At 61.2% G+C, this 182252-nt stretch carries 128 protein-coding genes and 3 pseudogenes (1 of these 131 only partly in view); 58 read left to right on the top strand and 73 right to left on the bottom strand.

Annotated features, from left to right (window positions below):
* The first annotated feature begins 394 nt into the window (after nucleotides 1-394).
* Nucleotides 395-823 (top strand): DUF2269 domain-containing protein, encoded by a 429-nt coding sequence (locus ACYASU_RS21545; protein ID WP_463583981.1) that lies wholly within the window; start codon nucleotides 395-397, stop codon nucleotides 821-823.
* 81 nt (nucleotides 824-904) lie between these two features.
* Here the strand turns inward: ACYASU_RS21545 and ACYASU_RS21540 are convergent, their stop codons facing one another.
* The gene (locus ACYASU_RS21540; protein WP_463583980.1) at nucleotides 905-1561 is read right to left on the bottom strand and encodes a histidinol-phosphatase; all 657 of its coding nucleotides are present in this window, start codon (nucleotides 1559-1561) and stop codon (nucleotides 905-907) included.
* 166 nt (nucleotides 1562-1727) lie between these two features.
* Between ACYASU_RS21540 and ACYASU_RS21535 the strand changes: the two genes are divergently transcribed.
* Both ACYASU_RS21535 and ptsP read left to right on the top strand, forming a co-directional pair.
* Nucleotides 1728-2207: an RNA pyrophosphohydrolase gene (locus ACYASU_RS21535; RefSeq protein WP_062379340.1), complete on the top strand. Its 480-nt coding sequence runs from the start codon at nucleotides 1728-1730 to the stop codon at nucleotides 2205-2207.
* A gap of 21 nt (nucleotides 2208-2228) precedes the next feature.
* Nucleotides 2229-4508: a phosphoenolpyruvate--protein phosphotransferase gene (gene ptsP / locus ACYASU_RS21530; RefSeq protein WP_122533979.1), complete on the top strand. Its 2280-nt coding sequence runs from the start codon at nucleotides 2229-2231 to the stop codon at nucleotides 4506-4508.
* Nucleotides 4509-4641: 133 nt separating this feature from the next.
* Here ptsP and ACYASU_RS21525 read toward each other — a convergent pair whose 3' ends face one another.
* The gene (locus ACYASU_RS21525; protein WP_463583979.1) at nucleotides 4642-5388 is read right to left on the bottom strand and encodes an NRDE family protein; all 747 of its coding nucleotides are present in this window, start codon (nucleotides 5386-5388) and stop codon (nucleotides 4642-4644) included.
* A gap of 267 nt (nucleotides 5389-5655) precedes the next feature.
* Between ACYASU_RS21525 and lgt the strand changes: the two genes are divergently transcribed.
* The 3 genes from lgt (at nucleotide 5656) to ACYASU_RS21510 (ending at nucleotide 9001) form a co-directional block, all read left to right on the top strand.
* Nucleotides 5656-6462: a prolipoprotein diacylglyceryl transferase gene (gene lgt, locus ACYASU_RS21520; RefSeq protein ID WP_463583978.1), complete on the top strand. Its 807-nt coding sequence runs from the start codon at nucleotides 5656-5658 to the stop codon at nucleotides 6460-6462.
* 73 nt (nucleotides 6463-6535) lie between these two features.
* A complete protein-coding gene (locus ACYASU_RS21515; protein ID WP_074889717.1) occupies nucleotides 6536-7369 on the top strand; it encodes a thymidylate synthase in 834 nt (277 codons plus the stop codon).
* Between the two features lie 183 nt (nucleotides 7370-7552).
* Entirely contained in the window at nucleotides 7553-9001 is a 1449-nt protein-coding gene (locus tag ACYASU_RS21510; RefSeq protein ID WP_463583977.1) for a catalase, read from the top strand.
* Between the two features lie 118 nt (nucleotides 9002-9119).
* Here ACYASU_RS21510 and cadR read toward each other — a convergent pair whose 3' ends face one another.
* Nucleotides 9120-9578 carry a Cd(II)/Pb(II)-responsive transcriptional regulator gene (gene cadR / locus ACYASU_RS21505; protein ID WP_122533975.1) on the bottom strand — a complete coding sequence of 153 codons (459 nt, stop codon included), beginning with the start codon at nucleotides 9576-9578 and terminating at the stop codon, nucleotides 9120-9122.
* An 84-nt stretch (nucleotides 9579-9662) separates the two neighbouring features.
* Here cadR and ACYASU_RS21500 point away from each other — a divergent pair, with 84 nt between their 5' ends.
* Nucleotides 9663-11996, top strand: a complete 2334-nt coding sequence (locus tag ACYASU_RS21500; RefSeq protein WP_463583976.1) for a heavy metal translocating P-type ATPase — start codon at nucleotides 9663-9665, stop codon at nucleotides 11994-11996.
* 198 nt (nucleotides 11997-12194) lie between these two features.
* Here the strand turns inward: ACYASU_RS21500 and hutG are convergent, their stop codons facing one another.
* The 13 genes from hutG to hutC form a co-directional block, all read right to left on the bottom strand.
* Nucleotides 12195-12998 (bottom strand): N-formylglutamate deformylase, encoded by an 804-nt coding sequence (gene hutG / locus ACYASU_RS21495; protein ID WP_463583975.1) that lies wholly within the window; start codon nucleotides 12996-12998, stop codon nucleotides 12195-12197.
* 13 nt (nucleotides 12999-13011) lie between these two features.
* The gene (hutI, locus tag ACYASU_RS21490; protein WP_463583974.1) at nucleotides 13012-14217 is read right to left on the bottom strand and encodes an imidazolonepropionase; all 1206 of its coding nucleotides are present in this window, start codon (nucleotides 14215-14217) and stop codon (nucleotides 13012-13014) included.
* Between the two features lie 27 nt (nucleotides 14218-14244).
* The gene (locus ACYASU_RS21485; protein ID WP_463583973.1) at nucleotides 14245-15639 is read right to left on the bottom strand and encodes an amino acid permease; all 1395 of its coding nucleotides are present in this window, start codon (nucleotides 15637-15639) and stop codon (nucleotides 14245-14247) included.
* Between the two features lie 187 nt (nucleotides 15640-15826).
* Nucleotides 15827-17377, bottom strand: a complete 1551-nt coding sequence (hutH, locus tag ACYASU_RS21480; RefSeq protein WP_442969452.1) for a histidine ammonia-lyase — start codon at nucleotides 17375-17377, stop codon at nucleotides 15827-15829.
* Entirely contained in the window at nucleotides 17374-19023 is a 1650-nt protein-coding gene (hutH, locus tag ACYASU_RS21475) for a histidine ammonia-lyase (protein ID WP_463583972.1), read from the bottom strand. Before hutH (ACYASU_RS21475) ends, hutH (ACYASU_RS21480) begins: the two co-directional genes overlap by 4 nt.
* 13 nt (nucleotides 19024-19036) lie before the next feature.
* Nucleotides 19037-19921, bottom strand: a complete 885-nt coding sequence (locus ACYASU_RS21470) for a quaternary amine ABC transporter ATP-binding protein (protein WP_244655849.1) — start codon at nucleotides 19919-19921, stop codon at nucleotides 19037-19039.
* Nucleotides 19918-20769, bottom strand: a complete 852-nt coding sequence (locus ACYASU_RS21465) for an ABC transporter permease (RefSeq protein ID WP_037016142.1) — start codon at nucleotides 20767-20769, stop codon at nucleotides 19918-19920. Before ACYASU_RS21465 ends, ACYASU_RS21470 begins: the two co-directional genes overlap by 4 nt.
* A gap of 93 nt (nucleotides 20770-20862) precedes the next feature.
* Nucleotides 20863-21828 (bottom strand): ABC transporter substrate-binding protein, encoded by a 966-nt coding sequence (locus tag ACYASU_RS21460; RefSeq protein WP_463583971.1) that lies wholly within the window; start codon nucleotides 21826-21828, stop codon nucleotides 20863-20865.
* Nucleotides 21829-21967: 139 nt separating this feature from the next.
* Nucleotides 21968-23437 carry a purine-cytosine permease family protein gene (locus ACYASU_RS21455; RefSeq protein ID WP_463583970.1) on the bottom strand — a complete coding sequence of 490 codons (1470 nt, stop codon included), beginning with the start codon at nucleotides 23435-23437 and terminating at the stop codon, nucleotides 21968-21970.
* 173 nt (nucleotides 23438-23610) lie between these two features.
* Nucleotides 23611-25308, bottom strand: coding sequence for a urocanate hydratase (gene hutU, locus ACYASU_RS21450; protein WP_346629417.1), 1698 nt, complete (start codon nucleotides 25306-25308; stop codon nucleotides 23611-23613).
* A gap of 492 nt (nucleotides 25309-25800) precedes the next feature.
* A complete protein-coding gene (gene nhaA / locus ACYASU_RS21445; protein WP_463583969.1) occupies nucleotides 25801-26979 on the bottom strand; it encodes a Na+/H+ antiporter NhaA in 1179 nt (392 codons plus the stop codon).
* A gap of 54 nt (nucleotides 26980-27033) precedes the next feature.
* Nucleotides 27034-27627 (bottom strand): HutD/Ves family protein, encoded by a 594-nt coding sequence (locus ACYASU_RS21440; protein WP_463583968.1) that lies wholly within the window; start codon nucleotides 27625-27627, stop codon nucleotides 27034-27036.
* On the bottom strand, nucleotides 27624-28334 hold the full coding sequence (gene hutC, locus ACYASU_RS21435) for a histidine utilization repressor (RefSeq protein ID WP_192171477.1): 711 nt from the start codon (nucleotides 28332-28334) through the stop codon (nucleotides 27624-27626). The genes ACYASU_RS21440 and hutC overlap by 4 nt, the downstream gene beginning before the upstream one ends.
* A gap of 190 nt (nucleotides 28335-28524) precedes the next feature.
* On the opposite strand from hutC, the gene ACYASU_RS21430 reads away from it, so the two are divergent.
* Nucleotides 28525-29889, top strand: a complete 1365-nt coding sequence (locus tag ACYASU_RS21430) for a formimidoylglutamate deiminase (protein WP_463583967.1) — start codon at nucleotides 28525-28527, stop codon at nucleotides 29887-29889.
* Between the two features lie 126 nt (nucleotides 29890-30015).
* On the opposite strand, the gene ACYASU_RS21425 is transcribed toward ACYASU_RS21430, so the two are convergent.
* From ACYASU_RS21425 to ACYASU_RS21400, 6 genes are all read right to left on the bottom strand, one after another.
* The gene (locus ACYASU_RS21425; RefSeq protein ID WP_463583991.1) at nucleotides 30016-30513 is read right to left on the bottom strand and encodes a lipocalin family protein; all 498 of its coding nucleotides are present in this window, start codon (nucleotides 30511-30513) and stop codon (nucleotides 30016-30018) included.
* An 86-nt stretch (nucleotides 30514-30599) separates the two neighbouring features.
* Nucleotides 30600-30854 (bottom strand): outer membrane protein assembly factor BamE domain-containing protein, encoded by a 255-nt coding sequence (bamE, locus tag ACYASU_RS21420; RefSeq protein ID WP_192171240.1) that lies wholly within the window; start codon nucleotides 30852-30854, stop codon nucleotides 30600-30602.
* A gap of 311 nt (nucleotides 30855-31165) precedes the next feature.
* The gene (locus tag ACYASU_RS21415; protein ID WP_192171239.1) at nucleotides 31166-32176 is read right to left on the bottom strand and encodes a class 1 fructose-bisphosphatase; all 1011 of its coding nucleotides are present in this window, start codon (nucleotides 32174-32176) and stop codon (nucleotides 31166-31168) included.
* Nucleotides 32177-32544: 368 nt separating this feature from the next.
* Nucleotides 32545-33891, bottom strand: a complete 1347-nt coding sequence (locus ACYASU_RS21410; RefSeq protein WP_463583990.1) for a DUF3999 domain-containing protein — start codon at nucleotides 33889-33891, stop codon at nucleotides 32545-32547.
* Between the two features lie 50 nt (nucleotides 33892-33941).
* Complete coding sequence (locus tag ACYASU_RS21405; protein WP_463583966.1) at nucleotides 33942-36812, bottom strand: DUF2339 domain-containing protein; 2871 nt, start codon at nucleotides 36810-36812, stop codon at nucleotides 33942-33944.
* Between the two features lie 279 nt (nucleotides 36813-37091).
* Entirely contained in the window at nucleotides 37092-39575 is a 2484-nt protein-coding gene (locus ACYASU_RS21400; RefSeq protein WP_192171236.1) for a glycogen/starch/alpha-glucan phosphorylase, read from the bottom strand.
* Between the two features lie 379 nt (nucleotides 39576-39954).
* Between ACYASU_RS21400 and pip the strand changes: the two genes are divergently transcribed.
* The 4 genes from pip to mdoH all read left to right on the top strand — a co-directional run bounded on the left by pip (nucleotide 39955) and on the right by mdoH (nucleotide 46174).
* Nucleotides 39955-40926 carry a prolyl aminopeptidase gene (gene pip / locus ACYASU_RS21395; RefSeq protein WP_122533954.1) on the top strand — a complete coding sequence of 324 codons (972 nt, stop codon included), beginning with the start codon at nucleotides 39955-39957 and terminating at the stop codon, nucleotides 40924-40926.
* Nucleotides 40927-41364 carry a D-aminoacyl-tRNA deacylase gene (gene dtd / locus ACYASU_RS21390; RefSeq protein ID WP_192171234.1) on the top strand — a complete coding sequence of 146 codons (438 nt, stop codon included), beginning with the start codon at nucleotides 40927-40929 and terminating at the stop codon, nucleotides 41362-41364.
* A gap of 264 nt (nucleotides 41365-41628) precedes the next feature.
* The gene (locus ACYASU_RS21385; protein WP_282369765.1) at nucleotides 41629-43584 is read left to right on the top strand and encodes a glucan biosynthesis protein; all 1956 of its coding nucleotides are present in this window, start codon (nucleotides 41629-41631) and stop codon (nucleotides 43582-43584) included.
* Entirely contained in the window at nucleotides 43577-46174 is a 2598-nt protein-coding gene (gene mdoH, locus ACYASU_RS21380; RefSeq protein ID WP_463583965.1) for a glucans biosynthesis glucosyltransferase MdoH, read from the top strand. Before ACYASU_RS21385 ends, mdoH begins: the two co-directional genes overlap by 8 nt.
* A gap of 312 nt (nucleotides 46175-46486) precedes the next feature.
* On the opposite strand, the gene ACYASU_RS21375 is transcribed toward mdoH, so the two are convergent.
* From ACYASU_RS21375 to ubiE, 12 genes and pseudogenes are all read right to left on the bottom strand, one after another.
* Nucleotides 46487-48430, bottom strand: a complete 1944-nt coding sequence (locus ACYASU_RS21375) for a methyl-accepting chemotaxis protein (protein WP_463583964.1) — start codon at nucleotides 48428-48430, stop codon at nucleotides 46487-46489.
* Between the two features lie 182 nt (nucleotides 48431-48612).
* Entirely contained in the window at nucleotides 48613-49317 is a 705-nt protein-coding gene (locus ACYASU_RS21370) for a methyl-accepting chemotaxis protein (protein WP_463583989.1), read from the bottom strand.
* Between the two features lie 198 nt (nucleotides 49318-49515).
* Nucleotides 49516-50376: pseudogene (locus tag ACYASU_RS21365) on the bottom strand (methyl-accepting chemotaxis protein); the annotation flags it as partial.
* A 1007-nt stretch (nucleotides 50377-51383) separates the two neighbouring features.
* Nucleotides 51384-52091 (bottom strand): 16S rRNA (uracil(1498)-N(3))-methyltransferase, encoded by a 708-nt coding sequence (locus ACYASU_RS21360; protein ID WP_463583963.1) that lies wholly within the window; start codon nucleotides 52089-52091, stop codon nucleotides 51384-51386.
* Nucleotides 52088-52882, bottom strand: a complete 795-nt coding sequence (gene tatC, locus ACYASU_RS21355) for a twin-arginine translocase subunit TatC (protein WP_065986665.1) — start codon at nucleotides 52880-52882, stop codon at nucleotides 52088-52090. Before tatC ends, ACYASU_RS21360 begins: the two co-directional genes overlap by 4 nt.
* The gene (gene tatB / locus ACYASU_RS21350; RefSeq protein ID WP_463583962.1) at nucleotides 52879-53451 is read right to left on the bottom strand and encodes a Sec-independent protein translocase protein TatB; all 573 of its coding nucleotides are present in this window, start codon (nucleotides 53449-53451) and stop codon (nucleotides 52879-52881) included. The genes tatC and tatB overlap by 4 nt, the downstream gene beginning before the upstream one ends.
* A gap of 10 nt (nucleotides 53452-53461) precedes the next feature.
* A complete protein-coding gene (locus ACYASU_RS21345; RefSeq protein WP_065986662.1) occupies nucleotides 53462-53746 on the bottom strand; it encodes a twin-arginine translocase TatA/TatE family subunit in 285 nt (94 codons plus the stop codon).
* A gap of 42 nt (nucleotides 53747-53788) precedes the next feature.
* Nucleotides 53789-54121 carry a phosphoribosyl-ATP diphosphatase gene (locus ACYASU_RS21340; protein ID WP_192171226.1) on the bottom strand — a complete coding sequence of 111 codons (333 nt, stop codon included), beginning with the start codon at nucleotides 54119-54121 and terminating at the stop codon, nucleotides 53789-53791.
* A 2-nt stretch (nucleotides 54122-54123) separates the two neighbouring features.
* Nucleotides 54124-54516 (bottom strand): phosphoribosyl-AMP cyclohydrolase, encoded by a 393-nt coding sequence (gene hisI / locus ACYASU_RS21335; protein ID WP_463583961.1) that lies wholly within the window; start codon nucleotides 54514-54516, stop codon nucleotides 54124-54126.
* A gap of 56 nt (nucleotides 54517-54572) precedes the next feature.
* A complete protein-coding gene (ubiB, locus tag ACYASU_RS21330) occupies nucleotides 54573-56192 on the bottom strand; it encodes a ubiquinone biosynthesis regulatory protein kinase UbiB (RefSeq protein ID WP_282373361.1) in 1620 nt (539 codons plus the stop codon).
* A complete protein-coding gene (locus ACYASU_RS21325; RefSeq protein WP_423570995.1) occupies nucleotides 56189-56812 on the bottom strand; it encodes a ubiquinone biosynthesis accessory factor UbiJ in 624 nt (207 codons plus the stop codon). Before ACYASU_RS21325 ends, ubiB begins: the two co-directional genes overlap by 4 nt.
* Entirely contained in the window at nucleotides 56812-57582 is a 771-nt protein-coding gene (gene ubiE / locus ACYASU_RS21320; RefSeq protein WP_463583960.1) for a bifunctional demethylmenaquinone methyltransferase/2-methoxy-6-polyprenyl-1,4-benzoquinol methylase UbiE, read from the bottom strand. The genes ACYASU_RS21325 and ubiE overlap by 1 nt, the downstream gene beginning before the upstream one ends.
* A gap of 141 nt (nucleotides 57583-57723) precedes the next feature.
* On the opposite strand from ubiE, the gene ACYASU_RS21315 reads away from it, so the two are divergent.
* Nucleotides 57724-58002: a polyhydroxyalkanoic acid system family protein gene (locus ACYASU_RS21315; RefSeq protein WP_282373359.1), complete on the top strand. Its 279-nt coding sequence runs from the start codon at nucleotides 57724-57726 to the stop codon at nucleotides 58000-58002.
* Nucleotides 58003-58018: 16 nt separating this feature from the next.
* Here ACYASU_RS21315 and ACYASU_RS21310 read toward each other — a convergent pair whose 3' ends face one another.
* From ACYASU_RS21310 to ACYASU_RS21285, 6 genes are all read right to left on the bottom strand, one after another.
* Complete coding sequence (locus ACYASU_RS21310) at nucleotides 58019-58396, bottom strand: gamma-butyrobetaine hydroxylase family protein (protein ID WP_463583959.1); 378 nt, start codon at nucleotides 58394-58396, stop codon at nucleotides 58019-58021.
* A gap of 134 nt (nucleotides 58397-58530) precedes the next feature.
* Complete coding sequence (gene hslU / locus ACYASU_RS21305) at nucleotides 58531-59868, bottom strand: ATP-dependent protease ATPase subunit HslU (RefSeq protein WP_463583958.1); 1338 nt, start codon at nucleotides 59866-59868, stop codon at nucleotides 58531-58533.
* Nucleotides 59869-59937: 69 nt separating this feature from the next.
* Nucleotides 59938-60468, bottom strand: a complete 531-nt coding sequence (hslV, locus tag ACYASU_RS21300) for an ATP-dependent protease subunit HslV (RefSeq protein ID WP_065986638.1) — start codon at nucleotides 60466-60468, stop codon at nucleotides 59938-59940.
* Nucleotides 60469-60802: 334 nt separating this feature from the next.
* Nucleotides 60803-61492: an SPOR domain-containing protein gene (locus ACYASU_RS21295; RefSeq protein ID WP_192171219.1), complete on the bottom strand. Its 690-nt coding sequence runs from the start codon at nucleotides 61490-61492 to the stop codon at nucleotides 60803-60805.
* 1 nt (nucleotide 61493) lies between these two features.
* Nucleotides 61494-63239: an arginine--tRNA ligase gene (gene argS / locus ACYASU_RS21290; RefSeq protein WP_463583957.1), complete on the bottom strand. Its 1746-nt coding sequence runs from the start codon at nucleotides 63237-63239 to the stop codon at nucleotides 61494-61496.
* A gap of 120 nt (nucleotides 63240-63359) precedes the next feature.
* Nucleotides 63360-65579, bottom strand: a complete 2220-nt coding sequence (locus ACYASU_RS21285) for a primosomal protein N' (protein ID WP_463583956.1) — start codon at nucleotides 65577-65579, stop codon at nucleotides 63360-63362.
* 168 nt (nucleotides 65580-65747) lie between these two features.
* Here ACYASU_RS21285 and rpmE point away from each other — a divergent pair, with 168 nt between their 5' ends.
* The 3 genes from rpmE (at nucleotide 65748) to ACYASU_RS21270 (ending at nucleotide 68255) form a co-directional block, all read left to right on the top strand.
* The gene (gene rpmE / locus ACYASU_RS21280) at nucleotides 65748-65981 is read left to right on the top strand and encodes a 50S ribosomal protein L31 (protein ID WP_065986634.1); all 234 of its coding nucleotides are present in this window, start codon (nucleotides 65748-65750) and stop codon (nucleotides 65979-65981) included.
* 23 nt (nucleotides 65982-66004) lie between these two features.
* A complete protein-coding gene (locus ACYASU_RS21275; RefSeq protein WP_463583955.1) occupies nucleotides 66005-66808 on the top strand; it encodes a thermonuclease family protein in 804 nt (267 codons plus the stop codon).
* Nucleotides 66809-66986: 178 nt separating this feature from the next.
* Nucleotides 66987-68255 carry a malic enzyme-like NAD(P)-binding protein gene (locus tag ACYASU_RS21270; protein WP_282368788.1) on the top strand — a complete coding sequence of 423 codons (1269 nt, stop codon included), beginning with the start codon at nucleotides 66987-66989 and terminating at the stop codon, nucleotides 68253-68255.
* Between the two features lie 243 nt (nucleotides 68256-68498).
* Here ACYASU_RS21270 and ACYASU_RS21265 read toward each other — a convergent pair whose 3' ends face one another.
* Entirely contained in the window at nucleotides 68499-70973 is a 2475-nt protein-coding gene (locus tag ACYASU_RS21265) for a penicillin-binding protein 1A (RefSeq protein WP_463583988.1), read from the bottom strand.
* Between the two features lie 209 nt (nucleotides 70974-71182).
* Between ACYASU_RS21265 and ACYASU_RS21260 the strand changes: the two genes are divergently transcribed.
* From ACYASU_RS21260 to hemE, 12 genes are all read left to right on the top strand, one after another.
* Nucleotides 71183-72247 carry a pilus assembly protein PilM gene (locus tag ACYASU_RS21260; RefSeq protein ID WP_074890782.1) on the top strand — a complete coding sequence of 355 codons (1065 nt, stop codon included), beginning with the start codon at nucleotides 71183-71185 and terminating at the stop codon, nucleotides 72245-72247.
* Nucleotides 72247-72816 (top strand): PilN domain-containing protein, encoded by a 570-nt coding sequence (locus ACYASU_RS21255; protein WP_192171214.1) that lies wholly within the window; start codon nucleotides 72247-72249, stop codon nucleotides 72814-72816. Before ACYASU_RS21260 ends, ACYASU_RS21255 begins: the two co-directional genes overlap by 1 nt.
* A complete protein-coding gene (gene pilO / locus ACYASU_RS21250) occupies nucleotides 72813-73460 on the top strand; it encodes a type 4a pilus biogenesis protein PilO (protein ID WP_192171213.1) in 648 nt (215 codons plus the stop codon). Before ACYASU_RS21255 ends, pilO begins: the two co-directional genes overlap by 4 nt.
* Nucleotides 73457-73984, top strand: a complete 528-nt coding sequence (locus ACYASU_RS21245) for a pilus assembly protein PilP (RefSeq protein ID WP_065986622.1) — start codon at nucleotides 73457-73459, stop codon at nucleotides 73982-73984. The genes pilO and ACYASU_RS21245 overlap by 4 nt, the downstream gene beginning before the upstream one ends.
* 53 nt (nucleotides 73985-74037) lie before the next feature.
* Nucleotides 74038-76122, top strand: coding sequence for a type IV pilus secretin PilQ (gene pilQ / locus ACYASU_RS21240; RefSeq protein WP_282368776.1), 2085 nt, complete (start codon nucleotides 74038-74040; stop codon nucleotides 76120-76122).
* Between the two features lie 4 nt (nucleotides 76123-76126).
* The gene (gene aroK, locus ACYASU_RS21235; protein ID WP_192171211.1) at nucleotides 76127-76645 is read left to right on the top strand and encodes a shikimate kinase AroK; all 519 of its coding nucleotides are present in this window, start codon (nucleotides 76127-76129) and stop codon (nucleotides 76643-76645) included.
* Nucleotides 76646-76775: 130 nt separating this feature from the next.
* The gene (gene aroB / locus ACYASU_RS21230; protein ID WP_463583954.1) at nucleotides 76776-77879 is read left to right on the top strand and encodes a 3-dehydroquinate synthase; all 1104 of its coding nucleotides are present in this window, start codon (nucleotides 76776-76778) and stop codon (nucleotides 77877-77879) included.
* Nucleotides 77880-77889: 10 nt separating this feature from the next.
* Nucleotides 77890-79515, top strand: a complete 1626-nt coding sequence (locus ACYASU_RS21225) for an SPOR domain-containing protein (protein WP_282368765.1) — start codon at nucleotides 77890-77892, stop codon at nucleotides 79513-79515.
* Nucleotides 79516-79873: 358 nt separating this feature from the next.
* Nucleotides 79874-84319, top strand: a complete 4446-nt coding sequence (gltB, locus tag ACYASU_RS21220) for a glutamate synthase large subunit (protein WP_463583953.1) — start codon at nucleotides 79874-79876, stop codon at nucleotides 84317-84319.
* Between the two features lie 121 nt (nucleotides 84320-84440).
* Entirely contained in the window at nucleotides 84441-85859 is a 1419-nt protein-coding gene (locus ACYASU_RS21215; protein ID WP_463583952.1) for an FAD-dependent oxidoreductase, read from the top strand.
* 383 nt (nucleotides 85860-86242) lie between these two features.
* A complete protein-coding gene (locus ACYASU_RS21210; protein ID WP_463583951.1) occupies nucleotides 86243-86509 on the top strand; it encodes a trypsin-like serine protease in 267 nt (88 codons plus the stop codon).
* Nucleotides 86510-86640: 131 nt separating this feature from the next.
* Nucleotides 86641-87705, top strand: coding sequence for a uroporphyrinogen decarboxylase (gene hemE / locus ACYASU_RS21205; RefSeq protein ID WP_192171206.1), 1065 nt, complete (start codon nucleotides 86641-86643; stop codon nucleotides 87703-87705).
* A gap of 252 nt (nucleotides 87706-87957) precedes the next feature.
* Here the strand turns inward: hemE and ACYASU_RS21200 are convergent, their stop codons facing one another.
* Nucleotides 87958-89223, bottom strand: a complete 1266-nt coding sequence (locus tag ACYASU_RS21200; RefSeq protein WP_463583950.1) for an MFS transporter — start codon at nucleotides 89221-89223, stop codon at nucleotides 87958-87960.
* A gap of 115 nt (nucleotides 89224-89338) precedes the next feature.
* Between ACYASU_RS21200 and ACYASU_RS21195 the strand changes: the two genes are divergently transcribed.
* The gene (locus ACYASU_RS21195) at nucleotides 89339-90229 is read left to right on the top strand and encodes a LysR family transcriptional regulator (protein WP_122625545.1); all 891 of its coding nucleotides are present in this window, start codon (nucleotides 89339-89341) and stop codon (nucleotides 90227-90229) included.
* Between the two features lie 83 nt (nucleotides 90230-90312).
* Here ACYASU_RS21195 and ACYASU_RS21190 read toward each other — a convergent pair whose 3' ends face one another.
* Nucleotides 90313-90801 (bottom strand): DUF3261 domain-containing protein, encoded by a 489-nt coding sequence (locus tag ACYASU_RS21190; protein WP_463583949.1) that lies wholly within the window; start codon nucleotides 90799-90801, stop codon nucleotides 90313-90315.
* A gap of 354 nt (nucleotides 90802-91155) precedes the next feature.
* Here ACYASU_RS21190 and ACYASU_RS21185 point away from each other — a divergent pair, with 354 nt between their 5' ends.
* Nucleotides 91156-91938, top strand: coding sequence for a ParA family protein (locus tag ACYASU_RS21185; RefSeq protein ID WP_463583948.1), 783 nt, complete (start codon nucleotides 91156-91158; stop codon nucleotides 91936-91938).
* Nucleotides 91939-91941: 3 nt separating this feature from the next.
* On the opposite strand, the gene ACYASU_RS21180 is transcribed toward ACYASU_RS21185, so the two are convergent.
* Entirely contained in the window at nucleotides 91942-92319 is a 378-nt protein-coding gene (locus ACYASU_RS21180; RefSeq protein WP_463583947.1) for a PAAR domain-containing protein, read from the bottom strand.
* A gap of 136 nt (nucleotides 92320-92455) precedes the next feature.
* The gene (trxC, locus tag ACYASU_RS21175; RefSeq protein WP_463583946.1) at nucleotides 92456-92890 is read right to left on the bottom strand and encodes a thioredoxin TrxC; all 435 of its coding nucleotides are present in this window, start codon (nucleotides 92888-92890) and stop codon (nucleotides 92456-92458) included.
* A gap of 399 nt (nucleotides 92891-93289) precedes the next feature.
* On the opposite strand from trxC, the gene ACYASU_RS21170 reads away from it, so the two are divergent.
* The 3 genes from ACYASU_RS21170 to ACYASU_RS21160 all read left to right on the top strand — a co-directional run bounded on the left by ACYASU_RS21170 (nucleotide 93290) and on the right by ACYASU_RS21160 (nucleotide 94961).
* Complete coding sequence (locus ACYASU_RS21170) at nucleotides 93290-94231, top strand: hypothetical protein (RefSeq protein WP_463583945.1); 942 nt, start codon at nucleotides 93290-93292, stop codon at nucleotides 94229-94231.
* Between the two features lie 77 nt (nucleotides 94232-94308).
* Entirely contained in the window at nucleotides 94309-94563 is a 255-nt protein-coding gene (locus ACYASU_RS21165; RefSeq protein WP_463583944.1) for a type II toxin-antitoxin system HigB family toxin, read from the top strand.
* On the top strand, nucleotides 94560-94961 hold the full coding sequence (locus ACYASU_RS21160; protein ID WP_192171175.1) for a helix-turn-helix domain-containing protein: 402 nt from the start codon (nucleotides 94560-94562) through the stop codon (nucleotides 94959-94961). The genes ACYASU_RS21165 and ACYASU_RS21160 overlap by 4 nt, the downstream gene beginning before the upstream one ends.
* 17 nt (nucleotides 94962-94978) lie before the next feature.
* On the opposite strand, the gene selO is transcribed toward ACYASU_RS21160, so the two are convergent.
* From selO to ACYASU_RS21145, 3 genes are read right to left on the bottom strand one after another with little or no spacing between them, the layout of a single operon-like run.
* The gene (selO, locus tag ACYASU_RS21155; RefSeq protein WP_463583943.1) at nucleotides 94979-96442 is read right to left on the bottom strand and encodes a protein adenylyltransferase SelO; all 1464 of its coding nucleotides are present in this window, start codon (nucleotides 96440-96442) and stop codon (nucleotides 94979-94981) included.
* Nucleotides 96443-96490: 48 nt separating this feature from the next.
* The gene (gene mscK / locus ACYASU_RS21150) at nucleotides 96491-99859 is read right to left on the bottom strand and encodes a mechanosensitive channel MscK (RefSeq protein WP_463583942.1); all 3369 of its coding nucleotides are present in this window, start codon (nucleotides 99857-99859) and stop codon (nucleotides 96491-96493) included.
* Between the two features lie 35 nt (nucleotides 99860-99894).
* Nucleotides 99895-101637, bottom strand: a complete 1743-nt coding sequence (locus ACYASU_RS21145; protein ID WP_463583941.1) for a potassium/proton antiporter — start codon at nucleotides 101635-101637, stop codon at nucleotides 99895-99897.
* A 264-nt stretch (nucleotides 101638-101901) separates the two neighbouring features.
* Here ACYASU_RS21145 and ACYASU_RS21140 point away from each other — a divergent pair, with 264 nt between their 5' ends.
* Nucleotides 101902-104493, top strand: a complete 2592-nt coding sequence (locus ACYASU_RS21140) for a dermonecrotic toxin domain-containing protein (RefSeq protein WP_463583940.1) — start codon at nucleotides 101902-101904, stop codon at nucleotides 104491-104493.
* A 96-nt stretch (nucleotides 104494-104589) separates the two neighbouring features.
* Nucleotides 104590-109167, top strand: a complete 4578-nt coding sequence (locus ACYASU_RS21135; protein ID WP_463583939.1) for a dermonecrotic toxin domain-containing protein — start codon at nucleotides 104590-104592, stop codon at nucleotides 109165-109167.
* Nucleotides 109168-109183: 16 nt separating this feature from the next.
* On the opposite strand, the pseudogene ACYASU_RS21130 reads toward ACYASU_RS21135, so the two are convergent.
* A pseudogene (locus ACYASU_RS21130) lies at nucleotides 109184-109329 on the bottom strand (hypothetical protein); the annotation flags it as partial.
* Between the two features lie 174 nt (nucleotides 109330-109503).
* Here ACYASU_RS21130 and ACYASU_RS21125 point away from each other — a divergent pair.
* The gene (locus ACYASU_RS21125; protein WP_463583938.1) at nucleotides 109504-112887 is read left to right on the top strand and encodes a dermonecrotic toxin domain-containing protein; all 3384 of its coding nucleotides are present in this window, start codon (nucleotides 109504-109506) and stop codon (nucleotides 112885-112887) included.
* A 47-nt stretch (nucleotides 112888-112934) separates the two neighbouring features.
* Here the strand turns inward: ACYASU_RS21125 and ACYASU_RS21120 are convergent, their stop codons facing one another.
* Both ACYASU_RS21120 and putA read right to left on the bottom strand, forming a co-directional pair.
* On the bottom strand, nucleotides 112935-114737 hold the full coding sequence (locus ACYASU_RS21120) for an acyl-CoA dehydrogenase (protein ID WP_463583937.1): 1803 nt from the start codon (nucleotides 114735-114737) through the stop codon (nucleotides 112935-112937).
* A 226-nt stretch (nucleotides 114738-114963) separates the two neighbouring features.
* Nucleotides 114964-118917, bottom strand: coding sequence for a trifunctional transcriptional regulator/proline dehydrogenase/L-glutamate gamma-semialdehyde dehydrogenase (gene putA / locus ACYASU_RS21115; RefSeq protein ID WP_463583936.1), 3954 nt, complete (start codon nucleotides 118915-118917; stop codon nucleotides 114964-114966).
* Nucleotides 118918-119349: 432 nt separating this feature from the next.
* On the opposite strand from putA, the gene putP reads away from it, so the two are divergent.
* Nucleotides 119350-120834: a sodium/proline symporter PutP gene (gene putP / locus ACYASU_RS21110; protein ID WP_463583935.1), complete on the top strand. Its 1485-nt coding sequence runs from the start codon at nucleotides 119350-119352 to the stop codon at nucleotides 120832-120834.
* Between the two features lie 57 nt (nucleotides 120835-120891).
* Here the strand turns inward: putP and ACYASU_RS21105 are convergent, their stop codons facing one another.
* Nucleotides 120892-121563 carry a polysaccharide lyase family 7 protein gene (locus tag ACYASU_RS21105; RefSeq protein ID WP_192171166.1) on the bottom strand — a complete coding sequence of 224 codons (672 nt, stop codon included), beginning with the start codon at nucleotides 121561-121563 and terminating at the stop codon, nucleotides 120892-120894.
* 301 nt (nucleotides 121564-121864) lie between these two features.
* Between ACYASU_RS21105 and ACYASU_RS21100 the strand changes: the two genes are divergently transcribed.
* From ACYASU_RS21100 to ACYASU_RS21090, 3 genes are read left to right on the top strand one after another with little or no spacing between them, the layout of a single operon-like run.
* Complete coding sequence (locus tag ACYASU_RS21100) at nucleotides 121865-124021, top strand: putative bifunctional diguanylate cyclase/phosphodiesterase (protein ID WP_463583933.1); 2157 nt, start codon at nucleotides 121865-121867, stop codon at nucleotides 124019-124021.
* A 57-nt stretch (nucleotides 124022-124078) separates the two neighbouring features.
* The gene (locus ACYASU_RS21095) at nucleotides 124079-124579 is read left to right on the top strand and encodes a YgjP-like metallopeptidase domain-containing protein (protein ID WP_282368802.1); all 501 of its coding nucleotides are present in this window, start codon (nucleotides 124079-124081) and stop codon (nucleotides 124577-124579) included.
* Between the two features lie 31 nt (nucleotides 124580-124610).
* Complete coding sequence (locus ACYASU_RS21090; protein WP_463583932.1) at nucleotides 124611-124907, top strand: winged helix-turn-helix domain-containing protein; 297 nt, start codon at nucleotides 124611-124613, stop codon at nucleotides 124905-124907.
* Between the two features lie 77 nt (nucleotides 124908-124984).
* Here the strand turns inward: ACYASU_RS21090 and ACYASU_RS21085 are convergent, their stop codons facing one another.
* Complete coding sequence (locus ACYASU_RS21085) at nucleotides 124985-125443, bottom strand: GNAT family N-acetyltransferase (protein ID WP_192130954.1); 459 nt, start codon at nucleotides 125441-125443, stop codon at nucleotides 124985-124987.
* 205 nt (nucleotides 125444-125648) lie between these two features.
* Between ACYASU_RS21085 and ACYASU_RS21080 the strand changes: the two genes are divergently transcribed.
* Complete coding sequence (locus ACYASU_RS21080; protein ID WP_282368682.1) at nucleotides 125649-126386, top strand: substrate-binding periplasmic protein; 738 nt, start codon at nucleotides 125649-125651, stop codon at nucleotides 126384-126386.
* On the opposite strand, the gene yccS is transcribed toward ACYASU_RS21080, so the two are convergent.
* The 12 genes from yccS to ACYASU_RS21020 all read right to left on the bottom strand — a co-directional run bounded on the left by yccS (nucleotide 126367) and on the right by ACYASU_RS21020 (nucleotide 143584).
* Nucleotides 126367-128574, bottom strand: a complete 2208-nt coding sequence (gene yccS / locus ACYASU_RS21075; RefSeq protein ID WP_463583931.1) for a YccS family putative transporter — start codon at nucleotides 128572-128574, stop codon at nucleotides 126367-126369. The genes ACYASU_RS21080 and yccS overlap by 20 nt on opposite strands.
* 320 nt (nucleotides 128575-128894) lie before the next feature.
* Entirely contained in the window at nucleotides 128895-130073 is a 1179-nt protein-coding gene (locus ACYASU_RS21070; protein WP_463583930.1) for a BaiN/RdsA family NAD(P)/FAD-dependent oxidoreductase, read from the bottom strand.
* A 194-nt stretch (nucleotides 130074-130267) separates the two neighbouring features.
* A complete protein-coding gene (dbpA, locus tag ACYASU_RS21065) occupies nucleotides 130268-131647 on the bottom strand; it encodes an ATP-dependent RNA helicase DbpA (RefSeq protein ID WP_074893676.1) in 1380 nt (459 codons plus the stop codon).
* Between the two features lie 86 nt (nucleotides 131648-131733).
* Nucleotides 131734-133176, bottom strand: coding sequence for a multidrug transporter subunit MdtD (mdtD, locus tag ACYASU_RS21060; RefSeq protein ID WP_463583929.1), 1443 nt, complete (start codon nucleotides 133174-133176; stop codon nucleotides 131734-131736).
* A 113-nt stretch (nucleotides 133177-133289) separates the two neighbouring features.
* Entirely contained in the window at nucleotides 133290-134615 is a 1326-nt protein-coding gene (locus tag ACYASU_RS21055; RefSeq protein WP_463583987.1) for a TldD/PmbA family protein, read from the bottom strand.
* Complete coding sequence (locus tag ACYASU_RS21050; protein ID WP_463583928.1) at nucleotides 134615-136057, bottom strand: TldD/PmbA family protein; 1443 nt, start codon at nucleotides 136055-136057, stop codon at nucleotides 134615-134617. Before ACYASU_RS21050 ends, ACYASU_RS21055 begins: the two co-directional genes overlap by 1 nt.
* A gap of 278 nt (nucleotides 136058-136335) precedes the next feature.
* A complete protein-coding gene (betA, locus tag ACYASU_RS21045) occupies nucleotides 136336-138039 on the bottom strand; it encodes a choline dehydrogenase (protein WP_463583927.1) in 1704 nt (567 codons plus the stop codon).
* Nucleotides 138040-138205: 166 nt separating this feature from the next.
* Complete coding sequence (gene betB / locus ACYASU_RS21040; protein ID WP_463583926.1) at nucleotides 138206-139678, bottom strand: betaine-aldehyde dehydrogenase; 1473 nt, start codon at nucleotides 139676-139678, stop codon at nucleotides 138206-138208.
* A gap of 74 nt (nucleotides 139679-139752) precedes the next feature.
* Entirely contained in the window at nucleotides 139753-140346 is a 594-nt protein-coding gene (betI, locus tag ACYASU_RS21035; protein WP_122533875.1) for a transcriptional regulator BetI, read from the bottom strand.
* A gap of 199 nt (nucleotides 140347-140545) precedes the next feature.
* Nucleotides 140546-141727 carry a choline ABC transporter ATP-binding protein gene (choV, locus tag ACYASU_RS21030; RefSeq protein ID WP_282371702.1) on the bottom strand — a complete coding sequence of 394 codons (1182 nt, stop codon included), beginning with the start codon at nucleotides 141725-141727 and terminating at the stop codon, nucleotides 140546-140548.
* Nucleotides 141724-142572: a choline ABC transporter permease subunit gene (gene choW / locus ACYASU_RS21025; RefSeq protein WP_192171475.1), complete on the bottom strand. Its 849-nt coding sequence runs from the start codon at nucleotides 142570-142572 to the stop codon at nucleotides 141724-141726. The genes choV and choW overlap by 4 nt, the downstream gene beginning before the upstream one ends.
* A 64-nt stretch (nucleotides 142573-142636) precedes the next feature.
* Nucleotides 142637-143584, bottom strand: a complete 948-nt coding sequence (locus ACYASU_RS21020) for a choline ABC transporter substrate-binding protein (protein ID WP_346629368.1) — start codon at nucleotides 143582-143584, stop codon at nucleotides 142637-142639.
* Nucleotides 143585-144060: 476 nt separating this feature from the next.
* Between ACYASU_RS21020 and ACYASU_RS21015 the strand changes: the two genes are divergently transcribed.
* Together ACYASU_RS21015 and gbdR are read left to right on the top strand one after the other, a co-directional pair.
* Nucleotides 144061-145437: an L-serine ammonia-lyase gene (locus ACYASU_RS21015; RefSeq protein WP_346629367.1), complete on the top strand. Its 1377-nt coding sequence runs from the start codon at nucleotides 144061-144063 to the stop codon at nucleotides 145435-145437.
* A 461-nt stretch (nucleotides 145438-145898) separates the two neighbouring features.
* Nucleotides 145899-147002, top strand: a complete 1104-nt coding sequence (gene gbdR, locus ACYASU_RS21010; RefSeq protein ID WP_463583925.1) for a choline metabolism transcriptional regulator GbdR — start codon at nucleotides 145899-145901, stop codon at nucleotides 147000-147002.
* 37 nt (nucleotides 147003-147039) lie between these two features.
* Here the strand turns inward: gbdR and ACYASU_RS21005 are convergent, their stop codons facing one another.
* Nucleotides 147040-147306 (bottom strand): hypothetical protein, encoded by a 267-nt coding sequence (locus tag ACYASU_RS21005; protein WP_192171150.1) that lies wholly within the window; start codon nucleotides 147304-147306, stop codon nucleotides 147040-147042.
* A gap of 330 nt (nucleotides 147307-147636) precedes the next feature.
* On the opposite strand from ACYASU_RS21005, the gene ACYASU_RS21000 reads away from it, so the two are divergent.
* A complete protein-coding gene (locus ACYASU_RS21000; RefSeq protein WP_463583924.1) occupies nucleotides 147637-148476 on the top strand; it encodes a 23S rRNA (adenine(2030)-N(6))-methyltransferase RlmJ in 840 nt (279 codons plus the stop codon).
* A 324-nt stretch (nucleotides 148477-148800) separates the two neighbouring features.
* Here the strand turns inward: ACYASU_RS21000 and msrA are convergent, their stop codons facing one another.
* The 4 genes from msrA to aceE form a co-directional block, all read right to left on the bottom strand.
* Complete coding sequence (gene msrA / locus ACYASU_RS20995; protein ID WP_463583923.1) at nucleotides 148801-149463, bottom strand: peptide-methionine (S)-S-oxide reductase MsrA; 663 nt, start codon at nucleotides 149461-149463, stop codon at nucleotides 148801-148803.
* Between the two features lie 130 nt (nucleotides 149464-149593).
* A complete protein-coding gene (locus ACYASU_RS20990; RefSeq protein ID WP_463583922.1) occupies nucleotides 149594-152287 on the bottom strand; it encodes a putative bifunctional diguanylate cyclase/phosphodiesterase in 2694 nt (897 codons plus the stop codon).
* A gap of 368 nt (nucleotides 152288-152655) precedes the next feature.
* Nucleotides 152656-154326, bottom strand: coding sequence for a dihydrolipoyllysine-residue acetyltransferase (gene aceF, locus ACYASU_RS20985; RefSeq protein WP_463583921.1), 1671 nt, complete (start codon nucleotides 154324-154326; stop codon nucleotides 152656-152658).
* Between the two features lie 146 nt (nucleotides 154327-154472).
* Nucleotides 154473-157118, bottom strand: a complete 2646-nt coding sequence (gene aceE / locus ACYASU_RS20980) for a pyruvate dehydrogenase (acetyl-transferring), homodimeric type (RefSeq protein ID WP_282371694.1) — start codon at nucleotides 157116-157118, stop codon at nucleotides 154473-154475.
* Between the two features lie 385 nt (nucleotides 157119-157503).
* Here aceE and glnE point away from each other — a divergent pair, with 385 nt between their 5' ends.
* The 8 genes from glnE to ACYASU_RS20940 all read left to right on the top strand — a co-directional run bounded on the left by glnE (nucleotide 157504) and on the right by ACYASU_RS20940 (nucleotide 167724).
* Nucleotides 157504-160455 carry a bifunctional [glutamate--ammonia ligase]-adenylyl-L-tyrosine phosphorylase/[glutamate--ammonia-ligase] adenylyltransferase gene (gene glnE, locus ACYASU_RS20975; RefSeq protein ID WP_463583920.1) on the top strand — a complete coding sequence of 984 codons (2952 nt, stop codon included), beginning with the start codon at nucleotides 157504-157506 and terminating at the stop codon, nucleotides 160453-160455.
* Nucleotides 160456-160707: 252 nt separating this feature from the next.
* Entirely contained in the window at nucleotides 160708-161742 is a 1035-nt protein-coding gene (waaF, locus tag ACYASU_RS20970; RefSeq protein WP_463583919.1) for a lipopolysaccharide heptosyltransferase II, read from the top strand.
* A gap of 1 nt (nucleotide 161743) precedes the next feature.
* Nucleotides 161744-162808, top strand: coding sequence for a lipopolysaccharide heptosyltransferase I (gene waaC, locus ACYASU_RS20965; RefSeq protein ID WP_463583918.1), 1065 nt, complete (start codon nucleotides 161744-161746; stop codon nucleotides 162806-162808).
* Nucleotides 162808-163932 (top strand): glycosyltransferase family 4 protein, encoded by a 1125-nt coding sequence (locus ACYASU_RS20960; RefSeq protein WP_463583917.1) that lies wholly within the window; start codon nucleotides 162808-162810, stop codon nucleotides 163930-163932. Before waaC ends, ACYASU_RS20960 begins: the two co-directional genes overlap by 1 nt.
* On the top strand, nucleotides 163929-164735 hold the full coding sequence (gene rfaP, locus ACYASU_RS20955) for a lipopolysaccharide core heptose(I) kinase RfaP (protein ID WP_192171140.1): 807 nt from the start codon (nucleotides 163929-163931) through the stop codon (nucleotides 164733-164735). The genes ACYASU_RS20960 and rfaP overlap by 4 nt, the downstream gene beginning before the upstream one ends.
* The gene (locus tag ACYASU_RS20950; RefSeq protein ID WP_346629357.1) at nucleotides 164735-165469 is read left to right on the top strand and encodes a lipopolysaccharide kinase InaA family protein; all 735 of its coding nucleotides are present in this window, start codon (nucleotides 164735-164737) and stop codon (nucleotides 165467-165469) included. Before rfaP ends, ACYASU_RS20950 begins: the two co-directional genes overlap by 1 nt.
* A complete protein-coding gene (locus ACYASU_RS20945) occupies nucleotides 165466-166221 on the top strand; it encodes a lipopolysaccharide kinase InaA family protein (protein WP_463583916.1) in 756 nt (251 codons plus the stop codon). The genes ACYASU_RS20950 and ACYASU_RS20945 overlap by 4 nt, the downstream gene beginning before the upstream one ends.
* 51 nt (nucleotides 166222-166272) lie before the next feature.
* Nucleotides 166273-167724 carry a lipopolysaccharide kinase InaA family protein gene (locus tag ACYASU_RS20940; protein WP_463583915.1) on the top strand — a complete coding sequence of 484 codons (1452 nt, stop codon included), beginning with the start codon at nucleotides 166273-166275 and terminating at the stop codon, nucleotides 167722-167724.
* A 3-nt stretch (nucleotides 167725-167727) separates the two neighbouring features.
* Here the strand turns inward: ACYASU_RS20940 and ACYASU_RS20935 are convergent, their stop codons facing one another.
* Both ACYASU_RS20935 and ACYASU_RS20930 read right to left on the bottom strand, forming a co-directional pair.
* The gene (locus tag ACYASU_RS20935; RefSeq protein ID WP_463583986.1) at nucleotides 167728-171885 is read right to left on the bottom strand and encodes a membrane-targeted effector domain-containing toxin; all 4158 of its coding nucleotides are present in this window, start codon (nucleotides 171883-171885) and stop codon (nucleotides 167728-167730) included.
* Nucleotides 171886-172110: 225 nt separating this feature from the next.
* Nucleotides 172111-173241, bottom strand: a pseudogene (locus ACYASU_RS20930) (dermonecrotic toxin domain-containing protein); the annotation flags it as partial.
* An 859-nt stretch (nucleotides 173242-174100) separates the two neighbouring features.
* Here ACYASU_RS20930 and ACYASU_RS20925 point away from each other — a divergent pair.
* The 4 genes from ACYASU_RS20925 to ACYASU_RS20910 all read left to right on the top strand — a co-directional run bounded on the left by ACYASU_RS20925 (nucleotide 174101) and on the right by ACYASU_RS20910 (nucleotide 179139).
* On the top strand, nucleotides 174101-175858 hold the full coding sequence (locus ACYASU_RS20925; RefSeq protein ID WP_192171135.1) for a carbamoyltransferase family protein: 1758 nt from the start codon (nucleotides 174101-174103) through the stop codon (nucleotides 175856-175858).
* On the top strand, nucleotides 175842-176972 hold the full coding sequence (locus ACYASU_RS20920; protein WP_122625597.1) for a glycosyltransferase: 1131 nt from the start codon (nucleotides 175842-175844) through the stop codon (nucleotides 176970-176972). Before ACYASU_RS20925 ends, ACYASU_RS20920 begins: the two co-directional genes overlap by 17 nt.
* A gap of 78 nt (nucleotides 176973-177050) precedes the next feature.
* Nucleotides 177051-178259 carry an O-antigen ligase family protein gene (locus ACYASU_RS20915; protein WP_463583914.1) on the top strand — a complete coding sequence of 403 codons (1209 nt, stop codon included), beginning with the start codon at nucleotides 177051-177053 and terminating at the stop codon, nucleotides 178257-178259.
* Entirely contained in the window at nucleotides 178246-179139 is an 894-nt protein-coding gene (locus ACYASU_RS20910; protein WP_463583913.1) for a lipopolysaccharide core biosynthesis protein, read from the top strand. The genes ACYASU_RS20915 and ACYASU_RS20910 overlap by 14 nt, the downstream gene beginning before the upstream one ends.
* Here ACYASU_RS20910 and ACYASU_RS20905 read toward each other — a convergent pair.
* Nucleotides 179108-179749 carry a lipopolysaccharide kinase InaA family protein gene (locus tag ACYASU_RS20905; RefSeq protein ID WP_346626861.1) on the bottom strand — a complete coding sequence of 214 codons (642 nt, stop codon included), beginning with the start codon at nucleotides 179747-179749 and terminating at the stop codon, nucleotides 179108-179110. The two genes, ACYASU_RS20910 and ACYASU_RS20905, sit on opposite strands and share 32 nt — an antisense overlap.
* A 121-nt stretch (nucleotides 179750-179870) precedes the next feature.
* Here ACYASU_RS20905 and msbA point away from each other — a divergent pair, with 121 nt between their 5' ends.
* Together msbA and ACYASU_RS20895 are read left to right on the top strand one after the other, a co-directional pair.
* Nucleotides 179871-181691, top strand: coding sequence for a lipid A export permease/ATP-binding protein MsbA (gene msbA / locus ACYASU_RS20900; RefSeq protein ID WP_463583912.1), 1821 nt, complete (start codon nucleotides 179871-179873; stop codon nucleotides 181689-181691).
* Nucleotides 181685-182252: the 5' portion of a GNAT family N-acetyltransferase gene (locus ACYASU_RS20895; RefSeq protein WP_463583911.1), read on the top strand. Its footprint extends 329 nt past the window's final position; 568 of the gene's 897 nt are visible here — the first part of the coding sequence; its start codon is at nucleotides 181685-181687; its stop codon lies off the right edge, out of view. The genes msbA and ACYASU_RS20895 overlap by 7 nt, the downstream gene beginning before the upstream one ends.

Below are 182252 nucleotides of genomic sequence, written 5' to 3'. Positions count from 1 at the left end.
TTAAGGTTTTACGGCTTGGAGGGGTTTCACCCAGAGGCGCAGGCTTGTTTCTATCGTCGCTTGAACGAAGCATTCTTTATCGGCGCTTTTGGTGGAAGGGGTGGGGCGAGGTCTCCCACGGTCTGTACTGTTGCAGCAGTCAGATGCGAACTGTTCGTCCCACCACCCCTTCAAGTCTAACCATACAAGCGAGCTTGCTCGCGAATAGGCCATATCAGGCGCTAAATCTCCGGCGGCTGAAATGACCTCTTCGTGAGCAAGCTCACTCCCACAGGTTTTGTGTTGGCTGAGAGACCTTCATGAGCAAGGTGGAGCGCCACCTCGCTCACTCCCACAAGTTTTGCTTTTGCCGCTGCTACGCTTCAAATACCGCTAGACACAGGGAACAAACGCAATGGAACACTTCGCTGCACTGAAAATCCTGCACGTCATCAGCACGGTGCTGCTGTTTATCTGCGCGCTGGGGTTGATCGTGTGGATCGTGCGCGGCCGTCGGGCCGGCGATGCGAAGGTGCAGAACCGCGCCATGCAACGACCATGGGCATTTGCCTGGCTGCTGATGGGCGTGTGTTTGTTGACCCTGCCAATCAGCGGCTGGTGGCTTGTCCACTACGCCGGCTGGCCGCTGGGACAGACCTGGCTGCTGGCGGCGAGTGTGCTGTATCTCTTCGGCGCCTTGAGCTGGGCCTGGCTGGCGGTGCGAGTCAATCGCCTGCGCCGGCCAGTCATCGTGGGTAATTCCCGCTTCACCCTGGCGCTGGCCATCTTCAGCGTCGTCTGCTTCGTGGCGATTGCCGGTCTCATGGGCGCCAAACCGGTCTAAACCTCAGTCATCCAAACTTACGCCAGCGCAGATGTCCCTGCGGATAAAGGACGGTGGGAGCGAGCTTTCTCGCAAAGGCTTTCAATCGCGCAGTGAAATCACCGGCCAGCCGCGACGGGTGGCCTCGGCGCGCAGCTTTTCATCAGGATCGACTGCGACCGGATTAGCCACCTGCTCCAGCAATGGCAAATCGTTCATCGAATCGCTGTAGAACCAGCTGTCATCGAGATTGAAGCCATTCTCTTCGATCCAGCGATTCAGGCGGGTCACTTTGCCCTCGCGGAAGCACGGCACGTCAGTGGTGCGCCCGGTGTAGCGGCCGTCGACGATCTCGCATTCGGTCGCCAGCAAGGTGTCGATGCCCAGTCGGGCCACGATCGGCGCGGTGACAAAACGGTTGGTCGCCGTGATTACCACCAGTTTGTCGCCAGCGTCCCGGTGCTTGGCGATGAGAGCCATCGCTTTGGGCAGGATCAAGGGCTCGATGCAGTCGCGCATGAATTCCCGGTGCCATTCGTCGAGCTGCGCCATGTCGGTGCGGCCCAGAATCTCCAGGCTGAAGTTCAGGTAGTCGGTCAGGTTCAGGGTGCCGGCCAGATAGTCCTGGTAGAAAGCATCGTTGCGTGCCTTATAGGCAGCGCCGTCCAGGATGCTGCGTTCGCACAGGTAATCGCCCCAGGCGTGATCGCTGTCGCCGCCGAGAAGGGTGTTGTCGAGGTCGAACAGGGCCAGGCGCATGGGCTTTACTCGCTGAATTATCAGAAAAAAGAGCACAAGAATACGAGGTTTGCCCGAGAGATCGCATCTATTAATGCAGTTGTCACGATAAGCTGTCCCAGCCTCGTTGCTGCCTTCACGATCTTTGTGGAACAATGCGGCGACATGCGTTTGCGAGGTTGTAGCCGTGATCGACCCCGATGGTTTTCGCCCTAATGTCGGGATAATTCTGACAAATGATGCTGGCCAGGTCTTATGGGCTCGGCGCATCAATCAAGACGCCTGGCAGTTTCCGCAGGGGGGTATCAACCCTCAGGAGACCCCGGAAGACGCGCTTTACCGTGAATTGAATGAAGAAGTCGGGCTGGAACGGCATGATGTTGAAATTCTTGCCTGCACCCGGGGTTGGTTGCGCTATCGTCTGCCGCAACGATTGGTCCGTACCCACAGCCAGCCGCTGTGCATCGGCCAGAAGCAAAAATGGTTTCTCCTGCGCCTGATCTCCAATGAGCAGCGGGTGCGGATGGATTTGACCGGCAAACCGGAGTTCGATGGCTGGCGTTGGGTCAGTTATTGGTACCCGTTGGGCCAGGTGGTGACATTCAAGCGCGAGGTATATCGCCGCGCACTCAAAGAGCTTGCCCCGCGCCTGTTGGCGCGCGACTGACACGGAGTTCGACCCCGAGCCATGCTCAATACGCTGCGCAAGATCGTCCAGGAAGTTAACTCCGCCAAGGATCTCAAGGCGGCGTTGGGCATTATTGTGTTACGCGTCAAAGAGGCCATGAGCAGCCAGGTCTGCTCGGTCTATTTGCTCGATCCTGAAGCGAACCGCTTCGTGCTGATGGCCACCGAAGGCCTGAATAAGCGCTCGATCGGCAAGGTGAGCATGGCCCCGAACGAGGGCCTTGTGGGTCTGGTCGGTACGCGTGAGGAACCGCTGAACCTCGAAAATGCTGCCGATCACCCTCGCTATCGTTACTTTGCTGAAACCGGCGAAGAGCGTTATGCGTCGTTCCTCGGCGCGCCGATCATCCACCACCGCCGGGTTGTGGGCGTTCTGGTCATCCAGCAAAAGGAGCGCCGCCAGTTCGACGAGGGCGAAGAAGCCTTCCTCGTGACGATGAGCGCGCAACTCGCAGGCGTCATCGCCCACGCGGAAGCCACCGGTTCCATCCGCGGGCTGGGCCGGCAGGGCAAGGGCATTCAGGAAGCCCGATTCGTCGGTGTGCCGGGTTCGCCGGGCGCTGCGGTCGGTACCGCGCTGGTCATGTTGCCGCCGGCTGACCTCGAAGTCGTGCCGGACAAAACCGTCTCTGATATCACCGCTGAACTCAAACTGTTCCAGACTGCGCTTGAAGGCGTTCGCAATGACATGCGTACCCTTTCGGCGAAGTTGGCGACGCAATTGCGTCCTGAAGAGCGCGCGTTGTTCGATGTGTATCTGATGATGCTCGACGATGCGTCGCTGGGCAGTGAAGTCACCAACGTCATCAAGACCGGCCAGTGGGCCCAGGGCGCCTTGCGCTCGGTGGTCAACGAGCACGTCAAACGCTTCGAGCTGATGGATGACGCCTACCTGCGTGAGCGCGCATCGGACGTCAAAGACCTCGGTCGCCGCCTGCTCGCCTACCTTCAGGAAGCGCGTCAACAAACCCTGGTCTACCCCGACAACACCATTCTGGTCAGCGAAGAGCTGTCGCCCGCCATGCTCGGCGAGGTGCCGGAAGGCAAGTTGGTGGGTCTGATTTCGGTACTCGGCTCGGGTAACTCCCACGTCGCCATTCTGGCCCGAGCCATGGGCATTCCCACGGTCATGGGCGTGGTGGACCTGCCGTACTCGAAAGTCGATGGCATCCAGCTGATCGTCGACGGCTATCACGGCGAGGTCTTCACCAACCCGTCCGAGATCCTGATCAAGCAGTACTCCGTCGTCGTCGAAGAGGAGCGTCAGCTTTCTCAAGGCCTCGACGCGCTGCGTGAATTGCCCTGCGTGACCCTCGACGGCCACCGCATGCCGCTGTGGGTTAACACCGGTCTACTGGCAGACGTGGCCCGCGCGCAACAGCGAGGCGCGGAAGGCGTTGGCCTGTACCGCACCGAAGTGCCGTTCATGATTCAGCAGCGGTTCCCGAGCGAGAAGGAACAGCTCGCCATCTACCGTGAGCAACTGGCGGCTTTCCATCCGCTACCGGTGACGATGCGAACGCTGGACATCGGCGGTGACAAGTCGCTGTCGTATTTCCCGATCAAGGAAGACAACCCGTTCCTCGGCTGGCGTGGCATTCGCGTCACGCTGGATCATCCTGAAATCTTCCTGGTGCAGACCCGCGCCATGCTCAAGGCCAGTGAAGGCCTGAACAATCTGCGGATTCTGCTGCCGATGATTTCCGGCACCCACGAAACCGAAGAAGCGCTGCACCTGATCCACCGGGCCTGGGGCGAAGTGCGCGACGAAGGCACCGACGTGCCGATGCCGCCGGTGGGCGTGATGATCGAAGTGCCGGCGGCGGTCTATCAGACCCGAGAGCTGGCGCGTCAGGTGGATTTCCTGTCTGTCGGTTCCAACGACCTGACCCAGTATCTGCTGGCGGTCGACCGTAACAACCCGCGGGTGGCGGATTTGTACGACTATCTGCACCCGGCTGTGCTCCAGGCCTTGCAGAGCGTGGTGCGCGATGCCCATGCCGAAGGCAAGCCGGTGAGCATCTGCGGAGAGATGGCGGGTGATCCTGCGGCGGCGGTGCTGCTGATGGCGATGGGCTTCGACAGCCTGTCGATGAACGCCACCAATTTGCCGAAAGTGAAGTGGATGCTGCGTCAGATCAACCTGAGCATGGCCAAGGACCTGCTGGCCCAGTTGATGAAGAACGACAACCCGCAAGTGATCAGCAGCTCGTTGCAGCTGGCGCTGAGAAATCTGGGCCTGTCGCGGATGATCAATCCGGGGTCTGTGAAGGGGCATTGACGGCTGGCGCTGCGCTGCTTTTAGTGGGACCGGCTTTAGCCGGGAAGAGGCCGGCTTGAACACCCTAGGATGTTGGGCGTGACACAAGACGCTTTCCCGGCTAAAGCCGGTCCTACTAAAACCTTGATGCAGGCTAAACCTGCAGATCCACCTCACCCAATCTCCCGCCGCACGGCCCGAAGCTGCGCTCGATCAGGCGCCTGCTGCCATCCGCATTGACCAGTAACACCGTGCTCGCCCGCGTGCCGTAATTTGGGCTGGCAATGAACACGCTCGACAATAACTTTTCCGTCGCAAGGCCTACGCCGGTGCTCGGCAGTTCAGCCTCTGGCGCAGGCGCGTGATCGATGAGAAAGCCAAACAGCGCTTCAGTGTCTGGATTCTCCAAATGTTCAGACAGCGCCGCTTTGGCTTTCACCAGTTTCGGCCACGGCGTATCGAGCCCTGCGTTGGACACCCCGTAAACGCCCGCTTCCAGACGGCGGGGTACCGGATCGTTCCCGTTGAGAAAATGCAACTGCTGACGATCACCCACCAGCAGGTTGAACCCACCGTACTCAGACGACCGCGTCGCGATCTCACTCAAATACTCATCAATGGACACATCGCTGGTCAAAAAACGAGCAACCAATTCGCCCCGCGAACGGCGGCCAGGCGGTTTGCCCGGTTCGCGGATATTAGTCAGAGCGGCAAAACGTCCGTCAGCATTGATGCCCAGCCATGTCCCGCCCGCTTCAAGATCGCGCCCGGCGTAGACCTGCGGCGCGTCTTCCCACTGCGCCAGCGGCAGAGTAGGGCGGGCGTAGAACTCGTCACGGTTGGCCGCCAGAATCAGCGGCTGAGCGTGAGATGGCCGCCAGGCGAAGACGATAAGGCACATGGATGACTCCTTTTTGCGCCACTTTACCCACCCCGCACGCCGACATCCATCGCACGCTGCTAGAGCGGATTGGCGCGGTCCGGTAACATGCCGCACTGTTTTTGAGAGATGTCCGCGCCGTGCGTGGCGACATCGTCGGCGTGCGAGGGGTTTCATCGCGGTCGCTCTTGCACCAGATTTCATCATTATTGGGTGGCACTACCTGCTACCGCCGCCGCATAGTTCTGCTTCGTCGCTCAATGAGCGCTTCTATTTCAAGGAGTCGCAATGCTGCCTTACCCGCAGATTGACCCGGTAGCCGTGGCCATCGGTCCGCTGCAAATTCACTGGTACGGCCTGATGTACCTGGTCGGTATCGGCAGTGCCTGGTACCTGGCATCCCGTCGCCTGAATCGCTTCGACCCGACGTGGACCAAAGAAAAGCTCTCGGACATGATTTTCTGGGTCGCCATGGGCGTCATCGTCGGTGGGCGTCTCGGTTACGTGCTGTTCTACGACCTGCCCAACTACATCGCCAACCCGCTGCTGATTTTTGAGGTGTGGAAGGGCGGCATGGCGTTTCACGGTGGCTTCATCGGCGTGATGATCGCGACGTACTGGTTCGGCAAGCGCAACGGCAAGTCATTCTTCCAGCTCATGGACTTCATCGCCCCTATGGTGCCGATTGGTCTGGGTGCCGGGCGCATCGGCAACTTCATCAACGCCGAGCTGTGGGGCAAGCCGACTGATCTGCCCTGGGCCATGGTGTTCCCCACCGACCCTGCGCAACTGCCACGCCACCCGTCACAGCTCTACCAGTTCGCCCTGGAAGGCGTGGCTTTGTTCGTCATTCTTTATTTCTACTCCCGCAAGCCGCGTCCGACCATGGCCGTTTCCGGCATGTTCGCGCTGTTCTACGGCATCTTCCGCTTCGTGGTGGAATTCGTCCGCGTGCCGGACGCCCAGCTGGGTTATCTGGCCTGGGGCTGGGTCACCATGGGGCAGATCCTCAGCCTGCCGATGATCATCGGCGGCCTGGTGCTGATCTGGCTTGCCTACCACCGCGCGCCCACTGCCAACAACGCTGCGGCGTGACGCGCCGGGTACATTTGCTGAACGCCGGACCTGAAGGGTTCGGCGGATTCACCGAAACAGAGGGCCTCTGGTCATGAAGCAATACCTTGAACTGCTGCAGGACGTCATCAACAACGGAACCCGCAAGGGCGACCGCACCGGGACTGGCACCACTGCCGTGTTCGGTCGGCAGATTCGCCACAATCTGGCTGATGGCTTCCCGCTGCTGACCACCAAAAAGCTGCACTTCAAGAGCATCGCCAACGAGCTGATCTGGATGCTCAGCGGCAACACCAACACCAAATGGCTCAACGAAAACGGCGTGACCATCTGGGACGAGTGGGCCACTGAAGACGGCGACCTTGGCCCGGTATACGGCGCCCAGTGGACTGGCTGGCCGACCAAGGATGGCGGCAAGATCAACCAGATCGACTACATGGTCGACTGCCTGAAAAACAACCCCAACAGCCGCCGCATCCTGTTCCATGGCTGGAATACCGAATACCTGCCAGACGAGAAGCTGTCGCCGCAGGAGAACGTCAAGGCCGGGCGCCAGGCGCTTGCGGTGTGCCATTTGCTTTACCAGGCCTTCGTGGCCGACGGCAAGCTGTCGATGCAGTTGTATATTCGCAGCTCCGATGTCTTCCTCGGACTGCCCTACAACATCGCTGCGCTGGCGCTGCTGACCCACATGCTGGCTCAGCAATGCGACCTGATCCCCCACGAGATCATCGTCAGCCTGGGCGACACCCACGCTTACTCCAACCACGAAGAGCAGATCGCGACGCAGCTGACCCGCACGCCTCGACAGTTGCCGCAGCTGAACATCAAGCGCCGCCCGGAGAGCATCTACGACTATCGCTTCGAAGACTTCGAGATCGTGGGTTATGACGCGGATCCGAGCATCAAGGCGCCGGTAGCGGTGTAATCCTGCTGCGCTCATGAGCGGAGGCTATTGATCAATCGGCAATCGATTGAAATCCCCTATCCGCCCAGTGCGCAGTGACAATGAGCTTAAACGCGTCGATTTCCCTATCGTTCTCCCCATCGGACAGACACAGGGCGGCCTTAACAGAGGTCGCCCGCCAGTATCCTTGGTGGAGAAACACGCATGAGCAACAAACTGACGACCGCTTTCGGCGCCCCTGTAGTCGATAACCAGAATATCCAGACCGCCGGCCCTCACGGCCCCGCGCTGCTGCAGGATGTCTGGTTCCTCGAGAAGCTCGCCCATTTCGATCGTGAAGTCATCCCCGAGCGTCGCATGCACGCCAAGGGTTCCGGCGCCTTTGGCACCTTCACCGTCACCCACGACATCACTCCCTACACCCGTGCAAAAATCTTCTCTGAGATCGGCAAGTCCACTGAAATGTTCGCCCGTTTCTCCACCGTTGCCGGTGAGCGTGGTGCCGCCGATGCCGAGCGCGACATTCGCGGTTTCGCGTTCAAGTTCTATACCGAGGAAGGCAACTGGGACATGGTCGGCAACAACACGCCGGTGTTCTTCCTGCGCGATCCGATGAAGTTTCCTGACCTGAACCACGCCGTCAAACGCGACCCACGCACCGGCATGCGCAGTGCCGAGAACAACTGGGATTTCTGGACTCAACTGCCGGAAGCGCTGCACCAGGTGACTGTCGTGATGAGCGAGCGCGGCATTCCCCGCAGCTACCGCGAGATGCACGGTTTCGGCAGCCACACCTACAGTTTCCTCAACGCACAGCACGAGCGGTTCTGGGTGAAATTTCACTTCGTCTCGCAACAAGGCATCGCCAACCTGACCGACGCAGAAGCGCAGGAACTGGTGGGCCGTGACCGTGAGTCCCATCACCGCGATCTGTACGAAAACATCGAGCAGGGCAACTTCCCGCGCTGGAAGCTGTTCGTGCAGATCATGCCGGAGAAGGAGGCAGGCTCGTACCCTATCAACCCGTTCGACCTGACCAAGGTCTGGCCGAAGGGCGATTACCCGCTGATCGAAGTGGGCGTGGTCGAGCTGAACCGTAACCCGGAGAACAACTTCGCTGACGTCGAGCAGGCGGCATTCGCGCCTTCCAACGTGGTGCCCGGCATCAGCTTCTCGCCTGACAAAATGCTGCAGGGTCGGCTGTTTTCCTACGGCGATGCCCAGCGCTACCGCTTGAGCGTCAACCACCATCAGATCCCGGTGAACTCGCCACGGGCGGCGCTGCACGTGAACAGCTACCACCGCGACGGCCTGATGCGCGTCGACGGCAACCGGGGCGGCATGACCTCTTACGAGCCGAACACCAAGGGTGCGTTTCAGGAGCAGCCGGATTTCAGAGAGCCGCCGTTGTCGATCGAAGGCGCGGCCGCTCACTGGAACCACCGCGTGGATGGCGACTACTACTCGCAGCCAGGCAACCTGTTCCGTTTGATGAACGCGCGGGAGAAACAGTCGCTGTTCGACAATACCGCCCGCTCGCTGCGCGGCGTGTCGGCACCGATCATTCAGCTGCACATCGAGCATTGCTCGATGGCTGATCCCGAGTACGGGATTGGGGTCGCCGCGGCGGTTGAGCGTATTCACAACGCTTGACCCCTGTGGGACCGGCTTTAGCCGGGAAGGCGTCGGATGCCTCACCGCAAAAGTGATGGTGCGCAGACTGCTCTCTTCCCGGCTGAAGCCGGTCCTACTAAAAGCCGCATTTAGCCTCTCAATGCCCGTGGCTGCGGCCTACGTGGGAGTGTTCGACGTCCGCTGCCACGACACTCCCGCTGATCTCCAGTCGATCAAGAATCCCGCAGTGATCCGGCGCCCCTTCGCTGCAGCGTTGGCGCAGGTCGACCAGTTGCTCCTGCAGCGCTTGCAGGCTCGCGACGCGGGCGTTCACGTGCTGGATGTGTTCGTCGATCAGCGCGTTGACGTTCTCGCACTGGTCCCGCGGACTGTCGCGCAACGCCAGAAGGCTGCGGATCTCGTCCAGCGTCATGTCCAGGCTGCGGCAGTTGCGGATGAACGTCAGGCGTTCGACGTGCTCCTGGGTGTACAGCCGATAGTTGCCGTCGCTGCGCGCGGGTTCGCTGAGCAGGCCCTCGCGCTCGTAATAGCGGATGGTTTCCACCGGGCAGTCCGTGAGTTTTGCCAGTTCGCCGATTTTAAATGAAGGGTTCATGTGCACGATCTCGATAAGGACGCTTGACCCTATAGTGGCTACAGGGTGTTCACTTGGCAACACGCACATTTAGAGACTCAATCCATGAGTGACTCTGTACCCACATCTTCATCGCACAAACCTGCCCACGACTCGCACAACCATGCCGAGCACGATCACGCAGGGCATGACCATTCCGCCCATGATCACGCTGGGCACGATCACGCCGGTCATGAACACGAGCAAACCAAACTCACGCCCGTGCACGACCATGCCGCCCACGCCTGCTGCTCCCACGACAGCGCGCCCGCCGTCGTGACCATCGATGGCGCATCAAATGCCGATGGAAAACTGAGCAGCTTCCGCATCGAAGCCATGGACTGCCCCACCGAGCAGACGCTGATCCAGAACAAGCTCGGCAAGATGAAGGGCATTCAGAAGCTTGAATTCAACCTGATCAATCGCGTGCTGGGCGTGTGGCATGAGCTGCCGTCCACCGATCCCATTCGCGACGCCATTGGCTCGCTGGGCATGCAGGCGGACCTCATCGAAGAGGGCGCCGACAAGGAAACAGCCTCGCTGCCACCTGCCAACAAACCGTGGTGGCCGCTGGCGCTGTCGGGTGTCGCGGCGTTGTCTGCGGAAGTCATCCACTTCACCAACGCCGCGCCCACCTGGGTGGTCGCCATCGTTGCGCTGATCGCCATTTTCAGCGGCGGCCTGACCACGTACAAAAAGGGCTGGATCGCCCTGAAAAACTTCAACCTGAACATCAATGCGCTGATGAGCATCGCCGTCACCGGTGCGGTGCTGATCGGGCAATGGCCAGAAGCGGCGATGGTGATGTTTCTGTTCACCGTCGCCGAGCTGATCGAAGCCAAATCCCTGGACCGTGCCCGCAATGCCATTAGCGGCCTGATGCAGCTGACGCCGGAAACCGCGACCGTGCAGCAGAACGGCGAGTGGCTAGAGCTTGAGGTCAAAGATATTGCGCTGGGCAGCGTCGTCCGGGTCAAGCCGGGCGAACGTATCGGGCTGGACGGTGAAGTGGTTGCCGGCCAATCGAGCATTGATCAGGCCCCGATCACGGGCGAAAGTCTGCCGGTCGAGAAGACCGTAGGCGACAAGGTCTTTGCTGGCACGATCAATCAGGCCGGTTCGCTGGAATACAAAGTGACCGCCGCTGCCAACAACTCGACGCTGGCGCGGATCATCCATGCCGTCGAGGCGGCCCAGGGTGCTCGCGCGCCGACCCAGCGTTTCGTTGACAGCTTTTCAAAGATCTACACGCCCGTCGTGTTCGCGCTTGCGCTGGGGATTGCGATCATCCCGCCGCTGTTCATGGGCGCGGTGTGGTTTGACTGGATCTACCGCGCGCTCGTGCTGCTGGTGGTCGCGTGCCCGTGTGCGCTGGTGATTTCGACGCCGGTGACGATCGTCAGCGGTCTGGCGGCGGCGGCGCGCAAAGGCATTTTGGTCAAGGGCGGCGTGTACCTGGAAATGGGCCACAAGCTCGATTACCTGGCCCTCGATAAGACCGGCACCATCACCCACGGCAAACCGGTGCAGACCGATTACGTATTGCTCAACGAGTCACTGGGTGAGCAGGCACTGGCGATCTCGGCAAGCCTGGCCGGTCGCTCGGATCACCCCGTGTCTCAAGCCATCGCCAAGGCGGCGCAAGAAGGCGCTCGGTTGCCGGTCGAGGCGTTCGAGGCCCTTGCCGGGCTTGGTGTGAAAGGCGAGGTGCAAGGGCGTTTGTATCACTTGGGCAATCACCGCCTTGTGCATGACGCCGGGTATTGCTCGCCGGAACTGGAAGCGCAACTTGAAACGCTGGAAAGCCAAGGCAAAACCGTGGTGCTGCTGTTTGACGCCTCCGGCCCGCTGGCGCTGTTTGCGGTCGCCGACACGGTGAAGGACAGCAGCCGTGAGGCCATCGAGCAACTGCATGCGCTGGGCGTGAAGACGATGATGCTGACGGGCGACAACCCGCACACAGCCAAGGCCATCGCTGCTCAGGTGGGCATTGATCAGGCCCAGGGCAATCTGATGCCGACCGACAAGCTGCAAGCCATCGAAGCCCTGTACGCGCAGAATCACCGAGTGGGCATGGTCGGCGACGGCATCAACGATGCGCCGGCGCTGGCCCGGGCGGAGATCGGTTTTGCCATGGCGGCAGCGGGCACGGACACCGCCATCGAAACCGCCGACGTGGCGCTGATGGACGACGACCTGCGCAAGATCCCGACGTTTATTCGTCTGTCGCGGGACACGGCGGCGGTGCTCAAACAGAACATCGCGCTGGCGCTGGTGATCAAGCTGATCTTTCTGGCGGTGACCTTCGCCGGGATGGCGACCATGTGGATGGCAGTGTTTGCCGACATGGGCGTCAGTCTGCTGGTGGTGGCCAACGGGTTGCGGTTGTTGAAGAAGTAACGCTCACCATCAGGAGACTGATAGTGCCCAGACTGGCCTCTTCCCGGCTAAGGGCGGTCTCACTAACGCCGCGTGCGCATCCAGTGGGACTGGCTTTAGCCGGGAAGGCGTCAGGTGCAATGCCGCAAAACTGATGGCGCTCAAACTGGCCTCTTCCCGGCTGAAGCTGGTCCCACCATGAGAATCATCAAGCCGGGTCTACTTCCCGTACTTTTCACGTCCCCAGGCGATCATCTCTTCCAGCAGCCCTTTCAACACCACCTGCGTCGGCTCAGCCAGGTCAGGGCGGTAGTGGAAGGGCACGAACTCGTCCATGTACGTGCTTTGCGCCAGTTCCAGTTGCACGGCGTGGATGTGGTTGGCCGGGTCGCCATAGTGGCGGGTGATGTGGCCGCCCTTGAAGCGCCCGTTGAGCACATGGCTGTAGTTCTTCGCGGCAGCGCACGCAGTATCCAGACGCTGGGCCAGCGCTTCATCACAGCTGGCGCCATTGAAGGTGCCGAGGTTGAAGTCCGGCAGCCGACCGTCAAACAGATGTGGAATGTGCCCACGAATGGAATGCGCGTCGAACAGCAGCACATAACCGAACTCGGCGCGCAGGCGTTCAAGCTCGCCGCGTAGCGTCTCGTGATAGGGCGTCCAGATCTTCTCCAGATAAGTCGCGCGTTCTTCCTTGCTCGGCGCCTGACCCTCCTTGAACAGCGGATCGCCCTCGAACAGTGTCGACGGGAACAGCCCGGTGGTCGCGCCGGCGTACAGCGGCGTGTCGTCGGACGGACGATTGAGGTCGATGACGAAGCGCGAATATTCCGCCGAGAGCACGCTTGCCCCCAGATCAGACGCAAAGTCATACAGACGCGGAATGTGCCAGTCGGTGTCCGGCAGGCTCACGGCCTCATCCACCAGACCGTCCCGCACGGCGGGCGTCAGGTGCAGTCCCGGGTGCGGCATGCTGATCAGCAGCGGTACGCGACCGCGAGTGAAACTCAGAACCTTGTCCACAGTATTCCCCTGATTAGAGAGTGCGTTCCACGCCATGACGCACGACGCGTTTGTCCAGATCGCCGCCCAGCCAGTAGGCGAGGTCGGCGGGCCGTTCGATGTGCCAGGCGACGAAATCCGCCGTTTTGCCAACTTCCAGTGAGCCATGGGTCTCAGCCATGCCCAGCGCCTGTGCTGCGTGGACAGTTGCGCCGGCCAGGGCTTCTTCCGGCGTCATGCGGAACAGTGTGCAGGCCATGTTCAGCATCAGCCGCAGCGACAGACCCGGCGACGTGCCCGGATTGAGATCGGTGGAAATGGCGATCTTCACCCCGTGTTTGCGCAGGGCATCCATCGGCGGCAATTGAGTTTCGCGCAGGAAGTAGAACGCCCCTGGCAGCAATACAGCGACCGTACCTGAGGCCGCCATCGCAATGGCGTCTTCTTCGGTCATGAACTCCAGATGGTCAGCCGACAGCGCTTGATAACGCGCCGCCAGACTCGAGCCGTGCAGCGAAGATAACTGCTCGGCGTGCAGCTTGACCGGCAGGCCCAGCTGGCCGGCGGTGATGAACACCTGTTCGACCTGGGCCGGCGAGAACGCCAGGTATTCGCAGAATGCATCGACCGCATCCACCAGGTTTTCCGCCGCCAGCGCCGGCAGCATTTCGCTGCAGATGTGGGCGATGTAGTCGTCGGCGCGGTCTTTGTATTCCGGCGGCAGGGCATGGGCGGCCAGGCAGGTGCTGCGCACGGTGACCGGCAGGTTTTCACCCAGTTGTCGAATCACCCGCAGGATTTTGCGTTCGCTGGCGAGGTCCAGGCCGTAGCCGGATTTCATCTCGATCGTGGTGACGCCGTCCCTGAGCAAGTGCAGCAGACGACGTTCAGCGCTGGCGTAGAGTTCTTCTTCGCTGGCGGCGCGGGTGGCGCGCACGGTGCTGGCAATGCCGCCGCCCGCTGCCGCGATTTTCGCGTAACTGACGCCCTGCAGACGCTGCTCGAACTCGCCGCTTCGATTGCCGCCGAACACCGTGTGCGTGTGGCAATCGATCAGGCCTGGCGTGACCCACGCGCCATTCAGGTCGACGCGCTTGACGTCGCCCTGGTCCGGCAGCGCGTGGAGAGGACCGATCCAGACGATCTGCGCTGCATCGGTCACGATGGCGGCGTCCTCGATGATCGAGTACGTGCCGTTCGCCATGGTTGCTGCGTGACAGTGGTGCCAGAGCGTTTTCATCGATCTCTCCAAGAGTGGGTCAATTAATCAGCTATTCGATGGGGCCTTGATCAGGTTCTGCTTCGGCTTCACCCAAATCCAGTACGCAACCACCAGCAACCCGATCCACACCGCTCCTACCACCAGCGCGGCCTGGCTGTCCGGGAAATAACCCAGCACGCCGAACACGAACACCATGAACAACGTGGCAACAATCGGCGCGACGGGCCAGAACGGCACCGGGAATTTCAGCTGGGCGACTTCTTCTGCGCTCATCGAGCGGCGCATGGCGATCTGCGTGACCAGAATCATCAGCCACACCCAGACCGTCGCGAAAGTCGCGATCGAGGCGATCAGCAGGAACACGTTTTCAGGAATCAGGTAATTCAGCACAACGCCGCAGAGCAGCGCGACGCCCATCACCAGCACGGTCATCCAGGGCACGCCCTGGGCGGACAACTGAGCAAAACCCCTGGGCGCCTGACCTTGTATCGCCAGGCCGTACATCATGCGTCCGGCGCCGAAGATGTCGCTGTTGATCGCCGAAACCGCGGCAGTGATGACTACGATGTTGAGGACGGTGGCGGCGGAGGAAATCCCCAGGTGATCGAAGATCTGGACGAACGGGCTGCCCTGGCTGCCGATCTGCTGCCACGGATACAGGGACATCAGGACGAACAGCGTGAGCACGTAAAACAGCAGAATCCGCAACGGCACCGCGTTGATCGCGCGAGGAATCACGCGCTCCGGGTTGCGCGCTTCGCCGGCGGTGATGCCGATGATTTCGATGCCGCCGAAGGCGAACATCACCACGGCCAGCGAGGCCACGAGGCCACCGATGCCATTGGGCATGAAGCCGCCGTAGGCCCATAGATTGCTCACGCTGCTGACGCCGCCGCCCGAGACCGAGCCGAGTCCGAACAGCATGATGCCGAAGCCGGCGAGGATCATCGCGATGATTGCGCCGACCTTCAGCAGCGACAGCCAGAACTCCGTTTCACCGAACACTTTGACGCTGCACAGGTTCAGCGCGCCGATCAGAAAGACGATGCCGAGCACCCAGATCCAGCGCGGCACCTCGGGAAACCAGAAGCCCATGTAGATGCCGAACGCAGTGACATCGGCCAGGCAGACGATGACCATTTCGAAGGCATAGGTCCAGCCGAGGACAAACCCTGCGAGCGGACCCAGATACGTGGTGGCGTACTCGCCAAACGAGCCGGAGACCGGGTTGCGCACTGCCATCTCGCCGAGAGCGCGCATGACCATGTAAACCGCAGCGCCGGCGATGATGTACACCAGCAGAACGGCGGGACCGGCCAGTTTGATGGCCGACGCGGAACCGTAGAACAACCCGGTGCCGATGGCCGAGCCCAGCGCCATGAAGCGAATGTGACGCGCGCTGAGCCCGCGTTTCAGATCTGTAGCGTTTTGCGATGTCATTTCACACGTTCCTAGTCTTACTTTTTGCTGCGAAACGAGAGGCTTTTGTAGGCGTGAGCTTGCTCGCGATTGCGGTGTGTCAGACGGTAAATGCGTTTCTGACCTATTGCATCGCGAGCAAGCTCATTCCTACAGGGGGTAATCCCCCCACTCATTTCAACGACAGGCCATCCCTGGCCTGTCCCGATCAGAAGCTCGGCAGCAGGTCAGCAGAAACCAGGTCGCTCAGGCAGTTGGAAGCCAGCAGCTCGATGGCGGCCTCGATATCAGGGGCGAAGAAGCGGTCTTTCTCGTAGAACGGGACTTTGCCGCGCAGCGTGGTGCGGGCGATTTCCAGTTTTTCGGAGGTCTTCAGACCGTTGCGCAAGTCCAGACCCTGACACGCAGCCAGCCATTCTACAGCCAGCACGCCGCGAGTGTTCTCCGCCATTTCCCACAAGCGCTTGCCGGCGGCGGGCGCCATCGACACATGGTCTTCCTGGTTGGCGGACGTCGGCAGGCTGTCGACGCTGTGCGGGTGGGACAGGGCCTTGTTTTCACTGGCCAGCGCTGCAGCCGTGACCTGGGCAATCATGAAGCCGGAGTTGACGCCGCCGTTGGCCACCAGGAACGGCGGCAGCTGCGACATGTGCTTGTCCATCATCAGCGAGATGCGGCGTTCGCTCAGCGAGCCGATTTCAGCGATGGCCAAAGCGATGTTGTCGGCGGCCATGGCAACCGGTTCGGCGTGGAAGTTACCACCGGAAATCACTTCACCTTCGGCCGCGAACACCAGCGGGTTGTCCGACACTGCGTTGGATTCGATCGCCAGCACTTCGGCGGCCTGACGCAGTTGGGTCAGGCAGGCGCCCATGACCTGTGGCTGGCAGCGCAGAGAGTAGGGGTCCTGAACCTTGTCGCAGTCGCGGTGGGAGTCGGAGACCTGGCTGCCGTCGCCAAGCAGATCGCGATAGGCCGCAGCCGAGTCGATCTGGCCGCGCTGACCCCGTGCCGCATGAATACGTGCGTCGAAGGGTGCGCGGGAGCCAAGCACGGCTTCAACGGTCAGCGCGCCGCAGCTGAGGGCGCCGGCGAACAGGTCTTCGGCTTCGAACAGGCCGCGCAAGGCATAGGCCGTAGACACCTGCGTGCCGTTGAGCAGCGCCAAGCCTTCTTTGGCCGCCAGCGTCAATGGCGTGAGCCCGGCGATGGCCAGCGCTTCCACGGCATTCAGCCATTCGCCCTTGTAGCGCGCCTTGCCTTCGCCCAGCAGCACCAGCGACATGTGCGCCAATGGCGCGAGGTCGCCGGATGCGCCGACTGAACCCTTGAGCGGGATGTGCGGGTAAACCTCGGCGTTGATCAGCGCGATCAGCGCGTCGATGACCTGACGGCGAATCCCGGAGAAACCCCGGCTCAGGCTGTTGACCTTGAGCACCATGATCAAACGGACCAGCTCATCGCTGATCGGCTGACCAACGCCCGCGGCGTGAGACAGCACCAGCGAACGCTGCAGGTTTTCGAGGTCGGCGCTGGCGATGCGCGTCGAGGCGAGCAGGCCGAAACCGGTGTTGATGCCGTAGGCGGTGCGATTTTCGGCGAGGATCTGCTCGACGCAGGCCACGCTGTCTTCGATCTGCCGATTGGCGCTGGTGTCGAGTGTCAGCGTGACGGGCCGCTGATAAATCGCGCGCAGCTGGGCGAGGCTCAATTGGCCGGGGATCAGATTCAGCGGGGTCGCCTGTTGGGTGTCGGTCACGATGCTGCTACTCCTGATTGGGTATCGGTCGTCTGCGCTGAACCGGCTCCTGCCTGTCCTGCACGAGGGGCGCTTGCGCTGCGACCGTTGTTGTCGGTGTCGGGATTAGCGCCTGCCGCGTAGTCGCGGCAACGCTGGAATACGGTTTCCAATGACTCTTCGTTCTTGAGCAGGGTCACGCTGCTGGCGATGTCCGGCGCCAGCCAGCGGTCTTCGTCATAGGCCGGCACGCGCTCGCGCAACAGACGCCACGCCGCTTCGGTGCCAACGCCAAAGCGCGGGCCCTTGAAGAACTCGAACGCCTGGGCGGCCAGCAAATACTCGATCGCGAGGATCTGCGTCACGTTCTCCAGCACCTTGTGCAGCTTCAAGGCGGCGCTGGTGCCCATGCTCAGATGATCCTCCTGCAGGCCGGACGTCACGTAGTTGTCGATGACCGCCGGTTGTGCCAGCTGGCGGTTTTCCGCGCACAGTGAGGCGGCGACATATTGGGTGATCATCATTCCGGAGTTGACCCCCGGCTGGCTGACCAGAAACGCCGGCAGCCCGCTGACCGTGGGGTTGATCAGCCGGTCCAGGCGCCGCTCGGCAATCGAGCCCAGTTCGGCCATGGCAATCGCCAGCAAGTCAGCGGCCATCGCCACGGACTGGCCGTGAGGATTGGCTTGGGAAACCACGCGATACGCGTCGGGCGTACCGAGCAGCAGCGGGTTGTCGGTGGCGGAATTGAGCTCGATCTCGATCTGCCGCGTGGCGTGGGCCAGTTGGTCGCGGGTGGCGCCGTGCACCTGCGGAATCGAACGGATGCTCAAGGCGTCCTGGGTGCGGATACCCTGACTGTTGGCGAGCACTTCACTGCCGGCGAGCAGGCCGCGCAGGTTTTTGCCGACTTGCTGCATGCCGGGGTGCGGCTTGAGCGCGATGATGGTTTCGTCAAAAGCGTCGAGCTGGCCTCGCAGGCCCTCGAAGGTCATGGCGCTGATGACATCGGCCCACTGCATCAGGCGATTCACGTCGGCCACGGCCAGGCAACTGAGGCCGGTCATGCACGGCGTGCCGTTGACCAGACACAGACCGTCCTTCGCTCCCAGTTCCACCGGCGACAGCCCTTCTTCGCTAAGCGCCTGCAGCGCCGACATCACTTGGCCGCGGTAACTGACCTGACCCACGCCGAGCAGTGCGACGCCGATGTGCGCCATGTGCGTGAGGTATCCCACCGAGCCCTGGGACGGCACTTGCGGGGTGATGCGTCGATTGAGCAGGGCGAGCAGGGCCTCGACCACCTGGCGATGAATCCCGGATTTGCCCTGGCTGTAGTTGATGATCGCGGCACAGGTGATCGCGCGGGTCTGCTCGTCCGGTAACGCCGGGCCGACGCCGCAGGCATGGCTGAGCAGGGTGTTGCGTGACAGTCGGCCAAGCTGCTCGTCGGCCAGTGACACGTTGCACAGCGCGCCGAGGCCGGTGTTCACGCCATAGGCGCGTTCACCGCTGGCAACGATGCGCTGCACGATCGCCTGGGCATTGTCGATCCGCGCCCAGGCGGCTTCCGACAGCGACAGCGTCGCGCCATGACGGGCAACCGCGGTCACGTCCCGCCAACTGAGCGGGCCGTCGCCGATGATGATCTGTTCTGCTCGCGACATGACCACAGCGTCCTTAGAGAGTCGCCACGCGCCGCTGCACGAAACGATCAACGTAATCGTCGGCGGGCGAGTAGAGGATTTCTTTCGGCGTGCCAACCTGAATCAGCCGACCGTCCTTGAGAATGGCGATGCGGTTACCGATGCGCACCGCTTCGTCGAGGTCGTGGGTGATGAACACGATGGTTTTCTTCAGGCTCGACTGCAGCTCCAGCAACTGGTCCTGCATCTCGGCGCGAATCAGCGGATCGAGTGCGCTGAACGCTTCGTCCATCAGGATGATGTCGGTGTCAGCCGCCAGCGCCCGTGCCAGGCCGACGCGCTGACGCATGCCGCCGGAAAGCTGATGCGGGTACTTTTTCTCGTAGCCCTTCAGGCCCACCGTGGTGATCCAGTGCTGCGCGCGCTCGGCGCATTGCGCTTTGCTTTCGCCACGAATGGTCAGCCCGTAGGCGACGTTATCGATCACGGTCTTGTGCGGCAGCAGACCGAAGCTCTGGAACACCATGCTGATCTTGTGCCGACGGAAGTTGCGCAGCGCTTCCATGTCGTAGGTCAGGATGTTCTCGCCATCGACCAGGATCTCGCCGCTGGTGGGATCGATCAGGCGATTGAAGTGGCGCACCAGGGTCGATTTGCCGGAGCCCGACAGGCCCATGATCACGAAAATCTCGCCGCTGGAAATGGACAGCGACAGGTCGTTCACCCCGACCACGCAGCCGGTCTGCGCCAGGACCTGATCCTTGCTCTGGTTGTTCTGCACCATGGCCAGCGCATCTTTCGCGCGGTTGCCGAAGATCTTGTACACGTTCTTGACGACGATTTTGCCGCCCGTGTTCTCTGGAACGCCCGCGCTCAGTGGATTGCCCGAGCTCGCTGGATTAATAGTCTCGACGCTCATTTGTTCGCCTCATGCCGTGGACGGCCGTAGGCCTGCGTAATACGGTCGATCACGACCGCCAGGATGACGATGGCCAAACCTGCTTCCAGGCCACGACCGACGTTGAGGGTCTGGATGCCGACCAGCACGTCTTCGCCCAGACCGCGGGCACCGATCATCGAGGCGATCACCACCATCGACAGCGCCATCATCGTGGTCTGGTTGATCCCGGCCATGATGCTCGGCAGGGCCAGGGGCAGCTGCACGCCGAACAGTTGTTGCCAGCGGTTGGCGCCGAACGCGTTGATCGCCTCCATAACCTCGCCATCGACCTGACGAATGCCCAGATCGGTCAGGCGAATCAGCGGCGGCGCGGCATAGATGACTGTGGCGAAAATCGCCGGGACCTTGCCCAGGCCAAACAGCATCAGCACCGGAATCAGGTACACGAAGCTGGGCATGGTCTGCATGATGTCCAGCAGCGGCATCAGCACCGAGCGCAGGCGATTGCTGCGCGCCGACAGAATGCCGAGCGGTATGCCGATGATCACCGAGATCAGCGTGGCGACCAGCATCAGCGCCAGGGTCTGCATCAGCTTGTCCCACAGGCCCACGGCACCGACCAGGAACAGCAGGCCGACGATGACCACCGTGGTGGTGATCTTGCGGGTCGCGTGCCAGGCGATCAGGCCGACGATGGCCAGCAGCAGCCACCACGGCGCAATGCGCAGCAGGCCTTCGAGCTTGACGATGGCCCACAGCAGCGTGTCGGAGATATGCCGGAACACGTCGCCGTAGTTGGTGACCAGCTTGTCGACCCAGTCATTGACCCAGTCGGCGATGGAGAACGTGAAGCTTTCGGGAAACATATCGTTATCTCATTCAAATACTGCGTGCGGATCCGTGCTCAGGTGCTGCCCGATTCGGATGCCGCCGGATCGCGCGGCACCCGGATCGAGCTCTTACAACGAAGCATCCACCTTCTTCGCCGCATCCTCGCTCACCCACTGATGCCACACTTCCGGGTGTTCCTTGAGGAAGATCTTCGCCAGCTTCGGCGACTCGATACGTTCCTTGGTCATGCGCGCCAGATTCTGGTTGAGCAGGTCGATCGGGATGTTGACCTTCTCCATCACCGACACCAGTTCAGGCGCCTGCTCGTGGAATGCCTTGGACAGGCCGACCTTGATCTCGATGGTCTTGTTCACGCCGTCTTTCTCTTCCAGGCGCACCATGTCCACCTGGCCCATCAGCGGCGTTGGCGACCAGTAGTAAGCCAGGATCGGCTCGCCACGCTTGTAGCTGGACAGAATCGCCGCATCCAGCGCCGGGCCGGTGCCTGGGCGGAAGTTGGTGTATTTGCTTTCCAGGCCGTAGCTTTTCAGCATCTCGCTGTTTTCCAGCTCGCAGGTCCAGCCCGCCGGGCAGTTATAGAAACGGCCTTTCTCCGGCTCCTCGGCGTCCTTGAACAGCGCTGAGTATTTGCCCAGGTCGGCGATGGACTTCAGGTCAGGCGCCTTGGCTGCCAGCTTGCGCTTGGCGTCGCCTTCGATCACGTAACGCGGCACGTACCAGCCTTCCACCGCGCCCTTCACCGGCGAACCGACGCCGACCACTTTGCCGGCGGCTTCAGCCTTGTTCCACACTTCGCTGCGACCGACCCACTCTTCGGCAAACACTTGAATATCATTGGTGCTCAGGGCGTTTTCCATGGTGATGGAGTTGCCCGGCAGGCTGTCCGTTTCGCAGCCATAACCCTTGTTCAGGACAACTTGCAGTACATCGGTCAGCAGCATCGCGCTTTCCCAGTTCAGGCCGGCGAATTTCACCGGCTTGCCGGACTCGCACCATCCCGCCGCCTGACTGGCGCCACTGGCGAGCACGCCGACGGTGAGCAACGTGGATAGCAGGGCTTTTTTCGTGTTCATTGAGTGACGCTCCGGTCTTGTAGTGGATGACGGCAGTAACGAAAACAGATGGCGTCCAGCCGTGGGGAGAGGCACTTGTCGGCCTCGTCCCGCTTCTCTCTCCAGCATGCCCCCTGCAACAGACGTGCAGGACGAACGGTCAGTTCACCGGCACGTGCGCAGGGGCAACGGTGCCACTTGCCTGAGGCGCCCCCGAATCCGTCGGCAGGGTCAGGCGATCGGCCACTTTGCCGGGCCACCTCTTCGCCGCCACGTAGTACAGCACAGCCGGCACGATGAGGCCGATGATCCACGAGATGTCGGTGTCATCGAGGCTCGCCACCAGCGGCCCGGTGTAAAAATGCGTGGAAATGAACGGCATCTGAATCAGCACGCCCACCACGTAAATCCCGATGCCCATCCCGTTCCAGCGGCCATAGCGACCGTTCGGGTCCGACAGCGCGGGAATGTCGTAGCGCTCTTTGGTGATGCAGTAGAAATCCACCAGATTGATCGCGCTCCACGGCGTGAAGAACGCCAGCAGAAACAGGATGAAGGCCGAGAAGTCCTTGAGAAACGAGTCCTTGCCCAGCAGCGCAAGCGCCGTCGCGATGCCGACCATGGCGAAGATGTACGTCAGCCGCAGCGCGCTGGAGATGTGCCGGTTGCCGCGAAAGCCGCTGACGATGGTGGCAATGGACATGAAGCTGCCGTAGGCGTTGAGCGTGGTGATGGTCACCTTGCCGAACGCGATGCTGAAATACAGCGCGGCGGCCACCGCGCCGGTCCCGCCGAGGCCGACGATGAACGAGACCTCGTGATGGGCGAAGTTCTTGCCGGCCAGCGCCGCCGCGAACACGCCGAAGACCATGGACGCCTGCGCGCCGATCACCGAACCCAAGCCCACCGCCCAGAAGGTTTTGCCAGCCGACGTGCTGCGCGGCAGGTAGCGCGAGTAGTCCGCGACGTAAGGGCCGAAAGCGATCTGCCAGGACGCCGATAGGGAAATCGCCAGCAGGAAACTGCTCAGCGAGAAGTGCTTGTTGCCCAGCAGCGCGCCTACGTCGTTGCCCGCCAGCAGCGCGGCGAACAGATAGACGAAGGCAATCACGCCGATGAGGCTGGCGACACGGCCGATCATGTGGATGACCCGGTAGCCCAGAATGGTCAGTACCACGATGGCGGCGGCGAAGATGACCACGCCCTGCCAGTCCGGCACGTTAATCAGTTGCGCCACCGCCTGGCCTGCGAGCAGCGAGCCGCTGGCGGAAAACCCGATGTACATCAGGCACACCAGCACCAGCGGAATTACCGCGCCGTAGACGCCGAACTGCACCCGGCTGGAAATCATCTGCGGCAGGCCGAGCTTCGGTCCTTGTGCCGCGTGGAGCGCCATGACGCCACCGCCGATGAGCTGACCGATGAACAGCCCGATCAACGACCAGAACACATCGCCGCCCAGCACCACGGCCAGGGCCCCGGTGACAATCGCGGTGATCTGCAGGTTGGCGCCCAGCCATAGGGTGAACTGGCTGAACAGACGACCGTGTCGTTCGGCATCAGGGATGTAATCGATCGAACGCCGCTCGATCACGGAAGCAGGTGCAGCACGATCATCTGGAACAGCCATCTCAAACATCCCCTCAAGCGAGTGTCGGCACGCGTAACTGCAGAATGCATCCCTCTGTAGGAGTGAGCTTGCTCGCGAAGAGGCCGGTACAGACGACGCATCACCTGCGTCTGGGCCTAAGCATTCGCGAGCAAGCTCGCTCCCACATGGGCTGCGAGCAACCCGGGCATTGATCAGTTATTGATCATCGGCAGGTTCAGACCCTGCTCTTTGGCGCAGTCGATCGCGATCTGATAACCCGCATCGGCATGACGCATCACACCGGTGGCCGGGTCGTTGTGCAGGACGCGGGCGATGCGCTCGGCGGCTTCATCGGTGCCGTCGCAGACGATGACCATGCCCGAGTGCTGCGAGAAGCCCATGCCGACGCCGCCGCCATGGTGCAACGAGACCCAGGTCGCGCCGCTCGCGGTGTTGAGCAGGGCGTTGAGCAGTGGCCAGTCGGACACGGCGTCGGAGCCGTCCTGCATCGATTCAGTCTCGCGGTTCGGGCTGGCGACGGAGCCGGAGTCCAGGTGATCGCGACCGATGACAACCGGCGCCGACAGCTCGCCGCTGCGGACCATTTCGTTGAACGCCAGGCCCAGCTTGGCGCGCTGACCCAGCCCGACCCAGCAGATACGTGCCGGCAGACCCTGGAAGCTGATGCGCTCACGGGCCATGTCCAGCCAGTTGTGCAGGTGCGCGTCGTCCGGGATCAGCTCTTTGACTTTGGCGTCGGTCTTGTAGATGTCTTCAGGATTGCCCGACAGCGCGGCCCAGCGGAATGGACCGACGCCACGGCAAAACAGCGGACGAATGTAAGCGGGCACGAAACCGGGGAAATCGAAGGCGTGGGTCACGCCGACTTCCTTCGCCATTTGACGGATGTTGTTGCCGTAGTCGAACGTCGGCACGCCCATTTTCTGGAACGCCAGCATGGCCTCGACGTGCTCGGCCATGGACTGCTTGGCGGCCTTGACCACAGCGGCAGGCTCGGTGGCGGCGCGCTCGCGGTACTGCTCCCAGGTCCAGCCTTTTGGCAGGTAGCCATTGAGCGGGTCATGGGCGCTGGTCTGGTCGGTAACCATGTCCGGGCGCACGCCACGGCGGACCATTTCCGGGAGGATCTCGGCGGCGTTGCCGCACAGGGCGATGGAGATCGCCTTGCCTTCGGCGGTGTATTTGGCGATGCGGGCGAGGGCGTCGTCGAGGTCAGTGGCTTGCTCGTCGACGTAACGGGTTTTCAGGCGGAAATCGATGCGGCTCTGCTGGCATTCGATGTTCAGCGAGCAGGCGCCCGCCATGCCGGCGGCCAGCGGCTGTGCGCCGCCCATGCCGCCAAGGCCTGCGGTCAACACCCAACGGCCTTTAAGATTGCCGTCGTAATGCTGGCGACCGGCCTCGACGAAGGTTTCGTAGGTGCCCTGAACGATGCCCTGGCTGCCGATGTAGATCCAGCTGCCGGCGGTCATCTGGCCGTACATCGCCAGGCCTTTGGCGTCCAGTTCGTTGAAATGCTCCCAGCTCGCCCAGTGCGGCACCAGGTTGGAGTTGGCGATCAGTACGCGCGGTGCGTTGCTGTGGGTCTTGAACACGCCGACCGGCTTGCCGGATTGCACCAGCAGGGTTTCGTCGTCATTCAGGTTCGTCAGGCTTTCGACGATCTTGTCGTAGCATTCCCAGTTGCGCGCTGCACGACCGATACCGCCATAGACCACCAGTTCGTTCGGGTTCTCGGCGACTTCCGGGTCGAGGTTGTTCATCAACATCCTCAACGGTGCCTCGGTCATCCAGCTCTTGGCCGTCAGCTGAGTGCCACGGGCTGCGCGGATTTCCACATCGCGGCGTTTGGTCCATTGCTGAGCAGGGGTGTTGTGGTCAGTAGTCACTTAACAATCCTCGATGATCAATCCGGCCGGGACGCGGGGTCCGTGACGAATGTGGGAATAAGTTCTGCATGAGCGTCGCTGCTGTGATCCGAACCGGGCGTGGACGCCTTTTATCGACTCATGCTTACTTGTACATACAAGCATATGCAACCAAGGGGCCAATGTTGGTTTTGCAGGTGCAGAAATCCCGTTGGCCCGCTCTGCGTCGGGCTTGCCAAGATTTCAGGTGCAAGGAGGGTTACGGATGCAAAGAAGATGAAACGAAGGAAATTGTTACTTTTCGGTGCGAACGCCCCAGCTCAGTGCGCGAATTGGGTAACAGAACGTCGTGTGCAGATATCGCTGCCGACACCTGACCTGTGGGAGCGAGCTTGCTCGCGAAGAGGCCCGTACATCCGCCAAATTCTCTGCGGCTGATACACGGTCTTCGTGAGCAAGCTCACTCCCACATGATCGGTAGCGCTGGGTATATCAGGGTAGTCTCAGTGCTAATCAGTGCTGCGCGAGCTTGCTGCGCAACAGCCACACCCCGGCAAGCGCCGACGCGATCGAACCCAGCAACACGCCCACTTTCACTTCATCGATCAGATGCGCGGCGCCCGGGAAGGCCAGGTTGCCAATGAACAGGCTCATGGTGAACCCGATCCCGCAGAGCAGGGCCACGCCATACAGCTGCGGCCAGTTGCTGCCTTCTGGCAGGGTTGCCAGGCCGGAACGGATCGCCAGCACGGCTGCGAGAAACACGCCGATCTGCTTGCCGACGAACAACCCCAGTGCCACCCCAAGCGGCACTGGATCGACCAGATTGCCGAGGGTGATGCCCGACAGGGACACGCCCGCGTTGGCGAAGCCGAAAATCGGCACCACCGCGAACGCCACCCAGTAGTGCATTTTTTCTTCAAGGAACAGCAGCGGCGAGCGGGCTTCTTCCTTGGGCGTGCCCAGCGGAATGCACAGCGCCAGCGCTACACCAGCCAACGTCGCGTGCACGCCGGATTGCAACACGAAGAACCACAACAGCAGACCGAGCAGCAGGTACGGCAGCAATCGCTGCACGCCCATGCGGTTCATGATCACCAGCACGGCCAGCGTCGCGAAGGAGGCACCGAGCATCGGCATGTTCAGGCCGCTGCTGTAGAACAGAGCGATGATAGTGACGGCGCCCAGGTCATCGAGAATCGCCAGTGCGGCCAGAAACACCTTTAACGACGTCGGCACCCGCTTGCCCAGCAACGAAAGCACGCCGAGAGCGAAGGCGATATCGGTGGCCGCAGGAATTGCCCAGCCGCTCAGGGTTTCGGCGTTGCCCATGTTGATGCCGATATAGATCAGCGCCGGCACCAGCATGCCGCCCGCTGCCGCAAAACCGGGAAGCGCGCGCTGACCCCATGTGGCAAGGCCACCGGCCAACACTTCGCGTTTGATTTCCAGACCGACCATGAGAAAGAAGATCGCCATCAGCCCGTCGTTGATCCACAGCTCGATGGACAGCCCGCCCCACACACTGTGCAGTGCGGCGAAATACGAGGGGGCGAGGGGGGAGTTGGCAACGATGATTGCCGCGAGGGCAGCGCCCATCAGCACAAGGCCGCCTGCCGACTCCGATGAAAGAAAACTGGCAAGAATGGCGAGGGCTCGGGGGCTTTCTTTATTGTTGTTGAGCGTCGTCATGGTCGTCCCTGTGCTGGCGAAAAAAAACGCAATCTACCACAGGGACGGCGGGACTCAGACGCGTGACAACTCGATCACGCACACGCGACTGGCGCGAGGGGCGTAGAGCACAACCTCCAGCAGCCCGCCTGCAGCGTTGTCCAATTGCAGGCAATCGTGTTTTTCCAGCCGTTGCGGCGGATGCTCGCCGACATTGGCGGCCATCTGCTCGGCCGCGCTGAATACCACGAACATGTTGGCCGAACTGAAAAACCGCTGCGGCTGCATCACGTCGATCCACTGCAGGCGCGCGCGGTAGCGGACGGGCGAGTAAATCAGGTTGAAGTCGCGTATCGGGCCGTCGAGCAGCGTGCATGACACTGCGCTGTCGCCGCTGAACGCGAACGGATCGGACGGCAGCAGTGGCTCGCTGTCCTTGCCATCGATGTTCAGCGTCATGCCTGCGCCTTGCAGCACCGTGATGATGCGCTGATAACCGGCGAACACCGAAAAGCCGCCCGACTCACCGATGTCGGCAATCGACAGCCGCCAGCCGAAACCCTCCAGGCCTTCGCCGGCATCGCGAGTGATTTCCTCGGTGCTGCCGCCGCCGTTTTTCCAGGGCATGCGCGGGTAGTCAGCAGCGCGCAGAACAGTCAGTTGAGTCATTTGCTGAAGCGTCCTTCCAGCCGGTGGCGTGAGCCGGGATGAATCAGGCGGGCGGCAGTCACCGGTTGGCGCCCGGACCAGGTGCGCCGACGCACCAGCAGGCACGGCTCGCCCTTCTCGATCTGTAGCAATGTGCACTCGTCGGGTTCGGCGAGAATCGCCTCAACCACGTGCTCGCCTTCGGTCAGCGGCGCGACCTGAGACAGATAGGCGTAGGGCGTTTGTTGGGTGAAATCCTGCTGCAGGTAGTCCGGCGCGACGAGGGCGTTAACGAAACGGTCCTCGATTTGCACGGGGATATCGTTTTCGAAATGCACGATCAGCGAATGAAACACTCGCTGGCCTTCACGCATGTCCAGCGCCAGCGCGCGTTCGGAACCAGCGGCTTCTTCCGTGAGGATGATCACCTGGCAGGTGTGGGTATGTCCGCGGGCGGCGATCTCATCGGCGATGTTGTGCACTTCGAACAGTGCCGATTGGGTCTTGGGCTCGGCGACGAAGGTGCCGACGCCCTGCATGCGCACCAACAGCCCTTCGGCGGTCATCTCGCGCAGGGCACGATTGATGGTCATGCGGCTGAAGCCCAGTTGCGTCACCAGTTCGCTCTCGGACGGCACGCGGTGGTGTGGCGGCCAGGTGCCGTTCTGAATCTGTTGGGTGATCATGTGCTTCACCCTGGCGTACAGCGGCGCCGGACTGTCACCCATCTGGGAGGCCAGCGGCAAATTGGCAGGCGGAGTCGGCACAGAGAAATCCTTGTTATGGCGTTATTCAGGCGAAAGAGGTTACAGCGTCCACGCTAACCATTAACAGGTGTGCCGACAAGCGCGGCGCAGTTTACCGGCCGTATAAACGTCTGTATATGTATAGACAATTTCACGCAAGGGGTGCCGAGTCATGTCCGTTTTCTTTGCCGAACGCGCGCTATTGCCCACCGGCTGGGCCAATAACGTTCGTTTCGAGGTCAGCGCCGATGGCCTGCTGAGCCAAGTTCAAGCCGATGCCGAACGCGCTGGCGCCGAGCTGCTCAACGGGCCGGTCGTGCCGGGCATGCCCAATCTGCACTCCCACGCCTTTCAGCGTGCCATGGCGGGCCTCGCGGAAGTGGCCGGCAATCCCAATGACAGTTTCTGGACCTGGCGCGACCTGATGTATCGCCTCGTCGGGCAGATCAGCCCGCAGCAGCTCGGCGTCATCGCGCGCCAGCTGTACATCGAAATGCTCAAGGGCGGTTTTACTTCGGTTGCGGAGTTTCACTACGTCCATCAGGACACCACCGGCAAGCCCTACGCCGACCCCGCCGAGCTGGCGCTGCAGGTCAGCCAGGCGGCGAGTTCGGTCGGCATCGGCATGACCCTGTTGCCGGTGCTCTACAGCCACTCCGGTTTCGGCGGCCTGAACCCGAACGAAGGACAGCGCCGATTCATCAACAGCACCGACAGTTACCTGGACCTGCAAGCACGTCTTAAGCCCGTCATCACCACCCAACCTGCCCAGGCGCTGGGGCTTTGCTTTCACTCATTGCGCGCCGTGACGCCGCAGCAGATCAGTGACGTGACGGCCGCCAGCGACACCCATTGCCCGATCCACATTCATATCGCCGAGCAGCAAAAGGAAGTCGACGATTGCCTGGACTGGAGCGGTCGCCGGCCATTGCAGTGGCTGTATGAAAACGTCGATGTCGACGCGCGCTGGTGCCTGGTTCATGCGACCCATGCCGAGCCTGACGAAGTGGCGTTGATGGCGAAAAGTCGTGCGATCGCGGGATTGTGCCTGACCACCGAAGCGAACCTGGGCGACGGGATTTTCCCGGCGGTGGATTACATCGCTCAGGGCGGGCGCTGGGGTATCGGCTCTGATAGCCATGTGTCGCTGAGCGTGGTCGAAGAGCTGCGCTGGCTCGAATACGGTCAGCGTCTGCGCGATCAGCGCCGTAACCGCCTGTACCGGCCTGATCAGCCGATGGTCGGGCGCACGCTATACGACGCGGCGCTGGTGGGCGGTGCCCAAGCGATGGGCCAACCGGTAGGTGCGCTGGAAGTGGGCAAACGGGCCGACTGGCTGGTGCTGGATGGCAATGACCCTTATCTGGCAACGGCGTCTGGCGATGCCATTCTCAATCGCTGGCTGTTCGCCGGGAGTGATCGTCAGATCAAGGATGTGATGGTCAATGGCCGCTGGGTGATCCGCGACGGCCACCATGCCGATGAAGGGCAGAGCAGCCGTGCGTTCGCTCAGGTGCTGAGGGAATTGCTGGGCTGAACATGTGTGCAGAGGCAAAGGGCCCCTTCGCGAGCAAGCTCGCTCCCACAATTTTGTGTCCACAGGTAGAACTGCGGCGCTGTCATGTTTCATGAGAGTGAGCTTGCTCACGAACGACCGAACAGGTCAGTCCTTTGCCTTGCCCACTTTCGAATCCGCCACCCGCCAGATCAGCTTGGTGGTGTCGTAGCCCTGTTGCTGCGCTCTCATCAGCAGGTCGTTGCGCACTGCATCCGGCACTTGAGGCGTGCGCGACAGCAGCCAGAGGAACTTGCGGTTCGGACTGCCCACCAGCGCCACCTTGTAGTCGGGGCTCACGTGCAGGACCCAGTAATCGCCCTTCGCCACGCCCGGGAAGAGGTTCGAGAACCAGTTGTCGAACACGACCCACAGCTTGTCGGTCTTGCCCTGAACCTGCGGTGAAGCCGTTCCGGTTGCTTGCTCCCACTTGCCCTCGATCGTGCGGCAGCGGTTGGTGACAGCGATGTTGCCATCGTCCTTCAGCGTGTAATGCGCTTCGGACTGCGCGCAGTTGCGCTGGAAGAACATGGGCAGCCGCGCCACTTCGTACCACGTGCCCTGATAACGCTTGAGATCAACATGATCAACCGTCTTCGGCGCCATGGATTCAGTTTCTGGCTTAACCGCACAGGCGCTGATCCACAATGCTGCCAGCGCCACGGCGCCGATTTTCAATCCCTGACGAATATTCATTCAAGCCCCTGCGCCGAGAACAGCACGACCTTGTCGGCGGCGTATTGGACGCTGATGAAGGTCTTCGCATCGCCCCACGTGCAACTGGACATTCCCAACGCGCCGGAGCATTCGGTCGGACTGCCGAGCAGTTGCTCGACTTGGGCCTTGGGCATGCCGGCAGAGATTTTCGAGTAATTTTCCTGAGTGACCTTGCTGCAGGCCGCCAGCAATACGCAGAACGACAACACCGCGAGAGTGCGCAAAGACATGAGATGAAGCTCCTGAATCGAGGGGGAGAGCAGCGTCGCAGCGCCGCCCTGATGCCGCAAGCTTAGAAGAAAAAAGGGGAGGACTGGTTCCGAGGAAGAGATTTTCCCGCTCGGCCCGACAGCGCGCGGGTTGTGCAGCAAAAGTAATCCCTGTGGGAGTGAGCTTGCTCACGAAGACGGAATTTCAGCCGCATAAAATTCAGCGGATGTTCTTGCCCGCCTTCGAAAACAGTGAAGCGCCACCCAAGTCACTTCCACATAACCGGGTCCTGCAGAAAAGAAATGGCCGCCAAAGGCGGCCATCCAGGACGTTACTCTTTGTGATACGCCGTTGCGCGTTCGACTTCTTCTTTCGAACCCAGGAACACCGCGACGCGCTGGTGCAGGCCTTCGGGCTGGATGTCGAGGATGCGCTGATGGCCATCGGTCGACGCGCCACCGGCCTGTTCAACCAGGAACGACATCGGGTTGGCTTCGTACATCAGGCGCAGCTTGCCCGGCTTGGAAGGCTCGCGGGAATCGCGCGGGTACATGAACAGGCCGCCACGGGTCAGGATACGGTGTACATCAGCGACCATCGCCGCGACCCAGCGCATGTTGTAGTTCTTCTTCAACGGACCGTCTTCGCCGGCCAACAGCTCTTCGACGTAGCGCTTGACCGGGGCTTCCCAGTGACGCTGATTGGACATGTTGACCGCGAATTCCTGAGTGGACTCCGGGATCTTGATGTCTTCGTGGCTGAGGACAAAGCTGCCCATCTCGCGGTCCAGCGTGAAGCCTTTGACGCCGTCACCCAGGGTCAGCACCAGCATGGTCTGCGGGCCGTAGATGGCGTAACCGGCGGCGACTTGCTGGGTGCCTGGCTGCAGAAATGCCTTCTCGTTCAGCGCTTCGTTCTGGCTCAGGTACTCGTTCGGGCAGCGCAGCACCGAGAAGATCGTGCCCACCGGCGCGTTGATGTCGATGTTGGACGAACCGTCCAGTGGGTCGAACACCAGCAGGTAGGCGCCTTTCGGGTATTTGCCGGGAATCTGGTAGGCGTTGTCCATTTCTTCGGAGGCCATGCCGGCCAGGTGACCGCCCCATTCGTTGGCTTCGAGCAGAATCTCGTTGGACATCACGTCCAGTTTCTTCTGCACTTCACCCTGCACGTTTTCGGTGCCCATGCTGCCGAGCACGCCGCCCAGGGCGCCTTTGGATACCGCGTGGCTGATCTCCTTGCACGCACGCGCCACCACTTCAATCAGAAAGCGCAGATCGGCAGGGGTGTTGTTGGTGCGGGTCTGCTCGATCAGATAACGACTCAAGGTAACGCGGGACATGGAGAGCTCCGAAATGGGGGATAAAAACGCGCACAGTCTAGCGTGAGCGGAGATTTAATACTGCCTGTCAGACCGGTTAGGTAGTGATTCAGTTCACGGGCTACATCCAAGTGGGACCGGCTTTAGCCGGGAAGAGGCCAGTGTGAACACCGCAAATCTTGCAGCGTGACGACCGACGCCTTCCCGGCTGAAGCCGGTCCCACAAGGGATCGTCGCGACCCGGTCGCATCGTGTGTACGTTAAGCGTAACCCGATCGGGGTGACGAGTCGGCGGGCATCGTCTGCAATTTTTTCGATGCCGGGTCGATTCAGCGTCATCACCCCGACACTTATAATTTGGCGCCTCGATTGGCGCGTTATTTTGCGCGTTACTTGCTACGAGACCCGCGCAGTGTGCCAAGCGCCATCCAGGCCAGAAAAACCACGCCGAGTATCAGCACGGCCCACAAACCGATGCGTTTCAGGTCAGGACCACTGGCCTCCACAGGTGCAGCCGCAGCAGCCGGCGCGACCGGTGTGGAGGCCATGGACGCACTGCCCAGCGCCGCCAGTTTCTCGGGGCTGACACCGGGAATCAGCGTCGCCAGTGGCAGCGCCGCGCTTTTCACCGTGGCATTGCCGACGGCCAGGCTGTAAGGCGGCGCGCCGCGGCCGAGAAACACCAGTTGCGTGGCGCGCACGGCAAAACTCAGCGTAGGCGCGTCAATGCCCAGGCCGCCGCCACGGTCATCGACCTCAAGTTTCAGCTGCTGCACGACATTGCCCGGCAGCTCCATTTCATCCTGCACAACGTCCTGACCGTTCTGGCTGAGCCGATAAAGCAGGCCATTGTCGATCAACTGCCATGGCGCGTTGCTATCGCGACGCCCATACAGCGTGGCGGGTGCGAGGCTGTTGGGTTGCGCGATGTCGATCCGCATGCGTTCCAGCGGCAGGGCCACCGGCAATTGCCACACATACACGCCCGGTTTTTCGACGCGTCCATTGATGGCCGGTGACCAGCTCAACGGCAGCACACCGGGTTGCGTGCTGATCAGTTGCACGGCGTTCAGCGTGGGCGCGGAAAGCGGCGATTTCCACAGCAAGCGCAGATAGCGGGCGCTGCGCCCCGGCAGATTGACGACGCGCTGCTCAACCAATTCCTCGGCAAATGACAGCCTCGCCACCTGACCATCGCCCCAGCGTTGCCAATGCTGGAGGTCGTCGCTGGCCTCGATGCTGAAGCGCTGAAAACCGTCGCGCTCGCTGCTCCAGTCCAGAGTCAGTTGATCCAGCGGCGCGTTGATCGCGCTGGTGTCGAGCAACCAGCCGCGCAGAATTTCTTCGCCCGCCTCGATCTCGCCCTGGGGCTGAACCTCCACCAGCGTGCCGTTGGGCGTGCGCTCGACGCGGATTTTCGGCTCGGCGTCTTTCGCGCCATCGCTGTTGTACAGCGGGAACCACTTCACCGAGACCGGGCTGGCGTCGGCGGCACGCTGAGGCGGGCTTTGAGTGATCGCGTAGGGCTGGGCCTGGCCGTCCGCATTGAAAACGCGCACATCGTTGAGATTGCTCTGGCGCGCGTTCAACTGCACGCCGAGGGGCAATTCCAGCCGATACCAAGGCCCTTCACCGCTGACGGTCAGGGGCGCATGGGTGGTGAAATCATCCGGCAGATCCTCCGCCTGACTGAGCGACGCCGCGCACAGCAGCGAGCCCAGCAACGGGACAAGCAGGGCAGCCTTGATGACGAACTGACGACTCAACTGAACACTCCTTACACCCTTCATTTCGATGCCCGATCCGCAATACCCGCATCGGTCAAACCCTCACTTCGGGCCGGATGCCGGGGCGGCAGGGGGGCGAAATATCCCACCACCAGCAACAGAACGCCAACGCCGATGAAGGAAATGATTCGCTCCAGTCCGCCGCGATTGCTCAGCTCGACGAAGAACAATTTGGCGACGACAACCCCAATCAGCGCGGCGCCGACGATCCACAGGTCGCGGCGGGCGCGCAGGTGGCCGCCGATCATCAGCGCCAGCGCGGTCAGCGTCCAGACGATGGAAAGCCCGGCCTGCACCCGCATGGATTCAAACAACGCGTCGGGATGCCAGGCAACGCCGAGCCAGTGATGCGCCGTGCGCAGGACCATGGCTGTGATCAACGCAAATAGCGATGCGCCGGCAATGACCAGCGCCGCTTTTTGAGCATGGCCCTCACTGACGCCCAACTGCGGCAGTTGCTGGCGGGTCCAACTGAAGATGCCGGTCAGTGTGATCAGCAAGCCCAGCTCCAGCGGGTTCAGCAGCGGCAGATAGGGCAGGGGATCGGCAGCGCCTTCGCTGAACCCGTTCGCCAGCCAGAACCAGCCGAGCATCAATGCCGCCAGCGGCGCAGCGGCCCAGACACGGTATTCGCGCGGGTACGCCCCGACAGGCCAGGGCCACGTGCGGGATGCGGTCATCGCCAGCAAGTACAGGCTCGGCAGCAACGCCCAGCCCAGCCAGCGCCAAGCGTTATACGACTCCGACAACACCAGCAATCCGTAACGAAGTTGCAGCGAGAGCACGGCGATGATCAGCCAGCAGCCGATCACGTGGGCTGCACTGCGCAAGCGCGGGAGCAGCAGTTTGTCGAGCCGATTCAGCGACCACAGGTGAACCGCAAACACCGCGAGCCAGCCCAGCCAGCCCCAGTCGGCGGCAGGGTTGTAGTAGGAATTGAAACTCAGCAGTGCAAGCAACACAGCACTCATGGGCGTCAGCAGCGTGGACAGCTGCGCGAGTCCCTCCCAGTTCAGACGCAGGGCCGCCATTGTCCACAGCCCGACACTGACAGCGCCCAACAGCAAGAGCGTCGAGAACTCGGTCTCTCCCGGCACGTAATGGGTGCTGACGCCCACTGCCGCGGACCACCACAGCGCGCCCCAGATCAACAGCAACGGCTGCAGGAAACGACTGCTCAACGACAAACGCAAGGTGCCTACGCGCTCGACCGTGAAGGCGCTGACCAGGCCGGCAAGCGCGATGATCAGCGGTGTCCAGAAATCGCCGTGGTTGAAGTTCGGCACAAACCAGCGGCCGACCACGCCAAGGAACGCGATCCCCGCGCCCAGTTGCAGCAGCAAGCCGAAAGCCCGCGCCAGCAAGCGGTTCTGGCGCATGCCGAGCCAGAACACCGCCGCGCCTTCGACGGCCCAGGCGACCGTCGTCCATTGCGCGCTCAGGCCCAGCGGAATCGCCAGCGTGCCAAACACCACGCCCAGTGACAGGCACGTTTCGACCAACAGCAATGCCCGACCCGGTGCGCGCCCGGCCAGTAACCGGGCGATGCCCATGTACAGCAAGCCAAGCGCCAGTGCGCTCAACGCAGCGCCGAATTCCAGATGTTTGACGAGCGCGTATTGCAGGCCGAACCCCACGATGGGCGTGCCGAACAACAGGCTGCCATCGACGTAGTGAGTCTGGCGCGCGGACCAGCGCAGGGTGGCTTCGCGGCTTTCCTCGTCGGGCCCGGCGGCATGCTCTTGCAGCTTGCGCCGGGCGAACAGCAGGCCGATGGCCAGGTACATCAGGAAGAACAGAATCAGGAAGGGTTCGGTGCTCCAGAACAGCTCGGGCGTGTACGCGTCCATGCCCCAGGCGAAGCCAATGCCGAACGTGCCGATGAAGCCGATCAGGTTCAGCGGGCGCCATGCCTTGAACCACGCGATGGCGAAAATGCCGGCGTTGAGCAGGGCGAAATAACTGAACAACGCGACATGACTCCCCTCGCCGGAGGACGTCAGCAGCGGCGCAGCAAACCCGCCCAGCGCGGCCACGCAGGCGAGGGCCAGGGAGTTTTGCGTGACGGCGAGAATGGCCGAAAACACGGTGACTGCAACCAACAGGCTGAACGCCATCCCCGGCGCCAGCAGGGTGTGGACTTTCATGGCGGCGAATACGGTCAGGTACAGCACCGCGACGCCCGTCCCCTGCAGCATCAACGCGAAGGATTCGTTGCGGTGACGCAACCACCAACCCAGACCCAACAGCGCCAGGGCGGCCAACGCCACGCCGGCATAACGGGCTTCAATCGGGACGACCATGCCTTCGGTGGCGTAGCGCAGCAGAAACGCCAGGCCGAGAAACAGCAGCACCACGCCGACCCGCAGCACGGTGTTGCCGCCCAGCAGCCAGTTTTTCGCGCGCAGTAAGGCGCTGTCGAAGAGGCTGTGCTGGGGAGGAGCGGGCCGGGTTGAAGCGGGCGGGGAGGCGGGCGGGTAGCTCGGGGCTGTAGGTGACGGCGCGTGCGCAGGCCTGCTCCATTCTGAGTCGCCAGCGTCCGAGGCGGCCGGTTCAAGATCCGGGAGGTCCCACAGCAGTTCCGGGCCGTCGTCTGCGATGGGCTGAACATTCAACGGCGCAGGCGCGGGCGCATCCGGCAATTGCGCGGCGGCTGAGTCCAGCTGGCTAAGGCGTTGTTGAACGGCGTTGAGGTCCAGCCGGGTTTTGGCGAGCTCGGCTTTCTGCGCAGCGGTCTCCCGCGTCAATGCGCTGAGCCGGAAGCTCAAGCCTGCGGCCAGGCCAATGACCGCGCCGACAGCGCCGCCCAACAGCGACTCATCAAGAAGCGCTCCGATTACCAGACCGGCCAGCAGAAGAATCCATTGCACGCGACGACATCCCTTTTCGGCCGATTAACGGCGATGGCGAAAAGTATATCGGGCCTCAGGAAAGGGGAAACATTTTGTGTCGGGGAGGGGATCTCATCACGCTGGTGAACTTGTGGGAGTGAGCTTGCTCACGAAAAGGTCGGTACATCCGCCAGATCATCAGCGGCCGAACTGCCTTATTCGCGAGCAAGCTCGCTCCCACAGGATTTGTACTTGCTGCGAGAGCGAGCGATCACATGAAGGTGATCGTCTCCGCTGAGGCGATCACCCCCCGCGTCCTTAATCCAGCGCGTTCCAGATTTCGGTCGCGTACTCGCGGATGGTCCGGTCCGAAGAGAACCAACCCATGCGCGCGGTGTTGAGCACCGCCGAGCGCCACCATTCTTTCGAATCGTGCCAGCGCGCTTCCACCTTGGCCTGGGCGTGCCAGTACGACTCGAAGTCCGCGCAGACGAAGAAGCGGTCGTAGTTGATCAACTGATCGATCAGCCCGGCATAGCGATACGGATCATCCGGCGAGAACACCCCGCCCCGAATCGCTTGCAGCACGTCATTCAAACGCCCGGACGCCGCGATGTCCTGATGGGCGTTGAACTCACCGGCATGCTTGCGCGCTTCGACTTCCTGCGCGGTCATGCCGAAGATGAACATGTGCTCCAGGCCGACCTGCTCGCTCATCTCCACATTGGCGCCGTCGAGAGTGCCGATGGTAAGCGCACCGTTGAGGCCGAACTTCATGTTGCTGGTGCCGGACGCTTCCAGACCTGCCGTGGAAATCTGCTCCGACAAATCCGCCGCCGGAATGATGCTTTCCGCCAGGCTGACGTTGTAGTTGGGCATGAACACCACTTTCAAACGGCCGCGCAGCGTCGGGTCGTTGTTGACCGTGCGTGCGATGTCGTTGGTCAGCTTGATGATCAGCTTGGCCGAGTGATAACTGGCCGCCGCCTTGCCGCCGAAGATCTTCACCCGCGGCACCCAATCGGTGCTCGGGTCTGCACGCATGGCCTGATACAGCGCCACAGTGTGGAACAGATTCAGCAACTGACGCTTGTACTCGTGGATGCGTTTGACCTGCACGTCAAACATCGCCTCGGGGTTAACCGAGATGCCCATGCGTTCCTGAATGATCGAGGCCAGGGCTTGCTTGCTTTGCAGGCGCTGAGCAGCGAACTCCTTCTGGAAACGTGCGTCGTCGGCCAGCGGCTCCAGTTTCAGCAGTGCGGTCTCGTGGTTGTCGAGCACTTGCTCGCCCAACTCGTTGACCAGCATGGACGTCAGTTGCGGGTTGGACTGGAACAGCCAGCGGCGGAAGGTGATGCCGTTGGTTTTGTTGTTGATGCGGTCCGGGTGCAGCTTGTGCAGGTGAGCGAAAACGGTTTTGCGCATCAGCTGCGTGTGCAGCGCTGACACACCGTTCACGCTGTGCGAACCGAGGAATGCCAGGTTACCCATGCGCACGCGACGGCCGTTGTCTTCTTCGATCAGCGACACGGCGCGCAGCAGGTCGAACAGTGCGGGGTCGTCTTTGAAGTCCTGGCGAACCTTGTCGATGTGCTGAGCGTTGATCATGTAAATGATCTGCATGTGGCGCGGCAACATGCGCTCCATCAGGCCGACCGACCAGGTTTCCAGCGCTTCAGGCAGCAGCGTGTGGTTGGTGTACGCCAGGGTGCCCACGGTGATGCGCCAGGCCTCGTCCCACTCCACGTCGTGCAGGTCGATCAGAACGCGCATCAGCTCTGCCACAGCGATCGACGGGTGCGTGTCGTTCATCTGGATGGCCACGTGTTCCGGCAGGCTGCTGATGCTGTAGCCCATGTTCTTGTGACGGCGCAGCAAATCCTGCAGCGACGCCGAAACGAAGAAGAACTCCTGACGCAGGCGCAGTTCCTGGCCCGCTTCGGTGCTGTCGTTTGGATACAGCACACGGGAAATACTTTCTGCCCGCACCACTTCCGCCACCGCACCGACGTGGTCACCGGCGTTGAAGCGTTCCAGGTGCAGGTCTTCCACGGCGCGCGCACGCCACAGGCGCAGCGTGTTCACCGCTTTGCCGCGCCAGCCCACAACCGGGGTGTCGTACGCGATCGCGCGGACGGTTTCACCTGCGGTCCAGACCTGACGGGTTTCGCCCGAGGCATCCAGTACTGGCGCGCCGGCTGCATCAAGCAGGGGCTGCACGCTGCCGCCGAAACCGATCTGGTAAATCACTTCAGGGCGTTCGAATTCCCACGGGTTACCGAAGTCCAGCCAGTTCTCGGTCTGCTCCTGCTGCCAGCCATCGACGATGGCCTGACGGAACAGGCCGTGCTCGTAACGAATGCCGTAGCCATGACCCGCAATGCCGAGGGTCGACATGCTTTCCATGAAGCACGCGGCCAGACGACCGAGGCCGCCGTTGCCCAGTGCAGCATCAGGCTCCAGCGAGCGGATTTGCTCCAGATCGACGTTCAGACCCTTCAACGCTTCGCGCGCGGTTTCGAGAATGCCCAGGTTGCTCAGGCTGTCGAACATCAGACGGCCAATCAGGAACTCGAGGGAGAGGTAATAGACGCGCTTCTTTTCCTGCCGGTAGACGTAGCGCGTGTGGTTCATCCAGCGCTCGGCCATCTTGTCGCGAGTCGCCAGGGCAATTGCCATGAACCAGTCATGGTCGAAGGCATGGTCGGGGTCTTTACCGACGGCATACTCGAGTTTGTTCAGCACAGCTTCTCGGAAGGCTGCCACTTCAGCGTCACGAACGTTGGGTTCCGGAGACATCGGGTACGACCTCAAGTTGGTTTGACGATTAAATGGGTGGGTTGACTGTAGGGCGTGTCATTGGTTATTTCCTCCCGATCGGATGAAAAATACGCAGTCGCACGACCCTCGGTTCGACTCGAACAAGCTACCTCGGTTCGCCGTCAATGCACACCGGCGGCGAATATCTGGCGCTTTCCCCTGATCTGGAGACGGCTTGCATTGATCGTTCCACTCTGGCGTTGATCTTGCTCATGCCTGCTTTCAGTGGGCATGTGCCGCGTGAAACAGGGGATCACAGTTGGCCAGAATGAGGCAGACATGTTCATTCGCCGATTCGGGTTTATGATGCCCCACGGCAGATAGACCGCAGCCCCTGAACCGGACTTTTGGAGCACCTATGCAGACTTTGTACCCGCAGATCAAACCTTACGCCCGGCACGATCTGGCGGTGGAAGAGCCGCATGTGCTGTATGTCGATGAAAGCGGCTCGCCAGACGGCCTGCCCGTCATCTTCATCCACGGCGGGCCGGGTTCGGGATGCGACGCACAAAGCCGCCGCTACTTCGATCCGAACCTCTACCGCATCATCACGTTCGATCAGCGCGGTTGCGGCCGGTCCATTCCTCACGCCAGCCTGGAAAACAACACCACCTGGCATCTGGTCGACGACCTCGAACGCATTCGCACTCATCTTGGCATCGACAAATGGGTGGTGTTCGGTGGCTCGTGGGGTTCGACGCTTTCCCTGGCCTACGCACAGAAGCACCCGGATCGGGTTCACGCACTGATTTTGCGCGGCATCTTTCTGAGCCGTCCCCAGGACATCAAGTGGTTTTATCAGGAGGGTGCGAGCCGGCTGTTCCCTGATTACTGGCAGGATTACATGGCGCCGATTCCGCCGGACGAGCGCCACGACGTGCTCGGCGCATTCCACAAACGCCTCACCGGCAGTGACCAGATCGCGCAGATGCACGCCGCCAAGGCATGGTCGACGTGGGAAGGGCGCACCGCCACTTTGCGTCCGAACCCGCAGGTGGTCGATCGCTTCACCGAGCCCCATCGTGCGCTGTCCATCGCGCGCATCGAATGCCACTACTTCACCAACGGCGCGTTCCTTGAAGAAAACCAGTTGATTCGCGACATGCCGAAGATCGCCCATTTGCCGGGCATCATCGTCCATGGCCGCTACGACATGATCTGCACGCTGGATAATGCCTGGGAACTGCATCAGGCGTGGCCGAACAGTGAGCTGCAGGTCATCCGCGACGCCGGGCACTCGGCGTCCGAGCCGGGCATCACCGACGCGCTCGTGCGCGCAGCATCAGAAGTGGCGCGCCGTTTGCTGGATCTGCCGCCGGAAGAGGCTTAAATGAAAGCCTTGCTGCAGCGCGTTTCCCAGGCGCGCGTCGACGTCGCCGGCGAAACCATTGGCGCGATTGATCAAGGATTAATGGTCCTGATTGGCATCGAGCCTCAAGACACGCCGACCAGCGCCGACAAGATGTTGCACAAGCTGCTTAACTACCGAGTATTCAGTGACGCCGACGCAAAGATGAATCTTTCGTTAACCGACGTTAATGGCGGGTTGTTGCTGGTCTCTCAGTTCACACTGGCGGCGGATACCAAAAGCGGGATGCGGCCGAGCTTTTCAAAAGCCGCGCCTCCGGCACTCGGTGCCGAGCTGTTTGGCTACTTGGTGACGAAGGCCAGAACGTCTCACCCGACCGTGGAAACGGGCCAGTTTGGTGCAGATATGCAGGTGCATCTGGTCAACGATGGCCCCGTGACATTTTTGCTTGAGACCTGAATGGCCAAGTTTGTTTGATGACCCCGGATTTACGCGCTTTAAACGCAATAAATAGTTTGCGTCACCTGATGCGTTGTAACGCGAGCTACTGGATAATCGCGCGCTACAAGGACGGGCCAGGGCCCGTCAAATCGGTAAAACGCAGACTGGTCCGACACCGCTTGGGGAATCATTGGCCCCTTTTGGAGTCGGAACAATGCTCGCCAACCCGGCATTTGATAGCTGGCCGTTGGTTTCTTCATCTGTTTTCGGCGAGGGTTGCTCGTGATTGTTAGTCCATGTAATGCACCAAAGAACCCGGGTGGTCGCTTGCGTAGCGCACTGCTGGCAGGGTCGGCTTTGTTTTGTCTGTTCGGCGCCAGTCAGCTGTGGGCGTTCGATCTCGACGACGTGGCGACAAAGGCCAAAGATCTGGCCGGACAGAAATTCACCGCGCCGAAGAGCAATCTTCCGGCCGAATTCCGCGACATGAAGTTCGCGGACTATCAAAAGATCCGCTTCCTGCAAGACAAAGCCGAATGGGCCAATGACAAGACCCCGTTCAAGGTGTCTTTCTACCACCAGGGCATGCACTTCGACACCCCGGTCAAGATCAACGAAGTCACCGCCAACTCCGTCAACGAGATCAAGTACGACCCGAGTCGTTTCGATTTCGGCGACGTGAAGTTCGATCCGAAGTCGACCGAGAACCTGGGCTATGCCGGTTTCCGCGTGACTTACCCGATCAACAAAGATGACAAGCAAGACGAAATCATGACCATGCTGGGCGCGAGCTACTTCCGCGTGATCGGTAAAGGTCAGGTTTATGGTCTGTCTGCGCGCGGGATGGCGATCGACACAGCCATGCCGTCGGGTGAGGAATTCCCTCGCTTCACCGAATTCTGGATCGAGAAGCCGAACCCGGATGACAACCATCTGGTCATCTTCGCCCTGCTCGACTCCCCTCGCGCCACTGGCGCGTACAAGCTTACCCTTCGTCCGGGCACCAACACACTGGTTGATGTCCAGTCGCGCATGTACCTGCGTGACAAGGTCGGCAAACTGGGTGTTGCGCCGCTAACCAGCATGTACCTGTTCGGTGCAAATCAGCCGTCGAAAGTCCTCAACTACCGTCGCGAACTGCACGACTCCAGCGGTCTGTCGATTCAGGCCGCCAATGGCGAGTGGATCTGGCGCCCGCTGAACAACCCTAAACACCTCTCTGTCAGCAGCTTCTCTGTGGAGAACCCGCGCGGTTTCGGTCTGCTGCAACGTGGCCGCAACTTCAGCCACTACGAAGATCTGGATGACCGCTACGACAAACGTCCAAGCGCCTGGATCGAGCCGAAGGGCGACTGGGGCAAGGGCACTGTTGATCTGGTAGAGATCCCGACTGCCGACGAAACCAACGACAACATCGTTGCGTTCTGGAAGCCGGAAACCCAGCCAGAGCCGGGTCAGGCGATCGACTTCAACTATCGTCTGCACTGGACCATGGATGAAGATGCCATTCACTCGCCAGATCTGGGCTGGGTCAAGCAGACCCTGCGCTCCACTGGTGACGTGAAGCAGTCCAACCTGATTCGTCAACCGGACGGCAGCGTTGCCTACCTGGTCGATTTTGTCGGCCCGACCCTCGCCAAGCTGGGCGAAGATCCGTCGATCCGCAGTCAGGTCATCACCGACGACAACACTGATCTGGTCGAGAACAACCTGCGCTACAACCCGGTGACCAAGGGCTGGCGTCTGACGCTGCGCCTGAAGGTCAAGGATCCGGGCAAGGCGGTTGAGATGCGTGCTTATCTACTGCGCGAAACCCCTGCCGAGCCAGGCAAAGAGCCCGCGGTGATCACAGCTGACAAGTCCGACAAGAAACCGGCCGCCAAAGCTGATTCCAAGCCTGCCGTTGCCGCTGCGCCAGTCGTTGCTGCACCGAAAGACGAGAAAGCTGAAATCGTCAAAACCGACGCCTTGAAGGCGGGTGATGCGAAGGAAGCCAAAGGTCCTAAAGCCGACAGCAAAGACGCCGCCAAGTCTGCCGACGCCACTAAAGTAGCGGAAGCCAAGTCGGACGAGGCCTCCAAGCCCGAAGCCGCTCTGGGCGACGCTGCCAAGGCCAACAAAGGCGTGAAAGATACCCCGCAGCCAGCGGTAGAGGCTGCATCCACCCAACAGGGGCCGGCCATGATTCAACAAGTCCTGACCGAAACCTGGAGCTACCAGTTGCCAGCCGATGAGTAATTCACACGCGGTGCCAGAGCCTTTGAATGAGTCTCTCAGCGAGTACCTGGCGCACTTGCCGATGACCGATGCGCAGCGCGCAGAACTTGCCAGCTGCACCTCGTTCGCTGAGTTGCACGAACGCCTTTCGGCGCAAACCGTCGCTGATTCTGCCGAGGCCTCCCAGGCTTCGGTGGGTCGTCGCCTCACCCTGACGACCGCTGATGAACTGCGCGAAGCCGAGATGCTGAGTGTCGACGCCAGCGGGCGCGTGGTCCTGAAAGCGACGCCGCCGATTCGTCGGACCAAAGTCGTGCCGGAGCCGTGGCGGACCAACATCCTGCACCGCGGCTGGCGCCGGTTGACCGGGAAATCCAACCCGCCGCCGCCCAAGGACGATTTGCCACGGGATCTGCCGAAAGCGCGCTGGCGCACCGTCGGTTCGATCCGTCGCTACATTTTGCTGATCCTCATGCTGGGCCAGACCATCGTCGCCGGCTTCTACATGAAAGGCATCCTGCCGTACCAGGGCTGGTCGCTGGTTTCGTTCGACGAAATCAGTCACCAGACTCTGTGGCAGACCGCGGTTCAGGTCATGCCGTACGCGTTGCAGACCAGCATTCTGTTGCTGTTCGGCATTCTGTTCTGCTGGGTATCGGCGGGTTTCTGGACCGCGCTGATGGGCTTCCTCGAACTGCTTACTGGCCACGACAAGTACCGTATTTCCGGTGCCAGTGCGGGCAATGAGCCGATCGAAGCCGGTGCTCGCACTGCGCTGGTCATGCCGATCTGCAACGAAGACGTGCCTCGCGTATTCGCGGGTCTGCGGGCGACGTTCGAATCGGTTAAAGCCACGGGCGATCTGGATCGTTTCGACTTCTTCATTCTCAGCGACTCCAACGAAACCGACATCTGCGTGGCCGAGCAACAAGCCTGGCTGGACGTGTGCCGTGAGACCGGCGGTTTCGGCAAGATCTTCTATCGTCGTCGCCGCCGTCGCGTTAAGCGCAAGAGCGGTAACCTTGATGACTTCTGCCGTCGTTGGGGCGGTGAATACCGCTACATGGTCGTGCTTGACGCTGACTCGGTCATGAGTGGCGACTGCCTGACCAGCCTCGTGCGCCTGATGGAAGCGACGCCGGACGCCGGTATCATCCAGACCGCGCCACGTGCTTCGGGCATGGACACGCTGTATGCCCGCATGCAGCAGTTCGCGACTCGCGTATACGGCCCGCTGTTCACGGCCGGCCTGCACTTCTGGCAGCTGGGTGAATCCCACTACTGGGGTCACAACGCGATCATCCGCATGAAGCCATTCATCGAGCACTGCGCCCTGGCGCCGCTGCCCGGGAAGGGCGCCTTCGCCGGTGCGATTCTGTCCCACGACTTCGTCGAAGCAGCGCTCATGCGCCGTGCCGGCTGGGGCGTGTGGATTGCCTACGACCTGCCGGGCAGTTACGAAGAGCTGCCGCCGAACCTGCTGGATGAACTCAAGCGTGACCGTCGCTGGTGCCACGGTAACCTGATGAACTTCCGCCTGTTCCTGGTGAAAGGCATGCACCCGGTACACCGTGCGGTGTTCCTGACCGGCGTGATGTCCTATCTGTCGGCGCCGTTGTGGTTCTTCTTCCTGGTGTTGTCCACTGCGTTGCTGGCGGTGAACACGCTGATGGAGCCGACCTACTTCATGGAGCCGCGTCAGTTGTATCCGTTGTGGCCACAGTGGCACCCGGAAAAAGCCGTCGCCTTGTTCTCGACGACCGTCGTGCTGTTGTTCCTGCCGAAACTGCTCAGCGTCATTCTGATCTGGGCCAAGGGTGCGACCGGCTTTGGTGGTCGTATCAAGGTCACGATGTCGATGCTGCTGGAAATGCTGTTTTCCATGCTGCTGGCGCCGGTGCGCATGATCTTCCATACCCGCTTTGTACTGGCCGCTTTCCTGGGCTGGGCTGCGACGTGGAACTCACCGCAGCGTGATGATGACTCGACGCCGTGGAGCGAAGCGGTCAAGCGTCACGGGCCGCAGACGCTGCTGGGCTTTTGCTGGACGCTGCTGGTGGCCTGGCTGAACCCGAGCTTCCTGTGGTGGCTGGTGCCGATCGTGGGTTCGTTGATGCTGTCGATCCCGGTGTCGGTGATTTCCAGCCGCACGAATCTGGGTTTGAAGGCGCGCGACAATAAGCTGTTCCTGATCCCGGAAGAGCACACGCCGCCGCAAGAACTGGTGTCCACTGACAAGTACACCCACGAGAACCGCTGGCACGCGCTGAACGACGGCTTTGTTCGCGCCGTGGTTGATCCGCAGCAGAACGCCTTGGCCTGTGCGCTGGCGACCTCTCGCCATCGCGAAGCCGAGCCGATCGAGTGGATGCGTGTCGAGCGTGTGCGTCATGCGATCAAAGGTGGCCCTGAACTCCTGAACAATCATGAGCGCCTGCAATTGCTGAGCGATCCGGTTGCACTGGCTCGGTTGCACGAACTGGTCTGGAGCGAAGGCAATTCTGCGTGGCTCAATGCCTGGCGCGCCTCGGTCGAAGCCGATCCTCATGCGCCGCTGCTGCCGCTGCAGCCAGCGACCCATGTGAACGACGCGACCCTCGTCAACGCCTGATTGACCCGCTAAACAAAACGCCGCCGGAGAGCCAATCTTCGGCGGCGTTTTTGTTTGGGAATCCGTTGCATTGAAGTCGTAATGCTCAGGCCATGTGCAAGCTCGTTCTCAGCCAACATGCCGACGTCGCAGATCTATCTGTCGAAACGCAAATTGTGGGAGCGAGCTTGCTCGCGAAGATGTCGGTGGATCCACTGAATCTTCAGCGACTGAAATGGCGCTTTCGCGAGCAAGCTCACTCCCACAAGGACTCTGTTTGTTGCGCCATCGCGCTCCGTCCAGAGGCGTTGTCCTGCAAGGTCTGATGCCGGATCAACTCACCCGAAACTTCCCGACCATCTCCTGCAACTGCACCCCCAGCCGCGCCAGTTCGATGCTGGAGGCAGCGGTCTCTTCGCTGGACGCGGCGGTTTGCTCGGACACATCCCGCACGTTCAGCACGCTGCGGTTGATCTGCTCCGCCACGCTGCTCTGCTCCTCGCCCGCGGCAGCGATCTGCTGGTTCATCGTCTGAATCGTCGACACCGTGCGTGTGATGTGTCCCAGGGCATCGCCGGCCTGACGACTCAGCTCGACGCTGCTGTCGGTCAGGGTCCGGCTGGCATCAAGGGTCATCACCACCTGCTGGGTGCCGCTTTGCAGCGCCGCGATGAGTACTTCGATTTCTTCGGTGGATTCCTGAGTGCGCTGCGCCAGGCCGCGAACCTCATCGGCCACCACCGCAAACCCGCGTCCCGCTTCGCCTGCACGGGCCGCCTCGATTGCGGCGTTCAATGCGAGCAGATTGGTCTGCTGCGACACTGACTTGATCACGTCGAGCACCCCGCCGATCTTGTCGCTTTCCAGTTTCAGCTTGCCCATGGCTTGGGTTGAGTTGTTGACCTCCAGCGCCAGGCGCTCGATCTGCGCGATAGCGTCGTTGACCACCTTGTCGCCGTCCCGCGCCTGCTGATCAGCGTGCCGTGCGGCTTCGCTGGCTTCTTCGGCATTGCGGGCCACTTCCATCACGGTCGAGGTCATCTGGTTCATCGCCGTGGCGACGCAGTCCGTTTCGTCTTTCTGGCTGGTGACGCCCACGCTGGTCTGCGCAGTGACGGCCGACAATTGCTCCGCCGCGCTGGCGATCTGGGTCACGCCGTCGCTGATGCCGCTGATGAGTTGCCGCAGGCTCAGGGTCATGTCCTGCATGCTGCGCTGGAGCATGCCCATTTCGTCGCGCCGGCCGATTTCCAGGTCCTGACTCAGATCACCCTTGGCGATGCGCGCGGCGGCGCTCAACGTCAGCCGTAGCGGCGCGATGATCTGCTGGGTGATCAGCCAGGCGGCCAGCAGGCCAAGCAGCATCGCCAACCCGGCCACGCCACTGAGCGTCTGCCGCGACTGAGTGGCTTCGGCATCACGCCGCTGGCCTTGCAGCGCAGTGATCTCCCCGGTTGATGTCAGCAGATTCTCGCTGAGCGCCTCCATGGACTCCTGGGCCGCTTCAACCTTGACCTGGAGGTCCTTGAACTGGCCCATGTGCTCGCGGTACTTGAGCAGCGTCTTACGGGCGTTGAGCAATTCACTGACATTGCCATCGGCCTGGTCGGTGGCAATTTGTTCGACTTCCTTCAGCGCTTCGTCGATGGCGGTAATGGCGGCGACCTCGTAGGACTCTTTACCGCTGAACACGTACGCCTGGACTTCGTAACGGGCGTTCTGCACCTGGCCGCGCAATTGCTGGATGTTGGTGAACTCCCCCAGCCGCTCGCTGCTGTCCTGCTCCTGACTCACAGCCTTCAAAACTTCGCTTTCCACCTGGCCAATGGACGTGATCGCCTCCTCAGACAGAACGGCCAGTTGCGCGCGGGAATCTGCCCGCTCACTCAACAGCTTGGCCAGATCGGCGAAGGTGGCTTCGAGCGCCCGCACAGTGTCGCTCTGCCCGTTGAGTAACGTGAGGATGTCGGCCGGTGGGGCGTCGTCACGCAGGAGCACCAGATGCGCTTCGATCTCGTTGATGCGGGCGACGACGCGCGAGGCGCTGTCAGCGGTGTTTTCGACCCGAAAGACAATGCGCTCGGCACGCAGGTCCTTGGTCATCGCGTTGAGCTGGGCGATGGAGGTCAATGACTCCGAGCGCTCGATCATGGTGTCGAGCCCATGCCAGCCGGTCAGCGTGATGGCCAGGGTCAGAAGCAGAACCAGGCCGAAGCCCAGCGAGAGTTTGAGTTTGACGCTGGCGTTGGCCAGCGTCCGGTTGATGCCTTGCAGCATGATGCGTCTCCTGCGGATGAGCGATAAACGCGCATCGGCAGGGCAAGCGGAGCCGTGACCTGATCAGGTCGTAGGAGATTTCCGAGGGGTGGGAAGGGGTGACGCGTGTCACAGATTCCACCCCTGATCGGAGGTTTTGCGGCAGGTGCGTTACTGAGACGGGTGCGGATCAGGCCACTGAATCAGACCCGGAAGCGACCCACCAGCGCTTGCAGATGGCTGCCCAGTCGCGCCAGTTCGACGCTCGATGCGGCGGTTTCTTCGCTGGCCGCGGAGGTCTGTTCCGACACATCGCGCACATTGAGCACGCTGCGGTTGATCTCTTCGGCGGTGGCGCTTTGCTCCTCGGCTGCGGCAGCGATCTGCTGGTTCATGGATTGAATCGCAGACACGGTGCGGGTGATGCTTTCCAGGGAGGTGCCGGCGCGGCGGGTCAGCTCTACGCTGCTGACAGTGAGCTCGCGGCTGTTGTCCATGATCGTCGCCACCTGCCGCGTACCGTTCTGCAGGCCGGAAATCAGTTCCTCGATCTCTTCAGTGGATTTCTGAGTGCGCTGCGCCAGGCTACGCACTTCGTCCGCCACCACAGCAAATCCGCGACCAGCCTCGCCCGCCCGCGCAGCCTCGATAGCGGCGTTCAGGGCGAGGAGGTTGGTTTGCTGTGCGACGGACTTGATCACGTCGAGGACGCTGCCGATCTTGTCGCTCTCGCGCTTGAGCTCGGCCATGGCCTCGGTGGAGTGACCGACTTCGGTGGCGAGAAGCTCGATCTGCGCGATGGCCTCGTTGACCACCTTGTCGCCTTCGCGCGCCTGGAGGTCGGCAGCTACGGCGGCCTCGGACGCTTCTTCGGCGTTACGGGCGACTTCCTGCACCGTGGCGGTCATCTCGTGCATCGCCGTCGCTACCTGGTCAGTCTCGACCTTCTGGCTGTTGACGCCGGCGCTGGTCTGTTCGGTAACCGCCGATAGCTCTTCGGCAGCGCTGGCGATCTGAGTTACGCCTTCGCCGATGCCGCTGATCAACTGACGAAGCTCCACGGTCATGCGCTGGATGCTGCCCTGCAACTGACCCAGCTCATCGCGGCGGTCGACGCTCAAGTTGTGGGTCAGATCACCGGACGCCACGCGCTCGACCGCCACGAGCGTCTGGCCCAGCGGCACCGTGATTTGTCGTGTGATGATCCAGGCGGCGAGAACACCGAGGATCAGGGCCACTATCGTAGCGATGCCAAGCGTCGATTGGGCCTGACGAGTGTCTGCATCACGCTTGGCGTTTTGCGAACTGTTCAATTGTTCGCTGTTGTCCAGCAGCTGCTGGCCCAGCTCGGTCATTTTGGCCAGGGCCTGAACGCTGACCAGTTGTGCGTCACGGTACTGGCCGACAGCGTCGCGGTAGCCTTTGAGCGCGAGGTTGGCCTTTTGCAGCTGCGGGATGTATTGGGAGGAAACGTCCCCGGCCAGCGTGTTAACTCCGACGATGGCTTCGTCGATGGCGGCGGTGGCGTTCTTCTCGAAATCCGCTTTGCCGCTGAAGGTGTAACCGCGCACCTGGAAGCGTGCCTGCTGAATCTGTTTGCTGACATCCACCGCGCTGTTGAATTGCAGGATGTTGTCGTGCTGGATCAGCGCTTCTTCGATCTTTTTGACGACATCTACGGCTGCATCGGCCGTAGTTCCCAGATTGGTTCGGCTCGCTTCGCGGGTCTGGATGGCTTTGGTCATGTCGCCAAAGGCGCGGCGGTATTCGCCCGCGGCCTGAGCCTGAGCGTCCATCAGTTTGAGATCGCCGACACCTTTGACCATGCTCTGCGCGGTTTTCAGGTCGGCGTCGAGATTGTCCAGCGCGGTCATGACAGCCGTCGCGGCTTCAGCGGTGTATTGGGTTTCATACACCATGCGTGCCGTGCGCAGATCCATCGTCCGCTCACTGATCTGCGAGATCATCCCCAGCTTGTCGCCGCGCTCGATCAACGCCTTGACACTCGACCACCCCGTCGCCGTGATGAGCAGCGTCAGCAATAGCACCAGGCCGAAACCGATACCCAGTTTGAGGCTGACGCTCATATTTCCAAGGCGTTGGGTAAACCAGCGAGACATGATGATTCCTGCGAATTGTAGTTATGGACGCCTGTACATCGGCCGATGCGTGACGAACTGAAGCGTGGGGTGATGAAGAGGGGCGTGGGGGTGTCGGGTGGAAAATCCCCCATCGCTCTGACACCGCGTAATTCAGCCAGCCAACACTGCCCATGTGAGACTGAGCTTGCTCAGGAAGAGGCCGGGACAGTCAGCCACTTTCGCGGGTGGCTGAAAGCGAGCCTTCGCGAGCAAGCTCGCTCCCACGGGGTCTTCGTCGGCGGGGAGATCGGTGTCGCCATGTGCTCTGAGCGTGGGTCTGTGTTTTGACACTGCGCTGTCGAGCAGCAAACACAGGACTTGTGGGAGTGAGCTTGCTCACGAAGACTGCATTTCAAGCGCCGGATATTTAGCGGATGTATCGGCCCCTTCGCGAGCAAGCTCGCTCCCACGGGTTCTTCGTCTGCGGGGAGATCGGTGTCGCCATGTGCTCTGAGCGCGAGTCTGTGTTTTGACACCGCGCTGTCGAGCAGCAAACACAGGGCTTGTGGGAGTGAGCTTGCTCACGAAGACTGCATTTCAAGCGCCGGATATTTAGCGGATGTATCGGCCCCTTCGCGAGCAAGCTCGCTCCCACGGGGTCTTCGTCTGCGGGGAGATCGGTGTCGCCATGTGCTCTGAGCGCGGGTCTGTGTTTTGACACCGCGCTGTCGAGCAGCAGACACAGGACTTGTGGGAGTGAGCTTGCTCACGAAGACTGCATTTCAAGCGCCGGATATTTAGCGGATGTATCGGCCCCTTCGCGAGCAATCTCGCTCTCACAGGTTTTGCGTCTGCGGGGAAACGGGTGTCTCCATGTTCGATGTGCGCGGGCCCTAGAACAATCGGGCGAGCAGCGCGGTGACGGCGGTTTCTACGCGCAGGATACGCGCGCCCAGCTGGACTGGAGTCAGGCCCGAGGCCTGCAGCAAATCAACTTCGTAGGGAATCCAGCCACCTTCAGGGCCGATCGCCAGGGTGACAGGCTGCTCAACCGCACGCGGGCAGGCGGAGAAGTCCCCCGGATGACCGACCAACCCCAACGTCCCGTCCACAATGGCGGGCAGTCGGTCCTCAACGAAGGGCTTGAAGCGCTTTTCGATGACGATCTCCGGCAGCACGCTGTCCCGGGCTTGTTCCAGCCCGAGAATCAACTGTTCGCGGATGGCCGCAGGCTCCAGAAAAGGCGTCTGCCAGAAGCTTTTTTCGACGCGGTAGCTGTTGACCAGGATGACTCGGGGCACACCCATCGTCGCTACGGTCTGAAACACCCGGCGCAGCATCTTCGGGCGGGGCAGTGCCAGGATCAACGTTAAGGGGAGTTTGGCCGGCGGGGCGTGCTCGAAGCTCACTGACAGCTCGGCTTCCCGCGCTTCCAGCCGCAGCAGTTGCGCACTGCCCAGCAGTCCGCCCACACGGCCGACCCGCAGGCTGTCGCCCACTTCGCTGCGATGCACTTCCTGCATGTGCTTGAGGCGCCGGTCACGCAGCACCACCCGGTCCGCCGCGATGAAGTCGGCGTCCTCAAGCAACAGCAGGTTCACGGCTGGGTCGCTGGCGGTTGGCTCTGCTCGTCTTCGGCTTTTTCGTCGTCTTCATGATCGCCGCGCTTGGTGATCATCGAACTGCACAACACGCCGATTTCAAACAGCAGCCACATCGGCACAGCCAGCAGGGTCTGCGAAAAGATGTCCGGCGGGGTGAGGATCATGCCGACCACGAAGCAACCGATCACCACGTACGGACGAATCTTCTTCAGGTATTTGACGTCGACGATGCCGATCCACACCAGCAGCACAACCGCCACCGGGATCTCGAACGCCACACCAAACGCCAGGAACAGCGTCATGACGAAGTCCAGGTAGCTGGCGATGTCCGTCATCATCGACACGCCTTCCGGGGTAACGCTGGCGAAGAAGTGGAAAATCAGCGGGAAGACCAGAAAGTAGGCAAATGCCATCCCGGCATAGAACAGGATGATGCTGGAGATCAACAGCGGCACTGCCACGCGCTTTTCATGCTTGTACAGCCCCGGCGCGATGAAGCCCCAGATCTGATACAGAATCACCGGCATCGCCAGGAACAGCGCCACCATCATCGTCAGCTTGAACGGCGTGATGAACGGCGAGGCCACATCGGTCGCGATCATCGTGGCGCCGTCAGGCAGAAACTTGCGCAGCGGGGCAGAAACGAAGGTGTAGATCTTCTGGGTGAAGTAGAACAGCGCGCCGAAGATCACGAAGATCGCCAGCACGCAGCGCAGCAGGCGCGAGCGCAGTTCTGTCAGGTGCGAGACCAGCGGCATTTGCTGGTCGTTTTCCGGAATTTCGCTCATGGGGCTCGTGGTGGCAGTGACGAATCGTTGGCAGAAGGCGCACTTTGCACCGCGGTCGCAGGGGTGATGACCGGCGCGGGTGCAGGAGCAGATGCGGATTCTGGTGCAGCAGGCGCGGCAGGCCCAACGTGAGCAGGCGGCGGTGTAACCGACGCACTTTCAGCCGGAGCGGCCGGACCAATGTCCGCGCTCTGTGCCGGAGATGCGGCACCTATAACCGGCGCTGTAGAGGCCGGAGCCGGTGAAACCGGCGTCTCGGCAGCAGGTTCGGCCGGCGCTTGCGCAACAGTTTCCGCCGGGGCGACAGGCGCCGCAGGCGGTTGCTGCGGCTGCATGATTTTGCGGGCTTCTTCTTCCAGCGAAAGAATGTGCTCGTTGTGCAGCTGACGCCGAATTTCGTCAGCGCCGATTTCGCGCTCAACTTCCTGTTTGATCGCATTGAAGCTGCGTTTCAGGCGGCCGATCCAGAGCCCGGCCGTCCGTGCTGCGCCCGGCAGACGCTCGGGGCCCAGCACCAGCAGGGCAACGAGGCCGACCAGCAGCAGTTCAGAAAAGCTGATACCAAACATGCGTCACGACCTAGTCTTTGCGGAGGGGGTCTTCGACTCGTTGCGCTTGCGCGTCGATGGTGTGCGGCTGGTGCAGCGGCTGAGTCGGAGGCACAGGCTGCGCGGTCGGCTGTGGTTGAACCGGCGGCTGCACCGTTGGCTCTTCCGGATGCTTGTCATCGTCATTCATGGCCTTGCGAAAGCCCTTGATCGACTCACCCACGTCAGTCCCCAGGTTCTTGAGTTTCTTGGTGCCGAACACCAGCACCACAACCACAAGAATGACGATCCAGTGTTTCCAGTCAAAAATGCCCATGACGCGTTCCTCACAAGAAATTTCGGGCCGCAGCCCAGGTGTTTATTCCGCCGAGCGAGACGCTTTCTCGGCGTGTCCGGACAGGCCGAAGCGGCGGTCCAGCTCATCGAGCACGGCTTGCGGGTGTTGGCCCAGTTGGGCAAGCATCACCATGCTGTGGAACCACAAGTCGGCGGTTTCATAGACGACATCACTGCAGTCACCGCTGATGGCAGCGTCCTTGGCAGCGATTATGGTTTCGACCGACTCTTCGCCGACCTTCTCCAGAATCTTGTTCAGTCCCTTGTGATAGAGGCTGGCGACGTAAGAAGAGTCGGCAGCCGCGCCCTTGCGTGCTTCAAGCACCTCGGCAAGGCGTGACAAGGTATCAGTCATGTTCAGTGTCCTGCTTGGTAAATGGCATCCGGGTCTTTGAGCACCGGGTCCACGGTCTTCCAGCCGGCGTCGTCGTAGACGCGGTAGAAGCAGCTCTCGCGGCCGGTATGGCAAGCGATGCCGCCGATTTGCTCGACCATCAGGATAATGACGTCGGCATCACAGTCCAGGCGCAGTTCATGAAGCTTCTGCATGTGGCCCGATTCTTCGCCCTTTCGCCACAACTTGCCACGTGAACGTGACCAATAGATAGCGCGCTGTTCGCTGGCAGTCAGGCTCAAGGCTTCGCGGTTCATCCAGGCCATCATCAGCACGCGACCGGTCTTGTGGTCCTGCGCGATGGCGGGCACCAGACCGTCCTTGTCCCACTTAATCTCGTCCAGCCAGTCTTTCATCATCGGCTCCGGCCGTTCCAGGGGAGGGTTAGTGTGCCAGCGGCTCGCGCCGATGGCTATCGGCGAACGACCAGATAGACGCCTGCCGCCAGCATCAGCAAGGCAGGCCAGGCGCTCAGCGTGTTCAGCGCTTCGCCGGTCTGGGTATGGGTGATCGCCAACAGAACGCCACCGGCCAGCAGGCCAGCGCCGAGCAAGCGAAGGGCCCAATGATCGCCGTCGCGCCGATAGGGCGGGGGCGGATCGTGGCGATGGGGCTGAGACAGACGCTCGAGTAAATCCCGGGTCATGTTCGCCAGATGCGGTATCTGTTCGACCTGAGACTGCAGGTTGCCGAGCAGGGTCTTCGGGCTGACGCGCTCGCGCATCCAGCGTTCGAGGAACGGCTGCGCAGTCGCCCAGAGATCCAGCTCCGGGTACAGCTGACGGCCCAGGCCTTCGATGTTGAGCAGCGTCTTTTGCAGCAGCACCAGTTGCGGCTGCACTTCCATGTTGAAGCGGCGAGCGGTCTGGAACAGGCGCATCAGCACTTGCCCGAAGGAAATGTCCTTCAGCGGCTTCTCGAAGATCGGCTCGCACACCGTCCGGATGGCCGCTTCGAATTCATTCAGCTTGGTCTCGGCCGGCACCCAGCCCGAGTCAATATGCAGCTGTGCCACACGGCGATAATCACGCTTGAAGAACGCAAACAGGTTGCGCGCCAGATAGTCCTGATCCTCAGGGGTCAGGCTGCCAACAATGCCGCAGTCGATGGCAATGTACTGCGGATCCCACGGCGTGACCGTGCTGACGAAAATGTTGCCGGGGTGCATGTCGGCGTGGAAAAAGCTGTCACGGAAGACTTGGGTGAAGAACAGCTCGACGCCGCGCTCGGCCAGCTTCTTCATGTCGGTGCGCTGATCGGCGAGGGTTGCCAGATCGGTCACTTGCACGCCGTAGATGCGCTCCATGACCAACACCTTCGGCCGGCACCAGTCCCAATAGACCTGCGGCACGTAAAGCATGGTCGAGCCTTCGAAGTTACGGCGCAGCTGGCTGGAGTTTGCCGCCTCGCGCAACAGGTCGAGTTCGTCGTAGATGGTTTTTTCGTAATCGGCGACCACGTCCACCGGGTGCAGCAGACGCGCATCAGCCGAAACCCGCTCGGCAATCTTCGCCAGGATGAACAGCCACGCCAGGTCAGAGCCGATGATCGGCTTCAGGCCTGGCCGCACGACCTTCACCACCACTTCTTCGCCTGTTTTCAGGCGCGCGGCGTGGACTTGAGCGACAGAAGCGGAGGCCAGCGGGGCGACGTCGAAACGGCTGAAGACCTCGCTGATCTTCGCCCCCAGTTGCGACTCGATCAGCGCAACGGCTTTGGCGGAGTCGAACGGCGGCACGCGATCCTGCAGCATCATCAGCTCGTCGGCGACGTCTTCAGGCAGCAGGTCACGGCGGGTGGACAGCAACTGCCCGAACTTGATGAAAATAGGCCCCAGGTCCTGCAACGCCAGCCGCAGACGCGCGCCACGGCTCAGTTCGTTCTTGCGCCGCGGCAGCCAGCGCCATGGCAGTACAAAGCGCACGGCCAGCAGCCACCACGGCAGGGGCAGGGCGAACAACAGATCATCAAGGCGGTAACGGATTACGACACGCTGGATGCGAAACAGGCGGCGGACGGCAAGCAGGCTCATGCGTTATCGCTGGATTTGAGGGAGTGGGCCAGACGCTCGAAGCGGGCTTCGAGGCGTTCCAGGTCTTGTTTGGTCTGATCCAGTTCGGCGAAGCGGGCTTCGGCCTCGCGTTTGCCGACCAGCGTGCGGGATTCTTCGGCCAGGTATTCGGCCAGGTTGTGGCTGAGGCTGGCTGCGCTGTCGCGGGTCCAGCGCGCGCTGTTGCGCAGGTGCCCGCCGATCAGGGGCGCCGCGACGGGACCGAGCCAGCGTTGCAGCTCGTATTCCCAGTCGAGGTCCAGGTCCTGCAGCACGCCCACCAGCTCAAGCAGCACGGCGCTTTCACCCTCCAGCTCGACTTCCGGGCTGTGCAGCACGGCATTTTTGTCTTTGCTCATCGCCAGGCGCATCAGGCTCGCAGCGGGGGCGCGCAGGGTCACATCAGCACCGCCTTCCCAGTTCGCCGCCAGCATCAGGCCGTCGTCGCTGGGCAGTACGTGCAGATGAAACGCCGGGCTGGTGCACTCGATCGCGATGACCTTTCCGCTCAGCCGGTCAAGGCGTGGCAAGGCAGTGCTGTCCATGCGCAGCACGCGGTTGATGCCGTGCTCGGCACTGGCGAGCAAGCCGTTGATCAGCATCAGGGCTTAATGCCCCGGTGCAGCGCGACGATGCCGGAGGTCATGTTGTGGTAGGTCACGCGGTCGAAACCGGCCTGGACCATCATCGACTTCAGGGTTTCCTGATCAGGGTGCATGCGGATCGACTCTGCCAGGTAACGGTAGCTTTCCGAATCGTTGGTGATCAACTTGCCGGCCAGCGGCATGAAGGCGAACGAGTAGGCGTCGTAGATCTTGGACATGACTTTGCTGGTGGGCTTGGAGAATTCCAGCACCAGCAAACGACCACCCGGCTTGAGCACGCGCAGCATTGAGCGGATGGCGTCCTCCTTGTGGGTCACGTTGCGCAGGCCGAAGGCGATGGTCACGCAGTCGAAGTAGTTGTCGGGGAACGGCAGCTTTTCAGCGTCGGCCTGGACGAACTTGATGTTGCCGGCCACGCCGCGATCCAGCAGGCGGTCACGACCGACCTTGAGCATCGAAGCATTAATGTCGGCCAGTACGACTTCGCCGGTCGGGCCCACGAGATGGGAAAACTTCTTCGCCAAGTCGCCAGTGCCGCCCGCGATGTCGAGCACGCGGTTGCTGCTGCGAACGCCTGACAGTTCGATGGTGAAGCGCTTCCAGAGGCGATGCATGCCGCCGGACAGGACGTCGTTCATCAGGTCATATTTGGCCGCGACGGAGTGAAACACCTCGGCGACTTTCTCGGCCTTCTGGCTTTCCGGTACGTTTTTGTAACCGAAGTGGGTGATGGGTTCGGCATCGCTGCCTTTGCGCGGATCATTCATATCGCTGTCACCGGAATAAAGTGGCGCCATTCTAATCGTCGGGGCTGGCTTTGTCTTGACAAGGCTCACGGCCAACAGTTTCTTCGGTCCGGGCCGCTGGTATAGTGCGCCGACGATTTAAGCCGAAGCAGGAGCCCGTCAGTGGCCAGAATTACCGTGGAACGCCAGCACACGCTGGGAAAGGAAAAGGCCCGCGAGAAGGCTGAAATCATGCTGCAGAAGCTGTCCGACAAGTACGGCATCGAGCACGAGTGGACAGGCGATACCGTCGCCCTGGAAGGCAAGGGCGCCAAGGGCACGGTCGCTGTCGAAGATGAGTGGGTGAGGGTGAACATCGACCTCAACTTCTTCCTCTCCGCCATGAGCGGTTCGATTCAGACCGAAGTAGAACGGCAGCTGGATAAAGTCTTGATGGCCTGAAGTCCCGAGAGAGGGGCTAGAGCATCAGCTTGATGACTTGCTCGGAAGGGTCGCGGGATTTGCCGGCGGCCTTGAGCTCGGCCAGATACTCGTCCCACAGTTGCGCCTGGCGTTGCGCCAGCTGCTCCAGGTATTCCCAGGTAAACAACCCGCTGTCATGACCGTCGTCGAAGGTCAGCTTCAGCGCGTACTGGCCGGCGGGCTCGACCTTGGTGAGCCCGACGCCCAGCTTGCCGAACTGCAGAATCGGATTGCCATGGCCCTGCACCTCCGCCGACGGCGAGTGCACCCGCAGGAACTCCGCCGGCAAGCGGTATTCCTCATCCGGCCCGTATTTCAGGCTGAGGACTTTCGAGGCTTTGTGCAGCTGGATAGCGGTGGGGATGCGGGTCATAGAGGTAATCTCAGCTACAAGCTACAAGCTCCAAGCTCCAAGCTCCAAGCTCCAAGCTCCAAGCTCCAAGCGAAGCAGATTCGTGCAGCCAGTGAAATCTGCTTGCCGCTTGAAGCTAACCGCTTGCAGCTGCTTTAAAGGATATAGCGCGACAGATCTTCGTCTTCCGCCAGCTCACCCAAGTGACTGTTCACGTATTCAGCGTCGATCTGAATCGTCCCGCCATCCTGAGCGCCCGCCAGGTCACCGGCACTGAAAGAAACCTCTTCCAGCAACCGCTCAAGCAGCGTGTGCAAGCGACGCGCACCGATGTTCTCGGTCTTCTCGTTGACCTGCCAGGCGATCTCGGCAAGACGCTTGATGCCATCCGGCAGGAACGCGATATTCAGGCCTTCGGTCTTCAGCAGCTCCCGGTATTGCTCGGTCAGCGACGCATGGGGTTCGGTCAGGATGCGCTCGAAATCCTGCGGGCTCAGCGCTTTGAGCTCGACACGAATCGGCAGACGACCCTGCAGCTCAGGCACCAGATCGCTTGGCTTGCTCAGGTGGAACGCACCGGAAGCGATGAACAGGATGTGATCGGTCTTGACCATGCCCAGCTTGGTGTTAACGGTGCAGCCTTCGATCAGGGGCAGCAAGTCGCGCTGCACGCCTTCGCGGGATACATCGGCGCCGCCAACGTTACCGCGCTTGGCCACTTTGTCGATCTCGTCGATGAACACGATGCCGTGCTGCTCGACGGCTTCCAGTGCCTTTCCTTTCAGCTCTTCGTCGTTGACCAGACGGCCCGCTTCTTCATCGCGAACCATCTTCAGCGCGTCTTTGACTTTCAGCTTGCGGCTCTTCTTTTTGCCCTTGCCCATGTTGGCAAACAGGCTCTGCAACTGGTTGGTCATCTCTTCCATGCCCGGCGGCGCGGAAATATCAACGCCGCCCATTTCAGCGACCTCGATCTCGATTTCCTTGTCGTCCAGTTGGCCTTCGCGCAGACGCTTGCGGAACAGCTGGCGGGTATTGGAATCGCTGCCTGACGACGCGTCCTCGTTGAAGCCCGCGCGTGCCGGTGGCAGCAGGGCGTCGAGAATGCGGTCTTCGGCGGCGTCTTCTGCGCGGTGGCGAACCTTGGTGATTTCCTGTTCACGCAGCAGTTTCATTGCAGCGTCGGCGAGATCACGGATGATCGACTCGACGTCGCGGCCCACGTAGCCGACTTCGGTGAACTTGGTCGCTTCGACCTTGATGAAAGGCGCGTTGGCGAGCTTGGCCAGACGACGGGCGATTTCGGTTTTACCGACGCCGGTCGGGCCGATCATCAAGATGTTCTTCGGGGTGACTTCGACGCGCAGCTCTTCAGGCAGCTGCATTCGGCGCCAGCGATTACGCAGCGCGATGGCGACGGCGCGTTTGGCATCGTCCTGGCCGATGATATGGCGATTGAGTTCGTGGACGATTTCACGGGGAGTCATGGACATGGTTTTCAACGGTCCTCGGCAGATGGCAAGTCGGGCAGGCCGCGATGAATGGCGGCCAGCACCTCAGGCTTACTCGGCGAGGTCCTGCTCCTCAATGGTGATGTTGTGGTTGGTGAAGACGCAGATGTCGCCGGCAATGTGCAGGGCGGTTTCAGCGATTTCACGGGCAGAGAGTTCGGTCTTCAGCAGCAATGCGCGGGCAGCGGCCTGGGCGAAGGCGCCGCCGGAACCCATGGCGATCAGGCCGTCTTCGGGCTCAACGACGTCACCGTTACCGGTAATGATCAGCGAAGCGTCCTTGTTGGCAACGGCCAGCATGGCTTCAAGGCGACTCAGGGAGCGGTCGGTACGCCATTCTTTCGCCAGCTCTACGGCGGCGCGAATGAGGTGACCCTGGTGTTTTTCCAGTTGGGCTTCGAAACGCTCGAACAGGGTGAAGGCGTCAGCGGTGGCGCCTGCGAAACCGGCGATGACCTGGCCGTGGTAAAGGCGCCGGACTTTCTTGGCGTTGCCTTTCATGACGGTATTGCCCAGGGAAACCTGGCCGTCACCGGCCATGACGACTTTGCCTTGGCGGCGCACTGAAACGATGGTGGTCAAGGGGAGAGTCTCCACGCTGCGGGGCGAAAATGCCCTGATGGAAACTCATATGGGGGTGGGGGCGGGTATTTCAACCGTTGAGTGGGTTGAGGGATGAATGGTGGTGCCGATCACTGCCTGATCGTTCCCACGCTCTGCGTGGTAACGCCGACCGCACGCTGAACGTCCTCGAGTGCTTTCCCTGCGGGGGTATGAGAACGATTAATCCATACACCGCAGATGTATCTGATGATGAATGATTCGTGGGAGCAAGCTCGCTCCCACAGGTGCGGTGTTTGATGCGCTATGGCGTTGCATCAGGACCAAGAGCAGCTACCACATTCTATGAAGTGCCCTAGCGGGCCTGGCGCTGTTGCAGTAGCAGGTTGCTGAAACCGCCACCTGCCAACTGCTTCTGCGCTGTGGTCAGCTGTTCGCGGTTGCTGAACGGGCCGACCAGCACGCGGTACCAGGTTTCATCCTTCACCGTGCCTGACTCCACGGTCGACGTTTGCCCCAGCAGAATGATCTGCGCGCGCACCTTCTCGGCGTCGGCCTGTTTGCGGAACGAGCCCGCTTGCAGGAAGAACGTCGTCACCGCCGCCGGCTTGGTCACCGGAGGCGCTGGCGGTGGCGTCAGACCGCTGAGCGCCGCCTGGGCGCGAGCGGTGTCGATCTTCGCGGCCACTTCAGGCGTAACCGGCGTGCTTGGCGCAACGACCGGTGGCGTCTTCTCCGGCACTGCTTCGTTCGGCACGATGACTTCCGACTCAGGCAACAGCGTGTAGAAGTCGTATTTCGGCTTCACAGGCGCGGTCGGGCTGGGCGGCGTCTTGTTTGCTTCGGCAATCTTCGCGGCCTTGGCTTCAGCCTTGACGCGCTTGATGTCGTCGCCGCTGCCGGGTTCGAGCTTCATCAGGAAAACAACGAACGCGCCGACGGTCAGGCCGATCGCCATCCACACCCAGCCCGGAATCGGCTTCTTGGCGGGTGCCTGATACCGGCTGGCGCCGCGCTTGGGAGCAGGTTTCTTTTTAACGGCCAACTTACATACGCTCCAGAGTGTCCAGACCCAGCAACTGCAGGCCTTGCTTGAGGGTGCGACCGGTCAGGGCGGCGAGGCGCAGACGGCTTTGCTGTTGTTCAGGGTTTTCCGCCGCCAGGATCGGGCAGTTCTCGTAGAAACTGGAGAACAGGCCGGCGAGGTCATACAGATACGCGCAGAGCACGTGAGGTGTGCCCTTGTCGGCAACGGTGTTCACGGTCTCGCCGAACTGCGCCAGGCGTGCGGCCAGGTCTTGCTCCTGGGCGGCGTCCAGGATGATTCGGCCCTCGCTCGCGTTGAAGGTTTCGCCCTTTTCTTCGAGCTTGCGGAATACGCCGGCCACACGGGTGTAGGCGTACAGCAGATAAGGCGCAGTGTTGCCTTCGAAGCTGAGCATCTGGTCGAAGTTGAAGCTGTAGTCGCTGGCGCGATGCTTGGACAGGTCCGCGTATTTCACCGCGCTGATGCCCACGGCCTTGGCGATCGAGCGCAACTCGTCTTCGGCGACGTCCGGGTTTTTCTCTTTGACCAGCGTGTAGGCGCGCTCTTCGGCTTCATCGAGCAGGTCGACCAGCTTGACCGTGCCGCCATCGCGGGTCTTGAACGGACGGCCATCGGCGCCGTTCATGGTGCCGAAGCCCATGTGCTCCATCTGCATGCCGTTGGTAACGAAGCCTGCGCGGCGCGCCACTTCGAAGACCTGCTGGAAGTGCAGCGCCTGACGCTGATCGACGAAATACAGCGCGCGATCGGCTTTCAGCACGTTGCTGCGGTAGCGAATGGCGGCGAGGTCGGTGGTGGCATAGAGATAACCGCCACCGGCCTTTTGTACGATCACCGGCAGCGGCGTACCTTCAGCGGTTTTGAATTCTTCAAGAAACACACACTGCGCGCCGTTGCTCTCGACCAGCAGTCCGGCCTTCTTCAGGTCGGCGACGACATTGGCGAGGTCGTCGTTGTAGGCGCTTTCGCCCATGACGTCCTTCGGCGTGAGTTTGACGTTCAGGCGCTCGTACACTTCTTGGCAGTGGGACAGGGAGATGTCTTTGAAGCGCGTCCACAGGCTCAGGCACTCGGCGTCGCCAGCTTGCAGCTTGACCACCAGCCCACGTGCGCGCTCGGCGAACTCTTCGGACTCGTCGAAACGGCCCTTGGCGGCGCGGTAGAAGTTTTCGAGGTCAGCCAGCTCATCGCTGGTCGCCGGGGTTTCCTGCAGATAGGCCAGCAGCATGCCGAACTGAGTGCCCCAATCGCCGACGTGGTTCTGACGGATCACGGTGTCGCCAAGAAACTCAAGGACGCTGGCCACGCCGTCGCCAATGATGGTCGAGCGCAAGTGGCCGACGTGCATCTCTTTGGCCAGATTCGGCGCAGACAGGTCGACCACAACGCGTTGAGCAGGGCCGTTCTTGCGCACGGACAGGGTCGCGTCGGCCAGAGCTTCGTCGAGTCGCGAAGCCAGGGCCTGGGTGTTCTGGAAGAAATTGAGGAAACCGGGGCCGGCGATGTCGACCTGGGTGATCTGCTCGTCGGCGGGCAACGCGGCGACGATTTTCTCGGCCAGGTCACGCGGCTTCATGCCCGCAGGCTTGGCCAGCATCATGGCGATATTGCTGGCGAAGTCGCCGTTTTTCTTGTCCTTGGCGTTCTCCACCTGAATCGCCGGCGTCAGCCCTTCCGGCAAGACGCCATCGGTGACGAGTTGGCTCAGAGCTTGTTGAATCAGCTGGCGAATGGTGTCTTTCATGGTGCTCTCTTTCGACCGCAAGCGCGGCCGCGCCTGGATGCGCGGGTGGAAAAACTGGGCATTATCCGTGGCCGGGGCCACCTTGCCAACCGCGCTGGATGCGCGGTCAACCGATGCGAATCAATAAAGGTCCACCGGATCCACGTCCAGCGACCATCTGACCTGGCGCCCGCTGGGCATGTTTTCCAGTGTCAGCAACCAGGTCGCGAGCAGCTTGTGCAGCGGCGCGCGGGCGTTGGCCTGGACCAGCAACTGAGCGCGATAGCGCCCGGCGCGTCGTTCCATCGGTGCCGGAACCGGGCCCAGCAGCTCAATGCCGCCCAGCGCCAGGTCCTTCAGCAAGCGCTCGGCTTCGGTGCAGGCTTCGTCGAGAAACCCCTCGGCCTGACCAGGCTTGTGCGCTTCGGCGCGCAGCAGCGCCAGGTGCGAAAACGGCGGCAGCCCGGCGGCGCGACGTTCGCTCAAGGCCTGCTCGGCAAACGCGAAATAGCCCTGTTCGGTCAGTTGAATCAATAAAGGATGGTCGGCCAGGTGAGTCTGGATGATCACCTTGCCCGGCTCTTCGGCGCGCCCGGCTCTGCCTGCGACCTGCACAATCAATTGCGCCATGCGCTCGCTGGCGCGGAAGTCGCCGGAGAACAGCCCGCCATCGGCATCGAGAATCGACACAAGAGTGACGCGCGGGAAGTGATGCCCCTTGGCGAGCATTTGCGTGCCCACCAGAATGCAGGGCTGGCCTTTCTGGATGGTCGCGAACAGCTGATTCATCGCGTCCTTGCGCGAGGTGCTGTCGCGATCAACCCGCAAGACCGGGTAGTCGGGGAAAAGAATCGCCAGCCGCTCCTCGGCACGCTCGGTCCCCGCACCCACCGGGCGCAGATCGACCTTGCCGCACGCCGGGCAATTGCGTGGCACCCGTTCGACATGGCCGCAATGGTGACAACGCAGCTCACCCGAGCGCTGGTGCACGGTCATGCGCGCGTCACAGCGAGGGCATTCCGACAGCCAGCCACAGTCGTGACACAGCAGCGTCGGGGCAAAGCCTCGCCGGTTGAGGAACACCAGCACTTGCTGGCCCGCCGCCAGGGTCTGACCGATGGCTTGCTGCATCGGGCCCGAGATGCCGCTGTCGAGCGGGCGGCTTTTGACATCCAGGCGCAGGAAGCGGGGTTGCTGGGCCCCGCCCGCGCGCTGATTCACACGCAGGAGCGCGTATCGACCGGTGTGGGCGTTGTGCAGACTTTCCAGCGAAGGCGTCGCCGAGCCGAGGACGATCGGAATGTCCTCCTGATGCGCCCTCACCAGCGCCAGATCCCGGGCGTGATAGCGCAGGCCTTCCTGCTGTTTATAAGAGCCGTCGTGCTCCTCGTCGATGATGATCAGCCCCGGATTCTTCATAGGGGTGAACAGCGCCGAGCGGGTGCCGATGATGATGTCGGCTTCGCCATCGCGCGCCGCCAGCCAGGCGTCCAGCCGGTCGCGATCATTGACTGCCGAATGCAGCAGCGCGATGCGCGCGTTGAAACGCTGCTCGAAGCGCGCCAGGGTCTGCGGACCCAGGTTGATTTCCGGAATCAGCACCAGCGCCTGCTTGCCCGCTTCTAGCGTTTCGCGGATGAGCTGCAGATACACCTCGGTCTTGCCGCTGCCGGTGACACCCGCCAGCAGTGAGGCATGAAAGCTGCCGAAACCCGAGCGGATGGCTTCATAGGCGGCCCGCTGCTCAGTGTTGAGCGGCAGTTCCGGCTGCGCCAGCCAGTGCTCGTGCCGCTCGACCGGCCCATGACCGCGCACCTCGACGGTCACCAGTCCCTTGGCGAGCAGCAGATTCAGGCTGTCCCGGTTGAGCATCAGCTTGCTCAGCAACTGGTGAGCCACGCCGTGGGGGTGCTGGGCCAGGGTGCGCAGCGCTTCCTTTTGTTTGGGCGCCCGGGCGATGCGCGGGTCATCGACGCTGGCATCCGGCGCCGCGTGCCAGAAACGCTCCTGCCGCGCTTCCGCCGGCTCGCCCTGACGCAGCAACACTGGCAACGCCCAACTGAGCGTGTCGCCCAGGCTGTGCTGGTAATACTGGGCCGTCCACAGGCACAACTTGAACAGTGCGGGCGGCAACGGCGGTTCGGCATCCAGCACAGCAATGGCCGGCTTGAGCTTGTCGGCCGGCACGTCGCTGTGATCGACGACTTCCACCAGCACGCCGATCATTTCCCGACGGCCAAATGGCACGCGCAGGCGCATCCCCGGCTGCAACGTACTGCGCGCCACACCTGCGGGGGCAAGGTAGTCGAATAGGCGACGCAGCGGCGAGGGCAGGGCGAGGCGCAAGATGGCGTCGGGCACGCGGGGGATATCCTGTTACGGAGTATGACGAAGGGCGCGATCTTAGCAGACGACCGGCGTGAACGTTCCCTTGCGTGATTGGCGTTGTCTGTTAATATGCGCGGCCTAATTCCGTGCGGTATTCAACAATAGTGTTGGGTGGCGGCACGATAGCCTGAGGAAATACCCATGAAAGCTGATATCCATCCAGTTTACGAAGCCATTGACGCAACCTGCAGCTGCGGCAATGTCATCAAAACCCGTTCCACACTGGCCAAGCCTCTGAGCCTGGACGTGTGCAACGAGTGCCACCCGTTCTACACCGGCAAGCAAAAAACTCTGGACGTCGGCGGTCGTGTCGACAAGTTCAAGTCGCGTTTCGGTGCATTCGGTCCTACCAAAGCTCCTGCTGCTGCAGAGTAAGGTTGGCCGTTCTGGAGTCGCCGATGCGTTTCTCCAGGCTGCTTAAGAAGGCGTCCCTCGCGGGCGCCTTTTTTATGTCCGCGATTTGGCTTTCGACGGCCCAGGCCTCGTGCCATGCGCCGCCTTCGCTGCCTGTGGCTAAGGTGCAGCGCGTCGTCGATGGCGACACGGTGCGCCTGACAGATGGTCGCAGCGTTCGCATGATTGGCCTGAATACGCCGGAAACCGGCAAAAAGGGTCAGTCAGCCCAGCCGTTGGCAGATGTGGCGAAGCGTCGTTTGCAGGCGTTGATCGATGCCAGTGATGGGCAGGTCAGGCTGCGCGTGGGTGAAGAGCCGACCGATCATTACGGCCGTACTCTCGCTAACGTCTATGGCCGTGATGGTGCCAACCTTGAGGCGCAACTGCTTGCCGAGGGCCTTGGCTATCTCGTCGCGGTTTCCCCGAACGTGGCGCTGGTCAGCTGCCAGCAGGCCGCAGAGCATTCAGCTCGCCAGGCCGGCCTGGGTCTGTGGCGCAATTCGCCGGTTCAACCGGCCGAGCAGATCAGCACCGGCGGGTTCGCGCTGGTCAGCGGGCGCGTGACCAGCGTGCAGCGCAATGGCGGCGGCCTGTGGATCGAATTGGGCGATTCATTGGTGCTGCGCATTGCGCCCAAGCTGCTCGGCCAGTTCGACACTGCCGCGCTGCAGCGCTTGAAGGGGCAGCGAATCGAAGCCCGTGGCTGGGTGGTCGATCGTTCGCGTCGGGGCGGTCTGAAATCAGGTCAACCGCGCTGGATGATGTCGATCACTCACTCTGCAATGTTGGATACAGTTAATAAATAAATTGTAGACATTTTTTCTGAGGATTGTTGCCGCTCCAGGCCTTATGTTCTGCGGCTCTACGCTGAAAGTCGTAGATGCGGCCTCTTGACACAGGTGACCCGCCAGTCTTGTTAGGACTTTATGACTTGCGTATGCTCGGCGGTCCGTCTGTCCAACAGCAAAAAAGCGGAATGCCCCCATGTCAGATTTGAAAACTGCCGCTCTCGAATATCACGCTCATCCCCGTCCGGGGAAACTCAGCGTCGAGCTCACCAAAGCCACTGCTACCGCTCGCGATCTGTCGCTGGCCTACAGCCCGGGTGTGGCTGAGCCGGTCCGCGAAATCGGTCGCGATCCGGAACTTGCCTACAAGTACACCGGCAAGGGCAACCTGGTAGCGGTCATCTCTGATGGCACCGCGATTCTGGGTCTGGGTAACCTCGGGCCTCTCGCGTCCAAGCCGGTCATGGAAGGCAAAGGCGTGCTGTTCAAGCGCTTTGCCGGTATCGATGTGTTCGATATCGAAGTCGATTCTGAAAGCCCGCAGGCCTTCATCGACACCGTGCGACGCATCTCCATCACCTTCGGCGGCATCAACCTGGAAGACATCAAGGCGCCTGAGTGCTTCGAGATCGAAAAGGCGCTGATCGAGCAGTGCGACATCCCTGTTTTCCACGATGACCAGCACGGCACCGCGATCGTTACCGCAGCCGGCATGATCAACGCGCTGGAAATTGCTGGCAAAACCCTGGAAGCGGCGAAGATCGTCTGCCTGGGTGCTGGCGCTGCGGCCATCTCCTGCATGAAGTTGCTGGTGAGTATGGGCGCGAAGATCGAAAACATCTTCATGATCGACCGCAACGGCGTGGTTCACGACGGGCGTACCGATCTGAACCAGTACAAGGCGCAGTTCGCTCACTCCACCGAAAAGCGCACGCTGGCCGATGCACTGGAAGGCGCCGACGTGTTCGTCGGTCTGTCCGGTCCGAACCTGCTGAGCGCTGAAGGCCTGAAGTCGATGGCGGCCAACCCGATCGTGTTCGCCTGCTCGAACCCGGATCCGGAGATCTCGCCAGAACTGGCTCACGCCACCCGCAGCGACGTGATCATGGCCACCGGCCGTTCGGATTACCCGAACCAGGTCAACAACGTGCTGGGCTTCCCGTTCATCTTCCGTGGCGCACTCGACGTTCGCGCCAAGCGCATCAACGAAGAGATGAAAATCGCAGCGGCCAACGCTTTGCGCGAATTGGCCAAGCTGCCAGTGCCCCAGGAAGTCTGCGACGCCTACGGCGGCATCGCCTTGGAATTCGGTCGTGAGTACATCATCCCGAAACCACTGGACGTGCGCCTGCTGACTATCGTTTCCGATGCCGTGGCTAAGGCCGCCATCGAGAGCGGTGTCGCAACCCTGCCGTATCCAAAGCACTACCCGCTGAAAAGCGTGGATGACGTGTTTAACGGCTGATAGCAACGCCCATAAAAAACCCAGCCAAGTGCTGGGTTTTTTATGGGCGCTCGTTTTGCTGTCCGGCTGGACACAACACCTTTGTTCAGGATACGCAATCCTTGTGGGAGTGAGCTTGCTCACGAAGACGGTGCTTCAACCGCTGAAGATGCAGCGGATGTTCCGACCTTTTCGCGAGCAAGCTCGCTCCCACATGGACGGTGTTGATGCCTGAGGATCACCCGCCTACTGATCTACGCCTCACTAGAACAAATCGATCGGCGCCGACTCGTCCGCCGGCAGCGGGCTGCCTGGAGGCGGGCTGCCGCCGAGTTCGTTCACGCTAGGCGGTGTGTCCTCGCTCTTGAACAGTTCGAAGAACGCGCCCGGCGTGCTCGGTGTGGCAGAGCGGCCGCTGACGGGATCGATACGCAGGCTGAGGATGCCGTCCGGTTCGGCTTGAACATGGGGCGGTTTGTCCTTCAGCGCGGCGCTCATGTACTTCATCCAGATCGGCAGCGCGACCGTGCCGCCGAACTCATGGCGACCCAGGCTTTCCGGCTGATCGAAACCGGTCCAGACCGTCGTCACGTAATCCGCGTTATAGCCCGTGAACCACGCGTCTTTCGAATCGTTGGTGGTCCCGGTTTTACCGGCGATGTCCGGACGGTTCATCGCCAGGGCACGGCGGCCAGTACCGCGTTTGATCACGTCTTGCAGCATGCTGTTGAGGATGTAGACCGTGCGACCGTCAACGATCCGTTCAGCGACCACGGGGGCGGGCGCTGGGCCCGAGGCATCCAGCGCGTTCGGCACGACGTTGGCGGTCAACGGCGGGGTCTCTGGCGCTGCATAGGTTGATGCGCTGCTGATGGCCGCCTCGCTGACCGCTTTCGGGTTCGGGTCGTTGGCAGGCACTGTCGGCGGGTTGGCTACGAACAGGGTTTTGCCTTCACGGTCCTCGATCTTCTGGATGAGGTACGGGCTGATCTTGTAACCGCCGTTGGCAAACGCACTCCAGCCGCCGACGATTTCCATCGGCGTCAGGGTTGCAGTGCCCAGTGCGAGGGACAGGTTGGGCGGCAAGTCCTGTTTGTTGAAGCCAAAGCGGGTGATGTAGTTGATCGCGGTGTTCACGCCCAGGCTTTGCAGCAGGCGGATCGACACCAGGTTACGTGACTTGTACAGCGCCTCGCGCAGCCGAATCGGACCGAGGAAGGTGCCCGTATCGTTCTTTGGCCGCCAGACTTTGTCGATGGCCTCGTCGACGAACACGATCGGCGCGTCGTTGACCAGGCTGGCGGCGGTGTAGCCGTTGTCCAGCGCCGCCGAATACAGGAACGGCTTGAAGCTGGAGCCCGGCTGACGCTTGGCCTGCATCGCGCGGTTGTAGTTGCTTTGCTCGAACGCGAAGCCGCCGACCAGCGCACGAATCGCGCCGTTCTGCGGATCCAGCGAAACCAGCGCGCTCTGCGCCACCGGAAGCTGGCTGAACTTGAGCGAGTTGTCCGCCTGACGCTGCAGGCGCACCAGATCGCCGACATGGGCGACATCGCCGGGCTGCTTGGGATTGGCGCCGACGCTATTGGTGTTCAGGAACGCCTTGGCCCACTTCATGCTGTCCCAGGCGACGGTTTCTTCGTTCTCGCCGTTGCGGGTCAGGACGCGGATGCCGGTCTTGTCGACCTGAGTGACGATGGCCGGCTCCAGGCCGCTGATCGGACGCTGTTTGCTCAGTTCCTGCACCCAGCCCTCGCGGGTCAGGCCTGGGAATCGGCTCTCAGGCCCGCGATAGCCATGGCGCTGGTCGTATTCGATCAGGCCGTCCTGCACCGCCTTGTTGGCGTCTTCCTGCAGGCCGCTCGGGACAGTAGTGGTGACGCGGAAGCCTTCTGTGTAGGCTGCGCTGCCATAACGACCCACCATTTCGGCGCGCGCCATTTCAGCGATATACGGCGCGTTCACTTCAGGGCTTTGAACGTGATAGCTGGCGTTGATCGGCTCGGCAAGGGCGGTCTGGTAGGTGTTCTGGTCGATTTTCCCCAGCTTGAACATGCGGCCAAGAATCCAGTCGCGGCGCTCTTTGGCGCGCACCGGATTGGCCAGTGGGTTGAATCGTGACGGCGCCTTGGGCAGGCCGGCAATCATTGCCATCTGCGCAACGCTCAGGTCGCGGATGGATTTGCCGTAGTAAACCTGCGCTGCGGCCTCGATGCCGTAAGCGCGGTTACCCAGATAGATCTTGTTGACGTACAGCTCGAGAATCTCGTCCTTGGTAAGTTGGCGCTCGATTTGCAAGGCCAAGAGAATCTCGGTGGTTTTGCGCGAAAAACTGCGCTCGCTGGTCAGGAAATAGTTTTTCGCGACCTGCATGGTGATGGTCGAGCCGCCGGACTGAATGTGACCGCTCTTGACCAGTTGGCTGGCCGCGCGCATCAGGCTGCTCGGGTCCACGCCATAGTGGTTCTCGAAGTTGTCGTCTTCGGCTGACAGCAGGGCGTGGATGAAATTGGGCGGAATGTCGGCGAAACGGATGGGAGAGCGGCGCATTTCGCCAAACTCTGCAATCAGCTTGCCGTCGCTGCTGAAGACGCGCAGCGGGATCTGCAGCTGGATATTGCGCAGCGCATCGACCGATGGGAGGTTCGGGGCCAGGTAGAGAAAGGCGCCGCTCAGGCCGAGGAGCAGCCCGCAGACGACCGCGACGATGGACCACCAGACAAACTTCAGCAGGCGTATCAAGGCTTTTGGATTTCCAGAAAAAAGAATGAGTTAGACGCAGGCATTTACAAATGAACACGCCTTGAAGCTTTGGTACACGAAAAAAACGCTGGGCATTATAAGCATTTTTCGTCGTCGAGCGTTATTTGCGCTACTGTCAAGTCAGCCGACAGTGGCACTGGACTAGAAATCATCCGTAAGTGACGGAAACGCATAGGGAATCGGTTGTGTTCGAACTCTTCAGTAAGAAGGCCAACACCCTTCTGGGGATCGATATTAGCTCCACCTCGGTCAAGCTCCTGGAGCTAAGTCGTTCCGGCAACCGTTACAAGGTCGAGTCTTATGCGGTCGAGCCACTGCCAGCCAACGCAGTGGTCGAAAAGAACATCGCGGAGCTCGAAGGCGTCGGCAGTGCTTTGACGCGTTTGCTGGTAAAAGCCAAGAGTAACGTCAAAATCGCGGCGGTTGCTGTCGCGGGTTCGGCTGTTATTACCAAGACCATCGAGATGGATGCGGGGCTTTCCGACGACGAGATGGAAAACCAGCTGAAGATCGAGGCCGATCAGTACATTCCCTATCCGCTGGAAGAAGTCGCCATCGATTTCGAAGTCCAGGGCTATTCAGCCCGTAATCCAGAACGCGTCGAAGTGTTGCTCGCCGCCTGCCGCAAGGAAAACGTCGAGGTGCGCGAAGCTGCTCTGGCACTGGCCGGGCTGACCGCCCGCGTGGTCGACGTCGAAGCCTACGCGCTGGAGCGCTCGTTCGGTCTGTTGTCTGCGCAGTTGGGCCAGGACCACGAACAGCTGACGGTCGCCGTCATCGACATCGGCGCGACGATGACCACCCTCAGCGTGCTGCACAACGGCCGCATCATTTATACCCGCGAACAATTATTTGGCGGTCGCCAGTTAACCGAAGAAATCCAGCGCCGCTATGGTTTGTCCGTCAGCGAGGCCGGGCTTGCGAAAAAGCAGGGCGGGCTCCCCGACGACTACGTCATGGAAGTCCTGCAGCCGTTCAAAGACGCCGTGGTGCAGCAGGTGTCCCGTTCGCTGCAGTTTTTCTTTGCGGCCGGCCAGTACAACCGCGTCGACTACATCATGCTGGCCGGCGGGACCGCCTCTATTTCCGGTCTTGATCGGCTGATTCAGGAGCGCCTCGGCACGCCAACGCTGGTGGCTAACCCCTTTGCTGACATGGCACTGAGCGTCAAGGTCAACGCCGGCGCGCTCGCCAGCGATGCTCCCGCACTGATGATCGCTTGCGGTCTGGCCCTGAGGAGCTTTGACTAATGGCACGGATCAACTTACTTCCCTGGCGCGAACAGCAACGCGAGGAGCGCAAGAAGCGCTTCATCCTGGCGCTGGCGGGTGTGCTGGTGCTGGGCATCGGCGCCATTCTTTTGGCTGATCAATATTTGAGCAGTGCCATTGCCCACCAAAACGCCCGCAATCAATTCATCAGAACCGAAATCGTCCAGCTCGACGCGCGCATCAAAGAGATCAGCGAGCTCAAGGCACGTCGCAAGCAACTGCTGGAGCGGATGAAGATCATTCAGGACCTGCAAGGCAACCGGCCGATCATCGGGCGCATCTTCGATCAGATGGCCCGTACCCTTCCCGATGGTGTCTATTTCAACGACGTGAAGATGACCGGGCAGATGATCAGCATCTCCGGGGCTGCCGAATCCAATAACCGGGTTTCGGATCTGCTGCGTAATCTGGATGCGTCTGACTGGCTTGAGTCGCCGAGTCTGACCGAGGTCAAGGCAAACACTGCGGCGGGCGGCGTGGATCAGACCAACACTTTCCAGTTGACGGTGCGCCAGACGCAGCCAGCGGTTGAGGGGGTCAGGCCATGAACATGAATGATTGGCTCGACAGCCTGAAAAAGATCGACATCAACGACCTGGACATCAATAACCTGGGTTCCTGGCCCGCCGCGGTGAAGACCATTGCCGGCGCGTTGTTGCTGGCGCTGGTGTTGGCCGGTGGGTATTTCTTCTATATCCAGGACATGCAGACTCAGCTCGATCAGGCCCGTGGCGAAGAGACCGCACTGAAAGAGCAGTTCGCGACCAAGGCGTATCAGGCTGCCAACCTCGCGGCTTACAAGAGCCAGATGGTGGAGATGGAAAACACCTTCGGCGCCTTGCTGCGGCAGTTGCCAAGCGACACTGAAGTCCCCGGCTTGCTGGAGGACATCACCCGCACCGGTCTGGGCAGCGGCCTGGAGTTCGAGGAGATCAAGCTGCTCCCCGAAGAGGCCCAGCAGTTTTATATCGAATTGCCGATCCAGATTACCGTGACGGGCAGTTATCACGACCTCGCGACCTTCGCCAGCGGCGTCGCCAGCCTGCCGCGAATCGTGACCCTGCATGACTTCGAGATCAAACCGCTGGACGCCAAGTCCCCCGGGAAGCTGCGCATGAGCATCCTTGCCAAGACCTACCGCTATAACGACAAAGGTCTTCAGAACGTCGACACGAAAGGGCCAGCGAAATGAGGGCGATGCGTTGGTTGTGCGTCGGCGTCACGCTGATGGGGCTCGCGGGTTGCGACAGCTCGAACGAATTTGACGATCTCAAGCAGTTCATGGCCGAGGTTCGCGCGCGGCCGGTGGGCACCATCGAGCCGATGCCCAAATTTCGGCCGTACGAAGCCTTTACCTATGCGGCGGCCAGTTTGCGCAGTCCGTTTCAGCCGCCGATCAAGATTGATCTGGTCAACCGTCCAAAGGGCTCGCACCTGGTGCAGCCTGATCCGACGCGGGTGAAACAGTTCCTCGAAGGCTTCAACATCGACTCCTTCGAAATGGTCGGCACGTTGAGCAATGAAACCGGCACGTTCGCGCTGCTTCGCGGGGCGGGTGGCGTGCATCGGGTGAAAGTGGGCGACTACCTGGGACGTAACGATGGCCGGATCACGGCGATCACCGACTCGGCGGTGCAAGTGATGGAAATCGTTCCGGATGGAGAGGGGGCGTGGCTGGAGCGCCCGCTCAGTATTTCCCTCAAGGAGCGCTCATGAAGACGGCAAGCAAGCGAAGCACCTTCGGATCGGCACAGTGGTGGAATGTGAACATGAACAGGATTCTCTCGATTATCGGCCTGTCGCTAGGGATGGCGATGCTTTCACCGGTTGTCCAGGCGGCTAACCTCAAGACGCTGGATGTGGCTGCATTGCCGGGGGATCGAGTCGAATTGAAACTGTCCTTCGACGGTCCGGTGGCGGCGCCGCGCGGCTACACCACCGAACAACCGGCGCGCATTGCGCTGGACCTGCCGGGGGTCACCAGCCAACTGGCGATCAAGAGCCGTGACCTGGGTTCAGGCAACGCCCACAGCGTTGTGGTCGTCGAAGCCAAGGACCGCACGCGGGTGATCATCAACCTCACCACGCTTGCGCCCTACAGCTCGCGTGTCGATGGCAACAACCTGTTCGTGGTCGTGGGCCAGGGCGCCGCTGCGGCCCAGGGTTCGCAGCCGAGCACCGCCATGGGCGCGGCGCGAGTGAGTGTGCCGAGTGGGCCTGCCGCTCAATCGAAACCTGTTGCCCGCTCGTATGCGCCAGGCCCGCGTTCGGTGAAAAACGTCGACTTCCAGCGCGGCGAGTTGGGTGAGGGCAACGTCATCATCGAGCTGAGCGACACCGGCATTGCCCCGGACATTCAGGAGCAGGGTGGGAAGATCCGCGTCGACTTCGCCAAAACGCAATTGCCCGAACCCCTGCGCGTGCGTCTGGACGTAAAGGATTTCGCGACCCCGGTGCAGTTCGTCAATTCCAGCGCCACGGGTGACAAGGCCAGTATCTCCATCGAACCGTCCGGTGCGTTCGATTACTCCGCCTACCAGACCGACAACAAGCTGACCATCAGCGTGCGTCCCCTGACCAACGAAGATCAGGAGCGGCGCAACTCGGAAAAACTGGTCTACACCGGCGAGAAGCTGTCGCTGAATTTCCAGGACATCGACGTGCGTTCGGTGCTGCAACTGATCGCTGACTTCACCAACCTCAATCTGGTGGCGAGCGACACCGTTCAGGGCGGCATCACCTTGCGCCTGCAGAACGTGCCGTGGGATCAGGCGCTGGATCTGGTGCTCAAGACCAAAGGCCTGGACAAGCGCAAGATCGGTAACGTCTTGCTGGTCGGTCCGGCTGACGAGATCGCCGCACGTGAGCGCCAGGAGCTGGAATCCCTCAAGCAGATTTCCGAGCTGGCCCCGCTGCGCCGCGAGTTGCTGCAGGTGAACTACGCCAAGGCCGCCGACATTGCCAAGCTGTTTCAGTCGGTGACCAGCGCTGAATCGAAGACCGACGAGCGTGGTTCGATCACCGTCGATGAGCGCACCAACAACATCATTGCCTACCAGACCCAGGATCGTCTGGACGAGCTGCGCCGCATCGTGTCGCAACTGGACATCCCGGTGCGTCAGGTGATGATCGAAGCGCGCATCGTTGAAGCCAACGTCGATTACGACAAGGCCTTGGGCGTGCGCTGGGGTGGTTCGAGCAACAAAGGCAATTTCACCACCGGCGGTAATGGCACGGTCTCGGGCGCATCAGCGACCAATGGTCCTTACGTGGACATGGGTGTGACCGACGCCACCTCGTCGATCGGCCTGGGCTTCCTGACCAACAACACGATTCTCGACCTTGAGCTGACGGCCATGGAGAAAAGCGGCAACGGCGAGGTGGTCTCGCAGCCGAAGGTCGTCACGTCGGACAAGGAAACGGCGAAAATCCTGAAAGGTACGGAAGTGCCTTATCAGGAAGCCAGTTCCAGCGGCGCGACGTCGGTGTCGTTCAAAGAGGCGTCGCTGTCGCTGGAAGTGACCCCGCAGATCACCCCTGACAACCGCATCATCATGGAGGTCAAGGTTACGAAAGATGAGCCGGACTACGTGAACACGGTGCTGGGTGTGCCGCCGATCAAGAAAAACGAAGTGAACGCCAAGGTGCTGGTGGCCGACGGCGAGACCATAGTAATTGGTGGCGTGTTCTCGAATACGCAGAGTAAAGTCGTCGACAAGGTGCCATTTTTAGGCGATGTGCCGTATGTTGGCCGCCTTTTCCGGCGCGATGTGGTTTCGGAGTCAAAATCCGAGCTGTTGGTGTTTCTCACTCCGCGTATCATGAATAACCAGGCGATTGCTGTGAGTCGTTGATTCTGTGCGAAATTTAATTCTTGTGGGGCCGATGGGGGCTGGCAAAAGCACCATCGGTCGCTTGCTGGCCAAAGAGCTTCGACTGCCGTTCAAGGATTCCGACAAGGAAATCGAGCTGCGAACGGGTGCCAATATTCCCTGGATCTTCGACAAGGAAGGTGAAGCGGGCTTTCGCGATCGTGAGCAAGCGATGATCGCCGAACTCTGCGCGCTGGACGGTGTGGTCGTGGCCACCGGCGGTGGCGCGGTCATGCGCGAAGAAAACCGTCGCGCCCTGCACGCCGGCGGTCGGGTGGTGTATTTGCACGCGTCGGTTGAGCAGCAGGTGGGCCGTACCTCACGAGATCGTAATCGCCCCTTGCTGCGTACGGCTGACCCGGCGCGCGTGCTGCGTGAGCTTCTGGAGATTCGCGATCCGCTGTACCGCGAGATCGCCGATGTCATCATCGAAACCGATGAGCGGCCCCCGCGAATGGTGGTTATCGACATCCTCGCCCTGCTGGCCGAGCTTCCTCCCCGTTAAAGCGCAGACGGAAATGCGCTATCCTCGGCGACCATAAAAAGTGGGGTCGCTACATGGCCTTGCGCCATAGCCGGTGTCGGCGTTTTTCAAGACCCGCACAGGCAACCAATTGTTAACAGCGTGGGGACACATGCAGACACTCAAGGTCGAGCTTGGCGAACGCAGCTACCCGATCCATATCGGCGAAGGCTTGCTGGATCAGCCCGAGTTGCTCAAGCCGTACATAGCCGGAAAACAAGTGGCGATCGTTTCCAACGCCACCGTCGCGCCGTTGTACATGGACCGCCTCACCCGATCCCTCGCCGGTTACAGCGTCTTGCCGATCGTGCTTCCCGACGGTGAAGCCTTCAAGAACTGGGAAACTCTGCAAACCATCTTCGACGCGCTGCTCGCTGCACGCCATGATCGCCGCACCACTGTGATTGCGTTGGGCGGCGGCGTCATCGGTGACATGGCCGGCTTTGCCGCTGCCTGTTACCAGCGCGGCGTCGAATTCATTCAAGTGCCGACCACGTTGCTGTCCCAGGTCGATTCCTCGGTCGGTGGCAAAACCGGCATCAATCACCCGCTGGGCAAAAACATGGTGGGCGCCTTCTACCAGCCCAACGCGGTGCTGATCGACACCTTGTCGCTGAACACCCTGCCTGAGCGCGAGCTGTCCGCCGGTCTTGCCGAGGTCATCAAATACGGTTTGATCTGTGACGAACCGTTCCTGACGTGGCTCGAAGAGAATGTGGACAAGCTGCGCGGGCTGGATCAGGCCGCGCTGACCACGGCGATCGAGCGTTCCTGCGCCGCCAAGGCTGCGGTCGTCGGTGCCGATGAGCGAGAGTCCGGCGTGCGTGCCACGCTGAACCTCGGTCATACCTTTGGCCACGCCATCGAAACCCACATGGGCTACGGCGTATGGCTGCACGGCGAGGCGGTGGCAGCGGGCACGGTGATGGCGCTGGAAATGTCGGCGCGTCTGGGCTGGATCAGCGAGCAGGAACGTGACCGCGGCATCCGTATTTTCCAGCGCGCCGGCTTGCCGGTGGTTCCGCCGGAAGACATGACGCCCGAGCACTTCCTCGAGCACATGGCGGTGGACAAAAAGGTCATTGACGGTCGTCTGCGCCTGGTGCTGTTGCGTCGCATCGGTGAAGCAGTGGTAACGGACGAATATCCACAAGAAGTACTACAGGCCACACTGGTCGCGGACTACCGCGCCTTGGTGGATCAGCTTAGAGGTTAATGAGAAATCCATGACTAGTTTGCACGCCGATGAGGCCTTCCTCGGTCATTACCAGTTGAGTCATGACCCCTTTGCAACGCGGGTTCCCGGCTTCAAATTTTTCCCGGCACAGCGCAAGCCCGTGCTCGGTCAGCTGCATCACCTCGCGCGCTACAGCCAGCTGCTGCTGGTCGTCACCGGGCCTCAGGGAAGCGGCAAGACGCTGCTGCGTCAGGCACTGGTGGCGAGCACCAACAAGCAGTCGGTGCAGAGCGTTGTGGTGTCGGCGCGTGGCGCCGGTGATGCGACGGGCGTGTTGCGTCAGGTCGCTCAGGCGCTGAACGTCGCCCAAGCGGAAATGCGCCCGATCCTGGCGCAGGTCGTGCAGTTGGCGTTGACCGGTCAGGAAGTCTACATCCTGGTCGACGATGCCGAACAACTGGGCGAATCCGCACTCGAAGCGTTGTTGGGATTGGCAGCAGGCACCCCGGAAGGGCGTCCGCATGTCTTCCTGTTCGGCGAGGCTTCGATCATTGATCGCTTGGATCAGCTGTGCGCCGAGAGCGGTACCGAGGAAGAACGCTTCCACGTTATCGAGCTCGCGCCGTATACCGAAGAAGAAACCCGTGAGTATCTGGCTCAGCGCCTCGAGGGCGCAGGGCAGGGCGTTGAGTTGTTCAGCGCCGCGCAGATCACTGATATCCACGAGCAGTCCGGTGGATGGCCAGGCGCGATCAATCAGGTCGCGCGCGATTCGATGATCGAAGCCATGATTGCCAGCCGCTCTGCGGTCAAGCGTCCAAGTATGGGGTTCAAAATGCCTAAGAAACACGTGTTGGCTTTGGGTGGGGTTGTTGTCGCAGCCGTTCTCGCGGCGTGGCTGATTCCAGGCCGCAGCAACGCACCTGCCACTGCGCCAGCCAACTCTCAGGCTCAACTGCCTCTGGGTCAGGGCCAGGCGCCGGCGCAACAATCGAACAACGGTGGCCCGGCCATCGAATTCGCCGGTAATTCGCAGCCGATGCCGTTGCCGATGAACGGCTCGCAACCGGCGACCCGCGCGCCACTGGCTGAAGCTGCGGGCTCGGGCGAAGGTGATGGCGAAGATGGCGGCCCGGCAGCCAACCAATCGCTGCAGCCACCGACGGTGACCACCACTGCGCCACCGGCGGGCGCGACGGCAAGTCCTGCCCCGACCATGGCGCAGCAGCCTGTTCCTGCACCGCGTCCGGCCCCGGCCGCCAAGCCAACGCCTGCTCCGGCGGCTGCTGCGAAACCTGCGCCAGCGCCGACGCAAGTGGCCACCGCCAAACCTGCCCCGGCCCCGGCGGCCAAGCCAGCAGCGGCGGCCGCAGCGTCCGGCGCTGCGGGCAGCGGCTGGTACGCAGGTCAGGCACCGACCCATTACGTGGTGCAGATCCTCGGCACCAGCTCCGAAGCCACCGCTCAGAGCTACGTGAAAGAGCAGGGCGCCGAGTACCGTTACTTCAAGAAAACCCTGCAGGGCAAGCCCCTGTTCGTGGTGACTTACGGCAGCTTTGCTGACCGCAATGCGGCACTGACCGCTATCAAGGCCTTGCCAGAGAAGGTTCAGGCTGGTAAACCTTGGCCTCGTACTGTCGGCAGTATCCAACAGGAACTCGCCGCCGCCCGCTGATGACGCAGGGACCTTATCCAGGTCCCTCGCTTGGCCCTCCCGATATCACGCATGAGCGTGCTGCCAACGAGCAGCGCGCCTTGCGGTGTCTGCGTCTCAGACACGCATTGATCTTCGGGCTCTCATTGGTCAGACTCGCAAAAAAGCTCGGGCTAGCACGAGAATCGATATAAAACCTTTCATGAATGCGACATAAATTTGCGACACTTCGTCGTCAAATTTGTGAGGACTTGTGTCGCTGTGTACAATGACCTCCCTTTTGCTCCCGCAAAGCCGGCATACGTTCGGCGTGGATGGTAAATGGTTGAATTGAAAAGAAATTTGCCTCGTTAAGGGGCAGCCTGGTGAGAATGTGTCTATGAAAGCAGGTCTGTACCATCCAGAAGAATTCAAGGATAACTGTGGTTTCGGCCTGATCGCCCACATGCAAGGCGAGCCCAGTCATCACCTGTTGCAGACGGCTATCGGAGCCCTGACCTGCATGACCCACCGGGGTGGGATCAACGCCGACGGCAAGACCGGTGACGGTTGCGGGCTGTTGATGCAAAAACCTGACACCTTCCTGCGTGCGGTGGCCACCGAGCACTTCGGCGTCGAGCTTCCGCGCCAGTATTGCGCAGGCATGGTCTTCCTCAATCAGGACGACACCAAGGCTGAAGCCGCCCGCGAAAACATGAACCGTGAAATCCTCGCGGCCGGCCTGACCCTCATCGGCTGGCGCCAGGTGCCGATCGACACCAGCGTTCTGGGCCGCCTGGCCCTTGAGCGTCTGCCGAAGATCGAGCAGGTGTTCATCGGCGGTGAAGGCCTGAGCGATCAGGAATTCGCGATCAAGCTGTTCTGCGCACGTCGTCGCTCCTCGGTGGCCAACGCCGCTGACACCGACCACTACATCTGCAGCTTTTCCCACAAGACCATCATCTACAAAGGCCTGATGATGCCGCGTGACCTCACGGCATTCTTCCCGGACCTCAACGACGAGCGTCTGCAAACCGCGATCTGCGTGTTCCACCAGCGTTTCTCGACCAACACCCTGCCGAAATGGCCACTGGCTCAGCCATTCCGCTTCCTCGCCCACAACGGCGAGATCAACACCATCACCGGTAACCGCAACTGGGCCCAGGCCCGTCGCACCAAGTTCACCAACGACCTGATGGACCTCGACGAGCTCGGGCCGCTGGTCAACCGCGTGGGCTCCGACTCTTCGAGCATGGACAACATGCTCGAGCTGATGGTGACCGGCGGCATCGACCTGTTCCGTGGCGTGCGCATGCTCGTGCCGCCGGCGTGGCAGAACGTCGAGACCATGGACCCGGATCTGCGCGCGTTCTACGAATTCAACTCCATGCACATGGAGCCGTGGGACGGCCCGGCCGGCATCGTCATGACCGAAGGTCGTCACGCTGTCTGCCTGCTTGACCGCAACGGCCTGCGTCCTGCGCGCTGGGTCACCACCAAGAACGGCTACATCACCCTCGCCTCGGAAATCGGCGTGTGGAACTACAAGCCGGAAGACGTGATTGCCAAGGGCCGTGTCGGTCCGGGTCAGATCTTCGCCGTGGACACCGAAACCGGCCAGATCCTCGACACCGACGCCATCGACAGCCGTTTGAAGTCGCGCCATCCGTACAAGCAGTGGCTGCGCAAGAACGCCCTGCGCATTCAGGCGACCCTGGAAGACCACGACCACGGTTCGGCCTTCTACAACCCGGATCAGCTCAAGCAGTACATGAAGATGTTCCAGGTCACGTTCGAAGAGCGTGATCAGATCCTGCGCCCGCTGGGTGAGCAGGGCCAGGAAGCGGTCGGCTCCATGGGCGATGACACGCCGATGGCGGTGTTGTCCCGTCGTGTCCGCACGCCGTACGACTATTTCCGTCAGCAGTTCGCGCAGGTCACCAACCCGCCGATCGATCCGCTGCGTGAAGCTATCGTCATGTCGCTGGAAGTCTGCCTCGGTGCCGAGCGCAACATTTTCCAGGAGTCGCCGGAGCACGCTTCTCGCGTGATTCTCAGCTCCCCGGTCATTTCCCCGGCCAAGTGGCGTTCGCTGATGACCCTGGATCGTCCGGGCTTTGATCGTCAGATCATCGACCTGAACTATGACGAAGCCACGGGCCTGGAAGCGGCCGTGCGCAATATCGCCGATCAGGCTGAAGAAGCCGTGCGTTCAGGCAAGACCCAGATTGTCCTGAGCGACCGCCATATCGCACCCGGCAAACTGCCGATTCACGCATCGCTGGCCACCGGTGCGGTGCACCACCGCCTGACCGAAAAAGGCCTGCGCTGCGACAGCAACATTCTTGTCGAGACAGCAACGGCTCGCGACCCGCACCATTTCGCGGTGCTGATCGGCTTCGGCGCGTCGGCGGTCTATCCGTTCCTGGCGTACGAAGTGCTGGGCGACCTGATCCGTACCGGCGAAGTGCTGGGCGATCTGTACGAAGTCTTTAAGAACTACCGCAAGGGCATCACCAAAGGCCTGCTCAAGATTCTGTCGAAGATGGGCATTTCGACCGTCGCTTCGTACCGCGGCGCGCAGCTTTTCGAAGCCATCGGCCTGTCGGAAGAAGTCTGCGATTTGAGCTTCCGTGGCGTGCCGAGCCGCATCAAGGGCGCGCGTTTCGTTGACATCGAAGCCGAGCAGAAAGCCCTCGCTTTTGAAGCCTGGAGCGCGCGCAAGCCGATCCAGCAGGGCGGGTTGCTGAAGTTTGTCTACGGCGGCGAATACCACGCGTACAACCCTGATGTGGTGGCGACGCTGCAAGCCGCCGTTCAGCAGGGTGATTACAGCAAATTCAAGGAATACACAGCGCTGGTGGACAACCGTCCGGTGTCGATGATCCGTGACCTGCTCAAGGTCAAAGAGCTCGACACGCCGTTGGGCATCGATGAAATCGAGCCGCTGGAAGGTATTCTCAAGCGCTTCGACTCGGCGGGCATCTCGCTGGGTGCGTTGTCGCCGGAAGCCCATGAAGCGCTGGCCGAGGCGATGAACCGCCTGGGCGCGCGCTCCAACTCCGGTGAGGGCGGCGAAGATCCGGCGCGCTACGGCACCATCCGCAGCTCCAAGATCAAGCAGATCGCGACCGGCCGTTTTGGCGTGACGCCTGAGTATCTGGTCAACGCCGACGTGCTGCAGATCAAAGTCGCCCAGGGCGCCAAGCCGGGTGAAGGCGGGCAACTGCCAGGCGGCAAGGTCAACGGCCTGATCGCCAAACTGCGTTATGCAGTGCCGGGCGTGACGCTGATCTCGCCGCCACCGCACCACGACATCTACTCGATTGAAGACTTGTCGCAGCTGATCTTTGACCTCAAGCAGGTCAACCCGGCCGCACTGGTTTCGGTCAAGCTGGTGGCCGAAGCGGGTGTGGGCACGATTGCGGCCGGTGTGGCCAAGGCCTATGCCGACCTGATCACCATTTCCGGCTATGACGGCGGCACCGGTGCATCGCCGCTGTCGTCGATCAAATACGCGGGCTCGCCGTGGGAAATCGGCCTGGCCGAGACTCACCAGACCCTGCGCGGCAACGACCTGCGCGGCAAGGTTCGGGTGCAGACCGACGGCGGCCTGAAAACCGGCCTGGACGTTATTAAGGCGGCCATCCTCGGCGCCGAAAGCTTCGGCTTCGGCACCGCGCCGATGATCGCGCTGGGCTGCAAATACCTGCGCATCTGCCACCTGAACAACTGCGCCACCGGCGTCGCGACTCAGAACGACAAGCTGCGCAAGGACCACTACATCGGCACCGTCGACATGGTGATCAACTTCTTCACCTACGTGGCTGAAGAAACCCGCGAATGGCTGGCGAAGCTGGGCGTGCGTTCGCTGGAAGAGCTGATCGGGCGTACCGATCTGCTGGAAATCCTGCCCGGTGAAACCGCCAAGCAGCAGCACCTGGACCTGACGCCGCTGCTGGGCAGCGACCACATTCCGGCCGACAAACCGCAGTTCAGCCAGGTGGACCGCAACCCGCCGTTCGACAAGGGCCTGCTGGCCGAGAAGATGGTCGAACTGGCGATCTCCGCCATTCAGACCAAGAGCGGCGGCGACTACGAACTGGACATCTGCAACTGCGACCGCTCCATCGGCGCGCGGATTTCCGGCGAAATCGCCAAGCTCCACGGCAACCAGGGCATGAACGATGCGCCGGTGACGTTCCGCTTCAAGGGCACGGCCGGGCAGAGCTTTGGTGTGTGGAACGCCGGCGGCCTGAACATGTACCTGGAAGGCGACGCCAACGACTACGTCGGCAAAGGCATGACCGCCGGCAAGCTGGTCATCGTGCCGCCAAAAGGCAGCCCGTTCAAAACCCAGGACAGCGCCATCATCGGCAACACCTGCCTGTACGGCGCGACTGGCGGCAAGCTGTTCGCGGCGGGTACGGCGGGTGAGCGTTTCGCGGTGCGCAACTCCGGCGCCCACACGGTTGTGGAAGGCACGGGCGACCACTGCTGCGAATACATGACCGGCGGTTTCGTCTGCGTGCTGGGCAAGACCGGCTACAACTTCGGCTCAGGCATGACCGGCGGGTTTGCTTACGTGCTCGATCAGGACAACACCTTCGTTGACCGGGTCAACCATGAGTTGGTCGAGATTCAGCGCATCAGCGGTGAAGCGATGGAAGCCTATCGCAGCCACCTGGAGCGCGTGCTGGCCGAATACGTGACCGAAACCGACAGCGAATGGGGCCGCAACCTCTGGGAAAACCTGGACGACTACCTGCGCCGCTTCTGGCTGGTGAAGCCGAAGGCCGCAAGCTTGAAGTCGCTGTTGTCCAGCACCCGCGCGAATCCGCAGTAAAGCAGCTGCGAGCGGCACGCTTCAAGCCGCACGCTAACGGCAGCGCGCGAGTGCCTGCGAACATGATTTTCTTGCAGCTTCAAGCTTGGCGCTTGAGGCTGTAGTCAGGAGTTTTAACACCATGGCTGAACGTCTCAGTAACGACTTCCAGTTCATCGAAGTCGGGCGTAAAGATCCGAAGAAGAAACTGCTGCGTCAGCGCAAGAAAGAGTTCGTGGAAATCTACGAACCTTTCAAGCCTCAGCAGTCGGCCGATCAGGCGCACCGTTGCCTGGGTTGCGGCAACCCGTACTGTGAATGGAAATGCCCTGTGCATAACTTCATTCCCAACTGGCTGAAGCTGGTGGCCGAGGGCAACATCCTCGCGGCCGCCGAGCTGTCGCACCAGACCAACACCCTGCCGGAAGTCTGCGGCCGCGTGTGCCCGCAGGACCGTCTGTGTGAGGGCGCGTGCACCCTCAACGACGGCTTCGGCGCGGTGACCATCGGTTCGGTCGAGAAGTACATCACCGACACGGCCTTCGCAATGGGCTGGCGTCCGGACATGTCCCGCGTCGTGCCAAACGGCAAGCGCGTGGCGATCATCGGCGCAGGCCCGGCCGGCCTGGGCTGCGCTGACGTTCTGGTGCGTGGCGGCGTGAAGCCGGTGGTGTTCGACAAGAACCCGGAAATCGGCGGTCTGCTGACCTTCGGGATCCCCGAGTTCAAGCTCGAGAAGAGCGTGCTGAGCAATCGCCGCGAAGTCTTCACCGGCATGGGCATCGAGTTCCGCCTCAACACCGAGGTCGGCAAGGACATCACCGTCGAGCAGTTGCTGGAAGAGTACGACGCTGTGTTCATGGGCATGGGCACGTACACCTACATGAAGGGCGGCTTCCCCGGTGAAGACCTGCCTGGCGTGCACGATGCGCTGGATTTCCTGATCGCCAACGTCAACCGCAACCTGGGCTTTGAAAAGTCGCCGGAAGATTTTGTCGACATGAAGGGCAAGAAGGTCGTGGTCCTGGGCGGTGGTGACACGGCGATGGACTGCAACCGCACATCGATTCGCCAGGGTGCCAAGTCGGTGACCTGCGCCTATCGCCGCGACGAAGAAAACATGCCCGGCTCGCGCAAGGAAGTGAAGAACGCCAAGGAAGAAGGCGTGAAGTTCCTCTACAACCGTCAGCCCATCGCCATCGTTGGTGAGGATCGGGTCGAAGGCGTGAAAGTCGTCGAAACGCGTTTGGGCGAGCCGGATGCGCGCGGCCGTCGTAGCCCCGAGCCAATTCCGGGTTCCGAAGAGATCATCCCGGCGGACGCCGTGGTCATCGCGTTCGGTTTCCGTCCAAGCCCGGCGTCGTGGTTCGATCCGCAGGGCATCCAGATGGACAGCCAGGGCCGCGTCGTGGCACCGGAGCAGGGCCAGTTCAAACATCAGACCAGCAACCCGAAGATCTTCGCCGGCGGCGACATGGTGCGCGGATCTGATCTGGTGGTGACGGCGATCTTTGAAGGCCGGAATGCGGCTGAAGGGATTCTGGATTATCTAGGCGTCTGATGACGCCTGCGGCAAGCTGCTAGCGGTAACCCACAAGCTAGAAGCAGACGCGATCTGCTTCTACTTGAAGCTTGGCGCTTGAAGCTTGCCGCTGCTCCATGCTGGCAGCTGCTTCCACATCTGTTTCGTTTCCTTCCTCGGCTCTCCCGTTCGTGAAAACGTCAGGCACCGCCACGAGTGTCATTTCTGACAGTTCCCAACACGATTCAATAAGTTTCTAATTCGGCAAGGTCTCGGACGCTGGCGAGCCTTTCTGAAATTGAATGGAAGCACGGGCCGGTGTCTGGCGGCCTGTTGGATCACGGAGCGAAAAATGAACAAGGTAGTTTGCTGTCTTGGCCTCGGGGCTTTTTTGACCGGTTGCGGTGAATTGGCGGGTATGAATGAACCTTGGCGAGACGCTGGAGGACAAGGCGTGTATCGAAGTGCCTCCCGGCTACCCGGCCACCCACTTCGATCCATTGGTCAACCTCTGCGCCGGATACAATCAGGCGTCTGGCGATTCCGGAGGGCCTCTGCTCTACAAGTCAGGCAGCCACTACCTTGAAATCGGACTGGTCAGTCGTTCGTTGTGGATGAATGCCGGTCAGTACACCAGAGTCGCTCACTTCGCAGGCTGGATTACAAAGACGATGGAGGACAACCAATAGGTCGCCGACGTCGGAAAACCGGCAGGGCATTGATGCGACAAATCGCCCCGATAAATAAATGGCACGGCACCGACCGTGCCTTTTGCGTTGGTGTCTGAGAAAATGCCCGCACTTTTTTTCCGGATGCCGACATGACTGCCCTGAAGAACGACCGTTTCCTTCGCGCCCTGCTCAAGCAGCCTGTTGACGTCACGCCTGTATGGATGATGCGCCAGGCTGGCCGCTATCTCCCGGAGTACCGCGCCAGCCGCGCCAAGGCCGGAGACTTCATGAGCTTGTGCATGAACCCGGCGTTCGCCTGTGAAGTCACCCTCCAGCCCCTTGAGCGCTACCCGCTCGATGCCGCGATTCTGTTCTCCGACATCCTCACCGTTCCCGACGCCATGGGCCTGGGCCTGTACTTCGAAACCGGCGAAGGCCCGCGCTTTCGCAAAACCGTCACCACCCTGGCTGATATCGAAGCGCTGCCGATTCCTGACCCACAAAAAGATCTCGGCTATGTCATGGACGCAGTCAGCACCATCCGCCGCGAGCTCAACGGACGCGTTCCGCTGATCGGGTTCGCCGGTAGCCCGTGGACCCTGGCGACCTACATGGTCGAAGGCGGCTCGTCCAAGGACTTCCGCAAATCCAAGGCCATGCTCTACGACAACCCGCACGCCATGCACCTGCTGCTCGACAAGCTGGCGCAATCGGTGACGGCGTACCTGAACGGCCAGATTCTCGCAGGCGCCCAGGCGGTGCAGATTTTTGACAGCTGGGGCGGCAGCCTGTCGGCCGCGGCGTACCAGGAGTTCTCACTGGCCTATATGCGCAAGATCGTCAACGGCCTGATCCGTGAGCACGACGGGCGCAAAGTGCCAGTCATCTTGTTCACCAAAGGCGGCGGCATGTGGCTTGAAAGCATTGCCGACGCCGGCGCCGACGCACTGGGCCTGGACTGGACCTGCGACATCGGCGAAGCCCGCCGTCGTGTCGGCAGCAAAGTCGCGCTGCAAGGCAACATGGACCCGACCGTGCTTTACGCCAACCCAAACGCCATCCGCCAGGAAGTCTCGAACATCCTCGCCAGCTACGGCAGCGGCACCGGCCACGTCTTCAACCTCGGCCACGGCATCACCCCCGAAGTCGACCCGGCCAACGCCGGCGCCTTCATCGAAGCGGTGCACGAAATGTCGGCCAAATACCACCAGTAAGCGCTTTGCAGCTATGAAAACGCCCGGCAATTGCCGGGCGTTTTTGTGTGGAGTCAGGCTGCGGTTAGCTTCTCTCGCGAACACACAGCGCTTGCAGCCAGTTAGAGTCACTATGAACGCGAATGTAGGACTGGCTTTAGCCGGGCAGACGTCAGGCGTCACGCTGCAAGATTCAGGGCGCACATAAGGTTGTCTTCCCGGCTGAAGCCGGTCCCACTAAAACAGCGGCGAATGCCCGATGTGACCCTTGCCTCAAACCTGCACATTCACCGCCAACGGCTTCACTTTCGCCAGTTTCAGCGCCACAGCGAGGGCGATCAGCAGGAGGGTGCCGATGAAGGCGCCGATGCCGTTCCAGCCGGCGTAGTGCCAGAACACGCCGCCGCCGGTGCCGGCGACGCTGGAGCCTACGTAGTAGCTGAACAGGTACAGCGACGAGGCCTGGCCTTTGGCTTTGATGGCGCGGCGGCCGATCCAGCTGCTGGCGACGGAGTGGGCGCCGAAGAAGCCGAAGGTGAACATCAGCACGCCGACGATCACCACCAGCAGCGGTGTGAACATGGTCAGCGCGACACCGACGAGCATCAGCACGATCACGGCCCACAGGACGTTTCGACGGCCCAGTTGGTCGGCCAGTGCGCCGATCTTCGCCGAGCTGTAGATGCCGGACAGGTACACCACCGAAAACAGGCCGACCACGGCCTGGCTCAGGTTGTACGGGTCGGCCAACAGGCGGTAGCCGATGTAGTTGAACAGCGTCACGAACGCGCCCATCAGCAGGAAGCCTTCAAGAAACAGCCACGGCAACCCGGCGTCACGGAACTGCAGGACAAAGCCTTCCAGCAGGCTGCGGCCATTGAGCGGGCGGGCGCGGAAGTTACGCGACGGCGGCAGGATTTTCCAGAACACGCCCGCCGCGCCCAGCGCAATGATGCCCATGATCAACAGTGCCGTGTGCCAACTCACGTAATCGCTCAAGACCCCGGTGATCACCCGGCCGCTCATGCCACCGATGGCGTTGCCGCCAATGTACAGGCCCATTGCCAGGCCGATGTGCTGCGGGTGGATTTCTTCGCTGAGGTAAGTCATGGCGACGGCGGCGAGGCCGCTCAGCGACAAGCCCACGAACGCCCGCGTGATCAGCACGCCCTCCCAAGTAGGCATCAGTGCGCTGGCGATGGTGAAAAGGGCGGCCGAGAACAGCGAGAACACCATCACCGACTTGCGCCCGAGGCGGTCGGAGATGGGGCCGGTGATGAGCAATCCGATCGCCAGCATCGCGGTGGACACTGACAGGATCATGCTGCTCTGCGCGGCGTTGATGGAGAAGTCTCGCGACAGCACCGGCATCATCGGCTGCACGCAGTACAGCAGCGCAAATGTCGCGAAACCGCCGGAGAACAGCGCCAGCACCGTGCGGATGAAAGCGGGCGTGTCCTTCTCGATGTAGGAATCGCCCAACGGGATGGCCGCTGTGGCGAACTCGGCAGACGCGGCGGGGGATGCAGCAGTATTCACGGGTGACCTCAGACGGAAGAGCGGACGCAGTGACAAAAGAATATAGCCGGCTAACGATCGCTTCCAATATATTGTTCGACCTGTTTGATAGGTTTGACGACCTAATGGAATGACTGTGGAATTACGACACCTGCGTTACTTCATCGCTGTCGCTGAAGAGCTGCATTTTGGTCGGGCCGCTCAGGCGCTCGGCATCTCTCAGCCACCGTTGAGCCAGCAGATTCAGGCGCTGGAGCAAGAGCTCGGCGCGCGTCTGTTTGAGCGGACCAATCGAAGGGTGGAACTGAGCGAGGCGGGCCGGTTGTTCCTCGATGAAGCCCGTCTGGTGCTGGCGCAGGTCGAGAAGGCCTCGGACGTCGCTCGGCGCGCGCAGCTGGGAGAACTTGGCGAACTGAAAATCGGCTTCACGGCATCCGCGCCGTTCACCTCAAGCATCCCTCAGGCCATCTTCGCTTTTCGCCAGCGTTATCCGGCGGTGCATCTGGCGCTTCAGGAAATGAGCAGCCGGGAAGTCGCCGAGCGGCTCGAGAACGAGTCGATGCAAGTGGGCATCATGCGGCCGCTGCCGTTGCCGGATTCACTGGTCGCCGTGGAGCTGCTGCACGAACCCTTGGTGGCGATATTGCGCTCGGACCATCCACTGGCCGAAGGCTCGGAACGCGGCATTCATCTGCGGGAACTGGCCAGTGAGCCGTTTGTGTTCTTCCCGCGCAGTTACGGCAGCGGCCTCTACGCACAGTTGCTGGATCTGGCGCGGGAGGCGGGCTTTAGCCCATTGTTTACTCAGGAGGCGGGCGAGGCGATGACCATCATTGGTCTGGTGGCGGCGGGACTGGGCGTGACGGTGCTGCCGGCGTCCTATCAACGCATGCGCATTGATGGGGTGGTGTACCGGACGCTGCTGGATGCCCAGGCTACGTCAGCGGTGTGGCTGGTGCAGCGCAAGGATCAGAAATCGCCCATGGCCAAGGCGTTTGTCGAACTGGTGACGCGCAAGGCTGGGTGAAGCCGGGGCACAGTGGAGAAATGGTGGCGTTGTTGCAGGTTGCCCAAGGCGCAGATCGACGCCAGGGTAGCCAAGCTACAGCGTCATTTACTCGCCTTGCCCTGGAGTGGGCTGACCACGTATTTCAGTTCTCCGCTTTCCATGCTGATCCGGAAGACACCTTCGGAGGCGTAATCGACAAACCAGCGGTCATCCAGGCTGCGACCATAGGGTCGCAACTGCACGCCCGGGTAGTCAAAGCGCACTTCCTCGAGAGACGTCAGGGCAAACAGCACGGCGGCGAACAGCTCCCTTGCCTCGTGATTGGGGGGAAGTTGGCTATCTGCCTTCCAGCGCTCTTCGCGAAGCTGCTGACGCGCCACAGGAGTGCCGAGGGTGTCCAACAGCGAGAAGCGCAGGCCGTGGCGTTCCTTCTGAATCGTCATCAGCCACTCTTCGCGCTGACTGGCTTGCTCACGTTGGACGTGCAATTGCACCGGAAATTTGATGTGGGGCGTTTGCGCAGGTACAGGCGCATGGCTGGTGCAGCCACTCACTAACAGCACGCAAAACAGCAAAAAAGCGCGAATCATGAAGCGTTACCTTCCAGGTGTGCCGACAATTTTTATTCCCGGGCTTCGAGCCGCCCAAATGACACCGTCTATGGCGCGGCGCCATCACCGAATGAGGGGCATTATCTCGATGCCAGCGCACTGAGGCAAACGTTGAAACAAATAGAGTGTTTACTGACGAACATTCTTACGGGTGCGGCAGCAGCCTCTGTCACTGTGTTGTAGGCGCAATCGATCTTTCGATGATGTAGCCCTTATCCTTACAGTCAGATTTTTCCGAGAGACTCGCCCTACTCATCGCGATTGCCTAGACTCGGGACCATTCATCGGGTCGCTGGCGATCCTTTACGGCTAGACAGCAACAGGGAGTCTTACATGCGGCGTGTGGTGTTCAATCAGAAGGGCGGCGTTGGCAAGTCCAGCATCGCCTGCAATCTGGCGGCTGTCAGTGCTCATGAGGGTTATCGGACGCTGTTGATCGATCTTGATGCCCAGGCCAACTCGACGCAGTACCTCACCGGTCTGACCGGGGACGAGATTCCCATGGGGATCGCCGATTTCTTCAAGCAAACCTTGTCTTCCGGGCCTGGCGCCAAGAAGAATCAGGTCGACATCTATGAAACGCCCTTCGACAACCTTCATGTCGTGACCGCCACGGCGGAGCTGGCGGATCTGCAGCCCAAGCTGGAAGCCAAGCACAAGATCAACAAGCTCCGCAAACTGCTGGATGAGCTGAGCGAAGACTACGATCGCATCTATCTGGACACGCCCCCGGCCCTGAATTTCTACGCGGTATCGGCATTGATCGCAGCGGATCGGGTGCTGATTCCGTTCGACTGCGACAGTTTCTCCCGCCAGGCGCTGTACGGGTTGCTCAAGGAAATCGAAGAGCTCAAGGAAGATCACAACGAGGATCTGGAGGTGGAAGGCATTATCGTCAACCAGTTCCAGGCGCGGGCGAGTCTGCCCCAGCAGATCCTTGATGAGCTCATCGCTGAAGGGCTACCGGTGCTGCCGATCTACCTCACCAGCTCGATCAAGATGCGTGAATCCCACCAGGCGAATATGCCGCTGATCCATCTGGAGCCGCGGCATAAGCTGACTCAGCAATTTGTCGAGCTGCATCACTTGCTGGAAACGGGTGCGGGTAATCGCTGACGACTAGGCGAGTGGTTCGGTGCTCTCTCGACGGGCTCGCGTCATCTGCTTGGCTCGCTTGCGCGCCTTTTCAGCCATGTCCTTGGGAATGTCGATGGTCGCGTCCATGTCGGCCTGAAGCTGGGTCTGGCTGGCGATCAAACGATGGGTGCCCTCCTCGCAGCCGCAGCGCACTGCCTGGCCGTGCGTCGCCACGGCCACGAGTTCGTCGATGAAGGTCGGATTGCCTTGGGCAATGAAGCCGATCTGGGCGCACAGCTCGCACCAGACCGGATCGCCCATGCGCGCCAGGCGCCGGTCCTCCCATGTGTGCGAGCCTGAGGCCCGCAAAACCACGCCGCCGGTTGTTGTTGAATCGCCCTCTCTGACCACGTATGTCATTGCTAACCACTCCAGGGTGCCGATAGGAGTGGCGAAGCCTAGACGCAGAATTCGACGAATTCGGGGCGAAAGAGCGCTTTCAGAACATGCCTACAGCGCTGGCTGTCACGCACTTCGATCTCTGAAGAAACGCCCCTCATATTCCCTGACTGGTCAGCCAGGCCATCAACTGTTGCAACGGCATTGCGCCACTCTGCCGGGCGATTTCACGGCCGTCCTTGAACAGGATAAGACTCGGGATCGAGCGAATTCCAAGCTGTGCTGAAAGCTGCTGATTGGCCTCGCTGTCCAGCTTCGCCAAGCGAACACGACCGCTTAGCTGCGTGGCCGCTTGCTCGAACGTCGGCGCGAACGATTTGCAGGGGCCGCACCATTCCGCCCACACGTCCACCAGCAACGGCAGATCGCCCTTGATCTGGCTGGCGTAATCGCCCTGTGTCAGGTTGAACGGCTTGCTCAGCAAAACCGGCTGCTTGCAACGCCCGCATTTCGGCTGGTCGGACAGCCGCCCGGCAGGAATGCGATTGAGCCCGTTGCAGTGCGGGCAGGGGATCAGCAGGGAATCGGACATGGGAGAGACCTGAGTAGGATTGATGACTGTTACGTGGAGTCTGGGGGATGGGTTATCAAGCTCTACGGCTGCACCTGTAGCGACGGGATGTCATCAATGGCGGTCGGCATTCACTGATCACCTGAAATGCCAGGTGTGAACTACCCCAAATTTCACCGCTCCTTTAAGCACCCCACGCCTAAAAAAACTCAAACCTGAAGACGCGACGAACTACCGCATCAGCCTTGGCCCAAGCCGCCCAATGCGCGCGTTAAGCCAAATCCTCAAGCTCTGATTATCCGAAAGCATCCCCCGTTCGCCCAACTGTTCGCCCTGCCTGGCCGTCGCTAGTGTCGACGCGAGGGGCTGACTGACGAACATGCGCGCGGCCCCTGCCATCTCATAGCCAGGGAGTCGCCCATGATCAGCCAGATCCAGGCCGCGGTTGCAGCGGTTGTCGCGAACAAAAAGCCAGTCGTTGACGCCGCTCTAAACAGTGACCCCAAACCCGTCGACAAGGCGGCTACGACAGCTACCGACAAGGCGACGTTTTCGACACTGGCGGCTCAGCTTAACGAGAGCGCAGCGCGAGCCCAAAAGAGGGACGCGGTGATGACCCACACCGAGTTGGGGCAGTACGGGCGTAATCGCATCAATGAGTTTTTGATCGAAGGCCGCACAGTCAACAGCGGCACCCGGGCCATGGAAGTGCCCAAGACGAACGACCCTGAATTGCTGGACCGCGCGCGCGAGGCCAGTGCGTTCGTGACCCGAACACTGGCTGGTGATAAAACCGCCAGGAGCCCGTTCGAGAACCTCTCACGCGAGCAACTGAACCTGATTGCCTTTGACGACAGCGGAGCCTTCACGCTCAACGAGCGGCGCGCGGCCTGGCAGGGCGTGCAGAAGATGGACGAGGACTGGCGCAAGGTTGCGATAAACGAGGGCGTGATCGAGCAAGCCCGGACGGGCAAGGCCTCCCGGTTCTACAACGACGCCCTGAGCTACCTCAAGTCGCTGCCGGCGATTGAGAGGGCGGTGAGCTATCCCAAAGGAGCGGAAGCCATTCTGGAAGCGCGGATCAATAGCGACCTGACGCTGCGCAGCCTGCCGGGCGCTTTTGGACGCCAGGCGCCAGACCGCAAACTGACCCTTTACGACATCCTCGCCGGCATCGTCGACACCACCAAAGACAAGAAAACCGATCCGAATAATATCGTCCACACGAAGAAATTCTCGGCCCGCACTTCTCCGGTGCCGACTACCGCAGCTCAGGAGGTTGAGAAGCCAACGGCTTCGAATGCCAATGCGCAAGTTAAGCAAGCGGGTACCACGTCCAAGAATGAGAAGGCAGCAGGATAAAAGATGCTCCGGCTATTGCGGTTGGTGATGGTCGGATGGGTAGCCAGGCTGGATATTGCACGCACAACGGTAGGGAAATGCACGTCATCACTGAAAAGCGAATCTGGGAGGCAAAAAAGAAATGGCCACAATCATCCAGGCTGAACGATTTTAGTGCGATGAGAGCGATGTTGCCCTCTACAGATAAAGTGGAAAGATTTCATGTTTTTGATATCGGCGGGAACAAGATCCGGTTGATTGCGTCGGTTAACTCCTCAGCACAGCGGCTGTACATAAAGCATGTGTTGGACCATCGTGAATACGACAAAGGTAAATGGAGGGATGAGCAATGAGCGCGCTCATTAAACAGGCTGCGGAGCACTGGCATCACTTGGCGCCATTACTGACTCGGCCTGAAACGGAAGCTGAATATGATCTGCTTGTCAGCGGGCTCGACGAACTGTTGGAGATCATCGGAGAGGATGAGCAGCACCCTCTGAATCGTCTTGCCATATTGGTCAGCGAAATGATTGAAGCCTATGACCATGAGCATCGGCCCATGCCTATGGCCTCAAGCGCCGAGACGCTGCGTTACCTGATGCACGAGCACAACCTCGGCCAAGGCGACATGCCTGAAGTAGGGACGCAGTCCGTCATTTCCGAAATACTCTCAGGCGAGCGCCAGTTGAGCCTCAAGCAGATCCGCAAGATTTCGGAACGTTTCGGCGTGCCGGTAGAGGTCTTTATCTGACCTCTACTTGCCCCCACTCAGGACGAACAACTGATCTCCAGATGCTTCCCCCAATCCGGCGGACGCTGTGCATAACTTTCCATTCCGGGCTGTTCGTCGAACGGCTTGCACAGCACCTGATGCAGGCGGCGGACTTCGCTGTCGTCCCCTTGTTCGGCCGCTTCGATGGCGCGTTGAGCCAGGTAGTTGCGCAGGATGTAGAGGGGGTTAACCGCGTGCATGCGCGCACGGCGATCCTCTTGGCTGGACTCGGGCTCGCGGGCGATGCGGGCTGTGTAGGCGTCGGCCCAGGCGTCGAAGCCAAGCATGTCGACGAAGTCGTCGCGCAACTTTCCTGCCGCGACGTCGGCTGACTCCTCCCCCAGATGGCGGAAAAACAGGGTGTAGTCGACGCCGCTGTTCTGCATCAGTTGGAGCAAACGAGCGATCAGGTCAGCGTCATCCTCTTCAGCCGTTGTCAGGCCCAGCCGTCGGCGCATCAGGTCCAGGTAATGCGCCTGATACAGCGGCAGGAACAGGTCCAGCGCCTCACGCAGAGCCTCGACGCTGACGAAGGGTGTCAGCGCCTGGGCAAGCGCGCTGAGGTTCCACTGGCCAATCGGCACCTGGTTGCTGAAGGAGTAGCGGCCTTCGTGATCGGAATGGTTGCAGACGAAATGCTGGTCGAAGTCATCCAGAAACGCGAAAGGACCGAAGTCGAAGGTGATGCCGAGAATCGACATGTTGTCGGTGTTCATCACGCCATGACAGAAACCATAGGCCTGCCATTTGGCGATCAATTCGGCCTGACGCTCGACGATCACGCGAAACATCGCCAGGTACGGCTCGGGCTGTTCCAGGCATTCGGGGTAGTGCAGGGACAGCACGTGATCGGCCAGTTGCTTCAGCTGTTCCGGCTGTTTGGTGTAGAAGAAATACTCCAGGCTGCCGAAACGCACGTGGCTTTGCGCCAGTCGCAGCACCATCGCCGCGCGCTCCTGGGTTTCACGCCACACCGGGGTGCTGGAGCCGATCACGCAGGCCGCGCGACTGGTCGGGATGCCCAAGGCATGCAGGGCTTCTGAGGCGAGAAACTCGCGGATCGACGAGCGCAGGACAGCGCGACCATCGCCCATGCGCGAATAGGGCGTCTGCCCGGCGCCCTTCAGGTGCAGGTCCCAGTGTTCGCCGGCGTCGTTGTACACCTCACCGAGCAGCAAGCCGCGGCCATCACCCAGGCGCGGGTTGTACGAACCGAACTGATGACCGGAGTAGACCATCGCCCGCGGATCGGCTTCGGCCCACAGTTTGTGGCCGCTGAAAATTTCAGCAAAGAGGGGTTGTTCTGCCTGAGCGAGGTCCAGATCGAGCAACGCGAGGGCGGCTTCGCTGGCAACCACCAACCGCGGGTCGGCGATGGGCTCGGGCAGCACGGTGGTGGAAAACGCATCGCCCAGACGGGCAAAACGATTATCGAAGGTCAGCTCGTCGAGGGCTTTCAAGGGATGCCTCCAGCAGAATGTCCGACCATTCTGCTGGGTTTTTCCCGGTCAGTCGAGTTTGGCTTCGGGCGGCTCCGGTGCATCTTTTGGCGCCGGGGGCACGGCAGCGGGCGGTGTGATGGTTTTCTGCTCGGGCTCGATGGGCACCATCTTGTACTCCTGTCCCTGCATATTTTTGAGGTAAACCTCCATCTGCCGGAACGAGATGTTGATGTGCTGTTTCTTGAATTCCTTGTTGATGAACCGGTTGATTTCGTCGAGCACCGGGTTGCGGTCGCCCAAGTCACGCACGTGCATGCGCAGTTCGTGATCGAGGGTGCTTTCACCAAAATTGAGGAAGTAAACGATCGGCTCGGGCTCTTTCAGCACCCGTGGGTTGTCTCGTGCGGCCTTGAGCAGCAGGTTGCGCACCAGATCCAGATCCGAACCGTAATCCACGCCCAGCTTCAGCGTCACGCGGGTGATCGTGTCGGTCAGCGACCAGTTGATCAGTTGCCCGGTGATGAACGTCTTGTTCGGGACAATGATGTCCTTGCGGTCGAAGTCGGTGATGGTGGTCGCTCGGATGCGGATCTTGCTGACAGTGCCCGACAGCGCGCCGATGGTGATCGTGTCGCCGATCCGTACCGGGCGTTCGAACAGGATCATGATCCCGGAGATGAAGTTCGCGAAGATCTCCTGCATGCCGAAACCCAGGCCGACCGAGAGCGCCGCCACCAGCCATTGCAGTTTGTCCCAGCTCACGCCAAGGGCCGAGAGCGTCGAGACAAAACCGACGCCGGCGATGGTGTATGACAGCAGCGTAGTGGTCGCGTACGAACTGCCCTGCTTGAGGTTCAGCTTCGACAGCACCAGCACTTCCAGCAGGCCGGGCAAGTTGCCGGCCAGCACGAAGGTAATGCCGATGATCACCAGCGCGCCGATCAAGTCGCCCAGGCTGATCGGCACCATGCTGATGTTGGCGCCGGTGCCGCTGGTGTACTCGTACAGCGTGATGTTATCGAGGTACGAGAACACCGAAATCAGGTCGGCCCAGACGAAGTAGAGCGCGCCGATGAAGCCGGCAATCAGCGCCAGACGAATCAGTCGCAACGACTGCTGGTTGACCTGCTCGATGTCCAGCGTCGGCTCCTCGATCAGCGTCTCGCCTTCGCCGGCTTCTTTCGCGGCCTGACGCTTGCTCAGTGCGCGCTGGTACGCCAGACGGCGCGCGGCGACGCTCAGCCCGCGTACGAAAGCGGCTTCGATGACCAGCCACAGCATCAGCAGATACAGCGTGTCGATCAGGCGATCACTGAGTTTCAGCGCCGTGTAGTAGTAGCCAAAGCACACGGCGACGAACAGCGCGACGGGCAGGGCGGTGAACGCCAGACCCACTGCGCGGCGAAACAGCGAGGCGCTGTGGTGGGTCGGGCTGGTGAGCAACAGGCGCGCGAGCAGCCAGGTCATGAGCGCGTAGCAGGTCAGCACCACCGCGATGCCGATCACGTCGTCGGCCAGTGCTGAGGGTTCGTGCTCGGCCACGGCAACCACCGTCACCAGCGCCAGCACCACCAGACCCAAGCGGCGGATCCAGCCGCGCAGGAACTCCACCTGCGGTTTTTCCCAGCGGAAGTGCAATTGCGCCACGCCGCCCGGCGCGAGAATCCGGTAAGCGGTGTAGAACACCAGCCAGGCCAGCGCCACTTGCAGCAGTGCCGAACCCAGATTGACGTTTTGCCCGCGGGCGTCGATCTGCAACGCGAACGCACATACCGCCAGGGTCAGCGACAACGGCATCGCCAGCAACACGTTGATGAAAATTGCCAGCGGCGTCTGCCATTGCCGATCCCGCTTGAAGTGGCCGATGTCGGCGTGCAGGCGATTGAGCTTGTCGTACAGCGCCTTGCGTTTCCACATCAGCGCGCCGATCACCAGGAACAGCGGCAGGAAAATCAGTGGGCGCTGGGTCAGCCCGTCATACAGTTCGCTGACGCTGGACGTCCAGGGCAGGGTGGTGACCTGTTTGACGAGTCGTGGCTGGATGCGCTCGAACCACTCCAGGTCCAGCGGCTTGTTGCTCGGAATCCAGAACATCTGCTCATCAAGGGTGGCCCGCAGGCTGTTGGCCGTGCTGACCAGCTGCTTTTGATTGAGCTGCAGGGTGATGGATTCGTTGAGCAGCGCACTCAGCTCGCGATTCAGCCGCTCCAGCAGGTCGCTCCGCGTGGTGGCCAGATCAAGCAGCGTCTTGCGCAGCGCGGGTGTGACGTCTTCCGGCTTCTGCGTCGCCAGCAGCGTGTCGACGTAAGCGCTCGGGCTGCTCATCTGCTCACGCTGCTGATTGACCTCGAACTGGTACAGGCGAATGTCGGCGATCTCGTCGGCCAGACCGCTGTCGAGCTTGAGCTTGGGCAACGACTGCTTCTGTTTGTAGAGAATTTTCGACAGCAGCAGACTGCCGCTCAACACGTTGATCTGCTCATCTAGCGCCTGATCGGTCTGCGTGATGGCATCCAGCTGGGTCTTGGTTTTGAGGTTCTGCTGGGTCAGCTCGTTGAGGCGGTCGGTGCCGCGCAGCAGGTAGTCGGAGAGCTTGAGGTTGGCCGCGCTTTCACTCGCCAGCAGGCTGCTGCCGCCGGCTTTCTGCGCTTCAAGGGACAACTGCGTCACGGTTTCCTGGGACTGGGCGCGACGCTTCTCGTTGATCAGCGTCTGCAGGTCCTGGATTTCCTGATCCTGTCGATTGACCTTTTCCGTGAGCAGGTCGCGCTGGCTGCCGCCCAGGTCCTGCAACTGGCTGTTGCCGGCGAGCTCCTGACGACGCAGCGCAATCAACGCATTCAGTGAGGCCTGTTCCGCGTTCAGCGCGTTGCGCTGGTCGGCGTTGATGGTTTTGCCGCCGTCTTTGCCGGACTTGAGGATGCCATTGATGGCCTGGATGCGCGTCTGGCTGCTGCTGATCTCAGCCTGGGCGCGCTCGGGCCGGGTTTGCGCGGTGATGGTCAGGCTGTTGGCGTCGTTGAGGGATTTTTGCAGATCAGCCTGCTGGGCGCTGCGCTGGCTCAGCACTTGCTCAAGCTGCGGCACGTCCAGATTGGCGTAGCGCTGGGCGACCGGAACGACTTTGCTGGCCTTGAGCTTGGCCAGCTCGCGCTGGTTCTCGGCGGTCTGTCGGGGCGCGTCGGCAAGCTGCTTTTTCAGGTCCTCCAGCTTCTGCTGGTTGTCCTTCTGGCTGGACAGGAACGTCAGCGTCTGTTCCAGCACCTGCTGCAGCGCTTTCTGGTCATCAGGGGTCAGTTTGCGGTCGGCGATCTTGTCCAGACTGCGCTGGACGGCCTCGCTGGACAGGGGAGGCGTATCGGCAGCAAGCGCCGGTACGGACGACAGGCAAAGCCCAAGCAGGGCCGAGGCAAAAAAGTTACGCAGCGTGAACATAGACACCGGGTCGAGCGAGCAGAAATGGGGGCAGTTTAAAGGAACAGCGCGGGCCCCGGGCTGCTTCCTTCAGGGAATCTGACGCCCACTTTGAGGATCTTGTTCCCGTCCATAACCGCGACGGTCCAAATAGTTCCATTCCATTCGATCTGGTCGCCCACGATTGGCGCACCGCGATTCTTCTGAATGATGAACTGACTGAGCGGCATGCCCGGATCCAGCCCGTCGAGTTTCAGACCGTAAAGTGCCGCGACAGCCCCCAGCTCAGCGTCTCCCTCGAGCACGAAGTCACCGAAGAAGCGCAGGTCCAGACCGCGCTGCGGCGCCTGGCTGAACAGCTTGCCGAGGGCGGGAAGGTCATGTTCGTGACCAATGACGCACAGCAGATCGCCGACTTCCAGCACCGTACTACCCGACGGGTGGAGCAGTTGCTGACCACGAAAAAGGGCTGCGATCCGCGTGCCTTCGGGCATTTTCAGCTCACGCAACGCGGCGCCGATGCACCACTTTTCGGCGCCAAGGCGATACACGAACAGCTCCCACTCGCTGGTGACATGCACTTCCAGCGCTGCGCGGGAAATCGGCGCCGGATCAGGCGGTACCGTCACTTTCAGCCATTTCGCCACCCACGGCAGGCTGGTGCCCTGAACCAACAGCGACACCAGCACGATGAAGAACGCGAGATTGAAATACAGCTGCGCATGGGGCAGACCGGCCATCAGCGGGAACACCGCCAGAATGATCGGTACCGCGCCGCGCAAGCCCACCCAGGCGATAAAGGCTTTTTCGCGGCCATGGAACACCCGGAAAGGCAGCAGGCCCGCCAGCACAGACAACGGCCGCGCCACCAGAATCATCCACAGCGCCAAGCCCAGGGCTGGCAGCGCGATCGGCAGCAAATCGTGTGGCGTGACCAGCAGGCCCAGCACCAGGAACATGCCGATCTGTGCCAGCCAGGCCATGCCGTCGAGCATGTGCAGGATGCCGTGGCGGCTGCGAATAGGCTTGTTGCCCAACACCAGTCCGCACAGATACACCGCGAGGAAGCCGCTGCCGTGAATGGCGTTGGTCAGTGCGAAGACCACCAGCCCGCCGGCGACCACCAGAATCGGGTACAGGCCGTTGGCCAGATTAATCCGGTTGACCAGCTGTAGCATGATCCAACCGCCGCCCAGCCCGATGATCCCGCCGATGCCGAACTCCTGAACCAGATGGCCCAGCAGGCTCCAGTGCAGGCCGGTCTGACCGCTGGACAGCATGTCGATCAGCGTGACCGTGAGAAACACCGCCATCGGGTCGTTGCTGCCGGATTCGATCTCGAGACTGGCGGTCACCCGTTCGTTCAGGCCTTTGCCGCCCAGCAGCGAGAAGACCGCAGCGGCGTCTGTGGAACCGACGATGGCGCCGATCAGCAGCCCTTGAATGATGTTCAGGTCGAACAACTTGGCGGCGACCATGCCGGTCAGTCCCGTGGTGATCAGCACCCCGACTGTCGCCAGGGACAAGGCCGGCCAGAGTGCGACCCGGAAACTCGCCACCCGCGTGCGCAGGCCGCCGTCGAGGAGGATGACCGCCAGGGCGAGGTTGCCGACCAGATAGGCCGTCGGGTAGTTATCGAAGATGATGCCGCCGCCATCGACGCCGGCCACCATGCCGACGGCGAGAATGATCACCAGAATGGGAATGCCAAGGCGGGAGGACAGCGAACTGACCAGAATACTTGCACCCACCAGCAACGCGCCGATCAGGAACAGGCTGTTGATGGTCGTGGCATCCAAGGGCGGTACTCCAGAAAACGAATTCGAACAAACGAGGGCGCGAACTGACCATGCAGTCCGCGTGCCAAGGGATTTAACCTGTTGAATTGCTTGGCTGTCAAAGCGTAATTCCAGATGGGCAGGCTAATGGCCGTGCAACGGGCCTGTTACTCGCCGGCCGCTGATCACATCCGTTCCCGGATGACAGCAGCAATACATATTTATGCCAGCCAGCGCTGCGAAGTCTGATCACCTCTGGCTCCTATTTCAGGAGAAGTGATCACCATGAACGCACAAGCCCACTCATTACCCGAATCGGATGAACGTCAGCTCAAACTGATAGCCAGCCGTTACGTCACCGACTATCCCGATCTCAATGCACTGGCGAGATCCGCTGCCCAGAGCATTATTTTCAGGCACACGGGTAAGCATCTGGACCCCGATCAGGTGTATTGGCATCGGTTCTCCAGCGCCAGCAGCAGTTCGCGCTCTTTTACCGGATGGAAGCACGCTGGCGCTACGATGGAATCCATGACGATGACCGAACTGGTGATTCGTCGTTTCAACGCAAGCGAGCAGCAAGCCCCCGACGAGCTCGCGGTGTATGGCGGTTTCTACACCGACGGTCCGCAGCATGGCTTTTATGACGAACGGAATGAAGTGCGCATGCTCCCGGCAGAGGTGCTCAACGATTTCTGGGCCCTTGATTTCAGTGCGGGCTACCGCCGCAAAATGGACAGGTTCTGGGCGCAGCACGGCGACAACTTCTGCGTACTTGCCAAGGTTCGCTACCTGGCGTCTGCAGGAGAAGGCCTGAGCAGAAACCAGTTGTCGGCGACGGATTTCGAGATGCTGCGCAGCGTCCTGGCGACCGGGCCGGGGCCTGTAACCCTCGCGCAGCTGCGTGAGCCAATGCCTGTGACGTCAGCGGTGTCGGTGTTTCATCTGGAACTGGGTGCGTTCAAGGCCCGGGACATTCTGCGTATCGTCGATGAAAACGGACGTCAGATCCTGTATGTCTGCGGTGCGCAAACGCCGTTCTACTGCTTCGATACCCACCACCAAATGTACGAGTGGTTGAAGGCGCAGTTCTTGTCCATCAGAACTCGGGCGGTCTTTTGCGCCCGATTTCTGCATTCGGCGAGTGACTGGGAGACGCACCGCGCTGCATTCCAGCGCGATGTGGCTCAACTGCTGAGCAATGATCACGACGACGCGGGAGCCAATCGCCTCCTCAATCGCGGGGCGGAGCCGATTCCGGGGGATCCGTTTGTCTATCTGCGGGATGTCGCCCGTGACGACATGACGTCCGACGCCACCACCCTGCTGACCGATAACCGCGATCTCCGCAAGCAGATCTGGCTCGGCTATCTGAACGCCTTTCTGTCCGTATTCGGCAATCTGGCGCCGCTGGGCTGGCCGCTGGCATTGGCGGTGGTGGGCGCGAGCCTGATCAGCACGGGGTTGAATATCGATCAGGCGGTCAACGGTAAAAGCGCCGAACAACGCAGGCGAGGTATTTTGGGCGCCATCGCCAGCGCCATTTATCTGTTCTTGAACCTGCCGCTGCTGACGCGCATGGGGGCTGATGTCAGGCCGCCCATGACGGCACTAAGCGCGATGGGGCTAGACGCAGGCGCCGATGCGATGCCGGCTCTCCTGGCGACCGATCCATTGTCGGGCATGAACGACAACGTCGTCCTCGAATCGCTGGCGCCTGTGTTGGAGCAAGGGCCCTATCAAGGGTCATACCGGCTGAGCAATGGCGAAACATGGGCGGTCATCGAAGGGCGAGCGCATCGTTTGAACTTCGATCAAAGCCTGGGCAGTTGGGTCATCATCGATCCCCAGAACCCGTTTGCGTTCCATGGCAGATGCCCGGTCCGCTTCAGCGTGCAAGGCGGCTGGGAACGGCTTCCGACCCCGGGCTTGTCTGGCGGTGCACCCATGGACGCCGACGCCGTGACGATCAGTCCGCCGCCCACGACGGCCATTGCCAATGTGCAATCGGCGTTCTGGGATCGCTTCATGCAGCTCAACCTGTTCGATGAGCAGCTTTATTCGGAGGCGGCGCTGGCCCGGCAAAAGGCAGTGGTCGAGGTGTTCTGCATGGAGCCCGAAGAAGTTATCGCCACCGATTCCGAGGGTGAAGACGTGCATTTTGATGAGTGGGGGGCCAAACATCGCGTGTTCAAGACCGCGGACGGTGAATATGTCGGTGCTTCCATCAAGCATTACACCCATGAGGACGATGCGTATAACCGGTACTTGCGAACCGGCGTGGCGACCTATTCCGGTCAAGTGGCGCTGGTGCAAAGGCTTGCCGAGGACGTCACCACGCTGGGGTACAACAATGACGTCGCGCTGTATCGAGGCGGCAGCGGGGCACGTGGTACGTCGGGCGCCTTTTTCCGTACCGGCGACGTCAGCGTGGGCGATGTGCTGGTCAACACCGATATCACCTCATTCAGCGAAAACCCCTATCAGGCGCGCACCTTTGCCAGCAGTCAGGGCGGCGCCCATGCCAGTGCCACGAGTGCGCCGATCCGCTTTGACGACACCAGCGTGGTGTTCGTACTGCCGGAAAAACAGTACTTGAGCGCAACCCCGATCGCGCCGTTCTCTGCGAGTCCGGAAGAGGCCGAGGCTATTTTTTTACCCGGCCACTACTTTCAGATCGACAGCATCGAACACGTCATCGGGACGTTCTACCGGTTCATGAAAGTCCAGCTGCGTGAAGTCACCGGGCCAGTCCCGGGCCGAAAATTGCTCGACATGCGGACCGCTGAGCCTTTCAGTCGCCAGGGTTATGCGGGGCGATTTGGAAGTGCCGGGCGGGTGCTGGTCGACCGTTTCTTTCCGATTCAACAACCCTGAACAGCCTGCACATTTCGTAAGTAATAATTATCTATGGCCGCCCTGCGTACCTGTCGGTGGACTCTACGGACTCACTCACTGACAGGATGTCGGGTTATGAAAGACAGAAAGGATACGAGCGCTCTGGAGCGCAGAGCTGCCGAGCTTCGGCGCAGTCGCGACATGTCGCGAGTCTCGGGCTGGCGTGACCAGAGAGGCGAGGACTGGGAAGACAGTGGCTGGAATGAGCCACGTGTGCCGCGCGACGAAAACGGGTGGCCCCTCGAGCCGGCGCCAGGGAACGAAGTCGACGCTGACGCTGACGCCATGCTGCTGAGCGACTGGCTCGGTCAGCAGCACGCGCGCTGCGAGTCACCCCGCGAGTTGGCCCGCAGCCGGGCCGCCGACTTCCTCAGGCAACACATGGTTGACCTCGATCCCGATGACCTTCTCATCGCCACGTTGTACCTGAATACGCTCGACGAAGCGCCTCAACGGGCCAACATCGCTCACGCCTTCACGCTGACCGACGCGCTGATGCATAACTGGCAGCAGGAGGGTAACGGCGACTGGTTCGATCATCTCGGTCACCTGCAGGCGTATCGGGAGGGCGGCTATCCCGCACGCGTCTCGCCGACGCCCCTGAACCTGCCGGATTGCTTTGCCTATGAAGCCATTTACTGCAGAACGTCGCCTCAGCGATTTGATGCCTCTACTCACATTTCCATCGACCCCAACGTGTTCAAGGCCTTCGTGTGGGATAACACGTTGCTCGATCACTACGAGAGCATGCTTGACATGTTCTGGGAGAAGCATGGCAGTGACTACAACCTGCTTATCAAGGCTGCTTTCCTCAAGTCGGCCTACATCCAGTACTCCGAAGGCTCAATGAGCCTGGAAGACAAAACGCTGGTGCTCAAATCGTTGGGCTTTGATCCGGCGCAACCCTGGGAACGTCTGACGTTCGAAACATTCCGCGATGCACCACTCTCCCACACGGTTACGTTCCGTGAGCTCATCCTGTATCGCTACACAGCCACCGACATCATTGTGATCCGGGATGAACAAACCGGCCGGTTAGTGGTTTATATCCCCGGCAACTCGTCGCCTTTTCATGGGTTCAGCGATCTCACAGCGCTACAGAACTGGATCGCGCTTCAGTGCAGAGACACCCGTAAACGACAGGCTCTGGAGCGTCACTTCAAACTTGAAGACGACAGCGATGGCCTTTTTCTGAGCGGTCTCCATACGACTCTGGCGGGCCTGGCGGTCTTTCCGCACCTGCTGAACGGCGCGACAGGGAGCTGGCCGCCGTACAGGGAAATCTCGCTCGGTGCCGCACTTTCTCCCTGGCCTTTTTCCCATTTTCGCCAAAGCCTGCAGGATCGACAGCGCTCCGATGCGGCCCTGAGTATTCGCACGCAAAGCGACTATCGCAAAGAGGCGCTTGCACAAGGGTTGTCCACCGCCATCAACGTCACGGGAGCCATCGCAATCGCCGTGCCCGAACTGTGGTTGCCATTGGCGGCCATGTCGGTCGCGCTTCTGGGGCTAGGGGCAGACGAGGTGGTTGAAGGGAAGAGCTATGAAGAACGGAAAAACGGGGGTGGCCGTGTGGTCTTCGGTGTTTTGAATGCGGTGCCGGCCATTGCCCAGGGCGCCGGGGAGATTATCGACGCAGCCGCTGCAGCGCAGCGCGCGGGTGAAGTCATTCCGGGGGCAGCAGATGAAGTGGCGCAGGTGATCGAAAGTCGGAACGCCGAGCAGAAAGCTGTAGCGTCTGCACACCATCAGGAGATCGATGAAGAGATGGCGCAGCAGGCGCGCGAGCGAGCCGACGAGGATGCCAGCGCACGGGAGGCGCGATTGGCGCAGGAAGAGCAGAGTCGCCTGCTGCGCAAGGCTCAACATGAAGCGGGTTATGACAGCGCGAAGGCGTTTGGTGTTGAGCCTGAGGGCCTTCGATCATTACCCCCACGCTTGCGTGCGGAACTGGCGAGGTTCGAGTACAGCGAGCCCCTTGATCTTTCGGGCAGATGGACACGCGATGACTTTGGCGCCGTGTACAAGGCCGTTGATCCAGCGTCAGGCGAGGCCGTTTATTTCGCCAGGATTCATTCGAAGATCTACCGGGTTGAGCGGGTCGATTCGGTCAAGCAGTACCGAATTTTCTCTCCCGAAGATGCGGCCATCAAAGGTCCTTATATCAAGCGCCTTAATGGATTCTATTCAGACCTGGACCTGAGGTCTGGACTGCGGGGAGGGGAGAGCTATGGCGATGCCGTCGCAGCGGCTTCCACGAAAGACCAGGGCGTGACTGCACCTGTCGAACGGGTTCGAGCGCAGCCCCGGGTCCAGATCGATGTGCCGATGGACGGCATTGAACAGAGGACGCTGACTGACAGCTCCGGTCATCAGGTGCATCGGTTTTACGCCATGAATACGCCGGAAGGTACGGGCGTTTATTACGATGCTGACGTCGCGTGCTGGAGACATAAAGTTACCGAGGAGCTGCTTTGGCTGGATAACAACGGTAAGTGGAACGTGGGGAGCGAGCGTCGTTATCTGAGCGTAAAAAACCGCCTTCGCGCCGGCGTGAGTGACACGGTTCACACGTTTCCGCGTCTGCCGGGCATAACGCCGGAGCCCTTACCGATCGATCGCACGGTTCATCAGATCTGGCTGGGCGATGGATTGCCCGGACCGCACCTGATCGAAACGATCAAACAGAACATCAGGACCAGTGCGGATCTGAAGTTTGCACTTCATATCGATATCGACTACTCCGCTACAGTGGAAGTTTTGAGCGCCGAGCAGCAGTTGCAGGCTGAATTTGCCAGCTTTCCCCAGATGACCATTTCCAGCCTCCAGGACGAGCAGTTCTTCGACGGATTTTCCCTGTACGAACAGGAAAGTGCCGAGCCCTATGCCTACTTCCGCCATGGCCAGAACCAGAACCTTGCGGCGGCTGCGGATGTGCTCAGGTATCGGCTGATCAGGGAGTACGGGGGCATCTACATGAATTGCGATGACGTCCTGGCCCAGTCGTTCAAGGGGCAGGAACTGGCCGCAGGCCCTTCTGATGTATTGGTCGGCCGACCACTCGAATCCAAAACGCTCATGCGCCTTGGCCCTGCAAACAGCCACTTTGCCAGCCATCGAGGTAACCCGGTGCTCAGAGCAATGGAGAAGGAGCTGCATCAGCGATTCAAGCTGGGAGAAGAGGCGTTGCGCGCCCTCAAACATTCATCCAGAGACCCCAAACCTTATTTCACCGAAGTTTCTCGTATGACGGGATCCGGTCTGTTCCTGGACGTCATTAAATCGTCCCGGCCCGATTACGCAGGGCTACTGACCGGGCACTATCGGACAACAGGCAATATCCTCTCCGCCGCCTATTCAGCACGCCTGGAGGAAGTGGAAAAATTCTATCTGCCCTTCGCCAACCGACTGAAAATAGAGGCGGGTGGGGAAAACTTTCGGGGCGATGGGGCGGTCGTCACAGAGGGTGTCTCGCCCATTGAGATCCCCGAAATCATGCCACCGGCCCAGAGTGGTTTCTTGCAGCCGAATGCTCCCGCTATCAAGGTGGCGATTCCCGTCGACGGGGTCAGTAAGTCCGGCGAGCGTTACTCGATCATGCTTGATGGCAGACAGCGCGGGGTTATCTACGATGACGACGCGAAAGTCTGGAAACTCCCCGGCACTGAATCAAGAGGGTTGAGGCTGGACCAGAACGGAGACTGGCAAGCGCGAAGCGTGCTCGATGAGCCGCAGCCTATCAATCCGAACGCTAGCCTGGAGGTGGTCGAGCTGCCTCGGCTGCCCACCATGCCCAATAACCTCAGGCCGATACCGAAAAAGATTCATTACATCTGGGTTGGCAATAATGGGCTGGGAGAAGCCCGGATGGAAAACCTCATCAGAAACGCAAATCGCAGCCCGGATTTTCAATCGGTTTTGCATGTGGATGTGGACAGTCAGGAAGCGTTGGATCTTATCCGGGCCAGCGTAAAAAACCGTGCGCCATCGCTGGCGGTGTCAAACCTGCATGATGAAAATTTCTTTGCCGCTTTCCTTCGCGGCAGGCATCAGGCGCTGTATCACAAGGCAAGACATGCAGCAGGCAAAAGCTACGCTGCCGCTTCCGACATCCTCCGCTACCCCCTGATCGACACCTATGGCGGCATCTACATGGATTCTGATGATGTGCTGCCCGCTTCCATCAGTGGCGTTCATCTTGAGGCGGCCCATGGCGACTTGTTGCTCGGCAAAGCAGTTGCCGTGCCCTCGCTGGAATTTCGCGGTTATGGCAATAGCCTGTTCGCCAGCCATGCAGGGAACCCTGTTCTAGCTCGCCTTGGCGAAGAACTTGCCTTTCGAAACGAGGCGCAGCCCGGTTTTTTTGAGACGCCTCCTCCGCAGGTTGATCATTCCACCCCAGTCAGCGAGTTGCTCACCTCTCAGGCGATGAAGCAATACCGCAAGACGGTGTTCGAGCTGACGGGGCCAACGCTGTTCAATGATGTGTTGCGAGAGCAGCGGCCGGACTACTACCGCCTGGGCATCGATCCGCCCGGCAACCTGCCCGTTCGCTCTTCCGCGTTTCAGCGGCAGCTGGAAACGTTGCAGGATCACTTCTTCCCATTCCAACGCAAGGCGCCTGTCGAAATCGGAAATGGCCATGACTGGTAGCAGGTGAGCGCGACACTCAAAACCAGGCGTCTTGCACCGTCAGGCGCGCATCATCCCTCGCTCAAGAATCGCCAGTTCGTGATAGCAGCCCGGTACTTCCCGCGTAAGGAAGCGCCGGGCGGCCTGCAATTTTCCCTTGTACAAGTCAATGTCGGCTTCGTTGTCAGAGTTATGCGGCGCGACTGAGAAGTCCCGGGCGGGTGCTGGTCGACCGTTTCTTTCCGATCCAACAACCCTGAACAGCCTGCACATTTCGTAAGCAATAATTATCTATGGCGGCCCTGCGTGCCTGTCGGTGGACGCTTAAGGGCTCACTCACTGACTGGATGTCAGGTTATGAAAGACAAAAAGGATATAACCGCTCTGGAGCGCAGAGCTGACGAGCTTCGGCGCAGTCGCGACAGCTCGAGAGTCGCGGGTTGGCGTGGCCAGAGAGGCGAAGACTGGGAAGGCAGTGGCTGGAATGAGCCACGTGTGCCGCGGGACGAAAACGGCTGGCCCGTCGAGCCGGCCCCCGGGAAAGAAGTCGATGCCGATGCCATGCTGCTGAGCGACTGGCTCGGTCAGCAGCAGGTGCGCTATGAATCGCCGCGTGAGTATGCACGCACCCAAGCGCAAGCCTTTCTGTTCCAGCACCTCCTGGAAGAGACCGATTCGGACGAATTGCTGATCACCACGCTGTATATCAATGGTCAGGATGCTGCGCCCCAAAGGGCTAATATCGCGTATTCCATGACGCTGACCGACGCGCTCATGTGCAACTGGCAGCAGAGCGGCAACGGGCAGTTCCTCGAGCACCTCTCGACCCTGCGCGATTACCGGGACGGCGGCTATCCGGTGCGGATTTCCGCCGAACCGCTGGAGCTGTGGGACTGCTTCGCCTACGAAGCTATCTACCGAAAAACCAGCCCCCAGCGCTTCGACGCTTCCACCCACGTGGCGCTGGATCCGCTGACGTTCAAGGCCTACGTCTGGGAGGTGGATCTGCAGGCGCACTACCAGGCCACACTCATGCACTTCTGGGCCGAGCATGGTGCCGACTACAACCTCTTGATCAAGGCCGCACTCTTGAGGTCAGCGTATGTGCAGCACGCCGAAGGCTCACTGAGCACTGAGGACAAGTCGCTGGTATTGCGCGGACTCGGGCTCGCTCCTTCCCAGACCTGGGAGGCACTGACCTTCAAACACTTCGCCGATCCGCCGCTTCCCCATGACATTACCTTTCGTGAGCTTGTCCTGTACCGATATGTCGCCACTGACATCATCGTGCTGAGGGATGAACAGACTGACCGGCTCGTGATGTACGTCGCCGGCAATTCCTCGCCCCTGCACGGATTTTCAAACCTGCCCGCACTGCGCGCCTGGATCGCGCTGCAGTGCAAGGATGCGCGCCGACGCAAGGCACTGGAACGCCACTTCAGGCTTGAAGACGACCCGGACGGGCTCTTTTACAGCGGCATCCAGAAGACCTTGACTGGCTTGGCGGCATACCCGCATTTCCTCGATCAAGCGACCGGTTACTGGAACCCCTCCAACGAGGTTCATCTCGGCGCGGCGCTCTCGCCCTGGCCGTTTTCGCACTTCAAAAACGCTCTGCAAGCCCGCCTCCAGGCGGATGGCAAACAACTTATTCGCAATCGCGCCGACCACAACAAGGAGGTGGCGGCCCAGGCCCTGAGCAATGCAATAGCCGCCACAGGCGCGATCGCGATGGTGGTGCCTTACTTGTGGGTGCCTTTGGCGGCGATGTCGCTGGCGTTGATCGGTCTGGGCGCTGATGAGGTGATTGAGGGTCGGACGCTTGAAGAGAAGAAAAACGGCACAGGCCGCATCGTCTTCGGCGTTTTGAATGCCGTACCGGCGCTTGCCGAAGGTGCTGCGACGGCCGGCAGTTTGCTGGGCGCAGCCGCGCGTGCGGGGGACCCAGCCATACCAGGGGCGGCGGACGAAGTTGCGAGCATGACCGGAGCCCGGACCGAGGCCGAGCAAAGCCTGGCGCTTGCCCGGCAGCAAGAAGCCCACGCACAACAGGCTGAGGAGGTCGTTGAGCACGCCAGCGAATCGCCCGATGAAAGGGCCGCGCGCCTGATCGTGGAAGAGCACCAGAGGCTGGCGATCAAAAGCCAGCACGCGGCACGCTACGACAACGCGATTGCCTTTGGGGTTGAACCGCAAGGACTGCGAGCACTTACCCCGGAACTTCGCACGGCGCTCGCCCGATTCGAATACAAGGCGCCACTGGATCCGTCAGGCACCTGGAAAACCGATGAACTAGGCGCCGTGTATGACGTGAGCCGCCCTGGAACGGGTGAACCCCGTTACTACGCTCGCGTGCATTCAACGCTCTATCCCGTGGAGCGCGTCCAGGCGGCCGGCCAGTACCGGATTTACGCGCCTGACGATGCCCGGCTCAAGGGGCCTTACGTCAAGCGGGTCAAAGGCTTTTACTCTGACATTGACCTGCGGCCCGGTCTGCGGGGCGGCGCCAGTTTCATTGAAGAGTTGCCTCAGGTGCCACTGCCAGTCGGCAAGGACGGAATCGTGATGACGCGCGCCCAGCCACCCGTGACGATCGAGATGCCCATGGACGGTATCGAAACGAGGTGGGTACAGGACAAGGAAGGAAATCGAATACCCCGGTACTTCGCCAACAATGTTCCCGAAGGAACGAAGGTCATTTACAACGCTGAGATAGCCTGCTGGGAGTCGGGCACCCACAAACTGCTCTGGCTGGATAGCAAAGGGCGTTGGCGTTCAGGAACCGAAGAGGCCTACCTGCAAGTCAGGGACAAATTGAGACCGAGCGTGGGTAACGTCTTTTACACCTTTCGGCGCCTGCCGGACTTTCCTGCCAATCCGCAGCCCATTGAACACATCGTGCATCAAGTCTGGCTAGGTCGGCGTCTGCCGGGCGAAAAACTGATCGAAAACATCAAATCCAACATGCGCATCAGTCCCGAGCTGAAGTTCACGATGCATGTTGATATCGACGACACGGCAGAGGTAGAGGGTCTGTCCCCTCAAGCGCAGTTGCAGCGGGCGTTCGCTGAATTTCCCAATATGACCATTTCCAGACTGCAGGATGAACCCTTCTTCGAGGGGTTCATGAACGACCCGCACACCTCTACAGCGTTCTCCTGCTTTCGCCGAGGGGCGTTTGAAAACTTCGCCGCAGCCTCGGATATCCTGAGATACCGATTGATCAGAGAGTACGGCGGCATCTACATGGATTGCGATGACGAAATAGGTCAATCATTCTCGGGAGCCGAGCTGCTGGCCGGGCCCCATGACGTGATGGTGGGCAGCACGGTGGAAAGCCCGTTTTTGTCATTCAAAGGGCCCAATAACAGCCATTTTGCGAGCCACCCGGGCAATCCGGTGTTCAAGGAAATGGAGCAGGAAATTCATACCCGCTTCACCAGGCATCGTGCCGCCCTGGAAGCGTTGTCACCTTCCCGACATCAATCCAGCACGGCGATGGCTGCCTACATGACGCAGATCTCGGAAGTCACGGGGCCCAGGTTGTTTCTGGATGTGCTCAAGGAAACCCGGCCGGATTATGCGGACCTGCTCGACAACGGGTTCAAGATGGACACCAATGTCTACTCGTCCGAATACTACGAACGGTTTAATCGGGTAAAAGCGTTTTATACCCCGTTTTCTTCACGATTCAGAATCTTTCCGGGCGCCGAAAACTCCTGGAAGGCACCAGGGGCTTGAATCAACGCTTAGCGCGAGCGAGTCGCTGCGGCTGTCATGTGGCGGGCTTAAAACCAGCCCGCCTGCATCGACAGACAAGCGTCATCCCGGCGCTCAAGAATCGCCAGCTCATGATGGCAACCCGGTACTTCCCACGTCAGGAAGTACCGGGCGGCTTGCAATTTGCCTTTGTAGAAGTCGGTGTCGGCTTCGTTGTTCTTCTCCAACCCCTTCTGCGCACGAATCGCCTGTTCCAGCCAGCGCCAGCCAATCGCCGCGTGCCCGAACGCTTTCATGTACAGCGCCGAGTTGGCCAGCGTCCCGTTGACCTTGCCCTGGCTCAGATCGGTCAGTAGGCCAATGGTCACCGCTTGCAGGCGAGCGACCAGTTGCTCCAGCGGTTGGCGCAATACCGTCAGCGATTCATGGGCCTGGGCCCGCTCGCAGGTGTCAGCGATCAGACGAATCAGTTGCTTGAGCCCCGCGCCTCCGTTCTGCGCCAGTTTGCGTCCCAGCAGATCCAGCGACTGAATGCCGTGAGTGCCTTCATGAATTGGGTTGAGGCGGTTGTCGCGGTAGTACTGCTCCACCGGGTACTCACGGGTGTAGCCATGGCCGCCCAGAATCTGGATCGCCAGTTCGTTGGCCTTCAGGCAGAACTCCGAGGGCCAGGACTTGACGATGGGCGTCAGCAGGTCAAGCAGCTCGTGGGCGTGTTTGCGCACGTCCTCGCTGTCGCCCGTCTGCGTGTCGTCGAACAGCCGAGCGGCGTAAAGGCCCAGGTCGAACGAGCCCTCGACGTAGGCTTTTTGCGTCAGCAGCATGCGTTTCACGTCGGCGTGCTGAATGATGGACACCGGCGCCCCGTCCGGTGACTTGCTGTCAGGCAGTCGGCCTTGCGGACGTTCGCGGGCGTATTCCAGCGAGTACAGGTAACCGGCATAACCCAGCATCACCGCGCCCATGCCGACGCCGATGCGTGCCTCGTTCATCATCTGAAACATGCAGCTCAAGCCCTGATGCGGCTTGCCCACGAGATAGCCGACGCAGTTGTCGTTGTCGCCAAAGTTCAGCGCCGTGGAGGTGGTGCCGCGCCAGCCCATCTTGTGAAACAGCCCGGCCAGAATGACGTCGTTGCGCTCACCGAGACTGCCGTCGTCGTTGACCAGAAACTTCGGGACGATGAACAGGGAAATGCCTTTCACCCCCGCGGGTGCGTCGGGCAGTTTGGCGAGGACCAGATGGACGATGTTTTCGGACAGCGGGTGATCGCCGCCCGAGATAAAAATCTTGTTGCCGCGCAGGCGATAGCTGCCGTCTTCCGCAGGCTCGGCGCGTGTGCGGATGTCCGACAGCGACGATCCGGCGTGGGGTTCAGTCAGGGCCATGGTGCCGAAAAAGCGGCCCTCGATCATCGGTTGCAGAAAGCGCCGCTTTTGCTCGTCGGTGCCGAAGTTTTCAATGAGATTCGCCGCGCCCATGGTCAGGAAAGGGTACGACGCCGTCGCGGCATTGGCGGACTGGAAATGGGCAAAGCAGGCCTGAGACAGCAGGGTCGGCAGTTGCATGCCACCGGCGTCGAAGTCCCGGGCGGCGTTCAGAAACCCGGCCTCGAGAAAGGCGTCCACGGCGGGTTTCACTTCCGGAATCAGCACCGCTGCGCCGTTCTCGTAGCGCGGCTCGTTCTCGTCGTTTTTGCGGTTGTGGGGCGCGAAATACTTTTCCGCAATATTGCGCGCCGTGCTGATCGCTGCATCGAAGGTTTCCCGGCTGTGCTCGGCAAAACGCTCGCGCCGAGTCAGCGCCTCTGCGTCCAGCACTTCATACAGCTCGAAAGCCAGATTGCGGGAACTGAGAAGCGTCTCGGACATGGCGGCGTACCTTTCTTGGGAATGCCGTCGAGTCTAGGGGCGAGGAGAAGGGGTGAACAGGATGATTGATGCGGGTGATGGGGCGCTCAAACGGCCACCAAACGGCAAGAATGCATCGGCGCCACCGCAAAAACGGATGGCGCCCACACTGGCCTCTTCCCGGCTGAAGCCTGTCCCACTGAACAGCGCGTGTACTGAGTGGGACCAGCTTTGGCCGCGAAGGCCTTTAGCCGATTGTCATGAGGCTCGCATTACCGCCCGCTGCCGCGGTGTTGACGCTCAGCGCACGCTCGATCACCAGACGCTCCAGCGCAATGTTGGTTTCGCCTTTGGAAAGCCCGTGAACGCCGATGATCGCGCCGCTGCGTTGAGCGACCTGTTCGCAGATGGCGCGCAGTTGATCGGAATCGCCATGGTGCAATACCGCGTCAATGGCGACCGCGTCCTTGTTCCAGTCGGCAACCAGCTTGATGCGCGACTGCACATCCTTCGGCAGACGATTGCGCAGCGACTTGGCCGGTTCAACGTCCGGCACGATTGCCATACTGCCCACCGCCATCACTGCGGCCAGTTGCGCCAGCAGATCCGTCTCATCTTCGGCCAGACACAGCACGTGCTCACGCGGCAGGATGCTGTAGCTGTTGCGCTCGCCGGTCGGGCCCATGAGCGTGCGGGTCACGCCGCTTTGGGATTGCTCGGCGAACTGGCTGCATAACACCTCCAGATCGCTGAGTTGTTGGCTGCTTGCCCAGGCCCTGAGCGCATTCAGCGGCTTGAGCATCGCCTCCTGCATGCGGATGTCCGGCGCCTGAAGCGCATCGCGGGCGGCGAAGGATTTATGCACGGCATCGGCGGGACGCGTCGACAGCAAACGGTAGAGATACAGCGGGCCACCGGCTTTCGGGCCGGTGCCTGACAAACCTTCGCCACCAAACGGTTGCACACCCACTACGGCGCCGACGATGTTGCGGTTGACGTACATGTTCCCGGCGTTGACGTTGTCGATCACCTTGGCGATGGTCTCGTCGATGCGCGTGTGTACGCCCAATGTCAGGCCATAACCGGAGGCGTTGATCTGCGCGATCAGTTGATCCAGCTCACGACGCTTGTAGCGCACGACGTGCAGGACCGGGCCGAAGATTTCCCGTTGCAGTTCGTCGAAGCTGTCCAGTTCAATCAGCGTCGGCATCACGTAGGTGCCGCGTTTGATCTCGTCGCTGTCGGCAATGGCGACCTGATACACGTTGCGGCCTTTGTCGCGCATGGCCTGGATGTGTTTCTCGATGCCGGCCTTGGCTTCCTGATCGATCACCGGGCCGATGTCCACCGACAGGCGCTCCGGGTTGCCGAGGCGGCTTTCGGCCATTGCGCCTTTAAGCATCTCGATGACGCGGTCCGCTGAATCTTCCTGCAAGCACAGCACACGCAGTGCGGAGCAGCGTTGGCCGGCGCTGTCGAACGCCGAGGACACCACGTCGATGACCACTTGTTCGGTCAGCGCCGAGGAGTCGACGATCATCGCATTCTGGCCACCGGTTTCAGCGATCAGGGGAATCGGCCGGCCCTGAGCATCGAGACGGCCGGCGACATTGCGTTGCAGCAAGCGAGCGACTTCAGTGGAACCGGTGAACATGACACCCTTGACGCGATCATCGCCGACCAGCCGTGCGCCGACGGTTTCACCGCGGCCCGGCAGCAGTTGCACCACGCCTTCGGGAATACCGGCTTCGAGGAGAATGCGGACGGCCTGCGCGGCAATCAGCGGTGTCTGTTCGGCGGGTTTGGCGAGCACCGGGTTGCCGGCCGCCAGGGCTGCAGCCACCTGACCGCTGAAAATTGCCAGCGGGAAGTTCCACGGGCTGATGCACACCACAGGGCCCAACGGGCGGTGAGCGTCGTTGCTGAAATCGTTGCGTGCCTGCACCGCGTAGTAGCGCAGGAAATCCACAGCCTCGCGCACTTCGGCGATGGCGTTGGCGAACGTCTTGCCGGCTTCGCGAGCCAGCAAGCCCATCAGCGGTTGTATTTCGGCTTCCATCAGGTCCGCGGCGCGCTCAAGGATTGCGGCACGTTCGGCCGGCGGCGTCGCCTGCCAGATCGGTCCGGCGCTGAGTGCGCTGAGCAGGGCGTTATCGACGTCTTCCAGGCTGGCTTCCTGTACGTGGCCAACGACGTCACGCAAATCGGACGGGTTCAGGACCGGCGTTTCAGTGCCAGCGCTGACCGGGCTGCCCAGCATCGGGCCCGCCTTCCAATCGTTGTGCGCCGTGGCGAGCAGGGCAGAAGACAGCGATGCCAAACGATGTTCGTTGGCCATGTCGATGCCGGCGGAGTTGGCGCGCTCGCTGCCGTACAGGTCGCGCGGCAGCGGAATGCGTGGATGCGGCAGGCCGAACCCGCCTTCCTGGGTGGCCATGCGCTCGATGCTGGACACGGGATCGGCAACCAGTTCCTGAATCGAAATCGACTGGTCAGCAATGCGGTTGACGAAGGAGGTGTTGGCGCCGTTTTCCAGCAGTCGACGCACCAGATACGCCAGCAGCGTTTCATGGGTGCCGACCGGTGCGTACACGCGGCACGGTCGGTTCAGCTTGCCATCGGCGACTTTGCCGACGACCTGTTCATACAAGGGTTCGCCCATGCCGTGCAGGCACTGGAACTCGTACTGACCGGGGTAATAGTTCTGACCGGCGATGTGGTAAATGGCCGACAGCGTATGGGCGTTGTGGGTCGCGAACTGCGGGTAGATGACTTCCGGCACCGAGAGCAGTTTGCGTGCGCAGGCGATGTAGGAAACGTCGGTGTAAACCTTGCGCGTGTAGACCGGGTAGCCTTCCAGGCCCTCGACCTGGGCGCGCTTGATTTCACTGTCCCAGTACGCGCCTTTCACCAGACGGATCATCAGGCGATGGCGGCTGCGGCGGGCCAGGTCGATGACGTAGTCGATCACATAAGGGCAGCGCTTCTGATACGCCTGGATCACGAAACCGATGCCGTTCCAGCCGGTCAGTTGCGGTTCGAAGCACAGGCGTTCGAGCAGGTCCAGCGACAGCTCCAGGCGATCGGCTTCTTCGGCGTCGATGTTCAGGCCGATGTCGTATTGCTTGGCCAGCAAGGTCAGCGACAGCAGGCGCGGGTACAACTCATCCATCACGCGCTCGTACTGTGCCCGGCTGTAACGCGGGTGCAGCGCGGACAATTTGATGGAGATGCCAGGGCCTTCATAGATGCCGCGACCGTGGGAGGCTTTGCCGATCGAGTGGATGGCTTGCTCGTAGGACGCCAGGTATTTCTGCGCGTCATGCTCGGTCAGGGCCGCTTCGCCGAGCATGTCGTAGGAGTAACGGAAGCCTTTCGCCTCGAACTTGCTGGCGTTGGCCAGAGCTTCGGCGATGGTCTCGCCGGTAACGAACTGCTCGCCCATCAGGCGCATGGCCATGTCGACGCCCTTGCGGATCATCGGCTCGCCGGACTTGCCGATGATGCGGCTCAGCGAGGAGGTCAGGCCCGCCTCGTTGTGGGTGCTGACCAGTTTGCCGGTCAGTAACAGGCCCCAGGTGGCGGCGTTGACGAACAGCGACGGGCTGTTGCCGAGATGCGGGTGCCAGTTGCCGGTGCTGATCTTGTCGCGGATCAATGCGTCGCGGGTGCCTTTGTCAGGAATGCGCAGCAGGGCTTCGGCCAGGCACATCAGCGCCACGCCTTCCTGCGATGACAGCGAGAACTCCTGCAGCAGGCCCTGGACGATACCGGCGCGGCCACCGGCGCTCTTCTGGTTGCGCAGCTTTTCAGCGATCGACGCCGCCAGCTTGTGGGTTGCATCGGCCATTGGCGCAGGCAGGCGCGCCTGCTCGATGAGCATCGGCACCACTTCAGGCTCGGGACGGCGGTAAGCGGAGGTAATCGCGGCACGCAGGACTGACTGGGGAAGGATGCTTTCGGCGAATTCGAGGAACGCCTGATGGGCGTTGTCGGCGGGCAGATCACCCTGATCATCGGCGTCTTTGCCACCCTGACCACTGAGTTCATTCAGGGTCGCACCGCCCTCGAGCTTCTCCAGATAATTGAAGATCGCCTGCTTGATCAGCCAGTGGGGCGTCCGGTCGATGGACTGCGCCGCCGCTTTCAGTCGCTCACGGGTAGGGTCGTCGAGTTTGACACCGAGGGTGGTGGTGGCCATTTCTTATCCTCATGACAGCCACGGTCATGTGGCTTAGCTGCGGCAAGATTAGCCGCGGGATCGAAAGGGTGCAACCGGGTGCAACCGCTTTTTTCAAAGTGTTTCCAAAGTGCCCTGTATTGAGTCGAGCTGGCCTGGCGTCGCCCGGTTCGGGTGCCTGCTTGGCCAAGGCTCTAGCTGGCTGTTGCCCTGCAAATACGGGGTATATGGCACTTTGATCTAAATTGTAAAAAAGCCATGGAATGGCGTTTTTCGGGTTGCACCTGCGCCAGAGTGTCCTCTAGGATGCGCCGCTTTGGTGCATTCAAGCGGTGTGCAGCGGCGAGGTTCTCGCCAGCCCGCGACGCACGCGAGCGGCCAATCGCGAACCTGATGCCCTCAGGAGGACTTCGCTCTGCTCGCGCCTATAAAAACAACGCCGGAACCTAACCGATGAGTGTCAGCAACCCTACCTTGATCACTTTCGTGATCTACATCGCCGCGATGGTCCTCATAGGACTCATGGCCTACCGTTCCACCAATAATCTCTCGGACTATATCCTCGGCGGGCGCAGCCTCGGCAGTGTGGTCACGGCGCTTTCGGCCGGTGCATCGGACATGAGCGGCTGGTTGCTCATGGGGTTGCCGGGCGCGATCTACATGTCCGGTCTCTCGGAAGGCTGGATCGCCATCGGGCTGATCGTCGGCGCCTACCTGAACTGGCTGTTCGTTGCCGGTCGCCTGCGGGTACAGACCGAGCACAACGGCGATGCGCTGACCCTGCCGGATTACTTCTCCAGCCGCTTTGAAGACAACAGCGGCCTGCTGCGGGTGATTTCCGCCATCGTGATTCTGGTGTTCTTCACGATCTACTGCGCTTCCGGCATCGTCGCTGGCGCGCGGCTGTTCGAGAGCACCTTCGGCATGTCCTACGAAACCGCGTTATGGGCAGGCGCTGCGGCGACGATTGCCTACACCTTCATCGGCGGCTTCCTGGCAGTCAGCTGGACAGACACCGTACAAGCGACCCTGATGATCTTCGCGCTGATCCTTACGCCCATCATCGTGCTGCTGGCGACCGGTGGCATCGACACCACGTTCATGGCCATCGAAGCCCAGGACCCGAGCAACTTCGACATGCTCAAGAACACCACTTTCATCGGCGTCATTTCGCTGATGGGCTGGGGCCTGGGCTACTTCGGTCAGCCGCACATCCTGGCGCGCTTCATGGCCGCTGACTCGGTCAGGTCGATCGCCAAGGCCCGTCGCATTTCCATGACCTGGATGATCCTCTGCCTGGGCGGCACCGTCGCGGTGGGCTTCTTCGGCATCGCCTACTTCTCGGCGCACCCTGAGGTGGCCGGTCCGGTGACTGAAAACCACGAGCGCGTCTTCATCGAGCTGGCCAAGATCCTGTTCAATCCGTGGATTGCTGGCGTTCTGCTTTCGGCCATTCTTGCGGCGGTGATGAGCACGCTGAGCTGCCAGTTGCTGGTCTGTTCAAGTGCGCTGACCGAAGACTTCTACAAAGCCTTTTTGCGCAAAAGCGCGTCCCAGGTTGAGCTGGTGTGGATCGGCCGGGCCATGGTGCTGTTGGTGGCGCTGATTGCGATCGCCCTGGCGGCGAACCCGGAAAACCGCGTGCTGGGTCTGGTCAGCTACGCCTGGGCCGGCTTTGGCGCCGCGTTCGGGCCGGTGGTGCTGATCTCGGTGATCTGGAAGGGCATGACCCGCAACGGCGCACTGGCGGGGATTCTGGTCGGCGCGATCACGGTCGTGGTGTGGAAGCATTTCGAACTGCTGGGCCTGTACGAGATCATCCCCGGCTTCATCTTCGCCAGCATCGCCATCGTGCTGTTCAGCGTAATCGGCAAAGGCCCTACGCCGGGCATGCTGACGCGCTTTGAAGCAGCGGAAAAAGTATACAGGGCGGCATAAGGGCTGCCTGTTCAAGAGCCCGAGCGACACTGGCGCTCGGGCTCCCTTGCGAGCGCATCAGCTCTTGTTGTGGTCGGCGTCCAGGTTGAAGAACATGGTCTTGCCGCCTTCGCTGGTGTAGCCCGTGTTGTCCTGGGTGTAGACACCGGCCTTGAAGTACAGCTGCTGTTTGCTCCAGGTGGCGCTGATCCGGTCGTTCCAGGCCATGCCGTGGGCGGTCACGCTGAGCAATCCGGCTTTATTGAGGTGGATGACGTAATTGAACGTCTCGTTCAGGCTCACGTTTTCCGCCACCGTGATCACGCGCGCTTTTTTGTCGGTGGGGTGGTAGCGGACCTTGGCGACGATGTTGCCCATGTGCGTCGCTTCCAGGTACTGATATTCGAGCTTCAACAGCGGCTGCGTGCTGTCGTAGACGTGGATCTGACCGATGACGACCCTGCCTGAAGATGGCACCTGGAGAACCTTGAGCTTGGCATTCAGATAATTGTCGGCGTCCTGGTAGTACCAGTTGTGCAGCGTGCCGTTGGACCAGGTCTCGCGCAACTCGGTACGCGGGTAGATAGCGTTGGCGGTCTTGCTTCCGGTAACCGGAGCCCAGAATGTGATGTTCGATGAGCCGGACTTGAAGTATTTGCCGTCGTAACCTTGAAGCAGTTGTTGTGTCTCGATGGTGGCGGGGGGCGAGCCCACTGGAATGCTCAGATTCCACGTTCCCAAATCAATCATGTCTAGTCGTCCGATATGTCTCATTGCCAGCAAAGTTGCGGGCGAAAGGGGGTTGGGGGCGGCTTTTTATACGGTTCCACGGCGCATTTGTTAACGCGAATCTGTCGGATGGTTGACGTCAAAGTGCCGCTATCTTCGCTGCAGCTCAGGGTGTTCCTGACATTGAGCACCGTTACCGTTAGTCGGTTGGATGGCACTTTTCGAATTGCACTACTATGGCTACCTTCTTTTTTCTCCAATCGAAGCTAGAGTAATGGCCAATCAGTCCATCAGCGGGGCCATTCCCCGGGCAGTAAAGTGAATGATGAGTAGCAGCATGGAATGCGCGCAGTCCCTGCCAACCAGTGGCAAATCAGTATTGTTGGTTGTTGACGATTATCCGGAAAATCTGGTGACCATGTGCGCGGTACTGCAGCGCCAGGACCGGGAAATCATCACCGCCGCCTCAGGCATGGAAGCGTTGGGTATTTTGCTGGACCGAGATGTCGATCTGGTGCTGCTGGATGTGCAGATGCCGGACATGGATGGCTTCGAAGTTGCTCGCCTCATGCGTGGCAGTCTGCGAACGCGATTGACGCCGATCATCTTCCTCACCGCCAACGAACAATCCCGCGACTCGGTGCACAAGGGTTACGCCAGCGGCGCAGTCGATTACCTGTTCAAACCCTTCGATCCCAATATTCTCAGGCCCAAGGTTCAGGCGCTTCTGGAGCAGCAGCACAATCGGCGTGCCCTGCAGAAGCTGAGCCGCGAGCTGGAATCGGCGCGGGCGTTCAACGCCTCGGTGCTGGCCAACGTGGCCGAAGGCATCCTTGTCGTCACTGAAGACGGCGTCATCAGCTTCGCCAATCCGGCGATCTGCCGGTTGCTGGGCATGACCGACGGAGAGCTGCGCGGCACCGGGTTGTGCACTTACCTGCACGAGCCCAGCGTTGGCGAATGGGCAGATTCCGGCTTTTATCATCACTATCGCCGTGCCGATACCTATCGCGTCCATGACGCCGTGCTGCGAACGCCCGAGGGGCGTCAGGTCCCGGTCGCGTTGTCCTGCGCGCCGCTGCCCGCCGAGCAGCGCGCGATGGTGCTGAGCGTGCTCGACATGTCAGTGGTGCGTGACCTCTATCGTCAGCTCGAACATCAGGCCGTGACGGACTCCCTCACCGGGCTGCTCAACCGCCGCGGCTTTTATCAGACCGTCGAAGGGATGCTGTTGCGCAACGAGCATGCGGGCAAATACCTGGTCGTGTTGTACCTGGACCTCGACGGCTTCAAGGATGTGAATGATTCCCTGGGCCACGATGCGGGCGATCAGGTGTTGCAGTGGGTCGGCGCGCAATTGAAAGACTGCCTGCGCCCTTACGATGTGCTCGCGCGCATGGGCGGCGACGAGTTCGTGGTGGTCATCGACGGACTGGATTTCCCCGAACATGCCGCGAAGGTCGCCGAAAAGCTGATCGAGAGGGTGTCTGCACGGCGCATGATTGACGGGGTCGAAGCCACACTCGGCGCGAGTATCGGCATCGCGGTCTACCCGGACTGCGGCACCAATCTGGATGGCCTGCTGCGCGCGGCGGATATTGCGATGTACGAAGCCAAGCGCGCAGGGCGTCAGCAATACCGCTTCTTCGATCAGTACATGAATGGCCGCGCACGCTCCCGTCTGATGCTCGAAGAGAGTGTGCGCACGGCGATCGATGGCAAAGACTTTTCCATGGTCTACCAGCCGCAGGTCAACGTGGTCACCGGCAAGACGCGGGGTTTTGAAGCGCTACTGCGCTGGCATCATCCGGACGCGGGCGATGTGCCGTCAGGCGTGTTCATTCCGCTGCTGGAGGAGACGCGGCTGATCAACAAGCTCGGCGGCTGGATTTTCGAGCAGGGTGCGGCGCAGCGCCAACGCTGGAGCGACGTCTTCCCGGACGATCTGGTCATGAGCGTCAGCGTGAGCCCTGCGCAATTCAGCCTGCCGAATCTGGCGGCCGAGTTGCAGCGCGCGATGCAGATACACGGCCTGAAACCCCGGCAACTGGAAGTCGAGATCACTGAGCCTTCACTGGTCCACAACCTGGTTCACAGCCGCAAGCAACTGCAGGACCTGCATGACATCGGCGTGCGTGTGTCGCTGGACGATTTCGGCGCAGGCGACAGCTCCCTTGCCCATCTGCGCAACCTCGATCTGGACACCTTGAAGCTCGACCGGCACTTCATTGGCGGCATGCTGGGATCGTCCCGGGATCTGGCCGTCGCACGTAGCATCATTGATCTGTGTCGCATGCTCGATATCGAGGTAATTGCCGAAGGCGTCGAAACCTACGAGCAGTATGAGTGGCTGGTCGACAACGGCTGTCAGATCATTCAGGGCTTCCTGATTGCTCATCCGATGCCGCCATTGGAGGCAGAGCGTTTTGTCGAGCCGGTCGATCTGCCGGTCGCGTTACAGCTGCTCGGGCAGGACTGACGCGGTAGACTCGCGTTTTTCCCGCGACCCGATCCGACCATGACTGTCACTCCCCCCATGCCGCTCAAATACCTGCAGGCTTATCCCGAAGGCCTGCAGGATCAGGTTCGGCAGCTGATCTCGCAGGACCGGCTGACGGAGTATCTGCAGCAGCGCTACCCGGATCGCCACGAAATCCAGAGCGACAAGGCGCTGTACGCCTACGCGCTGGCGCTCAAGCAGGAATACCTGCGCAACGCGCCGAACATCGACAAAGTGCTGTTCGACAACCGGCTGGACCTGACACACCGCGCGCTGGGCCTGCATACCACGGTGTCGCGGGTGCAGGGCGGCAAGCTTAAATCCAAGAAGGAAATCCGCGTGGCTGCGCTGTTCAAGGAGGCCGCGCCGCAGTTTCTGAAGATGATCGTGGTCCACGAACTGGCGCACTTCAAGGAGTCGGACCACAACAAGGCGTTCTATCAGTTGTGCGAACACATGCAGCCGGGCTATCACCAGCTGGAATTTGACCTGCGCATCTACCTGACCTGGCGGGACATGCAGACGGCCGTGCGCTGATCAGCCGCTAGCGCTTTTCAAGGAAGTTTTAATGGACGTCAGCAAGACCAAGAGCAGTTTCTACCGCCGCCTGTATGTGGCGTATCTGATCGACAGCGGCATCGCCAGCAGCGTACCGGCACTGACCGACGTCACCGGCATGCCCCGTCGCACCGCCCAGGACACCATCGCGGCGCTGGCTGATCTGGATATCGTCTGCGAATTCGAACAACTGGATGGCGGCCGCAATCATGCCGGCGGTTACCGGATTCATGACTGGGGCGCGATTGACCGCCGCTGGATCGAGGGCAATTTGCAGGCCCTCAAGACGGTGCTCGGGTATCCGTGACGTCGTGTGGGGCGTTGATTCTAGAGCTTCCCGGCTAAAGCCGGTCCTGCGAGGGACATCAGGGTCCCCGCGCCGGATCAGTCCAGATCGCGACGCATGCTGATGTGCGGGATGCCGTCCTCGACGTACACCTCGCCCACCGGATTAAAGCCGTAGCGGCTGTAGTAACCCTGCAAGTGCGCCTGGGCCGAGAGAAATATCGGCTGGTCCGGCCACTGAAGTTCGGCGTGTTTCAGCGCCTGAACCATCAATTCATGACCCATGCCCTTGTTGCGCATCGATGGTGCAGTCACCACGCGGCCAATGGTCACGTCACCGTTCTGCTGAATCGGGTCCAGCAGGCGCAGGTAGGCGACCAGCTGATCATCCTGCCAAGCCATGAGATGGCAGGTATCGCCCAGCAAATCCTGGCCATCGACGTCCAGATACCAGCATTTCTGCTCCACCACGAACACCTGCGCCCTCAGTTGCAGAATGGCGTACAGCTGCTCTTTTCCAAGGTCGGTATGGTGTTTGCAAATCCAGTTGATAGACATGACGCCGGCCTGCGAGAAGAAGTGGATGCCGGATACTAAACGCATATCGGCGCAAGCCCAAATTCGCGGCGAGCAGGGCTCGATACTGATTCAATCAACGGCGCGTCATTTTGTTGAACTGCAGCACAAACATCGTAGTGTTATGAGTTGTGCAATGCGCAAAATGCGTCTTCACTGAAGGCCAGTTGCCACAAGGAAGCTGAGCATGTCGCGTTTGCTGTGCGCCGCAGGGCTGTTGGGAATGATGCTGATAGCCCAAGGCGCGGTCGCGCAGACATTGCGTCTCGCCGGCGATGCGTGGGCGCCTTATGCCGACGTGTCATTGCTGCACGACGGGCTTTCCACTGATCTGATTCGCACGGCCCTGGGCCGCGCCGGTTATGACACCGAATACGAGCAGGTCCCTTGGGCGCGGGCGATTCACGGGCTGAGCGAAGGGCGGTATGACATCGTCATCAACGCCTGGTACAGCGAAGACCGCACGCGCATTGGGGTTTTCTCTGCGCCATACCTGATTAACCGCCTGCTTTTCCTGAAACGCAAAGACGCCGCCATCGACTTTCAGAGCCTGTCGCAGCTGCACGGCTATTCCATTGCCGTCGTGCGCGGCTACGCCTATTCGCCCGAATTCGACGCCGATGCCGAGCTGAAGAAGGTGCCGGTTGCGAATTTCTCGACCTCTGTCAGGATGCTCGCGGCGCGCAGGGTCGACTTAACGGTGGAAGACGAGTACGCGGCGCGCTTCGCCCTCAACCGCGAGCCGGCTGACGTACAGGCCAGCGTTGAATTTCTGCCCAAGTCACTGAGCGAAAACAGTCTGCACATGCTGGTCAGCATCAAACGGGCGGATCATCAGCAGATCGTTCTGGATTTCGACAAGGCTATCGCCGACATGAAAGCCGACGGCACGTACGACAAGCTCATCAAGCTGCACGGTCTGTGAGGTCGGGCTCTTTGGCCGGTTCTTTGATCAAGTGCGCTGCGAGGGTGCGCAACGGCCCCAACTGACGGCAGATCAGCGCGAGTTGGGTTTGCACCAGCCGTTGGCCTTCGTCGATTTCTTCCGGCATCTGTTCCAGGCTCGTCGCCAGCGCCTCCTCTGCGTCGCTTTGCACCGCCACCGGCTCACGCATCGCCAGGCTCTGGGCGATTTCATCGATGCTCGCGGCAAGGCTGGCCCCGGCGCCCTCGATCAGTTGCTCGCGCACTTCGGGCGGCAGCGGTGCGTCCCGATGGGCGCCCAGGCCCGACAGATAACTGAGCAGCGTGTGTGACAGCACCAGGAAGCGGAAACCGACGTCGGCCTCTTTGCGGAAATGCCCGGGCTCCATGAGCATGTTGGCCAGCGTGGTGGAAAGTGCCGCGTCGGCGTTATGGGCGTTGCGGCGGGCCAGTCGATAGGCCAGATCGTCGCTCTTGCCGTTCGCGTACTGCTGCATGATCTGGCGCAGGTAAATGCTGTTGCACGACAGCGTGTTGGCCAGCACCTTGTTCAGTCGACGGCCTTGCCAGTCGGGCAGGAACAGGAACACCGCCAGGCCGGCGATCAGGCTGCCCAGCAGCGTGTCCAGCAGGCGCGGCAGGAACACGCCGTAACCGTCGCCGACCTGATTGAAGCAGAACAGGATCATCACCGTGATTGCCGCCGTCGACAGCGTGTAGCGCGTGGTGCGGTTGACGAAGAACACCACGCCGGCCAGCACCGCGCACATCGATTGCAGGACCGGCGTGGTGATCAGGTCGAACAGAATCCAGCCCGCCGTCAGGCCAATGGCGGTGCCGATGATGCGCTGCCCGAGTTTGCGCCGCGTGGCGCCGTAGCTTGGCTGGCAGACAAACACCGTGGTGAGGATGATCCAGTAACCCTGGGACGGGTGAATCAGGTGAACCATGATGTAGCCGATGACCAGCGCCAATGGCAGGCGCAGGGCGTGACGGAACAACAGCGAGGTCGGCGTCAGTTGCAGCCGCAGCCGCGTCCAGACGTCCTTGAGGTTGCGCGGCGAGCGGTCCAGCAGACTGCTGTCGGTGGCGTCCGCCAGGGCGTCGGGGTTGCTCGCATCGCTGAGCAGCCGGTCAAGGGTGCCAAGGTTATTGGCCAGCGCCCGCAGCGAACGCAGCAGCCCGCGCCACGCCGGATTGCTCTGAATGCGCAGGTGTTCGAGGGAGGCGCGCAGGTCATTCAGCGCGTGGGCGAAGCTGTCGTCATAGATGAACGGCTGGCGCAGCTGGATCGACGCTGACAGGTCACGGCAGGCTCGCCCTTGCTGGCGTAGCAGGCGCTGGCAGCGAAACAGCACGTCACTGTGGAAGAACGCTTCGGCCAGGGAGTTGTAGGGATAGTGCGACGAACTGGCACGTTCGTGGATGTCCTGGGCCAGGAAGTACAGCTTCAGGTAGCGGCTGACCTTCGAGCCGGGGCGGCCACTGCCCACACGGTTGAGGATGATTTCCTTGGTCACGTTGAGTGCGCCGACGACCTTGCCGTTCTGCTTGGCAAGCTCCAGGCGCTTGGCTTCGATATCAAGGGTGCGAATCGGCTCGAACAGCTCTGATTTGAGCTTCAGGTACAGGCCCAGCTCACGAAACAGTCGGGCCAGGGCCTGCTGCACCGGCTGATTGGAAAACAGCATCTGCCACAGCACCGACAGCAGGCCGTACCACGCCGCACCTGCGACCAGCAGCATGGGTTCATGCCAGAAATCGGTGACTTCGCCGCCGCGCTGATCGACGCCGATCATGGTGTAGACCGACAGAATCAACGTCGCGTAGGCAATGGCGCCGTAGCGCTCGCCCAGCGCGCCGAGCATCGTCAGGCAGAACGCCGCGAAGGCAAACGCGCAGATAAACACCACGGGGTAGGGGAACAGCAGCTCCACGGACAGCGCCGCGATGCTGAAGCACACCAGCGTCACGGCCAGCGCATTGAGGCGGCCTTGCCAGCTGTCGTCGGTTTCCGACAGGGCGCTGGCGATAATCCCGAGGAACAGCGGGATCAGCTGAGACATCTCGTTCTGGTACCAGCACAGCGCCATGCTGCCGGTCAGCGCGATGAAAACCCGCACGCTGTAGGAAAACTTGTCCAGCGCCCAGAGACGGCGGAATGTATTGCGCAACGATGTCGATGCCATGAACGCTGACGGCCTTGTTCGCGATTGATTTTGCTGAGGGATATGTACAGCGCCGGATGCGCGCTGTACATCCGGTTAGCAAAATTTATTCCGGGGCGGATGCCAATACCTCAAGACGCACCTTGACCCCAAGGGTGCCTCTCTCATTTGCGACACGCCCTTGTAGGAGCAATCGGAGGTAACGACGGTCGCGAAGGCGCAAGGTCAGGCACTGAATGTGTATTGCCTGACCCGGCCTCTTCGCGACCGTCGTAAACTCCGATTGCTCCTACAGAGATCGCGTGCGTCTGTGACGTTGTGGGCTTGCTCGCAACGACTGCTCAGACGAACTGCGCCGCCGCATATGCCGATGCCCAGGCCCACTGGAAGTTGAAGCCGCCCAGATGCCCGCTGACATCCAGCACCTCACCGACAAAATACAGCCCCGGTGATTTCAGGGATTCCATGGTCTTCGACGACACCTCGCGGGTGTCGATGCCGCCCAGTGTCACTTCTGCCGTGCGATACCCTTCGGTGCCCGCCGGTACCACTTGCCAGCTCGCCAGTCTGGTGGCGATGTCGGCCAGCTCAGCGTGGGTGTACTGCTTCATCGGCTTGGACACAAACCATTGCTCGGCAATCAGGTTGGCCATTTTCTTGGTGAAAATCTCGCCGAGCAGCGTCTTCAGTTCGCTGTTCGGGCGTTCGGCCTGTTGCTCGGTGAGCCAGTTGTGGGCGTCGTGGTCGGGCATCAGGTTGATTTCGACCGTGTCGCCCGGCTGCCAGAAGGACGAGATCTGCAGAATCGCCGGCCCGCTCAAGCCACGGTGGGTGAACAGGATGTTCTCGCGAAAGCTGACGTCGTTGCAGCTCACCAGGCAATCGACCGACGTGCCGGTCAGCTCGGTGCACAGCTCTTTCAATTGATCGGTGATGGTGAACGGCACCAGGCCCGCCCGGGTAGGCAATAGCGTGTGGCCGAACTGCTTGCCGACCTGATAACCGAAACCGGTGGCGCCCAGCGTCGGAATCGACAGCCCGCCTGTGGCGATCACCAGCGACTCGCAACGGAGCTCGCCCAAGGTGGTTTTCAGCAGGTAACCGCTGTCGGTTTTCTCGATGCTCTGCACCGAGGTGTCCATGTGCAGGCTCACGCCAGCGGTGTCGCATTCGGCGAGCAGCAGATCGAGGATGTCGCTGGACTTGTTGTCGCAGAATAGCTGGCCGAGTTTCTTTTCGTGGTACGGCACGCCGTGCTTGCCCACCAGTTCGATGAAATCCCACTGGGTATAGCGGGCCAGCGCCGATTTGCAGAAATGCGGGTTCTGCGAGAGGAAGTTGGCGGGCTCGGTGTACAGGTTGGTGAAGTTGCAGCGACCGCCGCCCGACATGAGGATTTTCTTGCCCGGCTTGTTGGCGTGATCGATCAACATGACCTTGCGCCCGCGCTGGGCCGCCGTGAATGCACACATCAAACCTGCGGCGCCGGCGCCGATGATCACAACGTCAGTAACGGGCAAAGCGGTGTCCTCGGAATATCGGGAAGAAGATCGTGGAATCTGTCAGCGATCAATGTTGATTCTGCTGACGCTTTCGCCAGCAAGGTGGAGCGCCACCCCGGTCGCTCCCACAGGGGTTGCGCGGCCTTGTAGGAGCGACCGGGGTGGCGCTCCACCTTGCTCGCGATCAGGGGGCGATGCGGTATTGCGGGTGTTTACAAGATCCGCACGCGCAACGATTTGCCCTTGATCTTGCCGTTGTTCAAACGCTCCAGCGCCTGCTTGGCCATGCTGCGTTCCACGGCGACGTAGGCCTGGAAATCAAAGATCGCGATCTTGCCCACCTGAGTGCCGGGAATGCCGGCTTCGCCGGTCAGCGCGCCTAGAATGTCGCCGGGGCGCAGTTTGTCTTTGCGGCCGGAACCGATGCACAGCGTGGTCATCGGTGGCAGCAGCTTGCCGCCTTCCTTGCGCTCCAGTTGGTCGTACTGCTGCCAGTTGAGCGGCGCTTTCTGCAGTTCTTCAACGGCGCGGGCGCGCTGGCTTTCGCCGGGCGCGACGAGGCTGACGGCGATGCCGGTCTCACCCGCACGACCGGTACGGCCGACGCGGTGAATGTGGATTTCCGAGTCCCGCGCCAGCTCGACGTTGAGCACCATGTCCAGGCCATCGATGTCCAGACCGCGCGCAGCGACGTCAGTGGCCACCAGCACCGAGGTGCTGCGGTTGGCGAACATCGCCAGCACCTGGTCGCGGTCACGCTGTTCCAGATCGCCATGCAGGCCGACGGCAGACATGCCCTTGGCGGTCAGGTGATCGACCACTTCCTGAACCTGCTGCTTGGTGAAACAGAACGCCACGCAAGACTGCGGACGGAAATGATCGAGCACGCGGACCACCGCTTCAAGGCGTTGCTCTGGCGCGATTTCGTAGAAGATCTGCTCGATCTGGCTGTCGGCGTGGAGCGCTTCGACCTTGACGGTCTGCGGGTCACGCATGAATTTCGAGGACAGCTGCTTGATGCCGACCGGGTACGTGGCCGAGAACAGCAGGGTTTGGCGACGCTTCGGCGTCTGCTCGATGATGTCGGCGATGGCGTCGTAGAAACCCATGTCGAGCATGCGGTCGGCTTCGTCCAGCACCAGCGTGTTCAGGCCGTCCAGTACCAGCGAACCCTTGCGCAGATGCTGCTGAATGCGACCCGGCGTGCCGACGATGATGTGCGCGCCGTGCTCCAGCGAGCCTATTTGCGGGCCGAAAGACACGCCGCCGCAGAGCGTCAGGACCTTGATGTTGTCTTCGGAACGCGCCAGACGGCGGATTTCCTTGGCCACCTGGTCGGCCAGCTCACGGGTGGGGCAGAGCACCAGCGCCTGGCAGCCGAAGTAGCGCGGATTGATCGGATTGAGCAGGCCGATGCCGAATGCAGCGGTCTTGCCGGAGCCCGTCTTGGCCTGGGCGATCAGGTCCATCCCCTTGACGATCACCGGCAGGCTCTGCGCCTGAATCGGCGTCATCTCGGCATAACCAAGGGACTCCAGGTTAGCCAGCATGGCGGCGGAAAGGGGCAGTGAGTTAAAAGCGGTGTTAGTCACGGGACGGGCCTGCAAAACAAAATGTCGCGCAGTGTATCAGGTCGCGACCCCTGCCTTGGGGCCGCGCGCGATAAATGGTGAGGGGGTCATGCCTCGATCTCGGGCTCCGGTTGCGGTTTGCGGGCCGGTGCTTCGGGTGCCATGCGCGGCGATAGCTGCAGGAAGATCGACGCCGCCAGCATCGCCAGCACGCCGACGCACAGGAAGGTCAGCTGAAACGCGCCGAGCACGTCGCTGACTTCACCCGTCGCCACGTCGTCGCTGAATCCGCCCAGCAAGGCGGCCGCACAGGCGACGCCAAGACTCAGGGACAACTGCGCGACCACCGACAGCAAACTGTTGCCGCTGGCGGCACTGGCGTCATCGAGGTCGATCAGCGTCACCGCGTTCATCGCCGAGAACTGCAGCGAGTTGACCCCGCCTAAAAACGCCAGATGAATGAGCAGCAGCCAGTACGGCGTGTTGGCCGTGACCAGCGCCATGCTCGCCAGCAGAATACCCAACAGCAGCGTATTACCGGTCAGCACGATGCGATAACCCAGTCGCTCGATGGCTTTGGTTGCCAGCGGTTTGGCGAACATCGCCGCGAGGGCCAGGGGAATCATGCTCATGCCGGCGTGTGACGGTGAGTAACCCAACGCGACTTGCAGCATCAACGGCAGCAGAAAGGGCAGGGCGCCGCTGCCCAGGCGCGCGAACAGATTGCCCATGATGCCCACCGCAAAGCTGCGGGTCTTGAACAACTGAGCGGAGAACAGTGGCGCTTCCACATGACTGGCGCGCAACCAGTACGCGGCGAGACAGGCCATGCCGCCGAACAGCAGCATCACCACCCGCAAGTGCGGGAGGTTCAGTTCGCCAAGCCCTTCCATGGCAATCGTGATCAGCACCATCGAGGCGCCAAACAGCCCAAACCCCGCCAGATCGAAGCGCGTGCGTCCGCCGCCCTGAAGATCGGGGATGAATTTGCGCACCGCAAAACACCCCAGAATCCCCACCGGAAGGTTGATCAGGAAGATCCAGTGCCAGCTCAGGTATTCCACCAGCCAGCCGCCGACCGTCGGGCCCATCAGCGGGCCGAGCAGGGCGGGCATGGTGATGAAGCTCAACGTGCGCACCAGTTCGGTTCGGGGGTAGGCGCGCAGCACAATGAGGCGTCCTACCGGCATCATCAACGCACCGCCGAGGCCCTGAATCACCCGTGCGCCCACCAGCATGCCGAGGGAGTTGGACACCGCGCACAGAAACGAGCCGAAGCTGAACAGCAGGATGGCGCTGAAGAAGATGCGCTTGATGCCGAAACGGTCGGAAATCCAGCCCGACGCGGGGATCAGCAGGGCGATGGTCAGCATGTAAGCGATGATCACCGACTGCATGCGCAGCGGGTTTTCCGCCAGCGAGCCGGCCATGGAAGGCAGCGCGGTGTTGAGGATCGTGCCGTCCAGGCTTTGCATGAAAAAAGCGATGGCGATGACCCATGGCATCCAGCGCAGGGTGCGGGCGTCCAGCTGCGGTGTTGAGGTCGGCATGTGGATCGAGGGTCCTTATGGGTTGCGGGCAACGGGCTTGTTGCTGTTTGGATATAACTTCCAAAGAAAGCTGTGTGGATGCCCGACAGTTGGGTGCCGGGCAAGCCGATGCATTACAACGTCAGCGTCAACCCACTCAGCAGCGCACCCGGCAGCAGATTCGAGGCGGTCTGGCGCTGACTGTAGGTGCTCGTCGACAGCAGGAGTTCCCTTTCTGTGGTCAGTTGCTCCAGTGCGGTGCCCAGCAGGCTGAAGATGCTGTCGTCGAAACGCATGGTATTGACCGGCGCCTTGATCTGCCCGTCCTCGACCCAGAACGTGGCGAAGCGCGTCATCCCGGTGATGCGCCCGGCGGTGCGGTCCGAGAAATTCAAATACCACAGGTTGCTGATGTACAGGCCCGTGCCCAGCGCTTCCAACACCTCATCCAGCGCCAGCGAACCGCCTTCCATGCTCAGCGCACTCGGCGACTCGCCCCAGCCTGCGCCGTTGGCAACCAGGCCGTATTCGGCGGCGCTGCGCGAGTCGATCATGCGATCCCGGGCGACGCCTTCGGCCACCAGCGACAGGTCCATGCGCGGATAACCCTCGCCGGAAAACGCAGGGGACAACGAGCCGCTGACCTGCTCGTTCACACTCACCAGCGAACTCAGCGTGGATTGGCCGTCGTACAGCCGCTGCAAGGGACTGGTCTTGTCAGCCAGCGACTGCGCGGAGAAACCACCCCAACACAACATTCCGATGACTTCTTCCAGTGCGGCGGGCGCCAGATAGGCACGGTATTTCCCGGGCGCGAGGGCGTGTGCCGGGTGGCCAAGAAACGTCAGTTGCTCACGGGCCAGCGCAAAGCGCCGTGCAAAGCCCTCGTCAGTCCAGGTGTGGCCGGCGTAATTGGCTTTCACTGCCTGGCCGTTCTCGTGGAACAGGCTCCAGTCGAAATTGAAACTGTTGGCCTGATGCCAGCCCAGCGCACCACTTGAGCTGGCGAAACCGCGATAGATCGGCCCGGCGGCGTAGATGCCGACCAGATCCAGCCCCTCGCCCAATTGCGCGATCTGCTCGACCACATGGGCGCTGTCCGGCAACGGCGTCTCCTGCACGTTGCTGCTCTGCCAGGCCTCTTCGTTCAACTGGAGATAAGGGTCTTCCGGCAACAGCGTCAGGGTCTCGCGCAACTGAGTCAGGGCTTCGCTCAGGCGCTGTCGATCGACCTCGGCATCGCCCGACAGCGTGAGGTTTAGGTTGGCGTGACGGCCGTCGGCGATCAGCTTGAAGGTCACGCTGGCCTGCTGCACGTGGCCGGCCTGACGCACCTTGGCGTGGTTGAAGCGAATGAAGTCCGACGCTTCGGCGTCGTAGCTCAAGGTGTAACGCTCGTCTGCCGTGACCGCGCCGTGCAGCCATTCAGCCAGGGCCTTGAATTGCGCTTGATGGGACATCATGCGTCACCTCCGAAAACATCAACGCTGGCGAACACGCAAGCGGGCGAGGCGTGCCCCACGCGGATCACTTGATTGGGCTCGCCTTTGCCGCAGTTGGGCGTGCCGAGGACCTTGAAGGTGCTGGCGTCGCCGACCGCGCTGAGGTTGCGCCAGAACTGGGCGGAGATCGCGCGGTAGTTCGGGTTTTTCACCACGCCCTTGATCTCGCCGTTCTCGATCAACTGGCCCCACTCGCAGCCGAACTGGAATTTGTTGCGCGCATCGTCGATCGACCACGAGCGGTTTGTGCTCATCAAAATGCCGTGCTCGATGCCGCCAATGAGCTGCGCCATCGACTGGTCGCCCGGCTCGATATTGAGGTTGGCCATGCGGTCGATGGGTGCGCGGTTCCAGCTGGACGCGCGGCTATTGGCGACGCCTTCCATGCCGCTGCGGTATTGCGACAGCGCGCCGCCCAGCGGCCTCACCAATACGCCGTCCTTGATCAGGAATTGCTTGCTCGCCGGTGTGCCGTCGTCATCAAAGCCGTAGCTCGCCAGTTGCTCGGGGATCTCGGGATCGAAGGTCACGTTGAGCAGGCTTGAGCCGTATTGCAGGCTGCCGAAGTCACTGGCTTTGACGAAGCTGGTGCCGGCGTAATTGCGCTCATCGCCGAGGATGCGGTCCAGCTCCAAGGGGTGACCGATGGATTCGTGGATTTGCAGGGTCATCTGGTCGGGCGTCAGCAACAGATCCCGCGGTCCGGAGGGCGTATTCGGCGCCATGACCAGTTGCAGCGCCTGATCGGCGACATTGACCGCCGCACCGATGATCCCGCACGAAGCGATGACTTCCGCGCCGCCTTGCTGGCCGAAGTTCTCGCGACCCAGGCTGCGGGTCTGGCTGTCCTGCCCGTCGTAGGCCGTGACGGTCAGCCCGGGAAAGACGAAGCGCTGGGCCTGACGAATCTCGGCGCCGGCGTTGTTCAGGTAGATCTGCTCGACGTTCTCAAGGCCCAGGCTTACCTGCCAGTTGACCAGACGCTCGTCCCTGGGCACCGACGCCGATTCAGCGTTGAGCAGGGCATAGCAATCGCTGAGCGATGGAAACGCGCTTTGCAGGTTGGGCGAAAGGTAATCGGCACGAGCGGTGGCGACAGCATGGTTGTGCAGGTCGAGCAGCGAATGCAGGGCCAGTTGCCGGGCTTGAATCTCTGCTTGTTCCAGCGCCGATTGAAGGCCGCGCTGGGAGATGTCGTTGGTGGCCGCGTAGGCTTCGACGCCATTGATGCGCACGGTCAGCATCGCGCCTTCGTCGATGCTCAATTGCGGCGGCTCGGCGACGTTCTTGCGCACCGACAGATGCTGGCTGGTCTGTTTGACGTAACGCAGGGAGAAAAACGGGGCGCTGCTCTGCAGGGCGGCGAACCGCTGTTTGAGCTGAGCGGAAAAGTCGAACATGCAGGAAGGCTCCTTGGCGATTCGGACAGGCAACGGCCTGAATCATAGCGCGGATGATCACTGCAGCGGGGAGGGATGGCGGTGGAGGCACGTCGGCGCCGCAGATGTATCAGCGGGCAAATGGACTGTGGGAGTGAGCTTGCTCGCGAAGAGGTCGGCACATCCACTGAATCTTTAGCGGCTGAAATGCCTTCTTCGCGAGCAAGCTTGCTCCCACATCCGGGTGTGCTGCACGATTGCACAGCATCCCGAAGGATCTCAAAGAGCGCTGGCGGTGGTTACTGCGCCAACGGACCCACTTCGCGCATCGGCTTGCCACGCACGGGCGCATCGCCTGCGACGTAGTAATCGGCGGTGCTACGCGGCAGTGGAGCACGGCCGCGGATCTTGTCGGCGATTTTCTCGGCCATCATGATCGTCGGCGCGTTGAGGTTGCCGGTGGTGATCAGCGGCATGATCGACGCATCTACCACACGCAGCCCTTCCATCCCGTGCACACGACCCTGACCGTCAACGACCGCCATTTCATCGGTGCCCATCTTGCACGAGCAGGACGGGTGATACGCCGTCTCGGCATGTTCGCGGATGAAGGTGTCCAGTTGCTCGTCGCTCTGCACGTCGATGCCCGGGCTGATTTCGCGGCCACGGTATTGGTCCAGCGCCGGCTGCTGCATGATCTCGCGGGTCAGGCGAATGCCGTCGCGGAATTCCTGCCAGTCCTGCTCGGAGGCCATGTAGTTGAAAAGAATGCTCGGGTACTCGCGCGGATTCTTCGATTTCAACTGCACACGGCCACGGCTTGGCGAACGCATCGAACCCACGTGCGCCTGGAAACCGTGCTCCTGCACGCCCTTGCTGCCGTTGTAGTTAATCGCGACCGGCAGGAAGTGGTACTGAATGTTCGGCCACTCGAATTCCTCGCGCGAACGAATGAAACCGCCCGCTTCGAACTGGTTGCTGGCGCCGATCCCTTTACCGAGGAACATCCACTCGGCGCCGATGGCCGGCTGGTTCCACCACAGTAGCGACGGGTACAGCGAGACCGGCTCTTTGCAGGCGTACTGCAAATACATCTCGAGGTGGTCTTGCAGGTTCTCGCCAACGCCCGGCAGATCATGAACGACCGGAATGTCGAGCTTCTTCAGCAGCGCGGCGGGGCCGACGCCGGAACGCTGCAGGATCTGCGGCGAAGCAATGGCGCCGCCACACAGCAGGACTTCCTTGCGAGCGCGCGCTTCGATGCGGGTGTCGCTGTCGCCAACCAGGTAGGCCACGCCGACGGCGCGCTTGTTGTCGAACAGAATCCGGTCTGTCAGCGCGTGAGTGACGATGGTCAGGGTCGAGCGCTTCTTCGCTTCGTCCAGATAGCCACGGGCGGTGCTGGCGCGACGGCCGAACGGCGTGACGGTACGGTCCATCGGGCCGAAACCTTCCTGCTGATAACCGTTGAGGTCGTCGGTGCGCGGATAACCGGCTTGCACACCTGCTTCAACCATCGCGGCGAACAGCGGATTGTTGCCGGCCTTGGGCGTGGTGACGCTGACCGGGCCTTCGCCGCCGTGGTAGTCGTTCGGGCCGATATCGCGGGTTTCTGCCTTGCGGAAGTACGGCAGGCAATCGAGGTAGGACCAGTCTTCCAGGCCCGGGTTTTTCGCCCAGCCGTCGTAGTCCATGGCGTTGCCGCGGATGTAGCACATGCCGTTGATCAGCGACGAGCCACCCAGGCCCTTGCCGCGACCGCATTCCATGCGGCGGTTGTTCATGTGCGGCTCTGGCTCGGTCTCGTAGGCCCAGTTGTAGCGACGGCCTTGCAGCGGGAACGCGAGGGCGGCTGGCATCTGCGTGCGGAAGTCGGCGCGATAGTCCGGGCCGCCGGCTTCAAGCAACAGCACGGTGACGCCTGCGTCTTCGGTGAGACGGGCTGCCAGGGTGTTACCGGCCGAGCCGGCGCCGATGATGATGTAATCGAATTCCTGGGACATTTGAAATGCTCCCTCTTGAAAGTAGTCGGAGGTGCGCAAGTCCTGTAGGAGTGAGCTTGCTCGCGATGAGGTCATAGCCCCAATGTTGCTGGCGGCTGACACTCAGCAATCGCGAGCAAGCTCGCTCCTACAGTGAAATGCGTGTTGCCGGTGCGGCTTTACAGGATCAGAACACCGACGCGTAATCGCCCAGCTCGACCTGCACAGACTTGATGCGGGTGTACTGCGCCAGCGAGCTGATGCCGTTCTCGCGGCCCACGCCCGACTGCTTATAGCCACCGACCGGCATCTTCGCGTCGGACTCGCCCCAGGCGTTGATCCAGCAGATACCGGCTTCCAGTTGATGGATCACGCGGTGTGCGCGGTTCAGGTCCTTGGTCACGATACCGGCGGCCAGACCCATCTCGGTGTCGTTGGCGCGGCGGATCACTTCTTCTTCGCTGTCGTAGCTGAGGATGCTCATGACCGGGCCGAAGATTTCCTCTTTGACGATGGTCATCTCATCGGTGCAGTCGGTGAACACGGTCGGGGCAACGAACGCGCCATTGGCCAGCTCGCCCTCGGTCAGACGATCGCCGCCGATCAGCAGACGGGCGCCTTCTTCCTTGCCCTTGTTGATGTAGCCGAGCACGTTTTCCATGTGCGCGAAGCTCACAAGCGGGCCGAAGTTGGTGTTGTCGTCTTGCGGGTTGCCGACGCGGATGCGTTTGACGCGCTCAAGGATTTTCGCTTCGAACGCTGCCTTCAGTGCGCTCGGCACGAACACGCGAGTGCCGTTGGTGCAGACCTGACCGGAGCTGTAGAAGTTGGCCATCATCGCGATGTCAGCCGCACGATCCAAGTCGGCGTCGTCGAAAATGATCAGCGGGGATTTGCCGCCCAGCTCCATGGTCACTTCCTTGAGCGACGAGCTCGACGCGCTGGCCATGACTTTCTTGCCAGTTTGTACGCCGCCGGTGAACGAGATCTTCTCGATGCGCGGGTGCTCGGTCAGCCAGCTGCCGACGTCACTGCCGGCGCCCGTCAGCACGTTGAACACGCCGTCCGGCACGCCGGCTTCGGTGTAGATTTCGGCCAGCTTCAGCGTGGTCAGCGAGGTGACTTCGCTTGGCTTGAAGATCATTGCGTTGCCGGCGGCCAGGGCAGGGGCGGACTTCCACAGGGCGATCTGGATCGGGTAGTTCCACGCGCCGATGCCGGCGGTGACGCCCAGCGGCTCGCGGCGGGTGTAGACAAACGAGGTGTCACGCAGCGGAATCTGCTCGCCTTCGATGGCGGGCACCAGGCCGGCGTAGTATTCCAGCACGTCGGCGCCGGTAACGATGTCGACGTATTTGGTTTCGGAGATCGCTTTGCCGGTGTCCAGGGTTTCCAGTTCGGCCAGCTCATCGTTGCGTTCACGCAGGATGTCGACGGCACGACGCAGGATGCGCGAACGCTCCATGGCGGTCATGGCGGCCCAGATTTTCTGGCCTTTTTCGGCGCTGACGACCGCGCGTTCAACGTCTTCTTTGGTTGCGCGCTGGACCTGGGCCAGGACTTCGCCATTGGCCGGGTTGATGGCGTCGAAGGTCGCGTTACTGCTGGCGTCCACGTAGCCGCCGTCAATGTAGAGTTTTTGCAATTCGAAACGGGCCATAAAATCCTCGCAGTAATCTGGGTGGGTGACGACCGAGTGCGCCGTGCGCTGCCTTGGTCGTGGTGCCGGCTGCTTCAGCTCGGCGCTTTTGCCAGTTGAAAGTCCATGTACTCGTAGGCAATCCGTTGCGCTTGTTCGGTGTCGAAGGCGTCGCCCGAAAGCGCGCCGCGCAGCCATAGGCCGTCGATCAAGGCCGCCAGTCCTCGGGCTGCGCTGCGTGCTTCATCCAACGGCAATGCGCGACGGAACTGGCAGCAGAGGTTGGAATAAAGACGGTGGTCGTTGATTCGCTGCAGTCTGTGCAGCGAGGGCGAATGCATGCTGGTTGCCCAAAAGGCGAGCCAGGTTTTCATCGCCGGACCGTTGACCTGACTGGAATCGAAGTTGCCCTCGATGATGACTTTCAGGTGAGCCCGCGGGCTGTCGTCGTTCAATGCCCGGCGCCGCTCGGCGACGCTGGCGATCAGCGCATTCATCAAGTGGCGCATCGTCGCTGCGATCAGGCCGTTCTTGTCCTGAAAGTAGTGACTGATGATGCCGTTGGAGACCCCCGCCAGTTTGGCGATCAGCGCAATGCTGGCGTCGCCCATGCCGACCTGATCGACCGCCGTGAGAGTGGCCTGGATCAACTGTTGACGCCGAATGGGTTGCATACCGACCTTGGGCATCTGTGGGGCTCCTTGATGTGCCGGGTGATCGTGGGTGGCTGGAAACGGCGTCCACTGTAAAGCTTTTTAATTGAACGTTCAATCAACAAAAAGTGAGGGGCGCGGAAAAGCAGCTGCAAGCCTTAAGCTCCAAGCTACAAGAGTCGAGCCGTGGCGGCCTTCTTCTTGCAGCTTGAAACTTGAAGCTTGCAGCTGCCTCTCAGCCGTGATTCTTGCCCAGCAACGCGTGGTACAGCTCGCTGTCGCCGAGGATGCCGACCAGCTGGTTGTTTTCCTGCAGCACCAGTTTGTTGCCGGTGTGATAGCGGATCTGCAGGGCGTCACGCATACCGATGTCGGAGTGGACGACGGTCGGTTTGCGGCCGAGTGCATCCACCGACTGACCTGGCTCCCAGCTTTGCAGATCAAGGGCCGCGCCATGCTGGTGGGCGCCGGTGATGGCGTTGCCGTCGGACAGATCAATCCATGTGTCGTCGCTCGGGTCCAGGCAGACCTGAGAACCGTTGATGCGCGTGCACTGGGTGATCGGGCGCATCAGGCTGCGACCGCACAGCACGTTGAGCGGGTTAGTGTGGGCGACAAACGTGCGCACGTATTCGTCGGCGGGGTTGAGCACGATCTCTTCCGGCACGCTGTACTGAATGATCCGGCCGTCCTTCATGATCGCGATGCGGGTGCCGAGCTTGAGCGCTTCGTCCAGGTCGTGGCTCACGAAGACGATGGTCTTGTTCAGCTTTTTCTGCAGCGCCAGCAGTTCATCCTGCAGGCCCTGACGGATCAGCGGATCGAGTGCCGAAAACGGCTCGTCCATCAGCAGAATATCGGCGTCCATCGCCAGTGCCCGGGCCAGGCCGACACGCTGTTGCATGCCGCCCGACAGCTCGTCCGGCTTCTTGTTGCGCCATTGGGTCAGGCCGACCAGCTCCAGTTTTTCGTCCACCAGCGCGCGCCGCTCTTTCTCGGGGCGGCCCTGCATTTCCAGACCGAAACTGATGTTCTCGCGCACCGTCAGCCACGGCATCAGGGCGAACTTCTGGAACACCATCGCGATGCGTTTGGTGCGCATCATCTTCAGCTCGGCGGGGGTGCAGGCGGCGATGTTGATCTGCTTGCCTTCGTGCTCGACGAACAGCGAGCCGCGGCTGACCGTGTTCAAGCCGTTGATGCACCGCAGCAAGCTGGATTTGCCCGAGCCGGACAGGCCCATCAGCACGCAGATCTCGCCTTTGTTGATCTCCAGCGTGGCCTTTTCGACGCCGACGATCTGGCCGGTTTTCTTGAGGATTTCAGCCCGCGTAAGGCCCTGGTCCAATAGCTTGAGTGCCTCACGCGGGTCTTTGGAGAAGACGACGTCAACCTGATCGAATTTGATGATGCTCATGCGTCGGCCCTCACTTTGGCGTCCGGTTGTTTGCAGATCCGGTCGAGCATGATCGCCAGCAATACGATCGCCAGGCCCGCTTCGAAGCCCAGTGCGATATCAGCAGTGTTCAGTGCGTTGACCACAGGTTTGCCCAAGCCATCCGCACCCACCAGCGCGGCGATTACCACCATCGACAGCGACAGCATGATGCACTGGGTGATGCCGGCCGCGATGCTCGGCATGGCGTGGGGCAGTTCGATACGGGAGAGCAGTTGACGGCGCGAGCAGCCGAAGGCTTTGCCAGCGTCGAGGAGTTCTTGCGGGACATCACAGATGCCCAGGTAGGTCAGGCGGATCGGCGCGGCGATCGCAAACACAACCGTCGAAATCAGGCCCGGTACTACCCCGAGGCCGAACAGGGTCAGGGTCGGGATCAGGTAAACGAACGTAGGCACCGTCTGCATCAGGTCGAGGACGGGGCGCATGCAGGTGTAGAACATCGGCTTGTGCGCGGCAATGATGCCCAGCGGCACACCGATTACTACGCAGACCGCCGTGGCGAACAGCACCTGGGCCAGGGTCTCCATGGTTTCCTGCCAATACCCCAGGTTGAGGATCAGCAGAAAGGAAATAATCACAAATACGGTCAGGCCCCATTTGCGCTGAATGAAGTGGGCGAGCAGGGCAACCAGGCCGATCAGCACGAAGGGGTTGAACCAGGTCAGCCCGCCGGTCAGGCCGTGAATCATGGTTTCCAGTGACGAAGCGATGGCGTCGAAGGTGCTGGCGCCGTGCTGCGTCAGCCATTCGACGAAGCCGGCGATGTACTCGCCCAGAGGGATTTTATGATCAGTCAGCATGATGTCGGTTGTCCGCGTGCGGGATGAAAAGAGGACAACAGGCGGGCGTACCCGCCTGCCTGTCGAGTTACTTCGTCAGCTCGGCTTTTGCGGCTTCCAGGCCAGGTTTTCCGTCCACGGTGGTGACACCCGCCAGCCAGGTGTCGAGTACTTGAGGGTTGGTTTTCAGCCACGCCTTGGCGGCCGCTTCAGGCTTCATCTTGTCGTCGAGGATGTTGCCCATCAGCGCGCTTTCCATCGGCAGCGTGAAAGACAGGTTCTTCAACAGTTGACCAACGTTGCTGCACTCGGTGGTGTAGCCCTTGCGCACGTTGGTGTAGACGGTGGCTTTGCCGAAGTCGGGGCCGAAGAAGTCATCGCCGCCGGTGAGGTATTTGATTTTGAAGCGGGTGTTCATCGGGTGCGGTTCCCAGCCGAGGAACACCACGTCGGTGTTGCGCCGCGAGGCGCGGTCGACCTGGGACAGCATGCCCGCTTCGCTCGACTCGACGACCTTGAAGCCTGCGTCTTTCAGGCCGAAGGCGTTCTTGTCGATCATGCTCTGGATCAGGCGGTTGCCGTCGTTGCCCGGCTCGATGCCGTAGATTTTGCCGTCGAGTTCTTTCTTGAATTTGACGATGTCGGCAAAGTCGTGAAGCCCCTTGTCGTACAGCGCTTGAGGAACAGCGAGGGTGTACTTGGCGTTCTCGAGGTTGGCGCGGACAGTCTCGACGGTGCCGGCGTCGCGGTAGGCCTTGATGTCGTTTTCCATGGTCGGCATCCAGTTGCCGAGGAAGATATCCATGTTCTTGCCATCGGCCAGCGACTTGTAGGTCACGGGCACGGAAATCATCGTGGTTTTGGTTTTGTAGCCCAACGACTGCAGCACGACGCTGGTGACGGCGGTGGTCGCCGTGATGTCGGTCCAGCCCACATCGGAAAAATTGACCATCTGGCAAGCGGCAGGCTCTGCGGCCTGGGCCAGGATCGGAAGACTCAGCGCAACGCCCAGCAACAGCCTTTGTGAACCTTTCATGTTGGACTCCTTTGGTGTTTTCTTCTCGGCATCAACCGCAGCTGATGCGTTTTCTGGTGTCGGCGAGTCAAGTTGGGAAAACAGCTCCATCACTGCGTCTGGCGATTGAGTCGACAACGATCATGTAACAGGGAAAAACAAACGCCTACAGGGGGCGTCGTATCCAGTACACAGGGCGTCGTATCCAGTATCAGTGACGTCGCTTACAGGTTTTTTCCCTGCTCGCCGAATGATTCCCGGGACAAAAGCAGAGTGACGATACGGCAAAAAGTGCCGGAATCGGCAGCCGATCGTGTTCATGTACCGGTTAAAGCAGACGCGACGTTGGTGGGCATGGGTGAGTCGGTGTGAGACGCCGCCCTGCAAAACAAAAGGCTGATGATGCCGCCATCTCGATGGATCGCTACGTGAGCGTAGCAGCTCCATCGCCGGCCGCGCGGCGCGCCGGGAGCCCTGTTTTCGGAGGTTTGCGGTCAATGGCAATCAGCGTGTTCGACCTGTTCAAGATCGGTATCGGCCCTTCCAGTTCCCACACCGTCGGCCCCATGCGCGCTGCCGCATTGTTCGTTCAGGGCCTGCGCGAACGCGATCAGCTGGAGCAGGTGAACCGCGTTGAAGTGCGGCTGTATGGCTCGCTGTCGGCGACCGGCGTCGGCCATGGCAGCGACAGCGCGGTGATCATGGGCCTGATGGGCGAATGGCCCGACGCGATCGATCCGTCGCTGATCGGCCAGCGCATCGCCGAACTGCGTGAGACCGACACCTTGACGCTCAACGGCGATCACCCGATTTCTTTCGTCTGGCAGCGCGACATGCTGCTCATCGACGAAAACCTGCCGTTCCATCCCAACGCCATGACGCTGGTTGCCTTCAATGAGCACGGTGAGTTTCATCGCGACACCTATTACTCAGTGGGCGGCGGTTTTGTCGTCGATGAGGCCCAGGCGGCGAGCGGCGTGCTGGATCGCGACGAAACCGTGCTGCCCTATGATTTCTCCAGTGCGGACGAGCTGCTGATGCTCTGCGAAACCCACGGCCTGCGGGTGTCGCAACTGATGATGGAGAACGAGAAGGTCTGGCGCAGCGAAGACGAAATCCGCGCCGGGCTCATGCACTTGTGGCGGGCCATGCAGGCGTGTGTCGAGCTGGGGTTGAAGCACGAGGGTATTTTGCCGGGCGGCCTGAACGTGCGTCGTCGTGCGGCGCGTCTGCACCGCAGCCTTCTGGAGCTGAACAAGCCGAACGTGATTGGCTCGACGCTGAGCGCGATGGAGTGGGTCAACCTGTTCGCGCTGGCCGTCAACGAAGAAAACGCCGCCGGAGGGCGCATGGTCACGGCGCCCACCAACGGCGCGGCGGGGATCATTCCGGCGGTGCTGCATTACTTCGTCAAATTCAGCGACGAAGTGAGCGAAGCCAACGTGGTCGATTACCTCTTGGGCGCCGCGGCCATCGGCATTCTGTGCAAAAAAAACGCATCGATCTCCGGCGCCGAAGTCGGCTGTCAGGGCGAGGTCGGTTCCGCGTGCGCCATGGCGGCCGCCGGCCTGGCGGACATCCTGGGTGCCACCCCGGAGCAGCTGTGCAACGCGGCGGAAATCGGCCTGGAACACAACCTCGGCCTGACCTGTGATCCGGTGGGCGGACTGGTTCAGGTGCCGTGCATCGAGCGCAACGCCATCGCTGCGGTGAAAGCCATCAACGCTGCGCAAATGGCCCTGCGTGGCGACGGCCAGCACTTTATTTCGCTGGACCGGGTCATTCGCACCATGCGCGACACCGGCGCCGATATGCACGACAAATACAAAGAGACGTCCCGCGGCGGGCTGGCGGTCAGCGCCGTCGAATGTTGAGTCAATAGCGCCCGCTGCCGGGATAGAAGCAGTTGCATCCGTGGATGGCTGCTCGCTTTTCGCTCACGCCGCACTGTGCCCGCTACGTTTTGGCGCGTGCTCGCACCTGAACTGGCGCGATGCCATCTGAATCCGTAACCCATCGCTACCCGCCGAGCACCCCGTGCGTCGGGTGACACTCCCGGACCGCCTGCCGATTCGATGGTTCACACAAGTGCTACGGAATTGCTCATCCCGCCCGCCGCGCCCGCGGCTCAGCGCCCCTCGGGGTCGCGATTTGAATCGTCATGTCGCTGCCGAATAGACGCTTCGCGACGTCGCAATCAGGGGTTGTTGAATGCTCATTCAACTTTAGGCATGGCATTTGCGTTGCAATGACAAAGCTCTCCACAGATGAGGGCGATACAACAAGAGCCTCCTGCCGGGGCCATCAACCGTTTTACGCGTGAGGAGAAATTGTGATGACTTCGTTCAACTCCGGGGCTCAACCCCAGAACCGTACGCCCCAATCCATCGGCTTCCTGCTGCTGGACAACTTCACATTGATCTCCCTCGCGTCAGCGGTCGAGCCACTGCGTATGGCGAATCAGTTATCAGGCCGCGAGCTGTATCGCTGGACCACGCTGACGGCGGATGGCGGCCAGGTCTGGGCCAGCGATGGTCTGCAGATCACCCCCGATGCCGCCATGCACAAGGCGCCGGTGCTCGACACCGTGATCGTCTGCGGTGGCGTCGGCATTCAGCGCACCGTCAGCCGCGAACACGTCAGCTGGCTGCAGAGCCAGGCGCGTCAGTCCCGTCGTCTGGGCGCAGTGTGCACCGGCAGTTGGGCGCTGGCCTGCGCGGGCTTGCTGGACGGGTTCGATTGCAGCGTGCATTGGGAATGCCTGGCCGCGATGCAGGAAGCTTTCCCCCGCGTTGCCATGAGCACGCGCCTGTTCACCCTCGACCGCAACCGCTTCACCAGCTCGGGCGGCACCGCACCGCTGGACATGATGCTGCACCTGATCAGCCGCGATCACGGCCGCGAACTGTCTGCTGCCATCTCGGAGATGTTCGTCTACGAACGCATCCGCAACGAACAGGATCACCAGCGTGTGCCGCTCAAGCACATGCTGGGCACCAATCAGCCGAAGCTGCAGGAAATCGTGGCGCTGATGGAAGCCAATCTGGAGGAGCCGATCGATCTGGATGAACTCGCGGTGTACGTCGCCGTGTCCCGGCGTCAGCTGGAAAGGCTGTTCCAGAAGTACCTGCACTGCTCGCCGTCGCGCTACTACCTCAAGCTGCGCCTGATCCGCGCCCGCCAGCTGCTCAAGCAAACGCCGATGTCGATCATCGAAGTGGCGTCGGTCTGCGGGTTCGTGTCCACGCCGCACTTCTCCAAGTGCTACCGCGAATACTTCGGCATCCCGCCACGGGACGAACGCGTAGGCTCCAACACCGCGCAGCAGGTGGGTATGTTGCCGATCCCGCAGTCGATCGTTCTGGCGCCGTTGTCCGGGCCGCTGTCGGCGCTGAGTCAGGCGCGTAATGAATCGACGTTTGCGAGCGTGCGGTTGTAGGGCAACGTGCCTTTCCTGATCACCGCGTAAGGTTATCTCAAGCCTGCGCCTGGCCCTGTTTGTAAGTGGCCAGCGCCGGCAACAGCTGCTGATCAATCGCTTGGCGCACGGCTGGCAAAATCGTTGCGCTGCCGCTCAGCAGTTTCTCGACCAATTGCCGCAATGCCCGAGCGCGATCGTCATTGAGACCGCGCACCGCCTGGGCGCACGCCTGTTCCGCGCTGAGGCCGGAGGGTACTTCAAGACCGATCGCCCTGAGTTGGCTGATCAGGTCGTCCTGGTCGATGAGGTCTGCGTGCATCATGACGTGCGCTCCGTTCTTGAGATTGGCCTGATTCTGGTGGTGCGCGCGTGAGCTCGGCAAGCGCTCGCGTCGCAGATGTCTGGCATACGCATCAGCGTGTCGTTTTCGGCTATTTAACCGTTTAGTTCATTTGGCATAATCGCCCCACTTACATTGCGCGAGCTACGGTTTGGTCACCCTCTGGCCCGCGCAGATGCCTCACCCCGGTTTTGTAACGGCTTAACCGGGGATTTTTTTGCCTGCCGTTTGAGCTCCCTTGAGCGGCAGGGCATGAGCGGTCTGCGCAACGTCGGATGGTTTGATAAACTCCGCGGCCTTCCAGGAGCCGCCATGAATTACCGTCACGCCTTCCACGCCGGCAACCACGCCGACGTTTTCAAACACATCGTTCTGACTCGCTTGATCGCGCTCATGTCGCGCAAAGAGCAGCCACTCGCTTACCTCGACACTCACGCGGGCATCGGCCTGTATGACTTGCAGGGCGATCAGGCCACGCGCACCGGCGAATGGATCGAAGGCATTGGCCGTCTGTGGGATGCCGAAGACGTGCCTGAAATGGCGGCCGGTTACGTGGACGCGATCCGTCACATGAACCGCAAGACCGGCGAACTGCGTTACTACCCGGGCTCTCCCGAACTGGCCCGCCGCTTGACCCGCGAACAGGACCGCGTGCTGCTCAACGAAAAGCACCCTGAAGACGGCGCGCTGCTAAAAGACAACATGAAATACGACCGCCGCGTCGCCGTGCACCTGGGCGAAGGCTGGCACGTGCCCCGGGCCTTGCTGCCGGTTCACGAGAAGCGCGCAGTGATGCTGATCGATCCGCCGTTCGAGCAACTGGACGAAATGAAGCGCTGCTCCGTCGCCCTCAAGGAAACCATTGCGCGGATGCGCCAGACCGTTGCGGCCATCTGGTACCCGATCAAGGACCAGCGTGCGCTCAAGCGTTTCTATCAGGACCTGGCCGAAACCGGCGCGCCGAAGCTGCTGCGGGTCGAGTTGTTCGTGCATCCGCTGGACACGCCCAACAGCCTCAACGGCTCGGGCCTGGCGATCGCCAATCCGCCATGGGGGTTGGAAGAGGAGTTGCGCGAATTGATGCCGTGGCTGGCGAAGAAACTCGGCCAGACCCAAGGTGACTGGAAGATGGATTGGCTGATTGCGGAGTAACCGCTCTTGGTTTCTGCGGCGTGACGGCTAAAGCCGGTCCCACTGACAGCACGCGTAGTGTCAGTGGGTTCAGCTTTAGCCGGGAAGAGGCCAGGAAGTGATGCAGCGGACACCGTTCATGTGGGAGTGAGCTTGCTCACGAAGGCGGCATCTCAACCGCTGACTATTTAGCGGATGTAATGGCCCATTCGCGAGCAAGCTCGCTCCCACAATTCGTTCATCTGCCGGAGGATCGGCGATGTCTGCCTCCCCCGGCCAAGGCAGCCTTTGCCGATACCAGGGATGCCAGCGGGTCCAACGCGGCCGATCCCTCTGTGGGGTAACTCAGTTCCCCGCCATGCTCGGCGGCATGCAGACGCCGGTGCCGCCAATACCGCAGTAGCCCTGGGGATTCTTCGCCAGGTATTGCTGGTGATACGCCTCGGCGAAGTACACGGTGGGCGCTTGGTCGATTTCGGTGGTGATCTCCCCGAGACCGGCCTTCGCCAGTTCGGTCTGGTATACCTCGGCGCTCGCCTTGGCCGCCTGCAGTTGTTCCGGCGTTGTCGCGTAGATCACCGAGCGGTATTGGGTGCCGATGTCGTTGCCCTGCCGCATGCCCTGTGTCGGGTTATGCAATTCCCAGAACATCGCCAGCAGTGATTCGTAGCTGACCTTCGCAGGTTCGTACACCACGAGGACCACCTCGGCATGGCCCGTCAGCCCCGAGCAGACTTCTTCGTACGTCGGGTTTGGCGTGAAGCCGCCCGCGTAGCCCACGACGGTGCTGACCACACCTTCTTTCTGCCAGAAGCGACGTTCCGCCCCCCAGAAGCAACCCAGGCCAAAGATGGCGAACTCGACGTCATTAAAGAACGGCCCCAGCAGCGGCGTACCATTGACGAAATGGGTTTCTGGCAGGGCCATGGGTGTTTCGCGCCCTGGCAGTGCCTGCTGAGCGGTGGGGAGAGCGTTTTTATTCACAAGAATTTCCGAGCGCAAGACCATGAGGCACATCCTCTCTGGGGCAGGACAACCGACATGCGTTGTCAGTGAAAACCGTATATGGGGTCAGAATCGGTTGATGCAAATGCAGGGCGGCAAGTGTGCCGCACTCATGTGATGCGGGGAAGGGGGCTTAAGCCAGTGGGCCGCGCGGGTAGCGACGCAGTTTCTCGATCAGCTCTTCGCCCGGAATCGGCTTGTCGAACAGATAGCCCTGACCGACGTCGCAGCGATGGCGACGCAGAAACGCCAGCTGTGCCGCCGTCTCGATGCCTTCGGCGACCACCGTCAACTTGAGGTTGTGGGCCATGGCGATGACTGCCGAGGTGATTTCCATGTCGTCCTGATCATCCGGGATGTCCCTGATGAAGCTGCGGTCGATCTTGATCACGTCAATGGGGAATTTCTTCAGGTAACTGAACGACGAATAACCCGTACCGAAGTCATCCATCGCCAGGGTCAGGCCTAGCGTCTTCAGCGACTCAAGCTGCAGGCGCGTGTCTTCGGTCGCTTCCAGGAGCAAGCCTTCAGTCAGTTCCAGTTCCAGCAGCGACGGGTCGAGCTGTTCGTCACGCAGAATGCTGGCCAGCGAGGAGACCAGCTCCGGATCGGAAAACTGCTTCGGCGACACGTTGATGGCCACATGCAGTTTGCCGTAACCGGCGGCGGTCAGTTGCTTGCTCATGCGGCAGGACTGCCGCGCGACCCACTTGCCGATCGGGATGATCAGGCCGGTTTCTTCGGCGACGCTGATGAACTGGTCCGGGCGGATCATGCCTTTTTCCGGATGATTCCAGCGCAGCAACGCTTCCATGCCCAGCAGACGGCCACTGCGCAGGCAGAGTTTCGGCTGGTAAAAGACCTCAAGTTCGTTCTGCGTCAGCGCGCGGCGCAGGTTGTTCTCGACGAACAGCTTGTAACTCGCCTCGGCGTTCAGCGCTTCGGTGAACACCTGTACCTGATGCTTGCCATTTGCCTTGGCCTTGTGCAGCGCCAGGCCTGCGTTCTTCATCAGCGTCTGCGGGTCGCGGCCATGGATCGGCGCGCAGGCCAGCCCCACCGAACCGGTCACGCTGATCAACTGATTGTCGACGAACATCGGCTTGTCCAGCGTGCTCAGCACCTGGCTGGCCACCCGTTGGCCCTCCTCGGGACTGGTGTCGTCGAGCAGTACAGCGAATTCGTTACTGGCGAAGCGCGCCAGAATGCCGGTCGGGCTCAGGCTGTTGCGCAGGCGGCGAGCCAGGCTGATCAGCAGCTTGTCGCCAGTCTGGTGGCCGAGGCTGTCGTTGATGCGCTTGAAGTTGTCGATGTCCACCAGCAAAAGACTGATCGGCGTCGCGACGTCCCGGGCAAAATGCTCGTCCAGGGTGCGGATGAACGCCGGACGGTTGCCCAGACTGGTCAGATTGTCGGTGTACGCCAGACGCTCGATCCGCTGCTGGGAGAGCTTGGCCTGGGTGATGTCTTCGTAGATGCCGATGTAGTGGGTCAGCTCGCGGTTGTCGCCGTAGACCTTGGAAATCGACAGCTGGCCCCAGTACGGTTCCAGATTTTTGCGTCGGCTCTTGAACTCGCCCTGCCAGCTGTTTCCGTTGACCAGACTGGAGTTCGCGTCGAGGAGCAGCGCGCTGAGATTTTCCAGCGCCGGCAGCTCCGACAGGCGATGTCCGTGAACCTCATCGGCCGGGTACTGGGTGATTTCGGTGAAGCTCGGGTTGACGTACTCAACCACGCCGTCGCGGTTGACCAGCAAAAACGCATTGGCGCTTTGCTCCACGGCACGCTGAAACAGGTGCAGGGCGCTGGTGGCGGTGCGGCGGTTGTGGTTGTTGATGGCGTGGGCAAACTGATCGGCCAGCTCACCGGCAAAAGCAATCTCATCGGACTGCCATTCCCGCGGCGTACCGGTCTGCTCGAGGCACAGCACGCCCACCACCTGGCCATCGATGCGCACGGCGGCGTCGAGAATGGCGGTGATGTTCTGGGTCCGCAGTCGCTGAACCAGCTCGCGCGTACGCGGATCCTGCTCGACATCGTTGACGTCGATGGCGCGGCTGGTGTGCAGCACGTCCAGGTAGCTGGGGAATTCGCTGATGTCGATCGCATCGGTTTTGGGGAACGTGCTGGTATCGCGGCGATACTCGGCAATCGGCTCAAGGGTCTTGCCGCTGAGGTTCCACAGGCTGGCGCAGGAGATGTTGTAGATCTCGCAGGCGCTTTTGGTGATCAGCTCAGCGGCTTCCTGCAGCGAATTGTTCGAACTGTAGCGATGGCGCGCCAGACGCAGAATCAGGCTTTGCTGTGCGCGGACCCGTTCAAGATGCAGCAACTGTTCGTGCTGGGCGCGTTGATTGAGCTCCAGCGCGATCTGCAGACGGGAGTTCTGTACTTCCAGATCGGGGCTGATGATCAGTTCGCCGGGCTCGATCTGCGCATCAACCACCATCAGGTAGCCGCGCAACAGATGCCGGTTGTGTTGCTTGTATCCCTCACCGATTTCCACCAGATTCAACGGGCCGCGCGTCGTGTGCAGGGTGTAGCGGATCAGGTAATGGGCGCTGCCGGCCAGTTGCATCTGCACGGCGTCGTGCAGTTGATAGCGCGCTTCGGGCTCCATGAGGCTGGCGTAAGGCGTGCCCACCAGCGCGCACAGTTCGACGGCGGGCATGCTGAATTGCTTTTCGCAGTTCGGATCCAGATAGAGCATGGCCCAGCTGGGTTCATTCAGCCGCTCGAAACGCAGCATGCCGAGCCGCGAGGGCACCGGTAATTGCGTCACGACCTCGGCCGCCGGTCTACCGGCAGCATCAGGTTGGCTTTTCATGAAGGAACTCGCTTTCAGGGTGCTGTCGCGCACGGGCAAGGAGCCCGTCTTTAAGTCGCGTGCCGCAAGGTTGCATCATGGCGAACGGGCTGACAAGTCAGCGCGATGGCTTAGTGCTATAAATCTGTCGGCAGACGGTTGATTTACTGGAGGTAATTGATCGGATTGTCAGGGTGAGGGTCGAGCGGCTGGTGTTTGTGCATGATCAGTTATCGGCAGCGCGACCGAATACTGTAGGGCCTTTGTAGCCGCTGATGAATCCATTTTAAAGGGGCAAAAAAAGCCCCGCCAGTGAGCGGGGTTGAGGTACGAGCGTGGCAGCTCGAGAAAACGAAAGCCCGTTTCGCGAGAAACGGGCCTTGTATGGCTTACAGCAGGATCGTGCGGATGTCCGCCAGCAATTCGCTGAGACGCTTGGTGAAGCGCGCTGCGGCGGCGCCGTTGATCACGCGGTGATCGTAGGACAGCGACAGCGGCAGCATCAGGCGAGGCTGGAATGCTTTGCCGTCCCAGACCGGTTGCATGGTGGCCTTGGACACGCCAAGGATCGCCACTTCCGGCGCGTTGACGATCGGCGTGAACCCGGTGCCGCCAATGTGGCCGAGGCTGGAGATGGTGAAGCAGGCGCCTTGCATGTCGTTGGCCGACAGCTTTTTGGAGCGTGCCTTCTCCGCCAGCTCAGCCGCTTCGGCTGCCAGTTGCAGCAGGCTCTTCTGGTCGACGTTCTTGATCACCGGGACCAGCAGGCCTTCCGGCGTATCCACCGCGAAACCGATGTTGAAGTACTTCTTGCGAATGATCGCTTTGCCGCTTGGCGCCAGCGAACTGTTGAAGTCCGGCAGCTCCTTGAGCATGTGCGCACTGGCCTTGAGCAGCAGCGGCAGAATGGTCAGCTTGACGCCGGCTTTTTCGGCCACGGCTTTCTGCGCGATACGGAAAGCTTCCAGGTCGGTGATGTCGGCCTGGTCGAATTGCGTGACGTGCGGGATGTTCAGCCAGCTGCGGTGCAGACCGGTTGCGCCCAGTTGCATCAGACGCGTCATCGGCACTTCTTCGGTTTCGCCGAAACGGCTGAAATCGACTTCCGGAATCGGCGGGATGCCCATGCCGCCGGCAGCGCCGCCAGCAGCAGGCGCGTCCTTGGACTTGGTCATGATCGATTTGACGTACGCCTGGACGTCTTCTTTCAGCACGCGGCCATGTGGGCCGGTTGCCGAAACAGCACTCAGCTCGACGCCGAACTCGCGCGCCAACTGACGAACAGCCGGGCCAGCGTGCACCTTGGCGCCATTGTTCGCAGGGGCAGCGGCTGGTGCAGCAGCAGGCGCAGGCGCGCTTTCAGCTTTCGCAGCCGGAGCGGCGGCGGGCGCCGGAGCAGCCGCTTCCGCCTTGGCCGGAGCCGGGGCAGCCGCTTGTGCAGGGGCGGCAGCCGGTGCAGCACCCGCCACTTTCAATTTCAAGATCAGGTCGCCGGTACCGACTTCGTCTTCGACCTTGACGCTGATGCTTTCGACAACGCCTGCGGCGGGAGACGGGATCTCCATCGAGGCTTTGTCGGACTCCAGGGTGATCAAGGATTGATCAGCTTCGATGCTGTCGCCCACTTTGACCATCAGCTCGATGATGCGAGCCTTGCCCGACGAACCGATGTCCGGAACGTGGATGTCCTGAACCGTGTCCGACGCAGCAGGTGCAGCCGCTGCGGCAGGCGCCGCTTGGGCTTCGGCTGGCTTCTCGGCTGGCTTTTCAGCAGCAGGGGCAGGCGCGGCAGCAGCAGGTGCAGCAGCCGGCTCGGCCGCCGCTTCGCCTTCCACTTCCAGCTCGAACAGTTCGTCGCCTTCTTTCAGGCGGTCGCCCAGCTTCACTTTCATCGCCTTGATGACACCGGCTTTAGGCGCAGGGATTTCCATGCTTGCCTTGTCCGACTCCAGCGTCAGCACGCTCTGGTCAGCTTCGATGCGATCACCGACCTTGACCATCAACTCAATGACTTCTCCTTCACCGTTGCCGATGTCGGGTACTCGAATTAACTCACTCACAATGTCTCTCCTTAGGAGAACCTGTTCCTCGACTGCGCCGATTCATCTGCGACGAAACAGCCCGGATGCTCATTTACCGAAGTAAATTCCGCATCGGCGGCTGTTTCGCGCACCTCTCAGCGCTCTATTCGATCGTTACGCAGACCTTAGCAGTCCAGCGGGTTGCGCTTTTCAGGATCGATGCCGAACTTGGCAATGGCTTCCGCCACGACCTTAGGTTCGATATCGCCGCGATCGGCCAAGGCTTCAAGGGCGGCCAGCACCACGAAGTGACGGTCAACTTCGAAGAAGTTGCGCAGCTTCTTGCGGCTGTCGCTACGGCCGAAACCGTCGGTGCCCAGCACCTTGTATTCCTTGGTCGGAACCCACTGACGGATCTGGTCAGCGAACAGTTTCATGTAGTCGGTCGAAGCGATCACCGGACCTTTACGGCCATTGAGGCATTCTTCAACGTAGCTCAACTGTGGCTTCTGACCCGGCTTCAGGCGATTGCTGCGCTCTACGGCCAGGCCGTCGCGACGCAATTCGTTGAAGCTGGTGACGCTCCAGACGTCCGCACCAATGTTGAACTGCTCGCGCAGGATCTTCGCCGCCTCGCGTACTTCACGCAGGATGGTGCCCGAACCCAGCAGCTGCACGTGATGCGCGGCTTCCTTGGTGTCTTCTTCCAGCAGGTACATGCCCTTGATGATGCCTTCCTCGGAACCGGCCGGCATGGCAGGTTGCGTGTAGGACTCGTTCATCACGGTTAGGTAGTAGAAGACGTCCTGTTGTTCTTCGAACATCTTCTTCATGCCGTCCTGAATGATCACCGCCAGCTCGTAGCCATAGGTGGGATCGAAGGTGCGGCAGTTCGGGATGGTCGAGGCCAGGATGTGGCTGTGACCGTCTTCGTGCTGCAGACCTTCACCGTTCAGGGTGGTACGACCGGCGGTGCCGCCGATCAGGAAACCACGGGTGCGGCTGTCGCCTGCGGCCCATGCCAAGTCGCCGATACGCTGGAAACCGAACATCGAGTAGAAGATGTAGAACGGAATCATCGGCTGGTTGTGGCTGCTGTACGACGTACCTGCCGCGATGAACGAAGACATCGCGCCGGCTTCGTTGATGCCTTCTTCGAGGATCTGACCCTTCTTGTCCTCGCGATAGAACATCACCTGTTCTTTGTCGACTGGCTCGTACAGCTGGCCTACGGACGAGTAGATGCCCAGCTGGCGGAACATGCCTTCCATACCGAAGGTACGGGCTTCGTCCGGGATGATCGGAACGATGCGCTGACCCACTTCCTTGTCCTTGACCAGTTGGGTCAGGATGCGGACGAAGGCCATGGTGGTGGAAATTTCGCGGTCGCCGGAGCCGTCAAGGATCGCCTTGAGGGTTTCCAGTGGCGGGGTCGGCAGGCTGAAGCTCTGCGCGCGACGCTGTGGCACGAAGCCGCCCAGTGCAGCACGACGCTCGGCCAGGTAACGCGCTTCGGCGCTGCCTTCTTCCGGCTTGTAGAACGGCAGGGCTTCGAGCTGATCGTCCTTGACCGGGATGTCGAAGCGGTCACGGAAGTGACGCAGGCTGTCGACGTCGACCTTCTTGGTGTTGTGCGCGGTGTTTTTCGCTTCACCGGCGCCGGTGCCATAGCCCTTGATGGTCTTGGCCAAAACCACGGTCGGCTGACCCTTGTGGTTCACCGCTTCGTGGTACGCCGCGTAGACCTTGTACGGGTCGTGGCCGCCACGGTTCAGCTTCCAGATTTCGTCGTCGGACATATCCGCAACCATCGCCTTGAGTTCTGGCGAGTTGAAGAAGTGTTCGCGCACGAAAGCGCCGTCTTTGGCTTTGTAGTTCTGGTATTCGCCGTCGATGACTTCGTCCATGCGGCGTTGCAGGATGCCGTCGACGTCCTTGGCCAGCAGTGGGTCCCAGAAACGGCCCCAGATGACTTTGGTCACGTTCCACTGAGCACCGCGGAACACGCCTTCCAGTTCCTGGATGATCTTGGCGTTGCCGCGAACCGGACCGTCCAGACGCTGCAGGTTGCAGTTCACGACGAAGATCAGGTTGTCGAGCTTCTCGCGACCGGCCAGGGCAATGGCGCCCAGGGATTCCGGCTCGTCGGTCTCGCCGTCGCCCAGGAAGCACCAGACTTTCTGCTTGCCTTCAGGAATGTAACCGCGGTGCTCCAGGTACTTCATGAAACGCGCCTGGTAGATCGCCTGAATCGGACCCAGACCCATGGAAACGGTCGGGAACTGCCAGAAGTCTTTCATCAGCCACGGGTGCGGATAGGACGACAGACCGTTGCCATCGACTTCCTGACGGAAGTTGTTCATCTGGTCTTCGGTAATGCGGCCTTCCATGAACGCACGGGCGTAGACGCCTGGCGATGCGTGACCCTGGAAGTAGATCAGGTCGCCGCCGTGTTCGTCGGTCGGGGCCTGGAAGAAGTAGTTGAAGCCGATGTCGTACAGGGTTGCACTGGAAGCGAAGCTGGAGATGTGGCCGCCCAGATCCGGGTCGCCGATGTTGGTCTTGACCACCATCGCCAAAGCGTTCCAACGTACCAGCGAGCGGATGCGGCGTTCCATGAACAGGTCGCCGGGCATGCGTGCTTCGTGGGTAACGGGGATGGTGTTGCGGTAAGGCGTGGTGATGGCGTAAGGCAGTTGCGAACCACTTCGTGTGGCCAGCTCACCCATACGGGTCATCAGGTAATGAGCACGGTCTTCGCCTTCTTTGTCGAGAACCGATTCCAGGGCGTCCAGCCATTCCTGGGTTTCGACGGGATCGAGGTCTTGCATGGCTTGCTCCAGGGCGGAAAGGCTTCCAGAATCGGTTGCCTGAGTTTGTTGCGACTGGCCTTGTGGGCAGACGATATAAAATTCTTGGATGACCGGATGGGTCCCCGGCGTTGTGTAGTTTTACTACAAATCTCGGGCTAATTCAGCTTTTTGACTTGTATATACAGTAGTAAAACTACAGCTGAGCGACGTTTTCACTCGTGGTGCAGTGTCCGTTAAAGCAGGGTTCTCAGTGTAAAAATCTGACGAATCGCCGGACCTGTCATGCTGAAAACCAGAAAATGCCCGTCATCAGCAATTTTTAACCTTTGTTCGACAGTCCGTCCGTTGCGTGTATACAACCGCCGTGGCGTGCTGCCATTTGAATGCCGATCAAGGATAGACCATGAGCCTTCCCCTGCTGGCCGAGCTGCCGGCTGTCCTTCTGCCGTTGGTCACTCGTGCGCGCCAATCCTGGCGCACCGCTCTCGATGCCCTCACAGATGACGCCAGGCATCCATTTCAGGCCTGGCCCGAGGCGCGGCTGTTGGCGTTTGATCGTGTGTGTGCGGCCAGCGACTTCGTCGCCGATCAGGTTTCACGCGATCCGCTGATGCTGCTCGACCTCGCTGAATCCGGTGAGCTTGAGCGCAGTTTTGCGCCCGGCGAGCTGCTTGGGCACATCGCCAATGCAGTCATTCAGGCTGCCAGCGACGATGAGTTGGGGCGTAATCTACGTCGTCAACGCACGCGCCAGCAAGTGCGAATTATCTGGCGGGATCTGACCCGGCAGGCTGATCTGGTGGAAACCTGTCGCGATCTCTCGGACATGGCAGATGGCTGCATCGATCTGGCTTACAAGTGGCTGTACGAGCGGCATTGCCAGCAATTCGGCGTGCCGACCGGCCGTCGGACCGGCGAGGCACAGCAGATGGTCATCCTCGGCATGGGCAAGCTGGGGGCCGTCGAGCTGAATCTATCGTCCGACATCGATCTCATCTTTGCCTACCCCGAGGGCGGCGAAACCCAGGGCGTTAAACGCCCGCTCGATAATCAGGAATTTTTCATCCGCCTGGGTCAGCGATTGATCAAGGCGCTGGACCCGGTCACGGTCGACGGCTTTGTCTTCCGGGTCGACATGCGCCTGCGCCCGTATGGGTCTTCCGGTGCACTGGTGCTCAGCTTCAACGCGCTGGAGCAGTACTACCAGGATCAGGGCCGCGACTGGGAACGCTACGCCATGATCAAGGCCCGTGTGGTGGGCGGCGATCAGGAGAAGGGCAGCGAGTTGCTCGACATGCTGCGGCCGTTTGTCTATCGCCGCTATCTGGACTTCTCCGCCATTGAAGCGCTGCGCACCATGAAGCAGCTGATCCAGCAGGAAGTCCGGCGCAAGGGCATGGCCGAAAATATCAAGCTGGGATCCGGCGGCATCCGCGAAGTGGAATTCATCGCCCAGGCCTTTCAATTGATTCACGGCGGTCGCGACCTGAGCTTGCAGCAGCGACCGCTGCTCAAGGTGCTGAAAACCCTTGAAGGCCAGGGCTATCTGCCCGCTGCGGTGATTAATGAGCTGCGGGAGGGTTATCAGTTTCTGCGCTACACCGAGCACGCCATTCAGGCGATTGCCGATCGGCAGACGCAAATGCTCCCTGACGACCCGCAGGATCAGGCGCGCATCGCCTTCATGATGGGCTTTGCCGACTGGGCGAGTTTCCATGAACAACTGATGTACTGGCGTGAGCGCGTCGCGTGGCACTTTCGTCAGGTTATCGCCGACCCGGACGAGGAAGAAGGCCAGCAGGACCACGGCGACGAAATCGTCGGCGGAGAGTGGCTGCCGCTGTGGGAAGAGTCGCAGAACGAAGAAAGCGCCCGCCTCCAGCTCCAGGAGGGCGGATTTGCTGACGCGCAAAAGGCGCTGAAAAACCTGAGCAACCTGCGCAACAGTTCGCAGCTGCGCTCGATGCAGCGGCTAGGGCGTGAGCGGCTCGATGCCTTTATTCCGCGGCTGCTCGCACAAGCGGTCGAGCACGACAATCCCGATCTGGTGCTCGAGCGCGTGCTGCCGCTGGTGGAAGCGGTGGCGCGTCGCTCGGCGTATCTGGTCTTGCTCACCGAAAACCCCGGCGCGTTGCGTCGATTGTTGACCCTGTGCGCGGCCAGCCCGTGGATTGCCGAGCAGATTGCCCGTTTTCCGCTGCTGCTGGATGAGTTGCTTAACGAAGGTCGCCTGTTCAGCCCGCCCCAGGCGCTTGAACTGGCCGCCGAGCTGCGCGAGCGTCTGACGCGTATTCCTGAAGACGACCTGGAACAGCAAATGGAAGCCCTGCGGCATTTCAAGCTGGCTCACCGTCTGCGCGTGGCTGCGTCGGAAATCACCGGCAGCCTGCCGCTGATGAAAGTCAGCGATTACCTGACCTGGCTGGCCGAAGCGATTCTGGAGCAAGTGCTTGCGCTCGCCTGGCGCCACACCGTCGCCCGTCACGGTGCACCGCGCCGACCGGACGGCACCTTGTGCGACCCCGGTTTTGTCATCGTCGGCTACGGCAAGGTCGGCGGTATCGAACTGGGTCACGGCTCGGATCTGGACCTGGTGTTCATTCACGATGGCGATCCCCAGGCTGAAACCGACGGGGCCAAGCCGATCGATGGCGCGCAGTTCTTCACACGGCTCGGTCAGCGGATCATTCACCTGATCACCACCCAGACCAACTCGGGTCAGTTGTACGAAGTCGACATGCGCCTGCGCCCGTCCGGCGCGGCGGGTTTGCTGGTGAGTTCGCTTGGGGCGTTTTCCCGCTATCAGGAGAACGAGGCGTGGACGTGGGAGCATCAGGCGTTGGTGCGCGCGCGGGTGCTGGTGGGCAGCACCGATGTCGGCCGGCAGTTCGAGACCGTGCGCGCCTCGGTGCTGGGGCGGGAGCGGGATCTGCCGAAGCTGCGTCAGGAGGTCAGCGAGATGCGCGCCAAGATGCGCGACAACCTCGGCACCCGTACAACGACGGCCGGCAAAGGGGCGAATGCGTTTGAACCGACGGCGCGGTTCGACCTCAAGCAGGACGCCGGAGGTATCGTCGATATTGAATTTATGGTGCAATACGCGGCCCTGGCGTGGTCCAGAGAGCATCCCGCTCTGCTTCGTTACACCGATAACATCCGTATTCTCGAAGGCCTTGAAGAGGCCGGTCTGATGGCCGCCGCCGATGCCGGCCTGCTGCGTGAGGCGTACAAGGCCTACCGCTCGGCCGCTCACCGACAGGCGCTGCAGAACGATCCGGGTGTTGTGGCCGGCGACCAGTTCGCCACCGAACGCCGCGAAGTGATGCGGATCTGGGGAGCGTTGGGGCTGAGTTGATTGCCATGACGTTGGATGGCAGCAGGACCGGCCCCTTCGTGAGCAAGGTGGAGCGCCACCCCGGTCGCTCCCACGTTAGGTGAGCGATCCTGTGGGAGCGAGCTTGCTCGCGAAGAGGTTGATGAGAACACTGCAGGGTTCGGATCTCACGGATCTATATAAAGCTATGACAGGGAGGCGTCAGGCGGCGTGTGCAAGCATCACGCAGTCTGATGGGCCTCCCTGCTCGTTTCTGGTCGTTTTTGGATGAGCATGAGAATTCTGATCGTAGGGCCCAGCTGGGTCGGTGACATGGTGATGGCGCAGACGCTGTTCCAGTGCCTCAAGCAGCGTCACCCGCAGTGCGAAATCGATGTGCTGGCGCCCGAGTGGAGCCGGCCGATTCTTGAGCGCATGCCCGAAGTACGCACGGCCCTGAGCTTCCCGCTCGGCCATGGCGCGCTGGAGCTGGCCACGCGCCGGCGCATCGGCAAGTCCCTCAAGGGCCAGTACGATCAGGCGATTCTGCTGCCCAACTCGCTGAAGTCGGCGCTGGTGCCATTCTTCGCCGGTATTCCCAAACGCACCGGCTGGCGTGGCGAATTTCGCTATGGCCTGCTCAACGACGTGCGCACCCTCGACAAGCAGCGCTACCCGCTGATGATCGAACGCTTCATGGCGCTGGCCTACGACAAAGGCGCCGAGTTGCCGCACCCTTATCCCAAACCCAGCCTGCAAATCGAAACGGCGAGTCGCGACGCGGCGCTAACCAAGTTCGGCCTGAGCCTCGACCGGCCGGTGCTCGCGCTGTGCCCGGGCGCCGAGTTCGGTGAATCCAAGCGCTGGCCTTCCGAGCACTACGCCAAGGTTGCCGAAGCGAAGATCCGTGAAGGCTGGCAAGTCTGGCTGTTCGGCTCGAAGAACGACCACTCCGTGGGCGAAAGCATCCGCGAGCGGCTGATTCCGGGCCTGCGCGAAGAATCCATGAACCTCAGCGGCGGCACCTCACTGGCCGAAGCCATTGACCTGCTGTCCTGCGCGGACGCAGTCGTCTCCAACGATTCCGGGCTGATGCACGTGGCCGCCGCGCTGAATCGCCCGCTGGTGGCGGTCTACGGTTCAACCTCGCCGGGCTTTACGCCGCCGCTGGCCGATGAAGTCGAGATCGTCCGCCTCGGCATCGAGTGCAGCCCGTGCTTCGAGCGCACCTGCCGCTTCGGCCATTACAACTGCCTGCGCCTGCTGGAGCCGGATTCGGTGATCCAGGCCCTCGGCCGTATTGGCGCCGCCCCGGTCGAGGTCGCCTGACTTGCGGGTACTGCTGATCAAAACCTCGTCACTGGGTGACGTCATCCACACCTTGCCCGCGCTGACTGACGCCATGGGCGCGCTGCCGGGCATCCAATTCGACTGGGTGGTGGAAGAGGGCTTCGCCGAGATTCCGACCTGGCATCCAGCGGTCGCCAACGTCATTCCGGTGGCCATCCGTCGCTGGCGCAAAAACCTCTGGCAGACCCTCAAAAATGGCGAATGGCGCCAGTTCAAACAGCGCCTGCGCGACACCCGTTACGATCTGGTGATCGACGCCCAGGGCCTGCTGAAAAGCGCCTGGCTTACCCGCTACGTCAAAGCGCCCATCGCCGGCCTGGACAAGACTTCTGCGCGGGAGCCCATGGCCGCTCGCTTCTACAATCGCCCCTACGCCGTTGCCCGCGGCCAGCATGCGGTCGAGCGGTTGCGTCAGCTGTTCGGTCAGGCGCTGGGCTATCAGGTGCCTGCGGGATTGGGCGATTACGGCCTTGATCGCAGCCGCCTGCTCACTGCTACAAACGACGCGCCCTTCGTACTGTTTCTGCACGGCACCACGTGGGACACCAAACATTGGCCCGAGCTTTACTGGCGGCAATTGGCCGAACGAATGATCGGTCAGGGACTTGAAGTGCGTCTTCCGTGGGGCAACCCGGCCGAGAAGGCACGAGCCGAACGCATTGCCGATGGCCTTGATAATGCCGTCGTGTTGCCCAAACTCAATCTGGCAGGGGTTGCTCGCGTACTGGCGAGCGCCCAGGGTTGCGTCGCGGTGGACACCGGTCTTGGTCATTTGGCTGCAGCGCTGGACGTACCGACGCTGTCGCTGTTCGGCCCGACCAATCCGGGCCTGACCGGCGCGTACGGCCGGTCGCAGGTTCATCTGGCGGCCGATTACCCCGCCTGCGCGCCGTGCCTGCAAAAGAAATGCACCTACCGACCGACGCCTGAAGATCAGCGTCAGGTCGATACCGAACGCGAGTGGCCCATGTGCTTCACTCGCCTGAATCCCGAGCGGGTAGCGAACCAGTTAGGCGCGCTATTGCTGGCAAAGGAACATCCCTGATGCAACTGGCATTCGTGCTTTATAAATACTTCCCCTTCGGTGGCCTGCAGCGCGACTTCATGCGCATCGCCCTGGAGTGCCAGCAGCGCGGCCATAAAATCCGTGTCTACACGCTGATCTGGGAAGGCGACGTGCCGCCCGGCTTCGAAGTGCTAGTGGCGCCGGTCAAGGCAATCTTCAACCACCGTCGCAACGAAAAGCTCACCGACTGGATGAACGCCGACCTGGCCAAGCGTCCCGTGGACCGGCTGATTGGCTTCAACAAGATGCCCGGCCTGGACGTGTATTACGCCGCCGACGGCTGCTACGAAGACAAGGCCCAGAACCTGCGCCACGGCCTGTACAAATACTGGGGCCGCTACCGTCACTTCGCCGACTACGAGCGCGCGGTGTTCGGCAAAGACGCGAAGACCGAAGTGCTGATGATTTCTGAAGTGCAGCAGCCGCTGTTCATCAAGCATTACGACACGCCGCTGGAACGCTTTCATCTGTTGCCGCCGGGGATCTCCCAGGACCGCCGGGCGCCGCCGAATGCCGCCGAAATCCGCGCTGAATTTCGTCGGGAATTCAAGCTGGCCGACGATGACCTGCTGCTCGTGCAGATCGGCTCCGGCTTCAAGACCAAGGGCGTCGATCGCAGCCTCAAGGCGCTGGCGGCGCTGCCCGCAGAATTGAAAAAACGCACGCGCCTGTTTGTCATCGGCCAGGACGACCCCAAGGTATTCCAGGTGCAGAGCACGACGCTGGGCCTGGGCGATCACGTCACCTTCATGAAAGGGCGCAGTGACATTCCGCGTTTTCTGTTGGGCGCCGACCTGTTGATTCATCCGGCGTACAACGAAAACACCGGCACCGTGCTGCTTGAAGCGCTGGTGGCGGGGCTCCCGGTGCTGGTCAGTGCGGTGTGCGGCTACGCCCATTACATCGCCGAAGCCGACAGCGGTCTGGTGCTTGATGAGCCGTTCGAGCAGAACCAGCTCAATCAGTACCTGGCCCGTATCCTCAAGGATGACACCGCGCGCAGCACCTGGAGCCGTAACGGGCTGGCATTCGCCGACACGGCTGATCTTTACAGCATGCCGCAGCACGCTGCGGATGTGATTCTGGCGGAGCACCACGGATGAAACTGATCCTTGCTGAACCCTTCAAGACCCTCTGGGCCGGGCGCGATGCGTTCGAGGCCGTCGAGGCGCTGGAAGGCCAGGTCTACCGCGAACTCGAGAACCGGCGCACCTTGCGTACGGAGGTCGACGGGCGCGGTTATTTCGTCAAGATCCATCGCGGCATCGGCTGGGGTGAAGTGGCGAAAAACCTGCTGACCGCCAAATTGCCGGTGCTCGGCGCGGGTCAGGAGTGGGACGCGGTCAATCGCCTGCATGAAGTCGGCGTGCCGACCATGACTGCCGTGGCGTACGGCGAGCGCGGCAACAATCCGGCGATGCAGCATTCGTTCATCATCACCGAAGAGCTGGCGCCGACCGAGAGCCTGGAAGATGTCAGCCTGAACTGGCGCAACGAGCCGCCCGAGCCACGCATGAAGCGCGCGTACATCGCCGAAGTGGCGCGGCTGGTCGGGATGATGCACCGCGCCGGGGTCAACCACCGCGACTGCTACATCTGTCATTTTCTGCTGCACACCGACACGCCGGTCACGCCCGATAGCTTCCGGCTCTCGGTGATCGACCTGCACCGCGCCCAGACGCGCCCGGCGATCACCCAGCGCTGGCGCAACAAAGACCTGGCCGCGCTGTATTTCTCGGCGATGGACATTGGCCTGACCCGGCGCGACAAACTGCGGTTTCTCAAGGGCTATTTCCAGCAGCCCCTGCGGCAGATCCTGGCCCAGGAATCGGCGCTGTTGAGCTGGCTTGAAGGCAAGGCCGAGAAGCTATATCAGCGCAAATTGCGTTACGGAGACGCGCTCTGATGGCGGGCTGGAATCTGGAGCCTGGCTACGCCGCGCTGACAGACGACTTCGGCACCCTCGACGCGGTGTTCGCCCTCAAAGGCGAGCGCCTCACCCGGGATCCGCTGTCCGAAGTCATCCGCGTCGAGCGCGGTGGCGTGAACTACTACGTCAAGCGCTACGTCGCGGCGGGCAAGGGTTTGCGCCGGTATCTGGGACGGCCCCGGGTCAAGTCCGAATGGCAAAACCTCAAGCGCTTCGCCAAGTGGGGCATCCCGACCGCAGAAGTCGTCGCCTGGGGCCTGGAGCGCAATGGCGCTGCGTATGATCGCGGCGCGCTGATCACTCGGGAGCTGCCGCGTACCGAAGACCTGTCCGAACTGGCGCGGGTCAACGACACGCGCCTCGACAGCCGCGCGTGGGTCAATGGCGTCAGCCAGCAGGTCGCGCGCTACACCCGGACCATGCACGATCATCACTTCACCCATAACGATCTGAAGTGGCGCAACTTGCTGGTGGACGATCAGGCGACGGTGTTCCTCATCGACTGCCCCAACGGCGCGTTCTGGGTCAGCTTCATGCTGCGTTACCGGATCACCAAAGACCTCGCGTGCCTGGACAAGGTCGCCAAATATCACCTGTCGGCCACCCAGCGCCTGCGGTTCTATCTGCAATATCGTGGTCGTGAACGCTTGAATGATTCTGACAAGAAGCGCATCCGCCACATCGTCAGTTTTTTTGAGGGTCGCGAATGACTGTTTTCATTGCTGACGCCGACCGGGGGCTGCTCGAACGGCACGGTCTGGCGGACTTCGATGCGTTGTGGAACGTAGAGCTCGATGCGGTGGATGAGCCCAACACCGGCCGTGGCGGCTGGAGCAGTGTGTTTCGCCTGGAGCTGGAAGGCTCCGGCTATTACCTCAAACGCCAGAGCAATTACCTGACGTATACCCTGCATCACCCGTTCGGTGAGCCGTCTTTCTCCCGTGAGTTTCGCAACATCAGCCTGTATCAGAAGCTGGGCATTCCGGCGCTGCATGCAGTGTTCTACGCGGACAGGAAAGTCGACGGCGAGCGCCGCGCAATCCTGATGACCCGCGCACTGGATGGCTGGACCGATCTGGACACGCTGTTGCAGGACTGGCACGAGCGGCCGGCCACCGAGCGTCTGGCGATTCTGCAGGCGTGCGGGCAACTGGCGCGCACGCTGCACAAGGCGGGTCAGGTGCACGGCTGTTTCTACCCCAAGCATATTTTCATGCGGGCCCGGGGCGGTGAGTACATGGCGCAGCTGATCGACCTTGAGAAGACACGCAAGTCGATCTTCGGCCAGCGCGACCGTGTCAAGGACATTGAGCCTCTTCTGCGCCGCGCACCGGTCTGGAACGAAACGGAAATACGCGAGCTGCTCGCGGCTTATCTGAACGCCCCGGTCGATAGCGGTCTGGTTGACACCTGGTGGCAGCGTGTCGCCAAGCGGGGCAGTCACAAGCGCCGTGAGCGGTAAACAGAATTCCGGTTGAAATGCATAATCTGGGCTTGATCAAAGAGGGCGCCGATGCGTTTGTCTGAACTGAAAAACGCCGGTCGCACCCCGGCGCTGCCGATGAACATCGCGCTGGAGGATGCCGCCGGTCCTGCCGAGCTGCAATTGCTCAGCCTGCTGCGCGTCCTGCCCGGTCAACGCTATGTAGGCGCCGGCATCTGGCGTGGGCGCACGGTGCTGGCGAAATTACTGGTCGGTCCCAAAGCCCCGCGGCATTTCCAGCGTGAACGCGATGGCGTACAGGTGCTGGCGAAACAGGGCTTGCCAACGCCGTTGCTGTTGGCCGACGGGCTGCAGGAAGGCGAGGGCGGCTGGCTGTTGTTCGAGTTTCTGGATCAAGCCCAAAGCTTGGGCGATACCTGGAAATCAGTGGAAAACCTGCCACCGCTGGCCGATGAACAGCAGTCAGTGCTCGGCGATGCCCTGGCCGCTGTGGGTCAGATGCACGCCAAAGGCCTGTGGCAGGAAGACCTGCACCTCGACAACCTGCTGCGTCAGGGCTCCACGCTGTATTTGATTGACGGCGCGGGCATTCGCGTCGAGGAAGCCGGCAAGCCGTTGTCCCGGCAGAAAGTGCTGGAAAACCTCGGCGTATTCTTCGCCCAGTTGCCCAAGTCGCTGGAGCCGTTCACCGAAGAATTGCTGGTCTATTACCTGCTGAGCAACGGCGAGCACGGCTTGCCGGTCGAGGCGCTGCAAAAGCAGATCGACAAGGTGCGCAGTTGGCGCTTGCGGGATTACCTGAACAAGATCGGCCGTGAATGCAGCCTGTTCAGCGTTGAAGACGGGCCGTTTGCCCTGCGTGCGATTCGTCGCGAAGAAGTCGCCGGAATGCTGCCCGTGCTGGAGCAGGCCGACGCGCTGGTGGATGGCGGTCATCTGTACAAGACCGGGGGCGCGGCCAGCGTCGCCAGGGTAGACGTCGCCGGCCGCGAGCTGGTGATCAAACGCTACAACATCAAGAACCTGGCCCACTGGCTCAAGCGTTTCTGGCGACCGTCCCGTGCCTGGCACTCGTGGCGTGAAGGCAATCGGTTGCGGTTTCTCGGCATCGCCACGCCCAAACCGCTGGCGCTGCTGGAAAAACGCTTTTTATGGCTGCGCCGCGAGGCGTATCTGGTGACCGAGTTCCTGCCGGGGCCCGACATCGTCGAGCGCTTTGCGCCCTACGTGGCTAACGGCGATGCGCCGGAAGCCGAATTGCAGGCGCTGGATACGCTGTTTGCGCAGTTGATCCGTGAGCGCATCAGCCACGGCGATCTCAAGGGTCACAACGTGTTCTGGCAACAGGATCGCTGGTCGCTCATCGATCTGGACGCCATGTGTCAGCACGGTTCCCAGACCTCGTTCGCGACGGCGTTCGCCAAAGATCGCGCGCGCTTCATGCGCAACTGGCCGGCGGACAGCGCGCTGCACCAGTTGCTGGAGCAGCGCATTCCGACGGTTTCAAAGACGCCGGACTGACCGTCAGTCCGCGTGCTTGAGGTTCATCTCCACCAGTGCGTCGATCAATGCCTGCACGTTGTCGAACGGCTGGCGATGAACCTGCGGCCACGACTCGCGCTCGACGTAGGCTTTGCCAGCGGTATTGAACCGCACCGGCGTGTGCTTGAGGGTGCGGTCCCTTGAGCGATGCACGATCGTGGGCCGCAAGGGGGCGGACTCATCGAGCATGAACATGCCCGGACTATGCAGCCTGCCGCCGACGGGCGTGGCGAGCTGAGGGCGTGGCGGCAGTTCGATTTCCACGCGGAAATCATTCTGCACCCGCACTGACTCATGACCCAGCCCGGCCGGGACCTGTTCGCCCGGATCGATCATGATGCCGTGGCCTTTGCCCGGCGCCACGTCCATCACCCGCACGCCAATCCCCTGTTCCAGCTCGGCAATGCCCGGGACGCTGTTTTTGAACGTGTTGGCATGGGTTTCACCCACCAGCGCCATCCACTTGTGCGGTCCCATCACCTCTTGATGCTTGCGTATCGTGCGGGACGCAAAGTAGCTCAGCACCTGCTGGCGCGTGGTGTTGGAGTGGGTCGGCATATGGCGGATGAAGTAACTGGCGGCGCAGTCGATCCCGCGGATTTCAATGCCATGCCGCCTGGCGTGGACCACCAGCCTTTCGAACGAGTAGAGGCCGGTCGGGTCGGTCCGGAACGTCTGGTCCATGCGCTTGAGGTCGTGCAGCAGACGTTTGCTCATCAGCCCCGTTTCAGCGAAGCGGTCCAGGTCGGCCTGATGGACGTCCGTCAGCAAATGCTCCATGTACAGCGTCTTCACGTCCTGGCGCGCCAGATGCTCCATGTTGTCGAGGATGAAGCGCTTGCTGGCGCGTGCCGAATGGGATTCGCCAATGACCACTCCGGACGTGTTTTCGTACAGCTCTTCGATGAACATGCTCAACGGCGTGTCGGCTTTTACCTCGGGCAAAATCACCCGTTCAGGGAGGGCCAGGTTGAGCACTGAGCGCGCATCTTTCTGCAGCGTGTTCGCCAGTTCGAAGAACTTCTCACGCACCTCCACCAGATGACTTTCGATGAAAAAGTAATCGGGGTTGAGGCCTCTGTGACGGAAGTTGGCCAGGTCATGAAAGATGCTCCGCATGTCGGCAGGCATCTGGTAGCGGTTGTCGATCAGCGACTGCTGAATGGCGCCCAGGGGGTAGTCGTTGCTCCAGGTCGCGGCATCGGCGCGGGTCCAGTAGCCGGCCGGGTTCCATTCGAAACCGTGATCACCGACGTAGGGGTTCACCTCGCTCCGGCGGTGGGAAACGATGGCGCGGCGATTAGGGTCCAGACCCCACTCCTGGGGCGAACGTCGTTCGAAGAAGCCATACAGCGCATCGTCCATTGATGTGTCGGATGGACTGACGGGCGAGGCTGCGCCGGCCCCGTTATCGATATTCGGGTTGCCGATCTGTGCCTTGAAGTCCGCGCGCGACGCCGCGCTGCTGATGACGGCATCGCTGTCCACGGATATCTGGGTCGGCGCGCCCAACGGCACGTCTTCGACGCGCAGGCTGAGTACGCCTTGCAGTTCGCTGATGCCTGGCTGTTGCTGCCAGGTGTTGGCGGTGCGGTGGTCGAGCAGCGCGATCCAGCGCCTGCCCGGGTGCTGCTGCACATCGCCGCTGATCACTTTGTGACCAAAGAAAACCGCCATCTTTTGGGGCGCGAGGGCATCACCTGCAGCGGATGCCACTTCGTTGCCCGCGTAGTCATAGCTGACCGATGAACTGAACGGACGAACGTCGATGCCGTGGCGGTGGGCCGCTTTGATCAGGTGGTAATAGTCGTATTTTTCGCTGCCGTTCTTGAGCGCGCCCTCGTTCACGGTCTCCAGGTAGTGCTTGATCATGTGGGAGCCGCTGCGCGTCTTGCTGCCGAGTGCCTTGTATTTCTGCAGCTTGTGCGTGTGCTGGTCGGTCTGCAGATGCTCGATGTACAGCACCTCGACCTTGCGCTCCGCCAGCAACGGCATGTTGTCGATCAGCAGTTGTTTGCTGGCGATGGACGTCGGAGCTTCGCCAATCACCAGTCCGTTGGATTTTTTCAGTGCGGCGTCGAAAAACGCTTGAGTCGTCACGTCATCGGCCAGCACCGGCAACTCGGGTTTACCCGGAAGGGGGGGCTGCTCGAAGAATGCTTTTGCATCGCGGTACAGATTCTGGCGCAACGTCTTGTAGGTCGAACGACCGCCCTGGAAAATGTCGTCGAAAAACTCATGCAGACCAAACGGGCCTTCCTCAAAATGTTCAGCCTGCCTTGGGCTGACGATCCCGAAGACGTAGGGCTGCAGCGATTCCGGCATTTCGTAATCGCTTAAGTCGCCCACCGCCGTGGCGGGGCCTGCGGGGGTTTCGTCCAGTCGGCTGAACGAAGGCAGAACGCCGCCTCGCAAGCGCGCAGGCTCAAGCAGCTGCCACTGGCCCTGGCGGTTGAGGCGCACCGTCTGGCGGCCAAAAAAGGCGAACGGGTTGCGCGGATCGACGATCTGCCAGGCGGCCAGCCTGGCGTCGTACTGGACCTGGTACGTCTGGCCCTGCAGGGCGATGTAAAAGTTGCCACGAACGACGCTGACACCTTGCCCGTGCGGGCGGCTCAGGGGGAGCGCGTCTGTCAGCGATACATCCACCGCGTGCAGCGGAGGTGCGACGGTATTTGCGACCCGCACCGGCGGGGTGTCCTGCTGCAATGCCCTCCAAACGCCGGTCACATCGGTTTGCGCATAACGCCCGGTGGGCTGAAGGGTTTCGGGGATCAGCGCGTGGGTCCGGTACAGCGGGACATGGCGGTTGGCAGACTGAGGCGCGGCCCAGAAGAGTTCGTTCTCCACCGCGACCGGCTGCAGCGTCTCGTCGGTAGCATGGGCAACCGAGCGGGCGTACCTGCCGGCGGTTTTTTGTCCGGTCAGATCCTTCAAAATGCCGCCGAGCCCTTTCATTCCCGAGTGCAGATCGCCCGCAGCGCCCGCCGTGTTGAGCCAGGCGCTGAGCACGTAGAAGCTGGCGGTGGCGTGATCCCGCTCGTCGAGGGCTCGCAGCGCGCGATAACCATCAGCGCTCGCGATGATCATGCCGACGGCAAAGCTGGCAGGCGGGAAGGGCAAGGTCACGGCGGTCGCGATCAGCTCGAGGCTGCTCCAGACCTGGCGACAGAGCATGTCCGCGCGACTGGTCTGGGTGTCCTCGACATCCTGGATCTTGCGCTCGATCACCTGGTTGAAGCACACGTCATACAGGTTGCTGAACGGCGCCCTCGGCAGTGCGGGTTTGCGACCACCGCCTTTCTTCAGTTCAGCCAGGGCAAATGCCAGCGGCATGCCGGCCTTCACCCGGGCGCGGCTCAGGTAGTAATCGCCCATGCCTTCGCTCAGCAGCGTGTTGCTGAACGCGCTAAGTGGTCGGAAGGCGCGGCCATCCGGTGCCTGCGGCGTATACAGCAGAACCTGCTCCAGCGTGCTCGCGTCAGGCGGCGTGAGCAGGAAGCAGCCGTGAATGACCTCTGCACGAGGCGCGATAGCCATCACGTCCACGCTCAATTGCAGTGGATAGACCCGATAGCGCAGGCGGTCTGCCGGGCTGCTCTGATGCATGTTGACGATGGAGAGGGTGAGCCAGTGCAGCTGGGAGGCGTCGATGTGGCCTTCGAGAAAGCTGCGAAAGGCGTCGGCGCGCATTTGCAATTGCGTCAGCAGCAGGCTCTGTTGACGGCGCCAGTCGTAGCCCTCGCTGGCAGGCGCCAGCAGTTGCCCGCGAATCATCGCGATGTACTGATCGGCCACCCATTGCCCGCGAACCGAGCCGGCGACCTTCTCCGGGCTCAGTGGTGTGAGATCGACCCCCTCGGGGCCGCTGAAGGTGGCGGTGGTATCGGCCGCCGGGTTGAGCAGGCCAAGGGTGTCGTCGTAACCGTCACGCAGCATCTGGGTGTAGGACAGGGTTTCGCGGGGCGTGTGAATGGTGATCCGGTCAGGGTCCACCGTTTCCGGCGGCAGACCCAGCAGCGCGTTGATCTTGCGGCTGGCAGTCCGATGAACGTAGGCGTTGAAGTCGGTCACCCGGGTGTGTGGGGCGGCTTGGTAGATTTCGCCCGCCGCCACGATCGTATCCTCCAGTGCCACCATTTGCTGACGCTGCTCGGCGGATGCCCGCAGGAACCAGTCCGGGGTGTGCAGCCGTTGTTCGGAGAGCATTACCTGCACGCGCGCCGACACCAGCGCACGCACACCGCTGTTGTAATCGGGGAGGGTGGTGTAGCTGATCCAGTCCTGGGCAGGCGCTGGCTTTTCACTCAAATCATGCAGCTGGTCTTTCAGGGCGGCTCTTCTGCCGGCGGTGATCTGCGCCAGCAGGAAGTGGTTCATGTCGGCGGACCGGCTCCAGCTCACCAGCTCGCCGAGCAACTGACGCTCGTTGTCGAAGCGTTGGAAATGTTGGGTGCGCGGGCTGTCCGGGGTGAACATCAGCAACCCGTCCGGCTGACCCGAAGCGTCAAGCTTGCGCAATAGCAGCACGCTGCTCAATACGTCGTGACCGTTCAGCTTGATCTGCTGCACGTTCACGGCAGGATTTCGCGGCGCGGCGGTGTCCGGATTCAGCGACTCGATCAGGCTCAGGTCGGAAGGCTGGATATGCCCCTGCAGTTCGGCGCCACGGGCCTGGGCGATGAGCTGATGATGCATCGCTTCGCCCATCAGGCGCTGGATGGTCGGCGAGCCGAGCGCCAGGCGTTGCGCGGGGCCGAAACGCGTTCGCAGGTCTTGCTCGTTGATGACGTCGGCGAGGTAGGCCGGCGTCATGTCGCTGTACTCAGGCTCAAGCGGCAGACCGTTGTGAGTGATTCGGCTGTGGGTCTGGAAGGCCGAATCTGGGGCTGTGTCGCCAGGATGCAGGCCTTAAAGTGCCAGATGCGTCAGTGTTCGGCGGACGGAGAAGGTCTCACCGGTGATGGGCTGCGTTCGTTCGGTGCTGATCAGGACCTCGTCCGGATCGAGATCAATACCCAGATCATTGGCCAGTCGCGCGCGCAGACGGCTTCGCGCGAATTGCTGCGGGGACGCGGCGTCGTCCATGACGCTCATCAACGCATTGCGCGATCGCTCGTAATCCATCAGGCCCGAGGCGTAGCGCTCACGTTGCTCGGTGCTGGCCATCTCCAGCCAGTCGGGGCGTGCGCGGCGCTCATCTCGCTGGGCGCGACGATCCTGCGCAGCGGCTATGGCGCCGCCCGGGCCCCAGGATTTCGGCTGGTGGAGCAGGTCTTCGAGTCGGGCCTGAAGGGTCTGAGGCGACAGGTTGTGGGCGTTACCGAACAGCGCGTCGATGTCCACACGCTGCCTGGCCAGCAGGCGATCAAAGGCATGGTCGTAGGGCGATCCCTTGATCGGCTGCAGTTGGAAGTCCGAAGGGTGGGTGGGCTCAAGAAATACATCACCGCCGGAGGCAATCTCGAGCCAGGCGTCGCGCGTGCTGTCCTGCATAAGACGCAAGAGTGGCAGGCGCAGGAGTGGGTGATTGATGCGGCGGGCGAGTGCTTGCTGCAATGCCTCGTTCGACACGAAGCCTTCGACGGCCTGGCCGGGCAACCAGAGCAAGGTCTGCCCCGGCTGGGCGGTTGCGACCAGCGCCCCGGCCAGCTCGATGCGACGTTCTGCATCAAGTTGCAGCTCGAGCGCGCTGAACACCACATGCTCCTCGGCGTCCATGCCCGGCAGGCAGCGCGCATAGTCGCGGTGCAGCTCGCCTTCTTCTATGTTCAGCAGCAGGTCGTCACGCAGGGTCAATTCGATGCAGGTCACGAAGAGCTCGCGGCGTGAAATATCACGCGCACTGGGTTCGGCCCAGAAACGAGTGATGGCCGAGTGCAGCAGCGTTTTCTGCTCCGGGCTCACTGGCAGCGGCGGGGTGTTGAGGCAGGCCTTGGCATCCGGAAGATGCTGGCATTCGGCGTCGAGAACAGCGGCGAGCGTCGTCAGCCGATCAAGCGCAGGCGGGTTGGGTGAAAAGGTTTCCATGGCGTACAGCATTCCTGAGTGATCTCCGCGCAATGAGCTTGCGCAAGAGCCGGGCAAGCAGCCCGATGATTCGTCGAGCGATCAATCAATCAGAACGCCGGGGCGCGTGGTGCTAAATAGTTAACGCACGAGGTGAGGCGCAAACGTGTAGGACCGGCTTCAGCCGGTCCCACCGAGGCATCGCGGGGCAGTTCATTCCCTGCGACCACTTCCAGAGCCATTACGCTATAATCCCGCCCTTTAGCTGTCTGCCGCCGTGGCGCCAGACACACCTTATTTGTCAGGCGCGTGATGCCTGCATGCAGACTTAAGAGGCTAGACCCTAGTGGCATTGACGATCCTTGGCCTGTCCGGCGCCCTTAGCCATGATCCTTCCGCAGCCCTGTACATCGACGGCAAGCTGGTTGCTGCGGCCGAAGAAGAGCGTTTCGTTCGCGACAAGCATGCCAAGAACCGCATGCCCTACGAATCAGCGAAGTTCTGCCTCGAACAAGCGGGCATCAAGCCTTCCGACGTCGATGTCGTGGCCATTCCTTTCGCGCCCATCAGCCTGTTCGGCGAAGCGCGCTGGCACTACGCCAAACGTTACTGGTATGCCCCGGACCGCGCCCTCGACGCGATTCTGATGGGCAACCGCCGCTACAAGCGCTATCGCAACAAAATCGTCTGGTGCCTGGAACAACTGGGTTTTGATCCGAAAAAGATCAAGATCGAGCCCGTCGAGCACCACCTTGCCCACGCTTCCAGCGCCTACCACTGCTCCGGCTTCCAGGAGAAAACCGCGATCCTCGGGATCGACGGCAAGGGTGAGTACGCCACCACGTTCTTCGGCTACGGCGAAAACGGCAAGATCCACAAGATCAAAGAATTCTACGACCCGGATTCCCTCGGCGGGCTGTATGGCGCGATCACCGAATTCCTCGGCTTCGAGATGCTCGACGGCGAATTCAAAGTCATGGGCATGGCGCCGTACGGCGATGCGACCAAATATGATTTCTCGCGCCTGGCCACGTTCGAAAACGGCGAACTGGTGATCAACACCGAATACGCCAACGTCATCGGCCTGCGTCGTTACAAAGAGAAGGGCAAAGGCTTCTACTTCTCGCCGAAACTGATCGAGTGGCTGGGCCCCAAGCGCGAAGGCGACATCGCCGACGAGCCGTACATCCATTACGCCGCCAGCATGCAGGCGCTGTTCGAGAAGCTGTCGCTGCAGATGATCGATCACTATCTGGGTGACATCCTCAAAGAAACCGGCAAGCTCGCCTTCGCTGGCGGCTGTGCGCTGAACGTCAAACTGAACCAGAAAATCATCGCGCGCCCTGACGTCAAAGAGCTGTTCGTTCAGCCCGCGTCGGGTGATGCCGGCACTGCCGTCGGCGCTGCCGCCTACGTTTCCCACGCACGCGGCGTGCCGGTCGAGAAGATGGAACACGTCTACCTCGGCCCGTCCTACAGCAACGAAGATGTTATCGCCGCCTGCGCCCGCCACCCGAGCAAGCCGGCCTGGCGCCAGATCGACAACACCCCCGAGCGCATCGCCAAAATCATGGTCGCGGGCAACCCGGTGGCCTGGTTCCAGGGCCGCATGGAATTCGGTCCTCGTGCCCTCGGTGGTCGTTCGATCATCGGCTGCCCGAGCATTGCCGGCGTCGCCGATCGCATCAACCATCAGATCAAGTTCCGCGAGCGCTGGAGGCCTTTCTGCCCGTCGATGCTCGACACCGTCGCTCCGCAGATGATCAAGATCGATCACCCGGCGCCGTTCATGACCTTCACTTTCGAAGTGGCGGAAGAGTGGAAAACCCGTGTGCCGGAAGTCGTCCACGAAGACGGTACCTCCCGCGCCCAGGTGCTCAAGCGCGAGTACAACCCGCGTTACTACGACATGATGAAGGCGCTGGAAAACCTGACGGGCAACGGGGTTTCCCTTAATACGTCGCTCAACCGTCGCGGCGAGCCGATGATCTGCTCGCCGACCGATGCGCTGAATATGTTCTTCGGCTCCGATCTGGAGTACCTGATCATGGAAGACATTCTGGTGGTCAAAGACGGCGTGGACACCCATGACACGCTCAGCTGAGCGCCATGTTCTCCAGTTCTGCCACGGCTATGACGGGCCGTTCCTCGACTGCGCCCGTCAATACGCCAGCCTGTTCGTGGGCAGGGGATACCGTGTCACCACGGTATTCCTGACCGGCGCCGCAGATGCCGAGGTTGCAGCCAGTTGCGCGTCGGACGAAGTGCTGTTCATGGAGTACAGCTCCAAGGCCATCGGCGGCATGAAGGTGGGAGCGATCCGCGATCTGCGCAAGATCGCGGCGTCCCGCAGTTTTGAGTTTTGCATCACCCACCGTTTCAAGCCGACCTACATCGCACTGGTCGCGACCCGCTTGCCGGTGATCGGCGTCCATCATGCGTTTGGTGATTACCGGCGCCGCAGCCGCAAGGTGCTGGCGAACCTGTTCCGCTCCCGCCTGAGCCTGCTGGGCGTGTCCGATGCCGTGCGCGATGACATTCGCGCCTGCCTGCCGAAATGGCCGGTCGAGCGTATCCAGACCCTCTATAACCGCATCGATGTCGATCAACTGAGCGCCACGCTGTTGTCCCGTGAGGAGGCCCGCGACGCGTTGGGTCTGGCCCAGGAGGCGTGGGTCGTGGGCAATGTCGGGCGGCTGCATCCCGACAAGGATCAGTCGACGCTGCTGCGCGGATTCGCCCAGGCGTTGCCGAACCTGCCCGCTGACAGCCAACTGGTGATTCTCGGTCAGGGTCGGCTGGAACAGGACCTCAGGCACCTGGCGGCCGAACTGGGTATCGGCCACGAGGTGATGCTGGCGGGGCAGGTGACTCAAGCCAGCCGCTACTTCAAGGCCTTCGACGTGTTCGCACTGAGCTCCGATCACGAACCCTTCGGCATGGTGCTGCTGGAGGCCATGGTGGCCGGCGTGCCTCTGCTGGCAACCGCCTGTGGCGGCGCGAAGGAAGTGGTTGAAGGCGTGGGCATACTGTTTCCCCTGGGCGGAGCCGAGTCTCTGGCTCAGGGGCTGATCCACCTTTCGCGGATGGACGCCGAGCTGCGGCAGTCCTGCGCGGATGCGATGCTGCAACGGCTGCACGACCGTTTCAGCGATGAGGCGGTAAAAGCAGTTTTCTGGCAGTTGCCGCAAGTCGTCGCGCTCACCTCGGAAACCTGATTTCATTCGAACCGCTGGCAGCCATTGGCCTCTGATAGCAATGAACACCCGGCTGCATAGCACAGGATATGGATTGGAATGGTTGTAAAAAATTTGCCGGCACGTGCGGGGTACATCGCAGGTTTACTGCTTGCGGTGGTGATGCTGATCATATTTCTCGGGCCGTTCTGGTGGCCCGGTGAGTCAAGTTCCTGGGCTGCGTTCATTCGCGCGGCGCTGGTCGTTGCCTTGCTTTGCGCAGCGCCGGCGCTGAGTCGGCGATCCTTTTCAGTCAGCCCGCTGACCTATACCGTCCTGCTGCTGTTCGCTTATCTGCTGATCAACAGCCTGATGTCAGACGACGACATGAAATCCCTGCGTCGGCTTCTGCTCATCCTTGTGTTTTTCATCGGCGTTGGCGTGATAAGGGCGAGGGGCACATTCGACTGGGAAAAAATCCTCAAGCTGTCGGTCGTGGTGGTTGCGCTGTTCGCCACATTTTCCATGCTCAATCTCGCCATCCACGGTGCGTTTGTCCTCGGCTATCGGCAGATGTCACTGGCTGGCTCGGGCGTGACCGATGTGGCCGACTTTGGCAACACCATCGTTGCCGGCATGAACTACGGCTTGTTTCTGCTGGCCGGTATCTGGCTGACATTACGCTCAAGGCGCCGTGCCGAAATCGGCCTCTGGCTGCTGTGCTGCGCCCTTATCGCCACGTACATCTACTTCACTTTCGCGCGCAGCGCCTGGCTGGCTTCATCGGTCGGCGGGCTGGTGCTGCTTGGCACTATGACCAGTGGCAAGCTGCGTCGCAATATCCTGATTCCTGCGGCCATCGTCGTCGCGCTTGTGCTCATTTTCGGCTTCAGCGAGCTCGCTTACGAAGTGCAGACCCGTGGCGTGACCGGGCGCAACGAAGTCTGGCTTGCGGTGTTCGAGCGCCTGGCTGGCCACTGGTGGTTCGGGGTTGGCGCGGGTACGCCACTGGGCGAGGTTCACCTCTCGACCGGGCAAATCGTGCGCAACACCCACGGTTTGTATTTCGAGGTGCTCTACCAGTTCGGCATCGTCGGTCTGGCGCTGCTGCTGGCGACGATGCTGCACGCTGGCGCGTGTCTGGCCCGAGTGCGCAAGACCTCGGAGATCGCTCGGCTCTGGCTGGCGATCCTCTGCGCCGGTGGCGTGGTCATGACCGTGGAACTGCACACCTTCGTTGGGTCACCCAATCTGGTGTGGGAATGGCTCTGGCTGCCGTTGGCTGGCGCGGTGGCGATCTCCCGGGAGGCGCGGTGTGCTGAGGGTTGAAGCGCGGGGCGAGCAACGCTGGCTGGTAGGGCATGATCTGGAAGTGTGCCTGCAGGACTTTGCGCAATCCCGCGGTTCTGTTACAGGTCCGGTATTGCTGCTGGCGTCCGGCCCCTCGGCGAACGAGTTTCCGCTTCCCCGTTACCGGAGCCTGCCGGTCGTCGCCATGAACGGCTCGATCGTGCGCTGCGTCGACGAGGGCATCCGGCCTTTCTACTACCTGTGCGACGATCCGAATTTCGTCATCGGCCGGCCAGCGCTGGCACTGATGGGGGTTCGCCACGGCGAGCATCTGGCGATGAGTCTGGATGTGCTTCAGGCCATTCATTCGGCCGACGCCACTGCGCTGAACGGCAAGAAGATTTATCTGCTGGAGCGGGTCAATCGCCAGGAAGGCAAGGCCGTCATGTCGGATCGAGCCTATGCGTGGTCAATCCGCAACGACGACGAGCTGATCTCCAACTTCTCCCTGCTGCGTCGCAAGCCCAACCGCATTGGCTTCAGCCTGAACCTCAAACGCGGCTATTTCGGCAGTCGAACCATTCCCTTCGGCGCCTTGCAGCTGGTCTGCCATCTGGGGTTTCGTCAGGTGTTCGTGGTCGGGATGGACCTGCGTCAGGGCGGGGGGCGTTTTTACGAGAAGGGAGAAGCGGCTTTGCCCAGCAGCCTGGACGAGGACTTCGAGCAATACATCCTGCCAAGCTTCGCGTTGATGACTCGCAAGATCCTGCCGCGAACCGGCATGCAGGTGTTCAATCTATCCAGTGTCAGTCGCATGCCGGAGCGGGTCATTCCCAAAATCACCCTGCAGCGCCTCGACGAGCTGCTGGGCGTTCAACCCGACCCTTCTACGCAAACAGCGCCTTCAAACGCGCAGTGAAGTGGGCGCTCCGGCCTTGGGTGTAAGCTGAAATAAAGGCCGTGCCCCCATCGCTTTCCACCAGCCACGCGCGATCTTCCTTATACCTGAGCAGGTGCTGGAAATTGCGCAGCCGCTTCGAATCGCTCAGCGCGCGACGCTGGCACTTCATGTCAGAGATATCGATGAGCCCCAGTTTTGCCTCCGGGGTGAGGATCACATTGCCCATGTGCAGCGAGCGAAAGTAGACGCCGCGATCATGCAGGTGGGCGATAAACGTACCCAATTCAGCCCGCAGTGGCGCGCTTTCACCGTGCTCTTTCAACACCTGGCGGATGGTCAGGCCGGGCAACGGCGTGTAACGCACGGCATCGCGGCTGATGCTGGCAATTCGGTAGGTGGCGATGACGTCGGGGCAGGGAATGCCACGCTTTTTGAGGGCGTCGATGTTGTCGGCGAAGCGTTGCGCGTAGGGAAACAGCAAGGCCGAGCTGATCAGACGCTTGCGGCGGAACAGTTTGAGAATGGTGCCGTCTTCAAGCAACAGAACCTTGTCCCCGGATCCGTCCGCTTCGAGCACGGTGGCGTTTTCTCGCAAGGCCAGATAGGCGCTGTGTTCCATTGGGTGCATCGGCATACTTACCTGAACAAATGCGGCATGTTACCCGAGTCGGCCCCGCTTGGGTCGCGGCAGGGGTCGACAAATATGGGTTGTGCTACCATGCCCGCCTAATTTTTTCGTGCGGATTCCCATGAGCAGTCCTGATCCTCAAGCTAAAACGACCCTGGCGATTTACTTTCGTCTATTGACCTATGTGCGGCCGTACATCGGCCTTTTCTGCTTGAGCATTGTCGGCTTTCTTATCTTTGCGTCCACCCAGCCGATGCTCGCTTACATCCTCAAATACTTCGTCGATGGCCTGGCCAATCCCGAAGCCAGCCTGTTCCCCGGCAACCCTTATATTGGTCACCTGCAATTGCTGCAGGCGGTGCCGCTGATGATCGTTCTGATCGCAGCCTGGCAAGGTGCCGGCTCGTATCTGGGCAACTTCTTCCTGGCCCGCGTCTCCCTCGGGCTGGTGCATGACCTGCGCGTCGTGCTGTTCAACAAATTGCTCACGCTGCCCAACCGCTTCTTCGACAACAGCAACTCAGGGCATCTGATCTCGCGCATCACCTTCAACGTGACCATGGTCACCGGCGCTGCCACTGACGCAATCAAGGTGGTGATTCGCGAAGGCATGACGGTCATCTTTCTGTTCGGCGCGCTGCTGTGGATGAACTGGAAACTGACCCTGGTGATGCTGGCGATACTGCCGCTCATTGCGGTCATGGTGAACAGCACCAGCAAGAAGTTTCGCAAGCAGAGCAAGAAGATTCAGGTGGCCATGGGCGACGTCACCCACGTCGCGTCTGAAACCATTCACGGTTATCGCGTGGTCCGCAGCTTTGGCGGCGAAGACTACGAAAAGGCCCGCTTCGAAAAGGCCAGCCGCAGCAATACCAAAAAGCAGTTGGCGATGACCAAGACCGGCGCGGTTTACACGCCGATGCTGCAATTGGTGACCTACAGCGGCATGGCCATCGTGATGTTCCTTGTCCTTTATCTGCGCGGCGACTCGTCGGCGGGTGATCTGGTGGCCTACATCACCATGGCCGGCCTGCTGCCCAAGCCGATCCGTCAGTTGTCCGAAGTCAGTTCCACCATCCAGAAAGGCGTCGCCGGTGCGGAGAGCATCTTCGAGCAACTGGATGAGCAGACCGAGCAGGACTTGGGCACCGTAGAGCGCGACAAGGTTTCAGGCCGTCTGGAGGTCAAAAACCTCACGTTCACCTACCCAGGCACGGAAAAGCGCGTGCTCAACGACGTGAGTTTTGTCGCCGAAGCCGGCCAGATGGTCGCGCTGGTGGGCCGCTCCGGCAGCGGCAAATCCACCTTGGCGAGCCTGATTCCGCGTTTCTACGATCACGTGCAGGGCCAGATTCTTCTCGATGGCGTCGAGACTCAGGACTACACCCTGCGCAGCCTGCGTCGTCAGATCGCGCTGGTGAACCAGAACGTCACGCTGTTCAACGACACCATCGCCAACAACATCGCGTATGGCGATCTGGCGGGCGTGCCGCTGGAAGAGATCAAGAAAGCTTCGGCCGATGCCTATTCGGAGGAATTCATCGACAAGTTGCCTCAGCAGTATCAGACCCTCGTCGGCGAGAACGGCGTGCTGCTGTCCGGCGGTCAGCGCCAGCGTCTGGCGATTGCCCGCGCGCTGCTGAAAAACGCGCCGCTGCTGATTCTCGACGAAGCGACCTCGGCGCTGGATACCGAGTCCGAGCGCCATATCCAGAAAGCCCTGGAGAAGGTCATGCAGGGCCGCACCACGCTGGTGATCGCCCACCGCCTGACCACCATCGAAAAAGCCGACGTCATTCTGGTCATGGACGAAGGCCGCATTGTCGAGCGCGGCTCCCATGCCGAGCTGCTGGCGCAGAACGGCTACTACACGCGCCTGCATGCCAAACAGTTCGAAGAAGACGAGCCAGTCGAAATCGATCGGGCAGTCGATGCATGCTGAGTCACTTGCGCGCATGGCGTGAGCGAGGCTGGACCCCGATTGATGCAACGACCTACGCCACCGCGTGGCAGCAGTTCGGCGGCAGCGTTGCCACGCACCCGCACGTGATCGAGCGCCTGGCCGGGCTGGCTGACATTCCGGTCCGTTATCTGGGTTGGCTGCAAGACGGCAACGTCGTTGCTGCGGTGGCCTGCTGGGGCCGGGAGCTGGCGCTGGCCAAGAAGGTACTCAAGCAGCGTAATCGGCGGGTGTTCGATCTGGGCAATGCAGAGATCATTCTGCCGATTGCGCCCGGCGTGACAGTGCCGGTACGCCAGCGCATGAGTTACGTGTCGGAGTTGAACGCCGGTCAGATTGACACCCTCAAGCCGCAAGCCGAGAGCCTGGCCATCGCCCGCGCGCCTGAGGACTATTCCAAGAAATTCCGCTACAACCAGCGCCGTGAACAGCGTTTGCTTGAGGAGGCGGGCGGGGTCGTGCAGCCGATGCTGGATTTCACGTCCGAGGAACAAGCCCGCATTTACTCCAGCCTGTTTCATGCGCGCTGGGGCTTCGACGTGC

This window comes from Pseudomonas sp. HP_12, from assembly GCF_055283955.1.
The sequence above is the reverse complement of the archived record's forward strand: the minus strand, read 5'-3'. Positions and strand labels throughout refer to the sequence as shown.

What these genes read in the sequence shown, in the direction of transcription:
- cadR (WP_122533975.1), bottom strand. Translation starts at nt 9,578, where the DNA reads ATGAACCCTTCATTTAAAATCGGCGAACTGGCAAAACTCACGGACTGC.
- ACYASU_RS21165 (WP_463583944.1), top strand. Translation starts at nt 94,309, where the DNA reads ATGCACGTCATCACTGAAAAGCGAATCTGGGAGGCAAAAAAGAAATGG.
- ACYASU_RS21080 (WP_282368682.1), top strand. Translation starts at nt 125,649, where the DNA reads ATGTCGCGTTTGCTGTGCGCCGCAGGGCTGTTGGGAATGATGCTGATA.
- ACYASU_RS21185 (WP_463583948.1), top strand. Translation starts at nt 91,156, where the DNA reads ATGCGGCGTGTGGTGTTCAATCAGAAGGGCGGCGTTGGCAAGTCCAGC.
- betB (WP_463583926.1), bottom strand. Translation starts at nt 139,678, where the DNA reads ATGGCCCGTTTCGAATTGCAAAAACTCTACATTGACGGCGGCTACGTG.
- ACYASU_RS21135 (WP_463583939.1), top strand. Translation starts at nt 104,590, where the DNA reads ATGAAAGACAGAAAGGATACGAGCGCTCTGGAGCGCAGAGCTGCCGAG.
- ACYASU_RS21325 (WP_423570995.1), bottom strand. Translation starts at nt 56,812, where the DNA reads ATGCTGATCAACGGCTTGCTCGCCAGTGCCGAGCACGGCATCAACCGC.
- ACYASU_RS21020 (WP_346629368.1), bottom strand. Translation starts at nt 143,584, where the DNA reads ATGAAAGGTTCACAAAGGCTGTTGCTGGGCGTTGCGCTGAGTCTTCCG.
- ACYASU_RS21095 (WP_282368802.1), top strand. Translation starts at nt 124,079, where the DNA reads ATGCCGCTCAAATACCTGCAGGCTTATCCCGAAGGCCTGCAGGATCAG.
- ACYASU_RS21160 (WP_192171175.1), top strand. Translation starts at nt 94,560, where the DNA reads ATGAGCGCGCTCATTAAACAGGCTGCGGAGCACTGGCATCACTTGGCG.
- msrA (WP_463583923.1), bottom strand. Translation starts at nt 149,463, where the DNA reads ATGGTCTTGCGCTCGGAAATTCTTGTGAATAAAAACGCTCTCCCCACC.
- ACYASU_RS21545 (WP_463583981.1), top strand. Translation starts at nt 395, where the DNA reads ATGGAACACTTCGCTGCACTGAAAATCCTGCACGTCATCAGCACGGTG.
- ACYASU_RS21225 (WP_282368765.1), top strand. Translation starts at nt 77,890, where the DNA reads ATGACTAGTTTGCACGCCGATGAGGCCTTCCTCGGTCATTACCAGTTG.
- ACYASU_RS21270 (WP_282368788.1), top strand. Translation starts at nt 66,987, where the DNA reads ATGTCAGATTTGAAAACTGCCGCTCTCGAATATCACGCTCATCCCCGT.
- ACYASU_RS21105 (WP_192171166.1), bottom strand. Translation starts at nt 121,563, where the DNA reads ATGATTGATTTGGGAACGTGGAATCTGAGCATTCCAGTGGGCTCGCCC.
- ACYASU_RS21140 (WP_463583940.1), top strand. Translation starts at nt 101,902, where the DNA reads ATGAACGCACAAGCCCACTCATTACCCGAATCGGATGAACGTCAGCTC.
- msbA (WP_463583912.1), top strand. Translation starts at nt 179,871, where the DNA reads ATGAGCAGTCCTGATCCTCAAGCTAAAACGACCCTGGCGATTTACTTT.
- putP (WP_463583935.1), top strand. Translation starts at nt 119,350, where the DNA reads ATGAGTGTCAGCAACCCTACCTTGATCACTTTCGTGATCTACATCGCC.
- trxC (WP_463583946.1), bottom strand. Translation starts at nt 92,890, where the DNA reads ATGTCCGATTCCCTGCTGATCCCCTGCCCGCACTGCAACGGGCTCAAT.
- pilO (WP_192171213.1), top strand. Translation starts at nt 72,813, where the DNA reads ATGAACATGAATGATTGGCTCGACAGCCTGAAAAAGATCGACATCAAC.
- ACYASU_RS21485 (WP_463583973.1), bottom strand. Translation starts at nt 15,639, where the DNA reads ATGACATCGCAAAACGCTACAGATCTGAAACGCGGGCTCAGCGCGCGT.
- ACYASU_RS21120 (WP_463583937.1), bottom strand. Translation starts at nt 114,737, where the DNA reads ATGTCCGAGACGCTTCTCAGTTCCCGCAATCTGGCTTTCGAGCTGTAT.
- gltB (WP_463583953.1), top strand. Translation starts at nt 79,874, where the DNA reads ATGAAAGCAGGTCTGTACCATCCAGAAGAATTCAAGGATAACTGTGGT.
- mdtD (WP_463583929.1), bottom strand. Translation starts at nt 133,176, where the DNA reads ATGCCGACCTCAACACCGCAGCTGGACGCCCGCACCCTGCGCTGGATG.
- ACYASU_RS20940 (WP_463583915.1), top strand. Translation starts at nt 166,273, where the DNA reads ATGCGTTTGTCTGAACTGAAAAACGCCGGTCGCACCCCGGCGCTGCCG.
- ACYASU_RS21510 (WP_463583977.1), top strand. Translation starts at nt 7,553, where the DNA reads ATGAGCAACAAACTGACGACCGCTTTCGGCGCCCCTGTAGTCGATAAC.
- ACYASU_RS21460 (WP_463583971.1), bottom strand. Translation starts at nt 21,828, where the DNA reads ATGAACACGAAAAAAGCCCTGCTATCCACGTTGCTCACCGTCGGCGTG.
- nhaA (WP_463583969.1), bottom strand. Translation starts at nt 26,979, where the DNA reads ATGACGACGCTCAACAACAATAAAGAAAGCCCCCGAGCCCTCGCCATT.
- dtd (WP_192171234.1), top strand. Translation starts at nt 40,927, where the DNA reads ATGAAAGCCTTGCTGCAGCGCGTTTCCCAGGCGCGCGTCGACGTCGCC.
- ACYASU_RS20905 (WP_346626861.1), bottom strand. Translation starts at nt 179,749, where the DNA reads ATGCACCCAATGGAACACAGCGCCTATCTGGCCTTGCGAGAAAACGCC.
- ACYASU_RS21180 (WP_463583947.1), bottom strand. Translation starts at nt 92,319, where the DNA reads ATGACATACGTGGTCAGAGAGGGCGATTCAACAACAACCGGCGGCGTG.
- ACYASU_RS21170 (WP_463583945.1), top strand. Translation starts at nt 93,290, where the DNA reads ATGATCAGCCAGATCCAGGCCGCGGTTGCAGCGGTTGTCGCGAACAAA.
- ACYASU_RS20945 (WP_463583916.1), top strand. Translation starts at nt 165,466, where the DNA reads ATGACTGTTTTCATTGCTGACGCCGACCGGGGGCTGCTCGAACGGCAC.
- ACYASU_RS21470 (WP_244655849.1), bottom strand. Translation starts at nt 19,921, where the DNA reads ATGAGCGTCGAGACTATTAATCCAGCGAGCTCGGGCAATCCACTGAGC.
- ACYASU_RS21425 (WP_463583991.1), bottom strand. Translation starts at nt 30,513, where the DNA reads ATGGCGCCGAAGACGGTTGATCATGTTGATCTCAAGCGTTATCAGGGC.
- ACYASU_RS21000 (WP_463583924.1), top strand. Translation starts at nt 147,637, where the DNA reads ATGAATTACCGTCACGCCTTCCACGCCGGCAACCACGCCGACGTTTTC.
- ACYASU_RS21215 (WP_463583952.1), top strand. Translation starts at nt 84,441, where the DNA reads ATGGCTGAACGTCTCAGTAACGACTTCCAGTTCATCGAAGTCGGGCGT.
- ACYASU_RS21540 (WP_463583980.1), bottom strand. Translation starts at nt 1,561, where the DNA reads ATGCGCCTGGCCCTGTTCGACCTCGACAACACCCTTCTCGGCGGCGAC.
- lgt (WP_463583978.1), top strand. Translation starts at nt 5,656, where the DNA reads ATGCTGCCTTACCCGCAGATTGACCCGGTAGCCGTGGCCATCGGTCCG.
- hslU (WP_463583958.1), bottom strand. Translation starts at nt 59,868, where the DNA reads ATGTCCATGACTCCCCGTGAAATCGTCCACGAACTCAATCGCCATATC.
- ACYASU_RS21125 (WP_463583938.1), top strand. Translation starts at nt 109,504, where the DNA reads ATGAAAGACAAAAAGGATATAACCGCTCTGGAGCGCAGAGCTGACGAG.
- tatC (WP_065986665.1), bottom strand. Translation starts at nt 52,882, where the DNA reads ATGAGCGAAATTCCGGAAAACGACCAGCAAATGCCGCTGGTCTCGCAC.
- mdoH (WP_463583965.1), top strand. Translation starts at nt 43,577, where the DNA reads ATGAGTAATTCACACGCGGTGCCAGAGCCTTTGAATGAGTCTCTCAGC.
- ACYASU_RS20990 (WP_463583922.1), bottom strand. Translation starts at nt 152,287, where the DNA reads ATGAAAAGCCAACCTGATGCTGCCGGTAGACCGGCGGCCGAGGTCGTG.
- hutI (WP_463583974.1), bottom strand. Translation starts at nt 14,217, where the DNA reads ATGAAAACGCTCTGGCACCACTGTCACGCAGCAACCATGGCGAACGGC.
- choV (WP_282371702.1), bottom strand. Translation starts at nt 141,727, where the DNA reads ATGAGCATCATCAAATTCGATCAGGTTGACGTCGTCTTCTCCAAAGAC.
- ACYASU_RS21055 (WP_463583987.1), bottom strand. Translation starts at nt 134,615, where the DNA reads ATGTCCCATCAAGCGCAATTCAAGGCCCTGGCTGAATGGCTGCACGGC.
- betI (WP_122533875.1), bottom strand. Translation starts at nt 140,346, where the DNA reads ATGCCCAAGGTCGGTATGCAACCCATTCGGCGTCAACAGTTGATCCAG.
- hutC (WP_192171477.1), bottom strand. Translation starts at nt 28,334, where the DNA reads ATGGGTGACAGTCCGGCGCCGCTGTACGCCAGGGTGAAGCACATGATC.
- aroB (WP_463583954.1), top strand. Translation starts at nt 76,776, where the DNA reads ATGCAGACACTCAAGGTCGAGCTTGGCGAACGCAGCTACCCGATCCAT.
- ACYASU_RS20950 (WP_346629357.1), top strand. Translation starts at nt 164,735, where the DNA reads ATGGCGGGCTGGAATCTGGAGCCTGGCTACGCCGCGCTGACAGACGAC.
- ACYASU_RS21400 (WP_192171236.1), bottom strand. Translation starts at nt 39,575, where the DNA reads ATGTCTCCGGAACCCAACGTTCGTGACGCTGAAGTGGCAGCCTTCCGA.
- ACYASU_RS21415 (WP_192171239.1), bottom strand. Translation starts at nt 32,176, where the DNA reads ATGTCCCGCGTTACCTTGAGTCGTTATCTGATCGAGCAGACCCGCACC.
- aceE (WP_282371694.1), bottom strand. Translation starts at nt 157,118, where the DNA reads ATGCAAGACCTCGATCCCGTCGAAACCCAGGAATGGCTGGACGCCCTG.
- ACYASU_RS21100 (WP_463583933.1), top strand. Translation starts at nt 121,865, where the DNA reads ATGATGAGTAGCAGCATGGAATGCGCGCAGTCCCTGCCAACCAGTGGC.
- ACYASU_RS21190 (WP_463583949.1), bottom strand. Translation starts at nt 90,801, where the DNA reads ATGATTCGCGCTTTTTTGCTGTTTTGCGTGCTGTTAGTGAGTGGCTGC.
- ubiB (WP_282373361.1), bottom strand. Translation starts at nt 56,192, where the DNA reads ATGAGCCTGCTTGCCGTCCGCCGCCTGTTTCGCATCCAGCGTGTCGTA.
- putA (WP_463583936.1), bottom strand. Translation starts at nt 118,917, where the DNA reads ATGGCCACCACCACCCTCGGTGTCAAACTCGACGACCCTACCCGTGAG.
- glnE (WP_463583920.1), top strand. Translation starts at nt 157,504, where the DNA reads ATGAGCCTTCCCCTGCTGGCCGAGCTGCCGGCTGTCCTTCTGCCGTTG.
- pilQ (WP_282368776.1), top strand. Translation starts at nt 74,038, where the DNA reads ATGAACAGGATTCTCTCGATTATCGGCCTGTCGCTAGGGATGGCGATG.
- ACYASU_RS21375 (WP_463583964.1), bottom strand. Translation starts at nt 48,430, where the DNA reads ATGCTGCAAGGCATCAACCGGACGCTGGCCAACGCCAGCGTCAAACTC.
- ACYASU_RS21005 (WP_192171150.1), bottom strand. Translation starts at nt 147,306, where the DNA reads ATGATGCACGCAGACCTCATCGACCAGGACGACCTGATCAGCCAACTC.
- rpmE (WP_065986634.1), top strand. Translation starts at nt 65,748, where the DNA reads ATGAAAGCTGATATCCATCCAGTTTACGAAGCCATTGACGCAACCTGC.
- ACYASU_RS21015 (WP_346629367.1), top strand. Translation starts at nt 144,061, where the DNA reads ATGGCAATCAGCGTGTTCGACCTGTTCAAGATCGGTATCGGCCCTTCC.
- ACYASU_RS21340 (WP_192171226.1), bottom strand. Translation starts at nt 54,121, where the DNA reads ATGACTGATACCTTGTCACGCCTTGCCGAGGTGCTTGAAGCACGCAAG.
- ACYASU_RS21255 (WP_192171214.1), top strand. Translation starts at nt 72,247, where the DNA reads ATGGCACGGATCAACTTACTTCCCTGGCGCGAACAGCAACGCGAGGAG.
- ACYASU_RS21085 (WP_192130954.1), bottom strand. Translation starts at nt 125,443, where the DNA reads ATGTCTATCAACTGGATTTGCAAACACCATACCGACCTTGGAAAAGAG.
- pip (WP_122533954.1), top strand. Translation starts at nt 39,955, where the DNA reads ATGCAGACTTTGTACCCGCAGATCAAACCTTACGCCCGGCACGATCTG.
- argS (WP_463583957.1), bottom strand. Translation starts at nt 63,239, where the DNA reads ATGAAAGACACCATTCGCCAGCTGATTCAACAAGCTCTGAGCCAACTC.
- ACYASU_RS21370 (WP_463583989.1), bottom strand. Translation starts at nt 49,317, where the DNA reads ATGACCGCCACGGTGCAGGAAGTCGCCCGTAACGCCGAAGAAGCGTCC.
- ACYASU_RS21430 (WP_463583967.1), top strand. Translation starts at nt 28,525, where the DNA reads ATGTCCGTTTTCTTTGCCGAACGCGCGCTATTGCCCACCGGCTGGGCC.
- ubiE (WP_463583960.1), bottom strand. Translation starts at nt 57,582, where the DNA reads ATGAATGATCCGCGCAAAGGCAGCGATGCCGAACCCATCACCCACTTC.
- ptsP (WP_122533979.1), top strand. Translation starts at nt 2,229, where the DNA reads ATGCTCAATACGCTGCGCAAGATCGTCCAGGAAGTTAACTCCGCCAAG.
- hemE (WP_192171206.1), top strand. Translation starts at nt 86,641, where the DNA reads ATGACTGCCCTGAAGAACGACCGTTTCCTTCGCGCCCTGCTCAAGCAG.
- ACYASU_RS21515 (WP_074889717.1), top strand. Translation starts at nt 6,536, where the DNA reads ATGAAGCAATACCTTGAACTGCTGCAGGACGTCATCAACAACGGAACC.
- ACYASU_RS21090 (WP_463583932.1), top strand. Translation starts at nt 124,611, where the DNA reads ATGGACGTCAGCAAGACCAAGAGCAGTTTCTACCGCCGCCTGTATGTG.
- rfaP (WP_192171140.1), top strand. Translation starts at nt 163,929, where the DNA reads ATGAAACTGATCCTTGCTGAACCCTTCAAGACCCTCTGGGCCGGGCGC.
- ACYASU_RS20960 (WP_463583917.1), top strand. Translation starts at nt 162,808, where the DNA reads ATGCAACTGGCATTCGTGCTTTATAAATACTTCCCCTTCGGTGGCCTG.
- ACYASU_RS21465 (WP_037016142.1), bottom strand. Translation starts at nt 20,769, where the DNA reads ATGTTTCCCGAAAGCTTCACGTTCTCCATCGCCGACTGGGTCAATGAC.
- ACYASU_RS21245 (WP_065986622.1), top strand. Translation starts at nt 73,457, where the DNA reads ATGAGGGCGATGCGTTGGTTGTGCGTCGGCGTCACGCTGATGGGGCTC.
- ACYASU_RS20935 (WP_463583986.1), bottom strand. Translation starts at nt 171,885, where the DNA reads ATGGTGGCACTGGAGGATACGATCGTGGCGGCGGGCGAAATCTACCAA.
- mscK (WP_463583942.1), bottom strand. Translation starts at nt 99,859, where the DNA reads ATGTTCACGCTGCGTAACTTTTTTGCCTCGGCCCTGCTTGGGCTTTGC.
- ACYASU_RS21440 (WP_463583968.1), bottom strand. Translation starts at nt 27,627, where the DNA reads ATGACTCAACTGACTGTTCTGCGCGCTGCTGACTACCCGCGCATGCCC.
- betA (WP_463583927.1), bottom strand. Translation starts at nt 138,039, where the DNA reads ATGTCCCAGGAATTCGATTACATCATCATCGGCGCCGGCTCGGCCGGT.
- ACYASU_RS20920 (WP_122625597.1), top strand. Translation starts at nt 175,842, where the DNA reads ATGACACGCTCAGCTGAGCGCCATGTTCTCCAGTTCTGCCACGGCTAT.
- waaF (WP_463583919.1), top strand. Translation starts at nt 160,708, where the DNA reads ATGAGAATTCTGATCGTAGGGCCCAGCTGGGTCGGTGACATGGTGATG.
- ACYASU_RS21275 (WP_463583955.1), top strand. Translation starts at nt 66,005, where the DNA reads ATGCGTTTCTCCAGGCTGCTTAAGAAGGCGTCCCTCGCGGGCGCCTTT.
- bamE (WP_192171240.1), bottom strand. Translation starts at nt 30,854, where the DNA reads ATGTCTTTGCGCACTCTCGCGGTGTTGTCGTTCTGCGTATTGCTGGCG.
- ACYASU_RS21455 (WP_463583970.1), bottom strand. Translation starts at nt 23,437, where the DNA reads ATGGCTGTTCCAGATGATCGTGCTGCACCTGCTTCCGTGATCGAGCGG.
- ACYASU_RS21310 (WP_463583959.1), bottom strand. Translation starts at nt 58,396, where the DNA reads ATGACCCGCATCCCCACCGCTATCCAGCTGCACAAAGCCTCGAAAGTC.
- tatB (WP_463583962.1), bottom strand. Translation starts at nt 53,451, where the DNA reads ATGTTTGGTATCAGCTTTTCTGAACTGCTGCTGGTCGGCCTCGTTGCC.
- hutH (WP_463583972.1), bottom strand. Translation starts at nt 19,023, where the DNA reads ATGTCGCGAGCAGAACAGATCATCATCGGCGACGGCCCGCTCAGTTGG.
- ACYASU_RS21050 (WP_463583928.1), bottom strand. Translation starts at nt 136,057, where the DNA reads ATGTTCGACTTTTCCGCTCAGCTCAAACAGCGGTTCGCCGCCCTGCAG.
- gbdR (WP_463583925.1), top strand. Translation starts at nt 145,899, where the DNA reads ATGACTTCGTTCAACTCCGGGGCTCAACCCCAGAACCGTACGCCCCAA.
- ACYASU_RS20915 (WP_463583914.1), top strand. Translation starts at nt 177,051, where the DNA reads ATGGTTGTAAAAAATTTGCCGGCACGTGCGGGGTACATCGCAGGTTTA.
- ACYASU_RS21500 (WP_463583976.1), top strand. Translation starts at nt 9,663, where the DNA reads ATGAGTGACTCTGTACCCACATCTTCATCGCACAAACCTGCCCACGAC.
- ACYASU_RS21345 (WP_065986662.1), bottom strand. Translation starts at nt 53,746, where the DNA reads ATGGGCATTTTTGACTGGAAACACTGGATCGTCATTCTTGTGGTTGTG.
- hisI (WP_463583961.1), bottom strand. Translation starts at nt 54,516, where the DNA reads ATGAAAGACTGGCTGGACGAGATTAAGTGGGACAAGGACGGTCTGGTG.
- yccS (WP_463583931.1), bottom strand. Translation starts at nt 128,574, where the DNA reads ATGGCATCGACATCGTTGCGCAATACATTCCGCCGTCTCTGGGCGCTG.
- ACYASU_RS21210 (WP_463583951.1), top strand. Translation starts at nt 86,243, where the DNA reads ATGAACCTTGGCGAGACGCTGGAGGACAAGGCGTGTATCGAAGTGCCT.
- ACYASU_RS21525 (WP_463583979.1), bottom strand. Translation starts at nt 5,388, where the DNA reads ATGTGCCTTATCGTCTTCGCCTGGCGGCCATCTCACGCTCAGCCGCTG.